Raw genomic sequence first — 205,254 nt, 5'->3', positions numbered from 1 at the left:
CTGGCAGCGCTGCTACGTGCACTTCCTCAGAAACGCGCTCGACTACGTGCCGCGCAAGGTCGACGACGATTGCCTGATGGAGCTCAGATGGTTCTACGACCGGCGCGACCTTGCCGAGGTCAAACGCGACCTGGCGCAGTGGATCGCCAAATGGCAGGCCAAATACCCGAAGCTGGTCAACTGGGTGGAAGATAACATCGAGGAGACGCTGAGCTTCTATCGGCTGCCGCTAGCCCACCACAAGCACATGAAGTCGACGAACATGCTGGAGCGGCTGAACCAGGAGATCAAGCGGCGCACCCTGGTCGTTCGCATCTTCCCCAACCCGCGGAGCTGTCTGCGGCTGGTTCGGGCATTGGCGGTGGAGATCCACGAGAACTGGCTCGAGGCGACCCGCTACCTCAACATGGATCATCTGCGCGAGCACAAGAAGGAGAGCCTGAGGGCCTTGGCCGCCTGAGCACCGTCATGTGTCCGCCGCTCCGCTAAACACGGGGGCTGCGCGGCGGACACGCCGACGTCACCGCAATGCCACGCCATTTTGCAGAACTTGACGCACACAACTCCGAAGTGGCGGAGAGGGAGACCTTCGCTGGCAATAGGATGCTAATGATTTCAATGACTTAGCTGTTTAATAAGAGCTAAAACCAGAGCTAAAACCAGAGCAAGGGTTGGCTCACAACCTCGCGCTTTGCTTGGTGTGACGCCGGTTCCTGTACGTTTGGTGCTAACAGCCGTGTAGTCAACTGTCCCGCAGCGACTTGCCCCGGAATGCCAAGCTCTTGCGCGGTTGGCCGCTTTTTTTGTTCGCTGGTGCCGCAGTTTGGTTAATGGGGGGCTTCGTGGTTTAGATCGATGCCGCCCGTTCCCCCAAAACGGTTGTCTCATGCGGGGGCCGGGTGCGTGCAAGTCTGTAGCAAAATTTCGGAGCAAGCCGGATTTCGCTGAGCCGGCGCCACAAGCGCTCGCGATGGGCGATCAGCACTCATGCGGCTCAGGCAGACATTTCGCCGTCATCCTCATCCTTGTCGGCGTGATCTTTTCTGTTTCCTCACGAAAATGTCGTGGCATAACCAGTGCGGAGAAGCTTCCTCCTAATCGACAGGCGGGGCGGTGCCGAAGCTTCGAATAGGCTCCACCACCCCACCGTCGTCTTCAGACTGTTCCGCCAGAGACTTCGCTGCCACGAGGACATTCATCGGCAACATAGTGCGACGGACTAGCCGGCTAAGATCAAGCGCACCGCCTGTTCGCGTGCTCTGTTTAACTGCCTCACGCATGTAACTCACCACCCAGTCAGGAATGCTGAGAATTGTGTTGGCCTGACTGGCGGCATCGAAATTTCGGGGACGGTGACCTTCCGGGCGTATTGCCCGAAGCTTGCGCAAGCTGCCAGCCTGCGTCGATTCCACTACAAAGCCATCTCTGCGCCACAGTTTCTCGATCGCTTTCAGCCTGCCAATCGATTCGCTTTCCAAATGGAACGTAGTGTGTGGTGTCGGATAGAGGCTCCAACTCGCGGACACGCTGCTGGTCCTTGCAGGCCGCCACAACGTCCATGGCGAATTCCCGTCGAGGCCAAGCGCGACGTCGTCGAGCCTGCTGTCCATCGCTGCGTCAGACGATGCCGTCGCCTCTATGAAAGCTTGGAAACCGACATTGAACAGCGGCAAGTGCCCAGCTAAAGGTTCCCTCGGCCACTCTTTGGAGATCAGTTGCCTCCAAAGGCGCAGAGCAACGACGTCGGGCGCATCCGCACCAAGCAGCTCACCCAAATTTTCGACCACGATCGCGAGACGTTGGAGATCGTTGGGATCCGGTTTGGGATCGCGTCGAAGCTTGCGAATCAAAAAGTGCGCGCCTAGCAAGCCGAACAGTGGGTTTCGATATTTGCCCCAGAGCAAATAGTCGAGAGTTTCAGGGTCAGGTCCAGGGCCGCCGGTCACAAGGTCTGCAATGCCCCGTTCGTAGGCATCAATCAACGCATCGGACGGATCGAAGCCGACCCCAGAAGGCCGCATAGATATAGAAGCGGTCGGAAGCTGGGGGCGACCCTCATAAGTCAGAATAAATACGTGTGTGTCCCACCCTTTCGCGATGGGGATCGGCAGGATTGAAATGTCTCCTTCAGAGCCAAAGTAAAGCAGGTCAGAGGTCCCCGGCTCCACGAGATGCAGTGAGTTTCCCTCGTAGATGGCGATATTCTTGCCTCGGTTGTTTAGCGACAGCGATAGCGATCTTGCCATCGGCGTCGCATCGCCCGGCTGCCGCGAACGCACAGAAACGAAAATAGCCTGGCCGCCCTGCGAAGCATCCCATTTGCTTGCATCGACTACCGGATCGGTCAGCCACTCGTGCTTGTCTATTGTGCTGGATAGCAGAGTCGCAGAAGCGCGTCGGGGAAGGTCGAACTGCTGCTCAACCGGTTGATCGCCCACATCAATGTCGTAAGTGATAGATGCCTCCGCATGATCAATGCGGACCTGATAATGTCCCGGAATAAGCTGCTTGCTGACAGAACCAACGCCGCGAGCGATAAGAAAATCGTCGCGAATTATGCTAATGTCGCCGGGCCGGGGTGTGGGCGCGTCCTGCTCAGTGTTGCTGCCGGTCAGGTTGCTCTTCACCGAGATTGAAACCTGCGTGCCGACTCCTTTCCCGCCGTCAGCATATTTCTCCAGCAGTGGTTTGCGATCTGGAGGACCAAGATAAATCTTTGTGTCTGCGGGGACTGCTCGAACTGTCTGCTCTTTGGGTCTTGCAAGATCCGGGACTATGATCCTCAGTCGGTCGAGGAGGTCGCTAAGTTCGATCGTCCCCTGTTTGAGCACTGTCAGCAGACCGGCGGTAAAGTAACCCCGAATCTCCTCATTGACCTCTCCTTCAAATGTGGGCTCGTACTGATCGCTCCCAAAGAGAATCGCGGAATAGCGGTGTCTTGCGTCCGGGTCCCCGCACTCCAACTCGCTTTGCTGCCCCAGCGGAACCACGGCTCGAACGCGGCAGCAGTCGAGAAAAAAGACGCTTTCTGAAAATTTCAAACAGCCAATCGAGGCCTTTATGTAGCTTTCCAAATGAAGAGCAGCGCCAGCATCGAGTGGTGACCAGTTCGCGAGACAGAGCGACTGTTGCTGCCACGAACCGGCACGGCTATGGCCGTGCCCAGTGAAATAAAAATAAAAGCGCCGCCGCAACTTTCCCTCGGACTGATTACGGATCGCGCGAAAGGCATCGTCGATCATCCATTGCCGCGGGCCTAGTGGCTCAACAGTCGAAACGACGAGCTTTGCATTCTCCGGCGCGAGGCCGCCGCCGTCCTTATGAATTAGCCAATCGCGAAAATCAGTCGCGTCCTTGACCGAACCCTTGAGCGATTTCGCGCCCTTGTTCCACTCCGGATAATCGTTGACGCCAATAACCAAGGCATAGTCGTCCGGTGCGTGGGTCATGGTGTTGCTCCCACTATGAAGCGGAGGCTAGCAAGGGTAGCCGGATCGTCGTCGAAACTGCCGTGGTGAAGGGAATTCGTTTGGAGGCCCTGCGCGGTACGGGCGGGGCTTGGAGAATAAGCAAGCCGGTTACCCTCCTGCAACCAAAGGCGCACATCGTCATAGTCACGTCCGGCTGAGGTCGCCGCGCGTCGAAGGTAACGATCCATGCCGACAATGGCCGCATCGGGGCGATCCTCGAAGCAACCAGAGACCATGTAGAGGAGCGATCGAGGATAGATCGGGCCGGCGATACGATCCTGCTTTTCCGCGGCATCGGTCATCGTGAACATTCGGAAGCGTTTGAAAATCTGCGGCCCGCGAGGAATCCAACGGGCGAAAAGGTCCAGACGGACGGCGGGCGCCAGGAAAAGGATATTGCGCAACCGGATTGTGCGCCGGTCAGCTTCGATCGCTGCCAGCATCTCACAGATAGCGATCGATCCAGCGCTGTGGCCCACGACATCGATGATCATTTCCGGCCGGGCCGCCTGCAGCGCTTCGAGCCGCCGCAGCATATATCCCCCACCGTGGCCGTTCACGCCGGGCGTTGCCCCATCGTCGGTCCACATCCGCTGCGCTTTTGCCTTCATTGCGTCCCAGGCGAACTTTCCAACGTCGCCAAGATAGGCAGCGCGCAGCAACTCCTCCACTGCGGTTGGAAGAACATCATGCGCCGTCTCGCTGCGGTAGCGGCGGATCACGGCAACGACGACCTTACCGATGAACAAAGCAACGCCAGTAATAGTCGCGCCTCTCGCACCGTCCTCGAGGTCCAGTTTGCGGCGAATCGGATCAGACCCAAGCACTGCCAAATCGATCAGATCAGGTAACGAAGGGTCGGCCGCAAAATCATATTCAAGGTCGCTAGCGATCGCCTCCGCGTCGAGGTCATCAAGTCCGCTGCTTTTTGCACTCGCGGCCAATTGGGCGGCATCGGCCTGGGCTGCAAGTGCGCCATCAAGCGCCCTTGCACCCTCCGGTGTCTCAAGCATGGCTTCGATTTCTGCGGCAGCGAGTGGGCCACCACCTATGCCCTTGGCTCCGCCGTCATCGCCGACACCTGCCTTGGCTAGCACCCAAGAAAGCGCCTTCTTGAAGACCTTGGTTTCCGTGATTGACAGAAGGTTATCGCGGAACGTTTCGGCAAGACCCGTCTCCCAAATAATCCCTACCGAGGCTGCCGTCGATCCGTAATTACCCGACATCCGTTCCGCGCTTATGAGCCCGGACGCCTCGTTTACCAGCCCCCCATGAAAGTAGAGTACGAGCTGTGAGGCGTCGCCCAACGCATCGCCTAGCAGGTGATCGACATCGGCGGGCGTGCTCGATAATTTTCCGCTCGCCGCGAACCTGCCATCGGCGCCAAGATTGATCCAACATTGCGATGCCATGACTGCCCTCCCAATCCACGCTGAGGATTTGGCGTAGTTCCGAACCGCGCGGGCTCGATGGTACATTAAGTGACCGTATCGACAAACGCAGTATGAAGTGGACCTTCCATCGCGTCGACGCGGCCAGGCTGGATGCGGCGCCCGTGTTGCTCTCGCGCGGCATTTCACTGAAATCAGTCGCGGCGGAGGTCGGACTCTACTCGCCCAGGCGGCTTCCGAAGCATTCGAACGGCGCTTCGGCATCCGAGACCGCGGCCCGGATTTCGGATGAAGATCACACGCTGCAGCGGATTGCGGCGGAACTGACAGACACCAACAAAATGTCGTTCGTGGCAGAACGGCCAGACGGCTCGATTGCCGGCTACGCGATGGCTAAGATGAATGAAGCCGGCGACGTCATGGTTGACCGGCTCCACATCGATCAAAGCGAGTACGGCACCGGGCTAGCCGCTAATATATTGCACGCTGTCTTTGCCGCCCATTCCGGCATCCCGAGCATCGCACTCGAAGTGCTCGAGGGAAACGACCGGGCAATGGCCTTTTACCGCAAACATGGTTCGAAGTGGTCGATCGCAGGGCCGCGTCGCACGGTGCAGAAGGCCATGCATCGTTGATTATGCGCAAACTGCTATCTCGCGCCTAGTCGGAACTCGCGCATCGAACAGTACATCACGTCTTCCGTCCCCAGCGCACCGGCGGCCTCCCCGCTCGCAATCCAAATAGACGTCTTTCAGCTGTTTGATTGGCATGTCAGCGTGAGCGAACGCGAGGTCCTGAGAAGGCTCGATCGCGCGCTCGCGGACCAGCCAAAGGGGATCTCGGCCGAGGCGTAGCCACTGCCGGCGGCCAACCGTCTCGGGATCGAGGCCCAAGCGATCCTGGTGCGCTCGATCGTCGTGCCGGCCGCGCCTGCCTCCGCATGACGGATGGCGCGGCTTCGCAAAGCGCACATGATTTCGTCACGTGAGATGCCGATGTCGCCAAGAACGTCATCGGGTAAACGGCTCAACTGGTCCGTTGCCGACAAGAGAGCTTTTCGCTCGGCGCGGAGGCGTAAACACCTGCGAAATGGACCAATGGCGGCAGCATGAATTATGACCATGATCAGATCGTCCCTTCATTGATCTGAATTGACCGGTACGGAACGGCGCGAATGGCACTCCGGGCGAGAGCGTCAGCCGTCCGCGAGGCAAGTTAGGCGTAGTGGTCGATGGATTGGTTTTGCCGCGGCGTGCCCATACGGCGGGCGGTGGCTGGCCCCGGGCCACGCATGTAATAAAGCTCCGGGCGGTAGCGCGGCGCGACGAATTTGCGAAACCCCGCAGCAAGTTTTGTGACGGGAGCCAAGAATTTCATGACTGTTCCCTTTCCCTTCGCCGGCTTGCACACGAGCCGGCGGGCCTGACGTTGCAACAAGGATATGACAGTCGAACCAGGCTCGGCTGTGGGAATTCCCACACCGGGGAAAACATTGGCGAAATCCGCTCCCAGTTTGCATCCCGGAAAGCGGGGCCTGCGGCCATCAAATTTCCTTGGATAGGGAGTAAGGTGAAGTACACTTGATTGAACAAGAGACCGTTGTGACAGGCTCTCTGGCCTTCATCTCAAGACTTTGCGATGCCGACCTCGCCGCGCTGACCAAACGGTGGCACGAGCGCAGCTATCGACACAACGAGCTAATCATTTCCCACGGCGACACTGGTCGCGATGTCTTCTTCCTGCTGGAAGGACGGGCTCGCGTGACACTGGTTTCAGCGGACGGCAGGGAGATAGCGTATCGCGATGTCGAACCGGGTGACATTTTCGGGGAGCTCGGAGGCATTGACGGGATTGCACGCTCTGCCAGCGTAGTCGCGCTGGAGGCAACCCGCGCTGCACGGCTGTCCGGCACAGCATTCCGGGATATCGTGATGACCCACCCGACTTTTGCCTGGATGCTGCTTGAGCATCTGTCTGCCCAGCTCCGGCGCATGACCGAGCGGGTATTCGAATACAGCACTCTGGTCGTGCGAAAACGGCTGATCGTCGAGCTCCTGCATCGGGCGGAGAAAGCCGCACTCGCGGACGGCGAGGTGTCCATAAGCCCGGCACCGACGCATTCCGAGCTGGCGGCAACGATGAGCACGCACAGGGAAGCGGTCTCGCGCGAAATGAGCGACCTCGCCAAGAGAGGCCTGATCGAAAAGCGCGGCAGCAGGTTATTGCTGCATGACGTCTCGGCACTACGGGCGCTGGTCGACAAGAAGGAATAGCGAAGGCTGTCGCTGCGGCGGGGGGCACCGCACGTTTCATACTCCTCGCCGCAAGTGATTATTCCTTCCGGCAAACCGGGCAACCTAGCGTGCCAGCGCGCGGGTCGGGCTTTGATCGCTTCACCCCTTGCAAGAATCATGACTCGGCTTCTTGATGCGGGCACGGAACGTTATCCCCAGCCTGCTTGCAGACTTACAAGGGCGGATCGAAGGGTGAAGCCGCATGGACGTTAAATACCAAATCTTCGTCAGCTCGACCTATGCCGATTTGGTGGACGAAAGACGGTCGGTCATCGAGGCCGTTCTTAACCCTCGGGCATATTCCTGTGGGGATGGAGGCATTCCAAGCCAGCGACGACACTCAATGGGATTACATTAAGCGGCGCATCGATGACAGCGACTACTACGTACTCATCGTAGCGGAGCGGTACGGCTCAGAGTTGAAGGGTAAGAGCTACACCCAGATGGAGTACGAGTACACCGTCGCCCAAGGCGTGCCTACCGTGGCGTTTTTGCTCGAAGGCGGTGCTCGCAAGACGTGGGCCGCGGAAAAGGTCGAGTTCGAGAAAAAGGCCAAACTCGAGAGATTCCGAAAGCTGTATGAAAAGAAGCTCGTTAAATATTGGCGCAACAAGGACGATTTGGCGGGTAAGGTTGCGATGGCTATTAGACGTTATGACCGTGGTCTGAGCGGCGGCCCGCCCTTCTAGCTTGGCCGACCGATCCACCGCACGATTTCATAGGCAGGCATCGGGCGGCGAAAACCCTTCAGCGTCAGTTCGCCAACAAGAACGGATTCGACCAGCGACTCGACAGCGCCGAGGACCCGTTGGCTAACAAGAATCTGGCGCGATTTGGCCTCCTCGCACAATCGGGCGGCATGGTTCGACACAGTGCCGATGACGGCATAGTCCGAGCGCTGATCAAAACCGATGCGCCCGATGGTTGCGTGGCCCCTGGCAATGCCGATCCCAAAGCCAAGCAAATAGTCGCGCTTGCGCCATCGCTCTGAATGCTCGTCAATCGCGTCGCGCATTGCAGCAGCCATTGAGACAGCTCTCTCGCTGTGGTCGGCGCATGCCAGTGGATCGTTGAAAACCACGACGATACCGTCGCCCACGAACCGCTCGAGAGTCCCCTCGTGGCGGACAATTTGTTCACCAAGACAGGAATGATACTCGGCAAGAACGGTCATGACTTCTTCGGGTTCGGCGGTCTCTGCGAAGGCAGTAAAGCCGCGCAAATCGCAAAAGACAACGGTCACCTCGCGACGGTGGCTCTGCAAGAGCGCATCTCCATTGCCCGCCGCAACGATGAGGTCGGCGACCTGTTCGGGCAGGAACCGCCTAAGCCGCGCCATTCGCTCGAGCTCCGTCACCTGGTCGGCCACGGTTTGCTCGAGCGAGCGGTTCCAGTCGGAAAGTTGCGCGGCTTGGTCCTCAAGGCGTTTGGCTTGGCTCGCGACAGTGTCGTGAAGCGCCTTCTGACGCAGCATCGAGCGCACCCGCGCTAACAGCGCCCTGTGCTCGAAGGGCTTTGTCAGATAGTCGTCGCCACCGGCGTCCAGCCCATCGACCACGTCGCGCGTGTCGGCTTTCGCGGTGACCAGAATAACGGGGATCGACCGCAGCGATTGATCGTGCTTGAGCATGCGTACCACACTGATGCCGTCGAGCTTCGGCATCATGATGTCGAGCAGGATCAGATCCGGCGTGAGTTCGCGGGCTTTCGCAAGCCCCTCTTCCCCATCGGCGGCGGTTGCAACTTCGTAGCCATTCGCCTCGAGGCGCATGCGCAGGATCTCGAGGTTTTCCGGAGTATCGTCGACCGCGAGAATGCGAGGCGGATCGTGCAAAGCGCTGCCTCCCTCAAGAAAGGAACCCGCGAATCTCGGAAAGCAGCTGGCGCGGACTGAAGGGCTTGGCAATGTAACCATCGCACCCAGCAGCAAGGGCTTTCGCCTCGTCGCCCGACAACGCGTAGGAGGTGACGGCGATAATCGGAATGTGCCGGAGCGCCGGGTCGGCCTTGATGCGGCGGGCCGCTTCATACCCGTCGATCACCGGGAGCTGAATGTCCATAAGGATCAGGTCTGGCCTGTGCGCTCCGGCTGCAGCGATGCCGGCGGCGCCGTCCGCCGCCTCGATCAGTTCGTATTCGGTGGTAGCAATGAGATCGCGGATGATCTGGCGGTTGTCCTCGGTGTCTTCCACCATCAGGATTCGTTTGCTCATGCGGCCCTCACGTCCTCATTCACCCGGATTGGTACCTTGAGACGGAATGTCGACCCTGACCCGATCACGGACTCGACGTCTATGGTTCCGCCATGCATTTCGACGATGCGCTTCGAGATCGCCAGGCCAAGACCCGTACCGCCCTTCTGCCTGGTACTGCTGTTGTCGACCTGCTGGAATTCTTCGAAGATGAGAGCCTGGTCCTTGGACGCGATGCCGGGACCGGTGTCTCGGACGGTCATCTCGAAGTGCCCGTCGACCGCATCGGCAAGAATGTCGACCGCACCCGTTTCGGTGAACTTGACGGCGTTGCCTGCAAGATTGAGCAGGACCTGCGTCAAACGGCGTTCGTCCCCGCGGCCGATTGGAAGGTTCTCGGCAACAGTCGTTGAAAGCTCAAGACCCTTCGCTCGTGCCAGCGGCTCTACAGCCGTAACTGTCGATCGAACAATCTGCGCGACGGAGTAGTCCTCGATCGCCAGTGTGAGCTGGCCGGCTTCGATCTTGGAAAGGTCGAGTACGTCGTTGATGAGCCCGAGGAGGTGACGACCGTTTGCCTGCACGCGCGCGACGGTCGTCTTTGCCTTGTCCGGGAGTTCGCCGTAGATGCCGTCGACCAGCAGCTCTGTGAAACCCAAGACCGAATTGAGCGGTGTCCTGAGTTCGTGGCTCATATTCGCGAGGAACTGGGACTTGTGGCGGCTAGCTGCCTCCAGCTCCCGGCTTTTCTCCTCGATCTCACGGAACAGCTTGGCATTCTGGATCGCGAGCACCGATTGGGCTGCGAAGGTCTCCAGCAGGTGGACAACTTGCTCATGGAAGGCACCTGGCTTGTAGCGCCTGACGACCAGTGCACCGACGATCTTGTTGGGCCTCAGCAGCGGAACGATCAGGATACCGCGATATCCGGCTTCGACGATCGTCTTTCTTACAAGGAAGGATGAGGCCTCCTCGCTGAGGTCGGGAAACTGCACCGGCATGCAGCGCTCGGGTGCGTCGCCGATCCCCATGTCGGCCAGCCCGATCGTCTGGTGTGAGACTGCGGCTATAAGCTCATCGCTCATACCGAAGTTTGCGCGCGGACGGAATTGCTGCCGCGTGCTGCTGAACACGTAGATGGTGCCAGCATCCGTCTCCGACAACTGGACCGCTTTGGCGACGATCGTTTTCAGCACCGTGTCGAGATCCAGCGTCGAATTGACCGCCTTGCTCACTTCACCAAGCGCCTCGAGCTCACCAACAGACGCGGCAAGCTCGCGCGTCCGTGACTGCACCGCCTCGAAGAGCCGCGCATTCTCGATGGCGATCACCGCCTGGTCGGCAAATGTCTCGACGAGCGCGATCTCCTTGAGATTGAAAGGTTGCGGCTCAACCCTCGTCATGACGAATACGCCAACGAGATCACCTTCCCGCGACAGCGGGGCAGCGAGGACGGTGCGGAATCCGCCTGCCTCAGCGATCAAGGCAACGCGGTAGTCCGGATCAGCGGTCACGTCTTCGATTTGCACGATCCGCCGTTCTTCGATTACGCGCCCTACGGCGGAGCCTCGGCCTGCGGCGAGCGCGGGAAGTGGATTGGCGTCGACATAAGCACGGAAACTGGGCGGGTAGCCATGCGTCGACACATAGCGGAATATGCCATCCAGCAACTGCACGATACCACCCTTGTCGGCACGGCAGAGCCTGACAGCCGATTCCACCAACGTATCGAGCACGACCTGCAGATCGAAGGTAGAGCGGCTGATGACCTTCAGAACGTCTGCGGTGGCTGTCTGCTGCTGAAGGGCTTCGTCGAGCTGCTGGGTGCGCGTCTCAATCTCCTGATACAGGCGCCCCAGCTGGTCGGAGGTTTGGTTGACGTTAGCGGCGAGCACTCCAAGTTCGTCGCGATTGGCGACGGCAACCTGTTGGGCGAAGTCGCCGGCCGCTATCTGGCTGAGACGCGTCTCGATCTTCTTGACCGGTTCGATCAACGACCAGGAGATGATGTAGCCGAGCCCCAACGCCAGCAGGATACTGCCCACCGCAAACGAGACCACGATCAGTCTGGACGTGCCGTACGCACCCTCGGTCGTTTCGATGGCCACTACCATGTCGGCCTCGGCCATGTTGACCAGCTGGTTTGTCAGCCGCTCGAGGCTATCAGCCGACGGTATGATTTCATCAAGCTGAACCTTGCGCGCCTCCTCAGTGCGGCCGGCGCGGACGAGCTCTGCCACGTGCGTCACCCCGGCCGTCAGCCGTTCGTACTCTTCCCTGACCTGGCCAAGCACTTCCACCTCGGCTTTGGCTACGAACTCCATGCGGTCGAGGTCGTAGCCGAACTGGTTGAGCTGGCGCAGCGCCGCATCCAGCATCCGGTCGTCCTGAAGCAAAAGGGCGGTGGAGATGCCGTAGAGCTGGGTGGTCGTATCGTGCTGGACCTGGCGATAGGCTGCTATCCGGCGCTGCAACTTGATCAGCTCGTTTGTTTGATCATTGACCCCACTCAGCACCTGCAACCCGACGGCCCCGAGGACGATCAGCAGGCCGACAATCGACAGGAACGCGATCAAGAGCTTGGTCTGGACGCGCGCCGGCAGCCGGGCAACCCAGCCAACGAGCCGGTTCGTTATGCTATTTGGATTCGTCCAAGAGGCTGAGAAGGTCATCCCGGAACTCCTCCAGGTCGAACCGGACACCAAGATACTGTACTCGCAAGATGCCACCGGGGTCCACGAGCGACGTCAACAAGGTATGGTCGACATCTCCGTTCGCCGCCTTCTTCGCGATGACCCCGTATTTCCGTCCAACCTCATGGACAATCGCCGGATCACCGGTAAGAAACGACCAGCCCTTCAGATCGGCGCCAAAATTCTGCGCATATTCCTTCAAAACATCGGGCGTGTCGCGCTCCGGGTCGACGGTGATCGAAACGAAGGCGATTTTCGGTCCGAATGCACTACCCAACTTTTCCTGCACGCTGGCCATATGGGCGGTCAGCATGGGGCAGACGTCGGTACAGTACGTATAGATGAATGAAACGGCGACCACCTTGCCGCGAAAGTCGTGCAGCGACACACGCACACCGTCCTGCGATACCAAGGTAAAGTCCGGCGCCTGTCCGATCGTCGGCAGGCGCTCGTCGTGCGGCGCGTCGTGCGCGTGTGCCGGCCCGGCCATCAGCGCCAGCAGCAAGATGCGCGCCGCCCACTCGCTCACGTTTTCATCTCGCGCTTGACCTCGTTGAAAAAGCGCCAATCCGTGCCGTTCGCGATGATCTCGTTTGGGTTCGACTTGACAATCCCGGCTTCATGCAGCCGCAGCGAGAAGAACCTCATCGTGTCCTCGGGATCGAAGTCGCGCCAATCAGAGTATGGGAGCTCGCGGAGCGACTGCACGGCGTAGTCGTATTGTTCGGTGTGTCCGCCATCCACCAGGAGGCGTGCCACCCGTTCCGGTTCGGCCGCGCAGATGTCGGCCGATTTGATGATGGCCCGGATGACGCGCTTGGTGGCAGCTGGATTTTTCTCGGCATACGCAGCGTTGACCGCCAGCATGCAGCAGTAATATTGCGACCACGGCCGGTCCTTGGAACTGTCGAGGATGACGTGGCCGACTTTGCGGGCGCGGAGGTCTTGAGCCTCAGGCGGAAAAGCCAGGAAGGCGTCGACCTTGCCCTCGGCGAAGAGCTCCGCCGGCTTTGCCTCGCCGACGATCCATTCGATGTCGCGTTGCGGATCGAGGCCGACATAGGTCGCCATGGCACTGACGAAGATATGCGGATCCGACGATAGATTGCCGCCGACGCCGACTTTGCGGCCCTTGAGATCCGCGATGCTCTTGATGTCCTCGCGTCCGAACAACTCGTAGCAGCCGACATGCACTCCGGAGATCACCTTGATCGGGGCGCCAGTGTCGACTGGAATGATTAGGGCCGTGGCAAAGTCAATGCCGAAGTCGATGTCGCCGCGCGCCAGCATCTCGGTCTGGGCGATACCAGCTTCGGCGGCCACGAAGCCGAAATCTGAGAACCCCTCTGCGCGGATCAGATCCTCGGCGACGTACTGCGGAGCAATGCAGATACCGGGCGCCGCCGCAAAGCGGGCGATTGTGGTTTCAGGTGCCGCTTCGGCGGCGGCCGCGTTGCGGCCCTTTGCAAGACCCACACCTGCGAGCGCGGACAGGCCTGTGAGGAAACGGCGGCGGTTCTGGATGATCTGCATAAGCCTTTCCTTCCCTGATGGGACACGACGTTCGGCGATTGCCTACGTCTTCAACTCCTGCTTTAGTTGATAGAGAAAGCGCCAATCCGTTCCGGTGGCGATTATCTCTTGCGGGCTCGACTTGATCATGCCCGTTTCGTACATGCGCAGCGCGTAGAAGCGCATCGAGGCTTCGGCATCGAAATCCCGCCATCTGTCGTACCGGAGGTCGCCAAGCGTTTGCAGCGCGAGTTCGTAGCTGGGGACGAAACCTCGATCGACCAGCTGCCCTGCAGTCCATGACGGATCTGAGACACAGAGGTCGGCGCCCTTGAGGATGGACCGCAGGACGCGCTTTGTCGCCGCCGGGTATCTGTCTACATAATCCGCAGTCGCGGAAATCATGCAGCAGAAGTGCTGCGACCACGGCGGGTCGGTGGTCGAGTTGAGGATTGTGTGGCCTACTTTCCTGGAGCGAAGTTCCTGCGTGCGGGGCGGTTGGCCGAGCACTGCATCGTACTTTCCTTCGACGAAGCCTTCCGCAAAATTGTGCTCTTCGATGACCCATTCGATGTCGTTGACGGGATCGAGCCCAACATAGGCGGCCATCAGAGAAACCAACACGTGTTGCGGCGAATCAAGCGTAAAGACCCCAACCCGCTTTCCACGCAGGTCCGAGACGCCTTTGACGCTGTCGTTGGCGATCAGTTCGAGGCACCCGGAGTGCAGTCCGCTTAGTACCCTGATCGGCACTCCTGCATCGATCGACGCCAGATGAATCGGCACATAGTTCACACTGAAATCCGTCTCGCCGTTTGCGATCCACGCGGAATGATCAACCTTCTTGTCACCTTGCACATAGCGGACATCGGTGAATCCCTCGGCGCGCAGCATCTCTCCGGCGAGGTACAGGCCCGCCCAGCAATAGGCGCCGCCGATGTACCGCGGCAGGCGGACCGAGGTGGTCTCCGGCAGCGGCTCAGCCCAGGCTTGCGTAGAGGTGCCGATAAGGCCCGCGGCGCCGGCTGACGCAGCGCCGGCTAGGAAACGGCGGCGGTTCTGGATGATCTGCATAAGCCACTCCTTCCCTCGATAGGGCGCACGGCATGATGGCGATTGCCTACGTCTTCAACTCCTCCTTCAGTTCGCTGAAGAAGCGCCAGTCGGTGCCTTGGGCCAAGAGCTTCTGGGGGGTGCTCTTGAGCATCCCGACCTCGTGGAGGCGCAAGGCGTAGAAGCGCAGGGTGTCCTCAGCGCTATACCCACGCCAACCGTAGGGGAGCCCCTTTATGACCTGGAGGGCATGGTCATAGCGCCTAGTATAGCCCTGCTCCACCAAGTACTGCGCGGACTGCTCCGGCTCGCTGGCGCAGAAATCCGCCGCTTTCAAGATGGCGCGGAGGGCGCGTTTGGTGGCCACCGGATACGTGCGGACGAACTCCCGGTTCCCAGCCAGCATGCAGCAGAAGTATTGCGACCAGGGCCGGTCCACGGTGCTGCTAATCACCACATGGCCGATCTGCCGCTCCCGCATCTCCTGCGGTTCGGGGGGAAAGCCTAGGTAGGCATCGATCTTCCCCTCACTTAGGAGCCGGATGGACTCGGGTCCCGGATGCGTGACGAAGTGTATGTCCTTATGGAGGTCCAGGCCCACATAAGCCGTCATAGCGGCGAGAAAGACGTATCGGCTGGAATCTAGCGCTGGCACGGCCACGGTCTTCCCCTTGAGGTCGCGGATCGACTGGATGCGATCGGTGCCGAACAGCTCAAAGCAGCCGACGTGGAGTCCTGCCAGGATGACGATGGGATCCCCCGCTTCCAGGCTGAGAAGGAGCGGGGCGGCGAAATGCGCACTGAGGTCGGCTTCACCAGAGGCGAGGGCCGGCGCGATGTCTGCGGTCCCCTCTTTTTGGAGGTAGTGCACCTCAGTGAACCCTTCGCTGCGCAGCAGTTCTTCGGCTACATACTGGGGGGCCTGACAGATGCTGGGAATCCGGACGAGCCGGATCCGCGTCGTCTCAGGCGGTGGCTCCGCAGCGGCTCGCCTGCGGACGCTAGTCGTTTCCGGCGGTGGCTCTGAGGGGAGCGATTGCTGGACCCCGACTAGGCTCGCGGCGCCGGCTGCCGAAAGGCCGGCCAGGAAGCGCCGGCGGCTCTGGATGATTTCCATGTCCACGTCTCCCCTTGAGACAAATGGGATCAGGTTTTCAGCTCACGCTTCAACTCGTCGAGGAAGCGCCAGTCCGTTCCGTCGGCGATGATCTGTTGCGGGCTCGATTTGATCATGCCCGTCTCCTGCATGCGGAGTGTGTAGAACCGCAGGGAGTCTTCAGGATCGAATTCCCGCCACCGGTCGTACCGGATATCCTTCAGCGTTTGGAGCGCGTAGTCATACGATGGGACGAAATCGCGATCGACCATCTGCCGAGCCACCCGCTGCGGATTCGACACGCAGAGGTCAGCGGCCTTGAGGATGGATCGCAAGACCCGCTTGGTCGCCACCGGGTACCTATTCACGTAGTCCGACGTCGCGGAGATCATGCAGCAGAAATACTGTGACCATGGGCGGTCGACGGCATTGTTGAGGATGGTGTGGCCGATCTTCTTGGCGCGCAGCTCCTGCGGCTGGGGCGGCGTGCCGAGGAATGCGTCGATCTTCCCTTGGACGAAGAGTTCCGTGGGCTTGACGCCCTCAGTCAAGACCCACTGGATATCGTTGACGGGATCGAGCCCGACATAGCCGGACATGAGGGACAGCCACACGTGTCGCGAGTTGTTGAAACCATCAACGCCCACCCTCTTGCCCCGCAGATCCGTGACGCTGCGGATGCTCTCCTTGGCGATCAGTTCGAGGCATCCCGAGTGCAACCCGGTTAGCACCTTGATCGGCACGCCGGCATCGATCGACGCGATTTGGTTCGGCGGAAAGTTGACCGAGAAATCCGTCTCACCGCGTGCGATCCACTCCGATTGGTCGACGCTTCTGTCGGCTTCTACGTAGCGAACGTCGGTGAAGCCATCTGCGCGCATCAGTTCTCCGGCGATGTACGCGCCGGCCCAGCAGTAGGAACCACCAACCCACCGCGGCAGCCGAACCGTGGTCGTTTCCAGCGGCGGTTCCGCGTGAAGCGACTCCGGAAGACCGACAATACCGGCAGCGCTTACCGCTGCAGCGCCGGCCAGGAATCGGCGGCGGGTTTGCATGATCTGCATCCGAACGCTCCTCTTCCGAATCGCAAATGGCAATTCTGGCCGGAACCGAGCAAAAGAGGTTCCGGCAGTGACAGACAGTCTTGTGAGCGCGCCGAACACAGCGAATTACGAGCGCGCCCAGAGTCTTGATGCGGGAGTCTTGCGCTCTCAGTCGCCGGCCCAGTATTAGCAACCGACGATATGCCACGGTACGCCCAATTTGCGTTGGTTGCGAGCGCAAAACTTACTCCGCCAAACGTCCCGCCAGCACCTCGCTGTCAGGGAGACTGTTTGCGCGGTTCAGAATGGCCACTTCGAGTTTACTGCGGCCGGGCCGAGTCATCGACGCAAAGGTCTGCACAGGGTCATCAGTACTGGTTGCGCTTAACGTCTGGTTCCGGGAAGGAAAATCGGCCTCGGAAGGTCCCGAAAGGGTCAGGAATGCTGGTCGCGGTGAATGTCAGCTATCGGGCAGCGAAATGGGCTCATGAAGGGCGGCTTTGGGTCAGGTCACGACGATGCCCACACCAACCTGAATGTCCGCTGTTGAATATCGCGGCGAAGCTGCCGGTCTGCTCTCGGCCCATTTCGACCAGAACGCGACCTTAGAGTATCTGCTCGGCAATGACCGCTCCTGGCGGATTTTGTTGAAAAAGTCTGGTGCTCCGGAGGGCATACCTCTGAAGTAGAAAGGCATTTCTCGCTGGGCGTACTGCTGGAATCAAGATTCACAGGCAATTCATTTGCGGAACGAAATTCTATCCGCGCAGCCCTACGGCCTCGGTGGCGGACTTTTCAACACTATCGGCGCAATTGAGCCGTCCGCCAACAAAGTCTGTGTAGGGGTGAAATCTTCGAGGCCTGAGCTAACCGCTAAACCTGCCTTTGCGTCGAGAACAGGACGCTTGACTGAAGGGAAAAGCCGCTGGCCGGCAAAGCTGATTGTTAAGTCCCGCACGGTAGAAGAGTCGCCGTGAGACAGTCAGTTGAAACATTTCGAACGTCTAACGGGCTTTCGCCGAAGGGTTGCACATCATAGTGTGCGCGAATGAACGAGGGGGCATTTCATCCGGAAGACAGGGCGCGATCCCAGATTGATCGGCGCCTGTTGCTGTGCGGATGGGTGGTGCAGACTCGCGACGAGATGAACCTGGGAGCGGGCGTTGGCGTCGCTGTCCGGGAATTCCAGACCGCTACCGGTCCCGTCGACTATGCCCTGTTTGTCGGACGAATCCTGTGCGGCGTCGTGGAAGCCAAGCCGGAAGGATCGACGCTTTCAGGTTTCGCCGAGCAGGCGGCACGGTACATGGCGGGCGCGCCAAGCCATCTGGTGCGGTCGGATGGACAGGTACGTTTCGAGTATGTTGCCTCCTCCTCGGAAACGCTTTTCCGGGACCACGCCGATCCGGATTCCACATCACGTATCGTCTTTTCGTTTCACCGTCCGGAGACCCTTGACCGCTGGATCAAGGTTTCCGCGACGCTTCGTGCCCGGCTGCAGTCAATGCCACCGGTCGATCCAACTGGCTTGCGCACCTGTCAAGTAGACGCCGTAACTGCACTTGAGCAGTCGCTGGCGGCGAACAAACGGCGAGCGCTCGTTCAGATGGCGACGGGGGCCGGGAAGACATTCACTGCCTGCACGCTGAGCTATCGGCTGCTGGCGCGTGCCGGCTTCCGGCGCATCCTATTCCTGGCGGACCGCGCGAACCTGGTCCGCCAGACCCGGGACGAGTTTCTCGCTTACCGCCCGCCGGGAACAGGCAGATCATTCTCGGAGATCTACAACGTCCAGAAGCTCGGCGCGGCGGGGCTGGACAAGGATTCACAGGTAGTGGTCGCGACTATTCAGCGCATCTACTCAGTGCTGACCGGCAAGGAGCTTGCGGAAGAGGCCGAAGAGATTTCGTCCTTCGAGCAGTCTGGCCCGGCGACCGAGCGCCTGATCAGCTACAATCCCTTGATACCGATCGAGAGCTTCGATCTGGTCATCACCGACGAATGCCACCGGTCAATCTATGGCACGTGGCGGCAAGTGCTCGAATACTTCGATGCCTTCACGGTCGGTCTCACCGCCACTCCCTCGCTTCATACGCTCGGCTTCTTCAACAAGAACCTCGTGGCTCAGTATCCCTATGAGCGGTCGGTGGTCGACGGCGTCAATGTCGGCTTCGAAATCTTCCGCATCCGGACGGAAATCGGTGAACGCGGGTCGACCGTGAAGGCAGGCTACGCGATAAGCGAACGCGAGCCGAACGCTACGAGACCCTGTCGGAAGATTTCGCATACACGCCGGACCAGATCGACCGGACTGTCCTGGTCCCGAACCAGATCCGCACGGTTCTCGAATCCTTTCGTGACACACTCTTCACCGAACTATTCCCCGGCCGTCACGAGGTTCCGAAAACTCTGATATTTGCCAAGGACGACCACCACGCCGAGGAGATTGTTGGGCTGGTCCGGGAGGTGTTCGGCAAGGGAAACGACTTCGCGAGGAAGATCACCTACAAGACTGACGGCGCCGATCCCGAACAGCTGATCCGCGCCTTCCGCAACGACTACAACCCGCGCATCGCCGTCACCGTCGACATGATCGCGACAGGAACGGACGTCAAGCCGATCGAGGCGCTGATCTTCCTTCGAGTTGTCCGTTCGGAGCTTTATTTCGAGCAGATGAAAGGACGTGGCGCCCGCACGATATCGCCGGAGAAACTGCGCGAGGTCACTCCGGACGCCGAAGCAAAGACGCGTTTCGTACTGGTCGACGCGGTTGGCGTTTCCGAAAGCCTCAAGACGGTATCGCAACCTCTCGATCGTGACCGGGTCATAGGATTCGATCGGCTGATCGACGAGATCGCCGCCGGACGGCGGGACGATGACGCCTTCGCAACCCTTGCGGCCCGTCTGGCCGCTCTTGACCAAAGGATCGGCGACAAGGATCGCGCGGCAATCACAAAAGTGACGGGCGGCGTCGATCTCGCGGGTTTGGCAGGGCGCCTACTCGATGCCGTCGACCCGGATGCGCTTGCAGCCCGCGTGGGCCAGGACGCGCCGGAGCTGGAGCAGCGCAAGGCGCGAGAGGCGGCCAAGGATAAGGCAGTGGAAATCTTTGACGACCCGGCTCTGCGCAAGCTGCTGAAGGACGTGAAGGCGGCAGCAGATAACATCGCCTACGACAACGGAGCCCTCCAGTATGGATGTCTCAAGATCGATGACGTGTTCGGAGACGTGAGACGAGAGGGCCGTTGCTCGCTACATTGGCAATTCTCGACACCTACACCCTCACGAAATCGGGAACGGATGAAACGATTTGGGTCGAACTTGTGAAGGGTAAACGGCAGAAGGACGGTGCCCGGTGGTGCTTCTACGAGGTGCCCATCGAGGCTGGTGAGTGAGGTCGGTGAGGTCTGCTTCTGTCGGGCATAGTCACCCAAAAAAATCATCATGTGTTGGGTAGCTGGTTCTCACCGTCTCTCCGGACAACGAGTTTTTTTCGCGTCACTTGCGTAAGGGAACCAGACCTCACCGACCTCACCTTCGGGCTGAGAAATTGTCCCGAAATCTGCACTTAACCTTGAAACGCTGCTGGCTGGAGCCTCCGGCGTCCGCGAATGCCTATCGCCCCGGTAATCGACCGCGCCCGCTACCGCCCGCCCTTCAATGGCGCATGCGGCGAACAATCGTTACGACCACAACTGCAAAAATCAGAGCCAGCACAAACCACGGTGCAATATCGAATAAAATTCGAAGGCCACCCCACATCTGTGCTCGATCCTTTGGTTATGCCGGAAGCTAGTGAATTGGTCGTCAACTTTCCACCTCAGCAGGCATCAACTCAACCTGATATCGACCGACCACAAGGGCATGCCGTCTGCCTCACGCCAGCACATGAAGCCGGTGGCTTTGCACCCAACCTGCGCGCCGTGACATCGCGGACGACATAGAGCGTGCCGCCCCTACCGCGCCGCCTGAGTTTGATTTGTTTGCCCATACTCCTACAAGAGCCACCGGCGGACCTTTCTCCGCCAGAAACCAGAGCAGATTCTAGAGCTAAAACCAGAGCTAAAAGTGCAAATAGTCGCCCGGTGGCGCAAACCAAAACGGCGAATTAGCGAGTAAATTCAATCAGTTAGGTGAAGATTTGAGAGGTGAAATGTGGCGGAGAGGGAGGGATTCGAACCCCCGATGGGCTTGCACCCATGCCGCATTTCGAGTGCGGTGCATTCGACCACTCTGCCACCTCTCCGCGGTCATGGTCCGCCGTTGCCGGCGCGGCGCACTAGATAACGGCTGGACAGGCAGGTTACAAGGGCCAATCTGCCCAGGCGCCGCAGCTTCTGTCCGTGCTTCCTTCGAGGCTCCGGTAGCCGCTGCTCGATATTTGCAAGGTCTGGGCTCAACCCATTCGCAGCTTGCCCGCGGCGCTTGCCTTGACTCAAGCCGAACCTTCGGTTAGGGACAGCGCGCAATCGGCGTGGAGGGATCTTCCGCGCCGCTTGTTTTTTGAACCCGCAGACTGACAAAAAGACGGCCGAACCGCCTGAGGCGGTTCATCAAGGCCGACCGAACAGCGAAAGGCAAAAAATGTTCGCAGTCATCAAAACGGGCGGCAAGCAGTATCGCGTTGCCGCCAACGATCTCCTGAAGATCGAAAAACTCGAAGCCAATGTCGGCGACATCGTCGAGATCGGCAACGTGCTCGCGCATGGCGAAGGCGAAAACGTCACATTCGGCGCGCCGTTCGTGGATGGTGCGATGGTCACCGCCGAAGTCGTCGAGCAGGGCAAGAACCGTACCGTCATCGCCTTCAAGAAGCGCCGCCGGCAGAATTCGCGCCGCAAGATCGGCCATCGCCAGCTTTTGACCACCGTCAGGATCGCCGAGATCCTGCTGGGTGGCGCCAAGCCGGCGAAGAAGGCCGCCGCCAAGACCGAAGCGAAGGCCGAGGCCGCCGCCAAGACCGAGGCGAAGGCTGAAGCCGCGCCGAAGGCAGCAGCGAAGGCAGAGGCTGCGCCGAAGAAGGAAGCCAAAGCCGAGACGACCGAGGACAAGGCTGCCGAAGCCGCCGCGCCGTTGTTCAAGGCGCCGAAAGGCGAGCCGGACGACCTGACCGTGATCAAGGGCATCGGCCCGGTCGCCGCCGGCCAGCTCAACGAACAGGGCATCGCCACCTTCGCCCAGATCGCCAAGCTGTCCGACAAGGATGTCGCCAAGATCGACGAGCACATGCCGTTCAGCGCCGACCAGATCAAGGACTGGCGCGAGCAGGCCAAGGAATTGGCGAAGAAGTAGAACGAACCGGCGCAATCGTCGCCGGATCGGACTTGAAACGGAACGCGAACGCGTTCATAAGATCGTTTAGGCGCCTCGCGGCGCATCGGAGTAGTTAGATGGCACACAAGAAAGCTGGCGGATCGTCGCGCAATGGTCGCGACTCCCATTCCAAGCGGCTCGGCGTGAAGAAGTTCGGCGGCGAAGCCGTGATTCCGGGCAACATCATCATTCGTCAGCGTGGCACGACGTGGCATCCCGGCACCAATGTCGGCATTGGCACGGACCACACGCTGTTTGCGCTCGAAGCTGGCGCAGTCACCTTCAACAAAAAAGCCAATGGCCGAACCTACGTATCGGTGAACCCGATGACGAAGGCAGCGGAGTAGCCGGTTCCGCACGAGAACACCGGCACCCATCTCGGGAACCGGTGTCTGGCCAAGCCAGGAAATGGATCAGGGGAGATGGGTTTCCATCTCCCCTTTTTCTTGTGCCTGGAGGACTTTGATATGGTTGCCGAAGCGGAAGCGACAGACGACGAAAGTTACACGATAGATTGCCCGGTCCTGGTCACCGAGCGGCTGGTTATGCGTGCCCCGCGTGAGAGCGACATCGAGCAATTGGTGGCGCTCGCCGACAACCGCCATGTCGCGGAAATGCTGGCCCGCATGCCGCATCCCTATGGCGAGGCGGAGGCACGCGCTTTCCTGGCCATGACGGCATCGCGCCGGGCCGGAATCGCCTATGCGCTGACGCTGGCCGGCACCGAGACCTTCGTCGGCTGTGCCGGGCTCAACACCACGGATCGTGGGCTGGAGCTCGGCTACTGGATCGGCGAGCCGTACTGGAAACGCGGCTACGCGACAGAGGCAGCACACGCACTGGTCGACCTTGCCTTCCAGAGAACCACGATCCAGGTGCTGCACGCCTCGACGCGGGTTATCAATCCGGCCTCGCGCCGGGTCATCCACAAATGCGGCTTCCAGTATGCCGGCCAGGGCATGCTGAACTCGATCGTTGCCGGCCAGGTGCCGGTCGAACGCTACCGCCTCGATCGCAAGACCTGGACCAGCCTGCGGAACTGGGTGCATTTTTGATGGATGCGGCTCACGTCATCTCGAGCCAGACCGGCAAGTGATCCGAACCGGCCGCTTGCCGGTCGACCCACAGGCGCCTCAGCGATTTGGCAAGCGAGGCGCTGGTGAAGATGTAGTCGATGCGCTTGTAGCGGCTGGTATCGCCCGGCCGCTTGGGGTCGACCCAGGTGACGAGATCGGCGCCGGCAGCGCCGAGGCGTGTGGCAGCATCGACGGCGAGGTCGGCGGTCACCGGCATGCCGAATTCATGGTCAGGCTGGCCGGCGAGTTCGACATGTTCCGGCGATCCGGCCAGCATGTTGAAGTCGCCCATGACGACGAAGGCTTCGGGACAAGGCAGCTCCGGCAAGCCGATCTCGGCGACGCCGGAGAGCCCGCCGCCCTCGAGCGGGTATTTCAACAGACGCTGGCGCAGAAAGCGGATCTGGCTCAGCCGTTCAACCGGGCTGCGGTGGTCGAGATGGGTGGAATAGAAGCGGATCGGACCAAGCGGCGTTTCGATCAGCGCTTCCAGCGCGCCGCGCTGGAAGTTCATCGCCTCGACACTGCGGCTGCGCGGCAAAAGGAGATTGCGCGACAGATGGATCGGCGTCCTCGACAGCACCATGTTGCCGAGCTGGAAGGTGGTCGTGATGGCGCGGCCGTTCTCCAGGCGCGAGCCGGCGTCGGCTTCGAAATTGCTGCCGTAGACGGCAAAATAGTCGGGCAGAGCCTCGCCGAGCTCGGCCACCATGTCGCGGCCGCCATTCTTCGGGTTAGCACGGGTGACCTCCTGCAGCGCGATCACGTCGGCGCCGCGCACGGCATCGGCGATACGGCCGACATCATAGCGGGCGTCGAGGCCGACGCCGTAGTGGATATTGTAAGTTACCAGCTTCATTCCGACATCTCGCGCTTGGAAAGCCGAGGATCGATTTTTCGGCAAGGGTCAACCAAATGGTACGCGTCCAGAGCTACGCGCGACGTTACAGTAGCAAAAACGGCCCTCGCCCTTCGACCCGCCTTGGTTTAGAGCAATCCCGCAAAGCCAATAGCAGAAACCATACAATCCGATGAAATTTCTCGATCAAGCCAAGGTCTACATCCGCTCCGGCGACGGCGGCGCCGGTTCGGTGTCGTTCCGGCGCGAAAAGTTCATCGAATTCGGCGGCCCGGACGGCGGCGACGGCGGTCGCGGCGGCGATGTCTGGGTCGAGGCGGTCGATGGGCTGAACACGCTGATCGACTATCGCTACCAGCAGCATTTCAAGGCCAAGACCGGGACGCACGGCATGGGCCGCAACATGACCGGTGCCAAGGGTGCCGACGTAACGCTGAAAGTGCCGGCCGGAACACAGGTCTTTGCCGAGGACAATGAGACGCTGATCTGCGATCTGACGGTCGTCGGCCAGCGCTTTCTGTTGGCTAAGGGCGGCAATGGCGGTTTCGGCAACCAGCACTTCAAGACCTCGACCAACCAGGCGCCGCGCCGCGCCAATCCCGGACTGCCGGGCGAAGAGCTCAACATCTGGCTCAGGCTGAAGCTGATCGCCGATGCCGGCCTTGTCGGGCTGCCCAACGCCGGCAAGTCGACCTTCCTGGCGGCGGTCACCGCGGCCAAGCCGAAGATCGCCGACTATCCCTTCACCACGCTGCATCCGGGCCTTGGCGTGGCCCGCATCGACGGTCGCGAATTCGTCATTGCCGATATTCCGGGCCTGATCGAAGGCGCGCATGAAGGTGTCGGCATCGGCGACCGCTTCCTTGGCCATGTCGAGCGCACGCGTGTCCTTCTGCATCTTGTCTCGGCGCAGGAAGAAAATCCGGCCAATGCCTACAAGACCGTGCGTGCCGAGCTCGAAGCCTACGGCAATGGGCTGACCGACAAGGTCGAAATCGTCGCGCTTTCCCAGGTCGACATACTCGATGCCGACGCACGCAAGGAAAAGGCCGCCTCGCTGAAACGTGCCGCCGGCCGCGCGCCGATGCTGCTTTCGGCGGTCACCGGCGAAGGCGTCGAGGCGGTGTTGCGCGCGCTGATCGCTGTGGTGGCCGATGCACGCGAGGCTGTCGCTGCGCCGGTCGAGACGCGCTGGAACACATAGCCATGGCCGCGCAATCGCTGAAAAATTATCGGCGCATTGCCGTCAAGATCGGCTCGGCGCTGCTTGTCGACCGCACGACGGGCCTGAAGCGCGACTGGCTGGCCTCGCTTGCCGACGACATCGCCGTGCTGGCCAATGGCGGCGCCGAAATTCTCGTCGTGTCTTCGGGTGCGATTGCACTCGGCCGCACCATCCTCGGCCTCGGCAAGCGCCCGCTGAAGCTCGAGGAGAGCCAGGCGGCGGCTGCCGTCGGGCAAATCGCGCTGGCTGGCGCCTGGTCGGATGCGCTCGGCAAGAATGGCTTGAAATCGGGCCAGATCCTGCTGACGCTCGGCGACACCGAAGAGCGCCGCCGCTATCTCAACGCGCGGGCGACGATCACGACGCTGCTCAAGATGAAGGCGGTGCCGGTCATCAACGAGAACGATACGGTGGCCACCTCCGAAATCCGCTATGGCGATAACGACCGGCTGGCGGCGCGCGTCGCCACCATGATGGGCGCCGACCTTTTGGTGCTGCTCTCCGACGTTGACGGGCTCTACACGGCACCGCCGGCGCGCGACCCGCAAGCCCGGTTCATTTCGGTCGTCGACCGCATCACCCCTGACATCGAAGCGATGGCGGGTGCCGCTGCTTCGGAATTGTCGCGCGGCGGCATGCGCACCAAGCTCGACGCCGGCAAGATCGCGACCGCCGCCGGCACTGCCATGATCATCACATCAGGCACGCGGCTGTCGCCGTTGCTGGCAATCGAGCGCGGCGAGCGCGCCACCTTCTTCCGGCCGAGCGCCAATCCGGTCAAGGGCTACAAGACCTGGATCGCCGGGCAGCTCGAACCGGCCGGACGGCTGACCGTCGATGCCGGCGCCATCGGCGCGCTGCTCTCCGGCAAGTCGCTGCTGCCGGCCGGCGTCAAACTGGTCAGCGGCAATTTTGCGCGTGGCGACACGGTGGCGATCCTGTCGCCCGAGGGCCGCGAGATAGCGCGCGGGCTGGTTGCCTATGATGCCGCCGATGCCGTAAGGATCGCTGGCCTGAAGACGACAGAGATCGAAACGGTGCTCGGCTACGAGGCGCGTTCGGCGATGATCCACCGCGACGATTTGGTGGTGAGCCATGCCGGTGGTGAGCAAGTAGTCGGTGACCAGGTTACATAGCGGAGGATGAGCCATGCTGACGCTGCATGAAAAATCCCGGGATGATACCGTGGCGCTGATGGCCGATATCGGCCGCCGCGCGCGTGCCGCGGCCCGCCCGCTGGCCATAGCTGCGGCCGAGCGCAAGCACGCGGCGCTGTTCGGCATGGCTCAGGCGATCCTTCGGCATGAGCAGGACATCCTCGACGCCAATGCCATCGACATCAGAAATGGCAGGGAGGCTGGCCTATCGGCAGCGTCGATGGATCGGCTGAAGCTCGATCCCGCCCGCATCCGCGCCATGGCAGACGGTATCAGCGAGATCGCCGGGTTACGCGATCCGGTCGGCGATGTCATTGCCGCATGGGACCGGCCGAACGGGTTGCATATCGAACGGGTGCGCACGCCGCTCGGCGTCGTCGGCGTCATCTATGAGAGCCGGCCTAACGTGACCGCCGATGCCGGCGCGCTCTGCCTCAAGGCGGGCAATCCGGTGATCCTGCGCGGCGGCTCGGATTCGGCGAATTCTTCCGCCGCTATCCATGCCTGCCTGGTCGAGGGGCTGAAGGCAGCCGGGCTGCCGGAGGATGCCATACAATTGGTGCCGACCACCGATCGCGCCGCCGTCGGCGAAATGCTGAAAGGACTTTCCGGCAATCTCGAGGTCATCATTCCGCGCGGCGGCCGCAGCCTGGTCGAGCGTGTGCAGAACGAGGCACGGGTGCCGGTCTTCGCGCATCTCGAGGGCATCTGCCATCTCTATATCGACCGATCGGCCGATCTCGACATGGCGGTCAAGATCGCGGTCAATGCCAAGATGCGGCGCACCGGGGTGTGCGGTGCTGCCGAGACGCTGCTGGTCGACCGTGCCGCCGCCGGCACGCACCTGGTGCCGATCCTCGAGGCCCTGCGGGCGGCGGGCTGCGAGATCCATGCCGATGCCGAGGCGCTGAGGCTTTATGCCGATGCCCAGCCCGCGACCGATGCAGACTGGGTGACCGAGTATCTCGATGCCATCATTGCGGTGAAGCTGGTCGACGGCATTGGCGGCGCCATCGAGCATATCGAGACGTTTTCCTCGCATCACACCGAGGCGATCATCGCCGAGGACGCCTCAGCGGTTGACCGGTTCTTCAACGAGGTCGATTCGGCGATTCTTCTGCACAACGCCTCGACCCAGTTTGCCGATGGCGGCGAGTTCGGCATGGGCGCCGAGATCGGCATCGCCACCGGCAAGATGCATGCACGCGGGCCGGTCGGCGTCGAGCAACTGACCTCGTTCAAATATCGCGTGCGCGGGTCGGGACAGGTGAGGCCTTGAATCCGTCCACAGTCCGAGCCTGAGAGGCGTGCGCCCAGCCACCCCCCTCTGTCCTGCCGGACATCTCCCCCTCAAGGGGGGAGATCGGATGTCGCATAGACTTTCGCCAATCTTCGATGTCGCACTAAGGGCGCCAGGGATGAAGCTGACAATCTCCCCCCTTGAGGGGGAGATGCCCGGCGCGGCAGAGGGGGGTGCCTGACGCATGCTTGCCTTGTCCGAACATGCCATATCCTCCCGCTATCTCAAGATGCCGCATGCCGGGAAAGGCGTGGCGGTCGGGCTGTTCGGCGGTTCGTTCAACCCGCCGCATGCCGGCCATGCGCTGGTCGCCGAGATCGCACTCAGACGCCTTGCGCTCGATCAGCTGTGGTGGATGGTGACGCCCGGCAATCCGCTCAAGAATGCCGGAGACCTGGCGCCGCTGGCCGAGCGGCTGCAGCTATCCGAAAAGATCGCGAAGAATCCGAAGATCAAGGTCACCGCATTCGAGGCGGCCCACCGCGTCCGCTTCACCGCCGACACGCTGGCGCTGGTCAAGGCGCGTAACCCGGGCGTCGATTTTGTCTGGATCATGGGCGCCGACTCGCTTCGCGACTTCCACCGCTGGCAGCGCTGGCGCCGCATCGTGATGACGTTTCCGATCGCGGTGGTCGACCGGCCGGGTGCGACGCTGTCGTTCCTGTCGTCGGTGGTCGCCAAGACCTTCGACTATGCCCGCGTCGACGAGGGCGATGCGCCGCGGCTCGCCCGCATGGACGCGCCGGCCTGGACTTTCATCCACGGCCCGCGTTCGTCGCTGTCGTCGAGCGCGATCCGCAAGGTGGCAAAGGGATAGGAGTCTCCTTCTCCCCTTGTGGGAGAAGGTGGCCGAGCGAAGCTCGGTCGGATGAGGGGTGCTGGAATGATCGCTATCTTGAAGAACTAAGCACTTAAAATCCCTCGGTCTTTTTACGCTGCATTTCTTCCAGCACCCCTCATCCGTCTCGGCGCTGCGCGCCGATCCACCTTCTCCCACAAGGGGAGAAGGCAAGTCCGGTGATGTCGCTTTTGCCGCTGCCTTGATCTGCTTGATGGGCGATCCTCGGTCATGACGATTCTCGAGCGCGACCAGGACAAGAACGGTCTAGGGCAGCCGGCGCCGTCGATCGCCATTGCCAGCATCCTTTTGTCGATGGCGCTGATCGCCGTCGGCAATGGGCTGATGTTCGCCTATATTCCAGTCCGGCTCGGCGCCGAGGGCTTCGATCCGACATGGGCGGGGCTGATCGTCACCGGCCTTTCGGCTGGCGGCCTCGCCGGCTGCATCCTGACCGGGCCGCTGGTGCGGCGTGTCGGCCATGCCCGCGTGTTCATGGTGCTGTCGGCGCTGATCGTGCTGTCCAACGCCGCGGTCGGCGCCGGGCCGCACCCATTGCCATGGATCGCTGCACGGGCGCTCTACGGCTTTGCCATATGCGGCCTGTTCATTGTCGCGCAGAGCTGGCTGAACGATGTCGTCGCCAACGCCATCCGCGGCCGGGTCATGGCTATCTTCTACGTTGCCTATGTCGCCGGACTCGGCGTCGGCTACTCGACGCTGGCGTTGATCGATATCCGCGCGGCCGACGCGCCGCTGATCGGCATTGCCTTCACCGCGCTGTCGATCCTTCCCGTCGGGCTGACGCGGCTCGCGCAGCCACCGGCGCCGCAAGCGGCGTCCGTGGCGCTTGGCCGCGCCTGGCGGATCTCCCCGGTCGGAGTTGCCGGCATGCTTGCCGTCGGCGGCCTGTCGATGACGATCTCGGGTTTTGCGCCGATCCATGCCACGGCCAAGGGCTACAGCCAGGCCGACGTCGCCTTGCTGCTTTCGGCAATGCCGGTCGGCACGCTGATCCTGCAGATTCCGCTCGGCTGGATTTCCGACCGCACCGACCGGCGCTTTGTGCTGATCGCTGCGTCGGCGCTTGCCGCCGCGGCGGGCCTGTTTGCCCTCGGTTTCGACGGCGGCGCGCTGGCGGCGCTGCTTGTCATCTATGTGGTCTGGGACGGCGCCTCGGAATCGATCTACTCGCTGGCCAGCGCCCATGCCGGCGACCGCGCCGGCAAGGACGACATGGTGGCGCTGTCGAGCTCGCTTTTGTTTGCCTGGTCGCTGTCCGGCTTCGTCGTACCCGGCATTGTGACCGGACTTTCCGCCGTCTACGGCACGCAGGCCTTCATCTATGTGGCAATCGTCATTGCCACCGCCTACTGCCTGTTCGTTCTCTGGCGCGTCGTCATGGTGCGGCCGGTGCCCGCCACCGAGACCGGCAGTTTCGCGCTGATGACGGCGCAGGCGCCGTTGCCTGTCGATCTCGCCTTCGCGCCCGAAGATCAGCGCGGGCGCGGAGAGCTTTGAGGGCCATCTGCCGGCCGGCTTAAGATGCTCTATTGCCGCGTGGCAGAGGCATCCGGCTGCGGCGCTTTCGGTGCCGGCGCCGGGACCGAAAGGCCCTCGGCATCGAACGCCTGCTTGACACTCTTGGTGAGGTCGATCTGGGTGGCGAAGAAATCGGCAGCCGCCGTCCAGTAGCGCAAGGTGATGGCGACGGTGCTGTCGCCGACAGTCGCGACAAAGGCGATCGGCGCCGGCTGCCGCCTGACGCGCCGGTCGGCGGCGGCGACACCGAGCATGGTCTTCTGCGCAAAATCGATGTCGTTCCAGGAGCCGATGCTGAGCGTGATGTCGCCGCGGCGCACACCATTGCGGGTGAAATTGCGGACCGGCTGGTTCCACAGGGTCGAGTTGGGTGCAAGCACGTAGACGCCTTCGACCGTCCTCAGCGTTGTGGCAAACAGCCCGATCTCCTCGACGGTGCCGGATATCGCGCCGACTTCGACATATTCGCCGATGCGGAACGGCCGCAGCGCCAGGAGCATGATGCCGGCGGCAATGTTCTGCAGCGTGCCTTGCAGCGCCAGGCCGATGGCCAGGCCGGCGGCACCGATAGCGGCAATGATCGAAGCCGTCTGCACGCCGAACTGGCCGAGAACCATGATCACGACCAGTCCCAGGATGGCGTAGCGGACGACCTGCGAGAAGAAATGGCGGAGCGTTTCGTCGAAGCCGCTGATATGGCCGAGACCGGCATAGATCGAACGCTCGGCGAGGCCGGCGACGATGTAGCCGATGACCAGCAGGATGACGGCGCCGATCGCCGAAAGCGAGTAGGAGACGATCAGCGTGCTGAGTTGCGCAAGGCCGGATTGCACGGTGAGGAGAGCGTTCTGGGGATCGATCGGCATGTCGGGATTCCGGTTCGTGGATGAGCCGATAACCGCTGCGGTGCGAGGCGGTTCCGATTTTCTGGCCCGAAAAGCCGGATATTCGGCCGCTGCCGGGTGCCTGCTTGCGAGCGGTGTCTTGAAACTGCAACCTAACTCTGCCTATCTAAGCAGTGTCACCTGATTTCAGAGGTGATTTGGTTGTTCTTGCTGCGAAAGGAAATACACTGAGAACAGCACTGCGGAAGAAGGCCGACATCGTGCCTTCGCCGGCCGGGATCAGCGTAAACGACGCCGTGTCCCGCGCCATCAAGACAGTCCTTGCCAGTCTGGAAGACTCCAAGGCCGAAAACATCGTCTCAATCGACATTCAGGGGAAATCGAGCCTCGGCGACTACATGGTCGTCGCGTCGGGCCGATCGCACCGTCATGTCTCGGCTGTTGCCGATCATCTCCTCAAGGCGCTGAAGGATGCCGGGCTCGGCACGGCACGCGTCGAGGGGCTGGCTGGCGCCGACTGGGTCCTGATCGATTCGGGCGACATCATCGTCCATGTCTTCCGTCCCGAGGTCCGCGACTTCTACAATCTCGAAAAGATGTGGCAGGCGCCCGATCTCGAGGAGGAGACCCTCCACTGAGCCGTATTCGTCTTGATGTATGTCGTCGTTCGACATGCATCAGCGGCTCTTCGAGGCAGGGATGAAGATTACGGTTCATGCCGTGGGCCGAATGAAAGCCGGCCCCGAGAAGCAGTTGGCCGACCGCTATTTCGAGCGTTTTGCAAGGAGCGGTCCTGCCGTAGGCCTCGAATTCGCCGGGATCGTCGAGATTGCCGAAGGTCGCGCGCAGACGGCCAATGAGCGCCGGCGCGAGGAAGGCCAGAAGCTGCAGACGCACTTGCAACCGGGCACGGCGCTGATGCTGCTGGATGAGCGCGGCAAGAACCTTTCCTCCGAGGATTTCGCCGGCCGCATAGGTTCGCTGCGCGATGGCGGGCGCAAGGCGCTGGTGATCGCCATTGGCGGCGCCGACGGCCATGACCAGTCACTGCGCGACCTGGCTGATCTGACGGTGTCGCTCGGCGCGCTGACCTGGCCGCATCAGTTGGTCCGCGTGATGCTGGGCGAGCAGCTTTACCGGGCGGCCACGATCCTTTCCGGTCACCCCTACCATCGTTCATGAAGTCGGCTCCGTCGGCGAATTGATGCCAGCCGCCCGGATTTTTGCCCCAATGCTCATCGACAGTTTGGGCTCATGGGTTTGCGGATGGCGGCCGGGGCTCGAACATGGTTGATGGTTCGTTAACGAAGCCGCGCATAGAGTTAGGCTTCAATGTCTGAAGACTGGAAATCACGAACGGGCTCCTGGCGCGTGCGCTACGGCATCGCCGTGGCGGCGATCGCCCTTTCACTCGGCGTCGCGCGGGCCGAGAACACGCTCGACCTGGCGCCCGACCCGGACCAGAGCCGCGCCGAATACGAAAAAGTATCGAAAGAGATCACGCTGTCGTCCGAGCGGCTGGCCAAGCTCGCCGCCGACATAGCGGCTGTCAAGAAGGACCACGCCTCGATCACCGCGGCGCTGATCCAGTCGGCGATGACCGAGCAGAAGCTCGGCCAGGACATCGAGGACATTGGCGGCAAGCTGGAAGGGCTGAAGGCGCAGGGGCAGAAGATCCGCGCCTCACTGGCCGCCAGACGCGACGTTCTGGCCGAAGTGCTCGGCGCGCTGCAGCGCATGGGGCTCAATCCGCCGCCGGCGATCCTGGTCAAGCCGGAGGACGCATTGTCGTCGGTGCGCAGCGCCATCCTGCTCGGTGCCGTGGTGCCGGAACTGCGCCAGCAGACCGACATGTTGCTGGCCGACCTCAAGGAGCAGTCGCGGGTGACGGCCTCGATCGAGGCCGAGCGGGCGCGGCTGACGGCAGCTGTCGGCGAGCAGGCGGCGGAAAAAAAGCGGCTCGGCATGCTGCTCGAAGCCAAGCAGAAGCTCGCCGCCGATACGCAAACCGCGCTGGCCGCCGAAAAGCAGCGCTCCGCGACACTGGCGGCCAAGGCCGGCAGCCTGAAAGAGCTGATCACATCGCTCGAGGCCGACAGGGCCCGCAAGGCGGCGGATGCGGCCAAGGCAGCCGAGCAAAAGACGGCCGACGCCGACAGGGGCCCGGCATCGGCTGCGGCGCCGACGGAATTGGCCTCGCTGCCGGTGCCGGAGAGCAACAGGCTCACCGCGGCCGCGCCGTTTTCCGCGCTTCAAGGGCAGATCGCGCTGCCGGTCACCGGCAGGATCAAGCGGCGCTTCGGGGCCAACGACGGTAACGGCGCGGTGATGCTCGGTGACATGGTTGCGACACAATCGGGAGCCATCGTCACAGCGCCGGCGGATGGAAATGTGCTTTATGCGGGGCCTTTCCGCTCTTACGGTCAACTCTTGATCCTGAATGCGGGTGACGGCTATCATGTCGTCCTGGCGGGGATGAGCAGAATCAGCGTCGCGTCTGGCCAGTCGGTGCTCGCAGGTGAGCCGGTCGGCGCGATGGGAGAGGCCCGGGTGGCGAGCACCTCGGCATCGAAGAATGGAAATGCCACGCCGGAGCTCTATGTCGAGTTCCGCAAGGATGGAAAACCCGTCGATCCGGCCCCATGGTGGGCGGACCGTTTTTCTGGAAGGACGTGAATGATGCGGAAACTGTCGCTTCTGTTTGCCGGTGCGCTGATGGGTGCATCGGCGATGAGCCTGGTCTATGGCGCGCCCGGCTCGACAGCGAAAGCTGCGGGCTCCGAGACCTATAAGCAACTGGCGATCTTTGGCGATATCTTCGAACGGGTACGGGCGAATTATGTGACGCCGCCCGACGACAAGTCGCTGGTCGAAAATGCCATCAACGGCATGCTGTCGTCGCTCGACCCACACTCCTCCTACATGAATGCCGAAGAAGCGCAGGACATGCGCGTGCAGACCAAGGGCGAATTCGGCGGCCTCGGCATCGAGGTCACCATGGAGAACGACCTGGTCAAGGTGATCACGCCGATCGACGATACGCCGGCCGCCAAGGCAGGCGTGCTCGCCGGCGACTATATCGCCAAGATCGACGGCGAGGAGGTCCGCGGCCTGACGCTCAACGACGCCGTCGAGAAGATGCGCGGGCTGGTCAATACGCCGATCAAGCTCACCATCCTGCGCCAGGGCGCCGACAAGCCGATCGAACTGACCGTCGTGCGCGACATCATCAAGGTCAAGGCGGTCAAGTTCCGGGTCGAGAACGACATCGGCTACATGAAGATCACCTCCTTTACCGAAAAAACCTATGACGACCTCGAGAATGCCATCGACACCATCAAGAAGCAGGTGCCGAACGACAAGCTCAAGGGCTACGTGCTCGACCTGCGCCTCAATCCGGGCGGTTTGCTCGACCAGGCGGTGAGCGTGTCGGATGCCTTCCTCGACCGTGGCGAGATCGTCTCGACGCGCGGCCGCGACCCGAAGGACGTCACCCGCTTCGACGCGCGGGCCGGCGACGACATCGGCGGCAAGCCGCTGATCGTGCTCGTCAATGGCGGCTCGGCCAGTGCCTCGGAAATCGTCGCCGGCGCGCTGCAGGATCTGCGCCGCGCCACGGTGGTCGGCACGCAATCCTTCGGCAAGGGTTCGGTGCAGACCATCATCCCGCTTGGCGAGAACGGGGCGCTGCGGCTGACGACGGCGCTCTATTACACGCCGTCCGGCAAGTCGATCCAGGGCAAGGGCATCACGCCCGACATCAAGGTCGACCAGCCGCTGCCGGCGGAACTGCAGGGCAGGGACCTGACGCGCGGCGAATCGGACCTCAAGGGCCATATCAAGGGCGCCGACGAAAGCACGACCGGTTCGGGTTCGGCAGCCTATGTGCCGCCGGAACCCAAGGACGATTTGCAGCTCATCTATGCCGAGCAGCTGCTGCGCGGCCAGAAGACGGATCCGGCGTTCCCGCCGAATCCGCAAAAGGCCGTGTTGAACCAGTAAGGGCAGGCAAGCCGGGCCAAACAGGTCTGGCTGCCTGAGCGAAGCGATGCGATGCTGCCGGGGCCGCGAGGCTCCGGCAGTTTGATTCGGGGGCCGCGGCCGGCATGCTGCGCGTCCAGTGAAGCAAGGGGACGCGCCGACATTTTGGATTTTGCGCCTCCGGAGAAGGTTTCACTTCGGGGATGCGCGCCGGGGGTGCGGGCTTGGCTGATATCGGCAAGGACATAGAACGACCTCTCGGACAGGCGATCCGGCTGCCGCGCTCAGGCAGCGGGATCAGCGCCGGTGCGGTCGCGGCCGCGCTTGTCGTGCTGTCCGTGGTCGGCGTCTCCAGCGCCATCGCCTTGCGAGACAAGCCGTTCCGGAAGCTGCAAGAAGTAGCCGTTTCGACGCCGACGACGCCGGCGGCGGATACCGCCGCCGCGCCCGCCAAGGCGACGCCCGAAATGGCTGCGCCAAGCAACGCAAGCGGGACCAACATAAGCGGCCCGAAGACGGACGGTCCGCAGATCATCCATGTCCAGACCGAGGGGGGCGACGCTCCACCCGAGGCGGCCATAGTCATTCGCGACCCTTCGACGATCGGCCAGAACCTCAGGATCGCGCATATTCCCGACAAGGCGCTGGTCGAGGCCAGCGAAACCGGTCCGTTGCCGATCCGCGCCGCCGACGGCAGGCGCCCGTTCGATGTCTATGCGCGGCCGTGGTCCGGGGCTCGCGGTGCACGCGTCGCGCTCGTCATCGGCGGGCTTGCCGTGTCGCAGACCGGCACGCAGGCAGCCATCGCCAAGCTGCCGGCGGAAGTGACGCTGGCCTTCGCGCCGCAAGGCAACAGCATCGGCCGCTGGATGCAGGTGGCGCGGCAGAGCGGCCATGAGGTCATCATGCAGGTACCGCTTGAGCCGTTCGACTATCCGAACGTCAATCCCGGCCGTAACACGCTGACCGTGGCTGCAACGCCGGACGAGAATTTGAAGAATTTACGCTGGGCGCTGTCGCGAACGACCAACTACACCGGCGTCATGAACTATATGGGCGCCCGCTTTTCGGCCGACGCGACGGCGATGGGGCCGTTGATGGCCGAGCTTGGCAAGCGTGGTCTGGCCTATGTCGACGACGGTTCGTCGGCGCGCAGCCTGGCACCCGAACTGGCGCTGAAGGACGGCGTGCCGTTCGTCGGCGGCGATACGGCGATCGATGCGGTGCAGGACCGCGGCGCCATATTGAAGAAACTGGATGGGCTGGAAGCGACGGCACGGGCGAAAGGGTTTGCCGTCGGCATCGGCTCGGCTTTCGACCTGACGGTGGATACCGTGTCTTCCTGGGTGACCGAGGCCAAGAAGCGTGGCATCGAGATCGTGCCGGTTTCGGCGGTGGCCATAGATCCGGAAAAAGGCTGAGATGACAATGAACAAGCTCGTTGAGCCCGAGACGCTGCCCTACCGGCCCTGCGTAGGGGTGATGGTCCTCAATGAGGCCGGCCTGGTCTGGGTCGGCCGTCGCATTGCCGAGCCGGACAGCGAATTCGCTGGAACGACGCAGCTCTGGCAGATGCCGCAGGGCGGCATCGATGATGGCGAGGAGCCGCTGCCCGCGGCGGCGCGTGAACTTTACGAAGAGACCGGCATGCGCTCGGTGTCGCTGCTGGCCGAGGCGCCGCACTGGATCAAATACGACCTGCCGGCGCATCTGGTCGGCGTCGCCTTCAAGGGACGATATCGGGGCCAGACGCAGAAATGGTTTGCCTTCCGTTTCCACGGCGACGAAAGCGAGATCGCGATCAATCCGCCGCCGGGTGGCCACAAGGCCGAGTTCGACCGGTGGGCGTGGCGGCCGATGCTGGAATTGCCGGGCCTGATCGTGCCGTTCAAGCGCAAGGTCTACGAAGACGTGGTGGCGGCGTTCCGGCACCTGGTGGCGTAGCCGCCGGCCTTCCGTTAAAACAGGTCGGCATGAACGACATCTCAAGCAAATCTCTTCCGCCGACCGTCACCCTGGGCGAACCGATCAGCGAAGCCGCGGCAGGGGCGATCCTGACCATCGATCTCGGCGCCGTCCGTGAGAACTACCGGCGGCTGAAGGCGCGGCTGGGCGGCGTCGGCTGTGCTGGAGTGGTCAAGGCCGACGGCTATGGGATTGGCGCGGCGCCGGTGGCGGCGGCGCTGATGGGTGAGGGCTGTAATACTTTCTTTGTTGCGCATTTGGCCGGCGGCATCTTGCTGCGCAAGGCGCTCGGCTCAGACCCGGCCATTTATGTGCTGAACGGCATTCCGCCGGGTGCGGAAACGGAAGCGGTTGCGGCAGGGCTTTGCCCAGTACTCAACAGCGCCAGCCAACTCGCGGCATGGCGCGAGATGGCCGGGCGGGTGGGCCGTAAGTTGCCGGCCGCCCTCCAGGTCGACAGCGGCATGTCGCGGCTCGGCATGATGCCATCCGAGGTGAAGGCAGTCGCGCAGGATCCGCAGGCTTTCGACGGTGTCGAACTGACGTTCGTGATGAGCCATCTCGCCTGCGCCGATGAACCCGAGCAGCCGGCCAACGAGCGGCAGCGGCTGGAATTCGAACGGCTGCGCCGGATGCTGCCGGAAGCGCCGGTTTCCCTTGCCAATTCATCAGGCATTTTTCTCGGGCAGCGCTATCACTACGACCTCGTTCGTCCGGGTGCCGCTCTCTATGGCGTCAATCCGACGCCGGCGAAGGACAATCCGATGCTGCCGGTGGTGCGATTGCAAGCCAAGGTCATCCAGACGCGGATATTGGAGGCCGGCGCCGGTGTCGGCTACGGTCACACTTTCCACGCCAAGGCTCCGCTTGCCGCGGCGACGATTTCGCTCGGCTATGGCGATGGCTGGCATCGACGCGCCGCTTCCTCCGCCTGGCTCGAAAATGTGCGGCTGCCCTTCGTCGGCCGGGTTTCGATGGATTCGATCATCCTCGACATTTCCGCATTGCCGCCCGGCAGGCTGAAGGCCGGCGACCTCGTCGAACTCATCGGACCGTCGTCGCAGACGGTGGACCAGGTAGCCGGCCAAGCCGGCACCATCGGCTATGAGGTCTTGACCAGTCTCGGCCACCGTTTCCACCGGCGCTATGTGAATGGCTAGGACGCAAGGTTGTTGTCCTCACGCATGTCTTTTCCCTAAGCATCGGCACTTGGCTGAGGCCACAGAATCCGGCAGACATGAGGCGGCGATGATCCCGGTCTCGAATCCCGACGAGATGCCGCCGCGGAGAACCAAACGATGAAGATCTTCGTGCTGGGCGGCGGCGTGATCGGGGTCACAACCGCCTATTTTCTTGCCGAGGCCGGTCATCAGGTGACGGTGATCGATCGCCAGAAAGGCCCGGCGCTGGAAACCAGCTTTGCCAATGCCGGCGAGATCTCGCCCGGCTATGCCTCGCCCTGGGCCGGGCCCGGCGTTCCGCTGAAGGCCATCAAATGGCTTTTGATGAAGCACGGTCCACTGGTGGTGCGACCGGCCCTCGATCCGCATATGTGGATATGGCTGGTCAAGATGCTGCGCAATTGCACGGCTGAACGCTACGCGCTGAACAAGGCGCGCATGGTGCCGCTGGCCGAGTACAGCCGCGACACGCTGAAGGCGCTGCGCGAGGCGACCGGCATCGCCTATGACGAGCGCGCCAAGGGCACGCTGCAGCTCTTCCGAACGCAAAAGCAGCTCGACGGCGTCGGCGGCGATGTCGAGGTGCTGAAGGCCTATGGCGTCCCCTACGAGGTCCTCGACCCCGACGGCTGCATTGCGGCCGAGCCTGGGCTGGCCGGCGTGCGCGAAAAATTCGTCGGTGGCCTGCGGTTGCCCGGCGACGAAACCGGCGACTGCAAGATGTTCACCGACAGGCTTGCCGAGCTTTGCGCGGCACGCGGCGTCACCTTCGAATACGACACGGAGATACGGCGCGTCGTCAAGAAGCGCGATCGCATCACCAACGTCAGCACCAGCAAGGGCTGGATGGTCGCTGATGCCTATGTGATGGCGATGGGCAGCTATTCGGCACGGTTCATGCGCATGCTGAAGCGGCCCATCCCGGTCTACCCGGTCAAGGGCTATTCGATCACCCTGCCGATCAAGGACGCCGCCGCCGCACCGGTCTCGACCGTGATGGACGAGAGCTACAAAGTAGCGATCACCCGGCTCGGCGACCGTATCCGGGTCGGCGGCACGGCGGAGATTTCCGGCTTCGACCTGCGGCTGCACGAATCGCGGCGGCGCACGCTCGAACATTCGGTCGGCGACCTGTTTCCGGGCAGCGGCGACATGCGATCGGCGACCTTCTGGTGCGGGCTGCGGCCGATGACACCCGACGGGCCGCCGCTGATCGGCCGCACCGATTTCTCCAATCTCTATCTCAACACCGGCCATGGCACACTCGGCTGGACCATGGCCTGCGGCTCGGCCAAAGTTCTGGCCGACATCATCTCCAGCCGGGTGCCGGACATCGACGTCGGCGATCTCGGGCCCGGACGATACGCCAAGTAAGACGCCCACCAGCTAAGACAGCCAGCGGCCGGCAGGCTCACGCAAACAAACCCCTGTCCCGTTCGACGGCCTTGGTAATGAAGCTCGCGACGACCTGGACGCGGCGCAGCGGCCTGACCGATTCATGATAGACCAGCCAGTAGGCGCGGCGTATGGGTGCGACGATATCGAGAGGCACCAGCTCCGGCATCGAGCGGGCAACGAAGGTGTGCAGGATGCCGATGCCGGCGCCGGAACGCACTGCTTCGGCCTGGCCGAGCGCGGAGGAAATAGCGAAGCTGGTGCGCCAGTCGGGGCTGAATTCGGCCGCGTAGTCGAGCGAGCGACTGACGATCAGGTCCGGCACGTAGCCGATCAGCGTATGCTGGCCTAGCTCGGCGGCGGTTCCGGGCAGGCCATGGGTGTCGGCGTAGGCCCGCGACGCGAACAGGCCGAGCGTGTAGTCGACCAGCTTTCCCGCCACCAGGCGGCCTTCCGTCGGCCGTTCGACGGTGATGGCAATGTCGGCCTCGCGCCGGGACAAAGAGAAGGAGCGTGGCACCGGCACCAGCTGGATGGTGAGCTCACGGTGCAGAGCGGTCAGCGCGCCGAGGCGCCTGGCCAGGAAGGCGACGCCAAAGCCGTCCGGCGCGCCGATGCGCACGGTGCCCGAGACGTCGTCGCCTTCGCCTGAAACGGTCGAGCGCGCGGCGATCATGTCGCCCTCCATGCGTTCGGCAATCTCGAGGAAACGCCCGCCCGCCGGCGTCAGCTCGCTGCCGGTGGTAAGCCGGCGAAACAGTTTTGTCCTGAGCGCATCCTCGAGGGCGGCAATGCGGCGCGAGACGGTCGCGTGATTAAGCTCCAGCCGCCTGGCGGCGCCGAGGATCTGGCCGGCCCGCGCTACGGCAAGGAAGATACGGGCATCATCCCAGTTCATGAGGGTGGTCTTGGCGATAACGATCAAAACCGCGTTCCTTCGCGCCCCCCTCTGTCCTGCCGGACATCTCCCCCTCAAGGGGGGAGATTGGCAGTTCCGCCGCAGGCGTCTTTCTTGCCGCAGTGAAGATTTCCGAAGGCGGGCGTGACAGCCAATCTCCCTCCTTGAGGGGGAGATGTCCGGCAGGACAGAGGGGGGCGGTGAAGGAACTCAATCTCAATCCTTGCTGCTGGGGACCTGCATTCTTCCTATTTGCGAGAATTGATGCTCTGCCGTCAATCGCTATCTATTCTCCGCACAACGGTTGCGTTTTCGCTCGCGTTGCCATCGCTCCCGCAAAGGCGGACAATGCCTCATCACGAACCAGGGAGAGAGACCATGATCGAATACGGTCATTTCATCGGCGGCAAGCGCGTCGCCGGAACCAGCGGCCGCAAGCAGGACGTCATGCAGCCGATGGACGGCACGGTGCGCGGCACGGTGGCGCTGGCTTCGCAGGCGGAATTGCGCGCGGCGGTCGAAAACGCCAAGGCCGCACAGCCCGGCTGGGCGGCGACCAATCCGCAGCGACGCGTACGCGTCCTGATGCGGTTCCTCGAGCTGGTCGCCAAGGAGTATGACGCGCTGGCCGAGATATTGGCGCGCGAACACGGCAAGACCATCGCCGACGCCAAGGGCGACATCCAGCGCGGCCTCGAAGTGGTCGAGGTCTGCATCGGTGCGCCGCATATGATGAAGGGCGAGTTCACCGATGGCGCCGGCCCCGGCATCGACGTCTATTCGATGCGCCAGCCGCTCGGCGTCGTCGCCGGCATCACGCCGTTCAATTTTCCGGCGATGATCCCGTTGTGGAAGATCGCGCCGGCCATCGCCTGCGGCAATGCCTTCATTCTCAAGCCGTCCGAACGCGACCCGGGCGTGCCGATGCGCATTGCCGAACTGTTCATCGAGGCCGGTCTGCCGGCGGGCATCCTCAATGTCGTCAACGGCGACAAGGAAGTGGTCGACGCCATCCTCGACGATCCCGACATCAAGGCCATCGGTTTCGTAGGCTCGACACCGATCGCCCAGTACATCTATTCGCGCGGCTGCGCGGCCGGCAAGCGCGTGCAGTGCTTCGGCGGCGCCAAGAATCACATGATCATCATGCCGGATGCCGACATGGACCAGACCGTCGACGCGCTGATCGGCGCCGGCTACGGCTCGGCCGGCGAGCGCTGCATGGCGATCTCGGTGGCCGTCCCGGTCGGCAACGACACCGCCAACCGGCTGATGGAAAGACTGGTGCCGCGCGTCGAGAGCCTGAAGGTCGGTCCGTCGACGGATTCTTCCGCCGATTTCGGCCCGCTGGTCACGGCGCAGGCGCTGGAGCGGGTCAAGTCCTATGTCGACACCGGCGTCAAGGAAGGCGCCAAGCTGGTCGTCGACGGCCGCGGCTTTTCCATGCAGGGCTACGAGAACGGCTACTATATGGGCGGCTGCCTGTTCGACAATGTGACCGCCGACATGCGCATCTACAAGGAAGAGATCTTCGGGCCGGTGCTCTCGGTCGTTCGCGCACCGACCTACGAGAACGCCATCAAGCTCGCCAACGAGCACGAGATGGGCAATGGCGTCGCCATCTTCACCCGCGACGGCGACGCGGCGCGCGACTTCGCCTCGCGGGTTCAGGTCGGCATGGTCGGCATCAACGTGCCGATCCCGGTGCCGATCGCCTACTACACCTTCGGCGGCTGGAAGGCGTCCTCCTTCGGCGACCTCAACCAGCACGGGCCGGACGCGTTCCGCTTCTACACCAAGACCAAGACGGTGACGTCGCGCTGGCCGTCCGGTGTGAAGGACGGTGCCGAGTTCGTCATCCCGACGATGAACTGATCCAGATCGCAAACACTGAACGAGGCCTGGGCTCGGACCCGGGCCTTTTCGTTTGAACGTTAATGTGATGGAACCAAGAAGGCAGCAATCTTCTTAGGTTGCAGTCCTGCCGCGAAGGAGACGCTGGCAGATCAACCAACGGCGCTGGTGACGGCTCCGGGGGAAATGTCCGGCGCAAAGGAGGTGTCAGATGACACGTCTCATGGCGACTATAGCTTGCGCTGCGATGGCCCTTTCCGCCGTCCCGGCAATGGCTGCCGAGCAATGCGCGGCTCGCGCCGATATGGTCAAGGCGCTCGGCGAGAAGTTTCATGAAAACCCGAGCGCGGTCGGCGTCGTCAATCCGAATGTGGTGCTTGAAGTCTTCGTTTCCGACAAGGGCACCTGGACCATCCTCGCCAGCGACACAAAAGGTCAAAGCTGCGTGATTTCAGTCGGCGAAGGCTGGGAAAGCGCGATGACGACAGCGGCGCTGCCAGGCATCTGAACGATTTATCACGGGTCTGCGCGCCTCGGCATGGCCGCGCGGCCTGTGGCCCATTCTTTCGGCGACAACCGTAAAACGGATCTGCAGGCGCCCGCTTGGGCGCCTGCTTGCGCTTTTCCATTGCCGATACCATATATCGAGAACATAATGGGAACATCTGGAATCGTTCCCACCAATGGCAGACCGGAACACAGAAAGGAACGACGCGATGATGATGACGTCGGAACCGGCCTGGATCGCTCCGGCAAAATGAGGCAATCAAACCCCTCCTTTGCCGGAACGTGATGGCAAAGGAGGTGCCCTATGGCACGCAAATCGCTGTTGAGATGGGTGAAAACCCTGGTTTTTGCTGGCGCATTGGCGGTGGGTACGAACACCGCAGGCGCGCAATATCAATACTGCGTTGAACATGGCGAGATCGTCGCCCATTTGAGCGAGAAGTTCCAGGAAAGGCAGTTTGCTTTGGGGCTGATCGGTCATGAGGCGGTCATGGAAGTCTTTGTCGCCGAGACCGGAACCTGGACCATCGTCGTCACCGATATCGCTGGCAGAAGCTGCATCGTCGCGGCCGGCGACAATTGGGAAAACGTGATGGCCCTGCCCGGCCAGGGCGCATGACGAAATGGCAGGCTCAGCGCGTAGCAGCCGCCTCGGCATGGCCGCGCAAAAGCGCCATCAGCCGCTTGGCGTCCTTGGCCGCGGCCTCTTCGTCGCCGGCGAGGATCGAACGGATCAGCGCGACATGATGCTCGGCCGATTCGGCCAATCCGGTATCGGCCTTGTAGCGGAACCAGAAGCGACGGCTGTGGGTTTGCAAGGGTGCCGCCAGGCGCGCGGCGAACGGGTTGTCGGCAGCCAGCGCCAGCGCCTCGTCGAGCGCCTTGTCGGCCTGGATGAAGTAGAACACATTTTCCGAAATCACTGCCTTTTGCATGGCAAGGGCAGCGTCATGGAACAGGTCGGCGGCCTCGCGGGTAACGAAGCGGGCGGCCGAGCGGGCAAGCACCACCTCGACGCCACGGCGGGCGTCGAGGACACGCAGCCAGTCGCCGGGGTGGAGCGGCGCGATGGCGATGCCGGCGCGCGGCCGGACCTCGAGCAGCCCCTCCCAGGCCAGCCGCTGGATTGCTTCGCGAACCGGGGTGCGGCCGAGGCCGAGCCTGTCGATCAGCGCCCCCTCGGTGATGAAGCTCGCCGGCGCCAGTTCGAGAGTTACGATCATGTGCTCGAGCCTGCGGTAGGCCTTCGCGGTCGCCGGCTCGGAGCCCGGTCTGTCATATACCAATGCGGCTTCTCCTGATATATTGTTGATATATCATATCAGATTCAATGTTGACAGCCGGCTTCTTAAGAAATATACGACTGATATATCAGATGGAGCGATCGACATGTGGGCCGGAGTCTTCCCCGCCGTTACGACCAAATTCACCGAGGAGGACGGCCTCGACCATGCCGAGATGGAGCGCTGCTTTGCGCTGCAGATGGAGGCCGGCTGTGACGGCATCATCGTCTGCGGGTCGCTCGGCGAAGGCCCGATGCTGTCGCACGACGAGAAGATCGCGGTGCTGAAGAACGCGCAGAAGATCGCCGGCAAGAAACCGGTGCTGTTGACGGTCAACGAGGCCGGTACACGCGAGGCGGCGGCGATCGCGCGCCGCGCCGCCAAGGCGGGCGCCAACGGTTTGATGGTGGTGCCGAGTCCGATCTACCATACCAATGCCGAAGAGACGGTCGCGGCACTCAGCGCCGTCGCCGCGGCCGGCGACCTGCCGGTGATGATCTACTCCAACCGGCTTGCCTACCGCGTCGACGTCACCGTCGACCAGATGGAGGAGTTGGCGAAGGACCAACGCTTCGTCGCCATAAAAGAGTCCTCCGACGACATCCGCCGCTCGACCGAGATCATCAACCGCCTCGGCGACCGCTACGACCTGTTCACCGGCGTAGACAATCTCGCCTTCGAGGCGCTGTCGGTCGGCGCCATCGGCTGGGTGGCGGGCCTGGTCACCGCGTTCCCGCGCGAGACGGTCGCCATCTACCAGCTGATGAGACAGGGCCGTCGCGAGGAGGCGCTGAAGATCTACCGCTGGTTCCGGCCGCTGCTCGACCTCGACGTCTCGACCTATCTGGTGCAGAACATCAAGCTCGCCGAAGTGTTGGCGATCAACACCAACGACCGCGTGCGCATGCCGCGCCAGCCATTGTCGGGCGAGCGGCGCAAGGCAGTCGAAAAGATCGTCAGGGATGCGCTGGCGGTGCGGCCAGAGCTGCCGACATTCTGATCCAGTCGCTTTGAAGGCATTTGCAGATGTGCAGCGCGGCGCATGGCAATGAATGATAATGCTACGCTCGATGTCGCCATCATTGGTGGCGGCATCATCGGCATCTGCGCCGCCGCCTTTCTGGCAGAGGCGGGCCAAAATGTCACGATCTTCGATCGGACGGGGATCTGTGAGGAAACCAGCTCCGGCAATGCCGCTGCCTTTGCCTTCTCCGATGTGCTGCCACTCGCCCACAAGGGCATGATCAAGCAGTTGCCGAAATGGCTCGCCGACCCGCTCGGCCCGCTCAGCATCCCACCCGCGTATCTGCCGAAGCTGCTGCCCTGGCTGGTCCGCTTCTGGCGCGCCGGCCGAAGCGACCGCTATGAAGCCGGCCTTGCCGCGCAGGCCGGGATGATGAAGCTCGCCGAGGCGGAATGGATGGGCTTGCTCGACCGTTCCGGCACACGGCCGATGCTGCATGAGGACGGCTCGCTCGAACTCTACGACAGCGAGGCCGAGTTCAAGGCCTCGCTGACCGGCTGGGCGGCAAGGCAGCGCTTCGGCATCGGCTTCAGCCATGTCGAGGGGAGCGCTCTCACAGCCCTGCAGCCCGGTCTGTCGCCGCGCTTCGTCAAGGGAACGTTCGTGCCGGGGTGGAAAACCGTTGCCGATCCCAAGCTGCTTGGAAAGGCCTTGTGGGCCTATGCCGAGAGGTTGGGCGCCGGGTTCGAAAGGGCCCGGATCGAGCGTGTCAAGGCGGGACAGGACGGCGCGATCTTGACCACGGCCGACGGCACGCGGCGACGGGCGAAGCACGTCGTCATCGCTGCCGGGGCCTGGTCGCATCTGCTGGCGAGACATCTCGGCGACGGAATCCCGCTGGAGACCGAGCGTGGCTACAACACGACGTTGCCGAAGACTGCCTTCGATGTAAGGCGGCAATTGATCTTCTCCGGGCATGGCTTCGTCATCACGCCGCTCGAGACGGGCCTGCGCGTCGGCGGCGCGGTCGAACTCGGCGGCCTTGAGCGGCCGCCCAATTATGCGCGCTCGAAAGCGCTGCTCGAAAAGGCGCAGAAATTCCTGCCGGGACTGGATCCGGCCAATGGACGCGAATGGATGGGGTTCCGGCCGTCGCTGCCGGATTCGCTGCCGGTGATCGGGCGGTCGCAACAAACGCCGTCGGTGGTGTATGGTTTCGGCCACGGTCACCTCGGCCTGACCCAGGCTGCGGCGACCGGGCGCTTGATCCGCGAGCTCGTTCTCGGGCAGAATCCATCGCTCGATCTCGGCCCGTTCAGCCCGCAACGGTTTTGAGTTCGAAGACATTCAGTTGGGAGCCGGCATGGCCAAGAATTCCTTCTTCTGCATAGACGGCCACACCTGCGGCAATCCGGTGCGGCTGGTCGCCGGCGGTGGGCCTTTGCTCAAGGGCTCAACGATGATGGAGCGGCGAGCGCATTTCCTGGCCGAATATGACTGGATCCGCACCGGGCTGATGTTCGAGCCGCGCGGCCATGACGTGATGTCCGGCTCGATCCTCTATCCGCCGACGCGTGAAGATTGCGACATCGCCATCCTGTTCATCGAAACCTCGGGCTGCTTGCCGATGTGCGGCCACGGCACCATCGGCACGGTAACTTTTGCCGTCGAGCATGGGCTGATCAAGCCGAAGACACCGGGCGTGCTCAGGCTGGATACGCCGGCGGGCGTGGTCGTAGCGGAGTACAGCCAAGTCGGCGACTATGTCGAGGAGGTGCGCATCACCAATGTGCCTTCCTTCCTCTATGCCGAGGCACTGACGGTCGAATGCCCCGGGCTCGGCGAGATCAGCGTCGATGTCGCCTATGGCGGCAATTTCTACGCCATCGTCGAACCGCAAAAGACCTATCGCGACATGGCCGACCATTCGGCCGGCGAACTGATCGCCTGGAGCCCGGTGGTGCGGCAGCGGCTCAACGAAAAATATACCTTCGTGCATCCGGAGAATCCCGGCATCAATACGCTGTCGCACATATTGTGGACCGGCGCGCCGACCAACCCGCAAGCCGATGCCCGCAACGCCGTCTTCTACGGCGACAAGGCAATCGACCGGTCGCCCTGCGGCACCGGCACCTCGGCGCGTATGGCGCAGCTTCACGCCAAGGGCAAGCTTGGGGTCGGCGACGACTTCGTCCACGAATCGATCATTGGTTCGCTGTTCAAGGGCAGGGTCGAGGAAGAGGTCACCGTCGCCGGCAAGCCGGCAATCATTCCGTCGATCGGCGGCTGGGCACGAATGACCGGATTGAACACGATCTTCATCTACGACCGCGACCCGTTCGCGCACGGCTTCGTCGTCAAATAGAAAAAACACTGACGCAAGGGAAAGAGAGAGCGCAAGCGGATTGACGTCAACGGCGCAACGATCCCGCTCATCAACTTATTTTGACGGCGATTTCTTCGAAATGGAGCGCATGCTGCGATTGAATCGTCAAAGACATTGCGTTAGGCCAATGGTAGGGTCCGCGATGGTCCAGGGGGCGGACGGGAACAAAACGGGCAATCGAACGGCGTGCGGCGAAAACACGCATAATGATCGAAAAATCACGTTGCAATCCGGGCTCGAAACTTTACGACTAGGGGAAATACGAAAAGGAATGCGTCTGCATGGGCGACATTCCAGGGGAGCCACGACAGCATGCAGTATTTTGTCCAGCAGCTTATCAATGGGCTGACGCTGGGATCGATCTATGGGCTGATCGCGATCGGCTATACGATGGTCTACGGCATCATCGGCATGATCAATTTCGCCCATGGCGACATTTTCATGATCGGCGCTTTCACCGCGCTCATCGTTTTCCTTATCCTCGGTGCGTTGTTCTATTCGCTGCCGATCGTCGTTGCGCTGCTGATCATGATGATCGTCGCAATGCTGCTGACCAGCCTGTATAATTGGACGATCGAGAAGGTGGCCTACCGGCCTTTGCGCGGTTCATTCCGGCTGGCGCCGCTGATCACCGCGATTGGCATGTCGATTGCGCTGTCCAATTTCGTCCAGGTGACCCAAGGGCCGCGCAACAAGCCGGTCCCGCCAATGGTGTCCAAGGTCTACAACATCGAAGGCATCAGCGTCTCGCTGAAGCAGATCATCATCGTCCTGGTCACCATAGTCCTGCTGGCGCTGTTCTGGTACCTGGTCAACAAGACCTCGCTCGGCCGGGCGCAGCGCGCCTGCGAGCAGGACCGCAAGATGGCCGCACTGCTTGGCATCGACGTCGACCGCACCATCTCGATCACCTTCATCATGGGCGCCGCCCTTGCCGCCGTCGCCGGCACGTTGTTCCTGATGTACTACGGTGTGGTGGTGTTTTCCGACGGCTTTACGCCCGGTGTGAAGGCATTTACTGCCGCGGTGCTCGGCGGCATCGGCTCACTGCCCGGCGCCGTGCTCGGCGGGCTGATGATCGGCTTCATCGAGAGCATGTGGTCGGCTTATTTCTCGATCGACTACAAGGATGTCGCGGCGTTCTCGATCCTGGCGATCGTACTGATCTTCCTCCCTTCCGGCATTCTCGGCCGGCCAGAAGTCGAAAAGGTCTGAGATCATGGCGGTTACCGTGTCTCCGGAAAGCACCGTCGTCGCCACCCCGGTCCAGCGCGCCTTTCGCGAAGCGCTCTATGCCGGCGCCATTTCGCTTGGCCTGTTCGTGCTGTTCATCGGCCTGAAGACCGACCAGAACATCTCCAACGAACTGATCCTGGTGCAGCGCTGGGGCTTGCTCGCCGGCGTCGTGATCGCCACCATGGCCGGACGCTTCCTTTACGTCGCCTATGGCCAACCCTTCCTGGCGAACCAGAAGATCGTCGACGTCGCCACCGGCCTGCTGCCGGTCAGCCTGGCTTCGCGATTCTTCCGCTTTCCCGCGTTCATCGTGGCGCTCGCCGTCGCCGTTATTCTGCTCGCACTCAGCGGCTTTCTGACCGAGGCCTTAGGGCCGGAACTTTCCGATTTCGTGCGGTTCGTGCGGGCGCTTGCAATCATCTATGCGCTGGCCTGGCTGATTTATCATTTCCGGGCCTTCATTCATGCTCATTTCTCGGCATTGGGCATAACTGCACTGGCGCTCTACCCGATCGTGGTGGTGTTGGTGCTAGCGCTATATGCCGGGTCGATGGCCGCCGGTTTCCAGGGCTCGCTGAAATATGTCGACAATTACGGCATCCAGATCCTGATCTACGTGATGCTGGCCTGGGGGCTGAATATCGTTATCGGCTTGGCCGGCCTGCTCGATCTCGGCTATGTCGCCTTCTACGCCGTCGGTGCCTACGCCTATGCGCTGCTCGGCACGCATTTTGGCCTCTCCTTCTGGATCCTGCTGCCCGCCGCCGGCCTAATGGCTGCGTTTTGGGGGGTGATGCTAGGCTTCCCGGTGCTGCGCTTGCGCGGTGACTATCTGGCGATCGTGACGCTCGCCTTCGGCGAAATCATAAGGCTGGTGATCATCAACTGGCGCGAGGTGACCAACGGCTCGGCCGGGATTTCCGGCATCCCGAAGGTCTCTTTCTTCGGCCTGATGTCGTTCAACGTCTCCGATCCGAACTACATCTCGAAGGTGCTCGGCATCGCCCAATCGGGTGCCTACTACAAGATATTCCTCTACTATTTGATCCTCGGGCTCTGCCTGCTGACGGCCTTCGTCACCGTGAGGCTCAGGCGGATGCCGGTCGGCCGTGCCTGGGAAGCGCTGCGCGAGGACGAGATCGCCTGCCGTTCGCTCGGCATCAACACCACCACCACCAAGCTCACCGCCTTTGCCACGGGCGCGATGTTCGGCGGCTTCGCCGGCTCGTTCTTTGCCGCGCGGCAAGGCTTCGTCAGCCCGGAATCCTTCGTCTTCCTGGAATCGGCGATCATCCTCGCCATCGTCGTGCTTGGCGGCATGGGCTCGCTGGTCGGCATTGCCGTCGCCGCCATGGTGATGATCGGCGGCACCGAAGTCCTGCGCGAACTGGATTTCCTCAAGACCGGCCTCAGGTGGGGCAACACTACGGTCATACCCGGTTTCGGGTCCGGCTTCACGCCGGAACTGTATCGCATGCTGCTGTTCGGCATGGCGATGGTCATCGTCATGCTGTGGAAGCCGCGCGGCTTCGTCGGCAGCCGCGAGCCGACAGCTTTCCTCAAGGTGCGCAGGGCGGTGTCCGGGTCCTTCACCAAGGAGGGACACGGCTGATGAACGCGAGCCCCTCCATGAACAATGCCATCCTGCAGGTCGAGCATCTGTCGATGAAGTTCGGCGGTCTCGTCGCCATCGGCGACCTTTCCTTCCAGGCCAAGCGCGGCGAGATCACCGCGCTGATCGGTCCCAACGGCGCCGGCAAGACCACCGTGTTCAATTGCATCACCGGTTTCTACAAACCGTCGGAAGGCATGATCACGCTCAACCGGCGCGACGGCTCGACGTTCCTGCTCGAACGCTTGCCCAACCATGAGATCCCGGCGCGCGCCAAGGTGGCGCGCACCTTTCAGAACATCCGCCTGTTCTCGGGCATGACGCTGCTGGAGAACCTTCTCGTCGCCCAGCACAACAAGCTGATGAAGGCCTCCGGTTACACCATTCTCGGCCTGTTCGGCTTTAGCGGCTACAGACAGGCCTCGGCGGAATCGGTTGAACTGGCCGAGCACTGGCTGGAGAAGGCCGATCTTGTCGACCGCGCCGACGATCCGGCCGGCGATCTGCCCTATGGCGCGCAGCGGCGGCTCGAAATCGCTCGCGCCATGTGCACCGGGCCTGAGCTTCTGTGCCTCGACGAGCCGGCCGCTGGTCTCAATCCGAAAGAATCGGCGGGGCTCAATGCGCTGCTGATGGACATCAAGGACAACACCGGCACGTCGATCCTTTTGATCGAGCACGACATGGCGGTGGTGATGCAGATTTCCGATCACGTCGTGGTGCTCGAATACGGGCGCAAAATCTCGGACGGCAACCCGCAATCGGTGCGAACCGACCCGCGCGTCATCGCCGCCTATCTTGGCGTCGACGACGAGGAGGTCGAGACGGTGCTCACCGAAGTCGGCGACGAAGATGTCATCGAGCAATTGGATACGGGCCCGGATGCCGCCCACGGCCCAGGCACATCGTCTTCCTATCTCGCCGGACCGGTTGCCGACACGGTCGGCCACAGCGAGGGCGAGCGCGTCACCGTGTCGAAAGGTGCCTCGAAAGCCGGGCAGTTCGATGCGAGGTCGAGTGCCGCAGCAAGCAAGGCGGCAGCGCAGGCCAAAGCCAAACCGACGGCGAAATCTTCTGCCGCGAAATCCTCTGCAGCAAAGCCGGCCACCAAGGCTCCGGTGAAGCCGAAGACGCCGCGCGTCTCCAATCGGCGCGGAGGGCGCAAGTGATGGCCGGCACAACGCTGCTCGATATCAAGGGCGTTCAGACCTACTACGGCAACATCAGGGCGCTGAACGGTGTCGACGTCACCGTCAGGCAAGGTGAGATCGTAGCGCTGATCGGTGCCAACGGCGCCGGCAAGTCGACGCTGATGATGACCATCTTCGGTGCTCCCCGCGCCCGCGCGGGTACCATCACATTCGCCGGTACCGACATCACCCAACTGCCGACCCACGAGATCGCGCGCATGCGCATCGCCCAGTCGCCGGAAGGGCGCCGCATTTTCCCGCGCATGACGGTGATGGAAAACCTGCAAATGGGCGCCAGCCTCGACAACCTTGAGCATTATGACGAGGACGTCGAGAAGGTGTTCACGCTGTTTCCACGCCTGAAGGAACGCATTGCCCAGCGTGGCGGCACGCTGTCCGGCGGCGAGCAGCAGATGCTGTCGATCGGGCGCGCGCTGATGGCACGGCCGAAGCTGCTTTTGCTCGACGAGCCGTCGCTCGGCCTGGCGCCGCTGATCGTCAAGCAGATATTCGACGCAATCCGCGAGCTGAACCGGACTCAAGGCCTGACCGTGTTCCTGGTCGAGCAGAACGCCTTCGGCGCGCTGAAACTCGCCACGCGCGGCTATGTCATGGTCAACGGCAATGTGACGATGAGCGGCACCGGCAAGGAGTTGCTCGCCAATCCGGAAGTGCGCGCCGCCTATCTCGAAGGCGGCCATCACTGAGTTTCAGGAGGCATCAATCATGCAGGGCATTCTCTATGAGGAACCCTCGATCTGGCAGTTCTTCTTCGTCACCTGCCTGCTCGGCGGCTGGGCGGCGTGGATGACGGGCAAGGCGTGTGCGCAGACGTGGCGCAGCTTCGCCCAGTTGTTCGCCTTCATGCTGGGGCTCGGCATCGGCATAAGGTTCATTCATCACGCGCTGTTCGGCGGAACGATGTTCTCGCTGCATTACTACATCGTCGATACCATTGTGCTGATGATCTTGGGCTTCATCGGCTACCAATACACGCGCACCAACCAGATGGTAACGCAGTATAATTGGCTTTACGAAAGAGCCTCTCTTTTGAGCTGGAAACCAAAAGGTTGACATTTATCATTAACGGCGTTTCAGGGATGAATCGGCGTGACAAGTGCCTGAAAATCGGCAAAGTACTCTTTCTGCGAGCAAGAGTGGGCATCGCATGAAAGCAACATCCACGCCCACTCGGTAAATGGGAGCGTTTCAATGAAAAAGTCACTTTTGTCCGCCGTCGCCCTGACCGCGCTTGTCGCGTTCAGCGGCAACGCGTGGGCTGACATCCTGATCGGCGTTGCCGGTCCGATCACCGGTCCGAACGCAGCGTTCGGCGCCCAGCTTCAGAAGGGTGCCGAACAGGCAGTCGCCGATATCAATGCGGCCGGCGGCGTTCTTGGCCAGCAGCTCAAGCTTGAAGTCGGCGACGACGTCTCCGATCCCAAGCAAGGCATCTCGGTCGCCAACAAGTTCGTCGCCGACGGCGTCAAGTATGTCGATGGCCACTTCAACTCCGGCGTCTCGATCCCGGCGTCGGAAGTCTACGCCGAGAACGGCATCCTTGAGATCACGCCGGCCGCGACCAATCCGAAGTTGACGGAACGTGGCATGTGGAACACCTTCCGCACCTGCGGACGCGACGATCAGCAGGGCAAGGTCGCTGGCGACTATCTCGCCGCGAACTTCAAGGATGCCAAGATCGCTGTCATCCATGACAAGACGCCTTATGGCCAGGGCCTCGCCGACGAAACCAAGAAGGCGCTCGCAGCCAACGGCGTGACTGAGGCCATGTATGAAGGCATCAATGTCGGCGACAAGGATTTCTCGGCCCTCATCGCCAAGATGAAGGACGCGGGCGTCTCGGTCGTATACTATGGCGGCCTGCACACCGAAGCCGGCCTGATCATTCGCCAGCTCGCTGACCAGGGCCTCAAGGCAACCTTCATGTCCGGCGACGGCATCGTGTCGAACGAATTGGCCTCCATCGCCGGCGACGCCGTCGAGGGCACGCTGATGACGTTCGCTCCGGATCCGCGCAAGAATCCGAACGCCAAGGAACTCGTCGAGAAGTTCCGTGCGGCCGGCTTCGAGCCCGAGGCCTATACCCTCTACTCCTACGCGGCGATGGAAATCATCGCGGCGGCCATCACCAAGACCGGTTCAGCCGATGACGCTCAGAAGGTAGCCGAAACCATCAAGTCGGCCGGCCCCTGGAAGACCGCGATCGGCGAGATCGGCTATGATGCGAAAGGCGACATCACCCGTCCGGATTACGTGATGTACACCTGGAAGAAGGGTGACGACGGCAAGTACACCTATGTCGAGAACGCACCCGGCAAATAACCGGACGTTGCTACATGAGAATGCCCGGCGCCTCGCGCCGGGCATTTTTCATGAGAGTTCCTGAAAGCCTGGATCGGAACTGCCCAGGCGTTCTTCGGATCGACACGCAATGTGTCAGCGCGATAGATCAAATTAAATCGGTTTAATCCTCTTTTCGATTTTGTTTGCACTGCAGCATTTTCGCGCTAATCATGTCCGGCAGTTCCCTTCCCCGCGTCCGGAGCCCTGTCCTTGGCAATCTCGAAGATCCTTGTCGCCAACCGCTCCGAAATAGCCATCCGCGTCTTCCGCGCGGCAAACGAGCTCGGCCTCAAAACCGTGGCGATCTGGGCAGAGGAGGACAAATACTCCCTGCATCGCTTTAAGGCCGACGAAAGCTACCAGGTCGGGCGCGGGCCGCATTTGGCCAGGGATATGGGGCCGATCGAAAGCTATCTGTCGATCGAGGAGGTTATCCGCGTCGCCAGGCTGTCGGGCGCCGATGCCATACATCCAGGGTACGGCCTGCTGTCGGAAAGCCCGGAATTCGCCGAAGCCTGCGCCAAGGCCGGCATCATCTTCATCGGGCCAAAGCCGGATACGATGCGCAGGCTGGGCAACAAGGTCGCCGCCCGCAATCTCGCAATCGAAGTCGGTGTGCCGGTAATTCCCGCTACCGATCCCTTGCCGGACGACATGGCGGCGGTAAAGGAACTCGCCAAGACGATCGGCTACCCGGTGATGCTCAAGGCGTCCTGGGGCGGCGGCGGCCGCGGCATGCGCGCCATCCGCTCCGAGGCCGATCTCGCGCGCGAGGTGATGGAAGGCAAGCGTGAGGCGAAGGCGGCTTTCGGCAAGGACGAGGTCTATCTCGAAAAGCTGATCGAGCGTGCGCGCCATGTCGAGGTGCAGGTGCTGGGCGACACACATGGCAACGCCGTGCACCTGTTCGAGCGCGATTGTTCGATCCAGCGCCGCAACCAGAAAGTGGTCGAGCGGGCGCCGGCGCCCTACCTCGAAATGTCACAGCGCGAGGAGCTTTGCGGCTACGCGCTGAGGATCGCGCGCGAGACCAGCTATATCGGCGCCGGCACAGTCGAGTTCCTGCAGGATGCCGATACCGAAAAATTCTATTTCATCGAGGTCAATCCGCGCATTCAGGTCGAGCACACCGTCACCGAACAGGTGACCGGCATCGACATCGTCAAGGCGCAGATCCACATCCTCGACGGCTTTGCCATCGGCACGGCGGATTCGGGCGTGCCGGCGCAGAAGGACATCAGGCTCAACGGCCATGCATTGCAGTGCCGCATCACCACGGAAGATCCCGAGCACAATTTCATCCCCGACTATGGCCGCATCACCGCCTATCGCGGTGCCACCGGCTTCGGTATCCGCCTTGATGGCGGCACCGCCTATTCGGGCGCGGTCATCACCCGTTTCTACGATCCGCTGCTGGAAAAGGTAACGGCTTGGGCGCCGACGCCGGCCGAGACCATCGCCCGCATGAACCGGGCGCTGCGGGAATTCCGCATCCGCGGCGTGGCGACCAACCTCACGTTCCTCGAGGCGATCATCAATCACTCGAGCTTCGCCGACAATTCCTACACCACCAAGTTCATCGACACGACGCCGGAACTGTTCGCCAGTGTGAAGCGGCAGGACCGCGCGACCAAGCTGCTCAACTACCTTGCCGACGTTTCGGTCAATGGTCATCCCGAGACGCGCGGCCGGCCGCAGCCAAAGGCCGATGCGGCGCCACCGGTGGTGCCATATCTCAACGGCAATGTGCCTCAAGGCAGCAAGCAGAAGCTCGACGTGCTCGGGCCGGAGAAATTCGCCGCGTGGATGCGCGAGCAAAGAGAGGTGCTGGTCACCGACACGACAATGCGCGACGGGCATCAGTCGCTGCTCGCCACAAGGGTACGCACCTATGACATCGCCGGCATTGCCGGCACTTATGCGCGCGCGCTGCCACAGCTTTTGTCGCTCGAATGCTGGGGCGGCGCCACATTCGACGTCGCCATGCGCTTTCTCACCGAAGACCCATGGGAGCGGCTGTCGCTGGTGCGCGAGGCAGCACCCAACCTTGTGCTGCAGATGCTCCTGCGCGGTGCCAACGGCGTTGGCTATACCAACTATCCCGACAATGTCGTCCAGCATTTCGTCCGCCAGGCCGCTGCCGGCGGCATCGACCTGTTCCGGGTCTTCGACTGCCTGAACTGGGTCGAGAACATGCGCGTGGCCATGGATGCGGTCGGCGCCGAGGGCAGACTGATCGAAGCGGCGATCTGTTATACCGGCGACATACTCGATCCGGCGCGGGCCAAATACGATCTGAAATACTATGTCGGCCTGGCCAGGGAATTGCAGGCGGCAGGCGCCCATATCATCGCTGTCAAGGACATGGCTGGGCTTCTAAAGCCGAGCGCTGCCCGCGTGCTGTTCAAGGCACTGCGCGAGGCGACGGACCTGCCGATCCACTTCCACACCCACGACACATCCGGCCTGTCGGCGGCAACCGTGCTGGCGGCGGTGGAGAGCGGCGTCGACGCCATCGACGCGGCGATGGATTCGCTGTCCGGCAACACCTCGCAGCCGTGCCTCGGTTCGATCGTGGAGGCGCTGAAGGGCACCGAGCGCGATCCAGGCCTCGACCCGCAGTGGATCAGGAACATCTCGTTCTACTGGGAGGCGGTGCGCAACCAGTATTCAGCCTTCGAAAGCGACCTGAAGGGGCCGGCATCGGAGGTCTATTTGCACGAAATGCCGGGCGGTCAGTTCACCAACCTCAAGGAACAGGCGCGCTCGCTCGGGCTGGAGACACGCTGGCACGAAGTGGCGCAGACCTATCACGACGTCAATCTGATGTTCGGCGACATCGTCAAGGTGACGCCGTCGTCCAAGGTCGTCGGCGACATGGCGCTGATGATGGTGAGCCAGGACCTGACCGTCGCCGACGTCGAGAATCCGGCGAGGGACATCGCCTTCCCGGATTCGGTGGTGTCGATGTTGCGCGGCGATCTCGGCCAGTCGCCGGGCGGCTGGCCAAAGCCATTGCAGAAGAAGGTGCTGAAGGGCGAAAAGCCGATCACGGTGCGGCCGGGTTCGCTGCTCAAACCGGCGGACCTCAAGGCCAGTCGCACGGAGGTCGAGGAAAAGCTCGAGCGCAAGCTCAGTGAGTTCGAGTTCGCGTCGTGGCTGATGTATCCGAAGGTGTTTTCCGATTTTGCCGCCGCGCAGGAGACCTACGGGCCGGTCAGCGTGCTGCCGACGCCGACCTATTTCTACGGCATGAAGCCGGAAGACGAGATTTTCGTCGACATCGAAAAAGGCAAGACGCTGGTGGTGCGCTGCCTTGCCATGGGCGATGTCGACGAAAAGGGCATGGTCACCGTGTTCTTCGAGCTCAACGGGCAGCCGCGCCGGGTGAAGGTGCCGGACCGGGCGCATGGCGCCTCCGCCGCCAAGGCACGGCGCAAGGCGGAGCCGGGCAATGAGGCGCATGTCGGCGCGCCGATGCCTGGCGTCGTCTCGGCGCTTTCGGTGGCTGCCGGCCAGCCGGTGAAGGCGGGTGACGTGCTGCTGTCGATCGAAGCGATGAAGATGGAAACGGCGCTGCATGCCGAACGCGACGGCACCATAGCCGAGGTGCTGGTCAAGGCCGGCGACCAGATCGATGCCAAGGATCTGCTGATCGCGTTCGGGTGAAATAGGCCGGCATCAGACAGCCTTGTCGGCGCCTGGCAGCAACCCTTCATGCCGCATCGATAGCACCTTGACCCGCCGCGCCCGGTCGGGCATCGAACCGCTGCAATTCGCCGCTCGGGTCACCCCGAGTCGCGGTGAGAAAACGACGCGGAGAGAAGACTATGGCCGACGACATCATCGAGACCAGCCAGACTGTTGCCGCCGGCCAGCTGCGCGCCTTCATCGAACGCATCGAGCGGCTCGAGGAAGAGAAAAAGACGATTGCCGACGACATCAAGGAAGTGTTCGCAGAGGCCAAGGGCACCGGCTTCGACACCAAGGCGATGCGGTCGATTATCCGGCTGCGCAAGAAGGACCAGGCCGAGCGGCAGGAAGAGGAATCCATCCTCGATCTGTACAAGGCTGCGCTCGGCATGGTGTAAAGGCCGGCCTCGGCGCCGGAGACGATCGCGGGAGAAGCGGTTCTGACCATGGATTCCAGCCATGAGCGAATTCGATTTTGGCGCCCGCCGCGCCTCTGAATTCCGCCAACGCAGCTTCTGGACGCTGTTCGCGGAACGGCATCCGGATGAAAGGGCTCTGCTGGCGAGGCGCGGACCGTGGTTCTGGCAGCGTGGGCTGCCCGATTTCGCATTGGTCCTTTCCATGTACGTCGCGCCTGCGCAGAATCATGTCGGCGTCTTCTTCGGCCGCAACGAGAAGTTCGGTGCCACGCAAGCCTGGTCGCCGTTGAAGCCGTTCCAGCCGGCCATCGAAGACAGGCTGAAGCTCAGGCCAGAACAAAGTTGCGACGGCCTCGGCATCAATTCGATGTGGCGGGTGAATTGTCTTGCCGAAGACAATTGGCCGGCGATGACCGACTGGCTGGTGACGGAAGCCTCGCGTTTCGAGCGCGCGATTGCCGAAGTTCTGGGTCGGGAATAAAGCAGGGTTTCCAGACGCAATCCTTAGAATCGCTCTGGTGAGCAGAGCGAGGGAGCCGGTCGATCGATGACGATCATGTCGCGCGTTGCCGCCTTCTTCCGCTCACGCTGGTTCGGCGGCGTGCCGCTCGATCGGCTGTTCTGGCGCGACCTGGTCGTTGTCGGCACAGCGATCAACGTCGCGTCGTCGGTGGCGGCACTCATTCTGCTCGGGCTGAAGCTGCCGCTTGCGCTAGTCCTGGCGGTGCATTTCGCGCCGGTGCCCTACAATATCTTCCTGACCTTTGCCGTTTGGCGAACTGCCGGAAAATCGAGTGGCGTCATGGCCTCGCTGATGACGCTTGGCGCCACGTTGTGGCTGATCCTGGTGGTTGTGGCCTGACGATCAGGCGGCCGGATCGAATTTGAGCGCCACGCCGTTGATGCAATAGCGCAGACCGGTCGGCGGCGGGCCGTCGTCGAAGACATGGCCGAGATGGCTGCCGCAGCGGGCGCAATGGCACTCGGTGCGGACCATGCCATAGCTGCGGTCGACGGTGGTCTCGAGCGAACCCGGCACTGGGTCGTTGAAGCTCGGCCAACCGGTGCCGCTCTCGAATTTCAGCTTGGATTCAAACAAGGGCTGGTCGCAGCCGACGCAGGAGAAGGTGCCGGCGCGCTTCTCGTGCAGCAGGGCGCAGCTTCCCGGCCGCTCGGTGCCGTGGTTGCGCATCACCGCATATTGCTCGGGCGTCAGCCGGGCGCGCCATTCGGCATCGGTGCGGGTAACGGGGTAGGTGTGGCTGTCCATTTTTTCCTCTTAGCTTATCTCGCTATTTGGGTTGCCTTCCCAACTTCGCCTGAAATAGGCATTTGTTACGGCGTTTGCCCGTATTTCCTATCCCGTTGCAAAGAATTCCTCAGGCGATGGCCGCGAGATAGCGCGCAACCGATGCTGAAAATGCCGCCTTTGCATCTCCGATGACGTTCTGGTTCCACCATGCGCCGTAGATATGGTCGAACGCGAAAGGCTCCAGCGCGGCCTTGATGCCGTGCACCTTCGTCGCGTTGAGCGGGATATAGTTCGGATAGCTGTACATGAAGCTGACATGACGGCGGGTCGGCGTCACCTGCAGGATGTCGCCGGCCAGGATGGCATTGCCGGCATCGCGCTTCCAGTGCAGCACCTGGCCACCGGCAAAGTGGCCGCCGCAGCGGATGAGCGTCAGCGACGGGTTTATGGCGCGCATCTCGCCCTCCCAACTGATGATTGCCGGATGCGGCCGCATGATCCACTGACGATCATCGGCGTGCAGATAAATCGGCACGCCGCCAAACGCCGCGCTCCATTCGACCATTGCCGAATAATAATGGCAGTGCGAAATGGCGATGGCGGCCAGGCCGCCCCGGCGGTTGATCTCCGCCACCGCCTCGTCGCTGACCATCGAGATGCAGTCCCACAACACATTGCCGTGCGGCGTTTGCGCCAGCAATGCGCGCTGGCCGATAGCGAAGCGCGGCTCGATGCCGAAGGCGAGCACGCCGGCATCATCCTTGATCACGAGCCGATGGCCGGCGGCGAGCTCTTCCGGCGTGGTCCAGGCCTGGCCCTCCCAGCGCACATATTGCCGCTCGTCCTCGCAGATCGGGCAATGTCGCGGCGGCGTCGCTGTCGCCGCGAACTGGACACCGCATTGCAGGCAAAGGAAACAGGTCGACCGTCCTGTTTTGCGTGGATCCATTCAGTGCTTCCTTGAAAGTTGCTTCGTCGCGGCTTCGAGGCCGGCGAGCGTCAGCGGAAACATGCGGCCGCCAAAGATATCGCGGATCATGGCAATCGAATGGGTATAGCCCCAGTTCTTCGCGTCTTCCGGATTGAGCCAAATGGCGTTCGGCCATTGCTGCAGCAGCCTGCCGAGCCAGACGGCACCGGCCTCCTTGTTCCAATGCTCGACCGAGCCGCCGGGTTGGGCGATCTCATAGGGGCTCATCGAGGCGTCGCCGACGACGATCACCTTGTAGTCGGGGCCATATTTATGGAGGAGATCGAAGGTCGGAATCACCTCGGCATGGCGGCGGCGATTGTCCTTCCACACGCCTTCGTAGAGGCAGTTGTGGAAATAGAAATATTCGAGCTGGCGGAACTCGGCGCGGGCGGCCGAAAACAGCTCCTCGACGCTCCTGACATGGTCGTCCATCGAGCCGCCGACATCGAAGAACATCAGCAGCTTCACGGCATTGCGACGTTCGGGTTGTGTCTTAACGTCAAGATAACCGTGCTCGGCGGTGGCGTGGATGGTGCCGGGCAGGTCGAACTCCTCTTCGGCGCCTTCGCGCATCCAGCGGCGCAAGCGCTTCAGCGCGACCTTGATGTTGCGGGTGCCGAGTTCGACGGCATCGTCGAAATTCCTGAACTCGCGCCTGTCCCAGATTTTTACCGCGCGGCGGTTGCGGCTCTCGTGCTGGCCGATGCGCACGCCTTCGGGATTGTAGCCATAGGCGCCGAAGGGCGAGGTGCCGCCGGTGCCGATCCATTTCGAACCACCCTGATGTCGGCCCTTCTGCTCCTCCAGCCGCTTCTTCAGCGTCTCCATCAGCTTTTCGAAGCCGCCCAGCGCCTCGATCAGCTTCTTCTCCTCATCGGTCAGGTGCTTTTCGGCGAGCCTCCGCAGCCATTCCTCCGGGATGTTTGCGACATCGACCGGGTTTTTGCCAGCCTGCGCCTCGACACCTTTGAAGATGTGCGAAAAGACCTGGTCGAAGCGGTCGATGTGGCGCTCGTCCTTCACCAGAGCGGCGCGGGCGAGATAGTAAAAGCCCTCGACATCATAGTCGACCAGCCCGGCTTCCAGCCCCTCCAGCAGCGACAGATATTCGCGGAGCGAGACCGGAACCCGCGCTGCCTTCAGTTCGAGGAAGAAGGGGATGAACATCTCACCGTCTACAGCAGATCGTACTCGATGAAGCCGGTCCTGCGCGCCACGTGGTCGTAGAGCTTGCGTGCGGTGGTGTTGGTCTCGTGGGTCATCCAGTAGACGTTCTTGACACCGATCTTGCCGGCTTCCTGTTTGACCGCTTCGATCAGGGCGGCGCCGACGCCCTTGCCGCGCACATCGGGGTCGGCGAACAGGTCCTGCAGATAACAGTTGTTTATCTGCGACCAGCAGGAGCGGTGGTAGAGATAGTGCGTCAGGCCGACGGCCTTGCCGTCGAGGGTGGCGATGAAACCCTTTGGCTCGAACTCGCCCGCCGTGAACAGCCGCTTCCAGGTGACGGCATAAACCGCTTCCGGCAGCTTGGTTTCGTAAAAGGTGAGATAGGCGGTCCACAGACGCCGCCAATTGGTATGGTCAGATTGCGCCAATGGGCGGACGGTGATCTCGGTCATTTCGTTTCCCTCTGAAGTCGGCAACCTGAAGCTGCCTCCGTGCCCGGCTAGAGGCAACGGTCCAGCACCGGGAAAGCGCTGTCCGGTGACTTCGTGGGCTTCCGGCCGACCGGCCCCTCACCCCTGCGTCTCGCCATGAAGGCCAGGCGCTCGAACAGATGCACGTCCTGTTCGTTCTTCAGCAAGGCGCCGTGCAGTTTCGGCAGCGCGTTCTTCGGGTCGGCGCGCAGGTCCTCGGGCGCGATGTCGTCGGCGACCAGCAGGCGGATCCAGTCGAGTGCCTCGGAGGTCGACGGCTTCTTCTTGAGGCCCGGCACGTCACGGATTTCATAGAATTGCGTGAGTGCGGCGCGCACCAGGTTCTTCTTGATGCCGGGATAGTGCACGTCGACGATTTTGTGCAGCGTCTCGACGTCGGGAAAGCGGATGTAGTGGAAGAAGCAGCGGCGCAGGAAGGCGTCCGGCAGCTCTTTTTCGTTGTTGGAGGTGATGATGACGATCGGCCGGACGGTGGCGCGAATGGTCTCGCCGGTCTCGTAGACGAAGAACTCCATCCGATCCAGTTCCTGCAACAGATCGTTGGGGAACTCGATATCGGCCTTGTCGATCTCGTCGATCAGAAGCACGACTTTCTTGCCGGCAGCAAAGGCGTCCCACAGCTTGCCGCGCTTGATGTAATTGCGGATGTCGTTGAAGCGCTCGTCGCCGAGCTGGCTGTCGCGCAGCCGCGAGACGGCATCATATTCATAGAGGCCCTGCTGCGCCCGCGTGGTCGACTTGACGTGCCATTCGATCAGATCCAGGCCGAGCGCCGCCGCCATCTGGCGGGCAAGTTCGGTCTTGCCGGTACCGGGCTCGCCCTTGACCAGCAACGGCCGCTCCAGCGCGATCGCCGCGTTGACCGCCACCATCAGATCCTTGTCGGCAACATAGGCTGCCGTGCCTTCGAAACGCATTTTTGCTCCCGGGTTCATCGCGCGACCCTAAGGACGCGGCCTTCGCTGTGCAAGGCGCTGCTGGCAAAGCGGGGATCTTGCCGGCGCGACCCTCGTCGAGCGGTTCTGCGTCGATTTAAGACTCGAAACATGCCGTCTCTCTGGCGCTTGGTCTGCCGTCTGCCTATATTGGCGGAGACGGTCTGCGCTTCCCGGCAGGAGAACATTTTCCCCGGGGCCTTAATGATCCCTAGGGAGCTGTCCCTGGGAAGACCCGTGGGTTTTCTCATACGGCGCCCACCTACTTTGTAGGTTCCCGGGATCGCTCTCTCCACCGGTTGTGTGGATCGTCACCTGTCGAAAAGGCCATGTCTGGCGGATCTTGTCGTCGCGCCGCTTTGTGCGGTGCTCTCACGAACGAAAAAGTTCGCCCCGCTCCTCCAAAACGTCGCTCGTAAAACTCCATCCAAATCTGACCTTTTCTAACGTCGGCGCATGACATCCCCAAAAGACCTGAAAAAAAATCTCCGCAACCAAGCCCTCGGGCGCCGCGACGCGCTCGATCCTTTCTGGCGGGTGGAGGCAGCACTCGAAATGGCCGAGACGGCGCGCGACCGGATCACCGTCGCGCCGGGCCAGATCGTCTCAGGCTTCTGGCCGATGCGCTCGGAAGTCGACATCCGGCCGCTGATGTTTGCCTTGCGCGAAAAGGGGGCAAGGCTCTGCCTGCCGGCCATTCTCGACAAAACCATCATCGTCTTTCGCGAACTGGTGCGCGGCGCGCCGATGGTCGACATGGGCTTCGGCACCGTCGGGCCACACGAGGAAGCCGAGGTGCTCGATCCCCAGCTGATGCTGGTGCCGCTTGCCGCCTTCGATGCGCGCGGCCACCGCATCGGCTACGGCGCCGGCTATTACGACCGGGCGATCGCGCGGCTGGCCGACAAGGGGCAGCAGCCGCGGCTGATCGGCATTGCCTTCGACTGCCAGGAGGTGGCCGTGGTGCCTGACGAGCCGCATGACGTGATCATTCCGGAAATACTCACCGAGAGCGGGTTGCGTCGCTTCGCGCCGAAATTGTAGATAAGTTCCTGGACGCATGGTCTTTTCCGAAAGTCATGCAGCTTTTTGCTTCGCTGACCTTCGGTTCGGGATCACGCTTATATGAGACTTCTCTTCCTCGGCGACATGGTCGGCAAGACAGGACGTACGGCGGTGTGGGAACAACTGCCTGGCCTGATCTCGGATTTCAAGCTCGACTTCGTCATCGTCAATGGCGAGAACGCCGCCGGCGGCTTCGGCATCACCGAGGAGATTTTTCGCGAGACGATCTCGGCCGGCGCCGATGTCGTCACCACCGGCAACCATGTCTGGGACCAGCGCGATGCGCTGATTTTCGCGCCGCGCGAGGAGCGCTTCCTGCGTCCGTCCAACTTCCCGAAAGGCACGCCGGGGCGCGGGTCCGGCGTCTACATCGCCAGGAACGGCGCGCGCGTGCTGGTCGCCAACATCATGGGCCGGGTGTTCATGCATCCCGAGCTCGACGATCCGTTCCAGGCCGGCGAGCGCGAACTTGCCGCTTGTCCGCTTGGCGAGCAGGCCGATGCGATCGTCATCGATTTCCATGCCGAGGCGACCTCGGAAAAAATGTGTTTCGCCCACTTCGTCGACGGCCGTGCCAGCCTTGTTGTCGGCACCCACACGCATCAGCCGACCGGCGATCACCAGATCCTCAATGGCGGCACCGGTTATATTTCCGATGCCGGCATGTGCGGCGATTACGATTCCTCGCTCGGCATGGACAAGGAGGAGCCGCTCAACCGGTTCTTGTCCAAGGTGCCGAAAGGCCGCTTCGAGGCGTCGACCGGACCGGCGACATTGTGCGGCGTCGGCGTCGACATTTCCGACCGTAGCGGCCTGACCGAACGGATCGCGCCGTTTCGCCGCGGCCCGCGGCTGGAGGAAACGGCTCCATCCTTCTGGTCGTGACATTGATATGGACGCTTGCAATACCCAATTGCCGGCGAAACTGCTCTAGATCGTAGAGGGGACGACCTCCATGCAGCTAGTCGAATTCCTGGCGCCGCAATTCGCCTTTGTCTCCGACCCGACGGCATGGGTCGCGCTGCTGACGCTGATCGTGCTGGAGGTCGTGCTCGGCATCGACAATCTGATCTTCATCTCGATCCTGACCAACAAATTGCCGGTAGCGCAGCGGCGCCGCGCCCGGCGGCTCGGCATATCCGCCGCGCTGGTGATGCGGCTGATCCTGCTGGCCACCATCTCGATCATCGTCCAACTGACGACGCCGATATTCACCGCCTTCGGCCACGGCTTTTCATGGCGCGACCTGATCCTGATCGCCGGCGGCCTGTTTCTCGTCTGGAAGGCGACCAAGGAAATCCACCACACGGTCGATCTCGATGATCACCAGGACACCATGATGGGCGAGACGCTGCAGCTTTCGCTGGCCGGCGCGATTTTCCAGATATTGCTGCTCGACCTCGTCTTCTCGATCGACTCGATCATCACCGCCGTCGGCATGACCGACGAAATCGCGATCATGTACATCGCGGTGATCGTGGCGGTGAGCGTGATGATGCTGGCGGCCGGGCCGCTGTCCGACTTTATCGCCAGGAACCCCAGCATCGTCATGCTGGCCCTCGGCTTCCTGCTGATGATCGGCATGACGCTGATCGCCGACGGCATGGGTTACCACGTGCCGAAAGGCTACATCTACGCCGCCATGGGCTTTTCGGCACTGGTCGAAGGGCTCAACATGCTGGCGCGGCGGCGGAAGAAGGCAAAAGGCGGCGGGCACTGAGGATGGCCCACCGCGGCTGACCTAATTCCCCGGCACACCCTTCGGATGGCGGTCGCCGATCAGGCCGAGCATCACGCCTTGCTCCAGCCACGCCTTGGCGCCGGCGAGCACCAGCGCAAAACCGCCGGTCGAGCCGATCGCCTGCTTGACCTGCTCATCGGGGCTGCCGACAAAGCCGAAATTGCGGACCTCGACAAAGGTCGTGCCGCCCGGCATCTCGGCGAAAGTCCACACTACGGTGGTCGGCGGATCGCTCCATTGCATGACGATCTTCTTGTTATCGACGATCTCACTGACATTGACCGTCGTCGAGACGCCATACATGCGCCATTCCCAACTGATTTCCTTGCCGCTGTCCAACCTGTCGCTGCCATGGGTGAACCAGAACTTCGTCGTGATCGCCGGATCGACGAAGGCTTCGAATACGTCGGCGACCGGCCTCCTTATCAGCATGCCGGCTTCGGCGGTCGGTGTTTCGCGGATTTCCATTTCGTCCTCCTTTCCACGGCGTCGCCTGTTCACCAGGCATCGGGTTCGCGCACCAGGTGAATGATGTCGGCCGGGTTGGTGATCCAGCCGCCGCGAAAGCCTTCACCCAGTGCCTCGATGGCGTCGCAGCGCACGACACCGGCCTTGGCGAGATGCTCCGCAGCGGCCGGAAAATCATCGGTGAACAGTTCCAGCCAGATCTCGGCCTGGCTCATCATCGGCGCCTCGTCGATCCACAGCCGATTGGGACCGAGTTCGAAGCCGGCGGCCGGCGGCTTGGCCGTGAATGGCTTCAGGCCGATGACGTCGCGATAGAAGGCGATCGTCGCCTGGTATTGATGCGGCGGGACCTTCATCGCGATGTTGATGCCGCCGGTGATCTTCGCGGTCATTCTTACTCCATTTGCTCTCAGATGTTGTTCTCGTTAGCCGGCTCGCCCTTCATCTCGCTGCGGTAATAGCCGTCGCGCAGATTGATGCCGTATTCGACATAGGCCTTCATGCAGGCCAGCATCTGCGACCAGCCCTCGCAATTGAGGTAGGACTTCTTCAGGCCGACCGCGTCCTCGTGCCAGCCGGTTTCGGCGATGGTGACAAAGGTGCCGCCATCGTCGAGCGGTTCGAAATTCATTTCGATGCGGGTCTTGTAGGTCGGCTTGCCGTCGGCGTCGGTGGCATCCCAGCGCAGCACGATGCGGCTGTCTTTCTTCACCTCGTCGACCTCGACCGGAACCTTGCCCCACCAGATGACGGTGGCGCCCGCCTCCAGCAGTGCGCTGGCGCCGCCGATCGTGGTGAAGTAGCCGCTGAGTTTCTTCGGATTGACGACCGCATCGAAGACTTCGGCGACGGGTTTGCCGATGCGGCCAGAAACCCTGAATCCAAGAGACATATCCACAGCTCCTTCCTTGAATGGCTCAAGGATATGTTATAGAAATATAACATGTCAAGCCAATCGCGAGACGACAATGTTTTCAAGGCGCTGGCGCATCCGCGCCGGCGCGCGTTGCTGGACCGGCTGAAGGATGCGCCGCAGACCACCGGCATGTTGTGCGATGCCTTCCCCGACATGGACCGCTGCACGGTCATGCTGCACCTGAAGGTGCTGGAGGAGGCCGACCTGGTCGTGGCGCGGCGCGAGGGGCGCGAACGCTGGAACCATCTCAACGCGCTGCCGATCAAGCACATCCACGACCGCTGGATCAGTCAATATGCCACGCACGCGATCAGCATCCTCGACCGGCTGAAATCCGATCTTGAGGGATGAAAGGTTTGCCGAAGCCTGCCGATTTTCGGATCTTGAAACCCTTGCGTACCGGCAGCAATGGCGCGGCTGGACGAATTGAGCCGATTTATCTATAAGCCGGCCATTCCGACAGCGAGCGCCGTCCGTCCGTCAGGGACGCAGCAGGACGTTCTGAAATTTTGAATTCGAGCATTTTGCAAGATGCCGGGTGGTTCACCAGGCGGCAGATGCTCTAGCCGAGAAGATGATAGGGGTGCCATGGCTGGCCATTCACAGTTCAAGAACATCATGCACCGCAAGGGCCGCCAGGATGCGGTGCGGTCGAAGATGTTTTCCAAGCTGGCGCGCGAAATCACCGTCGCCGCCAAGAGCGGCACGCCCGATCCATCGATGAACCCGCGCCTGCGCCTTGCGGTGCAGAACGCCAAGGCGGTGTCGATGCCGAAGGACAATATCCAGCGCGCCATCAACAAGGCGTCGATGGGCGATGCCGAGACCTACGAAGCCGTGCGCTACGAGGGTTACGGGCCAGGCGGCGTCGCGCTGATCGTCGAGGCGCTGACCGACAACCGCAACCGCTCGGCGTCGAATGTGCGCGCTGCCTTCACCAAGGCGGGCGGGGCGATGGGCGAGACCGGCTCGGTATCGTTCATGTGGGACCGCGTCGGCGAGATCTACTATCCGGCATCGGCCGGCAGCGCCGAGAAGGTGATGGACGCGGCGATCGAAGCCGGTGCCGACGACGTCCAGTCGGACGAGGAAGGCCACACGATCTACTGCGCTTTCGAGAATCTTGGCGAAGTGTCGAAGGCGCTGGAAGGCGCGCTCGGCGAGGCTGAATCGGTGAAGCCGATCTGGAAGCCGCAGACCAATATCGCGGTCGACGAGGAGCGGGCACAATCGCTGATGAAGCTGGTTGCGACGCTCGAGGACGACGACGACGTGCAAAGCGTCTACGCCAATTTCGAGGTCGACGAGGAGACCTTGGCAAAGCTCAGCGCGGCGTAAGTTCAGAACGCCGCGCACCGATCACGTATCTTTCTTCTAGAGCTGTCAGTTACTGATGGGGGACGGATGACTGACACTGACGAGGCTCGTTTTGCTGACGCGATGTCCTGGCCTCGCCGGGGTGACATATGGCGCCGGCTGTTCGCTTCGATCATCGACTATCTTATCGTCCTGATACCTCTTTACGCACTGGTAGCGGGTTTGTTTCTGCTGACTGACGGCGGAGTCAAAGGCAGCTTTTGGTTGAACTGGAGAATATGTCAGGCGGCTTCGTTAAACGGAGCAAGTGATCCATCACTTGCCCGTTACGATTGGCAGGTATGCAGAACGTCGCTGTTCGGTTTGACGGTCGCCGAATGGGCCCTGGGAACGGCTTCGGGCTCACAGTCTGAAGGAAATCCCTCCGTCTCATTTGATTTGGATTCGCAGGGCAATTTCCGACCGGCAGCATTGGATTTGGGTTTCCTCGAACTGGTCGTTCTCGCGTCTTATCTCCTTGTCATGGAGTTGACCTCTGGCCAGCCAATCGGCAAGCGGTTCGCGGCGCTCATAGTGCATGACCAGGATGACAAAAATAGAATCGGACTACCCGTACGAAAGGCTGTTCGGCGGCAGGGAATGAAATTTCTCGGCGCTTTGCCTATAATGGCCACAGGAGGGTGGTACGCTTTTCAGGCTTGGGGCAGCGCTCCTGGGGTCGCGCAGGACTTCTCCCAGCTGGAGATTGTCGGTGCATACGCTGCGTTGGTCTTAGTTATGGTCTGGCCGATCTGGATCGCAATATCCATAGCTCTTGGCAACGACCCGATACACGATCGATTTGCCGTAACCACAGTCCGCGCAGATGAGACCGAGACATGAGCGAACAGGCGCCCACCGTCCGCATCACCTATTGCACCCAGTGCCAGTGGCTGCTCCGGGCCGGCTGGATGGCGCAGGAACTGCTGTCCACCTTCGGCACCGATCTCGGCGAGGTGACGCTGGTGCCCGGCACCGGCGGCATCTTCACCATTTCCTGCAATGACACGCTGGTCTGGGACCGCAAGCGTGATGGCGGTTTTCCCGACGCCGCAAAGCTCAAGCAACTGGTTCGCGATGTCATCGATCCGGATCGCGATCTCGGCCATGCCGACCGCAAGGGCGATAAGTCAAAAGATCCTGCCTGAAGGCCTTTTACGCTTCCGTCCTGCATTCACCGCCACGCGAAGATGAAGCAGCCCAGCGCCACGATGGCGGTGATGGTGCGGACATGGTTCCACATCACCCAGTCCCTGAGATAGGTGGCCCACACGGCGGCGCCGTTGGCGCTTGCCGGATCGACCGCAGCCAGGGCGTTGTTGAGCGGCACGTTGAACACCATCGTCACGATCGGAGTGCCGACGACATAGATCAGGGCGCCGGCGAGAAGCCAGAACGAACCCGGTTGGCTCCAGCCGATAAGAGCGCCGGCGGCGAGGACAAGACAGACCAGCCCGGTGCCGAAAAGTGCGGTCATGAATGCCGGCGTAATCACGGTGATGTTGATCGAATTCATGGCGGCGATGCCGCCTCCGGCAGGCAAGCGGGCGAGCGCCGGCATGATAAAGTTGGAGAAGGCGAAGAAAACGCCGCCGACAACGCCTGAGCCAATGGCAGCGACGAAGGTGAGGGTGGGAAGCAGTTTCATGATCATGTCAGTTGCTCCAGATGCCGGTTGAGGCGGTTTCGGTTGCGTAGGCGGAAAAGTCCTTTGGGGCGCGGCCGAGCACGCGCTCGACGCCGTCGGTCAGCGACTCGTTGCGGCCGTCGAGGACTTCGGTGAACAGCTCGTTGAGCAGCCACGCGAACTCGGCCGGCAACTCATGCTCGGCGATGGCGGCGGTGAACTCGGCGTTTGAAATCCGCTTGAAACGAATGTCGCGGCCGGCGGCCCTGCCGATCTCGGCGACCGCGTCGGCGAAGCTCAGCAGCCGCGGCCCGGCCAACTCGTAGAGCTGGCCGATATGGCCCTGCCGGGTTAGTACGGCAAAGGCGGCCTCCGCGATATCGTCGGCATCGACGAATGGCTCACCGACATTGCCGACCGGCAACGCCACCTCGCCCTCCACCAAAGATTCGACGAGGAAGCCTTCACTGAAGTTCTGGGAAAACCAGGCGCAGCGCAGGATCGTCCAATCGGCGCATGTGGCTTTCAGCATCTCTTCGGCACGTTGCGCTTCCGTTTCGCCGCGCCCCGACAGCAGCACCAGCCGGCGCACACCACACTCCACAGCAAGACGAGAGAAGGCGCCGACCGCGTCGGCCGCGCCGGGCACCGCAAGATCAGGATAGTAGCTGATGTAGACGGCGCCGACACCATCAAGCGCGGGTTCCCAAGTGGCTTTGTTTTCCCAGTCGAAGGGTGGCGTGCCCGAGCGCGAGCCTATCCGTACCGGCAGGCCCCGCGCCGTCAGCCGCTCGGCGAGGCGACGGCCGGTCTTGCCGGTGCCGCCGAGGATCAAAGTTGGTTTCGTTATAGTAGGGTTCATGTCGATTTTCCTCAGTTTGAAAATGTGAGTAATCCTCACATTTGCAAAACGTGATAAACCCTCGTATTTTGCGAGTCAAGCCAATTTGTTGATTGTTCGTCTGGAGACAGTGATGGAAGGCTCTGCCGTATCGGATTCACAGGACGGCCAGATCGCATCGCCGCGCCGGGCGCCGAGCCAGCAGCGCAGCCGTGAGCGGGTCGAGCGCATGCTGGCTGCCGCCTCGGTGCTGATCGCCGAACAAGGCAGCGACGCCATGCGCATGGGCGAGGTGGCCGAGAGGGCCGGCGTGTCGATCGGCTCGCTCTACCAGTTCTTCCCCGACAAGAGGGCGATCATCTGGGCGCTGGCCGAACGCTACACCGCCGAAAGCCAGGCCTGCATTGCGGCAGCGCTAGCCGAGGTCAATGACGCCGAAGGCCTGCGCCGGGCATTTTCGGAACTGGTGGATATCTACTACGGAATGTTCCTGGCTGAGCCGGTGATGCGCGACATCTGGTCGGGCACGCAGGCCGACAAGGCGTTGCGCGAACTTGAGCTCGCCGACAGCCGGGCCAAGGCCGAATTCCTCACTGCGGTGCTGAAGCGGCTGCGGCCATCCGCCGATCCAGAAGCGCTCGAAACGACGGCGTTTCTCATCTGGCAGATGGGCGAGGCCACAATGCGGCTGGCGATCTCGGTCGGGCGGAAAGAGGGCGACAGGCTGGTTGCAGCCTACAAGCGGATGGCCCTGCGCGAGTTGCTCGGCGAGTAGGGCCGTATTTTCGCAACAAAAAACCCGCCACGAAGGCGGGTTTCTCGATCTGCGAAACGCCAATGCGGCTTAGAGGCCGAAGCCTTCGAAACGCTTCTTGAACTTCGACAGGCGGCCACCGCGGTCGAGCAGGGTCTGCTGGCCGCCAGTCCAGGCCGGATGAGTGGTCGGGTCGATGTCGAGGTTCATCGTATCGCCTTCCTTGCCCCAGGTCGAACGAGTCATGTATTCGGTGCCGTCGGTCATGACGACCTTGATGGTGTGGTAGTCGGGATGAATATCGGTCTTCATGGGTCTGTTCCTGGCTTGCCGGGTGCTGCCGACGGGCTAAAGCCTGCGTCGATGCGCCCCTTTTTAAAACTCGAAGCCGCAGCTATTGAGGAGCCACGGCTTCTAAAACGGTCGGCGAGCCTATACATCAGCCGGAATTGAATCACAAGGCCGCGGCAAGCGCATATTGATGGCGCAAGCCTCAAAGGGCCAAAGGAAACGGTCATGGCGAACATCAGCGGCGATGCAGACGAGCGCAGGCGCTCGCTGAAGCCGCTGCAGCGCCTGTTTCCCTACATCACCCATTACCGCAAAATGGTCATCGGCGCGATCGTCTCACTGGCCGTCGCGGCGGCGACGACGCTGGCGCTGCCGCTGGCCGTGCGGCGGATGATCGACCACGGTTTTTCCGCTTCCGATTCCAGCTTCATTGCCGAATATTTCGCCATGCTGGTGGTGATGGCCGCCGTTCTGGCGGCGGCATCGGCCAGCCGCTACTATTTCGTCATCACGCTCGGCGAGCGCGTCGTTGCCGATATCCGCCGCGATGTCTTTGCCCACGTCACAACACTGTCGCCATCCTTTTTCGACACGGCCCAGTCGGGCGAGATCGTCTCGCGGCTCGCCGCCGACACGACACAGGTCAAATCGGCCGTCGGTGCCACCGCCTCGGTGGCTTTGCGCAACGTCATCCTCGGCCTGGGCGCCGTGGCGATGATGGTCTTCACCAGCCCAAAACTGTCCGGCCTGGTCATCGCGGCCATTCCGCTAATCGTGCTGCCGCTGGTCGCCTTCGGCCGCTCGGTGCGGCGCAAGTCACGGCTGGCGCAGGATACTCTGGCCAATGCCACCGCCTACGCCAGCGAGCAGATCGGCGCGGTGCGCACCCTGCAGGCCTTCACCAACGAGAAGCTTGTAACCGGGTATTTTTCATCCGCAGTGGAAGCAGCGTTCGAAGCGGCGCGGGCCTCGATCTTTGCCCGCTCCTTTCTCACCTTCTTCGCCATCTTCATGATCTTTTCCTCGGTCGTGGCGGTGCTGTGGTTCGGTTCGCGCGACGTGCTCGACGGCACGCTGTCGCCGGGCACGCTCGGTCAATTCCTGCTCTATTCGGTGTTCGCCGCCGGCGCGCTCGGCGCCCTGTCGGAGGTCTGGGGCGAACTGTCCCAGGCAGCGGGCGCTGCCGAACGGCTGACCGAGATCTTGGCCGAGAAACCGGCGATCCAGGCGCCCGCCGATCCGAAGCCGCTGCCGGCAAAGGCGAGAGGCGCGATCAGCTTCGACGATGTCTCCTTCTCCTATCCGGCCCGGCCCGACCGCGCCGCCGTCCATGGCCTGAGCTTTCAGGTCAAACCCGGCGAGACGGTGGCGATCGTCGGGCCCTCGGGCGCCGGCAAGAGCACGGTGTTTTCGCTGCTTCTGCGCTTCTACGATCCGGAGGCCGGCAGGATCATCATCGACGGGGTCGATCTGCGCGAGGCCGATCCGGCGGCGATCCGCGCGCGCATCGCCATCGTGCCGCAGGACGTGACCATCTTTGCCGCAAGCGCGCGCGACAATATCGGCTTTGGCCGGCCTGGCGCCAGCCAGGCCGAGATCGAGGCGGCGGCGAAGGACGCGCTTGCCGACGAGTTCATCCTGAAACTCGAAAAGGGCTATGACAGCCAGGTCGGCGAGCGCGGCGTGACGCTGTCGGGCGGCCAGCGCCAGCGCGTGGCGATCGCCCGCGCCATTTTGCGCGATGCGCCCATCCTGCTGCTCGACGAGGCGACCTCGGCGCTAGATGCCGAAAGCGAGACGCTGGTGCAGACGGCGCTGGACCGGCTGATGAAGGGCCGCACCACGATCGTCATCGCCCATCGGCTGGCAACCGTGCTGAAGGCCGATCGCATCCTGGTCATGGATGGCGGCCGCATCGTCGAGGAAGGCACGCATCAGAGCCTGGTCGCCAAGGGCGGCATCTATGCGCGGCTGGCCAAGCTGCAGTTCGATACCGGGGCGAATGCTTTCAGGGGCGCGGCCGAGTAGCATCGCTCCATCCCGATGAAATCGGGATGAGGCTCCATCTTCTTGTTTGACCATGATCTTTTCCGAAAACCGGCGTCCACTTTTCGGGATCATGGTGCCCAGCGGCGGCCGAGATTCTTCAGCTACCGAAAGCTCGGCGTTTGCCGCGTCGATAGGCGATGAACAGGGGAACACCGACAAGCAACGACAACAAAAGCATGCTGGCGACGGTCTGTCGCTGCTCCTTTGCCGGATCGCTGAGCTGCACATCGGCAGGCGGCTCTTCATAGGTAAAATCGTACTGCCAGCGAACCTGGTCTGCGAGGTCATCGACGGTTTTCAGATAATCGGCAATCGCCTTGGCCGGTACTTCAGTCGCCAGCGTCTGAAAGTTCCATTCAACTTGCAATTCGGTGGGCGTGTTGGACCAGGATGCCTTGAGAGACAGATAGGGCGTCACGACGTTTTTCATCGACTCGCCGGAAAACCTCGCCTTGAGGTTGCGCACGGTCACCTTGTGGCGGCGGTAGAACTGGGGACCGAGGGAGACGGGCCCGGTTCGGTCGACGATTGTCGGGGTTGGAAGAGAGTTGTTGCCGAGATCGGCCGCGCGGATCGGGAAATTCTTTGCCAGATCGTTGGCCGCCAGCGCCTCCGCCGGCAAGCGATAACTTTCCTTCACGCTCACTATGTTGCCGTCGCGGCGATCCACGATTTCCGGCTTGGCGATGGTTTGGATGCCCGGATATTGCTTGTTGTAGTATTTCAGGTAGGCGTCCGACACCTCGCTCAGCGACCTGCTGGCGAAATTGCCGCGCATCCAATCGGCATCGGCGTCCTCATATGTCGAGAAGACCGTCAGCACGAGGGGATCGCCCGGTTTCCGCGGAAAGTCGAATTCCTCGGCGATCTGGATCGATGGGCTGGTAAGCACAGGGCTCGGCATCTTCTCCAACCCGCCGGTGCTGGAAAGCGGCAGCGCGAAGCCGTAGTCGGGCTGTGCGAGATTGTGCGCCCTGCCGCCCTGAAGATAGTTCGTGGCGTCCAGCCAATATGTCTTTGCTCCGATCCTTGCCTTGACGATGGCATGGTCGAAATCGCGGAGCGCCGGCAGATGCTGGTCCAGGGCCCGTCCCTCGTCGAGATCGGCCAAGGCGACCTCGGCAGCAATGCCAAGCCGCACAAGCGACGAAACCAGCAGCAGGGCCTTGTCCTTGCAGTCACCAAACCCGCTCAGGATGACTGTCGCGGGATCACGCGGAACGTAGGAACCGGCACCCATCGACAGGCTTACATAGCGGATCTGGTCCTGCACCAACCGCATTGCCTCGACCATCCGGTCTTCGGGCACCGGATGCCGCAGAGCGATGTCGTCGAGCTTTGCGGCAAAAGCCGAGGGAAAAACGGTCGCTGGCTTGTAATAGGGCGCAACGGCATCGACCACACTTTGCCAATTCGCGGCAGACGCGACATCGATGGAGCCCCAGCCTGGATAGGTCACGGGCAGGTTGTCCTCGACATTGACCGGTTTCGGGTTTGAGATTTCCCACAGATAGGTGATGTCCGGCCCAGTCGGGGAGATTGAGGGCTTAAGTCGGGTTCCCCTTGTCTTGATCTGGAGCGGCTGGCCCGAGGGCCAAATAATGCTTGTGCGGATAAGCGCTACCGGCTCTTCCCATTCGGTGGAGAAATTCTTGAAGAAAAGGTCCTTGCCGATCAGCGGTGTTATCTCGTAGGTCGACCCGTAGTCGACGATGTCGCCGGTGCGCACATCATCGATGTTGACATGTGCTGTCAGCCAGCCGTCGAAGACACCCTTCTCGGCGTCTCTTTCCCTGCGGAAGATGTCGAATCCGACGCCTTCCAGCCGGTCCAGAACGGCACCATCGCGGATGATGTGAAGATGGTTGAGCGTGACCTTGTGCCGGGACGGATCGAACTGCAGATCGATACTCGCGCCACGATCCAGGCCGGGACGGTCGACGATCTTATAGACGGTGCGCGAGTACTCGACATAGCCGCCGGCGCGATGCTTGATCTGGTCGTCCGAGAGCAGCCATGAAACGCCATTCTTGATTTGATCCGATCGGGTGGGATCGGCAACCGGAATATCAAGCTGCTTTACCCAGCTTTCTGCCGGACCCTTGAGAACCATGTCGTCGGACATGGCCGGAGAACTCAGGCCGATCAATAAGATCAAAAATACCAAGCGGGGCCAGAAAGACTTCATCCTATGAAAACTGTAACAGACAGACATCTACGCTCGCCCAACTTGGAAGAACTCCTTTTTCAGAGGCTTTCCCACCAAAGTAAAGGCCAGTTTCGCGGATTTCTGCAGTCACCGCGGCAAGAACCTGGAATAGACGAAGCGGCTCAGTTCCCGTACCGCTTCTTCAGGTGATCGGTGAAATGCACGGAATCGAGCTTTTCGCCGGTAGCGCGTTCGAGCAGTTCCGGTGTCGACCAGCGCGAGCCTTGCGACCAGATCCTTTTGCGGCGCCAGTCGTTGATCGCGGCGAAATCTCCCTTGGCGAGGTCTTCGTCGGCTGAAGGATGATCCCTGGTCAGCGCCGCCCATTGCTGCGCCGCCATCATGGCGCCCAGCGTGTAGGAGGGGAAATAGCCGAAGGCGGCACCCGGCCAGTGGACGTCCTGCATCGGACCGTCAGCCGGATTGTCTGATGTCGACAGGCCGAGATAATCGCGCATCTTGGCATCCCAGGCTTCGGGCAGGTCGGCTGCTTCCAGCCGTCCCGAGACAAGCTCCTGCTCCAGCTCGTAGCGCAGGATGACGTGCAGCGGATAGGTGACCTCGTCGGCATCGACGCGGATCAGGCCGCGCTCGACCCGGTGTACATGCGGCAGGATGTCGTCGATCGTCCAGCTCTCGCCGAGGTGTCTTTCGACCACCGGCAGCGCCCAGCGCCAGAATTCTGGATTGCGGCCGATCTGCTTTTCGACGAACAGGCTCTGGCTTTCATGCACCGCCATGCCGCGCGCTCTGCCGAGCGGCCAGTGCGCCCACGCCTTCGGCAGGTTCTGCTCGTACAGCGCATGGCCGGTCTCGTGCAGCACGCCCATCAGCGCCGACAGGAAATCCGAGGTCTTGTAGCGGGTGGTGATGCGCACGTCGCTCGGCACGCCGCCGCAGAAGGGATGGTGCGAAACCGACAGCGAGCCGTGGGTGAGGTCGAAGCCGACTGCCGCCATCATGGCGAGGCCGAGCTCGCGCTGCTTGTCCAAGGAGTAGCTGCCGGAAAGCGGCTTCAGCGGATGTTTCGCCAGCCGCTCTTCCTGCACGGCCAGTGCCTCCGGCACGAAGCCTTTCAGGAAGGTCTTCAACTCGGCAAACACAGGCGTGATGTCGGCGGCGCGATTGCCCGGGTCATATTGCTCCATCAGCGCGTCGTAAGGCTCGAGCCCGAGCACCTCGGCGCGAAGGGCCGCCTCCTCGCGGACCAGCGCCACGACGCCTTCGAGCGCCGGTAGGAAACCCGCCCAGTCGTTCTTGGCGCGCAGGTCGCGCCAGAGCTGCTCGGAGCGCATGCGCGCGGTCGTCTGGCGCTCGACGAACTCGACCGGCAGGCAGGTCAGGTTGGTGTATTGCCGGCGGAATTCCCTGACCGCGGCCTGCTGCTCTTCGTTCAGCGCCTCCTGCTCGGCCGCCGCGATCCAGTCGGCAATCTCCGGCGCAGTCGCCCGGGCATGGTGCATGCCGGCAAGCGCCGACATTGCCTCTGCGCGCTTCTCGCCGCCGCCGACCGCCATATGGGTCGCCTCGTCGGCGCCGAGGATGGCGAGGGCGTGTTCCAGCGCTTCGAGCTTGTGGCCGAGGTCGTCGAGTTTTTGAAAGGACATTGTGGGTTCCGCTGATTTGACGGCGGGAAAAGATACCAATGCAAAACTGTTGGCAACCCCGAAGCCGTCCGCGATCGACGCATCGACTGCCAGCTGCAACGGCCGAAAAGCATCTTGTGGAAGCGGCGGCGTGCGTGATCAATGTCGTCTGGCGGCGGCAGACCGCGATGCGGAGACGAAACATGATCGCCAATGTGCTGGTCGGGCTGGTGGCCGTGATCCACCTCTGCATCGTCTATCTGGAGATGGTGCTGTGGGACACGCCGCGCGGCCAAATGGTATTCAGGCTGACGCCGGAATTCGCCAGTGCCTCGAAAGTACTTGCTGCCAATCAGGGGCTTTACAACGGCTTTCTCGCAGCCGGGCTGATCTGGGGGCTTTACTTCGGCGAAGCCGGTTTCCAGTTCAAAGTCTTCTTCCTGCTCTGCGTCGCCATCGCCGGCCTTTACGGCGCAGCGACGGCGGGCCGTAAAATCCTGTTCATCCAGACAGTGCCGGCAGTGCTGGCGCTGATTGCGCTGGCGTTGGGCTAGCGCATGATCCCTTAACCGAAAGCTGGAAAAGGATCATGCGCAAAATCAATTGCCACAGCGCCGGGCGCTGCGGCCGATTTCAGCCGCCTGGATAAGTTGGGCCATAGCCGTTGGGATAGTATCCGCCATCGGCGCCGTTGCCGATGAGGAAGGCACTGCCGGTGTCAGCGCGCAGCTTTTGGCTGACATCGTCGAGCTGCGCCAACAACTGCTGATATTGCGTGCTCGGCATCGTTCCATCGCGTGCGGCCCTCTGGGCGGCCCGATCGAGTTGAGCGACCTGCGTGCGCAAGTCACGTGCCTCGCCCGGCTCGAGCTTGTTCGCCCGGATGGCGCCCTGGATACCCGTCTCCACACTCTGGATCTGATTGATCAAGGCCGTCGCACGCGGGCCGGCGTGAGCGCCAGCAAACGGAACGGCGAGGAGAAGTGTGGCGAGCGTAGCAGTCCTGAGATTCGTGGGAGCGAAGAAGCGCATGGTTGCGTCTCCTTTACTGGGGAAGGCGGTGGTTGGGAGGGTCTTGCCTTCCGGCCGCGGGCCGTCAGGTTCCGTTGCGTCGCGATGAGCGGTTCCACCGCCGGCGGTTCTCGGCCCATGACCAAGGCTAAAAGGCCACGGCGGCAAAGTGTAATTAAAAAAAGGTAATTTTTTCAGCTCTTGCCGCTGCCGCACCAGTGCCCTAAATGCCGCCGACTTGAGCCGGCTCGACCTGGAGCCGGCTCGACCTGGCGCATGATACAAGCCAAAGGCTTGCAGATCACCGCTCGGTCAGCTTCAACTCGATGCGGCGGTTCTTGTTGCGCGCCTCTTCGGTATCGGCGGGGTCAAGCGGCTGGAATTCGCCGAAGCCGGCCGCGACCAGCCGGTTGGCCGGCACACCGTTCTCGATCAGGAACTTGACCACCGATGTCGAGCGCGCCGTCGACAATTCCCAATTGTCGCGGTAGCGGCCGGTACCGGAGAGCGGCTTGTTGTCGGTGTGGCCGTCGACGCGCAGCACCCAGTTGATCTCCGGCGGGATTTCCTTTTGCAATTCGATGATGGCATCGGCGAGCTTCTTCATCTCGACCTTGCCGGCATCGTTGATCACCTCGGAGCCGGTCGGGAAAAGCACTTCCGACTGGAAGACGAAGCGGTCGCCGACGATACGGATGTTCTCGCGGTCGGCGAGAATTTCACGCAAGCGGCCGAAGAAATCGGAGCGGTAGCGGTTTAGCTCCTGCACGCGTTGCGCCAGTGCGACGTTGAGGCGGCGGCCGAGATCGGCGATCTTGGTGTTGGATTCGCGGTCGCGCGTTTCGGACACGTCGAGCGCTTGTTCGAGCGCTGCGATCTGCCTGCGCAGCGCCGAAATCTGCTGGTTGAGGATCTCGACCTGGCTCAGCGCCTGCTGGCTGATCTGGCGCTGGCTGTCGAGCTCGCCGGAAAGTGCCGTCGCGCGCTGGTTGGCGGCATCGCCGGCACCGGCGCCTTGCGCCAGCAATTGCTCGAGCCGGCTCTTTTCCGCCTCCGACGCGGACAGCGACGCCTGCAAATTGGCAAGGGTGTCCTCCTTGTCCTGCGTCGTCGAGCGCTCCAGCGCCAGAAGCTGGGTCAACTCGTTGATCTGCGAGTTGAGGCGGTTGAGCACCGTGTCCTTGCCGGAGATCTCGCGGCCGAGCAGGAACTGCGCCAGCACGAAAACCGTGAGCAGGAACATGATCGCCAACAGCAGCGTCGACAGCGCATCGACGAAGCCCGGCCAGTAATCGATGCGGCGGTCGGAGCGCCGGCCTCGTGCCAACGCCACGTCAATGCACTCCAGGCTTCTTCAAGGCGTCGGCGATCTTCTCCAGGGTGTTGCGCATCGCCTTCTGCTCGTCGGACTGGGCCTCGACCCAGTCGCGCATGATCTGCTGCTCCGAGCGCATGTTCTTGACCAGGCCGGAAATGCCGTCGGCGAGATTGGCCATGGCGGTGGCGACGCGCGGATTGGAGCCGCCGCCATTCTCCTGCAGAGTGCGCAGCTTTTCCGACAACAGCCGGATTTCCTCGGAGGGTTCGGTCTTGGCCGCGTCGGCAACGACGATGTCGGAGGACAGGTCGGTGACCGAGGACAGCCAGTTTTCGAGTTCGGTATAGAAGCGCGTCTGGGCGCGGCCGGCCTGCAGGTCGAGGAAGCCGAGCACCAGCGAGCCGGAGAGGCCGAACAGCGAGGACGAGAAGGCGGTGCCCATGCCGGCCAACGGAGCGGAAAGCCCCTGCTTCAGGGATTCGAGCACGGCCGCGGCATCGCCGGTGCCGGGATCGAGCGACTCGATGGTTTCGCGGATCGAGCCGATCGTGTTGAGCAGGCCCCAGAAGGTGCCGAGCAGGCCGAGGAACACCAGCAGTCCGACAAGGTAGCGCGACGTGTCGCGGCTTTCGTCGAGCCGGGTGGCGATCGAATCCAGCATGGTGCGCATCGAACTGGTCGAGAAAGCAATCGTCGAGGAGCGGCCGATCATCGCCTTCATCGGCGCCAGCAACACCGGTTCGGTGGTTTCGGAACCGGCGCGGAACGAGTTGACCCAGCGCACCTCGCGGAACAGCCGGCCGACCTGGACGAAGGCCAGCAGGATGCCGACCGCCAGCACGCCGATGATCAGGCCGTTGAGGCCGGGATTGGTGACGAAGGCGGTCGAGATCTGGCGGGTCAGGATGGCGGCGATGAAGGCCACGATGAACAGAAAGATCACCATGGTCAGCAGAAACACCTGCGGGCTCGACAATTTGTGCGGGTCGTAGATCAGAACGTCGGAGCGCCTGCCCATGCCGAAGGATCTGAGAAGAGTCATCCGTGCCCCGTTTCCGATGCCGTCGCCGCCGATCAATTTGTGTTTGCGACTCTAAACGGAATTGTGACGAAATTGAATGGCGCTTGGCAATATTGCCACTGTCCGCGACCGGAGGTCAAAGCCGGTTGATGACCAGGCAGTCGACCATGGCGGCCAGATGCAGGCCGGCGCCGGTGACGACAAAGCCATGCCACAGCGCATTGTGGAAGCGCAGGCCCTTCCAGGCGAAGAAGATCACGCCACAGGAGTAAACGATGCCGCCGGCAACGATGAGCGCGATCGATGTCGCCGGCAGCGTCCGCACGAGCGGCTCCACCAGAACGATACCGCTCCAGCCGATGGCTAGGTAGAAGACGATCGCCAGCCGGTCGAAACGGCCGGGAAGAAAGACCTTGATGGCGATGCCGACCGCCGCGGCGGTCCAGACCAGGACGATCATGGAAACGGCGAGCGGCGAGCCGCCGAGCTGGGCCAGGAAAGGCGTGTAGGTGGCAGCGATCAGCAGATAGATCGCGGCATGGTCGAAGCGCCGCAATATCCATTTTGCCGGCGACGACACCGGCCAGACATTGTAGGCCAGCGAAACCGACAGCACGGTGAGCAGCGAGACTACATAGAAGGCGGCGGCGACGTATTCGCCGGGGCCGGTTCGATAGGCGGCCAGTGCCAGCAGCGTCGAGCCGGCAGCGATCGCCAGCACGATGCCCACGGCGTGGACAATGCCGTCGGCGATGATCTCGGCGCGCGAGTAATGCCAGCGCCCCATAAAGGGAATGTCGAGCTGGGAGAGTTCGCTCTGGGGTTGGGGCCGGCTGTTCGTCATCGATGATCCTGCGCCACCTTATCTGGGCGGCCGCGGGACAGTATTTCAAGCTTTGGTTGCGGTTTTGCGACTGCGGCGGTTCAGCGCGGCGTGCCTCTATCAGCCGGCTGAGAGTGGCCTTTTGACAGTCTTCAACAGCGCGCGCTGGATGAGTTCGTTGCCGGCGACCAGTGAACCGGCGTTCAGCACATCCTGTCCCCCGGCGAAATCGGAGACGAAACCGCCCGCCTCGCGGATCAGCAAAATGCCGGCGGCGACATCCCAGGCCGACAGGCCGGTTTCCCAGAACCCGTCCATGCGGCCGGCGGCGACGTAGGCGAGATCGAGCGAGGCGGAGCCGAGACGGCGGACGCCAGAGACCTCGGCCATGACATTGCGCAACTCGATGAGGAAATTGCCGTGCTGGCCACGCCCGAGATGCGGCATGCCGCAGCCGATCACCGCATCGACCAGCTTGGTGCGGCCGGCGACGCGCAGCCGGCGGTCGTTCATGAAAGCGCCGCCGCCGCGCTCGGCGGTATAGAGCTCATCCATCGCCGGATTGTAGACGACGCCGGCGACGATCTGGCCCTGGCGCTCCAGCGCGATCGAAACGGCAAAGAGCGGAATGCCGTGCAGGAAATTGGTGGTGCCGTCGAGCGGGTCGACGATCCAGCGGTGCTGGCCGTCGTCGCCCTCGATCACGCCGCGTTCCTCCATCAGGAAGGCGTAGCCGGGCCGCGCCTTGGAGAGTTCGGCAAAGACGATGTCTTCGGCCTTGCGGTCGGCCTGGCTGACATAGTCGCCCGGCCCCTTCATCGAGACCTGCAGGTTCTGCACTTCGCCGAAGTCACGCGACAGCGAGCGGCCGGCCTTCATTGCGGCCTGGACCATGACATTGAGGATCGCGGAACGCGCCATTGCTGTTCTTCCTGTCGCTGCGCCTATTTGCCTTGACGCATGATCTTATCCAAAAAGTCTGCAACTCTTTGGGATCACGCCTTAGTCGGCGCGGCGCACGTAAGTGATTTCGTTGGTATCGACGATGATGCGCTCGCCCGAGCCGATGAACGGCGGCACCAGCACGCGGATGCCGTTTTCGAGTATCGCCGGCTTGTAGGACGAGGCTGCCGTCTGGCCCCTCACCACCGGGTCGGCCTCGGTGATGGTCAGCGTCACCTGGTCGGGCAGCGAAATGCCGATCGGCCTTTCGTCATAGAGCTGGACCGTCACCATCATGCCGTCCTGCAGGAAGGCGGCGCGATCGCCGACGAACTCCTTTTGCAATTCGAGCTGCTCGTAGCTTTCGGTGTCCATGAACACCAGCGCGTCGCCCTGCTCGTAGAGGAAGGAAAAATCCTTCAGATCGAGCCGGATCTGCTCGACCGTCTCGGCCGAACGGAAGCGCTCGTTGAGCTTGGTGCCGTTGATCAGGTTCTTGAGTTCGACCTGGTTGTAGGCGCCGCCCTTGCCGGGTTTGACGGTGTTGGTCCTGACCGCCACCCAAAGGCCGCCATCGTGCTCGATGACGTTGCCGGGACGGATTTCGTTGCCATTGATCTTGGCCATGGTGAGGTGATCCGGAAATGAGATGATCGCCGCAAAGGGCAATTTGGCGCCTCCAAGACCACAAATCGCCAGCAGAGGCAAGGAGCGCCTTCCGATGAAGCGGGAACGAAGCTGGCCCGGCAGCGCGGCGTGGCGGCCTCAGTCCGCCCTGACAGTCGCGGTGACGGCCTCGGTCACTGCGTCGGCGACCTCTGTCAAAAGATGCAGGTGCGGCGAACGCAGGACGACAATTCGCAGCGACAGCTCGAGGCCGGGAGCGTCGACCAGGGCAATGCCCTCCGGCAGCTTTTCCCGCAGCAGCCGCGTGGGTAGCAGACCAAGGCCTTGGCCTCGACGAACCCAGTCGATCTGCAGCGCGCTGTCCTGAATCTCGGCGCCGACAGTCAATCTGTTCCCGCCCTCGGCAAGGGCAGCCGCCAGCCGCCGGCGCGCGTCGCAGGGTTCAGGGCTGAGGACCCAGGGCATGGTCTTGACGTCGGCTTGCCGGCTGGTGTTTTCGGCAGCGATGATGTCGAGGGGCTCGGTTCCGACAACGCCGTCTCCAGTTTTGGAATTGCTGCCGTCCAGGATGAAGGCGAGGTCGAGCTGTCCGCGCTTGTGCTGGTCGGCCAGCTCAAGACTCCAGCCGCTCTTCAGACGCAGCGAAACCTTCGGAAACCGCGCCACGGCATCAGCAATGGCGGCGGCCACGGCTTTGTCGCAAAGTCCATGCGCGAGGCCGAGCCGCAGCAGGCCCTCCGGCTCGTTGCCCTTGGCGAATGATCTCAGCGCGTCGACGGCGGCGAGAATTTCCTTGCCGCGTGCCAGCACCTCTACGCCGGCCGGGGTCAGTCGCGACGGCTTTAGCCGGCGGTCGAGCAATTCCGTGCCGAGCATCTCCTCCAGCCGCTGGATCTGGCGGGTGACGGCCGGCTGCGTCAATGGCAGGCGTTGCGCCACCTTCTGAATCGAACCCTCCTCGGCAAAGAGGGCCAGTGTTTTCAGTTCTTCAAGCACGACACACCCGAACATGTCAGAGAAGCATAATTATCATGAACATTATGAATTTGAAATCCGATGGATGGCAAGCGATTTTCTTCCGGCAGGACCCAGCTGGAAAGGAACGACGATGAAGGCGATCGAATTACAAAGCCCGGGCGGCCTCGAGAGCCTCAGAATGGTCGAGCGGCCGATGCCTGAGCCAGGGCGCCAGGAGATGATTGTGAAGGTCAAGGCGACGGCGCTGAACTACCGCGATGCCGAGATCGTTCGCGGCAGCTATCACACGAAGTTTGCATTGCCGCTGGTGCCGCTGTCGGACGGCGTCGGCGAAGTCGTTGCCATCGGCGCCGAGGTCAGCCGGTTCAAGATCGGCGACCGGGTCTGCGGCACGTTCTGGCAACGCTGGGTCGGCGGCAGTTTCGCCATGGCCGAGCCCTCCTATCAACGCGGCGGCCGAATCGACGGGCTGCTCAGCGAATTTGCCCGACTCGACGAACAGGCGGCGGTGCTGGCGCCGGCCAATCTGAGCGACCTCGAGGCGGCGACGCTGCCATGCGCCGGCGTGACGGCATGGCATGCGCTGTTTACGGAGGGCAGCGTCAAACCCGGCGACACCGTGCTTTGCCTCGGCACCGGCGGCGTTTCGCTGTTTGCGGTGCAGTTCGCCGCCGCTGCCGGGGCGCGCGTCATCGTGACGTCGAGCAGCGACGAGAAGCTTGCGCGGGCAAAGCAACTTGGCGCGCAGGATGGCGTGAACTATCGCAGCGTCCCCGATTGGGCATCGGCCGTGCTGGGATTGACGGATGGCCGCGGCGCCGACCATATCATCGAGGTTGGCGGACCGCAGAGTTTTGCACAATCGCTGAGGGCAGCGGCGCGCGGCGCCCAGATCAACGTCATCGGCTATCTCGGCGGCAGTGACGGCGCCATCAACCCGCTCGACATCTTCCGCCGGCAGGTCAGGGCGCGAGGCATACCGGTGGGCTCACGCGAATCCTTTGAAGAGATGAACCGAGCTATCGCCGTCAACCGGTTGAGGCCGGTGATCGACCGGGTCGTGCCATGGAGCCGGGCCGCCGAAGCCTTTCGGTACCTTGAACACGGCTCGCCTTTCGGCAAGGTCGTGCTCGATCATACACAATGAGCCCGCCTGACGAGCCCGGTGCGATGAGTCGCGAGACCGCGGTCAGGGCAGGCGGTTGGCCCGTTGCAGCGCCTGCTGCGTCTGCTCGTCGGTCAGGCCCTGCAGGAAATCGTCCATCTCTTGGTCGATGAGCCCGGCGCGGCGGGCGACAACATACCAGGCGCCGGCTAGGATCAGATCCGGATCGGTGCCGATGCCGTTCATGTAGAGCTTGGCGAGACGGTTCTGGGCGGCGACATTGCCGCCTTCTGCGGCCTGCTTCATCCAGTTGAAGCCGGATTTCAGGTCGCGGGCGCCGCCGCGCCCCTCGATCATCCAGGTGGCGAGATCGATCTGTGCGGTGTCGTAGTTCTGCCGCGCGGCCTGTGCCAGCAGGCCGCGGGCGCGGACGTCGTCGCGCGGCTTGCCGCCGGCGCCATTGGCGTAGACCTGTGCCATCGCATATTGTGCGTCGGCAAGCCCGGTCGCGGCAGCGCGCTCGTAATAGGATACGGCTTTGGCAATACCGGCATCGCCGGGCTCCTGTTCGACCATCAGCTGCGCAAAATTGAACTGCGCCAGGCGGTTGCCGGCCTCGGCTGCGGCCTGCATCAGCGCATAGGCCTCCTTCTCGTCCTTTTTGACGTAGCGGCCGTCGAGCAGCATCAGCGCATACTGGAATTGCGATTCCGGGACGCCCTGCTCGGCGGCAAGCGCATACCACTTCGCCGCCCCTGCCGCGTCGACCGGCACGCCGAGGCCGCGCGACAATATCTCGGCCACCAGCGTCTGTGCCGCCGGATCGCCGTTTTGAGCACGGGAGAGCGCAAGGTTGTAGGCCGTCTTGTAGAGTCCGCGCTGAAAGGCGCCGTAGGCAGCGTCGGACGGCTTTGCGCCGAAGCGGTCGGGGTTGATGGTATCGGCCGACGGCAACGGGGCGGTGGTGGCGGGCTGCGGCAATTGTGCGGCGATGGGCTTGTCGGCAGGTTCGCTGGAATCCGGCCTGGGCTGCGGCAGAGGAACGGGTTCCGCCGCAATCGCCTGCGTCACGGCCGTTGCAAGAAAGGCGCTGAAAAGGATTTTCCGCGAGAGCACGTCAGTCCTCGAAGCGCGGCGCGGTTTCGTCGAGCAGCGCGTTGGCGGCGGCGACCGCCATCTTCGGATCGACGCCGTCGGCGAAAACGGCGCTGGACAGCGCCACGAATTCAGCGCCGGTGGCGGCGACCGCTTCCACCGAGGCAAGATCCGATCCGGCCATGACGATGCAGGGGATATGGATGACGTCCGCCCACCATTGCCCGAGCGACAGGTTGCGGGGGTGCGGCTCAGGCTTGTTGTCGTAACCGAAACGGCCGAAGAAAATGTAATCAGGCCTGACCTCGCCGAGTTCCAGCGCATCGTCGCGGGTCTTGGCGCCGCCGGTGCCGACCATCATCCTGGCCTGGAAGTGTTCGATCGTTTCGGCGAGCTCGTCCTTGCCGACCTCGACATGGATGCCGTCGGCCTGGACACGGCCGGCGATGCGGGTGTCGCCGGCAATGATGGCGGCAATGCCGGCCGCTTGCGCCACCGGCACGATCTGTTCGGCAAAGGCCTGGAAAGAGGCCTCGTCCATACCGTTTTCCGGCAGAATGAGCGAGGCGACGTCACCGCCGTCGAAGGCCGCGGCGATGCGCTCGGCCGACACGTTCGGCGGCGCGATCAGCACGATGCGGCAGCGGTTGGGCGGCGTTGCGTCATTCATTGGTGTTCGATCCCGGTTATCGCCTATGCCGGGCGAAGATGGTTGCATTGCGGCATAGAGCAAAGTGCGGGGATTGAACAGGCGGCAGGGGGATCACGATTGCCGTCAATGATTCAATAGGGCTCGGCGCATGACTGCCGTTGGCCGAAATTCTCCTCGCCTGGTCGCTTGCGGCCCTACGCAGGCACCTTCGATTTCCACAGCGACCAGCCGAGATTCATGCCGGCGGCGGCGACCAGGATGGCGGCGGCGCCGGCGATCTGCGCCGGATGCAGCCGGTGGCCGAAGGCGACGACGTCGACGAGGATGGCGACGACTGGGTAGATGAAGGACAGCGATCCCTGCAGATGCGTCGGCAGCTTCTGGATGGCACCGTACATGAGGATGTACATCAGGCCGGTATGGACGATGCCGAGTGTCGCCAGCATGACCCAGCTCCGCGCATCGACGGGAAGGTGGGTGAGATTGGCGAAGGGTGCCAGCATGAGAACGCCGACGCAGACCTGGATCAGGGCGATCAGGTGCGGCGGCGTGCCTTTGAGCTTCTTGGTGACGATAGCCGCAACGGCCCAGAAGAAAGCCGCGGCCAGCGCCATCGCAATGCCGGCAAAGTAATCCGTACCATGATCGCCTGCATCGGGCGCGGCCTGCACGATCAGCAGCATGCCGGCGAAGGCGATGCCGAGCCAGGTCAGCTTGGTCACCGTCAGCCGTTCGGAGAAGAAGAGCGCGCCAAAACCCACCAGCATGAAGGGCTGCGTATTGTAGACAGCAGTGGCGATCGAGATCGACGCGCGAGAAAACGCGCTGAACAGCAACAGCCAGTTGATAACGATGGCAGCACCGCCGAGCGCCGCGATCGCGACAATGCGAAGCGACAGCCTGCCGCGCAGCAGCCCAAGCGCCGCGCAGATGATCAGCAGCGTTACCGCACCGAAAGCACAGCGCCAGAACACCACGTCCATGATGGGCTGGCCGGAAAGGACGACGAACCAGCCGATCGTGCCGAGGATCGCCATCGCCGCCGTCATTTCGATCGTGCCGCGTACCGTGTTGTCCATGGATGCTCCTGAAACCCGTTGAGATTTTATAATCCCACAGCGGATCGGGTCTTTCCATGACTTCTAGCTGGTGATATGCATGAAATACCTAATTAAATTAGGTAAGGATCGGCTTTTGCTTGGAATTGTAAAATGCTGGACGAGCTCGATAGAAAGCTCCTCGATATCCTGGTCAAGGATTCACGGACCTCGCTGAAGGAACTGGCGCTGCAGGTCGGGCTGTCGTCGCCAAGCGTTTCGGAGCGGCTTCGGCGGCTTGAGGATCGCGGCGTCATCCGCGCGTTCACTATCGACATCGATCCGCAGGCGCTCGGCTACGCCTTGCAGGCGATCGTTCGCATCCGGCCATTGCCGGGCAAGCTGCACATCGTCCAGAAGCTGATCGAGGAAATCCCGGAATTCGGCGAATGCGACAAGGTGACGGGCGATGACTGCTTCGTTGCCCGGCTGTTCGTCCGCTCGATCGGCGAGCTCGACGGGATTCTCGACCGCATCGCCGACAAGGCCGAAACCAGCACCGCCATCATCAAGGCGCAGCCGATCCGGAGACGCCCGCCGCCGCTCGACATGCCAAACATGTGACGGGTTTCGGTGGCGTGGCCCACATATTTGCGGTCGCGGTCTGGCCATTTCTGGTCTATTCCAGAGTTCAACTTTCCCTCCAGCGTCCTTTCCCATGACAGGCCTGCTCGTCGATCCCTGGTTCTATGCCGCGGCCATTCCGGCCGTCATCCTCGTCGGCCTGTCGAAAGGCGGCTTCGGCGGCGCCGTCGGCTTTGTCGGCGTGCCATTGATGGCGCTGACCATGCCGCCGGTTCAGGCTGCCGCAATTCTTCTGCCAATTCTGTGCCTGATGGACATTGTCTCGGTGTGGACGTGGTGGGGTATCTTCGACCGCAAGATGCTGGCCGACATGATGCCGGGTGCCGTGATCGGCATTGCCCTTGGCTGGCTGACGGCGGCACTTGTAACCGAAGAGATGGTGCGGCTGATCGTCGGCGCGGTTGCGTTGATCTTCGTGCTGCGCTGGCTCTATTTGCAACTTCGCCACGGTGCCGGCCACGCGGCGGAGCCCAACCGCGTCGCCGCCGGCTTCTGGGGTACTGTTGCCGGGTTCACCAGCTTCGTCGCCCATGTCGGCGGCCCGCCTTTTCAGGTCTATGCGCTGCCGATCAGGCTCGATCCGAAGGTGCTGTCGGGCACCGCGGCGATCTTCTTCGCCGTCACCAACGCGCTGAAGCTCATCCCTTATTTCGCGCTCGGCCAGTTCGACACCACCAATTTGACCGCGTCGGCGGTGCTGATGCCACTGGCGCCGCTGTCGACAATCGCCGGCGCCTGGCTGGTGCGGCGGATGCGGCCGGAGCTGTTCTATCCCTTCACCTATGCGACCGTGGCAGTCGTCGCGGTCAAGCTTCTGTGGGACGGCATCGCCGGCCTCCTGTAAGACGGCGGCCCCATTCGGCCGCCGCCGGATTCCTTACACCTCAGGCGGCACTCGGCAGCAGCTGCCGCGTCCTGCCAAGCGCCAGGGCAATGCCGGTTGCCAGTACGAGCGCCATGCAGCCCAGAATGGTGATGTCGTGCAGCGTCGGCTTCAGCACCATGTCCGCGATGATCACCAGCATCACCGAATAGTCGAAGCGCGCGGCGCTGAGGACGCGCTGGCCCTGGGCAAGCACTGCCGGCGTCACGCCCTCCTTGGCGATCATGCCTGCCATGCGGTCGGCAGTCGGCTTGAAGATGAACATGCCGATGCAGAAGGTCGTCGCATAACCGGCAAGGCCGATCAGCACCCACAGATCGGAAAAGCCGATCCAGAAGCCGCACATGATGAGCCCGAAGAGCAATGTCAGCATCGACATCGGCGCGAAGAACCGGTTGCCGAGCTCGCCGGTAGCGCGCATCGCCTGCAGCATGCCTTCGACGTTTCCAGCGCGGTCGGCGCGTACCGCGAGCAGCATCAGCGTGAAGCCGCCGCCGACCCAGAGGATCGCCGAGACGATGTGCAGAAATTTAACGGCCGAGTACCAGTCCATTATTCGCTCCTTGAGAGATTTGATGATTTGCCGGAGCGCAAGGTTTGCTCCGCCTCGTTGCGAGGAGCGGGCGTTTACCGCGGCGCCTGTTTCGGAACGATGTCGCGCGGCGAGCGGATCTGTTTCGGTATGTCGGTCACGACCTGGAGGAAACATGGCGCAAGCGCGTCGCCCCGACTTTCCAGCCGGTGGTGAGAACGGCAGCTTAGCCAGTCAGCTGTGCTGTTACGGCACAGATGCTGGGCGCTTGATCAAAAAATATGCCCCGCGTTAAGGGTTCGTTAAGCTTTACAGGCGTTTACTATGTCCATCCAGTGATCTGGATTCTTACCGAGTGGTTGGAGCCACTTTGTTTGACGCCTCCCTGTTAAACTCCTGAGAGCCGCCTTATCCGCGGCTCTTTTTTTGTCCGCCGGCATGGGCGTCCTCCGGCTAAATGCGGCCGTTAACCGTTTGTTAAACATGTGCTTGCCTTCGCTGGCAGCGAAGCGCATTTTCAAGCTTCAGTCGTTTAGGCTGCCGGATATGGCAGCCAAGAGCCGAATCGGCCGGCTGTCAGGCAAGTGCAGGGGCGTAGCGATGAACGAGCCTTCGAAGGCGAGCGCGAAAACCATCAAGCTGGCGGAGCGCCGGGTTTTCTCCCAATCCTTCAAGCCGCTCTATCAGGAAGGCATGGGCCTGGTCGAGCAGGCGGCCGAATATCTCGACGGCAAGGGCCGCGCCGAGGCCAAGAAGCTGTCGAGGCTGGCGGCGACGCTTTATGCGGCCGAATCGATGCGGCTGACCACCAGGCTGATGCAGGTCGCCTCGTGGCTGCTTTTGCAGCGGGCGGCGAATTCCGGCGAGATGACCCGCGATCAGGTGGCCTCAGAAAAATCCAAGGTGCGTCTCGACACCGCCTCCGCGCATGAGGAGGCGCCCGGCTGGGCCGAGCTGCCGAAGGATTTCATCGACCTCGTCAACCGTTCGCTGCGGCTGCAGGCGTTGGTGCGCCGGATGGACGAGGAGATCTATGGCGGCCTCGCCGAGGTGCCGCCGTCGAGCCGTCGCGTCAATCCGGTCTCAGACCAGATCACGCTGCTAAACACGGCTTTCGCCCGCGGCTGAGAGAACGTTTCATAATTCTACTCCGGCGACCATCTAGACTAACCGCGAAGGGATGGGCTCGCGATCATCAGGCGAGGAGAATCACGCAGCAGCAGGCGCGATCCGACCTCCACGATAGACCTGATCGCTGGGAGCAGCTCCTGCCCCAATGACGTCAGCTCATACTCCACGGTCGGCGGCGATGTCGGCATCACGTGGCGTGCGAGGACGCCGCGCTCCTCGAGATCGCGCAACCTGCCGGTCAGCACCTTCGCCGAAATGGCTGGGATATCGCGGCGCAATTCGGAGAACCGGCGCGGGCCGTCGCTCAAGGACCAGAGCACCTCGGGTGTCCAGCACCCGCCAAGCAGCGCCATGCACCTCGACATTGGGCAGCCGGGAAGCGCCTTCACCTTCGTTCGCATCCTGAGGACCATCGCGCATCTTCCATGGGAGTTTCCAGTTGGTTACCGGAAAATGATGGTAACTACAAGATACGTGGTTTCCGATGGTAACGAGAGCCGCTATCTGAGGCTCTCAATCCATCCAACCACGAAATGGACAGAACGATGTACGCAATAACTGGAGCAACAGGACAGCTTGGCCGTCTCGTGATCGACGCACTGCTGAAGACAGTTCCGGCCAGCCGGATCGTTGCGGCGGTTCGTGATCCGGCAAAGGCCAGCGATCTTGTCCAACGCGGCGTAGTCGTGCGGGAGGCGGACTATAATCGTCCCGACACGCTCCCGATGGCGCTGGCCGGCGTCGATAGACTGCTGCTGATTTCCTCGACCGAAGTCAGCGGCCGCTTGCCGCAGCATCGGTCAGTGATCAAGGCCGCCCAACGGGTGGGGGTTTCGCTGATCGCTTACACAAGCATGCTGCATGCGGACACGTCTCCCGCGAGGCTCGCGGTCGAACATCGGCAGACGGAGGAGGTCATCGCGGCCTCCGGCCTACCCGCCGTCATCCTGCGCAACGGCTGGTACACCGAGAACCATCTGATGGCACTCCCGGCGGCTCTGGAGCACGGCGCCTTCATCGGCGCAGCAAATGAGGGGCGCTTCTCGTCCGCGGCGCGGCAGGATTATGCCGAGGCCGCGGCCGTGGTGCTGACGAGCGAGGATCAAGCAGGGAGGACTTACGAGCTCGCCGCGGACCAAGCCTTCACGCTCGCCGAGCTTGCGGCGAAGGTCTCGCGGCAATCGGGCAAGGCGATCGCCTACAACGATCTTGCCGGGGCGGCCTATGAGGGTGTGTTGACAGGCGCCGGGCTGCCCGCCGATCTCGCCGCTATCCTGGCCGATGCCGACATTGCAGCCTCACGCGGAGCGTTGTTCGATGACGGCGGCGCCATGAGCCGGCTGATCGGTCGACCGACAACGCCACTGGAGAGCGTCGTTGCGGCAGCATTGCGCGGCTGAAACCGAGATGGCTGTCACATCCGCCAAAGGATCAGAGGACCGTCTGTCGCTCGCGCCAACAGTTATTCAAACGACTAGACCAGCGCAGCCTTCTGCGCTTCCGGTGCTCGCGTACTTATGTACGCTCCGCTCCGGTTCTCGAAAACCACGCTATCTGTCTCGCCAGAGCGAATTCTCAAACATTCTCTAAACCAGACTCGGCTTGCTGTTTCTGGTTTGTTCACATTTCGCTGGCATCGCTGCTCGCCGGGGTTAAAGTTGACGGATGGGGGAAGCGATTCGCATCATCGGCATCGATCCAGGGCTGAGGCGCACCGGCTGGGGCATAGTCGAAAGCCTCGGCAATTCGCTGCGCTTCGTCGCTTCCGGCACGGTGCGGTCCGACGACAAGGCCGCCCTGGCGCTGCGTCTTTGCCAATTGCATGACGGGCTCGCCGAGATCCTGCATGCCGCGATGCCGCACGAGGCGGCGGTCGAGCAAACTTTCGTCAACAAGGACGCCGCAGCGACGCTCAAACTCGGCCAGGCACGCGGCATCGCCATGCTGGTGCCGGCGCGTGCCGGCCTTGTCGTTGCCGAATATGCGCCAAACGCTGTCAAGAAGGCGGTGATCGGCGTCGGCCATGGCGACAAGAAACAGATCCACATGATGGTCAAGGTGCTGATGCCGAAGGCGACTTTCGACACCGACGACGCCGCCGATGCGCTGGCCATCGCCATCTGTCACGCGCATCACCGGCAGAGCATCGCCTACAGGATGGCGGCGCTGGCCGGATAAGTATGTTCTTGACTTGTTCTCCAGTGGGCAATAAGTAATACCAACGAGGTATTACCATGCGCGTTACCACCAAGGGCCAAGTGACCATCCCGAAGGAAATACGGGATCATCTGGGTATCGGCCCGGGCTCGGAGGTGGAGTTCGTCCCCACCGAGGACGGGGCTCGTGTCATAGCCGTCGACGAAAACATGTCGGAGGAGGAAGCCTCGCGCAGATTCAGCCAGATGCTCGATGGTATGGCCGGTACGCTGGATCTGGGAGGCTTGACGGCGGATGAATATGTGGAATGGCTGAGGGGCCCACGTGAAGATCTCGACATTGATTGACACAAATGTCTTGATCGACGTTTGGGGTCCTGCCGGACGGGAGACGAAATGGTCGGCATCCGCGATTACCGCATGCCGGCGCGACGGCGCACTCGTAATCAATGCAATCGTCTGGTCCGAGCTCGCGCCGTTGATTGCGACCGAACAGGCTCTTCGTCAAGCAGCCGACATGCTCAAGATGGATCGCGAATTTCTGCCGTGGGAAGCAGCCTTCCTCGCTGGTGTCACGCACTCGCGCTATCGCCGCGCCGGCGGCATTCGCGAACGAACCTTGCCGGATTTTTTTATTGGAGCCCATGCGGTTGTCGCTGGGCATCGCCTGCTGACGCGCAATGCTGCGCGCTATCGCGGCTATTTCCCGGACCTCGATATCATCTCTCCGGAAACCCACCCGGCATGATCGGCACGCTCAAATGATCGGCAAGCTAAAAGGCACGCTGGATGAGATCGACGAGGATTTCTGCATCGTCGACGTGCATGGCGTCGGCTATGTCGCCTACTGCTCGGCGCGCACGCTGGCGGCATTGCCGCGGCCGGGCGAGGCGGTCGTGCTGTTCATCGAGACCTATGTGCGCGAGGACATGCTGCGGCTCTATGGGTTCCAGTCGGTGCTGGAGCGCGAATGGTTCCGGCTGTTGATGAACAATGTGCAAGGCGTCGGCGCCAAGGTGGCGCTGGCCATCCTGTCGACGCTGGCGCCGGCCGATCTCGCCAATGCGATTGCGTTGCGCGATATCGCCATGGTCAGCCGTGCGCCGGGCGTCGGCAAGAAGGTGGCGGAGCGCATCGTCACCGAATTGAAGAACAAGGCGCCGGCCTATGCGGGCACTGCCTCGGGCACCATCAGCCTGAAGCAGGAGCTCGGCGAGGGCGTCGCCTCGGCGCCGATCACCGACGCCGTCTCGGCGCTGGTCAATCTCGGCTATTCGCGCGACACCGCCGCCAATGCGGTGGCGGCGGCGCTGAGGACGGCAGGCGAAGAGGCGGACGCGTCGAAGCTGATCCGCTTCGGGCTGAAGGAGCTGGCACGCTGAGACGTTGCTGGAAAGTGAAATTCCAACTACTATCTGATCGGTAAGAATTTTTTGCAGGAGTAAGAATATGGGCGCATATGCCAGTCTGACCTCCAAGGGACAGCTCACGATTCCAAAGGACGTCCGCGACGCCTTGTCGCTCAAGACGGGCGACACGATCGCCTGGACGGTGATGGATGGCTATTTGGTCGGGACGCCGCGCAATCTCGACTTCGCCGACCTAGCCGGATTTCTCGGCGATCCACCCGGCGGTCCCGCTTCCCTGGAAGAGATCGATGCGGCTGTGAGGGAGGCCGTAGGCCAGCACGTTGTTGGTGACAAGCCACAGGGCGGAAAAGAGGGCGACGCGTGACGTCGATAGGTATCGATACTAACGTTCTGCTTCGAATGGTGCTGAACGATGATGCCGAGCAACAGGCCAAGGCTCTCGCCTTCGGTAAGAGCCTCAGCGGCGACAAGCTCGGCTTTGTGAGTTTGATTGTGCTGGTGGAATTCAGTTGGTCACTGCTTTCGCGTTACCGGCAGCCAAAGGAGCAGATACTGGCCGCGATCCAGAGATTGCTCAAGATCAAGACGCTGGTGTTTGAGGATTTCGATGCCATCGTGATCGCGCTCGAACGATCGAATTCGAGCCAGGTCGACTTTGCTAATGCGCTGATAGCCGAGCACAATCGAAATTTCGGTTGCTCGCATACGGTCACGTTCGACCAGCGGACTGCAAGGTCCATTACCGGTATGGAACTGCTCGCATGAGCCTTTCGCCACGCCTCATTGCTCCCGACAGACGCGGCGAGGACGCCGAGCAGACCTTGCGGCCGCAGACGCTTGGCGACTTTGTCGGCCAGGCGGCGGTGCGGGCCAATCTCAAAGTCTTCATCGAAGCCGCTAAGGGGCGCAGCGAAGCGCTCGACCATGTGCTGTTCGTTGGCCCGCCTGGCCTCGGCAAAACGACGCTGGCGCAGATCATGGCGCGCGAGCTTGGCGTCAATTTCCGCTCGACCTCGGGTCCGGTCATCGCCAAGGCCGGTGATCTCGCGGCGCTGCTCACCAACCTCGAAGACCGCGACGTGCTGTTCATCGACGAGATCCACCGGCTCAACCCGGCGGTCGAGGAAATCCTCTATCCGGCGATGGAGGATTTCCAGCTCGACCTGATCATCGGCGAGGGGCCGGCGGCGCGCTCGGTCAAGATCGACCTTGCCCGCTTCACGCTTGTCGCCGCCACCACCCGGCTCGGCCTGTTGACCAACCCGCTGCGCGACCGGTTCGGCATTCCGGTGCGGCTCAATTTCTACTCGGTCGAGGAACTCGAGCAGATCGTGCGGCGCGGCGCCCGCATCCTTGCCATGCCGCTCGGCGACGACGGTGCTTTGGAGATCGCCCGGCGGGCGCGCGGCACGCCGCGCATCGCCGGCCGACTGTTGCGCCGGGTGCGCGACTTCGCCAGCGTAGCCGGCGACGGCCATGTCGACCGCAAGATCGCCGATGAGGCGCTGACGCGGCTGGAGGTCGACGGGCTCGGCCTCGACGCGCTCGACCGCCGTTATCTGTCGATGATCGCCCGGAATTTCGGCGGCGGGCCGGTCGGCATCGAGACCATCGCGGCCGGGCTTTCCGAGCCACGCGATGCCATCGAGGACATCATCGAGCCCTTTCTGATCCAGCAAGGCTTCATCATGCGCACCCCGCGCGGCCGCGTGCTGGCGGCCAATGCCTGGCGGCATCTCGGCCTCGACGCGCCGAAGGACCTGGCGCAGCAGCAGATCAGCCTGTTCCAGGAAGAGCCGTAAGTTCCGCTGCTTATGGCTTCGGTGCTGGCAGTTCCCCGGCCCAGCCCTCCAGGTCTTGATCATCGCCGGTCTATGCGCAAAACAGGTGTTGCTTGAAACAGGGCCTGTCGGGCCAAAAGGACAGCGCAATGGACGATCACGGTGAATCGGCATTGTCCGCCGGACTTTCCGGCGCGCTGACGGAATTCGGCCATCGACTGATGGCGCGGGTCTATTATGCAGACACCGATTTTTCCGGCGTCGTCTACCACGCGCGCTATCTCGAATTCTTCGAGCGCGGCCGTTCCGACTATCTGCGGCTGGCCGGCGTCCACCACACCGAGCTTGCCGACGGCAAGCATGGCGAGAAAATAGTCTGGGTGGTGCGGCGCATGGAGATCGACTTCCGCGGTTCGGCCCGCATGGACGACATCCTGACCATCGATACGCGCACCGACGAGATTTCCGGCGCCCGCATCGTCATGGCGCAACAGTTGAAGCGCGGCAGCGAAGTGCTGGTCGAGGCGCGTGTCGAAGCGGCGATCGTCGGCGAGAACGGGCGGCCGCGGCGCTTTCCCAAGGACTGGATCGCAGCCTTCATGCCCAGAACGCGCAAATAAAGGTTCAGAGGCGGACGATCCCGGAGCTCCCGGTCCAGGCCAGAATCGCGAGGCGGCCTATCAGGGCGCGGCAATGCGCCGCGCTGTACGTCCTAACCCATCCTTAACCATAACGGTCCATGAAGGGATTGGTTAAGATTGGGAGAATCCAAGCGCCTTCCTTTCACCAATATTTGCCCCGAAAAGGCCGCCAACGGTGCATTTGGGGTTATTCCGCAAGCCTAACGCGAACGGACCACAAGGGATGCCCATGGGCCAGCCGCCAGCCACGCCCGGAAAATCTTTAAGGACGTAACATGGAAAACATCGCTCTCGCCGAACCGGGCGCGCATTTATCGATTTGGGCCTTGTTCATGCAGGCCGGTTGGGTGGTCAAGCTGGTCATGATCGGGCTGCTTGGTGCCTCGATCTGGACCTGGGCGATCATCGTCGACAAGCTCGTCGCCTATGCCCGCATGCGGCTGGCGCTCAACCGCTTCGAACAGGTGTTCTGGTCGGGACAGTCGCTGGAAGAACTTTACCGCACGCTCGCCGACCGCAAGACGACCGGCATGAGCGCGATCTTCGTCGCCGCCATGCGCGAATGGAAGAAAAGCTTCGAGAAGGGCGCGAAATCGCCGCTCGGCCTGCAGACCCGCATCGACAAGGCGATGGATCTGGCGCTGACCCGTGAAATGGAAAAGCTTGAAGGGCGGCTCGGCTTTCTCGCCACCACCGGCTCGGCGGCGCCCTTCATCGGCCTGTTCGGCACGGTTATCGGCATCATGACCTCGTTCCAGGCGATCGCCGCCTCGAAGAACACCAGCCTCTCGGTGGTCGCGCCCGGCATCGCCGAGGCGCTGCTGGCGACGGCCATCGGCCTGCTCGCCGCCATCCCAGCCGTCATCGCCTACAACAAGCTGTCGTCCGACGCGAGCAAGATCGCGGTGCGCATGGAAGGGTTCGCGGATGAGTTCTCCGCCATACTCTCGCGCCAAATCGATGAAAAAGTCGCGCAGAAGGCCTGAGGAACGATCATGGGAATGTCCGTAAGCGCAGGTGGCGGAGGACGCGGCGGGCGCGGCCACAGGCGGCGCGGCCGCCATCACGCCTTGATATCGGAGATCAACGTCACGCCGATGGTCGACGTGATGCTGGTGCTGCTGATCATCTTCATGGTCGCGGCGCCGTTGCTGACGGTCGGCGTGCCGATCGACCTGCCGGATACCCAGGCCAAAGCGATGAACGCCGATACGCAGCCTATAACCGTGTCCATCAACTCGGCCGGTCAGATCTACCTCCAGGAAACCGAGATCCCGATCGAGGAGCTGGTGGCAAAGCTGCAGGCGATCTCGAAGACCGGCTATGAAGAGCGCATTTTCATCAGGGGTGACAAGTCCACCGACTATGGCACTGCCATGAAGGTGATGGCCCGCATCTCGGCTGCTGGCTACAAGAATATCGGCCTGGTTTCACTGCAGGAACAGGATCAGTAGACGCAAGATGAGGACCGGCCTCACCACATCGGTGATCTTGCATACGGTGGCGATCGCCTTCGGGCTGTTCACGTTGTCCTCGCCGCCCGCGATGCCTGCGTCCGATGCGGAATCGGTGTCGGTCGAGATCGTGCCGATGGAAGCGACGGCACAGGTCCTGCAAGGCGACAAGAAGGCTGTAATGCACGACAAGCCGGCGCCGGTACCGACGCAGCGTCCCGACATCGTTCCCGATGCCCAGAAAGTCGGCGATAACAGCGTCGACACCGACAAGCCGCCGACACCTGAGCCCAAGCCCCAGCCAGTCGACATGACGGCGGCTCCGCCACCCGCGCCGACGCCGGTCGAAAAGCCCAAGCCCGAGGACGTGCCGAAGCCGAAGGAAGAGCCGAAGCCTATTCCCGCTACGGAGGTGGCGCCGGTGCCGCAGCCGAAGGAAGAGGTCAAGCCCGAACCTGTCAAGCAGACCGAGCCCAAGCCGACGCCGGCCAAGGAGCCGACGCCCACGCCGCCGCAGGACAAGACTGCCGCGATCGATCCGCAGCCCGAGGTCAAGCCGGATGCCGTCGCCGAGGCGATTGCCAAGCAACCGCCAACCGAGGAGGCGCAGCTTCCGGACTCGGCGCCAGCACCCGAGGCTCGGCCAAAGCCGCAGCCGGCCCAGGCCGAGAGCGCCAAGGCACCGGAGCGCAAGGACGCCGACAAGCCGGTCAAGGAAGCCTCATCCAAGCCGAAATCGGACGACAAGCAATTCAACGCCGACGAGATTTCGGCTTTGCTCGACAAGCGCAAGCCGTCGGGCGGCGGCGCCAAGCGCTCGACCCAGCAGGCATCGCTCGGCGGCGAGAAGGATCAGGGCCAGAAGCTTTCGAAATCGGAGCAAGGGGCATTGGAGGCCCAGCTTGGTGGTTGCTGGACGCTTCCGGCAGGGCTCGAGGGTTCGGAGAATTTCGTCGTCGTGGTCCGGTTTAATCTGGACGCCTCCGGCAAGCTGGATGGCCGGCCGAGCGTTGAAAAGTCGAGCGGAAACCGCCCGTTTGACGAAAGCGCAGTGCGCGCGGTTCAGAAATGCGATGTGGCCGGCCTGCAGGTTCCAGCGGGCAAGCAAGACATCTGGTCCGACGTTCGGGTCACTTTTGACCCCAGGGAGATGCTCGGTCTTTAGGCCCGGCTCCCACAGAATCAGCGAAGAGAAGCGAGAAGACATGAAATCCATCCTCAAGCCGCTCCTGACGATCGCAGCGATGGCGCTGGGTATGACCGTTGCTGTCACCCTGCCGGCGCGGGCGCTCGTTGAGCTCAACGTCAATAAGGGCAATGTCGAGCCGTTGCCGATCGCCATCACGGACTTCCAGGGCGGCGATGCCCTCGGCGCCGAGATTTCCGGCATCGTCAGTGCCGACCTGAAACGCTCCGGCCTGTTCGCGCCGATCGACAAAAGCGCTTTCATTGAAAAGATCTCGAATCCGGATGCCACGCCGCGCTTCGAAGACTGGAAGGTGATCAATGCGCAGGCGCTGGTCACCGGCAGTGTCGGCAAGGAGGCTGACGGCCGCATTCGCGCCCAGTACCGGTTGTGGGACACGTTTGCCGGCCAGCAGATGTCGGGCGAGCAGTTCTTCGCCAACGACGCCAATACCAGGCGCGTCGCCCATATCATCGCCGATGCGATCTACGAGCGGCTGACCGGCGAGAAGGGCTATTTCGACACGCGCGTCGTCTTCATCGATGAGTCCGGTGCCAAGAATGCGCGCAAGAAGCGGCTTGCCATCATGGACCAGGACGGCGCCAACGTCCGCTATCTCTCGAACGGCAAATCGATCGTGCTGACGCCGCGCTTCTCGCCGAACCGGCAGGAAATCACCTACATGTCCTATGAAAGCGGTCAGCCGCGGGTGTACCTGCTGCAGATCGAGACGGGGCAGCGCGAGCTGGTCGGCAATTTCCCCGGCATGACGTTTGCGCCGCGCTTTTCGCCCGACGGCCAGAAGGTGATCATGAGCCTGCTGCGCGATGACGGCAATTCCAACATCTTCGCCATGGATCTGAGAAGCCGCTCGACGACCAGGCTCACCAACTCGACCGCCATCGATACCTCACCGTCCTACTCGCCTGACGGCAGCAAGGTGGTGTTCACCTCGGATCGCGGCGGCCGCGCGCAGATCTATGTGATGGGCGCCGACGGCTCGGGCCAGACCCGCATCTCGTTCGGCGACGGCGTCTATTCGACGCCGGTGTGGTCGCCGCGCGGCGATCTCATCGCCTTCACCAAGCAGACCGGCGGCGAATTCCAGATCGGCGTCATGCGCACCGACGGTTCGGGTGAGCGCATCCTGTCCACCGGCTTTCAGCAGGAAGGGCCGACCTGGGCGCCCAACGGCCGGGTGCTAATGTTCTTCCGCGATTCCAATGGCGGACCAAAACTTGTTTCGGTCGATCTCACCGGCCGCAACGAACAGTCGATCCCGACGGCGAACTTCGCCTCGGATCCGGCCTGGTCGCCGCTGCTGGAGTGATGGAAGAAGAACTGAGGAATTGAAGAACTGACGAACTGACGAGTTGAAGAACTGAAGAGTTGAAGAACTGAAGAATGGAGAAGGCAGGGGTCTACATCGAGCACGCGAGGGATTTAGAAGTCTATAAGCGTGCCTATGCGGTTTCCCTTGGGGTACACAGAGCCACGCTTGCTTTTCCGAAAATGGAGCAATACGCGCTCGCCGATCAACTACGTCGTTCCAGCAAGGCGATCTGCGCCAATTTGGCCGAAGGCTTTGCCAAACAGACTCACTCCAAGCCCGAATTCGCACGCTTCATTTCGATGGCCATAGGATCATGCAGTGAGGTGGAGACCTGGATTTCGTATGCGTTCGACCTCGAGTACATCACACAGGCGCAACGCGACGATTGGTTGCAATCCTATGCCCGCATCTACGGAATGCTGGTCAATCTCAGAGAGAAGCTGAGGTGATCTCTTTCCTCAATTCCTCAGTTCTTCAGTTCCTCAATTCCCTCTTTTTCATGTTTTGGCCGCATTTCCGCCTACGGTCCGCGCTCATTGTCGCCCCTCGGCAGAACGGTTGCGGACGGCAGCCGAAACCAAATTTTAACCGTGTTTCTTGAGCGCCGGTTAACCCAAACGTGGTTACTGGACGATCAATGAAATCACTCGAATTGCGAAGGAGAGGCGGCATGGGCCGTATCGCAGCACTTACCACAAACCCGGTCATGATCGCGCTGGTCGCTATGCTCGCGATCACCGGTTGCGCCTCGAAGAAGACGCCGAACAGCGCCGCCGATCTCGGCCTCAACGGCGCCGGCGCGGCAACGCCCGGGTCGGCCCAGGACTTTACCGTCAACATCGGCGACCGCATCTTCTTCGATACCGATTCGTCCTCGATCCGCGCCGATGCGCAGACGACGCTGTCGCGCCAGGCGCAGTGGCTGAACCAGTACAAGCAGTATGCCATCGTCATCGAAGGCCATGCCGACGAGCGCGGCACGCGCGAATACAATCTGGCGCTCGGCGCCCGCCGTGCTGCCGCCACACGCGACTTCCTGGTCGCCAAGGGTGTTTCGGCGCAGCGCCTGAAGACCATTTCCTACGGCAAGGAGCGTCCGGTCGCGGTTTGCGACGACATCTCCTGCTGGTCGCAGAACCGCCGCGCCGTAACCACACTGGGCGGCGCCGGTTCTTGATCGACATAAATGCAACACTTGGTGCGAAAGGCGGCCAAAAGGCCGCCTTTTTCATATCTGCTCGCTCCAAACAAAATTTGGCCGAAGTCTCACGTCCTGTTAAGAGCCGAGAGCGTCTGGCTAGTCCCCGGTTGACTGGTCTACTTCGAATGAGAGGCGCGCAACAATGGTTTCACGGCGAGAGGCACATGCATTTCAGATCGGTCTTGAGCGGCACGCTTGCGCTGCTGCTCGTATCAAGTATCGCGGCACTTGCTGACGGGGCAAACGGCACCGGGCAGTCATCGGAAAGCGGTTTTTCCTTCCACCTGCCGACGATCAAACTGCCCGGCATTTTCGGCGAAAAGAAAAAGCCGGATCAGGTTCAATTCGCGCAACAGGATGGCACCGGCACTCCGGCGCTGGAGGAACAGCTCCGGCAGATGAATGGCAAGATCGAGGAACTCAATTTCCAGGTCCTGCAGATGCAGGAGCAGATCCGCAAGCAGCAGGAAGACAACGAATTCCGCTTCCAGCAGTTGGAAGGCGGTCCGCAAGGCGCGCAGCAGCCGGCCGAGCAGAAGAAGTCCGAGGCGGCGCCTAGCAGCGACAGCCCCAGCGGCGACAGTAACGTGGCGGAGGCGCCGGGGACGCCGGCTCCGGCCGATGCGGGCAAGGCGGCAGACGGCGACAAGAGCGTCGAGGACGTCATCGTCGAATCGCCCAGCGGCGATCCCGGCAAGCTGATCCCCGGCGCGCCGCCCAAGACGTTCGGCACCATCACCGTCGACAAAAACGGCAATGTCGTCGAAGCCGACGGCAATGCGCAGGCGAATGCGCCGGAGCAGAATACGGCCCCAGCCAACGGCGCCAGCGCAGCCGGCAACAAGGCCGGTAAATCCGACGATACGGTGGTCGCGGCACTCCCGTCGACCAACGATCCGGAGGAGCTTTACCGCAACTCTTACCAGTTCATCCTGTCGGGCGACTACAGCACCGCCGAACAGGGTTTCCGCGACCATATCGCCCGTTTTCCCAGAGACGCCAAGGCGGCGGACGCGCATTACTGGCTCGGTGAATCGCTGCTCGGCCAGCAGAAATACCGCGATGCGGCCGAGACTTTCCTCGCTGCCAGCAAGGACTATCCCAAGGCCAAGAAAGCGCCGGACATGCTGCTGAAGCTCGGCGTTTCACTGGTCGGGCTGAAGCAGCGCGACGTGGCCTGTGCCACCTTCAGCGAGATCGGCAAGCGCTACCCCGATATTTCCGGCGCGCTCAAGGAGCGAGTCAAGCAGGAAAGGGCGCTCGCGGCGTGCTAGTATTTCTGTTGCATGTCGTTGCCCCAAAACCGGGTCCACTTTTGGACGACATGCATGACGCTCGACACCGAGCCTGACCTTTCGGATTTTTCGCAGATCGACTTTTCCAACGGCGCTGTTGCAGCCGTGTCCGGCGGCAGCGACTCGACCGCCCTCCTCCTCCTCCTCAAAGCCCATCTCGACCGTAACGCCACGGCAACGAAATTGCTGGCGGTGACGATCGATCACCAATTGCGGCCGCAAGCGGCAGCGGAAGCGCAAGCCGTGGCCAGGCTGTGCGCGGCGCGCGGCATTGCCCATCGCATCCTCGCCTGGTCGGGGCACAAACCATCGACCGGCCTGCCCGCCGCCGCGCGCGAGGCGCGCTACCGGCTGCTCGCCGAGGCCGCCGAAGCGGCAGGCATCGGCCTGATCCTGACCGGGCACACCGCCGACGACCAGGCCGAGACCGTGCTGATGCGGCAAGCGCGCGACGAGTGGGCGCGTGACGAGTGGGCACGTGACGAGCAGGCAAGTGATGGAGGGGCAAGTGATGAAGGGCAAAGCGACGACGGGCCGCGCGACGAAGGGCGGGGCCTTGCCGGCATGGCGCCGGCAACCCTCTACGAGTGGCGGCACTGGATCGTGCGGCCGCTGCTCGGCATAAGGCGTGCTGAGCTGCGCGAATTCCTGCGGCGTGAACAGGTTGCCTGGATCGAAGATCCGACCAATGCCGACACCGCTTTCGAGCGGCCGCGCGTCCGCGCAGCACTTGCCGAAGGCGATGGTACGCCTCGCGTGGCTGAAGCGATAGCGCTGGCCAGAAAGGCGGCGGCCGAGCGTGAGCAGTTAGGACATCGCGCGGCCATGCTGATCCGCAGCTTGGCCTCCAGGCCGGCCGCCGGCCTCGTCCGCCTCGATCGGGATTTTGCGACAGCCGCCGACAGCCGGGCGGCCATTTATGCGCTGCGCATCCTGCTGGCGGCGACCGGCGGCACCGCCTTCCTTCCCGACCAGGCCCGCAGCGAAGCCCTTTTCGGCCGGTTCCGCACTGGGCCGCTTTGTGCCACATTGTCGCGGACCGTGATCGATGCCCGGCGTACCGGCATCTTTCTGCACCGCGAATTGCGGGATCTGCCGCCCGCTGTTGCGCTTTCCGGCAATGCGCTTTGGGACTGCCGCAGACGGATCACATTGGGCGACAGTTCAGGTGCATTGTTGATCGCGCCGCTGTTGGTAGCACCGCTCGGGGCGGCTCTTGCCGCAAAGCGGGCAATTGAAGGGCATGGCACGCCGGCAAGCCTTGTACGTGCCGCCTTGGCCGCCGAGCCGGCGCTATGGCAGGATGGCGAATGCCTTGGTTTGCTCGGGGAAGGCCCGGGTTTGCCCGGGGAAGGCCCGATGCCGGCGGCTGTCGCCGCATATCCGGCAGTCGCGCCCTTCGCCCGTTTCCTGCCGTCCTTCGATCTGGCGCCGGCCGATGCCGTCGCCGCCTTGCTTGGCGCGGCGCCGGTTCCAGCCTCGCCATTCGGTGGCCACAGTGCCGGCCTACCACGGGCGAATGCTTAACCGAGACCTGCTGTTATGCTTGGCAAGGGGGAACGCTCTCCCTATGTTAGGGCCAAGTTTCCTCTCACGACGCGTGTCCGCCCAGCGGCGCCAACGGGACAATTGATGAATCCGAATTATCGCAACCTCGCGCTCTGGGCGATCATAGCGGTCCTGCTCATCGCTCTCTTCAATCTTTTCCAGACGCCGCAGACGCGTGGAGCCTCGAGCGATGTTCCCTATTCGCAGTTCCTGCAGGAAGTCGCGGCGGGACGGATCAAGTCGGTGACCATTGCCGGCGCCCGTATCTCCGGCAATTATACGGACAGTTCCAACGGCTTCCAGACCTATTCGCCTGGGGACCCGTCGCTGGTTTCGCGGCTGCAGGACAAGAACGTCACCATCAATGCGCGTCCTGAGTCCGACGGCTCCAATTCGCTGTTCGGCACCCTGATCTCCTGGCTGCCGATGATCCTCATCCTCGGCGTCTGGATATTCTTCATGCGCCAGATGCAGTCCGGGTCCGGCCGCGCCATGGGCTTCGGCAAGTCGAAGGCCAAGCTTTTGACCGAAGCACATGGCCGCGTCACCTTCCAGGATGTCGCCGGCGTCGACGAAGCCAAGGAAGATCTGGAAGAGATCGTCGAGTTCCTTCGCGACCCGCAGAAATTCCAGCGGCTCGGCGGCAAGATCCCGCGCGGCGTGCTGCTCGTCGGTCCTCCCGGAACCGGCAAGACGCTGCTCGCCCGCTCGGTCGCGGGTGAAGCCAACGTGCCGTTCTTCACCATTTCGGGCTCGGACTTCGTCGAGATGTTCGTCGGCGTCGGCGCAAGCCGCGTCCGCGACATGTTCGACCAGGCCAAGAAGAACGCGCCTTGCATCATCTTCATCGACGAAATCGACGCGGTCGGCCGCCATCGCGGCGCCGGCCTCGGCGGCGGCAATGATGAACGCGAGCAGACGCTGAACCAGCTGCTGGTCGAGATGGATGGCTTCGAATCCAACGAAAGCATCATCCTGATCGCCGCCACCAATCGGCCAGACGTGCTCGATCCGGCGCTGCTGAGGCCGGGCCGCTTCGACCGCCAGGTGGTGGTGCCGAACCCCGACATCGTCGGCCGCGAGAAGATCCTGAAAGTGCATGTGCGCAACGTGCCGCTGGCGCCCAATGTCGACCTCAAGGTGATCGCGCGCGGCACGCCGGGCTTTTCCGGCGCCGATCTGATGAACCTGGTCAACGAATCCGCCCTGATGGCGGCGCGGCGCAACAAGCGCCTCGTCACCATGGCCGAATTCGAGGACGCCAAGGACAAGATCATGATGGGCGCCGAGCGCCGCTCGTCGGCGATGACGCAGGCGGAGAAGGAGCTGACCGCCTATCACGAGGCCGGCCATGCCATCCTGGCGCTCAACGTGCCGTCGGCCGATCCGCTGCACAAGGCGACCATCATCCCGCGCGGCCGGGCACTCGGCATGGTCATGCAGCTGCCGGAAGGCGACCGCTATTCGATGAGCTACAAATACATGATCTCGCGCCTCGCCATCATGATGGGCGGCCGTGTCGCCGAGGAGTTCAAGTTCGGCAAGGAGAACATCACCTCCGGCGCCTCCTCCGATATCGAGCAGGCGACCAAGCTGGCGCGTGCCATGGTGACGCGCTGGGGCTTCTCCGACAAGCTCGGCCATGTCGCCTATGGCGACAACCAGGAGGAGGTGTTCCTCGGCCATTCGGTGGCGCGCACGCAGAACATCTCGGAAGAGACGGCGCAGATCATCGACGCCGAAGTGCGCCGGCTGATCGACGAGGCCTATTCGACGGCAAGGTCCATCCTGACCAAGAAAAAGAAGGAATGGATCGCGCTGGCGCAGGGCCTGCTCGAATACGAGACGCTGTCCGGCGAGGAGATCAAGCAGCTGATCGCCGGCAATAAGCCCGCGCGCGACCTTGGCGACGACACGCCGCCGAGCCGCGGCTCGGCCGTGCCGAAGTCCGGCCGCCGCAAGAAGGGCCCCGAGCCCGAAGGCGGCATGGAACCCCAGCCATCAAGCTAGGCTCCGGCCCAGGAGAGATCGACTTCGAAACGCCGCGGCTCTAACGCGGCGTTTTCTCTTGGGGAATGCGACCCTTCCTGCATCGCTGGAAATTGGCGAAAGTGACGATGACGGCCAATCTCCCCCACGAGGGGCAGATTGGCAGCGGCGCCGCTTGCGCGCGGATGGCGCTCCTCGCACGTGTTCGGCAGCAAAAAAAGCCCGCGAACCTTGCGGCTCGCGGGCTCATGTCGTCGGATGGTGGCGCCGGTCAGCTCTTCAGCTTGGCGTTGCAGAGGCTGTAGAAGCCGCCGCCTTTCTGGATCCACCTGAGGCCGCCCAGCGTGTTGGCGTCCTTGTTGGCGTAGTAGAGGTCGAGGCAGGTGTGCATGCGGCCCTTGGCCGGGGTCTCGGTTGCATACTTCTTGGAGATCGCCGTCGGGAATTTCACGCCCTGGGGGGCGGTGATGGTCGGCGGTTGCGGATCGCCGGTGTACTTGGCATCGGGAGCCGGCAGGGTGTCGTCGTCGGCTGCGCCGGCGCCGCATTGGCTCTTGCGGAAGTCGTTCCACTTCATGCCATTCAGCGTGTTGCCGGCCTTGGCAGCCTGATATTTGGCGCTGCAATCCGCCATGCTGAGGCCTTTGCCGGTATCGGTCGCGGCGGCTGTCGTCGCCTTGGCAGGTGCCGCGGCAGGCTGTGCGGCTGCAGTTGCGCCGGCGGCGCATTCACTCTTGCGGAAGTCGTTCCATTTCATGCCGTTGAGCGTGCCGGCAGCCTTGGCGGCCTGGTATTTGGTGCTGCATTCCTTGGCCGTCAGCCCAGGCGCCGCGTCATCGCTGCTGGCCGCCGGTGCTTTGGTCGTGGCGGCGGGTTGTGCGGCTGCCGTCGCGCCGGCGGCGCACTGGGTCTTGCGGAAGTCGTTCCACTTCATGCCGTTGAGCGTGCCGGCAGCCTTGGCGGCCTGGTATTTGGTGCTGCACTCCTTCGCCGTCAGGCCCGGCGCCGCATCGTCGGCGGCGGCTGCCTTGGTCGTGTCGGCGGCCTTGGCAGTGGCTTTGGCTGGCGCGGGTTCGGTTGTAGCGGCGGTGGCATCGGTGCCGCATTGGGCCTTGCGGAACTGGTTCCAGTTCTGCCCGCCAAGCGTTCCCGCATCCTTGGCCGCGTTATACTTGGTGCTGCACTCGGCCATGGTCAGCGCATTGGCAGGCGCCGCCAGGAATAAGGTCGCGACGGCAAGACCCGTCAAAGTGGCAAGTCGGTGGATGAGCATGCTTGTTCTCCCTACGGCGGTTCATGATATGTCCCAGTGCAGCAATAGCGCTCAACGGCTGGTTGCGCCAGATGCTAAGTAGCGTAGAGACAAATTTAGAAGTGCATTCTTTTCTTTAAGGTGATGAATTCGTTGCCGGGACTGTCTCCCGGCCAAGTTCGTCCGGGTGCATTGCACGGAGAGCGCGCATATGGCTGGTTCCCAGCGAGGACACTGCGTCGCATGACAGCCAGTCAAATCGGCGCGTGCGGCGGACCTGAGCCTACCGCTGTCTGGAGCAGCACGATGCGGATTCGGGTTCAAGGCCACACTGCCACAGACCAAAGGATACAGATGAGGTTTGAGTTGACGTTTCTGATGCTGCTGCCGCAACAAGGGCTCGGAACTTGAAAATCAACACACTAGCGTGACGCAAAACACACAAAACAATAATTTTCTAAGGATTGGTCGTCCATAATCATACAATGTGATGACGGGGCTTGGGCCATTTTATGGCATGAGATGCTCGGAAAGAACCATCGGGAAGCTGGCGAACATGGCAGGACATTATTTCGGTACGGACGGCATTCGTGGGCGCGCCAACAAGTTTCCAATGACGGCGGAGGTCGCCATGCGGGTCGGCATGGCCGCCGGCCTCTCCTTCCAGCGCGGCAGCCACCGCCACCGCGTCGTGCTCGGCAAGGATACCAGGCTTTCCGGCTACATGATCGAGAACGCGATGGTATCCGGCCTGTGCGCCGCCGGCATGGATGTCTTCCTGCTCGGCCCGATTCCGACGCCGGCTGTTGCCATGCTGGTGCGCTCGCTGCGCGCCGATATCGGCGTGATGATCTCTGCCTCGCACAACCCCTATTACGACAACGGCATCAAGCTGTTCGGCCCCGATGGCTATAAGCTGTCCGATGAGATCGAGGAGCGTATCGAGGGGATGCTCGACAAGGATATCGAACTGGCGCTCGCCGATTCCGATGGGCTCGGCCGCGCCAAACGCGTCGACGGCGTGCATGACCGCTATATCGAATTCGCCAAGCGCACGCTGCCGCGCTCGATGTCGCTGTCGGGCCTGCGCATCGTCGTCGATTGCGCCAATGGCGCCGCCTACAAGGTGGCGCCCGACGCGCTGTGGGAACTCGGCGCCGAGGTCGTTGCCATCAATGTCGAGCCCAACGGCTTCAACATCAACAAGGAATGCGGCTCGACTCATCCGGCCGGCCTGCAAAAGAAGGTGCACGAGGTGCGCGCCGATATCGGCATTGCGCTCGACGGCGATGCCGACCGCGTCGTCATCGTCGATGAAAACGGCGCGATCGTCGATGGCGACCAGATCATGGCACTGATCGCCGAGTCCTGGCACCAGAGCGGACGGCTGGCCGGCGGCGGCGTCGTCTCGACGGTGATGTCCAATCTCGGCCTCGAACGCTTCCTCGGCGACATGAACCTGCAGTTGCATCGCACCAAGGTCGGTGACCGCTATGTCGTCGAGCACATGCGTGCCCATGGGCTCAATGTCGGCGGCGAACAGTCGGGCCACATCGTGCTGTCCGATTTCTCGACTACCGGCGACGGGCTCGTCTCGGCGCTCCAGGTGCTCGCCTGCATCAAGCGGCATAACCGGCCGGTCAGCGAACTGTCGAAGAAATTCGAGCCGGTGCCGCAGCTTTTGAAGAATGTGCATATTTCCGGCGGCAAGCCGCTGGAGGAGGCGCCGGTCAAGGCGGCGATCGAAGATGCGCGCAATCGCCTCGGCAAGGCCGGGCGCCTGGTCATCCGGCCATCCGGCACGGAGCCGCTCATCCGCGTCATGGCGGAGGGCGACGACCCGCAGCTTGTCGAGTCCGTGGTCAACGACATCGTCGAGGTCATTTCGGAAACGCGCAGCGCCGCCTGATCTCCCTCCAACATGGGTCAAAAGCCCGCCTTGCCGGCGGGCTTTTTATTGGGTCGCGGCCAGCTCCGCCTGCAGCAACGGCCGCCAGATTGCTCGACTTTTAGAGATTCGTGGTTAATCAATACGGTTAAACGCCTTTTAACCTTTCCGATTCATTATCCACAACTGAGGTCAATCACATTTCGGGCGCGTTCGCCGTTCGAGGGTTTCTCAGGGGTGATAAGCATGTTCAACACAGCAAGAATGGCTCTCCTGGCCGCGGTGTTTGCCGGCGCCGGGCCGGCATTCGCCGCCGATTTCGTCGAGCCGCCCGTCGTCGAGGAGGCGCCGCCACCGATCGCCTACGAGCAGCCGGCCGACTTTGGCGGCTGGTATATCCGTGGCGACATCGACTATCACTGGTCGAAGTTTCGCGGCGCCGACTATATCACCTACGGACCGCCTCCCGGAACCGGCACTTTTGACAGCGGCAAGCTGAAGAGTGCTTTCTCGGCCGGTGCCGGCGTTGGCTATCAAATCGACCGGCACTTCCGCACCGACTTGACCGCGGACTGGATGAGCAAATCCACCTTCCGCGGCTCGACCAGCGGCATCTGCCTTGATGGAGATCCTTGTACTTCGGTCGACACCTCGTCCTATACCGCGCTGCTGCTGCTCGCCAACGCCTATGTCGATATCGGCACATGGCACGGTATCACGCCCTATGTCGGCGCCGGCATCGGCGGCGCCTGGGTTAAGTGGGATACACTCCACAACAGCGATGAAGACGGTGAATTCTTCCACCGCGGCGGCAAGGGCTGGCGTTTTGCCTATGCTGCCATGGTTGGCGCATCCTACTGTTTGACCGATCGCGTCAAACTCGACGTCGGCTACCGCTACAGCCATATAAACGGTGGGAAGATGTTCGACTTCGGCAGCGGCGTCGGCCCCGGCTATGACAATGGCATCAATGTTCATGAGGTGCGCGGCGGCCTGCGCTACCAGTTCGGCAGATCGGACTGCGTTGAACCGGAACCTTATGTTCCGGAACCCGAGCCCGTCTACACCAAGTAGTCGCTTCGAAATCGAGGAATTCGTTGACCGCCCGGCTGATGCCGGGCGGTTTCGTTTGGCTGCCTAAACATGCTGCGGCGCTCTGTAACACCGTCCGGCTCGAGGAGCGAAGGCGGATCAAATCAATTGCTAACGCCTTGTTATCCTTAACCCGCACTTAACCACTATGGTTAACAATGCTGTCTGAAACGGCGCGCGATCGCGAATGCGCCAAGTTCGGGAGCCGAGGACCATGACATTCAAATCGCCTGTAGCACTGGCGCTTGCAGCAGTCGTCCTGGTGCCGCTGACGCCGGCGCTTGGCGCCGATTACGAACCGCCGGTCTATGTCGACCAGGCGCCCGACTATGTACCGGTCGAGGTTGGCTCGGGATGGTATCTGCGTGGCGATGTCTCCTATCTGGTGCAGAAGAGCTTCAAGGATGAGCATTTCGCCTTTACACCCGCGAGCTTCGACGAAAAGGAAGATCCCATCTTCGCCAGCATCGGCTTCGGCTACCATTTCAACGACTATCTGCGCGCCGATCTCAATGTGGGCTATCTTCCCGGCAACAAGATCGACGTCGGCTATAACGACGGAACGACCGTGGCATCGGCGACCCTGAAGAACTATGCCTTCTCAGGCATACTCAATGGCTATGTCGATCTTGGGACCTATGTCGGAATCACACCTTATCTCGGCGCTGGTGTCGGTATCCTGCAGAGCAAGCGTCGCCTGTCGGCGAGCTACTTCACCGACAACGCCGACCCCACCGACGATTTCGTCCTGCGTGACGACAAGACCCAATACTCCTTCGCCTACACGCTGAATGCCGGCCTTGCCTACCAAGTGTCCAAGAACGTCTCAGTCGATCTGGGCTATCAGTATTTTTCCGCGCCAGACGCCGAATATGTGACTGCCGAGAGCCTGACTTCCTTTCCGATCCGCAAAGGAATCAACAATCATCAAGTCAAAGTCGGACTACGCTACGATCTCTGGTAGGCTCGATCGAAGCCGAGGCGTTGACAATGGCGGGTCGTAGGCCCGCCGTTTACGTTTCGTCGCCGGCAATATCCCGGCAGCGACAAAAACTTTCCCCTTGACGCCGAAAGCCTGAACGCATATCGCCGTCCGTGGGCCACCCCTCCCCAACGAGGGGCCACTATCTGGAAGGATAGACCACGATGACGACGCATACGAAGCCCGGATTCCTTCCGGCAAATCCCAATTTTTCCTCAGGTCCCTGTGCAAAACGCCCCGGCTGGTCGGTCGAGGCGCTCAAAAATGCCGCGCTCGGGCGCTCGCACCGTGCCAAGATCGGCAAGACCAAGCTCGAACAAGCGATCGAGCTGACGCGGGAAATCCTCCAGGTTCCGGCGGATTACCGCATCGGCATCGTGCCGGCCTCGGATACCGGCGCGGTCGAAATGGCGCTGTGGTCGCTGCTCGGCGAACGCGGCGTCGACATGGTCGCTTGGGAGAGCTTCGGCTCCGGCTGGGTCACCGATGTGGTCAAGCAGCTGAGGCTCGCCGATGTTCGCAGGTTAGAGGCGGACTACGGCGCACTGCCGGACCTGACCAAAATCGACTTCGACCGCGACGTGGTCTTCACCTGGAATGGCACGACGTCGGGTGTGCGCGTGCCGAACGGCGATTTCATCCCGGCCACCCGCAAGGGCCTGACCATCTGCGACGCTACTTCGGCGGCCTTTGCGCAACAGCTCGATTTCAGGAAACTCGACGTTGTCACCTTCTCCTGGCAGAAGGTGCTGGGCGGTGAGGGCGCGCACGGAATGCTGATCCTCAGCCCGCGCGCCGTGGAACGCCTGGAAAGCTACAAGCCGGCCTGGCCACTGCCGAAGATCTTCCGTCTCACCTCGGGCGGCAAGCTGATCGAAGGCATCTTCAAGGGCGAGACGATCAACACGCCGTCGATGCTGTGCGTCGAGGACTATCTCGACGCGCTGCGCTGGGCGAAGTCGATCGGCGGCCTCGACGCGCTGGTCACCAGAGCGGATGCCAATGCCGCTGTTCTCGATCGCTTTGTCGGAAAATCTTCCTGGCTCGGCCATCTTGCCATAGACCCGGCGACGCGTTCGAACACGTCGGTCTGCCTTTCCTTCACCGATCCGGATGTCGCTGCACTCGACGCCGACGGACAGGCTGCATTCGCCAAGGCAATTGTCTCGGCGCTCGACAAGGAAGGCGTCGCCTACGACATCGGTGCCTACCGCGATGCACCGCCCGGCCTGCGCATCTGGTGCGGGGCGACAGTCGAGACCTCCGATGTCGAAGCGCTGCTGCCCTGGCTCGACTGGGCCTTTGCCGCGCAAAAGGCGTCGCTGAAGGCAGCCGCCTGACTCCCTCCCCCTCGAGGGGAGGGTGGCCCGAAGGGCCGCCTCCACCCGCTCAACGATCCGCCATCCAGAAAGAAAAAGATTTGGCCGCATCCGGCCGCAACGACCCCACCCCGGCGCTTCGCGCCGACCCTCCCCTCAAGGGGGAGGGACGCCAATCGCAAAGGACCAAGCCAATGCCCCGCGTTCTCGTCTCAGACAAACTTTCCACCACCGCCGTGCAGATATTCAGGGATCGCGGCATCGAGGTCGACTATTTGCCGGATCTCGGCAAGGACAAGGAAAAACTGCTCGAAGTGATCGGCCAGTATGATGGGCTGGCCATCCGCTCGGCGACAAAGGTCACGGAGAAGCTGATCAACGCCGCGACCAGGCTGAAGGTCGTGGGCCGCGCCGGCATCGGCGTCGACAATGTCGACATCCCGGCGGCGAGCCGCAAGGGCATCATCGTGATGAACACGCCCTTCGGCAATTCGATCACCACCGCCGAGCATGCCGTCGCCATGATCTTCGCGCTGGCCCGCCAGATACCGGAGGCCAACGCCTCGACCCACGCCGGCAAATGGGAAAAGAACCGCTTCATGGGTGTCGAGATCACCGGCAAGACGCTGGGCATCATCGGCTGCGGCAATATCGGTTCGATCGTCGCTACGCGCGGCGTCGGCCTGAAGATGCATGTCATCGCCTTCGATCCATTCCTGTCGGACAGCCGCGCCGAGGAGCTCGGCGTCGAAAAGGTCGAGCTCGACGAGCTGTTCGCCCGCGCCGACTTCATCACGCTGCACACGCCGCTTACCGACAAGACGCGCAACATCATCGACGCCGCGGCGATCGCCAAGATGAAGAACGGCGTGCGTATCATCAACTGCGCCCGTGGCGGGCTGATCGTCGAGGCCGACCTGATCGCGGCGCTGAAGAGCGGCAAGGTGGCCGGCGCCGGCATCGACGTGTTCGAGGTCGAACCGGCGGACAACAACGCACTGTTCGGCATGGAGAATGTCGTGGCGACGCCGCATCTCGGCGCGTCGACCACCGAAGCGCAGGAGAATGTCGCCCTGCATGTCGCCGAGCAGATGTCCGACTATTTGATCAAGGGCGCCGTTTCCAACGCCATCAACATGCCGTCGATCACCGCCGAAGAGGCGCCGCGGCTGAAACCTTTCGTCAAGCTTGCCGAAGTGCTCGGCGCCTTTGTCGGACAGGTCACCGAGGATCCGATCAAGGAGGTCGAGATACTGTTCGACGGCTCGACCGCGACGATGAACACGCGCGCGCTGATCAGTGCCACCCTTGCCGGGCTGATCCGGCCGCAGGTCTCCGACGTCAACATGGTGTCGGCGCCGATCATGGTGAAGGAGCGCGGCATCATCGTCGCCGAGGTCAAGCGTGACAAGTCGGGCGTGTTCGACGGCTATATCAAGCTGACGGTTAAGACCGAGCACAGGACGCGCTCGATCGCCGGCACCTGTTTCTCGGACGGCAAGCCGCGCTTCATCCAGATCAAGGGCATCAATCTCGACGCAGAGGTCGGCCAGCACATGCTCTACACGACCAATGCCGACGCGCCCGGCATCATCGGTCTGCTCGGCACGGTGTGCGGCGAGAACGGCGTCAACATCGCCAACTTCCAGCTCGGCCGCAACCGGCCGGGCGGCGATGCCATCGCATTGCTCTATCTCGATGCGCCGTTCCCGGAAAACGTGTTGGCGCAGGTGCGCTCGCACAAGTCGATCGACTCCGCCAAGCGGCTGCATTTCGATGTGGGGATAGCCTGAAATTCGATCGCCCCGTGTGCAGCAGCACGCGGGGCGGTGGAACGTCGCGGCAAGCGACTTCATTCAGCAGCGGATGCCGCCATCTTCCGTCCGCTGTATTCGGCGAGGCTGATGCCACCGAGCACCAGCGCGAGAGCCAGCGCCTGATAGAGCTGGAATGTCTCACCGACAATCAGCACCGATAGCAGCGTACCGAAGATCGGCACCAGATTGATGAACAGGCCGGCCCGGTTGGCGCCGATCAGCTCGTTGCCCCTGATATAGAAGATCTGCGAGATGACCGAAGCACCGATGGCGGTATAGAACGCGACCGCCCAGCCGCGGGCATCGGGGACGATGACCTTGCCGGCGGCAATCTCCCACAGGAAGAAAGGCAGCGATGTGACGAGTGCGGCAACCGACAGCGCCAGCATCAGGCTCTGCCAGCGGATGACCGGCTTCAGCCGCAACCCCACCGAATAGAAGGAGTAGCAAAGCACGGCGACCAGCATGATCGCGTCGCCGAAGTTGAGATCCAGCTTGAGAAGCTGGCGCAGGTCGCCATGGCTCGCCGTCACCGCGACGCCAATGATGGTCAGCACGACGCCAGCTATCTGCACCCGGTTCACCCGCAGGCGAAACAGCACGAAATTGGCGATGATGATCACGATCGGTATCGCCGCCTGCTCGATCGAGACGTTGATCGCCGTCGTGTAGTTGAGCGCCGTGTAGAAGATCGCATTGAAAAAGGCGAAGCCGCAACCGCCGAGCCCGCCAAGCAGCAACCAGTGCCTGCGCACCACCGGCCAGTCTTGGCGTAGCGTTCCCCAGCCGATCGGCAGCAGGATCAGAACCGCCAGCAGCCAACGCAGGAAGACCAGCGTCATCGGCGAGATATGACCGACCGCCAGCTTTCCCGCCACGGAGTTGCCGCCCCACAGCAAGGTGGTGAACAGCAGGAACAGATAGGCGGCTCGATGCATCGTGAACTCCCGGCCAGGCAGAGGGAATTTGACGGTCGGTGTGGGCCTATTGCGACCGCCAGCCCAAGTAAATGATGTCAAAGGCGAAAATTGTTGTGCCTCGGAGCGTTTTGGGCGGCAAAGAGTGGTCGCGCTCGCCGGGTCTTGACGCTATAGAGCGACGTGCGTGCAATTGGACGCTACAAAGTACGCGTCGGAAGGCTTTAATCTCGCGTCGTGCTTTTCCGAAAATCGATTCCGATTTTGGGGGCCGATGCGATAGAGGCCTATCGTTTCGAATTGTTTCAAGCTGCTCGTGCGGCGTCTTAAGGGAAAAGAAATATGGCCAATGTGGTGGTCGTCGGCTCGCAATGGGGCGATGAGGGCAAAGGCAAGATCGTAGACTGGCTGTCGGAGCGCGCCGATGTTGTCGTGCGCTTCCAGGGCGGCCACAATGCCGGCCACACGCTGGTCGTCGACGGCAAGGTCTACAAGCTGTCGCTGCTGCCGTCCGGCGTGGTGCGGCAAGGCAAGCTTTCCATCATCGGCAATGGCGTCGTCTTCGATCCGCACGCTTTCGTTGCGGAGGTTGCGAAATTGAAGGCGCAGGGCGTCGAGGTGACGCCAGACCGCCTGAAAATAGCCGAAAACACCGCGCTTATCCTGTCCTTGCACCGGGAGCTGGACGGATTTCGCGAGGACGCCGCTTCCAATTCCGGAACGAAGATCGGCACGACCCGTCGCGGCATCGGTCCCGCCTATGAAGACAAGGTGGGCCGGCGCGCGGTCAGGGTGATGGATTTGGCGGATTTGGAAACGCTGCCCTTGAAGGTCGACAGGCTGCTGACGCACCACAATGCGCTGCGGCGCGGGCTCGGCCATGCCGAGGTCACGCATGAGGCGATCATGAGCGAGCTGATCTCGGTGGCCGACGAGATCCTGCCCTATATGGACCGCGTCTGGAAAATCCTCGACGACAAGCGCCGCGCCGGCGAGCGCATCCTGTTCGAGGGCGCGCAAGGCACGTTGCTCGACATCGACCACGGCACCTATCCGTTCGTCACCTCGTCCAATACGGTTGCCGGTCAGGCCGCCGCCGGGTCGGGTGTCGGGCCGGGCGCCATCGGCTATGTGCTCGGCATCACCAAGGCCTATACGACGCGCGTCGGCGAAGGCCCGTTTCCAACCGAACAGAAGAACGAGATCGGCGAGTTCCTGGGCACGCGCGGCCATGAATTCGGCGTCGTCACCGGCCGCAAGCGGCGCTGCGGCTGGTTCGATGCCGTGCTGGTCCGCCAGGCCGTCGCCGTCAACGGCATCAAGGGCATTGCGCTGACCAAGCTCGATGTGCTCGATGGGCTGGACGAGATCAAGGTCTGTACCGGCTACCGACTCGACGGCGAGGCGATCGATTACCTGCCGGCCAGCCAGGGTGCGCAGGCCCGCGTCGAACCGGTCTACGAGACGCTGGAGGGGTGGAAAGGCACCACTGCCGGCGCGCGCAGCTGGAACGACCTGCCGGCCCAGGCGGTGAAGTACGTCCGCTACATCGAAGAGCTGATCGGCGCGCCGGTCGCACTCCTTTCCACCAGCCCTGAACGGGACGACACGATACTTGTGACCGATCCGTTTCAAGACTAGTTTCTCAGCCTTCCGGGCATTGCGGCTGATTTGCGGGGGCCGGCCCAGAAACAAATGCAGGTCGACTGACGTATGGTAGATTTTGTTCCTATTCTGAAAAAGGCGCTCGATAAACTCGGTGAGCCGTCGGCGGAAGTGCGCGCCAGGGTCTATGACAGGGCCCGTTCGTCAATCGCGAAACAACTCGCAGAGAAGGCCACGATGACGCCTTCCGATGTCGACCGGCAGATGCGTGCACTGGAAGACGCCATCGCCAAAGTCGAGCGGGACTATGCCAAGCCTGCGCCGCCTCCCGACCCGCTGGCGGAACTGGAGGACATCTTCTCCTCCATCGACCGCAACAAGAACCAGTCCAGCCATATCCGACAGCCAGCAAAGACGGAGCCGGCATGGCAGCCGGCCAAGACCGAGCCGGCAAAGACCGGGCCGGCCTGGCAGCCCACGCCCGCCAAGGCGGCGCCGAACTGGCAAAAGCCGCAGCCCGTCGCTCTTTCTCAGGAGCGCGCTGGTCCGCCGCCGTCCGATATGGATCTTCCGACGGCTGACGGCCAAGACGGCGTTTTTCGGGGCGACGACTTTTCCAACGACGGCGGGCCCGCGGAGGACAGGTTCCAGCGGCTCCATCCTGCCGAGCGCAGGCGTAGCTATGGCGGTGTGATCGCCGCCGCCATTGCCTTGCTCGTCATTGCCGGTGGTGGCTATGGCATCTGGCTGAACAAGGATGCGTTCGGCAGCATGCTCGGCCTCGACTCGACCAAAGCCGTCGCCACCGAACCGCTGGTAAAACCAGCCCCGCCCAAGCCTGAGGCCGATGCGGCCGTACCGGCCGCCGCGCCTCCGACGGAGGCCGGCGAGGGCGCGAAGTTCACGCAGCGCCTGACGCCCGAGGGCCACGAAGTCGATCCCGGCCCCGCGGCCGGGCAGGCGGGCATCGGCGAAGGCGAATCCGTCGCCGCACTGACCACGCCGCCATCGGCCGCACAAGCGCCGACCACCCCGGCACCCGCCGCGCCGGCACCGGCCGCACCCGCCGACACGCAAGCCACGGCCAATGCTCCAGCAGTCGATGGGTCCGCTGCACCAACTCCCGCAACGCCGCCCGCCAACGGGGCAGCAGCGCCTGCAGCGGCCGCCCCGCCGCCCGCACCGGCAGCGGCACCAACGGCAGTTCCGCCGCAAGCCACGTTGGCCGTCGGCCAGAAGGCGATCTTCTACGAGGAGCGCACCAGCACCGCTCAAGGCTCGGCCGAGCCCGGCAACATCGTCTGGTCGCTGGTGCAGGAATCGCCCGGCGGCGACCTGCCGCCCGAGCCGGCGATCCGCGCCGAGGCGACCATTCCAGGCAAGGATATCCAGTTGCGCATGACGATCCGTCGCAACACCGACCAGACGCTGCCGGCCAGCCATATTATCGAGATGATCTTCCTGACGCCTGACGGCTTCGAGGGCGGCGGCGTCGACAACATCCTGCGTGTCGCCATGAAGGGCTCCGAGCAGGATGCCGGAAGCCCGCTGATCGGCATCCCGGCCAAGATCGCCGACGGTTTCTTCCTGGTTGCGCTCAACGATACCAAGGCGGATGAAGACGCCAATCTGACCTTGCTCAGAGGTCAGGACTGGATCGATGTGCCGGTCGTCTACAAGACCGGGCGGCGGGCGCTGCTCACCATGGAAAAGGGCATTCCAGGCGAGAAGGTGTTCGACGAGGCGCTAAAGGCCTGGCAGACAAAGACGGCGGGGTGAGGCCGGCTCACCAGCCCAACGCCTCTCTGGCTCAGAAGCCTTGGAACAGCATGTCGAGCGCGCTCACGATGTCGTCGTGATGGCGAGAAAGATTTCCTTCGGCAACGGGCAATTCAGAGGTCATCAAGGCTGACATGAATTGAGTGACCATGACATGGTCCTTACCGTTGATGGTGAAGATAGGGTTTAGCCGGCGGCCCGGCACTGGGGCCTTGTTGGCTGGCATCAGCGGGACGACGACCTTCGTGTCGAGCCGTCCCAGAAGGTCGGATTGGACATCGAGAAGGTAACCGTCGCCTTCGGCACTCTGGTAGAAATCATAACGTGCCATCAAAACAGCCGGTGCTTGGCCAGAGGCAAGCCGTTGCGCCTGACATAGTCATTCGAACTGTCGATCGCTTCCTTGTTTTCCTCCTGCCACCGGCGGTTTTTTTCGGCCGAAATCGCCTTGGCGATGCCCTCTTCCGCAGCGCGGGATATATTGATGCCCAACGCCTTGGCATCCTCGATCAATCGGGAGTCGATCGATGTATTAACCGACTTTCTTTGGGTTTTTGGCTTCGATTGAAGCATACAGCCGCTCCCATTTATGCGCATAATGTAGGCGCATATGAGCGTGCACGCAACCTCTCATCCCTCCATCTCTTCCCTTAGCATCTCGAGTTCCAGCCATTCCTCCTCGAGCGCTGCCAGTGTGACGCGCTCCTTGTCGAGCGCGGCAATCGTCTTCTGGAACGAGGCCGGGTCGCGCTCGTAATAGGCCGGATCGGCGATGTTGTTCTCCAGCCGCGAGATCGAGGCCGACACCGCCTCGATCTTCTTGGGTAAGGTTTCCAGCGCGAATTTCTGCTTGAACGACAGTTTCTTGGCCGGGCCCTTCGGTGCGGCCGCTTCGTTCCTGCTTGCCGCCGTCGCTTCACCGGCTTCTGCTTTTGGCCGCGCCCTGCGGTCGTCCAGCCTGGTGCCGCCGCGCTGCCCAAGCATGTCGGAATAGCCGCCGGCATATTCGATCCAGCGGCCGTCACCATCCGGCGCGATGATGCTGGTCACGGTGCGGTCGAGGAAATCGCGATCGTGGCTGACCAGGATCACCGTGCCGGCAAAACCGGCGACCAGTTCCTGCAGCAGCTCCAGCGTCTCCATGTCGAGATCGTTGGTCGGCTCGTCGAGCACAAGCAGGTTTGCCGGCCGCGCCAAAACGCGTGCGAGAATCAGCCGTGCCCGCTCGCCGCCCGAAAGCTCGCGCACCGGCGTGCGCGCCTGTTCCGGCTTGAACAGGAAGTCTTTCATGTAAGAGACGACGTGGCGCTGCTCGCCATTGATGACGAGGTTCTCGCCGCGCCCGTCGGTCAGATACTGCGCCAGTGTCTCCTGCGGGTCGACGGCTTCGCGCTTCTGGTCGAGCGTGGCGATCTCCAGATTGGTGCCGAGCCGCACCGTGCCTGCGTCCGGCTTCAATTCGCCGGTCAGCATCTTCAACAGCGTCGTCTTGCCGGCGCCGTTCGGCCCGACCAGGCCGACGCGATCGCCGCGCTGGATGCGGGTCGAGAATCCCTTGACCACGGTCAGATCGCCAAAGCTCTTCTCGATGTTCTTGGCTTCGATCACCAGTTTGCCGGATTCGGCGGCGTCGCTGGCTGTCATCGTCGCCGCACCCTCGGCGCCGCGATGACCACGAAAGCGCTGGCGCATGGTCTGCAATTCACCGAGCCGGCGCATGTTGCGCTTGCGCCTTGCCGTCACGCCATAGCGCAGCCAGTGCTCCTCGCGCACGATCTGGCGACCGAGCTTGTGCTGCTCGCGCTCTTCCTCCTCCAGCACCGTGTCGCGCCATTCCTCGAAATAGCCAAAGCCCTTGTCGAGACGGCGGGTCTGGCCGCGGTCGAGCCAGATTGTGGCGCGTGACACGCGCTCGAGAAAACGGCGGTCATGCGAGATGACGACCAGTGCCGAGGAGGTGCGGGCAAGCTCCTCCTCCAGCCATTCGATGACCGAAAGGTCAAGATGATTGGTCGGCTCATCGAGGAGGAGAATGTCGGGCTCCGGCGCCATGACGCGGGCGAGGGCGGCGCGCCGCGCCTCGCCGCCGGAGAGGTCGTTCGGCCGTTCCTCGCCGGTCAGGCCGAGATGCTCCATCAGATAGGTGGCGCGGTAGGGATCGTCGGCCGGCCCGAGCCCCGCCTCGACATAGGCGCGGACAGTCGCAAAGCCGTCCATGTCGGGCATTTGCGGCAAGTAGCGCACGGTCGCCGAAGGCTGGCGGAAGACTTCGCCGTCCTGCGGTTCGATCAGCCCGGCGGCTATCTTGAGGAGCGTCGACTTGCCAGAGCCGTTGCGGCCGACCAGGGCGATCTTGTCGCCAACTGAGGCCGTCAGGGCGGCACCGTCGAGCAGCGGCGTGCCGCCAAAGGTCAGCTTTATCCCGTCGAGATTGAGAAGCGGCGGCGCCATGTCAGCTTTCTGGGCTCAGCTTTCCGGAAAAGGGTAGGGATGCGCGAGCAGCAGCGCGCGGCCGCTGGCCAGCGCGATTTCCAGCCGGCCCCTGACCTCGTTGGAAATGGTCAGCGACGAGCCGAACGCAACCTCGACATGGTCGAGCGGCCATTTGGCGCCGGTGACTGTCAGGCCGGCGAGATCCGAAAAGCCGAGCACCGAAAACAGCGTGCCGTCGACATAGTCGAAGCCAGTCTTTCCAGGCAGCAAAGGAATGCCTTCCTGTGCGCCGCTGGTCAAAAGCACTTCCGTTCCGCCTTCCGCCAGCCGGACGCTTAGCGCCAGATGCAGGAAGATGTGGTCGGTGCGTTTGCCGCCGAAGGCGCCTGCGAGCACAAGGCTGGTCGCACCGCGTTCGAGCGCGGCGGCGATAGCGAGTTCACCGTCGGTCTTGTCCTTTTCAGCGGGAAATACCTGCCGTGGCACGGCGGCCAGATCCTCCGGCAAATCGGCAGGCACCGAATCGAAATCGCCGACCCAGAGTTCCGGCCTCAGGCCCAGCATGCGGGCATGACCGATGCCGGCATCGGCGGCGATGACGCGCGAGCCTTCGACCTGGCGGTCGAGCAGCGGCGTGCGGATGAGATCGCCGCCAAGCAGGATGGTGAATGTGCTCATATCTCGTGGCCCTTACCAGCCCTGCCCCGGAAACGGAAGATGAAACGGCAGACGAAACGGAAGGCTGGGCTTTGGATGCCCGGCAAACTTCCGCTTGCGCAGCACTTCGGCCGGGCCTATGTGTCGCAACGCTCTAACGGGGTGCCGGACGCGATTTTCGCGGACCGGCTGAGAGGCAAGACTGCCAACCCGCTGAACCTGATCCGGTTTGTACCGGCGGAGGGATTAGACGTTTCGGACAGCCCGACGCCTCAATTCCTTTCAACGCGAACGAAGGAGGCGCCGATGCGCAGTTTTTTCCACTCTCTTGTCTCAATTGTCCTGCTTGCGGCATCCGCGCTCGCCCTGCCAGGGCAGGCATCGGCACAGGATAGACTGACGGTCTATACCTATGAAAGCTTCACCGCCGATTGGGGTCCGGGACCGGCGGTGAAGAAGGCCTTCGAGGCCGAATGCAGTTGCGTCGTCGAATTCGTCTCGGTCGCCGACGGCGTGGCGCTGCTCAACCGTGTGAAGCTGGAAGGCGCCGCGACCAAGGCCGACATCGTACTTGGCCTCGATACCAACTTAACCGCCGACGCCAAGGCAACCGGCCTGTTTTCGCTGCACGGCACCGTGTCGGGCGTCAGTGTGCCGGGCGGCTGGAGCGACGATATTTTCGTGCCGTTCGACTATGGCTATTTCGCCGTCGTCTACGATACCGAAAAACTGAAGAGCCCGCCGAAGAGCCTCAGGGAATTGGTCGAGGGCGATGCCGGAGAGAAGATCGTCATCCAGGATCCGCGCACCTCGACGCCGGGCCTTGGCCTGCTGCTGTGGGTCAAGTCGGTCTATGGCGACAAGGCGCCGGAAGCCTGGGCCAAACTCAAGGCGAAGGTGCTGACGGTAACGCCGGGCTGGAGCGAGGCCTACGGCCTGTTCACCAAGGGCGAGGCGCCGATGGTGCTGTCCTACACCACCTCGCCGGCCTACCACATGGTCGCCGAAAACACCGAGCGCTACCAGGCGGCGTCCTTCGAGGAGGGCGAATATCTGCAGATCGAGGTTGCGGGGATCACCACCAAGGGTGCGAAGAACCCGCTGGCAGAAAAGTTCATTGCCTTCATGACCGGACCGAAATTTCAGGATGTCATTCCCGAAACCAACTGGATGTTCCCGGCCGGCAAAACCGACAAGCCGCTCAACCCGGCGTTCGACAAGCTGGTCAAGCCGACCAAGACCTTGCTGTTCAGCCCGGAAGACGTCGCGGCCAACCGCAAGGCCTGGGTCGATGAGTGGCTTGCGGCGATGAGCAAGTAGGGCTCAAGCCTCGTCGGATGTTTGCGCCAAGCCACCCCCCTCTGGCCTGCCGGCCATCTCCCCCTCAAGGGGGGAGATCGGCAGCTTTGTCGCCTCTCCTCGTCCTGCCACTTGTGAGATTGGCGAAGGCGGCTGAGTGCGCAATCTCCCCCCTTGAGGGGGAGATGGCCGGCAGGCCAGAGAGGGGTGGGCTCGGCCATTGCCAGGTATTTCCTTCGATCAACACCTGTCGTAGTGTCGGGTAGCGCGACATGCATACGCGTCATCCGGCCGATCCCCGCGTCACTGCCGGCATCGTCGCGCTCGCCGCCATCGCGCTGCTGATCGGCGGTGCATTCGCCGGGCTCGTCGTCGAAGCCACACGCGACCTGTCCGGCGCCGCCTCCGCTTTCGATTCCTATCTCTTGCGCGTCGTCCGTTTCACGCTCTGGCAGGCTCTGCTGTCGACCCTGCTCTCCGTCGCACCGGCGCTGTTCGTCGCGCGTGCCCTGTCGCGGCATCCGCGTTTTTTCGGGCGAGGCTTCATCCTCCAGCTTTTCGCCGTGCCGCTGGCGCTGCCGGCCATTGTTGCCGCACTCGGTGTCTTGGCACTCTATGGCCGCGCCGGGTATTTCGCCGGCACGCTCGGCGCGATTGGCGGCCAGAGCTGGCCCGGCATCTATGGCCTGTCGGGCATACTCGTCGCCCATGTCTTCTTCAACCTGCCGCTGGCGACGCGGCTGTTCCTGGAGGCGTTGCAGACCGTGCCGGCCGACCAATGGCGGCTGGCGAGCCAGCTTGGCATGGGCGCTGCGCCGGCCTTCCGGCTGATCGAATGGCCGCCGCTGCGTGCGGCCTTGCCCGGCGTTGCAGGGCTCGTTTTCATGCTGTGCATCACCTCCTTCACCATCGTGCTTACGCTCGGCGGCGGACCCAGCGCGACGACGCTCGAGGTTGCCATCTACCAGGCGCTGCGTTTCGACTTCGACCCGGCGCGGGCTGTGACGCTGACCCTGCTGCAGATTGCCCTGACCTTCGTCGTCGTGCTGGCCTTGACGCGGCTCGGCGCCAATATGGTAGGGGATGCCAATCTGCCGGTGGCGCCGCGCCGGTATTTTTCAGCCGGTGCGGCCGAGACCGTGCTGAACGCATTGGCGATCGGGCTGGCACTGCTGTTTGTCGCCGGGCCGATGGCGGCCACGTTGGCAGCCGGGCTTGGCGCCGATCTCGGCCGCCTGGCCGGCGAGAGCGCGGTGCGGCAAGCGACGGCGACCAGTGCCGTGCTCTCCCTCCTATCGGCGCTGCTCTCTGTGGCGTTGTCGCTGTCGCTGGTCATGGCGCGCCGGGCGCTGGCGCTCACCCGGCGGACAGGCCGGCGGACACTGCTCGAACATCTGGCCGACACCGGTGCGGGGTTCGTCCTGGTGGTGCCGCCCATCGTCATCGGCGCCGGCTGGTTCCTGCTCTTGCGCACCGTCAGCGATGTCTTTGCGATCGCCCCTGTCATGGTCGTTGCGGTCAATGCGGTGATGGCGATGCCGTTCGCCATCCGCGCCATCCGCCCTGCCTATGACGCGTCGAGCGAACGCCACGAACGGCTCTGCGCACAGCTTGGTATCTCGGGCTGGAACCGGTTGCGGCTGGTCGACTGGCCGTCGCTGCGGCGGCCGCTCGCCACCGGCTTCGCTTTCGCCATGGCGCTGTCGCTCGGCGATCTCGGCGTCATTGCGCTGTTCGGCAGCGATTCCGTGCAGACCTTGCCCTATCTGCTGCTGGCGCGCATGGGCAGTTACCGCACTGAGGATGCCGCCGGCCTGGCGCTGCTGCTCGGCCTTGTCTGCCTGGCGCTGGTGTTGGCCGCGGACTGGCTGGGAAGGGGCGAGAAATCATGATGCCGACCAGCCCGGAACGGTCCATTTCGGTGGAAAAAGGCGCGGCCGTACGACTCGATAATGTCTCGTTCAGCTATGGTGAAACGCCGCTTATATTCGATGTCGATTTCCCGGCGTCGGAAATCACCGCCATTATGGGGCCGAGCGGTTCGGGAAAGTCGACGCTGCTCAATCTGGTGGCCGGCTTCGAGACGCCGCGGTCGGGCCGCGTGCTGATCGGCGGCGCCGACGTCAGCACTGCGCCGCCATCAGCGCGGCCGGTATCGATGGTGTTCCAGGAAAACAACCTGTTTGCCCATCTTTCCCTCGAGCAGAATGTCGGGCTCGGCCGCTCGCCTTCGCTCAGGCTGAGCGAGGCTGACCGCGCCGCAATCGCCGCAGCGCTGAAGCGCGTCGGCCTTGCCGGCAAGGAAAGCCGGCTGCCGCGCGAACTCTCGGGCGGCGAGCGGCAGCGCGTCGCGCTCGCCCGCGTCCTGGTGCGCGACCGGCCGGTGCTGTTGCTCGACGAGCCGTTCGCTTCGCTCGGACCGGCACTGCGCGACGACATGCTCGACCTGGTGGCCGACGTCCATTCGGAGCAGCGCATGACGGTGCTATTCGTCACGCACCAGCCGGACGATGCGCGCCGTATCGGCCAAAACATGGTTTTCCTGGATGGTGGCACGGTTGCCGCGACGGGCACCGCGGCCGATTTTTTCGTCGGGGCTGGACCGGAGGCATTCCGACGCTATATCGGCTCGGGTCCCTTTGCGGCTGGATCACGAGATGTTGCCCGGAAGCGGACATAATTTATGGTCAAACCGGCGGAAGGCGAAGCGGCGCTTGCTTGCCATGGTCGAGGTAGTGTGGCTAGGTCCGCCAGGAGCTGGTCCGGCCTAGACCGTGATTTGCCCTTGCTGCCTCGTATCTGTCGGACGCACGAAGGACGCCGTAGCACTTGATTTTGCGCGTGATGCTTTCCGGAAATCGCGCCCGATTTTCGCGGTCACGTGCCAGGACTTGAAAGGACGCCGATCTGCCGACCGGCATCGACAATCGGAGGGTGAAACCGCTGGCGCGCTTTCTGGCGCTGGCCGGTCTTGCCGTGGCGCTGGCAAGCTGCCAGATGTTCACGCCTCCCGACGTGCAGGAATCGGGCTTCCAGCCCTCCGACAAGCCGATCACGGTCGACAATGTCGCCGCCAACGGCAAGCTCGCTCAACTGGCGAAGGCGCAGCACCCGCGCATCCTCGCCACCTATGGCGGCGAGTATTCCGACCCCAAGCTCGAGCGCATGGTGGCCAAGATCGTCGGCAGACTGACCGTGGTGTCGGCCAACCCAACCCAGACCTACCGCATCACCATCCTCAACTCGCCCAACGTCAATGCCTTCGCGCTGCCGGGCGGCTATCTCTACATCACCCGCGGGCTGCTGGCGCTGGCCAACGATTCCGCCGAGCTTGCCGCCGTCATCGCGCATGAGATGGGCCACGTTACGGCCAACCACGGCCTGCAGCGCCAGCAGCTGGAAGCCGAGGAGGGGTTGGCGACCAAGGTCGTTTCGGATGTGCTCGGCGACAACCCGACGGCCAAGGCGGCGCTGATCCGCGGCAAGCTGAGGCTGGCCCAGTTCTCGCGCAATCAGGAGCTGGAGGCCGACGCCATCGGCATCAAGTCGATCGGCGAAGCCGGTTTCGATCCCTACGCCGCCGGCCGCTTCCTGCAGTCGATGTCGGCCTATACCGATTTCCGCTCGATCAGCGGCGCCACCGACGCCAGCCTCGACTTCCTGGCGACGCACCCCAACACGCCGCAGCGTATCGACCTCGCGCAGCGCCACGCCCGCCAGTTCGGCGCGCCCGGTGTCGGGTCGCGCGACCGCGATTCATTTCTTGCCGGCGTAGACGGGCTACTTTACGGCGACACGCCGGAGGAAGGCTATGTGCGCGGCGAAACCTTCCTGCACCCTGGCCTCGGCGTGTCGTTCTCGGTGCCCAACGGCTTCGTCATCGACAATTCGGCGGCGGCGGTGACGGCGACCGGCCCGGGCGACATGGCGATCCGCTTCGACGGCGTTTCGATCGACAAGAACCGCTCGCTGACCGACTACATCCGCAGCGGCTGGGTTGCCGGCCTCGACGACAGCAGCGTGCGCCAGGAGACGATCAACGGCAACGAAGCGGCAACCGCGCATGCCGGCGCCGACGGCTGGCAATTCGACATTGCGGTGATCCGCGCCGGCGGCCAGGTCTACCGCTTGCTGACCGCGGCACCGTCGGCCAGCACCTCGCTGAGCACGGTGGCGCGCTCGGTCAGCGGCTCGTTCCGCATCCTGAGTGCTGCCGAGAAGGCGGCGTTGAAGCCACTGCGTATCCGCATCGTCACGGTGCAGCCCGGCCAGACAATGGGCTCCCTGGCCGCACAGATGGTCGGCGTCGACCGCAAGCTGGATTTGTTCAGGGTGCTCAACGCGCTGTCGCCGGGTGCCGCGGTTTCGGCCGGCGACAAGGTCAAGATCGTCACCGACAAATAGCAGCCGACGCAATTCAGGCTGCGAGAAATTCCGGGTTCTGCTTTACCAGCGCCGCCTTGAGCTTTTCCATGGCGCGCGCCTCGATCTGGCGGACACGTTCCTTGGAGATGCCGAGCGTCTCGCCGAGCGCTTCGAGCGTCGCGCCCTCGTCGCTCAGCCGGCGCTCCTCGATAATCCTGAGCTCGCGCGCATTGAGAGCGCCGAGTGCCGTCTTCAGCCACACCGAGCGGCGTTCGACGTCGATCGTATCGCCGACGACCTCATCGGGCAGCGGGTCATCCGAAACCAGGAACTCCATCCGCTCGGTTGCGCCCGCATCGTCGGCTAGCGGCGTGTTGAGCGAGCTGTCCGGCGCCGAAAGGCGGGAATCCATCATCGCCACATCGGCCTCCGATACCCCGAGAGCCGCCGACACTTCGCGGTAGAGCGTGGCATTCGACATCTGCTCGGCGCCGTTTGCCAGGCGGGCGCGCAGACGCCGCAGGTTGAAGAACAGCGCCTTTTGCGCCGAGCTCGTGCCGCCGCGCACGATCGACCAGTTGCGCAGGATATAGTCCTGCATCGAGGCGCGAATCCACCAAGTCGCGTAGGTCGAGAACCGCACCTCGCGCTCGGGCTCGAAACGGGCCGCTGCCTCCAGCAGCCCGACATGGCCTTCCTGGATCAGGTCGCCCAGCGGAAGGCCGTAGTGGCGAAACCGCGACGCCATGGAAATGACCAACCGCATATGCGCGACGGTGATGCGGTGCAGCGCGTGCTGGTCATTGTTTTCCTTCCAGCGCAGCGCCAGGAGATGCTCTTCGTCACGTTCCAGATAAGGGGCTTTCATCGCCGCGCGAACCATGGTCCGTCCTGCACTGTCTTCCATCATGCCGCGCTCCTGCTCCAGGCGTTGCGGTGCGATCGAATCGTGAGTTGGCGCCGATGGTTGAAATGGCGGCGCCGCGCCCTACAACAGCGAAGAACGTGCCATGCGGGGGAATGTTCCCCCGGACTGTCATGTCGATTGCGCTGTTCCAGGCGATTCGCCACCGGCCTTGGCTCAGCCGGATGGCGCCCGGAGATGCTGGTTGAGAATTGGATTTCAAGGGCGCGAGATTTTTGAAATTTAGTTTCTTATTCTGGCATCGCGCATCTGTCATTTTCCGGCACTCGCAATGACGCCGGACGTCGGCCAAGGACGGGATCACAGAAAAATGAAATGGCTCAAATCGCTCATCATCGCCGGAACGCTGCAGGTTCTGGCCATCGCCGCCGGTCACGCCGGCGCCAATCTCGACCAGATCAAGCAGTCCGGCGTCTTCAAGGTCGGCACGGAAGGAACCTATGCGCCCTTCACCTATCATGATGCTTCCGGCGCGCTGGTCGGCTTCGACGTCGAGATCGCGCGGGCTATCGCCGAGCGCCTCGGCGTCAAAGCCCAGTTCCTCGAAGGCAAATGGGACGGGCTGATCGCCGGTCTCGATGCCAACCGCTACGATGCCGTCATCAACGAGGTCGGCATCACCGAGGCGCGCAAGGCCAAATATGATTTCTCCGATCCTTACATCGCCTCCAAGGCGGTGCTGATCGTGCGCGGCGACAACACCGACATCAAGGGTTTCGCCGATCTCAAGGGCAAGAAGGCGGCGCAGTCGTTGACCTCGAATTTCGGCAAGCTGGCTGAAACCAACGGCGCCGAGCTCGTCGGCACCGACGGCTTCGACCAGTCGATCCAGCTGCTTCTCACCGGCCGCGCCGACGCCACCATCAACGACAGCCTGTCCTTCCTCGACTTCAAGAAGCACAAGCCCGACGCCAATGTGAAGATTGCCGCGCAGGAAGAAAACGCCGACTATTCCGGCGTCATCGTACGCAAGGGCGATCCGGAACTGGTGGCCGCCATCAATAAGGCGCTGGCCGACATCAAGGCCGACGGCACCTACCAGAAAATCGCCGACACCTATTTCGGCCAGGACGTTTCAAAGTAACCGGCTTTTCTCGTGTGGGCCGAATGCCGGCCCGCGTCGTTCATATCGCGGCGAGCTGTCTTTGACGGCCCGCCGCTTTCGCGTGATATGAGCGACGGCAATCTGGCAAGGAGGAGCCTTCGTGCCGCACTGGCTGCAATTGATGCTGGAATCCCTGCCTACGCTGCTGTGGGCTGCACTGATCTTCACCGTGCCGTTGACGCTGCTGTCGTTTGCATTCGGTCTTGTCCTAGGCCTGGTCGTGGCGCTTGTCCGGCTGTTCGGTCCCAAACCGCTGGTCGCCGTGGTCCGCTTCTACGTCTGGATCTTCCGCGGCACGCCGCTTCTCGTGCAACTGTTCCTTATCTTCTACGGCCTGCCATCGGTCGGCATCCTGCTCGACGCCTTTCCGGCAGCACTGATCGGCTTCACCTTGAACATCGGCGCCTATTCGTCGGAAATCATCCGCGCCGTCATCGGTTCGGTACCGAAGGGCCAGTGGGAAGCGGCCTATTCGATCGGCATGACCTGGGCCCAGGCAATGCGGCGCACCATTCTTCCACAGGCGGGGCGCGTCGCGGTGCCGCCGCTGTCCAACACCTTCATCTCGCTGGTCAAGGACACTTCGCTCGCCGCCGCCATCACCGTGCCGGAGATGTTCCAGGCAGCGCAGCGCATCGTCGCCACCACCTATGAGCCGCTGATCCTCTATGTCGAGGCAGCGGCCCTCTATCTGGTCATGAGCTCCGTGCTGTCGGCCTTGCAGGCGCGGCTGGAAACGCGGCTCAACCGTTATGGCGGCTTCCTGGAGGCGCGCGCATGATCGGCCTCACCAACATCGAAAAGCGTTTCGGCGACAATTTGGTGCTGAAGGGCGTCACCGTCACCATCGAGGAAGGCAGCGTTACGGCGCTTGTCGGGCCGTCGGGCGGAGGGAAGAGCACGCTTTTGCGCTGCATCAACCTGCTCGAGCTGCCGACTTCAGGCACGGTACGGATCGGCGACGATGCACTCGAATTCCACCCCGGCGGCAGGGTCTCGACCAGGGATATCCAGCGGCTGCGGCTGCAGACCGGCATGGTGTTCCAGAATTTCCAGTTGTTTCCGCATCGCACTGCGATCGAGAACATCATGGAGGGGCTGGTGACGGTGCTGAAATGGCCCAAGGAGAGGGCGCGCGAACGGGCGCTGGCCCTGCTCGAAAAAGTCGGCATGGCGCACAAGGCCGATGCCTGGCCGGCGACCCTGTCAGGTGGCCAGCAGCAGCGCGTGGCGATTGCCCGGGCGCTGGCGCCTTCGCCGAAGGTCCTGCTCTGCGACGAGCCGACCTCGGCACTCGATCCGGAACTGGCGCAGGAGGTGGTCGACGTGCTCGGCAAGCTCGCCAGCGAGGGCACGACCATGGTGATGGCGACGCATGACCTGCGGCTCGCCTCCAAGATCGCGCGGGAAGTGGTGTTCCTCGATGCCGGCAACATCGTCGAACAAGGCCCGGCCGCGGTGCTGTTCAGCAACCCGGAACGCCAGCGGACCAAGCGGTTCATTGCCACGCTGAAGCACGAGGCGGAAAGGGAGGGCGGCGAAGGTTAGATATGCCCGTCGCCGGTCAGCTAAGACAAAAAAACCCGGCGCGAGGCCGGGTTTTTCTGAATTCGAAGACGAGAAAAGCTCAAGCAGCTTCTTCCTGCTCGGCTTCCTCGTTGTCGGCCTTAGCGCCGCGCTTCGGGCCCTTGTTGAGGTTCACCTCGATGAGGCGCACCGCTTCGGTCTCCGACATGCGGTTGACGGCCGCGATCTCGCGGGCCATGCGGTCAAGCGCCGCCTCGTAGAGCTGGCGCTCGGAATAGGACTGCTCCGGCTGGTTATCGGCGCGGTAAAGGTCGCGCACCACTTCCGAGATCGAGATCAGATCGCCGGAGTTGATCTTGGCATCATATTCCTGGGCGCGGCGTGACCACATGGTGCGCTTGACGCGGGCGCGGCCCTGCACGACCTTCAGCGCGCGCTCGACATAATCCTCTTCCGACAGCTTGCGCATGCCGATCGAGGTCGCCTTGGCGACCGGCACCTTGAGGCGCATCTTGTCCTTCTGGAAGTCGATGACGAACAACTCCAGCTTGTGGCCCGCGACTTCCTGCTCATCGATCGAGACGATCTGGCCGACACCATGCGCCGGATAGACGATGTACTCGCCGGTCTTGAAACCGTGGCGCGCTGCGGTGGACTTCTTCTGCGGGGTGATCGTTGCCATTACGCCCTGAACTCCTTGTTGTGGTACCGGCATCGTGCCGGCCCGAACTCGTGCGACCGGGGTGACCGGTCCTTAGCCACACAACGATGAACTCACCGGAAAGGCCAGGACCGGCAAATCGCAACATTGCGACCGCCTGCCCCAGATCGCTCTGGTCCGGATTGAGAAATTCACCTTTCAGTGATTTGGGGCGTTTGCGCCATAAATCGACGTTGTGTCACCGGCATGTTTGGTTGATATAACACAAAAAGTCGGAAGAATCAAGGTTTTGCTGCACGCGCGAAGGCCACGCGCCGTCGCCGCCTGTCAAGGCAGTTAATGTATCACGTCTGTTACGCGGCGTCAGGCCGCCGCAGCCGGCAGGCTCGTCAGTCGCCTTCGCCGGGCTCGGCGGAGAAATATTTCTCGAACTTGCCAGTTTCGCCATCGAAATTTTTAGCGTCGGCCGGCGGCTCCTTCTTGGCGGTGATGTTGGGCCATTTCTCGGCATATTCGGTGTTGATCTGCAGCCATTTGTCGAGACCCGACTCGGTGTCGGGCTTGATCGCGTCGGCCGGGCATTCCGGTTCGCAGACACCGCAATCGATGCACTCGTCCGGGTGGATGACGAGCATGTTCTCACCTTCGTAGAAGCAGTCGACCGGACAGACCTCGATGCAGTCCATGTATTTGCATTTTATGCAATTGTCGGTCACGACATAGGTCATTGGTCGGCTCCGGGACGTCCCATTTTATTGGGCTTTTTTGGTGAGGTAACGCCTTTGTCCGCTGGTGGCAAGGGCGGCCCCTGCCAGCGGTGCCGCGGTTTCCGGAATGGAATTCCGGAAGGCCGGCAAAGCGGGCGTTCGACCTTGCTCAATCGTCGCCGAGCAGGTGGTCGGTCTGGCGGCGTTCCTTCTTCGTCGGGCGACCGCTGCCGGCCTCGCGCAACGGCGGCACCGCATCCGGAAGCGCCTCGTCCTTGGGCGCGGGGGGCGGCGACATGTCCTCGTAGAGCAGGCGGGCCTCTTCGGCCGGGCCACGCCGTACGCCGGTGCCAAGGACTTTCCAGACGGAGATCCGCCGCTCCAGCGTGATGGTCAAAACGTCGCCCGGCCGGACCGTATCGGAGGCCTGCGCTGCTTTGTCGCGATTGATGCGGACGCGTCCGGCGACGACCAGCTTGGCTGCCAGCGTGCGCGATTTTACCGCGCGCGAGAAGAACAGCCACTTGTCGATGCGCTGGCGGGCATCAGTGACCATTGGACGAGCAGCCTACTTCTTCAGCTGGTCGCGCAACGCGGCGAGCTTGGCGAAGGGCGAGTCCGGATCGAAGCGGACCGGGCGTTCCTCACGCGGCTTTGGCTGGAAGGCGGGCTTTGCGCCTTGGGCGCCGCCTTTGCCGTCCTGTCGGCCAGCCTTCCAGTCGGGCCGGTTTTCGCGCCGGTCCGGGCGTTCACCTTGCGGCTTGCCGGCGCGCTGTTCTGCCGCCTCGCCTTGCGGCCTGGGCTTGAACTTGCTGCGATCGAAGCGCGGCTTGCCGGCGCCGTCGCGCTGGTCGTGGCGCCCCTGACGGGCGGGCCGGTCGCCCGGCGTCGGTTGCCCGCCGGCATCTGCCGGCGCATCGCTGCGGCTGTCCGGCGCAGCTTGACCATTGCGCGCGCGATTGTCCCGATGATTGTCCCGGGGGCGGTTGTCATGCTGGCGATGACGCGGGCGCTGGTCGAAACGACCCTGCCGCCATAACAGGACAGGTTTTGGCTCCTCCGCTTCTGGAGCAGCTTCGCCGGAGACGGCTTCCGCCGTCGCTGCAGGTTCGGCCGGCGATGCTTCCGTAGTGTCGGAAACCGGCGGTTCTGCCGATGCCGCAGCCTCAGTTTCCGCCCCAAGTTCCGCCGTTGGCTCGGCCGCTGGTTCCGCAGGCGCTTCAGCAGTCGCCTCCGCGGCGGGCCGGGTCTCTTGCGTGACTTCTGCCGCAGCTTCAGGGGCTGGAGCTTCCGCGACAGGCTCTGCCGTCGCTTCGGTCACAGCTTCGGCCGCCGCCTCCGCAACAGGAGCCGCATCCGACACAGGTTCCGAAGCCTCCGCCGGCGGCTCTGGCGCGGCAGATGCTTCCGCCATCCTCGCCTGCTCGACTCGCGCAGCCTCTTCCGCCGCCTGCTTTGCAGCGGCAGCTTCACGCGCGGCATTGTCCTGTGCTTCGAGCCGCGCCTTGACCTCGGCCGCCGGTTTGGCATCGGCGCGATAGCCGAGTCCCTTCAGGATTTCTTCCATGTCGTCGGCGGTGGCGCCGAGAATCGACATCATCGGCGGCGTCACCATGAAGGACTGGCCGTCATAGGCGCCGTCGGGGCGAGGGCCGAGGCCCGGCTTCCAGTTGGTCGCCGGCCGGATCAGGTCGGCCAGCCGTTCGAGAATATCGACGCGTACAGCACGCCGGCCAAGATTGCGGTAGCCGGCAAGCTTGTAGAAGGTCTTGTCGAAGGTCGGATCGATGACCACCGAGGTGCGGCCGGAGGCCAGTGCGTGAACGACATCGCCGAAGCCGGGCTTGTCCTTGCCGTCGTTCCTCAGCGCCCACAGCAGCGTTATCAGCCCGGCCGGCGCCGGCTTGATCAGCGCCGGGACGAAGACATGGTAGGCGCCGAAGCGCACGCCGAGACGGCGAAGCGCCGCGCGGCCTTCCTGGTCGAGGGATTTCATCTCGTCGGCGATGTCGCGACGGTTGATGAGGCCGAAATGCTCGACGAGCTGGAAAGCAATGCCGCGGCCGATACCGGTGATCTGCTCCGCATTCTTGAGATCGACCAGCGGCTTCAGCAGGGATTCGATCTGGAAATTGACGAAGCGCTCGGCGCGCGCCGCAACCTTGTCGCGTGCCGGGCCGGTGAGTTGCTCGTCGGCGAGCAGAACGAGACGCGGCTTCAAAGCGTCTTCGCCGGCAACCAACGTGCCGATCGGGGCGCCGATCCAGCGCAGCGTGCCATCCGAACCCAGCGCAATGTCGCCATTGGCAGAGGCGCCGAAACGCTCGGCCCGCGCTTCGAACTCGGCGGCAAGCGCCTTCTGCGCCGCCGCCCGCACCGCCTTGGCATCCTCGCCGCCGGCGCTCTGGTCGGCGGTGAAGCGGAAACCCTGCAACTCGCCGACGTGATGGCCTTCGACGAGGACGGTTCCGGTTGGGCTGATTTCGGCTTCAGGCATCGTGTTTTCTCTAAGGCGCCGCATGAGGACGGAAGTCCTGCGGTCTACAAAACGTTTCGTCAACCGCTCATGCAGCGCATCCGACAATCTGTCTTCGATTTCGCGCGTCTTTTCCTGCCAGTGTGCCCGATCGGCCAGCCAGCCGGGCCGGTTGGAGACGAAGGTCCATGTGCGGATCTGGGCAATCCTGTGCGACAGCGTGTCGATGTCGCCTTCAGTGGTGTCGGCACGGCGCACCTGCTCGGCCATGTAGTTCTCGTCGACATGGCCGTGCCTGGCAAGGTCCATGTAGATGGAGGCGATCAAGTCGGCGTGCTGGGCCGGCGCGATCTTCCTGTAGTCGGGCAGCGCGCAGGCTTCCCACAGCAGCGCCACGCGTCTGGCATCGGTGGTGAGTGCCCGGACGTCCTCGTCGCGCGACAGATGCTCGAGCGCCTGCGCGTCTACTGCCGGCAGCGCGCGCGTCAGGCCTTCGACCGGGGCGTTGGTCTCAATCGAGCGCTTCAGCGCATCGAGGCTGGCGAAATCGAAATGCGCGGTACGCCACTGCAGCACTTTCACCGGATCGAAATCATGCGCCTCGATCTTGTTGACCAGTTCATCATCCAGCGGATCGACCTGGCCGGTGACGCCGAAGGTGCCGTCGCGCAGATGCCGGCCGGCGCGGCCGGCAATCTGGCCGAGCTCGGCCGCCGTCAGGTTGCGGTACTGGTAACCGTCGAATTTGCGATTCTGGGCGAAGGCAACGTGGTCGAGGTCGAGGTTGAGGCCCATGCCGATGGCGTCGGTGGCGACGAGGTAGTCGACGTCGCCCGACTGGAACAGCGCCACCTGGGCGTTGCGGGTGCGCGGGCTGAGTGCGCCGAGCACGACGGCGGCACCGCCCTGCTGGCGGCGGATCAGCTCGGCGATGGCATAGACCTCGTCGGCCGAGAAGGCGACGATCGCGGTGCGCCGCGGCAGGCGGGTCAGCTTCTTCGAGCCGACATAGGCAAGATGCGACAGGCGTGGTCGCGTCACTACCGACACGCCCCGCAGCAGGCGCTGCAGAATGCCGTGCATGGTGGCGGCGCCGAGCAGCAGCGTCTCCTGGCGGCCGCGCAGATGCAGGATGCGATCGGTGAAGATGTGTCCGCGTTCGAGATCGCCGGCGAGCTGGACCTCGTCGATGGCAACGAAGGCGGCGTCGGTCTCGCGCGGCATCGCTTCCACGGTGCAGACCGAGTATTTCGCGCCCGCCGGCTGGATCTTTTCCTCGCCGGTGATGAGCGCCACCTTATGGGCGCCGACCTTCTCGCAGACGCGCGTATAGACCTCGCGGGCAAGCAGCCTGAGCGGCAGGCCGATGACGCCGCTTTCGTGCGCCACCATGCGCTCGATCGCGAGATGGGTCTTGCCGGTATTGGTCGGGCCGAGCACGGCCGTCACGTCTCGACCCGACAGGATCAGCGGTTCAGTGTGTTTCGGATAGATGTTCATCGGCCTGGAAATAAGGCTCTCTGCCTCGCATTGTCGGGAGCGCGCCCATATTGGCCGCGTATGACAGGCGACACATAGGGATTTCGGGCGCGAAGCGAAAGCGGAATATGCCGAGGGCAGGCCGATTGGTTGGTTCGAAGCCAGAAAATCTGTTCCCGATTAACAGTTGGAACGAGTCTGGAACGAATCAGCGACGAATCACTGACTCGCGCTGATTCAGGGTTTGTTCACGGCTACATCTGGGTTTTCTGTCGGCGTACCTCACCACATGCTGAATCACGGAAACTGGCCCGATTTATGCAAGTGGCATCCAAGCGAGCACTGCGGTTAACCTTTGCCGGTGAATGGTCGTGGCTGGCCAATCTGCTTCGCACAACATTATGAAATTATTGATGTTTCCTAACGCGCTTCAATCATTTCGAGGGTGTTTTCAGCTCTCGCCGTTAACGTTCCGCTCAAAGCCGGAACGAATCGGCGACGAATCAGAGATAGCCGAAGTTTCTTGGTTTGTTCACCGCTGCATGTTGTGTTGTGAACAGCTTTTCCACCGAGAATCCACAGGCTGCCGGGCGGTTTTTGCATAGGCTGCGCAGCGGCCGTTAACCTTTGCGTGCCGGATTGGGGCAGCGTGCCGCATCGAGATCTTGCAACGGGAAGACCGCTATAGAAACGAGCCGTTTTGCAGGCCCGTTCGTCCAAGCGCGTATCTGTCTCAACGTAAAGATAAACGATCAGGCGATGTACTGGCCGCCATTGGCTGATATGGTCGAGCCGGTGATGAAACCGGCATCGTCGGAAGCGAGGAAGACGACGCAGCGCGCGATCTCCTCCGGCTCGCCGAGACGGCCGACCGGGATGTGCGGGATGACGCGCTCGTTGAGGACCTTCTCGTCCATTGCCTTGACCATCTCGGTGGCGATGTAGCCGGGGCAAATGACGTTGACGGTGATGCCGGCGCGCGCGCCTTCCTGGGCCAGTGCCTTGGTGAAGCCGATATCGCCGGCCTTCGAGGCCGAATAATTGACCTGGCCGACCTGGCCTTTCTGGCCGTTGATCGAGGAGATGGTGATGATGCGACCGAACTTGCGGTCGCGCATGCCGCCCCACAATGGATGCGTCATGTTGAAGACGCCGGAAAGGTTGGTGTCGAGTACCTCTTTCCATTGCTCGCGCGTCATCTTGTGGAACATCGCGTCGCGAGTGATGCCGGCATTGTTGACCAGCACCGAGACGGGACCGAGATCGGCTTCGATCTGTTTGATGCCGGCGGCGCAGGCCTCGTAGTCGGCGACGGACCATTTATAGACCGGGATGCCGGTCGCGGCCTTGAACTTTGCCGCTGCTTCTTCATTGCCGGCGTAGTTTGCGGCGACCGAATAGCCGGCGCTTTTCAAGGCGACCGATATCGCCGCGCCGATGCCGCGCGACCCGCCTGTGACGATTGCAACCTTTGTCATGCGTTTCCCTCCCAGAGTGAATGGTGAATGGGGAATGGGGAATGGTTATTGCGTAAGCCCTCCGATCTTCCATTCACCATTCACCATTCACCATTCACAATTTGCCATTCATCCCATTGCTTCCACGCACATGGCAACACCCATGCCGCCGCCGATGCACAGCGTGGCAAGGCCTTTCTTGGCACTTCTGCGGCGCATCTCGTAGGCCAGCGTGTTGAAGATGCGGGCGCCCGAGGCGCCGACCGGATGGCCGATGGCGATGGCGCCGCCATTGACGTTGACGATGGCCGGATCCCAGCCCATGTCCTTGTTGACGGCGCAGGCCTGCGCGGCAAAGGCCTCGTTGGCTTCGACCAGATCGAGGTCGCCGACCGACCAGCCGGCCTTGGCCAGCGCCTTGCGCGAGGAGGGGATCGGTCCCGTCCCCATGATCTGCGGGTCGACACCGGCGGTCGCCCAGGAAACGATACGCACCAGCGGTGTGATGCCGCGCCTTGCGGCTTCCGCTTCGGTCATCAGCACCACGGCGGCGGCACCGTCGTTGATGCCGGAAGCATTGGCAGCAGTCACCGTGCCTTCCTTGTCGAAGGCGGGCTTGAGCTTGGTCATGGCATCGATTGTCGCGCCGTGGCGGATGTATTCATCCTGGTCGACTACGGTGTCGCCCTTCCTGCCCTTGACTGTAAAGGCAACGATCTCGTCCTTGAATTTCCCGGCTTTCTGCGCGGCCTCGGCCTTGTTCTGGGAAGCCAGTGCGAACTGGTCCTGGTCGTCGCGGGTGATCTGGAACTGGCGGGCGACGTTCTCAGCGGTGTTGCCCATATGATAGCCATAGAAGGCATCGGTCAGGCCGTCCTTGATCATGGTGTCGATCAGCTTGAAATCGCCCATCTTGACGCCACCGCGCAGATGTTGCGCATGCGGAGCCATTGACATCGATTCCTGGCCGCCGGCAACGATGATTTTTGCATCGCCCTGGGCGATCTGCTGCATGCCGAGCGCGATGGCGCGCAAGCCGGAGCCGCAGAGCTGGTTCAGGCCCCAGGAGGTCGCCTCCTGCGGCACGCCGGCGGCCATAGCCGCCTGCCGCGCCGGGTTCTGTCCTTGAGCCGCGGTCAGGATCTGGCCGAGGATGACCTCGTCCACCTCCTTGCCGTCGACGCCGGCACGGACCAGCGCTTCCCTGACGGCGACGGCACCCAATTCATGGGCTGGGGTGTTGGCGAAAGCGCCGTTGAAGGAGCCGACGGGCGTGCGTGCTGCACTGGCGACAACGATGGCGTTGGAAGCGGACATGTTCTTCTCCAGGCTTTCGGGGAACGATTTCGGGTGCCGTCGGGGACTTTTCTTGCCCTTTCCACAACCCGAGTCAAACCCGAAATGGGCATGGCGTCCCACTGCCGCAAGCATGCCGCCCGTCGCTGCAACGGCGGCCCATCCGTGCTGCGCAGCATAAAATGTTCCCGCACTGCACAAACTGCTTGGATTCATGACGCTTTTGCGCATATCCTTTAAAAAGGCGCAATCGTTACCGGCGGCTTACTTAAGCTGCCCGGTGTCCGGGGAGGATGCAGATGGCCGCAAAAGACGAACCTATTGTTATCAAGAAATATGCCAATCGCCGTCTCTACAATACGGGCACCAGCACCTATGTGACGCTCGAGGATCTCGCTGAAATGGTCAAAAGAGGCGAGGACTTTACTGTCCAGGACGCCAAGACCGGTGACGACATCACGCATCCGGTACTGACCCAGATCATCTTCGAGCTGGAGAACAAGGACGGGCAGAACATGCTGCCGATCCCGTTCCTGCGTCAGCTCATCGCCTATTATGGCGACCAGATGCAGATGATCGTGCCGAGCTTTCTCGAGCAGTCGATGCTGGCCTTCTCGAAGGAGCAGGAGCGCTTTCGCGAGCAGATGAAAGATGCCCTCGGCAAGTCGCCGATGGACATGATGAAGATCGCTACGCCGATCAAGGTGCTGGAGGAGCAGACGCGGCGCAACATGGAAATGTTCCAGAACGCCATGCGGCTGTTCACGCCGTTCCCGTCCGCGGGCTCGGCGCCGGCAGCAGCGCCGGCCGAACCGGCCAGGAAGGAAACGCCGGAAAAACCCGACGACCTTCAGGAGCTGAAGGAGCAGATCGCCGCGATGCAGCGCAAGCTCGACACCATGTCGTGATTGCCGGGGCGAGGCGCCGCGTCGAACCTTCGCTCAGGCGCCGCTGAGACTTCGCAAACAGCGCGGCTAGAGCTGCTCCGGCAGCGGCCCCTGGTAGCGGGCGCGTGGCCGGATCAGGCCGTTGCTTGTCACCTGCTCCACGGCATGCGCGGCCCAGCCGACGCTGCGGCCGAGCGCGAACAGGCGGAACGGCGCATCGGACGGCAAACGGAGACCGCGCGTCAGCGCGGCCAAAGCGAAATCGACGTTCGGGCGCATGCCCGTTGCCGCAAAGGCCGCATCGCAAAGCCGTAACAGCCCATCATCGACATCTATCGCGGCCAGCAACGGTTCCGCACGCGGATCGCCGTCGGGATAAAGCGGATGGCCAAATCCGGGCAGCGGCCTGTCGTGACCGAGCCAGCGTCCGACAGCCGCATCCGGCCCCAATCTCTGCGCATCTTCCGCCAGCATCATGACCGCCTCCGCGGCGCCGCCATGACGCGGACCGGAGAGCGTGGCGAGGCCGGCAAGCAGGCAGGCCGAAACAGGTGCACCGGTGGACGCGGCGACCCGCGCGGCGAAGGTCGATGCGTTCAATTCGTGATCGGCCAACAGTACCAGTGAGCGACGGATCAAGTCTGCGCCGGCCGCATCGAGCGACCATCCCCGCGCCAGCCTTTCGTGCACGGCACCAGTTCCGGGATTCGCGCCGAGCGCCTGGGCCAAAGCGGCGATGGCGCCGGCCGCATCGTGGTTGAGCGAAGCCGATCTTCGGCCGAGCGAAGGCCGGCCGTTGGCCGCCAACGCGGCCAATTCCGCGAAGGCAGCCGGCCGGCCAGTTGCGCCGTTGTCATGGCGGCTCGCCGAGACGAACGACACTGGTGCGCCAGATGCCCAAAGCAGGTTTGCCGTCTGCTCCAGCGTGGCAGCCTCGCAGAGAGCAACCGCATCCTGGCCGCGATAGACAAGGCGGCCATGCAAAACGGTCGAGATCGTGGTGGCGATCGCCGGCTCACCCCAGGCAATTGCACTTTCGGCGATTGCCTGGGGATTTCGGCCACGAGCCCGGCGGCTCGCCAGCGCCGCGATATCGTCGGCGCGATACTGGCTGCGGCGTGGATCCGCCCGGTCCGGCCGCACGCCGATGCGTCCGCGGCTGACATAGGCATAGAGGGTCTGGGCTCGCACCTTGAGACGCTCCAGGGCTTCGTCCCGCGTCAGCCACTCCGTCATGTCAGCCTTGTCATGTTGATTCCGTTGATCAAGATTGATGGTCGAGTCACCAACCCTTATCTTCCACCCGGAAAGGGTCAAGGAGAAAACCAATGGCGAATGGGCTCGATGATGTGGTGGCGGCGGAAACGGTGCTCTCCGATGTTGACGGTCTTGGTGGCCGCCTGACCATCCGGGGCCATTCGTTGCCCGAACTGGCAGGCCGCTGGAAATACGCCGAGGTGGTTCATCTGCTGTTCGACGGCTTTTTCGACGATCTTCCCGACGGCAGCGAGCTGGCGAACGCGATCGGTCGGGCGCGCAGCGAAGTGTTCGAGCAGATCAAACCCTTGCTGCCGTTTCTCGCATCCGTCGATATCTACAGCGCGATGCGCGCCGGTATTGCCCTGCTGCCGGATGGCGGCAAATTGTCGGACGCGCTGCGGCTGGTTGCGGCACCTGCCGTGCTGACGCCGGCCTTGCTGCGCTTGCAGCGCGGCGAAAGCCCGATTGCGCCCGATAGCAAGGCCGATCATGCAGCCGACATGCTGCGGATGCTGACCGGCATTGTGGCCTCGCCTAAATTGGCGAAGGCGCTCGATGCCTATCTCGTGACGGTTTGCGACCACGGCCTCAACGCATCGACCTTCGCCGCGCGCGTGGTCGCTTCGACGCAGGCCGGGCTTACTTCGGCGGTGCTGGCCGGGCTCGGAGCGCTCAAGGGGCCGCTGCATGGCGGCGCGCCAGGTCCGGTGATCGAGATGCTGGATGCGATCGAGGCGCATGGCGACGCCGCCGGCTGGCTGCGTGGCGAGATCGCGCGTGGCCGCCGCATCATGGGCTTCGGGCATCGCATCTACCGTGTGCGCGATCCGCGTGCCGACGTGCTGAAAGCGGTGGTGCGGCAGCTCGGCGCCAAGGGCGAAGCCGGCCACCGGCTGGCGTTTGCCGAAAGCGTGGAGCAAGCGGCGCTCGAAGTGCTTCTCATCGCCAAGCCGTCGCGCTCGCTCCAGACCAATGTCGAGTTCTTCACAGCGCTCCTGCTGGAAGCGGCGGGCTTTCCGAAAGAGGCGTTCACCAATGTCTTTGCTGCCGGGCGCGTCGCCGGCTGGATTGCCCATGCGCGCGAGCAGCAAACGAGCGGACGGCTGATCCGGCCGCAGTCGCGCTATATCGGGACGGTGCCGGACCTCGTCGCCTGACGAGCTTTCAGCGCATGCTTTGCGAAACGAGGCGACGACCTCTCTTAGGGGACGAGAGAGGTCTACATGACAAAAATTTCATGTCATTGCTCCACACATCCGCTGTTCTTGGGTGACAGAGAGCCTATATGCTGCAGTGCAGCATGGTTCCACGGGAGCCCGCCTCGAAAGGAATAAAGCCGCCTTGACCGCCAGAAAAACCGCCATCGTCACCGGTTCCACCTCGGGCATCGGCCTGGCCATTGCCCACGCGCTCGCGGCCGAAGGCTGCAACGTCGTCGTCAATTCCTTTTCCGACACCGCCGACGACCGCGCCATCGCAGACGCGATCGCGAAGCACCACAAGGTGAAGACCGCCTATGTCAAAGCCGACATGTCGAAGCCGGCCGAGTGCCGGGCTTTGGTGGCGAAGGCAGCCGAGGCATTCGGCTCGGTCGACATCCTGATCAACAATGCCGGCATCCAGCATGTCGCGCCGGTGGAAAGCTTCCCGATCGAGAAGTGGGATGCGATCATCGCCATTAACCTGTCATCGGCCTTCCACACCATCGCAGCCGCCATCCCGTTGATGAAACAGGCCGGTGGCGGCCGGATCGTCAACGTCGCCTCGGCCCACGGCCTTGTCGCCTCGCCGTTCAAGTCGGCCTATGTCTCGGCCAAGCATGGCATTATGGGCTTGACCAAGACTGTCGCCCTGGAACTGGCGCGCGACAAGATCACCTGCAATGCCATTTGTCCGGGCTATGTGTTGACGCCGCTGGTCGAGGCGCAGATCCCCGACCAGATGAAGGCCAACAAGATGGACCGCGAGACGGTGGTCCGTGAGGTAATGCTCGAAAAGCAACCGACCAAGGAGTTCGTCACCGTCGAGCAGGTTGCGGCGGCCGCGGTGTTCCTATGCTCGGATGCGGCGGCGCAGATCAACGGCGCGCACATCTCTGTCGATGGCGGCTGGACCGCTCAGTGAGGCTTCCAGCGGTCAAGGGCCACGCCATGCCGAAAAATGGCAAGGCGGAAGAGCCAAAGAAGATCAATGTCGCGCTGCAAGGCGGCGGTTCGCACGGGGCGTTTTCCTGGGGCGTGCTCGATCGGCTGCTCGAGGACGGGCGCCTCGACATAACGGCGGTTTCGGGCACCAGCGCCGGCGCCATGAATGCCGTGGCGCTGGCCGACGGCTTTGTCCGCGGCGGTGTCGAGGGCGCGCGGCGGAAGCTCGACGATTTCTGGCGTGCGGTGGCGGCAAAGGGCCGCTTCAGCCCGGTACAGCGCATGCCTTGGGACGTCGCCTGGGGCAATTGGTCGATCGAGAACACGCCCGGCTATTTCCTGTTCGATACGATGTCTCGGGTATTTTCGCCCTATGTCGCCAATCCGCTCGCCATCAATCCGCTGCGCGACGTGGTCGAACGTGAAATCGATTTCGACAATGTGCGCGCCTGCAAGTCGATGGAACTGTTCATTTCCGCTACCAATGTCGAGACCGGCCAGTTGCGGGTCTTCTCGGACGGCGAGATCGACCTCGACACGGTGATGGCGTCGGCCTGCTTGCCGCAATTGTTCCGTGCCGTCGAGATCAAGGGCGTGCCCTATTGGGATGGCGGTTATGGCGGCAACCCGGCACTGTTCCCGTTCTTCAAGACGGCGGCCACCGAGGACGTGCTTTTGGTGCAGATCAATCCGGTGGTCCGCGAGGGAACGCCGAAGAGCGCCAATGAGATCCAGAACCGCATCGACGAGATCACCTTCAATGCCGGGCTGTTGCGCGAATTCCGCTCGATCGCCTTCGTCAAGGAACTGATCGCCGCCGGCCGATTGCCGCACGGCGAATATCGCGACATCCGCATGCACCGCATCGATGCCGACGAAGCGTTCAAGGATCTGTCGGCATCGTCCAAGGTCAATGCCGAATGGGCGTTCCTTGCCTATCTGCGCGACCTCGGCCGCACCGCAGCCAGTGATTGGCTGGAAGAAAATTATGACGCCGTCGGCAAGCGGCCGACGATCGATCTGTCCGGCGAACTCGACGACGGCTTGAAGCCGGTGACCGGGCCGGCGCCGGGCCGGCGGGTCAAGGAATTTCTTGCGGCGCGCAAGCAGCCCGAGGCCGCCCGCCGTCCGGCCTAGCTGCTTCGCAAGCAGATGGCATTCGCAATCCGTCAATCATCCTGACACTTGCTGCCATACCGCTGTTTTGGCGATCAACAGCCGATGCTGCAGCCGCATCTTTGCGGACAAAGCAACAACCCATCAACTTTTCTGACTATATTGCGCTGCAACTTTGAGGTAGAAGCGCGCTTCGCCGATCACGGCAATTTGAATACGGCCTCGCGCGCACCCATATCGGCGACGCGCCCCAAGTAGAAGATGCGGCCTGGCCGAACCCCGCGCACTGGAAAAATGACGATGCCGAAATTCAGGTTTCACAAGCTTGCAGCCATTGTTGTGCTCATCGGGTTCGCCGGCTGGATGGCGACAGGCGAGTTCTCGTCCGTCGGCAGCGCGTCCGCCGACAACAAGCCCAAGGCAGGAGAGGTCGAGCAGCCCAAGGCAGCCGACGCAGGCAAGCCCCAAGCTGGCGAACAGGGGGCTGCCAAACCGGGGACTGCCGAGGCGGAACAGCCCAAGGCGCCGTTGCGCACGGTCGCGGTCATAACCCCGCCGCGGCGCACCTATGCACGCGCTATCCGCATTTCCGGACTGACCGAAGCCGACAAGCGCGCCGTCCTGGCGACACGCGTCGCCGGCGTCATCGACAAGCTGCCGGTCAAGCAGGGCCAGCACGTCAAGACCGGCGACCTGATCCTGATGCTTGCCGCCGAGGAAAAAATCTCGGCGGTCGACAATGCCAAGCAGCTTGTCGTGCAACGTGAGGCAGAGCTGGCAGCTGCCCTGCGGCTGATGAAAACCGGCAATCTGCCCAAGTTGCAGCTCGATACAACCCGCTCCAACCTGACGCTGGCCAAGTCGCAACTGGACGCAGCGCAAGCCGAGCTCGACCGCAACGAGGTGAAGGCGCCCTTCGACGGCGTCATCGACCGGGTGCCGGTGGAGCTTGGCAGTTCCGTGATGCAGGGCGGCGAGGTGGCGACCATTCTCAAGCTCGATCCGGTGATCGCACGCGGCGAAGTCAGCGAACGCGATCTCGGCTATCTGAAGATCGGTGACGAAGCCAATGTGCGCCTGGTCAGTGGCCAGACCGTCAAGGGTACGGTGCGCTACATCAGCCGGGATGCATCTTCGGCAACCCGTACCTTTCGGGTTGAAGTCGCTATCCCCAATGCCGATGGGTCCGTACCGGCCGGCATGACGGCAGAAATCGCGCTCAGCGCCCAGCCGACCGACGCCGTGATGCTGCCGCGCTCGGTGGTGACGCTCGGCGACAAGGGCGACCTCGGCATCCGCGCCGTCGACAAGGATGACAAGGTCGTGTTCTTCCCGATCGATCTGGTCGACGACACGCCAACCGGCCTGGTGCTCGGCGGCATTGCGGCCGACGCCCGCATCATCGTCGCCGGCCAGGAGCTGGTGAAGGAAGGCGAGGTGGTCAAGCCGGTCGCAGCCGACCAGGCGACCATCCAAAAGCTGTTGGGCGAAGCGACGGCCGGGACGCAGTAATCATGGACATCGTCAAACTTGCTATCAGCAATGCCCGGCTGACCATTGCGGTCCTGGTCTTTCTCATCCTTGCCGGTGCGGTCGCCTACCAGTCGACGCCGAAGGAAGCGGAACCGGACGTTCCGATTCCGATGATGTATGTCAGCCTGATCTACCAGGGCATCTCGCCGGAAGACTCCGAGCGCCTCCTGCTGCGGCCGATGGAAGCCAAGCTGAAGAGCCTGAAAGGCCTCAAGGAGATGCGCTCGGCCGCCTTCCAGGGCGGCGGTTATGTGCTGGTCGAATTCCAGCCACAGACGGATCTCGCCACCGCGCTGCAGGACACACGCAGCAAGGTGCAGGACGGCAAGGCCGACCTGCCGCAAGCGGCTGAGGAGCCCGTGGTCTCCGAGGTCAATATCTCCGAGTTCCCCGTCCTGGTCGTGACGCTGTCGGGCGAGGTGCCCGAGCGCGTGCTGACGGCGGCGGCGCGCGAGCTGCGCGACCGCATCGAGGAAGTGCCTGGCGTGCTCGAGGGCTCGCTGCAGGGTGCGCGCGACGACCTCGTCGAAGTGGTCATCGATCCGATGAAGCTGTCTTCCTACGGGCTGCAGCTCGACCAGTTGATCGGTGCGGTCGGCGCTTCCAACAGTCTTGTCGCCGCCGGCAACATCGAAGGATCCGAGGGCAAATACGCGGTCAAGGTGCCCTCGCTTATCGAGACACCGGAGGATGTGGCGGCGCTTCCGGTCGTCGCCGGCCCCAATGCGGTGGTGCAGGCCAAGGACATTGCCACCATCCGCTCCACATTCAAGGACGCCGAGACGGTCACCCGCCTCGACGGCAAGCCGGCGATCGCCATCGAGGTGAAGAAGCGCATCGGCTCCAACCTGATCGATACGATTGGCAAGGTCAGGGAGGTGTCCGACGCCTTCATCAAGACGATGCCGGAGGGCATGCACGTCACCTACACGCAAGACAAGTCCGTCTTCGTGAACCAGTTGCTCGGCGACCTGCAGAACCACGTGATGATCGCCGTCATCCTGGTGTTCATCGTCATTCTCTACGCGCTGTCTGGCCGTGCCTCGCTGCTGATCGGATTGGCCATCCCCTCGTCCTTCCTGATCGGCATCCTGTTGCTGGCAATGATGGGCTACACGATCAACATGATCGTGCTGTTCAGCCTCATCCTGGCGGTCGGCATGCTGGTCGACGACGCCATCATCGTCACCGAATTCGCCGAGCGACGCATGAGCGAGGGCATGCCGAAGGAGCAAGCGTTCGCGCTTGCCGCCAAGCGCATGGCCGGCCCGGTCATCGCGGCGACGATGACGCGCATTGCCGCCTTCTCGCCGCTGTTGTTCTGGCCGGGCATTATCGGCGACTTCATGAAATACATGCCGATCACGCTGATCGTGACGCTCTCGGCCTCGATGCTCTATGCGCTGGTCTTCGCGCCGACGCTGGGCGCGATATTTGCCAAGGCGCCGGCCCATCACCCCGACGACAATCGCGACGGCTGGTACATGGCCGTGGTCAAGCAGGCGGTGCATTATCCCATCACCGTGCTTGTCCTCACTGTGGCGCTGTTGTTCGGCGTCGGCTACGCCTATTCGAAATTCGGCGCCGGCGTCGAATTCTTCCCGAATGTCGAGCCTGACTACGGCCTGCTCTATGTCCACGCCCGCGGCAATCTTTCGCTTGCCGAAATGGACGCGGCCACCAAGACCGCGGAAAATCGGCTGCTCGGTTGGCCGGGCGTGAAGTCTGTCTATACCCGTGTCGGCAAGACGCAGGGCGGCGGCCAGGATGTTCCGGAAGACGTGGTTGGCGTGATCCAGTACGAATTCGTCGACTGGCGCGAGCGTAAATCGGCGAACTCAATCCTGGACGAACTGCGCGGCGTGATGGCTGGCATTCCCGGTGTCGACGTCGAGGTTCGCGTGCCGGAAGCCGGCCCGCCTACAGGCAAGCCGATCCAGATCAGGCTTTCGGCCGTCGATCCGAAGGGCCTTGACGACAAGGCCCGCGCGGTCGCCGCGCGCATTGCCAAGGTGCCCGGCGTCATCGATATTTCCGACGGTCTGGCGCCGCCCGGCGTCGACTGGGCGCTCGAGGTCGATCGCGCCAAGGCGGCGCAGTACGGCATCAGCCCAACCGCGGTCGGGACGGTCGTGCAACTGGTGACCAACGGGCTGAAGCTCAGCGAATACCGGCCCGCCGGCGCCGACGATGCAGTCGACATCAGGCTGCGCCTGCCCGAGGATCGGCGCACGCTGTCAACGCTCGACGAACTGCGGGTGCAGACCGCGCAAGGCTCGGTGCCGATCTCGAACTTCGTCGTGCGCAAGCCGGAGCCGACGGTCGGTATCCTCAACCGCATCGACGGCGCGCGAACTGTGGTCGTCCAGGCCAACGTCGCTGCCGGCGCCCAGGTGGCAGCCGTCCAGCAGGAGGTCACCAAAGCTGTCGCCGACATGAACCTCGGCAGCGGCATTCGCTGGAAGCTTGCCGGCTCGAATGAGGACAGCGCGGAGGCCGGCGCCTTCCTCAGCAAAGCCTTCGGTGCGGCGATCTTCCTGATTTTCATCGTGCTTCTGGCGCAGTTCAACAAGTTCACCAGCGTCTGGCTGGTGCTGTCCTGCGTGGTCATGGCGACGATCGGCGTGTTCCTCGGGCTGCTGCTGACGGGAGAGGCATTCGGCATCGTCATGTCGGGCATCGGTGTCATCGCGCTGGCCGGGGTGGTGGTGAACAACAACATCGTGCTGATCGACACCTATGACCGGTTGCGCGAAGAGGGCTGGGACAAATACGAAGCCGTGCTGCAGACCTGCCGCGAGCGTGCCCGCCCGGTGGTGCTGACGGCGGTATCGGCGATCCTCGGTGTGCTGCCGATCGCCTTCGGCCTCGGCCTCGAAATCTTCCATCACGAGACGACGATCAACGCGCCGTCGACGCAATGGTGGATTTCGCTGTCTTCGGCGATCGTCTTCGGGCTGTCCTTCGCCACCGTGCTGACGCTGGTGGTGACGCCGTCGATGCTGATGGTGTTCACTCGCGCCAAGGTCAAACCCGGTGCGCGTCGTGGCTGGTTCAGTCGCCTGTTGGGGCGTCGAAAGGCCGAAATCCCGTCGAAAGGCCTGGACGCCGATCTGGGCGCCGAACCGGCGATCGCCTTCCCGAAGGCCGCCGAATAGAGTCCGGATCGCCGTCCTGATCAAGCAAAGGCCGCCCGGGAACAATGGGCGGCCTTCTGCATTGTTCCGTCATTGCAACCTCAAAGCGAGGATTTTCTGATGACGATCAGCACCATTCTCATCATTATCCTTATTCTTATTCTGATCGGCGCGGTTCCGGCGTGGCCGCATTCCCGGTCCTGGGGTTACGGACCATCCGGCATCGTCGGCGTCATTCTGATCGTTGTCCTGGTGCTGCTGTTGATGGGCCGGATCTGACCGCAATCATTGGTCGTGACAAGCGGCGGATGACCATCTGGCCATCCGCCTTTTTTTGGTTTGTTGTTAGGCAACTTTTTGCGTCGTCTTGAGCGTGGCGATGCCGATATCCTCGAGCGCTTCCGACACTGCATTTTCCAGCGGCGTGTGCGGGATCGTACCGATAACGCTTTCCAGCCTGCCTGAAACCAGCCGGTGCGGCTCGAAGCGGAGATAGGACATCGAAACGATCTCGCGCCACATCGCCACGAACGGGCCGCCGGCACGCAGCACCCACCACGGCATCGACGTCAGTTTCAGCGTGCGTCCGAGCGCCTTCTCCGCGGCCGCCTTGATGTCCAGATCGGTCACCGCATGGCCAGGAAAGTTCAGCGCCTCGTAGGAGCCGAGCTTGTCGAGATTGTCAGCCAGCCCGACGAAGGCCTTGGCCAGGTCGGGCAGATAGGCCCATTCATGCACGAGATCGACCGGCCCTGGGGCGGTATAGACACCCTTGGTTATCTTGGCGGCAACAACCAGATCGAACCACGATCCGCTGCCGCTGCCGCCGAAGAAATCACCAGCGCGCAGCAGGATCGTGCGCACCCGACCCGCATCGGCCTCGCGGCGAAACAGATCTTCCATGGCGACGCGGATGCGGCCCTTTTCCGTTGTCGGGCGAAACGGCGTGTCTTCGGCGATCACCGCCGGCATCGGCGAGCCGTAATTGTAGACGGTGCCCGGGAAGAGATGCAGCGCGCCGTTCGCCCGGCAGGCAGCCATCACATTCTCGGCCATCGGCAGGCATTTGCTCCAGTCGGTGTAGAGCGGGTTGAGGCCGTTGAAAATGATATCGACGCCTTCGGTCGCGCGGATCAGCGCAGCACGGTCGAGCGCGTCGCCGGCGATCGCCGTAGCGCCTTTGAGCTCGGCCGGCACCTTGCCGCTGCGGGTGACAGCGCGGACATCGTAGCCGGCATCGAGGAAGGCCATGGCGACCGTGCGGCCGAGGCGGCCATTGGCGCCGAGAATTGCGATCGTGGTCATTGTTCGTCTCCGTGTTGCGTTACGACCCCAATATTGTATCTTCGCAAACGAATGAAAATTGACTATGATTGGCGATATGATATTCAATTTTGAATGGATATTGACTGGAACCTGATCAAGAGTTTCGTCACCGTGGCGGAGACCGGCAGCCTGTCGGCCGCCGCGCGAAAACTTGCCGCGAGCCAGCCGACGCTCGGCCGCCACATCACCGAGCTGGAACAGGCGCTCGGTGTCACGCTCTTCCGGCGCGGGCGGCGTGGCTACGCGCTCACGGAAGCGGGCAGCACGCTCTTTGAACGGGGCCGCGCGGTGAGCGAGCAGGCGAGCGCCTTTTCGCTGCTGGCGCTGGGATCGGTCGAGGCGATCGAGGGTACGGTGCGCATTGCCGCCAGCGAAGTGGTGGCGGCCTATGTGCTGCCGGAAATCACAGCGAGGCTTGGGTTCGAGGAGCCGGGCATCGAGGTCGAGATCGTCGCCTCGAACCAGGTCGAGAATCTGCTGCGTCGCGACGCCGATATCGCCATTCGCATGGTCAAGCCGGCGCAGAATGAGCTGGTCGCGCGCAAGGTGACCGACATTCCGCTCCGCGCCTGCGCGGCAAAATCCTATCTGGACCGGCGTGGCCGTCCGCGCGAGGCCCGCGATCTTGCCGGCCATGATCTGGTCGGCTTCGACCGCAGCGATGAGATCATTCGCGGCTTTGCCCAGTTCGGCGTCCCGCTCGCCCGCAATGCCTTCCGCTTCAGGACCGATAATCAGATCGTGCTGTGGGAAGCGGTGCGGGCGGGAAACGGCATCGGCTTTGGCCAGGAGCCGCTCGCCGACCGTGATCCGCTGGTCGAGACAGTGCTGCCGGGTCTCCCGCTGCCGACGCTGCCGGTGTGGCTGGCCATGCACCGCGACGTGCGTACCAGCGTGCGCATCCGCCGCGTCGCGGATTTCCTCTACGAAGAGTTCAAGCGCTATTCAGCCGGTGCAGGCTCGGCAGCGAATTCGGCGCGGTGAGCGAGGCCGGCCATCAACAGCACGACGACCAGCAGCCCGGAGAGTGCGACGAAGATCGGGCCGAAGCTCGAGTGCTCGGCGACGAAGCCGATCGCCGACGGCGCCACCAGAATGCCTGAGTAACCCATTGTTGTGACGACGCTCATGCCTGTGCCGGACGCCATGCCCTCCTGGTTGCCGCCGGCCGAAAAAATGATCGGCACCATGTTGGCAATGCCGAGGCCGCAAAAGGCGAAGGCGGCAATGGCCAGCCAAGGCGAGGGAGCCAGCCCGGCCACCAGCATGCCGGCAGCAGCGGCAAGGGCCGAGGCGCGCAATGTCGTAACGGCACCGAAACGGTTGCGGACGCCATCGCCGAGAAAGCGCATGATGGCCATGACTCCGGAAAAGGCGGCATAGGCCAGGCCTGCGATGGCAAGATCGGCGCCGAGCTCCTGCCTGAGATACAGCGCCGCCCAGTCGAGTACCGCACCTTCGGAGATCATCGTCAGCAGCGCCATCAGCCCAACCAGATAGACCAGCGGGTTTGCTGGCAGCGCGAATTTGTGATGCTCGGCGACTGGGTGCTTGTCCTCGGCGATCAGGTAGCGGATCGCGACGGCGATGACGGCAAAGGCAAGAGCCGTCACCACTGTCGCATGGGCGAGGTGACCGTAGTTCTGGATGGCGAAACCGCCCAAAGCGCCGCCAGCGAAACCGCCAAGACTCCAGAAGCCGTGCGAGGACGACATGATGGCACGGGACAGCCGCCGTTCGACTGCCACTGCGTTGGCATTCATGGCGACGTCCATGCCGCCGATCGAACCGCCGAAGATGAACATGGCGACGGCCGCAAGGGGCACGTTGGGGGCCAGAGCCACAACCAAAAGGCCGAAGCTGCCGGCAAGTCCGAACCAGCGCAGCACCGTGCGCGAGCCATGCTTCGAGATCAGATGGCCGCACCAGGTCATGGCAGTGACGGCGCCGGCACCGAACAACAGAATCAGCAAGCCGAGCGTGAACTTCGAAATGTCGAGTCGCGTCAGGAACACCGGGATCTGCGGCGCCCAACTGCCGGTCAGGAAGCCGTTGGAGAGGAAGATGCCGGCCACTGCCCAGCGTCCACGAATCGCGATCTGCGTGATTTTCTGCGCGTCCATCGGGTAGAATCCGGTCCGGAAATGGCGTTGCGCGGCAAATTAGATCGATTCAATTCACAGTCAAGCGCTCTTCGCCGAAAGTGCTTGGACCAGACGCTACGTCCTCTCGCGTCGGCCAACCACCTCGGCGGTCCACTCCGAAATCCCTACGACTCGGGATAAGGCGCGCCATCTTTGTGCACAAACCGGCCGTCAGCGTTGGTGCTCATCATGTCGATGTCGGAGCAGGTGGCGACGTCGTCGGGCCAGCGCGAACCGACTTCGAGATAGATCGCCATCGCGCCCGATTTATTGATCATGTGATGGCCGTTGCCTGATCCTTTCGGAAAGGCCGCGCAATCACCGGCGCGCAGCACCGTCTCGCCGGCATCTTCGACGAGCGTCAGCTCGCCTTCAAGCACGTAGACGAATTCGTCTTCGTGCGAATGCCAGTGGCGCTGGCTCGACCAGTTGCCCGGCGGCAGGCGCATGAGATTGATGCCGAAGTCGGTGAGCCCGCCTGCGTTGCCTAGCCGCTGCCGCACGCGTTCGGCACAGGGTGCATCGAACGGCGGTGGATAGGATGAGCCCTTGCGTACGGGCACCTCGGCAACGTCGATCTTAGGCACGGCGTCCTCCCCTAGTGATCCCTAGGGCGTCTTGCCTCGAACTCGGCCTTCTTGGCGTCGGAGGCTTCGATCTGGTTCAGTGCCTGCCACTCGGCATAGGGCATGCCGTAGATGATCTCGCGCGACTGTTCCTTGCTGAGTTCGACACCTTCGGCTTGCGCCGCATCGCGGTACCAGTTGGACAGGCAGTTGCGGCAGAAGCCGGCGAGGTTCATCAGGTCGATGTTCTGTACGTCGGAACGCTCGTGCAGATGCGCGACCAGCCGGCGGAAGGCAGCGGCTTCGAAATCGCGCTTTTGTTCTTCGCTGAGTTCGGTCATGTCATGTTGGCCTCCCTTGGGCCTCATCATACCGGCCCGGTGCGCGAGCCGAATATTTTCACCGCATGTATATCGGCACGTCGATCTATCGCGTCAACGATCGGCGCCAGCCGTTCGGCCCAGGCGAGGGCACCCTTGCGGTCGGCGATCAGGTCCTGGCGGACCTCGAGCAGCGCATGGGCAAAGCCGTTGACGATGGCATGCCTGAACATGGTATCGCCGCGCAGTGCGCCGTCATAGGGTTCGTTGTCGCCGACGATGAGGCTCTTGTCCTCGGCGAGCATGTCGATCAGCGGCCGCGCAACGCGGTCGTCCAGGTCCCACAATATGCCGGCGTGCCACGGCCGCACGAATCCCTGCATGGTCGGTGTGAAGGAATGCACCGAAAAGATGAAGGGTGCCCGCGCGGATGCTCGCGCCACAGAGGCGATCATGGCGCCGACGGCATCATGATAGGGGCGGTAAAAGCGGTCCAGCCGCCTTTCGCGCTCCTCCGGGGCCATGGGATAATTTCCCGGGATGACGGTGCCGTCATAGAGCTGGCGAATCAGCGTTGGATCGTCTTCGCCGCGATTGGGGTCGATCAGCAGTCGCGAAAAATTGGCAAGCACCGCCGGAACGCCGAGCAGACTTGCGAGTTCGCGGGTTACAGTCTCGACGCCGATGTCGTAGGCGATGTGGCGGTCGAACTCCGCCGCCGGCAGGCCGAGACTGCCATACTCCTCCGGCAGGTCGCGGCGGGCGTGATCGGCCAGAAGCACCATGCCGCGCTTGCGATCGCCTTCGACGATATCGAAAGGCGCGAAAACTGTGGATCGGGTCATTGGCGGGAAAGGTCTGTTCGCTGGCTTTCGGGGAGGTGGTATCGTCATTCCACGAAGAGAACGCTTGCGCAATGCCGTTGTTTGGCCACGGTTTCTGCCAAAAAACTGAGCAGGGGCGACCGCAAGCGCGCCAGAGCCTTCTAAATCGATTGGAATTGGACAGATCGGCGCGTTGACATGCGTACGGACTTTTCCGAAAAGGGGCGTTGAGAGATGCAAATGTGGTTCTTGAGGGGTTTCAGGATGGGTTTCGCCGGCAGGCTGCGTGTGCGCCACGCCTTGGCCATGCCGCTCCTGGTACCGGCCATGGGTCTTTTCGCGGTGATTTCGGCCTCGCCGGCACGGGCCGATTTCCGGGTCTGCAACGCCACGCAGAACCTGGTCGGTGTCGGCATCGGCTATCGCGCCAAAGCCGGCTGGATCACCGAAGGCTGGTGGCACATCGAAGGATCGAGCTGCAAGACGCTGATCGAGGGACCGTTGTCATCAAGGTTTTACTATCTTTATGCAGAAGACGCCGAGCGCGGCGGACGCTGGGATGGTCCGATCAACATGTGCGTGGCCGAAAAAGAGTTCAAGATCGCCGGCGTTACCGATTGCGTCGCCCGGGGCTTTCAGCGCGCCGGATTCCAGGAATATGACACGGGCGAGCAGGCAAGCTGGATGGTCCAGCTGACTGACGAGCCCGCAACGGATGGCGCTCCAGCCGCCCCGGGAACAAACAGTCAATGAGACGCAGCCGCAAGGTCAAGATCCTCGCCACCATCGGTCCGGCCTCCTCGTCCGAGGAGATGCTGAAGAAGCTGTTCGAAGCCGGCGCCGACGTGTTCCGCATCAATATGAGCCACACCGACCATGAATTGATGCGTACGCTTGTCGGCCGCATTCGTGCCGTCGAGGAGGCGGTCGGCCGGCCGATCGGCGTTCTCGCCGACCTGCAAGGGCCAAAGCTGCGCGTCGGCAAGTTCGCCAACGGCAAAGAGGTGCTGACCGTCGGTCAGACCTTCACGCTTGACGACAATCCCGAGCCCGGCAATTCGACGAGGGTCTACCTGCCGCATCCCGAAATCCTGCGTTCGGTCGAGGCTGGTCATCGCCTGCTGATCGACGACGGCAAGCTCGAGCTCAAGGCGGTCAGCAGCAACGGCAAGGCGATCGTCTGCACCGTCGTCGCCGGCACCACCATTTCCGACAAGAAGGGCGTCAGCCTGCCCGACACCGACCTGCCGGTCGGCGCGCTGACGGAAAAGGACCGCCGGGATCTCGACGCGGTTCTGGCGACCGGCGTCGACTGGGTGGCGCTGTCCTTCGTGCAGCGGCCCGAGGACCTGGCCGAAGCGCGCAAGATCGCACGCGGCCGGGCGCTGATCATGGCCAAGATCGAAAAGCCGCAGGCCGTCGCCCGGCTGGCCGAGATCATCGAGCTTTCGGATGCGCTGATGGTCGCCCGCGGCGATCTCGGCGTCGAGATGCCTCTCGAAGCCGTGCCTGGCATTCAGAAGCAGATCACCCGCGCCGCGCGCCGTGCCGGCAAGCCGGTGGTGGTCGCCACGCAGATGCTGGAATCGATGATCACCGCGCCGGTGCCGACGCGGGCCGAGGTGTCGGACGTGTCGATCGCCGTGTTTGAAGGCGCCGACGCGATCATGCTTTCGGCGGAGTCCGCCGCCGGCGCCTATCCGGTCGAGGCGGTGGCGATGATGAACCGGATCGCCACCAAGGTCGAAACCGACCCGACCTATGCCGGAATTATCAACGCGCAGCGCTCGGAACCGGAAGCCACCGGAGCCGACGCGATCTCGCTCGCCGCCCGCGAAATAGCCGAGACGCTGAAGCTGTCGGCGATCATCACCTATACCGCGTCCGGCACGACCGGCTTGCGCGCCGCGCGCGAGCGGCCGCAAGTGCCGATCGTGGCGCTGTCGCCGATCCTCAACACGGCGCGGCGGCTGTCGCTGTTGTGGGGCACGCATTGCGTCGTTTCCCCCGACGCCAGCGACCTCGACGACATGGTCGACCGCGCCTGCCGCATCGCCTTCGATGAAGGTTTCGGCAAGCCGGGCGACCGCGTCATCATCACGGCCGGCGTGCCGCTGAGGACGCCGGGCTCGACCAACATGTTGCGCATCGCCTATGTCGGATCGGAAGTCGGCCGCTAATGTCGGCCGCGGCTGCCGGATAGGCCGGCTGCATGGCGCGTCGTAAACGCGGCGCCAGCCGGGCGCATCGACGGCAGTCGGGTTAGGATAGACGCCGAACTCCGCCAGCTTGCATCAGCCTGTGACCGGTTCAGGAGTAGGGGAGTAGGGCGCATGTGTGCCACAGTGCAATCTGCACCTCTCACATACTACCTTACTCCCCTATTCCCCTATTCCCCTACTCCCTTACTGGTCTCAAATGCCTTCGCCGGCAAGCTCCTCGGAAAGTGCGGCGACCTGGTCCTGGGCGCTGCGCATCATTGGGTAGATGCCGAGCACGCGCTGCCAGGCCTCAAGTGCCGACTGCTTGTGGCCGGTTTCGGCCATGATCTGAGCCAGGCCCGAAAGCGCGCCGAAATGGCGTGGTTCGAGCTGCAGGGTGCGGTCGATGTCCGCCATCGACTTCCCGTAGTTCTTCATCATGAAATGAACAGTGGCGCGCCGGTTCCAGCCTTCCGCATAGGTCGGCTGCAAAGTCACCACCTGATCGAGGAAATCGAGTGCAACATCGAATTTCTGGTTTTCGATCGCCTTCTGCGACCATTGCATCATCAGGTCGATAGAGGCGCTGCCCGACTGGGACCACTCGCTGCCGATGCGTCCGGCGATGCGCTCGGCCGCCTTTTCATTGCGTTCGCGCTTGAGATCGGCAAACAGCTGATCGAGCCGCGCCTGTTTCGTCTTGACGACCGGAGGTGCTGTCGGCGGAGTTGTGGTCGGATCTTCAGCCCACGCCGGCAGCGAGACAGCGCCGGAAACAAGGAAAGCCGTGAAAAATGCAAAAAGAATCCGCATCGCGGGAATCTAGCCCCCGACGCCGGATCGTCAAACTGAATTTAGCGTGAGAGGCGTATCATGCGAACGGAGGCGCGCAGCCTCCGTCGAAAACTCAACCTTGGCGCGCTTTGTAGCGCGGCGCGGTCTTGTTGATGATGTAGATGCGGCCCTTGCGACGAACCAGCTGGTTGTCGCGGTGACGCGCCTTCAACGCCTTGAGCGAATTCTTGATTTTCATGGTCTTGCCCGTCGGTCTGGGCCCGGTCACGGGCCGAATTATTAAGGCGCGCCCACAGACGCGCCTTTGAACTGTGCGTGGCTCATAGACGAGGAGCGTTGCCCGTGTCAAGCGCGTTGCCTAAACGATACGGACCGTTTCGTATCATCAAATATCCGCCACTGGCGTCTTGCGGCGTTGCGCAGGCTTGAGACGGCTGGAATGATGCGGTTGCGAATTGGAGATCGTCATGCGCCGAATTCTTGTGTCCGCCTGTCTTGTCGTCCTCGCGGCAGGTTCTGTTGCCTATGCGCAGGAATGCGACCGCAACGACGACAGCCAGCAGATGATGAACATCTGCGCCGACGCGGACTACAAATCCGCCGACGCCAAGCTCAACAAGGCCTACCAGGATCTCATCGGCGAAAGTGACGCAAAAGCCAGGAAGCTGTTGCAGACGGCGCAGCGCGCCTGGATCGCTTTTCGCGACGCGGAATGCAGCTATTCCGCCGCGGACAGCGAAGGCGGCTCGATCTATCCGATGCTGATATCGGAATGCCTGACGCGGCTGACCGACGATCGCACCAAGCAGCTCACCGCCGATTCGACCTGCGCGGAAGGCGATGTGAGCTGCGCCAGCCCCGACGAGGACGAGAGCGGCGAAATCCAGTAAGCGTAGGTTCTAACTTTGTGTTTGAGCATGATCTTTTCCGAAATCCGGATTCCACTTTTCGCTAGCGCGGACCTTCGGTTCGGGATCATGCTCTAGCTGCGGCGGCTCACGCGCGTAAAATGGCCCATCTTGCGGCCGGGCCGCGCCTCGGCCTTGCCATAGAGGTGCAGCATCAGATCGGGCTCGGCGAGCAGATCAGGAACGCGCCTGACATCGTCGCCGATCAGGTTTTCCATGACGCAGTCGAACTGCCGGGCGGGATTTCCCAGCGGCAGGCCGGCGACGGCGCGGATGTGCTGCTCGAATTGCGAGATGGTGCAGGCGGCCTCCGTCCAGTGGCCGGAATTGTGGACGCGCGGCGCTATCTCGTTGGCCAACAGCGAACCGTCGGCAAGGACAAAGAATTCGACGCCGATGACGCCGACATAGTCGAGCGCTGCAAGGATCTCTGCCGCCGCCGTTTGAGCCGCAGCCGCCGTCTCGGATTTTACTCCGGCCGGCAGCGTCGAGCTGTGAAGAATACCGTTGCGATGGACATTCCACGCTGGATCGTAGGCGGCGAGCGAGCCGTCGCTGCCGCGCGCGGCGATCACCGAAATCTCGCGCTCGAAGGTGACGAAGGATTCCAGGATCAACGGCACGTTGCCCATCGCCTCGCAAGTGCCGGCAAAGCCGCCTGTTTCCATGTTGCGGAAGACACGCTGGCCCTTGCCGTCATAGCCCATGCGGCGCGTCTTCAATATGCCGCTGCCGTTGAACTGTTTCAGCGCAGCCGTCAGTTCCTCGTCATTGTCGACGGGGCTGAAATCCGCGGTCGGTATGCCGATGCCGTTGAGGAATTTCTTTTCCGCCAGCCGGTCCTGCGCCACTTCCAGTGCGCGTGCCGGCGGATAGACCGGCACCGTAGAGGCAAGTGCCGCGGCGGCCGCGACCGGTACGTTCTCGAATTCATAAGTAACGACGGCACTGGCCGCAGCCAGCTCGCTAAGCGCGGCCGCGTCGTCATAGGCGGCGACGATCTGCCGGTTGGCGACCTGTGCCGCCGGGCAATCCGGCTGCGGCTCCAGCACGACGATGCGGTAGCCGAGGCGGGCCGCGGCCATCGCCAGCATGCGGCCAAGCTGGCCGCCGCCGATGATGCCGATGCTCGATCCCGCCGGCAGGCTCACGGCGCGTCCGTGGGCTCGGCGGCCACCTTGGCGGTCTGCGCGGCGCGCCAGCTATCCAGCCGGGCGGCGAGCTTTTCGTCGCTCAGCGCCAGCACCGCGGCGGCCAGAAGTGCAGCGTTGGCAGCGCCGGCCTTGCCGATGGCCAAAGTGCCGACCGGAATGCCGGCCGGCATCTGCACGATTGATAGCAGCGAGTCCTGGCCCGACAGCGTCTTTGATTCCACCGGCACGCCGAACACCGGCAGCGGCGTCATCGCCGCCGTCATGCCGGGCAGATGCGCCGCACCGCCGGCACCGGCGATGATCACCTTGTAGCCGGCCGCCTTGGCGCCCTTGGCGAAGTCATAGAGCCGGTCGGGCGTGCGGTGGGCCGAGACGATCAGGCGCTTGTGCGGAATTCCAAGCGCCTCAAGCGTTTCGGCGGCGTGGCGCATCGTCGCCCAATCGGACTGGCTGCCCATGATGATGGCGACGTCGGCGCGGTGATCGTCCAAGCTTCTGCTCTCCGGCGGCAAAAGCGCGCATTAGCTGAAATCGAGGGGAGCCGCAAGGATGGCCGGAAACGGCAAAGCCGCTTGTGCCGTCTCCGTGGCTACGCACATGGACAGGGGCGGTCTGTCATCGGGCGGCCGCTGCTCGGAAGCGGTTGACGAAGTCGTCAAGTTCAGGCCGTTCGGTATCGGAAATCGCCCAATAGGAAAAGGCGCTGTCGCTCCAGTGGACCAGCGAGAAGCCACCAGCAGAAAGATCGACCGGTCCGGCTGTCGAGCCGGTTTCCTCGGGCGCGGCGACGAGAGTGATCAGGTGCTCGCGGTGCCTGTAGACCAGTGCCGGCACTGGCTGGTCGGCGATCACCTCGACCCGGCCGCCGAGCAACGCGAAGCCGTCACTGGCAAGGTCAGGTGCCGGCGGCGACAGGCCGACCCTGCCATCCAGCCAAGGTTTGACCGTGTGCCGGTCCGACGAGACGACGTCCACGGGGCTGGCTGCCAGCAGGCTGCGGCGATGGCCGCTGGCGACCGCGGCGGCAAAGCTGTCGGGCGCCCTGCTCAGCATCATCCATTGCGTCGCGCCGCTGGCCAGCACGGCGGTAACGATGATCGACGCCGCCAGCGCGCGCCAGTCGAACGCGCCAAATCGGTGCACCGCTCTGTGTGCCGGCGGCACTCGAGCGGCGGGCGCCGGCGCCGGCAGCACTTTCTCCGTACCGGCTGTCCCGATTGCAGCGATGCGAGCCTTGAAATCCTCACGGACATCGAGCCTCGGCAGCCCGCTGACGACCGTCTGCAGCGCAACGATGCGGGCATGCTCGGCGGCGAGCGCCGGATCGGCCGCGATGCGTCGCTCGACAGCCAATGCTGCTGCTGCGTCGAGCTCGCCATCGACCAAGGCATGGATCATCAGCTCCACGCCCGCCGGGTCATCGGGCAGTCCATCGTTGTGCGCGCTCATGGCGCCCTCCCAAGTTGGGATATCAGCAGACCGCGCGCCCTCGCCAGCCGCGACATCACCGTTCCTAGCGGCACGCCAAGCAGCGTCGCGATCTCGCGATAGCTGAGGCCGTTGATGTCGCGCAGCACCACAGTCTCGCGAAATTGGTGCGGCAGCGCGGCGATCGCCGCCTCGAGTGCGGCCGTGTCGGCCTTGGCGATCAGGCTTGCCTCAGGACTATCCGTATCCGGCAGCCCGGCGCCATATGCAGCCGTCATGTCATCGAGGTCGCTCAGGTCGCCGACGGCGACGATACTGCGCGGCCGGTTGCGCGCCAGCCAGGAGTAAGAGGCGTTGCGCACGATCGCCAGCAGCCAGGCGCGCGCATTGCCGCCGGCATAGCCGGCGATGCCCGCATGCGCCTTCAAACAGGCCTCCTGCACCACATCCTCCGCGTCGGCGGCGTTGCCGGTCAGCCAGCGGGCAAGCGCAAGCGCATCCGCGAGATGGGGCAGAACCACCTCGCGAAAGCGCTCGGTCGCGGCCTCTTGGTTCAACACCGTCGCATCGCCCGGCATCCCGGGCAGAACCTTCCGAAAATCCTCACGGAGCGACGGTGATCCTGCCCTGCATGTGCGGGTGAAGCCCGCAGAAATAGGCATAGTCGCCCACTTTGGTGAAGGTGAAGGCATATGTGTCACCGGTGTCAAGCGCCTTGGAGCGAAACGAGGCATCGTTGGCGACCACCAGATGCGGGATGTCGTCGTCATTCTCGAAGGTCACGGTAGTGCCCTGCTTTACCGTCAGCACCGCCGGTGTGAAGGCAAAGTTCTCGATCTTGACCATTGGCTGGTCTGCTGCGTTCAGTGGCATGGCAACCATTATCAGGATCGCCGCCAAACCGAACGTGACAGGGGATACGACCAAGACGCGGGATGGGAAGCGGATCATCGCATTTCCCCTCAGGCCAGCGTGCTGTCGATGATGGCGAGGTCCTGCCCGCCTTGCTTGACTGTCACGCTGCTTGTGCCGAGCAGGCTGCGCAACTGGCCGGCAGGTACCGTCATCGGCCCGGGTGAGGCTGCGGTGCCCGGCGCCGGTTGCGGGAAAGCGGTCGAGCGCGCGGTATGAAAGGTAACGTTGCCTTCGACCTTCTGCATGATCTGGTGGATATGGCCGTTGAGTACGGTGACAGAGCCGAAGCGCTTGAGCAGGGCCAAGGCCTGCGCCGCGTCGTCGGTGCCCCAGCCCCATTCGGGATAAACAGCCCATAGCGGGATGTGGGCAAAGACGACGATTGGCGTCGAGGCGGTGACCGCCTTCAGATCATCGGCCAACCATGCCAACTGGTCGGCGCCGAGATTGCCCAGCCCGCCAGCCTTCAGGTTGACGACGTTGACCAGGCCGATGAAATGGACGCCGTTCTGGTCGAACGAATACCAGCCAGCGCCCTTGGTGCCCTTGCCGTAGCGGTCGAGATAGGCCTGGCCATTGCCGTCATCGATCAGGTCGTGCTCACCGGGCACATAATGCACGTCGAAGCCTGCGCCGCCGATGATCTGGGCAGCGTTGTCGAACTGCGCGGCTTTCGACAAATGGGTGATGTCGCCGGTGTGGATCATGAAGGCGGGCTTTTGCGGCAACGCCTGGATCTTGCCGATGGCCTCCTTCAGCGTGTCGATGGCGTGCGGGTTGGCAGCCTTGTCGAAGCCGATGTGGCTGTCGGAGATCTGGAGGAAAGTGAAGCCGGTGGCCAAGGCCTCGGCGGCTTGCGACGCACCGAGCAGGCTGAGCGAAACCGGCACGCCGGCCGAAATTGTCCACAGCACTCCCGTGCCGGCCCAGATCATGCATTCCAGTGCATGACGGCGGCTGATGCCGTCAGCTTCATTGTCGTGGTGGTGGGTCATACCGGTCTCCTGCACGCCGGAAATGGCGTCTGTTTGGGAGACCAATGGGCGGGGTGGTTTATTCCGCCCGAAGACTAAAAGTTCATTCACACTGCCGTGATGGCGCACTGGCCCGATGCGAAGCCGGCGCTGGAAGGCACTGGCTCGACCACGCTCTGGCGATGTCTAGTCCGGCCAGCGCAGCGCTCCGGCGGACTGCTTGCGAGCGGGTTTCATCGCATCCGCGGGCCGATCGGCAGCACTCAACACCGCTCGCAGGCGTTCGGCAACGATCTCCGCCTCGCCGGGATGGAGATTGCACGGATCAAGGAAGAAGTGACCGCGCTCGACCTCGTGGTTGCGCACGATCACGGGCGGCGAACCCGCCGCAAGCGCCGAGGCGAGGCCGGCGGCGGTGAAGCGGCTTTCCGGCGCAACAAACACCTGCAGGCGGTCGAGAGGATTTCCGGTCGGATCTGGAATGATACGTGCCTCGATGCCAGGCAGGCCCTGCAATGCGGTTTGCCACAGATGCAGTGCGGCGTCTTCCCGCTGGCGAATGCCGGCATGGTCGCGCCGCTCCCAGGCTTCCAGGGCCGCCATAGTGCCGGCAATGCTCTCCTTGCCGACCTTCATGGCGCGCGCAACGCCCCGGTTCTGAAGATAGGCGGCCCGTACCAGATCCTTGCGGCCGGCAACGATGCCGCTTGTCGGCCCTGAGAGAAATTTGTGCCCGCTGTAGACAACAATGTCGGCGCCGCGCGCCAGAAAGCCACGCAAATCGTATTCCGAGGCGGCGTCGACGATCACCGGCACGCCCTTGGCGTGGCAAATCTCGCAGAACTCCTCAAGCGAGAGCATGCCGTATTGCACGGTGTGGTGCGCAACGACGTAGAGGGCTGCCGCCGTCCGGTCCCGGATCGCCTCGGCAACATGATAATCCTGGGTGACGCTGACCGTGCCGGCAGGCACTGCCTTGGCTCCGGCAAGCCGGATCGACTGGTCGATCGGCGCGCCATAATTGACGATGTGACCAAGCTGAACGATGACCTCCGATTTGAGGCCCTCGGTGTCGTCCGGCAGCCGCTCGATCGCAAGAAGGCTGGTCCCGGTCATCGCGCCGGCAATCGCCATTGTTATGCCGCTGGCGCAGCATGCGGTGATGAAGCCGGCCTCGCCGCCGGTAAGGCGTGCAATCACCCTACTTGCGGCGCGCTGCAGATCGTCCATCTCGACCCATTGCGAGGCCATTTCCGACATTGCGGCAATCGCTTCTGGCACGATGATCGAAGCACCGAGTGCCGTCATCGTGCCGGAGACATTGATGATTGGGCGAAGGCCAAGCCGTTCGCGGATTGTCGTGTTGGAACGGTCAGCGGCATAGGTCGTCATCTCTGTAGATCCTGTTTAAGATTTCAGGCGGCGATCTCGACGACCGCCTCGATTTCAACTGTGATGTTGCCCGGCAGCGAGCCGACACCGATCGCGGAACGGGCATGTCCGCCAAGCGTATCAAAGACGGCCGCGAAAAGATCGGAACAGCCGTTCACCACCTTGGGGTGCTCGCTGAATGTCGGCGTCGCATTGACAAAGCCAAGCAGCTTGACGACGCGCACGATGCGGCCGAGGTCGCCGGCCGCGGCATGCATGACGGCGAGCAGGTTCAGGCCGGTCAGACGCGCATGCCCGTAGGCCTCTTCAACGCTGACATCCTCTCCGACCTTGCCGGTGCAGAGCGCGCCATCGGCGCGCAACGGCCCCTGGCCGGAGAGGAAGATCAGCCGTCCGCTCTCGGCATAGGTGACGAAGTTGGCGATGGGCTTCGGCGGCTCGGGCAGTGTCAGGCCCAATTCCGCGAGCCGGATGTAAGGCGTCATAAAAGCTCCTTGCGACAGCTTTCGCCGTCCGATGTCAAAAATGCGAGGCGCGAAACCGCGCCAGGAAACTGCGAAGGCGTTCATTGTCGAACCCCGCCGCCAGAATCTCGGCGGGTGGTCCGACGGCACTGACGCCGCCATCCGCCATGAAAACGATGCGGCTCGATGCGTCGCGCGCAAAAGCCATTTCATGCGTGACCATCAGCATCGTCATGCCGTCTTCGGCGAGGCTGCGCACGACCTCGAGCACCTCGCCAACCAGTTCGGGGTCGAGCGCCGAGGTTATCTCGTCGAGAAGCAATATCTTCGGCTCCATCGCCACGGCGCGGGCGATGCCGACGCGCTGCTGCTGGCCGCCGGAAAGCTCGGCCGGCAGACTGTCGGCTTTGTGGGCGAGGCCTACGCGGCCGAGCCAGTGCTCGGCAATGGTGCGGGCCTCGGCATTGCTCTTGCCGCGCACCTTGCGCAGGCCAAGCATGATGTTGCCGGCCGCAGTCAAATGCGGAAACAGATTGAAGCTCTGGAACACCATTCCGGTCTCGGCTCGCATCGCCGCCAGGTCGCGCTCGCTGCGTCGCTGGCGTGTTCCCGTCTCGCGATAGCCGACTTCTTTGCCGTCGATACGGATCGAGCCGCTGTCGTAGCTCTCCAGGAAGTTGACGCAGCGCAGTAGCGTGGTCTTGCCGCTGCCGGAGGGGCCGATGATAGTCACGACCTCGCCGCGTGTTACTTGCAGGCTGACGGAGCGCAGGACCTCGACGGATGCAAAGGCTTTGGAAACCTCGGTGACATCGAGAAGTGCCGGATTCTGGTGCGAGGCGTTGAACATCGTGCTATTCCCGGATGAAGGAGAAACGCCGCTCCAGGCGCCGGCTGGCCAAGGAGAGGGCGTAGTTGACGGCGAAGTAGACGAGCGCACCGAGAATGTAGAGTGGCATCGCCTCATAGGTGCGGCCGATGACCTGGTTGATTGCCTGCATGAGGTCGGTGATGCCGAGCAGCGAGACCAGCGCGCTGCCCTTCACCGCGTCGGTGACGCCATTGATCCAAGGTGGCAGGAAGCGCCTGAACGCCTGCGGAAAAATGACGTAGACCAGCCGCTGGCGAAAGGTCAGTCCGATCGCCATCGCCGCCTCGGACTGACCCTTGGGAATCGAGCCGACGGCGCCCCTGAGATACTCGACGACTTGTGCGGTCTTGAAGAGGGTGAGGGCGAACACGGCCGCCCAAAAGGATTCCAGATGCAGCCCCACCGCGGGCAGGCCGTAATAGACGAAGAAGATTAGCACCAGGATCGGAATGCCGCGTATGGTGTCGCTGAAGATGCGCACTGCCCAGCGCAGCGGAAAAGGACCATAGACAAGGCCGACGCCCATCAGCACGCCGGCGATGAGCGATAACACCACGACCAGCAGCGACACCCACAAGGTTACGGCAAAGCCTTCGGCGAGGAACGGCAAGGCGTAGATGATCTGGCTCAGCATGTCAGCGCGCCGCCTTGAACCGGCGCTCGACGAGCCGCAGCGCGAAAAGCAGCGTGTAGCCGGTCAACAGGTACATTGCCGTCACCACCAGATAGACTTCGACAATGCGGAACGTGTTGAAGTTGATCCACTGGGCGCCATAGGTGAGTTCGGGTACCGAGATGACCGACGCCACGGACGTATCCTTGAAGAGCGATATGAATGTGTTGGAAAGCGCCGGCAGGGTTATGCGCAGCATCGTCGGCAGGCGCACATCGAGCAGCCTTTGCCATGGCGTCAGGCCGATTGCCTTGCCGGCGTCGAGCTGACCGCGCGGCACCGCCTCGAGCCCCGAGCGAAACACCTCGACCAGGTAGGCGCCGCTGTAGAGCGACAGCGTGGCAATGAATGAGGTTTGCGCGCTGTAGGCAATGTCGACCACCGTCGGCAAGCCGTAGAAGACCAGATAGACGAGCAGGATCAGCGGCACGTTGCGGATGAACTCGACATACCCCGCGATGATGGTCCGCACCGCACGTCCGGCCGACACGTACCAGACCGCCAGAACGAGCCCGATGACGATGCCGATCGCGATCGAGATGACGGCAAGTTCGAGGCTTAGCAGCAGTCCGCCCCAGAGCTTGTCGAAATGCCGCCAGATAAGGTTGAAGTTGAGAGTATAACCCATGCGTCCTCGTCATGGAGGGCTGTGATGAGAGAAGGCGGAAGGACGTTGTCCTTCCGCCTGCTTGCATCAAATGACCGGGAAACCGGGATGGCGCGCCGGCGGCTCCTGTCCGAAATAATCCTTGAACGCAGCGTCGTAGAGTGCCGTTTCATGGCCGAACATGGCGATGGTGAAGGTCTGGTTGACGAAGGTCAGCCAGTCGAGGTCGCCCTGCCGCAGCGCGGCACCATAAAGCATCGAGAACCAGCTCTTGCCGGCATCGAAGTACTTATCCGGATTGCGCGAGGCGAGCCAGCGCACCGTTGACAGATCGACCGCGGCGGCGTCGACGCGCTTCGATTCCAAGGCCTGCAGCACGTTGGCCTGCGTGTCTATCTGCATCACCTGCGACTCCGGCAGGACGATATGCACGTTAGCCTCGGCATCGACATTTTGCAGGATGGAAATCCGCGTCGCCGAACCGCCGGCAAGCAGCTTGTCGAAGGTCTTGTTTTCGGCGTTCGGAAGGGTCAGCAAGGCGATGCCTTCGACGTAGTAGGGTCGGGAGAAGTGGATCAGCTGCGAGCGCTGGGCGGTCATGGTCATGAACTGGATGGTGATGTCGACCTTGTTGGTGGTCACGTTTGGAATGCGCTGAGCCGGATCCTGCATGACGAATTCCACTTTGGTCGGATCGTCGAAAAGCCCCTTGGCGAGAATGCGACCCATGGTGATGTCCATGCCCACCAGTTCGCCGGCGTCGTTCTCGAAATGCCAGGGCGCATTGGTACTGCCGGTGCCGACGATTACCTTGCCGCGCTCGAGGACGGTGCGCAGCAGGCTGTCCGGCGCTGCCTGGGCCGCCGCTTTCTGAACGTCGACCGCGGTAGCGGCGCTCATCACTCCGGCCGTTGCAAGCCCGGCCATTCCCAGTTTCAGAAATTCACGCCTTTTGGATGTGTCGTTCACGGCGACCTCCTTTCGTGTTGTGTTCCCCTTTGGATCAGCAGTACAGGCATCGGTTGCAACTGACGTCATTGTCCCTTACAAGAGACGCCTGTACTCTGTACAAGACAGATTAACATCAGGAATCGATAATGCAAGATGGCAATGCCTTGGCCGCTCGACCGGACGCCGGTCTGGACGAAGACAAGAACTCGGGTTCTCGGGAGAAGGGCCTCAACCGGGTCCTCCAGATTCTGGAGTTTCTCCACACGACCCAGCGTGCGATCGGCATTGGCGACCTTGCCAGAGGGGTGAATGCACCGCGATCGACGACCTATACGCTGGTGCGCTCGCTGGTCGACGCAGGCCTGCTGGAAATGGCCGGGGACGGCAATCGGGTCTATTTCGGAAAGAAGCTCTACCTCTACGGAATGGACTATGTGCGGGGCAACGACCTGCTCAGGCGAGGGCGCCAGGAAGTCGACCATCTGTCACGCGAGACCGGCGAGACCTCGGAGTTGTGCATGCTGCAAAGCGGCCGCTACACCATCGTCCATTCAAGCCCGGGAACGAGGCCATTCCGGATCAGCTCGGCGACCGGTCTGCAAATACCGCTCCCCTGGACAGCTTCCGGGCGACTGCTGCTCGCCGGCTTCGACAGGGCAGCGATTGAGGATATGGTCTCCGAGGACGATCTCGTGCTGCCGGACGGCCGCAGATTGCAGCTCGACGATTTCATAGACGACATCGCCGTCGCCAAGTCGGCCGGCTACTGCGTCACCTCCGGCCTTGTCGATGCCTACACGAAATGTCTGGCCGCGCCGGTCTTTTCAGCGCCGGGCAGGGTCGAGGCGACGATGTGCCTGGTGGTTCCCATCGATACCTCGACCGAAAAGACCGATGACCTGATAGAGCTGTTGCTCGAGCGCGCCGCGCGGCTTTCGATCGCGGCATAGGCCGCCTTTCCAGCAGGCCAGCGCCGGCGTCCGTTCAAGCGATAATGTCTGGAATGATCTTGTCTTCCAGCGCCATCAGCCTGTCCTTCAGGAAGAGCTTCTTTTTCTTCATGCGCTGGATCTGCAGCGGGTCGCAATTCATGGCAATCATCGCATTGATTGCCGCGTCGAAATCGGCGTGTTCCTGCTTCAGCCGGGAATATTCGAGGCGGATATCTGCCTGTTCCTGATCGGACATTTTTACCGTCTGCACGTCTGCGGCGCCCAAACTATGGGCCTGATTGGGCGGGACCGGGTCTTCTTGCACCGGCGCGCAGCCCATATCACATTTCATATTGGCGTGGAATGCTACCACGCAGCATTCGACATCGGTGCGCGATGGTGGCACACTGTCATTATGCCGTCACAGAAGCGAGCCTGCGGTGGACGTGCCATGACGGCTGCAATCCGAGGAAATCATGAAAGGGAGAACCAATCATGTCTCTTGCATCCCATCTTGATGAGCTGCAGCGGAAACACGGCGACATCGAACGGGAAATCGACGATGCGATGACCCATCCGTCGGTAGACGACCTCGAAATCGTGAATCTCAAGCGGCGCAAGCTGGCGCTCAAGGACGAGATTGAAAAACTGAAGGCGAAACCGACGACCCACTGAAGCCCTTCCAGGACTAGAAGCGCCGCCCGGCGCGCGATCTTTCCGGTGGCATCGCTATGCTGCCGGAAACGCTCGCGGATTTGCGGCAAGCTGCCGTCTTGTTATTTCCGATTTGCTGGGCCTGCGCGCCAGTCGCCATTGACAAGCCATCTTTGCTCCTCCACCTCATGCCCGGACCTTCAAGATTAAAGGCAGCCGGCATGACCGGATATTTTTCCTCACCCTTCCCGCGCCGCAGGTCGGTCGGTGTCGACGTCGGCGGCGTGATGGTCGGCGGCGGCGCCCCAGTCGTCGTCCAGTCGATGACCAACACCGACACGGCCGATGTCGACCAGACGGTCGCGCAAGTGGCGGCGCTGCATCGCGCCGGCTCCGAGATCGTGCGCATAACGGTCGATCGCGACGAAAGCGCTGCCGCCGTACCGGCCATCCGCGAGCGACTGGAGCGGCTCGGCATCGACGTGCCGCTGGTCGGCGATTTCCATTATATCGGCCACAAGCTCCTGGCCGATCATCCGGCCTGCGCCGCGGCCTTGGCCAAGTACCGCATCAACCCCGGCAATGTCGGTTTCAAGGACAAGAAGGACCGGCAGTTCGCGGCAATCGTCGAGATGGCGATCCGATACGACAAGCCGGTGCGCATCGGCGTCAACTGGGGTTCGCTCGACCAGGAGCTGCTGACCCGGCTGATGGATGACAACCAGGCCCAAGGCTTTCCGCTGACCGCGCAGGAAGTGACGCGCGAGGCAATCGTGCAATCGGCGATCCTGTCGGCCGAAATGGCCGAAGAGATCGGCCTTGCGCGCGAGAAAATCATCCTGTCGGCCAAGGTCAGCGGCGTGCAGGATCTGATCGCCGTCTACACCGAGCTTGCCACCCGATCCGACCATGCGCTGCACCTCGGCCTGACGGAGGCCGGCATGGGCTCGAAAGGCATCGTCGCCTCGTCCGCTGCCATGGGCATCCTGCTCCAGCAAGGCATCGGCGACACCATCCGCATCTCGCTGACGCCGGAGCCGAACGGCGACCGCACACGCGAAGTGCAGGTGTCGCAAGAACTGCTGCAAACCATGGGCTTCCGGCAGTTCGTGCCGATCGTCGCCGCCTGCCCGGGCTGCGGCCGCACGACCTCGACCGTGTTCCAGGAGCTTGCCCAGAATATCCAGGCCGACCTGCGCAAGAACATGCCGGTGTGGCGTGAACAATATCCCGGCGTCGAGAACCTCAAAGTCGCGGTGATGGGTTGCATCGTCAACGGTCCGGGCGAATCCAAACATGCCGATATCGGCATTTCGCTGCCCGGCACCGGCGAGATGCCGACCGCCCCGGTGTTCGTCGACGGCAAGAAGGCGGCGACCCTGCGCGGCCCATCGATTGCCGCGGATTTCGAGAAGATGGTCGCCGACTATATCGAACGGCGGTTCGGGCAACACGGCAAAGCCGCGGCGGAGTAGTTCGATGCGGCGTTTGCTCGGCGCGGCGCTGGTTGTCATTTGCGGGCTGATCTGGGCGACAGCCGTTCAGGCCGATCCACCACGGCCCGCCAAAAAGAAGCTGATCGACCAGGTTTGCAACCTGATCGAGACGCATGCCGACCAGAACGGCCTGCCCCGGGATTTCTTTGCCCGGCTGATCTGGAAGGAAAGCCGTTTCGATCCCAATGCGGTCAGCCCCGTCGGCGCTGAGGGCATTGCCCAGTTCATGCCGGGCACCGCCAGGATGCGCGGGCTCGCCAATTCCTTCGACATCGAACAGGCGATCCCGGCCTCGGCAAAATACCTCGCCGAAATGAAATCCGGTTTCGGCAATCTCGGCCTCGCCGCCGCAGCCTACAATGCCGGCGAGAGCCGGGTGACGCGCTGGCTGAATTCCGGCGGCTTCTTGCCGATGGAGACCGAAAGCTACGTTCTGGACGTCATGGGCGAGCCGGCCGACAACTTCACCAATACCGCCTACGCCGGCGTCATCCGGCCGCTCGACAAGAAGGCGAGTTTCGCTGCCGCTTGCCGCGAGCTGCCGGTGATCATGTCCAGAACCGTGCCGATGTCGTCGATCAACATCAAGCCGTGGGGGGTGCAGGTGGCCGGGAATTTCCGTCGCGCCGCGGCGCTCAACCAGTGGAGCAACGTGAAGCGCCGGTTTCCAGCCTTGCTCAGCGGTCGCGATCCGGTGGTCAGCCGGGTGCGCACACCGATCGGCAGGCGCGGCATCTATGCGGTGCGGATCGGCGCCGACACCAAAGCCAAGGCCGACGATATTTGCCAGAAACTGCACAGCGTGGGCGGCGCATGCATCGTGGTGCGCAATCGGTAAGCCATATGTCGGTGCGTTTCGCGCCATTGCTGCCATCTTGCTCCCCGTGGGCACTTCGTCCTCGACACGTGAATCATATTTTCGGCGAACCGTTAGCCAGGTCTTGCATCGTCGTCGATGCGGGGTAAGGTCCCCGCGATTTTTCGCGAAAGGGATCAGCATGGCCGGCTTCAAGACACTGGACGACATCGGCAATATCAGCGGCAAGCGTGTGCTGGTCCGTGTCGACCTCAACGTTCCCGTCACCGAGGGCAAGGTCACCGACGCCACCCGCATCGAGCGCATTGCGCCGACCATCGCCGAGCTCTCCGGCAAGGGCGCCAAGGTCATCCTGCTTGCCCATTTCGGCCGCCCCAAGGATGGACCGGCGGCGGAATTCTCGCTCGAGCCGATCGCCAAGGCGACGGCGGACGTGCTCGGCCGTCCGGTTGGCTTTGCCTCCGACTGCATCGGTGACAAGGCGGCAAATGCCGTTGCTGCCATGAATAACGGCGACGTGCTGCTGCTCGAGAACACCCGCTTCTACAAAGCTGAGGAGAAGAACGACCCGACCTTCACCGAAAAGCTCGCCGCCAACGGCGACATTTTCGTCAACGACGCCTTCTCCGCTGCGCACCGCGCCCATTCGTCCACGGAAGGCCTGGCGAATGTGCTGCCGGCGTTCGCCGGGCGCACCATGCAGGCCGAGCTCGATGCGCTGGAAAAGGGTCTCGGCAATCCTGTCCGTCCGGTTGTCGCCATCGTCGGCGGGGCCAAGGTCTCGACCAAGATCGACCTGTTGATGAACCTGGTGAAGAAGGTCGACGCGCTGGTCATCGGCGGCGGCATGGCCAATACGTTTCTAGCGGCGCGCGGCACCGACGTCGGGAAATCCTTGTGCGAGCATGATCTCGCGACCACCGCCAAGCAGATCATGATCGAGGCAGCCGAGGCCGGCTGCGCCATCATCCTGCCCGCCGACGGCGTTGTCGCCAGGGAGTTCAGGGCCGGCGCCGCCAACGAGACCGTCGCCATAGCAGACGTGCCGGCCGACGGCATGATCCTCGATGTCGGCGCGAAAACCGTGAAAACCATTGCCGAATGGATCGACCGCGCCGCGACGTTGGTCTGGAACGGGCCGCTCGGCGCCTTCGAGATCGAGCCGTTCGACCATGCAACGGTGGCGACGGCCAGGCACGCGGCAGCGCGCACCAGGGCCGGCAGACTGGTCTCGGTCGCCGGCGGCGGCGATACGGTGGCGGCGCTCAATCATGCCGGCGTCAGCGATGATTTCACCTATGTCTCGACGGCCGGCGGCGCTTTCCTCGAATGGATGGAAGGCAAGCCGTTGCCCGGCGTCGACGTCTTGAAGCGCTGAGATCGGCCGCAAGAGCAGCGCGAAGGAGTGCGCCCGCGACTTTCAATCGATTCGCGCTTACCCGGCGAAATGGTTCGACTTGAACCTGCGTTGCTCTGGTGGTCTGCTGGGCGCGGATCAATTCTTTCAGGAGAAGCACGATGAGCGAACGTCTCGAGGACATTGCCGCCGCGATGGTGGCCAATGGCAAGGGCCTGCTGGCTGCCGACGAGAGCTCCGGCACCATCAAGAAGCGCTTCGACGTCATCGGCGTCGAGTCGACCGCCGACAGCCGCCGCGACTATCGCGAGATGATGTTCCGCGCCAGCGATGCAATGACCAAGTACATTTCCGGCGTCATCCTCTACGACGAGACCATTCACCAGAAGGCCGCCGACGGCACACGGCTGGTCGACATCATCAAGGCATCAGGCGCTATCCCCGGTATCAAGGTCGATGCCGGCGCCAAGCCGCTGGCCGGCTTTCCCGGCGACACCATCACCGAAGGCCTGGACGGCCTGCGCGAACGCCTTGCCGACTATTACAAGCTCGGCGCCCGCTTCGCCAAATGGCGCGCGGTGATCGACATCGATGTTGCCAAGGGCGTGCCTTCCGCCACGTCGATCGGCTCGAATGCCCATGCGCTCGCCCGTTACGCCGCGCTTTGCCAGGAGGCCGGCATCGTGCCGATCGTCGAGCCGGAGGTGCTGATGGACGGCGCCCACGACATCGACACCTGCTACGAGATCAGCAAGGCGACGCTGACAAAGTTGTACACCGAGCTCTATGCGGCTCGCGTCGTCCTCGAAGGCACCATCCTGAAGCCGAACATGGTGCTGGCCGGCAAGAAATCAGGCAAGGTCAGCAGCCCCGACGAAGTTGCCGAAAAGACGATAAAACTGTTCCGCGAGACGGTGCCGGCCGCTATTGGAGGCATTGCCTTCCTGTCGGGCGGACAATCTGACGAGGAGGCGACCGCCAACCTCAATGCCATCAACGCCATCGGGCCGCATCCGTGGAAGCTGACCTTCTCCTACGGCCGCGCCTTGCAGGCCGCTCCGCAGAAGGCCTGGGGCGGCAAGGCGGCGAACGTCGCCGCCGCGCAGGCCGCCTTCGCCCATCGCGCCCACATGAACCATCTGGCAGCGCTTGGACAATGGCAGCCGACGCTTGAGCAAGCCGCCTGACGGAATTCAGGTTGCGTTCCCTCCGACCCGGGCCATGTGCCCGGGTTTGTTTGAAAGCAGCAAGGTCTGCAATTTCCTGCTACTGAAAATGCAGCTCTGTGTCGGCATTCCTCGCTGCCGATCGTCCTCCGTGAAAAGAGGAGCAGACCTATGCCAAACAACAAGACCGTGTCGCAGGAAGACTGGTTTCAGGCGCACAAGGCGCATCTGGCGCGCGAAAAGGAATTGACGCGTTTTCGCGACCGCATCGCTGCCGAACGCCGCGAATTGCCGTGGCTGAAGATCCGCAAGGACTATGTCTTCGAGACCGAGCAAGGGCCAAAGAAACTGCCCGACCTGTTCGGCGGCAACAGCCAGCTGATCGTCTACCATTTCATGTTCGGGCCGGGCGCCGATTATCGTTGCGAGGGCTGCTCGTTCCTTGCCGACCACATCGACGGTGCCAACCAGCATCTCAGGCACCACGACGTCTCGCTCGTGGTGGTGGCGCGGGCGCCGCTGGCCGAGCTTCTGCCCTACAAGCAGCGCATGGGCTGGAAATTCGACTGGGTGTCGTCGTACGCTTCGGACTTCAACTTCGACATGCAGGTGTCATTCACCGACAAGCAGATCGCGGCCGGCGACACGACCTACAATTTCGAGCGGCGCGCGCGGCAATCGAAGGATCTTCCCGGCACCAGCGTGTTCTATCGCGACGAGAAAGGCGACATCTTCCTGACCTTCGTCTCGCGCTCCCGAGGCGGCGATCCGCTGATCGGCGCCTATCACTATCTCGACCTGACGCCGAAGGGTCGCAACGAAACCGGTCCCCACCATAGCCTGGTGGACTGGGTGCGGCTGCACGACGAATATGCGGATACGCCCGAGATGCAGGACAGCTGCTGCCATTGACGACGGGCGGTCACCCAAGGTCTTTCGCCTTCGGCCCGACATGCGCTAAGTGCTGTTCGCTTTGCCCTAAAAGGGACTTGTCATGCGGCGCTTTCCGACCCTTCTCACCTGGCTCGCCTTTCCGGTCTATGTCTGGCAAGGACTTGGCGTGCGTCGCCGCACCGCCCGCATGCTGCCGGCACAAGGTCCGGTCATGCACGAGATATCTGGCCTGGCGCCAGCAATCTCGGTTCTGGTGCTTGGCGATTCCTCCGCCGCCTCGGTAGGGATCGGCAATTCCGAAAACGGATTGGCCGCGCAACTGGCAGTTCTGATTGCGCAACGCACCGGCCGCACCGTGCGCTGGCGGGCGGCCGGCTTCAACTCGGCAACCTCTGGCCAGATCCGCGATCATGTGCTGCCCAATCTATCGGCCGATCCGTGGACGCATATCGTGCTGGCCATCGGTACCAACGACACCAAGAATTTTCATTCGGTACCGCGCTTCAAGCGCGAGTTTGGCGGCCTGCTCTACGCGCTGCGCGCCAAATGGCCTGAGGCTCGCGTGGTGTGGTCGCCGGTGCTGGAGTTCACCCGGGCTCCGGCAATGCCGCCGTTGCTCGGCAAGATCCTCGAAATCCGCGCCGTCGAGGTGAACCGGATGGGCGAGCGCCTTTGCCTCGAACGCGGCGCCATACCGGCGCCCCGGCTGCCGATCACGGATGCCGATGCCGGCTTCGCATCGGATGGATTTCACGCTTCGGAAGCCGGCTACCGAGCCTGGGCGGAACATCTGGTCAGCCTGGTGCTCGCCAACGAACCGGGCGTCGCGTAGCGGGCCGCCCGCACTAAAGCGCGTCGCGTTCGATTGGCCTCATCCGACGCGCTTCAGGTTCTTGTTTTTATGCATGTCGTTGTCGCAAAACCGCTGCACATTTTTGCGCGACATGCATTACGTCCAGTGCCCGAGCACCGCCGTAATCGAAATCGCCGCCATCGCCAGCAGCGCCAGCTTCCAGAAATCGCTGCGCCGCTTCAGCCCGGGCCAGCCGAGCGGCTTGATGAGCTGGATGACCATCATGAGGATGATGACGAGCGCGAGAAGTTTCGACATGCAGCCTTTGATCAGCATCGCGGCTGGCTGTCAAAGCGGCTCCGGGATCGCCGGCTTCCACTGCGGCAGGCCTCTTTTCAGCACTGCCTTGTCACTTCGATGGATAAATCGGAACGCCGGTCATGAGAGCCGCACCCTCCTGACAGACTGCTGTCAGCAGGGGTGTGCGATAGTGCCTGCATCGAAAGAGAGGAGACCAGCCATGAACGGTATTACCATTCTGCGTAGCGTGCAGCACTATGTCGGCAAGATCCGGACGATCCGCAATGAGATCCGCACCCAGCGATTCATGAACACCCTGCCGGCGGACATCCGCAAGGATATTGGTTGGCCGGACATGTATGGCGACCGCCGCAATGGCGGCAATTGAGGCAAGCTTTCTGCGTGGCGTTTGGATGCGACCTGGCGACGAGCTGAAATGGGCATGCTGAAGCCTCCTGACAGTATGGTGTCAGGAGGCTCGTGCCATAGTGCGATGGCCGCCGGAGCCGGATGGCCGAGAGGACGATCGATGAAAAGCTGGAACGACAGGCTGAGCACGCCTGGCATCAACGGCATAAGACCGTCGCCACGCACCATCGGCGACGTCGTCGAAGGCCAGCCGATGCTGGTTCCTACAGCTCGCCAGGTTCATGCATTCATCCGCTCCATCCCCGAAGGCATGGACATGAATATCCGCGCTTTGCGCACCGCTCTCGCCATCGAGCACGGTGCCGAGATGACATGTCCGGTCACAATCGGCTATCATCTGCGCACCGTCGCCGAGGCCGCCAACGAGGATCTTGAGCGTGGTATGGCGCTGGGCGACGTTGCGCCGTTCTGGCGGGTGGTCGACGCAAGCACGCCGACAACGAGGAAACTGTCCTTCGGCGCGGCCTTCGTCGCCGCGCAGCGCAAGCGCGAAGGGCTGGAACGATAGACGCCGAGGGACCATACGATGCGCCGCGCCGACAGGCTCTTCCAGATCGTGCAGCATCTGCGTGGTGGTCGTCTGGTCACCGCCCAGAAGCTGGGCACGTGGCTCGAGGTTTCCGAGCGGACGATCTATCGCGACATCGCAGACCTGCAGTCGACCGGCGTGCCGATCGACGGCGAGGCCGGTGTCGGCTACATGATGAGGGAGGGTTTCGACCTTCCGCCGCTGATGTTCACGCGTGACGAGATCGTCGCGCTGGTCGCCGGCGCCCGCATGGTGCGCGCCTTTGGTGGCGCGGCCATGGCGCGAGCCGCCGACGAGGCGCTGGTCAAGATAGGCGCCGTGTTGCCCGACGCCGAAAAGGACCGCATCGCCCGTACCGAGATCCACACGCCGATGTGGGTGGTAAGCGATGCCGCCCGCGAAGCCATCGACCTGATCGAGCGGTCCATCGAGAAACGTCAGGTGCTGACCATCGACTATTCGGATGAGGCCGGCCGCAGCACCGCGCGCGACATCCGCCCGCTCGGCCTGTGGTTCTGGGGCAAGGTGTGGACCTTGGTCGCCTGGTGTGAGATGCGCGGCGATTTCCGCGCCTTCCGCATCGACCGCATCGCCTCGGTGGTCATCGCCGGCCGCACCTTCAAGCCGGAGCGCGGCAAGCAGCTCGCCGATTTCTATCGCGCGGTGGAGCGCAGCGAGGATTACGGCATGGCGCCGGACCGGGCAGCGCGAAGCTGACACGGAAGATCACAAAAAAAAGCCCGCTTGTAAGCGGGCTTTTTGTTTTGGATGCCAGACCTATTCCTCTTCGTCGGCGTCCTTGTCCTTCGACTTCAGCGCCGAAAGCTTGGCGAAGACGGCGTTGGCGTCAAGTTCGCGGTCCTCGTCCTTCGGCTTTTCGGGCGCCGGCACCAGCCGTTCGGTCAAGGCGGCCGGCAGCAGCGTATCGCCGACCGGCTGCGCCTGCTCGCGGCCGCGCGAGGCGCGGTTGATTTCCATATCGAGGTCGATCTGCGACGTCAGGCCGAGCGTCACCGGATCCATCGGCTGGAGATTCGCGGAGTTCCAGTGCTTTCTGTCGCGGATCTGGTCGATCGTCGACTTCGTTGTGCCGACAAGGCGGGCAATCTGCGCATCCTTGAGCTCGGGATGGTTGCGCACCAGCCAGAGGATGGCGTTGGGCCGGTCCTGGCGCTTCGACAGCGGCGTGTAGCGCGGACCCTTGCGTTTGGATTCCGGCACCCGCACCTTGGGATCGGAGAGCTTCAGCCGGTGGTTCGGGTCCTTCTCTGCGCGCGCGATCTCGTCGCGAGTGAGCTGGCCGGTCATGATCGGGTCCATGCCCTTGATACCTTGCGCCGACTCGCCGTCGGCGATCGCCTTGACCTCAAGCGGATGCAGTCCGCAGAACTGCGCGATCTGCTCGAAGGAAAGCGCTGTGTTGTCAACCAGCCAGACGGCGGTCGCCTTTGGCATCAGCAGCGTATTGGCCATTACAAAAATCCTTCTCGTTCGCCCGCGTTCCCGCGCGGGCGGTGGTTTAGAGCCACCAAAATGGGAAAATCGCGGTCTATATAACCGCTCGCTCGCCGTTTCGCAATGTTTTTGGCAGGCGCGCGTCAAGGACGGCACGGCAGCGCGACCAGCAGACCGCGAAGGGTCGGCAGATGACGCCATGCAGTCGAAAGCTTCAAAAAGACAAAGCCCGCCAGACCAAGGTCGGGCGGGCTCGGAACCGGCGACGGAAATCCGTCTGCTGCGGCTCTGGCTTCTAAAGCTTGATCCCGAACCGCGGCTCGGCGTTGCCGAAAAGCAGCGCCCGGTCTTCGAGCGGGATCGTGCTCGAGATCAAAGCCCTTTGCGGGCGACTCTCTCGATGTCGCCGCGGTTGATGCCGAGGTCGTTGAGCTGACGAGCATTCAGCCGGTTCAGTTCGCGCACGGTTTCGTTGTACATGCGCCAGTTACGGAAAGCGCGGATCGGGTTCATGATAGTCCTCCATCGTTTTGATGCCGCGTAAATAGGCATCGGCGATGAAAAATTGAACAGACGCTTTTGCATGGCCGCAATGCGTTTGTTGCATTGCACCATTAAGCTTTCGTTCAGCCTGTTTGCGGGCCGTCAGGCGACATCGAGCACAATCTTGCCGATGTGCTCACCCTCCTCCATCCGCTCATGCGCCCGCCACGCTTCCTTGAGCGGGAAGATCGTATCCATCACCGGCGCAACCTTGCGCGTGCCGAGCAGCGGCCAAACCTGCGCCTCCAGCGCAGCCGCAACTGCCGCCTTGAACTCCACGGTGCGTGGCCTGAGCAGCGATCCTGTGTGCACGAGCCGCTTGGCCATGATCTTGAAGAAATCGGCGCTCGCCACCGTCCCGCCCTGCGTCGCGATCTGGACGATGCGGCCTTCCATGGCTGCAGCCTCATAGTTTCGCGCCACATAGTCGCCGCCGACCATGTCGAGGATGACATTGGCACCCTTGCCGCCGGTTGCCTCCTTGACTGCGGCGACGAAGTCCTCCTCGCGGTAGTTGATCGCCCGGTCGGCGCCGAGCTTGAGGCAGGCGTCGCATTTCTCCTTGTTGCCGGCGGTGGTGACGACATAGGCGCCGAAAGCGGCAGCAAGCTGGATCGCGGTGGTGCCGATACCCGACGAGCCGCCATGCACGAGCAGGGTCTCGCCGCTCTTCAGGCCGCCGCGCTCGAAGACATTGTGCCAAACAGTGAAGTAGTTTTCCGGCAGCGCCGCCGCTTCGGTGTAGGTAAAGCCGGCGGGCAGCGGTAGCACGCTGCCGGCGTGCACTCTGACATATTCGGCATAGCCGCCGCCCGCCGTCAGCGCACAGACCCGGTCGCCGACGCGCCAGCGCGATATCTCGTCACCAAGGGCAGCGACTTCGCCTGCTGCTTCCAGGCCCGGCAGATCCGACGCTCCCGGCGGTGGCGGATAGGCGCCCTTGCGCTGTTGCACGTCCGGCCGGTTGACGCCGGCGGCCCGCACCCGGATCAGGATCTCGCCGGGACCGGGAACCGGTACGTCGCGGGTTTCCGGTTTCAGCACCCGCGGCCCGCCCGGTTCCGATATGGCGATCGCCATCATCTTCGCCGGAATTTTCTGTGCGTTCGCCATGAATTTTCCCGTCGTGCTCCGCCGGTTTCTCGTGCCAGCTCTTGCCCGCCATTTGCATCCATACCCTTGCCCTATGTATGCTCATTGGCAAATCAGGCAAATGGGCAATCACGGAGGAGCGACGATGGCGATCTTCGACGACGAACCCAAGAAGAAAGCGCGCCCGCACGAGATCGGGCAGGATCTGTCGCTGCTTTCCGTCGATGAATTGTCCGAACGGATCGGCATCCTGCGCGACGAGATCGCCCGGCTGGAAGCCGAGCTCAAGACCAAGGGCTCGACCAAGTCGGCGGCAGAGGCGCTGTTTCGCCGCGGGTAGTTACTGCGGGTAATTCCAAAAGCTCGGGCACGCCGCCGAAAAGCCCGAATGCCGCTGTCTCCAGACTTGTGCCCTAAACCCCAGCCGGATTGAAAAATGTTCGCAAGCTACAGACCGATCCTCTCGCTGCTGCGCGGCACCGCGTTCCTGTTGGCGGCATCCGGACTGCACGGTCTGCTGTTGCCGCTGCGCGGCCAGGTGGAGGGCTTCTCGACGGCATCGCTCGGCCTGATGGGCACGGCTTGGGCCGGCGGCTTCGTCACCGGCTGCTTCTTTGCGCCACGCATCGTGCGCCGCGCCGGTCATGTCAGGGCTTTCGGCGCCTTTGCCGCATCGGGAGCGATCGTCGCACTGCTCACCGGCCTGATCATCGACGAATATACCTGGATCCTGCTGCGCGCCTTCACCGGCTTCACCATGGCCGGCGCCTTCATGGTCATCGAAAGCTGGCTCAACGAGAAGGCCACCAACGAAAACCGCGGCACCGTCTTCGGCCTCTACATGATGGTCACCTATGCCTCGATCATGGGCGGTCAGATGATCGTTGCCGGCGGCGATGTGAGATCGGCGTCGCTGTTCATGATCACCGGCATTCTGTTCTGCCTGTCGCTGATCCCGACGGCGGTCTCGACGGCGTCTCACCCCAAGCCGCTGCAGGACGTGTCGCTTGACGTCAAGGGGCTCTACGTCAATTCGCCGGTGTCGGCGATCGCTTGCGTGCTGATCGGCATCGCCAACGGCGCCTGGGGTACACTTGGTGCCGTCTATGGAGCGCGCATCGGCATCTCGACAGCCGAGATCGCGCTGATGATGAGCCTCGTGGTCATCGCTGGTGCCGCCATGCAGCTTCCGGCCGGGCGGCTCTCCGACACGACGGACCGTCGTTTCGTGCTGGCGGGCGCGGCCTTCGGTGCTGCGCTGTTTGCCATCGCCATCTTCCTGTTCGAACCGCGCTCCGGCGTCTTCGTCATCGTCTGCACCGCCGCCTACGGCGCCTTCGCCTACACGCTCTATTCGATCGCGGTGGCGCATGCCAATGACCATGCGCGATCGGAGGACTTCGTCAAAGTGTCGGGCGGCCTGCTGCTGCTTTATGGCTTCGGCACGATGATCGGTCCGCTGGTGGCCGCCGGCCTGATGGGCTGGATGCGCCCTGAGGGGCTGTTCCTGGCCACTGCGCTCGCGCATCTCAGCCTGGCTGGCTATACGCTGCTGCGCATCAGCCGTCGCGCGCCGGTGCCGATCGAAGGCCGCGATGCCTTCAAGACCCAGCCCGCCGATCGCTCGGTGACGCCGGAAGCGTTGCGGCTCGACCCGCGCAGAAAAGCTGAAGCCGACAGTTGAGATTCGAGGCGCTTTGCCCCACAAATAAGGCATGATGCTTTCCGACGCCTTCATGGCGATTGCCGATCCCAACCGGCGCCATCTCTTGGAAGAGCTCCGGCGCGGACCGAAGACCGTCAACGAATTGGCATCCGGCTTGCCGGTGTCCCGCCCGGCCGTTTCGCAGCACCTGAAGGTGCTGCTTGATGCGGGGTTGGTCAACGCCAAGCCGGAAGGCACCAGGCGCGTCTATACGGTCAGCAATGCCGGCTTCCTGAAGCTCAACATCTGGCTTGACCAGTTCTGGGATGCGGAGCAGCTCGGTTCACCCGGAAGCTGAGGGGCATCGTCAGCGCGTCGAGCAACTATGCAGCATCGGGCCTAGAGCAATTCCAGGAAAAGTGTGAAACGGTTTTCCGTACGGAATTGCGCAAAAACAAAGAGATAGAGCGGTTCGGCGTTTCCGTGAAACGATGAACCACTCTAGCCATTGTTGTAGGGGAAGAGCTTGAAATACGGCTGCGCTTCCTCGATCACACGGGCAACCGAGGGGCGTTGCAGCAACCGGTCGTGATAGCGCCTGACCGCAGGATATTCGTCTCCGAACGGCTCGACCTTGTTGGCGTAGAACAGCGCGGGGGCGGCAGCGCAGTCGGCCATGGTGAAGCTCGCACCCACCGCCCATGTCCTCGACTGCATGTCCTGTTCAAAGATGGCGTAGGAGCTGCGCAGCTGGGCGCGGGCCTGCTCGACGCCGAACGGATCGGTCTTGCCCTCCGGCCGCAGCCGGTCGCCAACGATCTTCTGCATCGGTTCCTGGACGTAGAAGTCATAGAAGCGGTCGGCAAGCCGGGTCTGACGGGCGAGATCGAGATCGCCGGGGATCAGCTCGACCGGTCCGGGATAATACGCGTTGAGATATTCGATGACGATCGTCGATTCCGGCACGGTCCGGTCCAGCGCCTCATCGCGCAGCACCGGCATCTTGCCGGCCGGCCACAATTTCAGGAACGCCGCGCGCGACTGTTCGTTGCCGAGATCGACGACGACCGATGTGAATGGCGTGCCGTTCTCATAGAGCGCGATCAGCGGTTTCCAGCAGAAGGAGGCCAGCGGATGAAGATGCATCGTCAGGGACATTTTTGCTCCTATCTTTGGTGCTTCGTCTCGCGGGCATCCGGTGTCAAGGTTCGGCCCGCTGCTACGTGGCCCGGCTGTGGGCGACGATCGCATCGATGATCGCGGCCCAATCGTCGGGATGCAGCTCGTGGCCGCCGCCCTCGATCCGGACCAGTCTTGCACCGGCGACCGCGTCGGCAAGAGCGGCGCCATGCTCGGCTGGAAAGATCGGATCGTCGGTGCCGTGGATAACGAGGAGCGGAATCTTCATCTCGTGCAGCCGCCCCGTCCAGTCCTCGCCGCTCCGATCTTCGCCGCCCTTGAGCATGAAGTGATTGGTCGCGCTGAGAAAGCCGCCGGACCGGTCGTAGTCCTGTTCCACGAACGCTCTCGTCCGCGCCTCATCGAACGGATGCGCGGTGCCGGCGAGCGCACGCGCGTTTTTGACCATGAAATCGACCGCTTGGCCACGGTCAGACCAGTCGACCTTGGCGCCTTCGGCCGAATGTTTCCTATAGGCCTCGGTGGTTCCGGGCAAATGCGACGTATCGATGCCCAGGGGCGAGCTGCTGATCACCGTCAGCGAATTGACACGCGGCGGGTATTTCAACGCAACGAGCTGCGCAATCATACCGCCCATCGACATGCCGACCACGTGCGCCTTTCGGATTCCCTGGTCGTCAAGGACGCGGACGGCATCGTCCACCATGTCGTCGAATGTATAAGGCGGCTCGCCCGGCGCGTATTTGGTCGAACGGCCGGTATCGCGATTGTCATAGCGGATCACGAAGCGACCCTCGCCGGCCAGCTTCCGGCAAAACGCTTCGGGCCACCAAAGCATGGAAGCCATCGCGCCCATGATCAACAACACCGCCGGATGGGCCGGATCGCCGAACGTCTGGGATACGATTTCGGGGTGTTCGGCGTTTCTCATGACTTTCCTCCTTGGGCTGCAAATCCGATTGCAAGTTGCAATCAGTTGCACGATATTAAAACCGATACGATAGTGCAACCGGTTTTTGGAGATTCGCATGAACATCGATCGTCGGTCCGGATGCCCCATCAACCTGTCGCTCGAAGTGTTCGGTGACCGGTGGAGCCTGATCATCCTTCGCGACATCATCTTCGGCGGCAGACGCCACTTTCGCGAACTGCTCAACGGCTCGATGGAGGGCATCGCCTCCAACATCCTCGCCGACCGGCTGAAGCGGCTGATGGAGCTCGGCATGCTGACCAAGGCGGACGATCCCTCCCACAAGCAAAAGGCGATCTACAGCCTGACCGAAATGGCGATTACGCTGGTGCCGATCCTGGCGCATCTCGGCGCCTGGGGCCGCGTCTGGCTGCCGGTCAGCGAAGAGCTCTCTATCCGTGCCGAGCTTCTGGAAAAAGGCGGCCCGCCGATGTGGGATAAGTTCATGAACGAGTTGCGCCACGAGCATCTGGGTGCGTCTCCCGCCCCATCTGGACCCACCGTCCGCGCGACTTTGCAGGCCGGATACGATGCGGTAGTCGCCCGCAAGGCGGAGCGAGTCGGCTGCGATCCGGCGCCATGACCAACTTATTTTCCCAATTGCGGGCTGGCTCTGCTATCAAGGGACTGAAGATAATTTACGGATTGGATAACGCTCTTGGTCGAGAACTCTAAGGACACTGCCCGTGCGCGGGCCGATTTGCGTTTCAAGAAACAGGAAGAGGCAGCCACGGTTCGCCAGAAGGCGATGGCGGAATATGTCGCCGAGAGCGACGCTCGCCAAGCCAAGACCAACAAGCTGCGGGCGCTGCGCCTCGCCAAGGAAGCGGAAGACCTGGCCAATGCGCCTCCGGCCCCGGTGAAGAAGCCTCGCGCCAAGAAGAAATAGGCCGGCGCTCCCAGAATGCATGCTTCCTTTCGCACGCGAAACAGTTCACTCGGAGTCTGTTCTGCCGGTTGATAACTGGCGCGTTTAGGAGACGGCCATGACCGCACTGACGCTCGACAAAGCCCTTGAAATCATCGCCGCCGCCTTTGCCAAGGGTGCCGAGCTCAAGCTCAGGCCGCTTGGCGTCTCGGTGCTCGACGCCGGCGCCCATCTGGTCGCGTTCCAGCGTCAGGACGGCGCCTCTTTCCTGCGTCCGCAAATGTCGGCCGGCAAGGCCTATGGCGCGCTCGCTATCGGCATGGGCTCGCGCCGGGTGGAAGCTTTCGCCAAGGAGCGCCCGCATCTGATCGCCGGCGTCTCCGACGTGTCGGGCGGGCGCGTCCTGCCGGTCGTCGGCGGCGTGCTGATCCGCGACAACGCCGGCACGATCATCGGCGCCATCGGTATTTCCGGCGACACGTCCGACAATGATGAAACGGCAGCCATCGCCGGCGTCGAGGCGGCTGGCTTCACCGCTGACCCGGGCTGAGTCGGGATCCTTAACTCATATTGATGTCGCGGGTGGCCGACCGCATCGACACCGAAAAGCCGGCCAGCACGTCGATCAGCGCTATGACCATCAGTGTGAAGAAAACGGAATGGGCGGCGCCCTTCACCAGCAGGAACTCGACCAGATAGGCCACAAAGACGAAGGTCGACAAAAGATGGTCCATGATCGAGGCATTTGTCGTGCGCGTCGACTTCACCACTTCGACGAACAAGAAGATCAGTGCGATCAGCACGATGAGGTCGCCGAGGGTCATCGAGAACACGCCACCCGACATCATCCGGACCGAAAACATTTCGGTGGCCCACGGATCGTCGCCGCTGCCGAATATTCCCAGAAGCCCGAGATTGTAGAGGATGAAAGGCACGATCAGCAGCGGGATGGCACCGAACATGTGGCGGCTCCGGTTGGACTGATCTTTGTAGAGTGCGCCCGGCGTTCGCCGTCAAGAATTTTCGTGCGGCCGATAAACACGGACAAAGACGGCGTGAAACAACAATGTCAGGCCCGGCTGATATGATCAGTTGTCGCAAACGCAAAAAGACCGGCCAATGGCCGGTCGTTTCGCAACCCATAAACCGTCGAAAGCTCTCTCAGCTTTCCTTCGGCTCCAGAACCTGGCGACCGCGATACATGCCGGTCTTCAGGTCGATATGGTGCGGACGGCGCATCTCGCCGGAGTTCTTGTCCTCGACATAGGTCGGGGCCTTCAGTGCGTCGGCAGAACGGCGCATGCCGCGCTTCGACGGAGAGGTTTTTCGTTTCGGAACGGCCATGGATATGCTCCACTACATGGTCAAAACGCCCCGGCGGCCCTCGTGAAAGGGCCACATCAGGGGCCGGAATCTGAGAAAGTCGGGTGCCTATACACGCCCGACGGCGTTTTGGCCAGCGTCGCCGTGTTTTTTTTTGACACTATCGCAGGCAACCGACATAGGCGCCGGCGCGGCCGGCGCGCCGTTCGATCAACGCGGCAAGCCGCCTCAGTCCCGGCCCGGGCTTCGCCGGATTGCGCACGATCGGATTCGGCAAGGTGACGGCAAGCAGCGCTGCCTGCCGGCGCGACAGCTGTTTTGCCGAGACGCCGAAATGATGCTGGGCGGCGGCCTCGATGCCGTAGATGCCCGGTCCCCATTCGGCGATGTTGAGGTAGATCTCCATGATCCGCCGTTTCGACAGCACCGCATCGAAATAGACGGCCAGCGGCAGTTCCACGACCTTACGGACCGAGCCCAACGGCCGCGACCATAGATAAAGATTCTTTACCGTCTGCATGGTGATGGTCGAGGCGCCACGTGTCATCTCGCCGGCGAGCGCATCGTCGACGACGCCGCGCAACTCGCCCAGATCGACGCCGCGATGGAAACAGAACTGCCCGTCCTCCGACATGATGACCGAATATGCCAGCACCGGCGCGACATCGTCGATGGAAACCCAGCGCCGATCGTAGCCAGAAAACGTCGCCAGGTCCTTCAGCATCAATGTCGACACCGGATGCACGAATGTCGGCAGGTACAGGAAGGTCAGCACCACCGGCACCAGCGCCAGCACGACCGCGACGGCGATGCCGCGCCGGACCCAGCGTTGAAGACCGATGCGGCTGCCGCGTCTCGGTCTCGCCATGTCCAACCCTTCGGTTTCGTGATCGACGATCGGTTCCGCCAAGCCACCCAGTCCGCGCTACTCCCTGCCCCCGGCATAATGGCGCTTGGCTTCTTGCGCAACGTCTGAGTGTCGGCTACCGCTCCCGACCATGACGAAAGACGACCAAATGGCGTTCGAAGCTGCACTTATTGCCCGGGCAGTTCCGCTCGAGGCGCTGCTGAGGCGGTTGCTCGACGGACGGACGCTTTCGGGCGAGGTCGCGCGGCCCGAACGCCTGATGGCGGCAATGCGACATGGCGTGCTGAACGGCGGCAAACGACTGCGTCCCTTCCTGGTCATGGAAAGTGCTGCACTGTTTTCAGCCGACGGCGAGGCGGCGCTGCGCGTCGCGGCGGCGCTCGAATGCGTGCACTGCTATTCGCTCATCCATGACGATCTGCCGGCCATGGACGACGACGATTTGCGCCGCGGCCAGCCGACCGTGCACAGGGCTTTCGATGAGGCGACCGCCATTCTTGCGGGCGACGCCTTGCTGACACTTGCCTTCGACATCCTTGCCGACGAGGCGACACTGCTGCCGGCCGAGCGCAGGGCAACGCTGGTGCTGGCACTGGCCCGCGCCGCCGGGGCGGGAAGCATGGTCGGCGGCCAGATGCTCGATCTCGAAGCCGAACAAAGCCGGCCGGACGAGGCCGGTATCATCCGGCTTCAGGCGATGAAAACCGGTGCGCTGATCCGCTTTGCCTGCGAAGCGGGCGCTATCCTTGCCGGCGCGCCGTCGGGCGACCGCGAAAGGCTGGCCGAGTTCGGCTCGGCGATCGGGCTTGCCTTTCAGCTTGCCGACGATCTGCTCGACCTGACCGCCGACGCGCATCAGATGGGCAAGGCAACCGGCAAGGATGCCGCGGCCGGCAAGGCGACGCTGGTCGCGCTGCACGGACCGGACTGGGCGCGGGGCCAGCTCCATGGCCTCGTTGACCAGGCTCATGCGTTGCTCGAACCTTTTGGCGAGCAAGCTGCGCTTCTGAAACAAGCGGCGCAGTTCGTAGCGGCCCGCAACAATTAAGCGCGCCCCTATGGCGCGCCGGAGAATTGGCGACTGATCGGCCGGACGCCCTCGCAACCGGCCGATCGGGATCATTTCCGGCGATGTCGGACCACATGGACCCGCCACACCAGTTGCCGAGCCATTCTTCAGCCTCGCGGCAGGGTTCCGCGGCTCGGGTGGACAGCGGTCAGCCTTCGCCAGTCGTCTTTTCCACCACGGGCTGCGGAACCGGTTCCATCTCGGCCGCCTCGACCGCCTGCGCCTCGGCCGGCTTGCGCCGGTTGCGGATGAAGGCGGCGATGCGGTCGCGGATTTCGCCGGCGCTGAGGAACACCGGAACGCGCGCCACCGGCGCGGTCGGCTCAAAGGACAGGCCAAGGCCGGTGATCCTGCCCTTGTCGTCGACGTCGCGGACGATCAGCTCGATCGGACCGAGCAGCACGCGGTCGGCGTATTCGGCGTGGCCGCCGAGCCGGGTAGTGACCAGGTCGCCAATGCTGAGCTTGCGTTCCGCTTCGGTCAGGCCCGGCGCGTAGGCGGTCTCCAGTTCCTCGGCGGGGCGTGACGGATCGACGGCGAAGGCCCCGAAGAAATCCGCGTCCTCGGGATCGACCACGGCACGGCTGGCGAACAGCTTGTCGAGCAGGCGCGGATAGCGGTCCGGCACGAAGATGTAGACATGGTCGCCGGCCGCGAGCCGACCCATATCCTGGAAGCGCATCGAGCGTCCGTCGCGCAGCACCAGCGACGGCCGCGCCCAGCGCGGAATGCGTTCGCCGCGCGCCACCGGGCTGCCAGGTGCCACGCGGTAGGCGAGAAGCTCATGATGGGCGGAGCCCGGCAGTTCCAATTCGACCTTGTCGAGCGGTCCCAGGCGGGCCGGCACGATAAGGCCGAGACGGCGCGCCAGCGGCCCGACGGTCCATCCCTGGATGATCAGCGAGACCAGCACGATGATGAAGGCAGTGTTGAAGATGAGGCGGCCGTTCTCAAGACCGCCGAGCAGCGGCGTGATGGCAAGCAGGATCGACACGGCACCACGCAGGCCAACCCACGAGACGAAGGCGACTTCCGGGCGTGGCAGACGGAACGGCACCAGGCAGAGCCAGACGGCGATTGGCCGTGCCACAAATACCAGGAACAGGCCGAGCAGCACTGCCGGCACCAGGATCGCCGGAAATTGCGAAGGCGTCGCGAACAGGCCGAGGATCAGGAACATGATGATCTGCGCCAGCCACGACATGCCGTCCTGGAAGCGCTTGAGGATGGTGACGGCCCGGATATCGGAATTGCCGGCAATCAGGCCTGCGAGATAGACCGCCAGGAAGCCGGAGCCGCCGACGGCACCGGCGGCAGCGAACACCATAAGCGATAGCGTCAGCACGAAGATCGGCAGTAGGCCGTGATCGAGATTGAGGCGATCGACAAGGCGCACGATGGCCATGCCGCCGAGAATGCCGATGACCGCGCCGAGCCCCATGTTGACGAGGAAGCCGACGGCAAGATCGGTGACCAGCACCTTGGCCTCGGGGTGGGTATTGGCGGCGATGACCTCGACCAGCGTGATGGTCAGGAAGATGGCGATCGGGTCATTTGTGCCGGATTCCACCTCGAGCGTGGACCGCACGCGCTCGCGCAAATTGATCTCGCCGGCGCGCAGCAGGAAGAACACCGCCGCGGCGTCGGTCGAGGCGACGGCGGCACCGAGCAGGAAGGATTCCAGCCAGGTCAGGTCTAGCAGATAATAGGCGGCGGCGCCGAAGAGCCCGGTGGTCAAAAGGACGCCGAATGTGGCCAGCGACAGCGCCGGCCCGGCGGCCTGCCGCAAGGCGTTGAGCGGCGTGCCGAAGCCGGAATCGAAAAGGATGACCGCCAGCGCCAATGAGCCGGCAAAATAAGCAACTCGGGCATTGTCGAAATGGATGCCGAGACCGTCGGTTCCGGTGGCGAGGCCGATGCAGAGAAACAGCAGCAGGAGAGGGGCGCCGAAACGGAAGGCGATCAGGCTTGAAAACGCGGCGGCAACGACAAGTGCTGCGCCAACGAGCGTCACAAGATAGATACCATGCTCCATTCGTTGGTCGCCCCTAGTCGATATGCTCCGGCATCACGGGAGAGTGGGGCGAAGACATGGCCGCTGCAAGGCAGCAGCGTGGCTTTTTGCCCCACGCTGCCGATCGTCGAAAGTTTTGGCACCCCCGAGCAGCGGAGCGTGCCTCGGCGGTTCGTGCTGCAATGAAAAACGCCCGGACTGAGCCGGGCGTCTCCAGGTCGAGAAGCTGGCTCTCCGATCAGGCGATGGTCTTGCCGAAGGCGACGGCGGTATCGCCCATGCGGTTGGAAAAGCCCCACTCATTGTCGTACCACGACAGCACCGAAACGAAGTTGCCGTCCATGACCTTGGTCTGGTCGAGCGCCACGATCGAGGAATGCGGATCATGGTTGAAGTCGATCGAAACATTGGGGTGACGGGTAACGGCGAGGATGCCCTTCAGCTTGCCGTTCGAGGCGGCGATCACCGCGTCATTGATCTCCTGGACGGTGGTCGGCCGCTTGGCGATGAACTTGAAATCGACGAGCGAGACGTTCGGGGTCGGCACGCGGATGGATATGCCGTCGAGCTTGCCCTTGAGCTCGGGCAGTACCAGGCCGATGGCCTTGGCAGCACCGGTCGAGGTCGGAATCTGCGACAGCGCGGCGGCGCGGGCGCGGTAGAGGTCCTTGTGCATGGTGTCCAGCGTCGGCTGGTCGCCGGTGTAGGAATGGATCGTCGTCATCATGCCCTTTTCGATGCCGACCGCCTCATTCAGCACGGCCGCCAGCGGCGCCAGGCAGTTGGTGGTGCAGGAGGCGTTCGAGATGACGATGTGGTCCTTGGTCAGCTTGTCGTGATTGATGCCATAGACGACGGTGAGATCGGCGCCCTCTGCCGGAGCGGAGACGAGAACGCGCTTGGCACCGGCGGTCAGATGGGCGACGGCCTTGTCGCGGGCGGTGAAGATGCCGGTGCATTCGAGCGCGATGTCGATGCCAAGCTCCTTCCAGGGCAGTTGCGTCGGATCCTTGATCGCGGTGACCTTGAATTTTTCCTTGCCGACGATGATCTGGTCACCGTCAACCGTCACCTCGTGCGGAAAGCGGCCATGCACGCTGTCGAAGCGCAGCAGATGCGCGTTGGTCTCGACCGGGCCGAGATCGTTGACCGCGACGACGTCGATATCCTTGCGGCCGGATTCATGGATGGCGCGCAGGATGTTGCGGCCGATGCGGCCGAATCCGTTGATGGCAACTCTGACGGTCATTGTTCTCTCCCTGGGAGTTGGAGGCCGAAGATCAAGTCCGCAGCTTCATAACGGCGGACGGGCAAAGAATCCAGCCGCCGAGGCGTGGATTTAAATCGATTAGTGCTCCACCGCCCGGCAAAACCGCTATGCCAGCCTTTGCCGGGCGGGGCTCACTTTCATTTGCCATGCAGACGGGCTTCCGCCGCCTTCACCGTTGCCTCGGCTGTGATGCCGAAATGCGGGTAGAGCTGTTCGATGGTGCCGGAGGCGCCGAAGCCGGTCATGCCGACAAAGATGCCGTCGGTGCCGATGAAGTGATCCCAGCCCTGACGGATGCCGGCTTCGATGGCAATCTTGAGCGGCGCATTGCCGATCGTCCTGCTGCGATAGTCGGCGCTCTGCTTGTCGAACAATTCGAAGCACGGCACCGAGACGACGCGGGTCGCGTGGCCGTGCTTTTCCAAGGCCTCGCGGGCGGCCAGCGCGATCTCGACCTCGGAGCCCGAAGCGAAGATCGTCACCGCCGCCTCGCCACTGGCGGCGGCAAGTTCATAGGCGCCGCGGCTGGAGAGGTTTTCCGCAACGAAGTCGTTGCGTACCGTCGGCAGGTTCTGCCGGGTCAGCGCCAATGTCGAAGGCGTCTTTTCCGACTCAATGGCCAACTGCCAGCATTCCGCGGTTTCCACCGCGTCGGCCGGGCGGAAGACATTGTGGTTCGGAATGGCGCGAAGTGCTGCCAGATGCTCGACCGGCTGATGGGTCGGGCCGTCTTCGCCAAGGCCGATGGAATCATGGGTCATGACGAAGATCGAGCGGATGCCCATCAGCGAAGCAAGCCGCATCGCCGGACGGGCATAATCGGAAAAGCACATGAAAGTGCCGCCATAGGCGATAATGCCGCCATGCAATGTCAGCCCGTTGAGCGCGGCCGCCATGCCGTGCTCGCGAACGCCGTAATGAACGTAGCGCTGGCCGTAATCGTCGGCGGTGATGTTCTTGGTCTGGCTGGTCTTGGTGTTGTTGGAGCCGGTCAAATCGGCCGAGCCGCCGATGGTTTCGGGCACGGCGCCGTTGATGACCTCCAGCGCCATTTCCGATGACTTACGGGTGGCGACCTTCGGCTTGTCGGCGGCGAGCTTCTTCTTGTAATCGCCAATGACGGCGTCGAAGCTGGCCGGCAGCGTGCCACTGATGCGGCGTTCGAACTCTGCGCGCAATTTGGCATCAGCCTTGGCAAGGCGGCTTTCCCAGTCGGTGCACGCCTTGACGCCGCTCCGCCCGGCGGTACGCCATGCGTCGAGAATATCGGCCGGAACCTCGAAGGGCGGCGAATCCCAGCCGAAGAATTTTCTGGCACCGGCGATTTCCTCGGCACCGAGCGGCGAGCCATGCGCCTTGTTGGTGCCGGCCTTGGTCGGCGCGCCGAAACCGATCGTCGTCTTGCAGGCAATCATCGTCGGCTTGTCGGAGTGGCGGGCCGCTTCGATGGCATAGGCGATCGCTTCCGGGTCCTGGCCGTCGATATGGCTAGCATTCCAGCCGGACGCCTGGAAGCGGGCGACCTGGTCGGTGTTGTCGGCCAGCGACACCGGGCCATCGATCGAGATGTTGTTGTTGTCCCAGAAGACGATCAGCTTGTTCAGCTTCAGATGTCCGGCAAGCGCGATGGCTTCCTGGGATACGCCTTCCATCAGGCAGCCGTCGCCGGCCAGCACATAGGTGTAGTGGTCGACGAGATCGTTGCCGAAAGCGGCATTCATGATGCGCTCGCCGAGTGCGAAGCCGACCGAATTGGCAAGGCCCTGGCCGAGTGGGCCTGTCGTCGTCTCGATGCCGGCGGCATGGCCGTATTCCGGGTGGCCCGCGGTCCTCGACCCCAATTGGCGGAACTGCTTGATCTGGTCGATAGTGATGTCTTCGTAGCCGGTCAGATAGAGCAGCGAGTAAAGCAGCATCGAGCCGTGGCCGGCCGACAGGATAAAGCGATCGCGGTCCGGCCAATGCGGGTTCTTCGGATCGTATTTGAGAAAGCGGGTGAACAGCACCGTGGCGATGTCGGCGCAGCCCATGGGCAATCCGGGATGGCCGGAGTTTGCCTTCTCCACAGCGTCCATGGCGAGAAAACGGATCGCGTTGGCCATCCGGTCATGTTGTTCGCGCGAAGTCATGCTTCCTCCAAAATGGGGGTTTGGGCCTTGGGAAAGCCGTTGAAAAGGTGCGCGACACATAGCAGGCGCGGCCTTTTAGTCAACAAATCGGTGTGCTTTTGCCGGTCTTGTGATGGCCATGCGCGACTTACATTAGCGTTAGCAGGGGACAGTCGCGACAGCTTTATTGACGTGCGGTTCACACGACGCGTAATGTTTCAGGGATAACGCGTTCTGAACGTGGATGATTCGGTGATGGGCAGGGCGCAGGACGAAAGCCATGACCGGGGAAACGACCCTCAAAGAAGTCATTGCCAGGCTGGGTAAGGCCATCGAAGGGCTGGAAAACGCCGTCGCGGCCAAGCTCGAGCACGAGCGGGACTATTCGGAAGCCGAGGCCGAAGTGCAGCGGATGAACGCCGACCGCTCGCGGCTGGCGCAGGAACTCGACAATTCCGAGGCCCGCGCCGAACGGCTGGAAGATGCCAACAAGGAAGTGTCGCGAAGGCTGGTGACAGCCATGGAAACCATCCGCGCGGTACTGGACAGGTAGGCTAATGGCACAAGTCACGGTTTCCATCGACGGCAAGCAGTATCGGATGGCCTGCGACGAGGGCCAGGAAGAGCATCTGATCGATCTTGCCGAGCGCTTCGACCGCTATGTTTCGCATCTGAAGGATTCTTTTGGCGAGATTGGCGACCAGCGGCTGACCGTGATGGCCGGCATCATGGTCATGGACGAGCTTTCGGAACTGCAAAAGCGGGTCAAGGGCATGGAAAGCGAAGTGCTGACGCTGCGCAAGACGCGCGACGACGCACTGACCAAGGCCGACAAGAACGATTCCGCGCTGACCGGGGCGCTCGGCGCGCTGGCCCAGCGCATGGAAGACCTGGCGACGACGCTGGCAGTGAACAAGGCCTGAGCCAGCGCAGCGAAAATTCCTGCGGCATTTGCCGAGAAGCAATGAAAATATTTCGCCGCCGGCCTTGATGCCGGCGCAACAGGCATTTGAAGGATGACGCCGGAGTGATAGAAAGGCAAAAGCAGCGCCGGTCAACGCCGGCTGCGATCTGCACTCACAGGGTAGGGACACGCCATGAGCCTTCGTATCAACGATATCGCACCGGACTTCACCGCTGAGACCACGCAAGGACCGATCAGCTTCCATGAATGGATCGGCGACGGCTGGGCAGTATTGTTCAGCCATCCGAAGAACTTTACGCCGGTTTGCACGACCGAACTCGGCACGATGGCCGGGCTCGAAGGCGAGTTCAGGAAGCGCAACGTCAAGATCATCGGCATCTCGGTCGATCCCGTCCAAAGCCATGAAAAGTGGCAGAACGACATCAAGACCGCGACCGGCCATTCGGTGAACTACCCGCTGATCGGCGACAAGGATCTCAAGGTCGCCAAGCTTTACGAGATGCTGCCGGCGGGTGCCGGCGAGAGCTCGGAAGGCCGCACGCCGGCGGACAATGCCACGGTGCGCTCGGTCTACGTCATCGGGCCCGACAAGAAGATCAAGCTGGTTCTCACCTACCCGATGACGACCGGCCGCAACTTCGACGAAATCCTGCGCGCGATCGATTCCATGCAGCTGACCGCCAAGCACCAGGTGGCGACGCCGGCGAACTGGAAGCAGGGCGAGGACGTCATCATCACCGCTGCCGTCTCCAATGAGGATGCCATCAAGCGTTTCGGCGCCTATGAGACGATCCTGCCATATCTCAGGAAAACCAAGCAGCCTTCCGCCTGAGCAGGCAGAGGCGGCACGGAGAATTTTCGGTTTTCTTGGCCGTATGAGCATGGGGTGCTTGACGGCGCCTGGTTGACGGACAACCATGCCTTTCATTTGCCGTGGCAGAGAAAGTCATTCCTGCCACGGTGAGGATCAAGGGGGCTGGGATTGGACGCATTATCGGCCAGGTCGCAGGTCACCGGCTTCTATGACAAGCCGAGCGGGTCCGTCCAGTATGTGGTCGCCGACATGGCGACCCGCAAATGCGCCATCATCGATCCGGTGCTCGACTTCGACGAAAGGTCCGGTACAACGGCAACGAAAAACGCCGACGCCCTGCTCGACTTCGTCAGGGAAAGCGGGCTGGAGGTCGAGTGGATCCTCGACACGCATCCGCATGCCGATCATTTCTCCGCCGCCCATTATCTGAGGGGGAGAACCGGAGCGCCGACGGCAATCGGCGAAAAGGTCATCGACGTCCAGAAATTGTGGAAGGTGATCTACAACTGGCCGGAATTCCCCGCCGACGGTTCGCAATGGGACAGGCTGTTCGCCGACGGCGCAACTTTTTCGGTCGGCCGCCTTCCGGCAAGAGTGCTGTTCTCGCCGGGCCACACACTGGCCTCGATCACTTACGTCATCGGCGACGCCGCCTTCATCCACGACACGCTGTTCATACCGGACAGCGGGACCGCCAGGACAGACTTTCCCGGCGGCAGTGCCGAGCGGCTCTGGCACTCGATCGAGGACATCCTGGCGCTGCCGGACGAGACACGTCTGTTCGTCGGTCACGACTACCAGCCGGGCGGTCGCGAAGCGCGCTGGGAAAGCACGGTCGCGGAGCAGAAAGCCGGCAACATCCATGTTGCCGGCTGCAAGGCGGAAGCCGACTTCGTCGCGCTCCGCCAGGCCCGCGACAGGACCTTGCCGATGCCGCGGCTGATCCTGCACGCGCTGCAGGTGAACATGAATGGCGGACGCCTGCCGGAACCGGAATCCAACGGGCGGCGCTATCTGAAATTTCCGCTCGATTGCCTGTGAGGAGATGGGTCGCTGGCACTACAATGCCATTCAGACTCGGCGCCGCCCTCATCGTTCTGCGAGGGTCATCCAAGCTATTGATCCTGATTCGATTTTTGCGATGTTTGAATCCGAGAGGTCCATGCGGGAAGACGGTGGCGGCAGCCCGATGAGGAGCAGCGCAGACGCCAGCCAGTCCAGCGTCAGGGTTTTGTTCGGCGGGCTAAATGTTCATACGTGATTTGCCAAGGATCGCTCTCGGAAGATCTTTCCTCGCCGATCCAATGGAAGCTGTTGGCAGTGATCTCGGTGAAACGCCACCGAGTTTGCAGACCGCGCGAGTCATTGCCGAGCTGGACAATGTCCTCACCCTCGGCCCGCCCGATCTGGCGCGAGTGATCCCGGTTGAGCGGGTCGTTCCATATGATATGCCAGCCATCGATCCCAGGGTCGAAGATGCGCAAGGTTGTGCCATACATCGCGGACGGAGCAGGGCGCTTGGGCCTGATCCAAACGTCCTGAATCGCGCGGCCTTCGAGCACCCAGCCAAAATGGCATTCGCCATCCCATTTCTGGATTGTGCCGTCGTCGAGGTAGTGGACCGAGTCCATTTCCCAGCTTCCAATTAGCCATCCATACAGGGCCATGTCTTTCGCTCGATCGGCTGGCGGACCGTCGGATCCGAGAGCGGCCAGAAACGGAGAAATCGTCATCGTCACACTGCCTTTCGTTTTCAATAGACGAGCTCAACTGCCCGGCGCAGCCCCGGCGGCTCGTTGTCGCGCCGCCTGCCGCGAGCGCCGGGTTGTGGAATGCCGCGGTCGGCGCCGCAACATTGCCGCCACAGCTTGCAGTCTTGCGGTTTTCAGGGCTTGGGGAAAATTGCGGTAATGCCGCTATCGATGCGATCGTCTGGAGACGCCATGGCAAGGCTACTGAGCAGTTATGGCGGCGGATCGGACATCCGCGAAGGCGCCGCGGAACCGGCAACCCGCTAATGCATGTCGCGCAAAAGTGTGCAGCGGTTTTGCGATAACGACATGCATAAAAACAAGAATCTAAAGCGCGTCGCACAAGGCCGGCCGAACGCGACGCGCTTTAGAAAAAACGGCGGCGCCAGTTACCTGACGCCGCCGTTATTTGTTTCTACCGGAAGGTCTTACGCCGCCGGCTGCGCCTCGATGGTGCGCAGCGCCTGCGTCTGGCGCTTGGCCGCGGCCTTGACCGCGTCCTGCACCTTCTCGAAGGCGCGCACCTCGATCTGGCGCACGCGCTCGCGGCTGATATCGAACTCGGCCGACAGCTCTTCAAGCGTCAACGGCTCATCGGCGAGGCGGCGCGCCTCGAAGATGCGGCGTTCGCGGTCGTTGAGCACGGCAAGAGCGCCCGACAGCATGCCGCGCCGGTTTTCCAGCTCGTCCTGCTCGATCAGCATCTCTTCCTGGCTTTCGTGGTCGTCGACCAGCCAGTCCTGCCATTCGCCGGACTCGCCTTCACTGGCCCGGATGGGCGCATTGAGCGAGGCGTCGCCCGACAGACGGCGGTTCATCGACACGACTTCCGCTTCCGAGACGTTCAGCCGGGTGGCAATCTCGGTGATCTGGTCGGGCTTCAAATCGCCTTCGTCGAGCGCCTGGATCTTGCCCTTCACCTTGCGCAGGTTGAAGAACAGGCGCTTCTGGTTGGCGGTGGTGCCCATCTTGACCAGGCTCCACGAGCGCAGGATGTATTCCTGGATAGAGGCCTTGATCCACCACATCGCATAGGTGGCGAGACGGAAACCGCGCTCCGGTTCGAATTTCTTGACGGCCTGCATCAGGCCGACATTGCCTTCCGAGATCACCTCACCGATCGGCAGGCCATAGCCGCGATAGCCCATGGCGATCTTGGCGACGAGCCGAAGGTGGCTGGTGACGAGCTTGTGCGCAGCCGTGGTGTCCTCATGCTCGGCATAGCGCTTGGCGAGCATGTACTCTTCCTGCGGCTGAAGCATCGGAAAGCGGCGGATTTCTTCCAGGTAGCGGCTGAGACCGCCTTCGCCGGAAACGATACTGGGTAATGACTGGGCCATGATAGCGCCCCCTCTCTATTGGAGTGATGCCCCCGAAACGCGGCGGGCATGTGGCGCGAATGCCAAAGGCACATTCGCGCCAACCGACATATATAGGAACAAAACCAGAAAGACAGGCATTTGTTCAACACGAAACAGTGTGTCACGTTGAAGTGAACAGCGCCGGTCAGGTTTTCAGGTGGTTGGTTCAGAGCTTGCGGAAGCCGTCGACGAGTTCCTCCATGTCCCACGGTATCGGTGCTTCGAACCTCATCGTTAGATGGGTATCCGGATGCCGAAATGCAAGGAGGCGGGCGTGCAAAGCTTGTCGCGGAAACGCTTTTACCTTGCTTCTTAGCGGCTCGGGCAACCGATTGGCCTTGGTGCGGAAAGCCTGGCCGTATTCGGGGTCGCCAATCACCGGATGGCCGATATGGGCCATGTGGACGCGTATCTGGTGAGTGCGACCGGTTTCCAGCCGGCATTCGACCAGGCTCGCCGTGGCGAATTCCTGCTGCTGCTCGCCAAAGCGCTCGACAACGGTGAAATGCGTGACGGCGTGGCGGGCATCGTCGCGGCCTTGCGGCACCACGGCGCGGCGTACCCGGTCGGCGGCGCGGCCGAGCGGCGCGTCGACCGTCCCGGTCGGCCTTGCCGGTATGCCCCAGACCAACGCCAGATACGCGCGCTCGAGATCGCCGGTCAGGCCGTGGTCGGCAAAGGCCTCCGACAACGCCTTGTGGGCGCGATCGGTCTTGGCGACGACCATGACGCCACTGGTCTCCTTGTCGAGGCGGTGGACGATGCCCGGCCGTCTCACCCCGCCGATGCCCGACAGGCTATCACCGCAATGATGGATCAGCGCGTTGACCAGCGTGCCGGTCCAGTTGCCGGCGCCGGGATGCACGACCAGCCCGGCCGGCTTGTTGATGACGATCAGCTCGCTGTCCTCGTAGAGGACGTCCAGCGCAATATCTTCGCCTTGCGGCTCCGCCGGTTCCGGCTCCGGCATGTCGACCGACACGCTGTCACCTTGTGCCATCTTGCGCTTCGTTTCGTCGACCTGCCTGCCGCCGATCCTGACGGCGCCCTGCTTTATCAGCATCTGTACCCGGCTGCGCGACATGTCGGGGCCGAGCCTGGCCGCCAGCCATTGGTCGAGCCGCTGGCCGGCCGCATCAGCGCCCGCCTCCAGGACGATCGGTCCGGCCCCTATTAATTGTCTGACCTCTTCGTTATGAGCGCTCATCGAAAACAGTTCCGGAATCTGCTGCCATGGCCCGGCCGCTTGCCGACGAAGACGAGGAAAAGCCGCTCGACCCCGAGGTCGAAAAGGTGCGGAGGAAGCTCGTCCGCTTCGTCGCCATCAATCTCGGCCTGCTGTTCCTCGCCCTTATGGTGGTGATCGCAGCACTTGTCTACAAAGCGCGCAACGCGCCGCCTACCGCCCCTCCGCTAAGCAGCGACATCCAGGTGCCGATCGGCGAAACGGTCAACGGCGACATCGTGCTGCCGGTCGGCGCCAGGGTGATCAGCCAATCGCTCTCCGGCAATCACCTGTCGATCGACGCCGAGCTGCCCGACGGCAGCCGCGCCATCTTCGTTTATGACATCACCGAGCGCCGCATCGTCGGGCGTTTTTCGATCAGGAACAAATGACCGGTTTTGCCGAACACCGCAGCATTGCCACGGTCGCGCTTGTCGTCGCAAATTATGACGAGGCGATCTCGTGGTATGTCGACCAACTGGGTTTTGTCCTCACCGAAGATGTCGATCTCGGCGGCGGCAAACGCTGGGTCACGATCACGCCGCGCAAAGGGCAGGGCGCGCGGCTGCTTCTCGCCGAAGCATCCGGCGATGCGCAAAGGCACGCCGTCGGCAACCAGACCGGCGGGCGGGTCTTTTTGTTCCTCGAAACCGACGATTTTGCCCGCGACCATGCGCTGATGCTCGAAAAAGGCGTCGAGTTCCGCGAAGCTCCACGCCACGAGGCTTATGGCACGGTCGCGGTTTTCGCCGACCTTTATGGAAATCTCTGGGACCTGATCGAGCAAAAACGCTAGGCTTGTAGCGGATATTTCGTCTGTGCGAGCAGTGGCCTTGAGCCTAGTTGCTTTTTCCCAGCCGTCAGCCTATATCGCCGGTTCTTGAACGCGCCCATCGTCTAGCGGTCAGGACACCGCCCTCTCACGGCGGGAACAGGGGTTCGATTCCCCTTGGGCGTACCAAGTCTCTCCAAACTCTCGGCAAACCATCAATCCGATCCATCGCCTTGGGTCGCGGCGGGTTTGGCTCATTGCCGCTTCCGGCGCAGCGGAGCCGATTGCATTAGCATTGCATCGTGGGTCTTGAGGCACAGCGTTAGCGGCGCGCAGAACGTCGCGCTGAGTCGATGCCACGCGGGGAGGAGCCAGATACAGAAACTACAATCGCAAGGCGTCCATCACGCTGGTCGGCACTGCCTGGAGCCGACCTGAGCTACAGCTGCCGGCGGCGGATCGTTTTGGCGAGCTCGGCGAAGGCGCCTCTCCCTCGAAGGGTGGATGCCGGGAAGGCCCTTAGCACCCGCCAGCGAAGCTGCGCGCGACGCGCATGGCTGGGCTCTAAACGCGCCATACTCCAGTTGCAGTATCGTAGCTTCTTTGCCGTTCGAATTTCTCTCAGTCATGGCTTCGCACGATACCAAGATATGCTGCGAACGACACATCCACGGCGGGCTCAACCATTCGATCTATTCCGGCAAGCCGAAAAGTGTTTGCGCGCCTGCTATTCCTCCGAGCGGATGACTGCCCATGGCGATCATCCGCTCGGTAGTTTCTGCCTCGAACACTGTCGACGCGAGCACCGTCCGTCCCAACGGCTTGCACTGCCCTTCGATGCGGCTGACAAGATTTACAGCCTTGCCGATCGCGGTGAAGTCCAACCTGCCGGCAGTGCCGATATTCCCCCAGAGTATCTCGCCGACATGCAGGCCAATGCCATATCCGAGCTCAGGGCCGCCATTGCGGCGCCGAGTTTGGTTGAGATGATCTATCCCGGCGCGCGTGGCCTTCACGGCGCGTACCGCAGCGTCACATGCGGCATTTGCATCGCGCTCGCCAATCGGGAAAATCGCGAGGACGCCATCACCTATAAACTTGAGAACCTCACCACCAAATGCGTGCACCGCGCCGGCGACGCAATCGAACCAGGCATCAAGTACCAATACGATCTCGTCTGCATCATGAACCTCGGATAGATCGGTGAAACCTCGAAGGTCCGCGCACAGAAGCGCAGCCCGTATCGTCTCTCCCTTTACTCGACGAGAATGACCGTTGAGCACATGTGCTGCACTGCGCTTTCCCAAATATGCTTCGAGCAATGCGCGTTTCGCGGACCGTTCTGCGAGTGCGGTCATCGGAGCCGCAGCAAACCGGGAGATTTGCCGCAGCAGCTCTGACTGCGCCTCATCCGGAGTATGATCGAACGCCCACACCAAGGTCGGTGCGACACCGCCCGCTCGCTCGTCGAACACGATCGCCCGCGTCGTGCCAAGCCACTCCCGCAGCACGAGCCGGGGATCGGCATTCTGGCGGTCGGCGCCTATCCCCAAACCCTCGACCACTTCACCCCCAGGCGCTCGCCAGAGCCAGATACGGCGTGAAATGATTGGGTCGGGAGCATCCTGCGCCAGCGCGCCGGCGATGATCGGCAAGCCGTCTTCCATCAAATGCGTTGAGAGCTGCAATAGAAGTCGCCCACCGTCGCCAATATGCGCGGCGTCGTCCAGAAGGAATGAAAGCGACTTTGCGAGAAGCATCGGTAGAAGGTCACTCGGCACCGGCTTATGCTTACGCCTCGAACATCTTCTTGCAACTCCCCACATTCGCTTCAATCATGCACGGTATTCGATGCGGATGTGACCTGGAGTGAGCGATGGCGGAATCGGTTTACACAGAGATTGAGGTCGCCGCGCCACAAGCGACCGTGTTCGCGCTTTTGACGGATCCGGACCAGATCGTGCGATGGATCGGGACCGAAGCGAATTTGGATGCAACGCCGGGCGGTCTGTTCCTCGTCAATGTCGGTGGTCGCTATATGGCGCGCGGTGAGTTCACCGAGGTGATCCCGGTCCACCGTCTTGCCTACAGTTTTGGCTGGGAAGACAACGAGACCGTGCCGCCCGGCTCCAGTCATGTCGAGATCGACCTGATCGCGAGGGATGCGGGGACACTGATCCGCTTCACGCACAGCGGACTGCCGAACGCAAAGGAGCGTGACAGCCACCGAAGGGGATGGGAGCACTACCTCTCAAGGCTGAAGATCACTGCCGATGGGGGACATGTCGATCCCGACGTGCCGATGAAGAATATGTGATTTTCATCTAAGGGCCGCGGATGCCCGTAATCCGAACCAGGCGCGGCATGCGTCAGCGAGGCCCCTTTGACCTGCCGTCGCCAGACCGGCCGCTCGGGAAACCCAGCGGCCTGCGGGCCGCCGCACCATTACAGCTGCCGGCGACGGATCGTTTCAGCGAGCTCGGCGAAGGCGTCCGCGATCCCGGTGCCGCTATTGGCGCCTGCGTGGAGTTCTTGAAACTCAGCGCTTCTGGCGCAACGCCTCGGATTGAATTAGCATCCGTTCATCAAAGCTCCGGCCGCACTCCTGCAGGATGCGGAATGCGGAGCGCAGGCGAGCGAGGCCGGGCGCGGTCACATGCCGGGCGCCGATCCAAGCGCGAATGGGCATCCGAACTTCCGTTCGGCGGCAAGACGGCGTGGCCGGGAGGAGTCAGATGCAAAAACTACAATCGCAAGGCGTCCATCACATCACGCTGGTCGGCGCCGGGCGTCAGACCTCGATCGATTTTTGGGAGGGCGTGCTTGGCATGCCTTTCATCTTCGAGCAGCCCAACCTCGACAAGCCAAGCGAAAGCCATCTCTATTTCGATCCGGGCGACGGCCGGCTGATCACCGTCTTCACCGACGAAAGCCGCACGCCGGTCAAGCGGCGCACGCCGACCGACACGGGCTGCGTCCATCATATCGCTTTCGCGGTGTCGCGCGTCACCTTTCTGCAGGCGGTTGCCCGGCTCGACGAGCGCGCCATCAAGCACAGCGGCGTCAAGGATCGCGGCTTCATGGACTCGATCTATTTCGAGGATCCGCTCGGCCTGCTGATCGAACTCGCCTCCTACCGTTTCGAACCGCCGGCGGGCTTCACCCATGCCGACGTGCTGATGCAGGCGCACAAGATCCGCGTCGCGCGCGGCGACTACAACATCGCCGAAGTGCACCTTGCCGATGCGATCCAAGCGCTTGTCGAGCGCTCGCGCACGACCTTGTCGGAGGATCGCGCACCGAAAAATCCATACTGACGACACGCCAAACAAAGGGAGGACATAATGGCAAAGACAGCAACGAAGAGTGCGAAAAAGCCCGCCGCCAAGGCAGCCAAACCAGGAGCCAAGCCGGCGGCCAAAGCCGCCGCCAAGTCAGCGGCGAAAGTGGCAAGGCCGGCGACGAAGGTCTCCGGCAGAAAGCCCGCGAAGGCCAAGGCGAAGCCTGCGAAAAAGCCGGCGCTCACGCTCAGCATGCTGAAGCCCAGCGTCAACAATATGAGCGTTCGGGTGTTTGCACGCGCCGCCGGGCTCGATCATTCCGAAACCGACGTTTGGGGCCTCACGCGCTCGCCCGAATATATGGCGCGAAACCCGGCCCATCTTACGCCGATGATCGAGGACAAGGGCCTGCCGAGAGGTGTCTTGTGGGAAAGCTGCGCCATCATGCAGTACCTCGCCA

Annotated in this window: 213 protein-coding genes, 2 tRNA genes, 1 other RNA gene, 2 pseudogenes and 1 riboswitch (1 of these 219 cut by a window edge); of the genes and pseudogenes, 127 read left to right on the top strand and 91 right to left on the bottom strand. The window is 62.7% G+C overall.

Annotated elements, in window-relative coordinates; all coding sequences use genetic code 11:
- On the top strand, window positions 1-460 hold a 460-nt coding region (locus tag NKJ28_RS04930), incomplete at its 5' end, for a transposase (protein WP_352634298.1).
- A gap of 634 nt (window positions 461-1,094) precedes the next feature.
- On the opposite strand, the gene NKJ28_RS04925 is transcribed toward NKJ28_RS04930, so the two are convergent.
- The gene (locus NKJ28_RS04925; RefSeq protein ID WP_352596240.1) at window positions 1,095-3,449 is read right to left on the bottom strand and encodes a caspase family protein; all 2,355 of its coding nucleotides are present in this window, start codon (window positions 3,447-3,449) and stop codon (window positions 1,095-1,097) included.
- A complete protein-coding gene (locus tag NKJ28_RS04920) occupies window positions 3,446-4,882 on the bottom strand; it encodes a hypothetical protein (RefSeq protein ID WP_352634296.1) in 1,437 nt (478 codons plus the stop codon). The genes NKJ28_RS04925 and NKJ28_RS04920 overlap by 4 nt, the downstream gene beginning before the upstream one ends.
- 92 nt (window positions 4,883-4,974) lie before the next feature.
- Between NKJ28_RS04920 and NKJ28_RS04915 the strand changes: the two genes are divergently transcribed.
- The gene (locus NKJ28_RS04915) at window positions 4,975-5,496 is read left to right on the top strand and encodes a GNAT family N-acetyltransferase (RefSeq protein WP_352634294.1); all 522 of its coding nucleotides are present in this window, start codon (window positions 4,975-4,977) and stop codon (window positions 5,494-5,496) included.
- A gap of 580 nt (window positions 5,497-6,076) precedes the next feature.
- Here NKJ28_RS04915 and NKJ28_RS04910 read toward each other — a convergent pair.
- Window positions 6,077-6,238 carry a hypothetical protein gene (locus tag NKJ28_RS04910; protein ID WP_167522729.1) on the bottom strand — a complete coding sequence of 54 codons (162 nt, stop codon included), beginning with the start codon at window positions 6,236-6,238 and terminating at the stop codon, window positions 6,077-6,079.
- 224 nt (window positions 6,239-6,462) lie between these two features.
- Here NKJ28_RS04910 and NKJ28_RS04905 point away from each other — a divergent pair, with 224 nt between their 5' ends.
- The 3 genes from NKJ28_RS04905 (at window position 6,463) to NKJ28_RS04895 (ending at window position 7,844) form a co-directional block, all read left to right on the top strand.
- A complete protein-coding gene (locus NKJ28_RS04905; RefSeq protein ID WP_352634292.1) occupies window positions 6,463-7,134 on the top strand; it encodes a Crp/Fnr family transcriptional regulator in 672 nt (223 codons plus the stop codon).
- A 223-nt stretch (window positions 7,135-7,357) separates the two neighbouring features.
- A complete protein-coding gene (locus NKJ28_RS04900) occupies window positions 7,358-7,513 on the top strand; it encodes a DUF4062 domain-containing protein (RefSeq protein WP_352634290.1) in 156 nt (51 codons plus the stop codon).
- Window positions 7,461-7,844, top strand: a complete 384-nt coding sequence (locus tag NKJ28_RS04895; RefSeq protein ID WP_502902158.1) for a DUF4062 domain-containing protein — start codon at window positions 7,461-7,463, stop codon at window positions 7,842-7,844. The genes NKJ28_RS04900 and NKJ28_RS04895 overlap by 53 nt, the downstream gene beginning before the upstream one ends.
- Here the strand turns inward: NKJ28_RS04895 and NKJ28_RS04890 are convergent.
- From NKJ28_RS04890 to NKJ28_RS04855, 8 genes are all read right to left on the bottom strand, one after another.
- Window positions 7,841-8,989 carry a response regulator gene (locus tag NKJ28_RS04890; protein WP_352634335.1) on the bottom strand — a complete coding sequence of 383 codons (1,149 nt, stop codon included), beginning with the start codon at window positions 8,987-8,989 and terminating at the stop codon, window positions 7,841-7,843. The genes NKJ28_RS04895 and NKJ28_RS04890 overlap by 4 nt on opposite strands.
- 13 nt (window positions 8,990-9,002) lie before the next feature.
- The gene (locus NKJ28_RS04885) at window positions 9,003-9,350 is read right to left on the bottom strand and encodes a response regulator (RefSeq protein WP_246501742.1); all 348 of its coding nucleotides are present in this window, start codon (window positions 9,348-9,350) and stop codon (window positions 9,003-9,005) included.
- 14 nt (window positions 9,351-9,364) lie between these two features.
- Window positions 9,365-11,923 carry a GAF domain-containing protein gene (locus NKJ28_RS04880; RefSeq protein WP_352595946.1) on the bottom strand — a complete coding sequence of 853 codons (2,559 nt, stop codon included), beginning with the start codon at window positions 11,921-11,923 and terminating at the stop codon, window positions 9,365-9,367.
- A gap of 61 nt (window positions 11,924-11,984) precedes the next feature.
- On the bottom strand, window positions 11,985-12,569 hold the full coding sequence (locus NKJ28_RS04875; protein WP_352595949.1) for an SCO family protein: 585 nt from the start codon (window positions 12,567-12,569) through the stop codon (window positions 11,985-11,987).
- Window positions 12,566-13,573 (bottom strand): ABC transporter substrate-binding protein, encoded by a 1,008-nt coding sequence (locus NKJ28_RS04870; RefSeq protein ID WP_352595952.1) that lies wholly within the window; start codon window positions 13,571-13,573, stop codon window positions 12,566-12,568. Before NKJ28_RS04870 ends, NKJ28_RS04875 begins: the two co-directional genes overlap by 4 nt.
- A 42-nt stretch (window positions 13,574-13,615) precedes the next feature.
- Complete coding sequence (locus NKJ28_RS04865; RefSeq protein ID WP_352595954.1) at window positions 13,616-14,626, bottom strand: ABC transporter substrate-binding protein; 1,011 nt, start codon at window positions 14,624-14,626, stop codon at window positions 13,616-13,618.
- A gap of 46 nt (window positions 14,627-14,672) precedes the next feature.
- Window positions 14,673-15,722, bottom strand: coding sequence for an ABC transporter substrate-binding protein (locus tag NKJ28_RS04860; protein WP_352595957.1), 1,050 nt, complete (start codon window positions 15,720-15,722; stop codon window positions 14,673-14,675).
- A gap of 29 nt (window positions 15,723-15,751) precedes the next feature.
- Entirely contained in the window at window positions 15,752-16,765 is a 1,014-nt protein-coding gene (locus NKJ28_RS04855) for an ABC transporter substrate-binding protein (protein ID WP_352595960.1), read from the bottom strand.
- Window positions 16,766-17,280: 515 nt separating this feature from the next.
- Between NKJ28_RS04855 and NKJ28_RS04850 the strand changes: the two genes are divergently transcribed.
- The 4 genes from NKJ28_RS04850 to NKJ28_RS04835 all read left to right on the top strand — a co-directional run bounded on the left by NKJ28_RS04850 (window position 17,281) and on the right by NKJ28_RS04835 (window position 20,688).
- Entirely contained in the window at window positions 17,281-17,433 is a 153-nt protein-coding gene (locus NKJ28_RS04850; RefSeq protein WP_352590059.1) for a hypothetical protein, read from the top strand.
- 359 nt (window positions 17,434-17,792) lie between these two features.
- Complete coding sequence (locus NKJ28_RS04845) at window positions 17,793-19,157, top strand: DEAD/DEAH box helicase family protein (RefSeq protein ID WP_352634286.1); 1,365 nt, start codon at window positions 17,793-17,795, stop codon at window positions 19,155-19,157.
- Window positions 19,046-20,071 (top strand): helicase-related protein, encoded by a 1,026-nt coding sequence (locus NKJ28_RS04840; protein WP_352634333.1) that lies wholly within the window; start codon window positions 19,046-19,048, stop codon window positions 20,069-20,071. The genes NKJ28_RS04845 and NKJ28_RS04840 overlap by 112 nt, the downstream gene beginning before the upstream one ends.
- Before the next feature lie 284 nt (window positions 20,072-20,355).
- Window positions 20,356-20,688, top strand: a complete 333-nt coding sequence (locus NKJ28_RS04835) for a hypothetical protein (protein ID WP_352634284.1) — start codon at window positions 20,356-20,358, stop codon at window positions 20,686-20,688.
- 212 nt (window positions 20,689-20,900) lie between these two features.
- On the opposite strand, the gene NKJ28_RS04830 is transcribed toward NKJ28_RS04835, so the two are convergent.
- Window positions 20,901-20,990 (bottom strand) — tRNA-Ser (locus NKJ28_RS04830).
- 338 nt (window positions 20,991-21,328) lie between these two features.
- Here NKJ28_RS04830 and NKJ28_RS04825 point away from each other — a divergent pair.
- The 3 genes from NKJ28_RS04825 to NKJ28_RS04815 all read left to right on the top strand — a co-directional run bounded on the left by NKJ28_RS04825 (window position 21,329) and on the right by NKJ28_RS04815 (window position 23,112).
- On the top strand, window positions 21,329-22,036 hold the full coding sequence (locus tag NKJ28_RS04825; RefSeq protein ID WP_352634282.1) for a 50S ribosomal protein L21: 708 nt from the start codon (window positions 21,329-21,331) through the stop codon (window positions 22,034-22,036).
- Between the two features lie 98 nt (window positions 22,037-22,134).
- Window positions 22,135-22,404 carry a 50S ribosomal protein L27 gene (gene rpmA, locus NKJ28_RS04820; RefSeq protein ID WP_023678077.1) on the top strand — a complete coding sequence of 90 codons (270 nt, stop codon included), beginning with the start codon at window positions 22,135-22,137 and terminating at the stop codon, window positions 22,402-22,404.
- A gap of 120 nt (window positions 22,405-22,524) precedes the next feature.
- The gene (locus NKJ28_RS04815; protein WP_023678076.1) at window positions 22,525-23,112 is read left to right on the top strand and encodes a GNAT family N-acetyltransferase; all 588 of its coding nucleotides are present in this window, start codon (window positions 22,525-22,527) and stop codon (window positions 23,110-23,112) included.
- Window positions 23,113-23,122: 10 nt separating this feature from the next.
- On the opposite strand, the gene NKJ28_RS04810 is transcribed toward NKJ28_RS04815, so the two are convergent.
- A complete protein-coding gene (locus tag NKJ28_RS04810; RefSeq protein ID WP_352634280.1) occupies window positions 23,123-23,992 on the bottom strand; it encodes an endonuclease/exonuclease/phosphatase family protein in 870 nt (289 codons plus the stop codon).
- A gap of 172 nt (window positions 23,993-24,164) precedes the next feature.
- On the opposite strand from NKJ28_RS04810, the gene obgE reads away from it, so the two are divergent.
- The 5 genes from obgE to NKJ28_RS04785 all read left to right on the top strand — a co-directional run bounded on the left by obgE (window position 24,165) and on the right by NKJ28_RS04785 (window position 30,033).
- A complete protein-coding gene (obgE, locus tag NKJ28_RS04805; RefSeq protein WP_352634278.1) occupies window positions 24,165-25,196 on the top strand; it encodes a GTPase ObgE in 1,032 nt (343 codons plus the stop codon).
- A 2-nt stretch (window positions 25,197-25,198) separates the two neighbouring features.
- On the top strand, window positions 25,199-26,353 hold the full coding sequence (gene proB / locus NKJ28_RS04800; protein ID WP_352634276.1) for a glutamate 5-kinase: 1,155 nt from the start codon (window positions 25,199-25,201) through the stop codon (window positions 26,351-26,353).
- 13 nt (window positions 26,354-26,366) lie between these two features.
- The gene (locus NKJ28_RS04795) at window positions 26,367-27,653 is read left to right on the top strand and encodes a glutamate-5-semialdehyde dehydrogenase (protein ID WP_352634273.1); all 1,287 of its coding nucleotides are present in this window, start codon (window positions 26,367-26,369) and stop codon (window positions 27,651-27,653) included.
- A 250-nt stretch (window positions 27,654-27,903) separates the two neighbouring features.
- A complete protein-coding gene (locus NKJ28_RS04790) occupies window positions 27,904-28,491 on the top strand; it encodes a nicotinate-nucleotide adenylyltransferase (RefSeq protein ID WP_292664887.1) in 588 nt (195 codons plus the stop codon).
- A gap of 252 nt (window positions 28,492-28,743) precedes the next feature.
- A complete protein-coding gene (locus NKJ28_RS04785; protein ID WP_352634271.1) occupies window positions 28,744-30,033 on the top strand; it encodes an MFS transporter in 1,290 nt (429 codons plus the stop codon).
- 29 nt (window positions 30,034-30,062) lie between these two features.
- Here NKJ28_RS04785 and NKJ28_RS04780 read toward each other — a convergent pair whose 3' ends face one another.
- Window positions 30,063-30,920, bottom strand: coding sequence for a mechanosensitive ion channel family protein (locus NKJ28_RS04780; protein WP_352634269.1), 858 nt, complete (start codon window positions 30,918-30,920; stop codon window positions 30,063-30,065).
- 239 nt (window positions 30,921-31,159) lie between these two features.
- Here NKJ28_RS04780 and rsfS point away from each other — a divergent pair, with 239 nt between their 5' ends.
- The 8 genes from rsfS to NKJ28_RS04740 all read left to right on the top strand — a co-directional run bounded on the left by rsfS (window position 31,160) and on the right by NKJ28_RS04740 (window position 39,400).
- Window positions 31,160-31,537, top strand: coding sequence for a ribosome silencing factor (gene rsfS / locus NKJ28_RS04775; protein ID WP_023678068.1), 378 nt, complete (start codon window positions 31,160-31,162; stop codon window positions 31,535-31,537).
- Window positions 31,538-31,598: 61 nt separating this feature from the next.
- On the top strand, window positions 31,599-32,081 hold the full coding sequence (gene rlmH / locus NKJ28_RS04770; RefSeq protein ID WP_023678067.1) for a 23S rRNA (pseudouridine(1915)-N(3))-methyltransferase RlmH: 483 nt from the start codon (window positions 31,599-31,601) through the stop codon (window positions 32,079-32,081).
- A 150-nt stretch (window positions 32,082-32,231) separates the two neighbouring features.
- Window positions 32,232-33,575, top strand: coding sequence for a murein hydrolase activator EnvC family protein (locus tag NKJ28_RS04765; RefSeq protein ID WP_352634267.1), 1,344 nt, complete (start codon window positions 32,232-32,234; stop codon window positions 33,573-33,575).
- The gene (locus NKJ28_RS04760; RefSeq protein ID WP_023678065.1) at window positions 33,576-34,901 is read left to right on the top strand and encodes a S41 family peptidase; all 1,326 of its coding nucleotides are present in this window, start codon (window positions 33,576-33,578) and stop codon (window positions 34,899-34,901) included.
- A gap of 203 nt (window positions 34,902-35,104) precedes the next feature.
- Window positions 35,105-36,301 (top strand): divergent polysaccharide deacetylase family protein, encoded by a 1,197-nt coding sequence (locus NKJ28_RS04755; protein WP_352634265.1) that lies wholly within the window; start codon window positions 35,105-35,107, stop codon window positions 36,299-36,301.
- Between the two features lie 7 nt (window positions 36,302-36,308).
- Entirely contained in the window at window positions 36,309-36,824 is a 516-nt protein-coding gene (locus tag NKJ28_RS04750) for an RNA pyrophosphohydrolase (protein ID WP_502898221.1), read from the top strand.
- A 29-nt stretch (window positions 36,825-36,853) separates the two neighbouring features.
- Window positions 36,854-38,005 carry an alanine racemase gene (gene alr, locus NKJ28_RS04745; protein WP_352454935.1) on the top strand — a complete coding sequence of 384 codons (1,152 nt, stop codon included), beginning with the start codon at window positions 36,854-36,856 and terminating at the stop codon, window positions 38,003-38,005.
- 138 nt (window positions 38,006-38,143) lie between these two features.
- Window positions 38,144-39,400, top strand: a complete 1,257-nt coding sequence (locus tag NKJ28_RS04740; protein WP_023678061.1) for a D-amino acid dehydrogenase — start codon at window positions 38,144-38,146, stop codon at window positions 39,398-39,400.
- A gap of 37 nt (window positions 39,401-39,437) precedes the next feature.
- Here NKJ28_RS04740 and NKJ28_RS04735 read toward each other — a convergent pair whose 3' ends face one another.
- Window positions 39,438-40,319, bottom strand: coding sequence for a LysR family transcriptional regulator (locus NKJ28_RS04735; protein WP_352634331.1), 882 nt, complete (start codon window positions 40,317-40,319; stop codon window positions 39,438-39,440).
- A 378-nt stretch (window positions 40,320-40,697) separates the two neighbouring features.
- On the opposite strand from NKJ28_RS04735, the gene NKJ28_RS04730 reads away from it, so the two are divergent.
- The 3 genes from NKJ28_RS04730 to NKJ28_RS04720 all read left to right on the top strand — a co-directional run bounded on the left by NKJ28_RS04730 (window position 40,698) and on the right by NKJ28_RS04720 (window position 43,299).
- Window positions 40,698-42,194 (top strand): CoA-acylating methylmalonate-semialdehyde dehydrogenase, encoded by a 1,497-nt coding sequence (locus tag NKJ28_RS04730; protein WP_352471248.1) that lies wholly within the window; start codon window positions 40,698-40,700, stop codon window positions 42,192-42,194.
- A gap of 190 nt (window positions 42,195-42,384) precedes the next feature.
- Window positions 42,385-42,681, top strand: a complete 297-nt coding sequence (locus tag NKJ28_RS04725) for a hypothetical protein (RefSeq protein WP_023678058.1) — start codon at window positions 42,385-42,387, stop codon at window positions 42,679-42,681.
- Between the two features lie 303 nt (window positions 42,682-42,984).
- Window positions 42,985-43,299 carry a hypothetical protein gene (locus NKJ28_RS04720; RefSeq protein WP_352569558.1) on the top strand — a complete coding sequence of 105 codons (315 nt, stop codon included), beginning with the start codon at window positions 42,985-42,987 and terminating at the stop codon, window positions 43,297-43,299.
- Window positions 43,300-43,312: 13 nt separating this feature from the next.
- Here NKJ28_RS04720 and NKJ28_RS04715 read toward each other — a convergent pair whose 3' ends face one another.
- Window positions 43,313-43,903, bottom strand: coding sequence for a GntR family transcriptional regulator (locus tag NKJ28_RS04715; RefSeq protein WP_502895519.1), 591 nt, complete (start codon window positions 43,901-43,903; stop codon window positions 43,313-43,315).
- A gap of 166 nt (window positions 43,904-44,069) precedes the next feature.
- Between NKJ28_RS04715 and NKJ28_RS04710 the strand changes: the two genes are divergently transcribed.
- The 13 genes and pseudogenes from NKJ28_RS04710 (at window position 44,070) to NKJ28_RS04650 (ending at window position 58,689) form a co-directional block, all read left to right on the top strand.
- Entirely contained in the window at window positions 44,070-44,963 is an 894-nt protein-coding gene (locus NKJ28_RS04710) for a dihydrodipicolinate synthase family protein (RefSeq protein WP_352634260.1), read from the top strand.
- A gap of 48 nt (window positions 44,964-45,011) precedes the next feature.
- Window positions 45,012-46,262: an NAD(P)/FAD-dependent oxidoreductase gene (locus tag NKJ28_RS04705; protein ID WP_352569560.1), complete on the top strand. Its 1,251-nt coding sequence runs from the start codon at window positions 45,012-45,014 to the stop codon at window positions 46,260-46,262.
- A gap of 28 nt (window positions 46,263-46,290) precedes the next feature.
- Window positions 46,291-47,292 carry a 4-hydroxyproline epimerase gene (locus tag NKJ28_RS04700; RefSeq protein ID WP_352634258.1) on the top strand — a complete coding sequence of 334 codons (1,002 nt, stop codon included), beginning with the start codon at window positions 46,291-46,293 and terminating at the stop codon, window positions 47,290-47,292.
- A gap of 333 nt (window positions 47,293-47,625) precedes the next feature.
- Window positions 47,626-48,528: a branched-chain amino acid ABC transporter permease gene (locus tag NKJ28_RS04695; RefSeq protein ID WP_023678052.1), complete on the top strand. Its 903-nt coding sequence runs from the start codon at window positions 47,626-47,628 to the stop codon at window positions 48,526-48,528.
- Between the two features lie 4 nt (window positions 48,529-48,532).
- Window positions 48,533-50,161, top strand: a complete 1,629-nt coding sequence (livM, locus tag NKJ28_RS04690; protein WP_352574662.1) for a high-affinity branched-chain amino acid ABC transporter permease LivM — start codon at window positions 48,533-48,535, stop codon at window positions 50,159-50,161.
- Window positions 50,161-51,321, top strand: a pseudogene (locus tag NKJ28_RS04685) (ABC transporter ATP-binding protein); the annotation flags it as partial. The gene livM and the pseudogene NKJ28_RS04685, both read left to right, overlap by 1 nt.
- An 8-nt stretch (window positions 51,322-51,329) precedes the next feature.
- A complete protein-coding gene (locus tag NKJ28_RS04680; protein ID WP_352455032.1) occupies window positions 51,330-52,058 on the top strand; it encodes an ABC transporter ATP-binding protein in 729 nt (242 codons plus the stop codon).
- Between the two features lie 19 nt (window positions 52,059-52,077).
- The gene (locus tag NKJ28_RS04675) at window positions 52,078-52,425 is read left to right on the top strand and encodes a DUF6867 family protein (protein ID WP_023678048.1); all 348 of its coding nucleotides are present in this window, start codon (window positions 52,078-52,080) and stop codon (window positions 52,423-52,425) included.
- 138 nt (window positions 52,426-52,563) lie between these two features.
- On the top strand, window positions 52,564-53,694 hold the full coding sequence (locus NKJ28_RS04670; protein ID WP_023678047.1) for a branched-chain amino acid ABC transporter substrate-binding protein: 1,131 nt from the start codon (window positions 52,564-52,566) through the stop codon (window positions 53,692-53,694).
- A 231-nt stretch (window positions 53,695-53,925) separates the two neighbouring features.
- On the top strand, window positions 53,926-57,384 hold the full coding sequence (pyc, locus tag NKJ28_RS04665; RefSeq protein ID WP_352634255.1) for a pyruvate carboxylase: 3,459 nt from the start codon (window positions 53,926-53,928) through the stop codon (window positions 57,382-57,384).
- A 161-nt stretch (window positions 57,385-57,545) separates the two neighbouring features.
- Entirely contained in the window at window positions 57,546-57,806 is a 261-nt protein-coding gene (locus NKJ28_RS04660; protein ID WP_023678045.1) for a DUF2312 domain-containing protein, read from the top strand.
- 61 nt (window positions 57,807-57,867) lie between these two features.
- Entirely contained in the window at window positions 57,868-58,308 is a 441-nt protein-coding gene (locus NKJ28_RS04655; protein WP_352634253.1) for a hypothetical protein, read from the top strand.
- 66 nt (window positions 58,309-58,374) lie between these two features.
- Window positions 58,375-58,689, top strand: coding sequence for a hypothetical protein (locus NKJ28_RS04650; protein ID WP_023678043.1), 315 nt, complete (start codon window positions 58,375-58,377; stop codon window positions 58,687-58,689).
- Between the two features lie 3 nt (window positions 58,690-58,692).
- Here the strand turns inward: NKJ28_RS04650 and msrB are convergent, their stop codons facing one another.
- The 5 genes and pseudogenes from msrB to NKJ28_RS04625 all read right to left on the bottom strand — a co-directional run.
- A complete protein-coding gene (gene msrB / locus NKJ28_RS04645; RefSeq protein ID WP_352569565.1) occupies window positions 58,693-59,097 on the bottom strand; it encodes a peptide-methionine (R)-S-oxide reductase MsrB in 405 nt (134 codons plus the stop codon).
- 109 nt (window positions 59,098-59,206) lie between these two features.
- Window positions 59,207-60,028, bottom strand: a complete 822-nt coding sequence (locus NKJ28_RS04640; protein WP_352590027.1) for an MBL fold metallo-hydrolase — start codon at window positions 60,026-60,028, stop codon at window positions 59,207-59,209.
- Window positions 60,029-61,219 carry a vWA domain-containing protein gene (locus NKJ28_RS04635; protein WP_352634250.1) on the bottom strand — a complete coding sequence of 397 codons (1,191 nt, stop codon included), beginning with the start codon at window positions 61,217-61,219 and terminating at the stop codon, window positions 60,029-60,031. It lies immediately after the preceding gene.
- A gap of 8 nt (window positions 61,220-61,227) precedes the next feature.
- Complete coding sequence (locus NKJ28_RS04630; RefSeq protein WP_352634248.1) at window positions 61,228-61,674, bottom strand: GNAT family N-acetyltransferase; 447 nt, start codon at window positions 61,672-61,674, stop codon at window positions 61,228-61,230.
- A gap of 122 nt (window positions 61,675-61,796) precedes the next feature.
- Window positions 61,797-62,630: pseudogene (locus NKJ28_RS04625) on the bottom strand (AAA family ATPase); the annotation flags it as partial.
- Window positions 62,631-62,806: 176 nt separating this feature from the next.
- Between NKJ28_RS04625 and ssrS the strand changes: the two are divergent.
- The 4 genes from ssrS to NKJ28_RS04605 all read left to right on the top strand — a co-directional run bounded on the left by ssrS (window position 62,807) and on the right by NKJ28_RS04605 (window position 65,433).
- Window positions 62,807-62,962: non-coding RNA, 6S RNA (gene ssrS / locus NKJ28_RS04620), on the top strand.
- 142 nt (window positions 62,963-63,104) lie between these two features.
- A complete protein-coding gene (locus tag NKJ28_RS04615) occupies window positions 63,105-63,692 on the top strand; it encodes a 5-formyltetrahydrofolate cyclo-ligase (RefSeq protein ID WP_352634246.1) in 588 nt (195 codons plus the stop codon).
- Window positions 63,693-63,773: 81 nt separating this feature from the next.
- Window positions 63,774-64,598 carry a TIGR00282 family metallophosphoesterase gene (locus NKJ28_RS04610; protein ID WP_023678036.1) on the top strand — a complete coding sequence of 275 codons (825 nt, stop codon included), beginning with the start codon at window positions 63,774-63,776 and terminating at the stop codon, window positions 64,596-64,598.
- A 70-nt stretch (window positions 64,599-64,668) separates the two neighbouring features.
- Window positions 64,669-65,433: a TerC family protein gene (locus tag NKJ28_RS04605; RefSeq protein ID WP_352634244.1), complete on the top strand. Its 765-nt coding sequence runs from the start codon at window positions 64,669-64,671 to the stop codon at window positions 65,431-65,433.
- Between the two features lie 21 nt (window positions 65,434-65,454).
- On the opposite strand, the gene NKJ28_RS04600 is transcribed toward NKJ28_RS04605, so the two are convergent.
- The 3 genes from NKJ28_RS04600 to NKJ28_RS04590 are packed head-to-tail and all read right to left on the bottom strand — an operon-like array spanning window position 65,455 to window position 66,814.
- Entirely contained in the window at window positions 65,455-65,922 is a 468-nt protein-coding gene (locus tag NKJ28_RS04600; RefSeq protein ID WP_352618014.1) for an SRPBCC family protein, read from the bottom strand.
- A gap of 29 nt (window positions 65,923-65,951) precedes the next feature.
- The gene (locus tag NKJ28_RS04595; protein WP_352634242.1) at window positions 65,952-66,314 is read right to left on the bottom strand and encodes a VOC family protein; all 363 of its coding nucleotides are present in this window, start codon (window positions 66,312-66,314) and stop codon (window positions 65,952-65,954) included.
- A gap of 17 nt (window positions 66,315-66,331) precedes the next feature.
- Window positions 66,332-66,814, bottom strand: coding sequence for an SRPBCC domain-containing protein (locus NKJ28_RS04590; protein ID WP_352450849.1), 483 nt, complete (start codon window positions 66,812-66,814; stop codon window positions 66,332-66,334).
- Between the two features lie 51 nt (window positions 66,815-66,865).
- On the opposite strand from NKJ28_RS04590, the gene NKJ28_RS04585 reads away from it, so the two are divergent.
- The 4 genes from NKJ28_RS04585 to NKJ28_RS04570 all read left to right on the top strand — a co-directional run bounded on the left by NKJ28_RS04585 (window position 66,866) and on the right by NKJ28_RS04570 (window position 69,342).
- Entirely contained in the window at window positions 66,866-67,189 is a 324-nt protein-coding gene (locus NKJ28_RS04585; protein WP_023678030.1) for an ArsR/SmtB family transcription factor, read from the top strand.
- A gap of 237 nt (window positions 67,190-67,426) precedes the next feature.
- Complete coding sequence (locus tag NKJ28_RS04580; RefSeq protein WP_023678028.1) at window positions 67,427-68,176, top strand: YebC/PmpR family DNA-binding transcriptional regulator; 750 nt, start codon at window positions 67,427-67,429, stop codon at window positions 68,174-68,176.
- Between the two features lie 66 nt (window positions 68,177-68,242).
- The gene (locus tag NKJ28_RS04575; protein ID WP_352574686.1) at window positions 68,243-69,037 is read left to right on the top strand and encodes an RDD family protein; all 795 of its coding nucleotides are present in this window, start codon (window positions 68,243-68,245) and stop codon (window positions 69,035-69,037) included.
- On the top strand, window positions 69,034-69,342 hold the full coding sequence (locus tag NKJ28_RS04570; protein ID WP_352574687.1) for an Rdx family protein: 309 nt from the start codon (window positions 69,034-69,036) through the stop codon (window positions 69,340-69,342). Before NKJ28_RS04575 ends, NKJ28_RS04570 begins: the two co-directional genes overlap by 4 nt.
- Window positions 69,343-69,368: 26 nt before the next feature.
- Here the strand turns inward: NKJ28_RS04570 and NKJ28_RS04565 are convergent, their stop codons facing one another.
- Both NKJ28_RS04565 and NKJ28_RS04560 read right to left on the bottom strand, forming a co-directional pair.
- A complete protein-coding gene (locus NKJ28_RS04565; protein ID WP_352634239.1) occupies window positions 69,369-69,848 on the bottom strand; it encodes an anthrone oxygenase family protein in 480 nt (159 codons plus the stop codon).
- A 1-nt stretch (window position 69,849) separates the two neighbouring features.
- Complete coding sequence (locus NKJ28_RS04560; protein ID WP_352634237.1) at window positions 69,850-70,683, bottom strand: Rossmann-fold NAD(P)-binding domain-containing protein; 834 nt, start codon at window positions 70,681-70,683, stop codon at window positions 69,850-69,852.
- Between the two features lie 112 nt (window positions 70,684-70,795).
- Here NKJ28_RS04560 and NKJ28_RS04555 point away from each other — a divergent pair, with 112 nt between their 5' ends.
- Window positions 70,796-71,437, top strand: a complete 642-nt coding sequence (locus NKJ28_RS04555; protein ID WP_352634235.1) for a TetR family transcriptional regulator — start codon at window positions 70,796-70,798, stop codon at window positions 71,435-71,437.
- 69 nt (window positions 71,438-71,506) lie between these two features.
- Here NKJ28_RS04555 and rpmE read toward each other — a convergent pair whose 3' ends face one another.
- On the bottom strand, window positions 71,507-71,728 hold the full coding sequence (gene rpmE / locus NKJ28_RS04550; RefSeq protein WP_006327661.1) for a 50S ribosomal protein L31: 222 nt from the start codon (window positions 71,726-71,728) through the stop codon (window positions 71,507-71,509).
- A gap of 204 nt (window positions 71,729-71,932) precedes the next feature.
- Between rpmE and NKJ28_RS04545 the strand changes: the two genes are divergently transcribed.
- Window positions 71,933-73,735: an ABC transporter transmembrane domain-containing protein gene (locus tag NKJ28_RS04545; protein WP_352634233.1), complete on the top strand. Its 1,803-nt coding sequence runs from the start codon at window positions 71,933-71,935 to the stop codon at window positions 73,733-73,735.
- A 118-nt stretch (window positions 73,736-73,853) separates the two neighbouring features.
- On the opposite strand, the gene NKJ28_RS04540 is transcribed toward NKJ28_RS04545, so the two are convergent.
- Complete coding sequence (locus tag NKJ28_RS04540; RefSeq protein ID WP_352634231.1) at window positions 73,854-75,881, bottom strand: DUF3857 domain-containing protein; 2,028 nt, start codon at window positions 75,879-75,881, stop codon at window positions 73,854-73,856.
- Between the two features lie 206 nt (window positions 75,882-76,087).
- The gene (locus tag NKJ28_RS04535; protein WP_352634229.1) at window positions 76,088-77,572 is read right to left on the bottom strand and encodes a carboxypeptidase M32; all 1,485 of its coding nucleotides are present in this window, start codon (window positions 77,570-77,572) and stop codon (window positions 76,088-76,090) included.
- A 182-nt stretch (window positions 77,573-77,754) separates the two neighbouring features.
- Here NKJ28_RS04535 and NKJ28_RS04530 point away from each other — a divergent pair, with 182 nt between their 5' ends.
- Window positions 77,755-78,105, top strand: a complete 351-nt coding sequence (locus NKJ28_RS04530) for a DUF1304 domain-containing protein (RefSeq protein ID WP_352634227.1) — start codon at window positions 77,755-77,757, stop codon at window positions 78,103-78,105.
- A 79-nt stretch (window positions 78,106-78,184) separates the two neighbouring features.
- Here the strand turns inward: NKJ28_RS04530 and NKJ28_RS04525 are convergent, their stop codons facing one another.
- The 7 genes from NKJ28_RS04525 to NKJ28_RS04495 form a co-directional block, all read right to left on the bottom strand.
- Window positions 78,185-78,583: a hypothetical protein gene (locus NKJ28_RS04525; protein WP_352634225.1), complete on the bottom strand. Its 399-nt coding sequence runs from the start codon at window positions 78,581-78,583 to the stop codon at window positions 78,185-78,187.
- Window positions 78,584-78,863: 280 nt separating this feature from the next.
- Window positions 78,864-79,895, bottom strand: a complete 1,032-nt coding sequence (locus NKJ28_RS04520) for a peptidoglycan -binding protein (protein WP_023678020.1) — start codon at window positions 79,893-79,895, stop codon at window positions 78,864-78,866.
- Window position 79,896: 1 nt separating this feature from the next.
- A complete protein-coding gene (locus tag NKJ28_RS04515) occupies window positions 79,897-80,922 on the bottom strand; it encodes a MotA/TolQ/ExbB proton channel family protein (RefSeq protein WP_023678019.1) in 1,026 nt (341 codons plus the stop codon).
- Window positions 80,923-81,037: 115 nt separating this feature from the next.
- Window positions 81,038-81,745, bottom strand: coding sequence for a PAQR family membrane homeostasis protein TrhA (trhA, locus tag NKJ28_RS04510; protein WP_023678018.1), 708 nt, complete (start codon window positions 81,743-81,745; stop codon window positions 81,038-81,040).
- Window positions 81,746-81,844: 99 nt separating this feature from the next.
- A complete protein-coding gene (locus NKJ28_RS04505) occupies window positions 81,845-82,645 on the bottom strand; it encodes an inositol monophosphatase family protein (RefSeq protein ID WP_352634223.1) in 801 nt (266 codons plus the stop codon).
- 81 nt (window positions 82,646-82,726) lie between these two features.
- Complete coding sequence (efp, locus tag NKJ28_RS04500; protein ID WP_023678016.1) at window positions 82,727-83,293, bottom strand: elongation factor P; 567 nt, start codon at window positions 83,291-83,293, stop codon at window positions 82,727-82,729.
- Window positions 83,294-83,431: 138 nt separating this feature from the next.
- Window positions 83,432-84,289, bottom strand: a complete 858-nt coding sequence (locus tag NKJ28_RS04495) for a LysR family transcriptional regulator (RefSeq protein WP_352634221.1) — start codon at window positions 84,287-84,289, stop codon at window positions 83,432-83,434.
- A gap of 112 nt (window positions 84,290-84,401) precedes the next feature.
- Between NKJ28_RS04495 and NKJ28_RS04490 the strand changes: the two genes are divergently transcribed.
- On the top strand, window positions 84,402-85,418 hold the full coding sequence (locus NKJ28_RS04490) for a zinc-dependent alcohol dehydrogenase family protein (RefSeq protein WP_352634219.1): 1,017 nt from the start codon (window positions 84,402-84,404) through the stop codon (window positions 85,416-85,418).
- Window positions 85,419-85,460: 42 nt separating this feature from the next.
- Here the strand turns inward: NKJ28_RS04490 and NKJ28_RS04485 are convergent, their stop codons facing one another.
- The 3 genes from NKJ28_RS04485 to NKJ28_RS04475 all read right to left on the bottom strand — a co-directional run bounded on the left by NKJ28_RS04485 (window position 85,461) and on the right by NKJ28_RS04475 (window position 88,202).
- Entirely contained in the window at window positions 85,461-86,492 is a 1,032-nt protein-coding gene (locus tag NKJ28_RS04485) for a tetratricopeptide repeat protein (RefSeq protein ID WP_023678013.1), read from the bottom strand.
- Between the two features lies 1 nt (window position 86,493).
- Window positions 86,494-87,141, bottom strand: coding sequence for a thiamine phosphate synthase (locus NKJ28_RS04480; protein WP_352634217.1), 648 nt, complete (start codon window positions 87,139-87,141; stop codon window positions 86,494-86,496).
- A gap of 176 nt (window positions 87,142-87,317) precedes the next feature.
- A complete protein-coding gene (locus NKJ28_RS04475; protein ID WP_352634215.1) occupies window positions 87,318-88,202 on the bottom strand; it encodes a DMT family transporter in 885 nt (294 codons plus the stop codon).
- Between the two features lie 132 nt (window positions 88,203-88,334).
- On the opposite strand from NKJ28_RS04475, the gene NKJ28_RS04470 reads away from it, so the two are divergent.
- Both NKJ28_RS04470 and NKJ28_RS04465 read left to right on the top strand, forming a co-directional pair.
- Window positions 88,335-88,784, top strand: coding sequence for an Lrp/AsnC family transcriptional regulator (locus NKJ28_RS04470; protein WP_023678010.1), 450 nt, complete (start codon window positions 88,335-88,337; stop codon window positions 88,782-88,784).
- 94 nt (window positions 88,785-88,878) lie between these two features.
- Entirely contained in the window at window positions 88,879-89,649 is a 771-nt protein-coding gene (locus NKJ28_RS04465; RefSeq protein WP_352634213.1) for a sulfite exporter TauE/SafE family protein, read from the top strand.
- 40 nt (window positions 89,650-89,689) lie between these two features.
- On the opposite strand, the gene NKJ28_RS04460 is transcribed toward NKJ28_RS04465, so the two are convergent.
- Window positions 89,690-90,241, bottom strand: coding sequence for a DUF2269 family protein (locus NKJ28_RS04460; protein WP_352569591.1), 552 nt, complete (start codon window positions 90,239-90,241; stop codon window positions 89,690-89,692).
- 579 nt (window positions 90,242-90,820) lie between these two features.
- Here NKJ28_RS04460 and rcdA point away from each other — a divergent pair.
- Window positions 90,821-91,348 (top strand): protease adaptor protein RcdA, encoded by a 528-nt coding sequence (rcdA, locus tag NKJ28_RS04455; protein ID WP_352569592.1) that lies wholly within the window; start codon window positions 90,821-90,823, stop codon window positions 91,346-91,348.
- Between the two features lie 38 nt (window positions 91,349-91,386).
- On the opposite strand, the gene NKJ28_RS04450 is transcribed toward rcdA, so the two are convergent.
- Window positions 91,387-91,704 carry a winged helix-turn-helix transcriptional regulator gene (locus tag NKJ28_RS04450; protein ID WP_245274745.1) on the bottom strand — a complete coding sequence of 106 codons (318 nt, stop codon included), beginning with the start codon at window positions 91,702-91,704 and terminating at the stop codon, window positions 91,387-91,389.
- 192 nt (window positions 91,705-91,896) lie between these two features.
- Here NKJ28_RS04450 and NKJ28_RS04445 point away from each other — a divergent pair, with 192 nt between their 5' ends.
- The 18 genes from NKJ28_RS04445 (at window position 91,897) to ftsH (ending at window position 107,326) form a co-directional block, all read left to right on the top strand.
- A complete protein-coding gene (locus tag NKJ28_RS04445) occupies window positions 91,897-92,751 on the top strand; it encodes an SDR family oxidoreductase (RefSeq protein WP_023678005.1) in 855 nt (284 codons plus the stop codon).
- A 265-nt stretch (window positions 92,752-93,016) separates the two neighbouring features.
- Window positions 93,017-93,529, top strand: coding sequence for a crossover junction endodeoxyribonuclease RuvC (gene ruvC, locus NKJ28_RS04440; protein ID WP_352634210.1), 513 nt, complete (start codon window positions 93,017-93,019; stop codon window positions 93,527-93,529).
- A 56-nt stretch (window positions 93,530-93,585) separates the two neighbouring features.
- A complete protein-coding gene (locus NKJ28_RS04435; protein WP_352634208.1) occupies window positions 93,586-93,855 on the top strand; it encodes an AbrB/MazE/SpoVT family DNA-binding domain-containing protein in 270 nt (89 codons plus the stop codon).
- A complete protein-coding gene (locus NKJ28_RS04430; RefSeq protein WP_023678002.1) occupies window positions 93,833-94,255 on the top strand; it encodes a type II toxin-antitoxin system VapC family toxin in 423 nt (140 codons plus the stop codon). The genes NKJ28_RS04435 and NKJ28_RS04430 overlap by 23 nt, the downstream gene beginning before the upstream one ends.
- Window positions 94,256-94,268: 13 nt before the next feature.
- On the top strand, window positions 94,269-94,889 hold the full coding sequence (gene ruvA / locus NKJ28_RS04425) for a Holliday junction branch migration protein RuvA (protein WP_352634206.1): 621 nt from the start codon (window positions 94,269-94,271) through the stop codon (window positions 94,887-94,889).
- A 67-nt stretch (window positions 94,890-94,956) separates the two neighbouring features.
- Complete coding sequence (locus NKJ28_RS04420; protein WP_352569593.1) at window positions 94,957-95,241, top strand: AbrB/MazE/SpoVT family DNA-binding domain-containing protein; 285 nt, start codon at window positions 94,957-94,959, stop codon at window positions 95,239-95,241.
- The gene (locus NKJ28_RS04415; RefSeq protein WP_352634204.1) at window positions 95,238-95,642 is read left to right on the top strand and encodes a type II toxin-antitoxin system VapC family toxin; all 405 of its coding nucleotides are present in this window, start codon (window positions 95,238-95,240) and stop codon (window positions 95,640-95,642) included. Before NKJ28_RS04420 ends, NKJ28_RS04415 begins: the two co-directional genes overlap by 4 nt.
- Entirely contained in the window at window positions 95,639-96,679 is a 1,041-nt protein-coding gene (gene ruvB / locus NKJ28_RS04410; protein ID WP_352454896.1) for a Holliday junction branch migration DNA helicase RuvB, read from the top strand. The genes NKJ28_RS04415 and ruvB overlap by 4 nt, the downstream gene beginning before the upstream one ends.
- Before the next feature lie 128 nt (window positions 96,680-96,807).
- Window positions 96,808-97,278 carry a tol-pal system-associated acyl-CoA thioesterase gene (gene ybgC, locus NKJ28_RS04405; protein ID WP_023677998.1) on the top strand — a complete coding sequence of 157 codons (471 nt, stop codon included), beginning with the start codon at window positions 96,808-96,810 and terminating at the stop codon, window positions 97,276-97,278.
- 296 nt (window positions 97,279-97,574) lie between these two features.
- Window positions 97,575-98,285, top strand: a complete 711-nt coding sequence (gene tolQ, locus NKJ28_RS04400) for a protein TolQ (protein ID WP_023677997.1) — start codon at window positions 97,575-97,577, stop codon at window positions 98,283-98,285.
- Window positions 98,286-98,294: 9 nt separating this feature from the next.
- Window positions 98,295-98,753 carry a protein TolR gene (tolR, locus tag NKJ28_RS04395; RefSeq protein ID WP_352569595.1) on the top strand — a complete coding sequence of 153 codons (459 nt, stop codon included), beginning with the start codon at window positions 98,295-98,297 and terminating at the stop codon, window positions 98,751-98,753.
- A gap of 7 nt (window positions 98,754-98,760) precedes the next feature.
- Window positions 98,761-99,918: a cell envelope integrity protein TolA gene (gene tolA / locus NKJ28_RS04390; protein ID WP_352569596.1), complete on the top strand. Its 1,158-nt coding sequence runs from the start codon at window positions 98,761-98,763 to the stop codon at window positions 99,916-99,918.
- 79 nt (window positions 99,919-99,997) lie between these two features.
- Entirely contained in the window at window positions 99,998-101,269 is a 1,272-nt protein-coding gene (gene tolB, locus NKJ28_RS04385; protein WP_245274748.1) for a Tol-Pal system beta propeller repeat protein TolB, read from the top strand.
- A 74-nt stretch (window positions 101,270-101,343) separates the two neighbouring features.
- Entirely contained in the window at window positions 101,344-101,721 is a 378-nt protein-coding gene (locus NKJ28_RS04380) for a four helix bundle protein (RefSeq protein WP_023677993.1), read from the top strand.
- A gap of 221 nt (window positions 101,722-101,942) precedes the next feature.
- Window positions 101,943-102,449: a peptidoglycan-associated lipoprotein Pal gene (gene pal / locus NKJ28_RS04375; RefSeq protein ID WP_023677992.1), complete on the top strand. Its 507-nt coding sequence runs from the start codon at window positions 101,943-101,945 to the stop codon at window positions 102,447-102,449.
- 188 nt (window positions 102,450-102,637) lie between these two features.
- On the top strand, window positions 102,638-103,747 hold the full coding sequence (gene ybgF / locus NKJ28_RS04370; RefSeq protein ID WP_352634201.1) for a tol-pal system protein YbgF: 1,110 nt from the start codon (window positions 102,638-102,640) through the stop codon (window positions 103,745-103,747).
- 54 nt (window positions 103,748-103,801) lie between these two features.
- Entirely contained in the window at window positions 103,802-105,295 is a 1,494-nt protein-coding gene (tilS, locus tag NKJ28_RS04365) for a tRNA lysidine(34) synthetase TilS (RefSeq protein WP_352634199.1), read from the top strand.
- A 105-nt stretch (window positions 105,296-105,400) separates the two neighbouring features.
- Window positions 105,401-107,326, top strand: coding sequence for an ATP-dependent zinc metalloprotease FtsH (gene ftsH, locus NKJ28_RS04360; protein ID WP_023677989.1), 1,926 nt, complete (start codon window positions 105,401-105,403; stop codon window positions 107,324-107,326).
- Window positions 107,327-107,576: 250 nt separating this feature from the next.
- On the opposite strand, the gene NKJ28_RS04355 is transcribed toward ftsH, so the two are convergent.
- The gene (locus tag NKJ28_RS04355) at window positions 107,577-108,239 is read right to left on the bottom strand and encodes a hypothetical protein (RefSeq protein ID WP_502894515.1); all 663 of its coding nucleotides are present in this window, start codon (window positions 108,237-108,239) and stop codon (window positions 107,577-107,579) included.
- A gap of 874 nt (window positions 108,240-109,113) precedes the next feature.
- On the opposite strand from NKJ28_RS04355, the gene glmM reads away from it, so the two are divergent.
- From glmM to serA, 5 genes are all read left to right on the top strand, one after another.
- Window positions 109,114-110,466 (top strand): phosphoglucosamine mutase, encoded by a 1,353-nt coding sequence (gene glmM / locus NKJ28_RS04350; RefSeq protein ID WP_031213285.1) that lies wholly within the window; start codon window positions 109,114-109,116, stop codon window positions 110,464-110,466.
- Between the two features lie 225 nt (window positions 110,467-110,691).
- The gene (locus NKJ28_RS04345; protein ID WP_352589941.1) at window positions 110,692-111,519 is read left to right on the top strand and encodes an outer membrane protein; all 828 of its coding nucleotides are present in this window, start codon (window positions 110,692-110,694) and stop codon (window positions 111,517-111,519) included.
- Between the two features lie 232 nt (window positions 111,520-111,751).
- Entirely contained in the window at window positions 111,752-112,501 is a 750-nt protein-coding gene (locus NKJ28_RS04340) for an outer membrane protein (RefSeq protein WP_352634197.1), read from the top strand.
- 182 nt (window positions 112,502-112,683) lie between these two features.
- On the top strand, window positions 112,684-113,859 hold the full coding sequence (locus NKJ28_RS04335) for a phosphoserine transaminase (protein ID WP_352634195.1): 1,176 nt from the start codon (window positions 112,684-112,686) through the stop codon (window positions 113,857-113,859).
- A 173-nt stretch (window positions 113,860-114,032) separates the two neighbouring features.
- Entirely contained in the window at window positions 114,033-115,631 is a 1,599-nt protein-coding gene (serA, locus tag NKJ28_RS04330) for a phosphoglycerate dehydrogenase (RefSeq protein ID WP_023680656.1), read from the top strand.
- A gap of 59 nt (window positions 115,632-115,690) precedes the next feature.
- Here serA and NKJ28_RS04325 read toward each other — a convergent pair whose 3' ends face one another.
- Entirely contained in the window at window positions 115,691-116,593 is a 903-nt protein-coding gene (locus NKJ28_RS04325) for a DMT family transporter (protein WP_352589932.1), read from the bottom strand.
- Window positions 116,594-116,914: 321 nt separating this feature from the next.
- Here NKJ28_RS04325 and NKJ28_RS04320 point away from each other — a divergent pair, with 321 nt between their 5' ends.
- A complete protein-coding gene (locus NKJ28_RS04320) occupies window positions 116,915-118,213 on the top strand; it encodes an adenylosuccinate synthase (RefSeq protein WP_023680654.1) in 1,299 nt (432 codons plus the stop codon).
- Window positions 118,214-118,285: 72 nt separating this feature from the next.
- Entirely contained in the window at window positions 118,286-119,956 is a 1,671-nt protein-coding gene (locus tag NKJ28_RS04315; protein WP_352569604.1) for a hypothetical protein, read from the top strand.
- 31 nt (window positions 119,957-119,987) lie between these two features.
- Here NKJ28_RS04315 and NKJ28_RS04310 read toward each other — a convergent pair whose 3' ends face one another.
- From NKJ28_RS04310 to NKJ28_RS04295, 4 genes are all read right to left on the bottom strand, one after another.
- Window positions 119,988-120,287 carry a CcdB family protein gene (locus NKJ28_RS04310; protein ID WP_352569605.1) on the bottom strand — a complete coding sequence of 100 codons (300 nt, stop codon included), beginning with the start codon at window positions 120,285-120,287 and terminating at the stop codon, window positions 119,988-119,990.
- Window positions 120,287-120,448 carry a type II toxin-antitoxin system CcdA family antitoxin gene (locus tag NKJ28_RS04305; RefSeq protein ID WP_502894507.1) on the bottom strand — a complete coding sequence of 54 codons (162 nt, stop codon included), beginning with the start codon at window positions 120,446-120,448 and terminating at the stop codon, window positions 120,287-120,289. The genes NKJ28_RS04310 and NKJ28_RS04305 overlap by 1 nt, the downstream gene beginning before the upstream one ends.
- 138 nt (window positions 120,449-120,586) lie before the next feature.
- Window positions 120,587-122,407, bottom strand: coding sequence for an ABC-F family ATP-binding cassette domain-containing protein (locus NKJ28_RS04300; protein ID WP_352569607.1), 1,821 nt, complete (start codon window positions 122,405-122,407; stop codon window positions 120,587-120,589).
- A gap of 15 nt (window positions 122,408-122,422) precedes the next feature.
- A complete protein-coding gene (locus NKJ28_RS04295; RefSeq protein ID WP_352634191.1) occupies window positions 122,423-123,067 on the bottom strand; it encodes a thiamine diphosphokinase in 645 nt (214 codons plus the stop codon).
- Window positions 123,068-123,194: 127 nt separating this feature from the next.
- Window positions 123,195-123,309, top strand: a riboswitch (TPP riboswitch).
- A gap of 43 nt (window positions 123,310-123,352) precedes the next feature.
- Between NKJ28_RS04295 and thiB the strand changes: the two genes are divergently transcribed.
- The 4 genes from thiB to NKJ28_RS04275 all read left to right on the top strand — a co-directional run bounded on the left by thiB (window position 123,353) and on the right by NKJ28_RS04275 (window position 128,749).
- On the top strand, window positions 123,353-124,366 hold the full coding sequence (gene thiB, locus NKJ28_RS04290) for a thiamine ABC transporter substrate binding subunit (RefSeq protein WP_352454878.1): 1,014 nt from the start codon (window positions 123,353-123,355) through the stop codon (window positions 124,364-124,366).
- A 251-nt stretch (window positions 124,367-124,617) separates the two neighbouring features.
- Window positions 124,618-126,237 (top strand): thiamine/thiamine pyrophosphate ABC transporter permease, encoded by a 1,620-nt coding sequence (thiP, locus tag NKJ28_RS04285; RefSeq protein ID WP_352634189.1) that lies wholly within the window; start codon window positions 124,618-124,620, stop codon window positions 126,235-126,237.
- Entirely contained in the window at window positions 126,234-127,025 is a 792-nt protein-coding gene (gene thiQ / locus NKJ28_RS04280; protein ID WP_352569612.1) for a thiamine ABC transporter ATP-binding protein, read from the top strand. The genes thiP and thiQ overlap by 4 nt, the downstream gene beginning before the upstream one ends.
- A gap of 254 nt (window positions 127,026-127,279) precedes the next feature.
- Window positions 127,280-128,749 carry a M48 family metalloprotease gene (locus NKJ28_RS04275; RefSeq protein ID WP_023680559.1) on the top strand — a complete coding sequence of 490 codons (1,470 nt, stop codon included), beginning with the start codon at window positions 127,280-127,282 and terminating at the stop codon, window positions 128,747-128,749.
- Between the two features lie 13 nt (window positions 128,750-128,762).
- Here the strand turns inward: NKJ28_RS04275 and NKJ28_RS04270 are convergent, their stop codons facing one another.
- Window positions 128,763-129,620 (bottom strand): RNA polymerase factor sigma-32, encoded by an 858-nt coding sequence (locus tag NKJ28_RS04270; RefSeq protein WP_023680558.1) that lies wholly within the window; start codon window positions 129,618-129,620, stop codon window positions 128,763-128,765.
- Between the two features lie 325 nt (window positions 129,621-129,945).
- Between NKJ28_RS04270 and NKJ28_RS04265 the strand changes: the two genes are divergently transcribed.
- From NKJ28_RS04265 to NKJ28_RS04255, 3 genes are all read left to right on the top strand, one after another.
- On the top strand, window positions 129,946-130,719 hold the full coding sequence (locus tag NKJ28_RS04265; RefSeq protein ID WP_023721021.1) for an amino acid ABC transporter substrate-binding protein: 774 nt from the start codon (window positions 129,946-129,948) through the stop codon (window positions 130,717-130,719).
- A gap of 121 nt (window positions 130,720-130,840) precedes the next feature.
- Window positions 130,841-131,521 (top strand): ABC transporter permease subunit, encoded by a 681-nt coding sequence (locus NKJ28_RS04260; RefSeq protein WP_023721020.1) that lies wholly within the window; start codon window positions 130,841-130,843, stop codon window positions 131,519-131,521.
- Window positions 131,518-132,288: an amino acid ABC transporter ATP-binding protein gene (locus NKJ28_RS04255; protein ID WP_352452513.1), complete on the top strand. Its 771-nt coding sequence runs from the start codon at window positions 131,518-131,520 to the stop codon at window positions 132,286-132,288. Before NKJ28_RS04260 ends, NKJ28_RS04255 begins: the two co-directional genes overlap by 4 nt.
- Before the next feature lie 79 nt (window positions 132,289-132,367).
- On the opposite strand, the gene NKJ28_RS04250 is transcribed toward NKJ28_RS04255, so the two are convergent.
- From NKJ28_RS04250 to NKJ28_RS04225, 6 genes are all read right to left on the bottom strand, one after another.
- Complete coding sequence (locus tag NKJ28_RS04250; protein ID WP_006327799.1) at window positions 132,368-132,949, bottom strand: CarD family transcriptional regulator; 582 nt, start codon at window positions 132,947-132,949, stop codon at window positions 132,368-132,370.
- 368 nt (window positions 132,950-133,317) lie between these two features.
- Window positions 133,318-133,656, bottom strand: a complete 339-nt coding sequence (gene fdxA, locus NKJ28_RS04245; RefSeq protein WP_352619743.1) for a ferredoxin FdxA — start codon at window positions 133,654-133,656, stop codon at window positions 133,318-133,320.
- Between the two features lie 148 nt (window positions 133,657-133,804).
- Window positions 133,805-134,191, bottom strand: coding sequence for an RNA-binding S4 domain-containing protein (locus tag NKJ28_RS04240; protein ID WP_352634187.1), 387 nt, complete (start codon window positions 134,189-134,191; stop codon window positions 133,805-133,807).
- A 12-nt stretch (window positions 134,192-134,203) separates the two neighbouring features.
- Window positions 134,204-137,611 carry a helicase-related protein gene (locus NKJ28_RS04235; RefSeq protein ID WP_352634185.1) on the bottom strand — a complete coding sequence of 1,136 codons (3,408 nt, stop codon included), beginning with the start codon at window positions 137,609-137,611 and terminating at the stop codon, window positions 134,204-134,206.
- A gap of 731 nt (window positions 137,612-138,342) precedes the next feature.
- Complete coding sequence (gene phbB / locus NKJ28_RS04230; RefSeq protein WP_023678447.1) at window positions 138,343-139,068, bottom strand: acetoacetyl-CoA reductase; 726 nt, start codon at window positions 139,066-139,068, stop codon at window positions 138,343-138,345.
- Window positions 139,069-139,176: 108 nt separating this feature from the next.
- Window positions 139,177-140,364, bottom strand: coding sequence for an acetyl-CoA C-acetyltransferase (locus tag NKJ28_RS04225; protein ID WP_352634181.1), 1,188 nt, complete (start codon window positions 140,362-140,364; stop codon window positions 139,177-139,179).
- Window positions 140,365-140,642: 278 nt separating this feature from the next.
- On the opposite strand from NKJ28_RS04225, the gene phaR reads away from it, so the two are divergent.
- Window positions 140,643-141,251 (top strand): polyhydroxyalkanoate synthesis repressor PhaR, encoded by a 609-nt coding sequence (gene phaR / locus NKJ28_RS04220; RefSeq protein WP_352454871.1) that lies wholly within the window; start codon window positions 140,643-140,645, stop codon window positions 141,249-141,251.
- 66 nt (window positions 141,252-141,317) lie between these two features.
- Here phaR and NKJ28_RS04215 read toward each other — a convergent pair whose 3' ends face one another.
- Window positions 141,318-142,466 (bottom strand): citrate/2-methylcitrate synthase, encoded by a 1,149-nt coding sequence (locus NKJ28_RS04215; protein WP_352634179.1) that lies wholly within the window; start codon window positions 142,464-142,466, stop codon window positions 141,318-141,320.
- A 92-nt stretch (window positions 142,467-142,558) separates the two neighbouring features.
- Here NKJ28_RS04215 and NKJ28_RS04210 point away from each other — a divergent pair, with 92 nt between their 5' ends.
- The 6 genes from NKJ28_RS04210 to NKJ28_RS04185 all read left to right on the top strand — a co-directional run bounded on the left by NKJ28_RS04210 (window position 142,559) and on the right by NKJ28_RS04185 (window position 150,699).
- The gene (locus tag NKJ28_RS04210) at window positions 142,559-143,647 is read left to right on the top strand and encodes a citrate synthase/methylcitrate synthase (RefSeq protein WP_352634177.1); all 1,089 of its coding nucleotides are present in this window, start codon (window positions 142,559-142,561) and stop codon (window positions 143,645-143,647) included.
- 184 nt (window positions 143,648-143,831) lie between these two features.
- Window positions 143,832-144,614 (top strand): 3-hydroxybutyrate dehydrogenase, encoded by a 783-nt coding sequence (locus NKJ28_RS04205; protein ID WP_023678452.1) that lies wholly within the window; start codon window positions 143,832-143,834, stop codon window positions 144,612-144,614.
- A 26-nt stretch (window positions 144,615-144,640) separates the two neighbouring features.
- Window positions 144,641-145,771 (top strand): patatin-like phospholipase family protein, encoded by a 1,131-nt coding sequence (locus tag NKJ28_RS04200; RefSeq protein WP_023678453.1) that lies wholly within the window; start codon window positions 144,641-144,643, stop codon window positions 145,769-145,771.
- A gap of 279 nt (window positions 145,772-146,050) precedes the next feature.
- Window positions 146,051-147,262, top strand: a complete 1,212-nt coding sequence (locus NKJ28_RS04195) for an efflux RND transporter periplasmic adaptor subunit (protein WP_023678454.1) — start codon at window positions 146,051-146,053, stop codon at window positions 147,260-147,262.
- A 2-nt stretch (window positions 147,263-147,264) separates the two neighbouring features.
- Entirely contained in the window at window positions 147,265-150,441 is a 3,177-nt protein-coding gene (locus NKJ28_RS04190; RefSeq protein WP_023678455.1) for an efflux RND transporter permease subunit, read from the top strand.
- A gap of 99 nt (window positions 150,442-150,540) precedes the next feature.
- Window positions 150,541-150,699, top strand: a complete 159-nt coding sequence (locus NKJ28_RS04185; protein ID WP_023678456.1) for a DUF3309 family protein — start codon at window positions 150,541-150,543, stop codon at window positions 150,697-150,699.
- A 66-nt stretch (window positions 150,700-150,765) separates the two neighbouring features.
- Here NKJ28_RS04185 and NKJ28_RS04180 read toward each other — a convergent pair whose 3' ends face one another.
- Window positions 150,766-151,725: an NAD-dependent epimerase/dehydratase family protein gene (locus NKJ28_RS04180; protein WP_352634174.1), complete on the bottom strand. Its 960-nt coding sequence runs from the start codon at window positions 151,723-151,725 to the stop codon at window positions 150,766-150,768.
- Between the two features lie 93 nt (window positions 151,726-151,818).
- Here NKJ28_RS04180 and NKJ28_RS04175 point away from each other — a divergent pair, with 93 nt between their 5' ends.
- Window positions 151,819-152,730, top strand: coding sequence for a LysR family transcriptional regulator (locus tag NKJ28_RS04175; protein ID WP_352572004.1), 912 nt, complete (start codon window positions 151,819-151,821; stop codon window positions 152,728-152,730).
- Here the strand turns inward: NKJ28_RS04175 and NKJ28_RS04170 are convergent.
- The 4 genes from NKJ28_RS04170 to NKJ28_RS04155 all read right to left on the bottom strand — a co-directional run bounded on the left by NKJ28_RS04170 (window position 152,688) and on the right by NKJ28_RS04155 (window position 155,621).
- Window positions 152,688-153,869, bottom strand: coding sequence for an MFS transporter (locus NKJ28_RS04170; RefSeq protein ID WP_352572003.1), 1,182 nt, complete (start codon window positions 153,867-153,869; stop codon window positions 152,688-152,690). The genes NKJ28_RS04175 and NKJ28_RS04170 overlap by 43 nt on opposite strands.
- 146 nt (window positions 153,870-154,015) lie before the next feature.
- The gene (locus tag NKJ28_RS04165) at window positions 154,016-154,477 is read right to left on the bottom strand and encodes a cupin domain-containing protein (protein ID WP_352572002.1); all 462 of its coding nucleotides are present in this window, start codon (window positions 154,475-154,477) and stop codon (window positions 154,016-154,018) included.
- Window positions 154,478-154,488: 11 nt separating this feature from the next.
- Window positions 154,489-154,797, bottom strand: coding sequence for a DUF1244 domain-containing protein (locus NKJ28_RS04160; RefSeq protein WP_352572001.1), 309 nt, complete (start codon window positions 154,795-154,797; stop codon window positions 154,489-154,491).
- A 26-nt stretch (window positions 154,798-154,823) separates the two neighbouring features.
- A complete protein-coding gene (locus NKJ28_RS04155; protein WP_352572000.1) occupies window positions 154,824-155,621 on the bottom strand; it encodes an N-formylglutamate amidohydrolase in 798 nt (265 codons plus the stop codon).
- Window positions 155,622-155,906: 285 nt separating this feature from the next.
- Between NKJ28_RS04155 and NKJ28_RS04150 the strand changes: the two genes are divergently transcribed.
- Window positions 155,907-156,353, top strand: a complete 447-nt coding sequence (locus NKJ28_RS04150) for a DUF1036 domain-containing protein (RefSeq protein WP_502894514.1) — start codon at window positions 155,907-155,909, stop codon at window positions 156,351-156,353.
- On the top strand, window positions 156,350-157,780 hold the full coding sequence (pyk, locus tag NKJ28_RS04145; RefSeq protein ID WP_352454861.1) for a pyruvate kinase: 1,431 nt from the start codon (window positions 156,350-156,352) through the stop codon (window positions 157,778-157,780). Before NKJ28_RS04150 ends, pyk begins: the two co-directional genes overlap by 4 nt.
- Before the next feature lie 234 nt (window positions 157,781-158,014).
- Here pyk and NKJ28_RS04140 read toward each other — a convergent pair whose 3' ends face one another.
- Window positions 158,015-158,614, bottom strand: a complete 600-nt coding sequence (locus tag NKJ28_RS04140; RefSeq protein ID WP_352454860.1) for a tetratricopeptide repeat protein — start codon at window positions 158,612-158,614, stop codon at window positions 158,015-158,017.
- Window positions 158,615-158,708: 94 nt separating this feature from the next.
- Window positions 158,709-158,834 carry a type B 50S ribosomal protein L36 gene (gene ykgO, locus NKJ28_RS04135; RefSeq protein WP_006203764.1) on the bottom strand — a complete coding sequence of 42 codons (126 nt, stop codon included), beginning with the start codon at window positions 158,832-158,834 and terminating at the stop codon, window positions 158,709-158,711.
- Between the two features lie 229 nt (window positions 158,835-159,063).
- Here ykgO and NKJ28_RS04130 point away from each other — a divergent pair, with 229 nt between their 5' ends.
- A complete protein-coding gene (locus tag NKJ28_RS04130; protein WP_352634170.1) occupies window positions 159,064-159,486 on the top strand; it encodes a lysozyme inhibitor LprI family protein in 423 nt (140 codons plus the stop codon).
- A gap of 92 nt (window positions 159,487-159,578) precedes the next feature.
- On the opposite strand, the gene NKJ28_RS04125 is transcribed toward NKJ28_RS04130, so the two are convergent.
- The 12 genes from NKJ28_RS04125 to NKJ28_RS04070 form a co-directional block, all read right to left on the bottom strand.
- Window positions 159,579-160,655 (bottom strand): 5-(carboxyamino)imidazole ribonucleotide synthase, encoded by a 1,077-nt coding sequence (locus tag NKJ28_RS04125; RefSeq protein ID WP_352634168.1) that lies wholly within the window; start codon window positions 160,653-160,655, stop codon window positions 159,579-159,581.
- Window positions 160,652-161,149 (bottom strand): 5-(carboxyamino)imidazole ribonucleotide mutase, encoded by a 498-nt coding sequence (gene purE / locus NKJ28_RS04120; protein WP_023678468.1) that lies wholly within the window; start codon window positions 161,147-161,149, stop codon window positions 160,652-160,654. The genes NKJ28_RS04125 and purE overlap by 4 nt, the downstream gene beginning before the upstream one ends.
- A 124-nt stretch (window positions 161,150-161,273) precedes the next feature.
- The gene (locus NKJ28_RS04115; RefSeq protein WP_352589876.1) at window positions 161,274-162,107 is read right to left on the bottom strand and encodes an anti-sigma factor family protein; all 834 of its coding nucleotides are present in this window, start codon (window positions 162,105-162,107) and stop codon (window positions 161,274-161,276) included.
- Window positions 162,104-162,664: a sigma-70 family RNA polymerase sigma factor gene (locus tag NKJ28_RS04110; protein WP_352817726.1), complete on the bottom strand. Its 561-nt coding sequence runs from the start codon at window positions 162,662-162,664 to the stop codon at window positions 162,104-162,106. Before NKJ28_RS04110 ends, NKJ28_RS04115 begins: the two co-directional genes overlap by 4 nt.
- A gap of 25 nt (window positions 162,665-162,689) precedes the next feature.
- A complete protein-coding gene (locus NKJ28_RS04105; protein WP_023678471.1) occupies window positions 162,690-163,037 on the bottom strand; it encodes a cupredoxin domain-containing protein in 348 nt (115 codons plus the stop codon).
- 11 nt (window positions 163,038-163,048) lie between these two features.
- Window positions 163,049-163,996 (bottom strand): metallophosphoesterase family protein, encoded by a 948-nt coding sequence (locus tag NKJ28_RS04100; RefSeq protein WP_023678472.1) that lies wholly within the window; start codon window positions 163,994-163,996, stop codon window positions 163,049-163,051.
- Window positions 163,997-164,161: 165 nt separating this feature from the next.
- Complete coding sequence (locus NKJ28_RS04095; RefSeq protein WP_031212142.1) at window positions 164,162-165,367, bottom strand: aminotransferase class V-fold PLP-dependent enzyme; 1,206 nt, start codon at window positions 165,365-165,367, stop codon at window positions 164,162-164,164.
- Between the two features lie 23 nt (window positions 165,368-165,390).
- On the bottom strand, window positions 165,391-165,852 hold the full coding sequence (locus NKJ28_RS04090) for a RidA family protein (RefSeq protein ID WP_023678474.1): 462 nt from the start codon (window positions 165,850-165,852) through the stop codon (window positions 165,391-165,393).
- 34 nt (window positions 165,853-165,886) lie between these two features.
- Window positions 165,887-166,681, bottom strand: a complete 795-nt coding sequence (locus tag NKJ28_RS04085) for an amino acid ABC transporter ATP-binding protein (RefSeq protein ID WP_352634165.1) — start codon at window positions 166,679-166,681, stop codon at window positions 165,887-165,889.
- A 4-nt stretch (window positions 166,682-166,685) separates the two neighbouring features.
- Window positions 166,686-167,336 (bottom strand): amino acid ABC transporter permease, encoded by a 651-nt coding sequence (locus NKJ28_RS04080; RefSeq protein ID WP_023678476.1) that lies wholly within the window; start codon window positions 167,334-167,336, stop codon window positions 166,686-166,688.
- 1 nt (window position 167,337) lies between these two features.
- Entirely contained in the window at window positions 167,338-168,003 is a 666-nt protein-coding gene (locus NKJ28_RS04075) for an amino acid ABC transporter permease (RefSeq protein WP_023678477.1), read from the bottom strand.
- A 66-nt stretch (window positions 168,004-168,069) separates the two neighbouring features.
- Window positions 168,070-168,951: a transporter substrate-binding protein gene (locus NKJ28_RS04070; protein WP_031212143.1), complete on the bottom strand. Its 882-nt coding sequence runs from the start codon at window positions 168,949-168,951 to the stop codon at window positions 168,070-168,072.
- Window positions 168,952-169,079: 128 nt separating this feature from the next.
- On the opposite strand from NKJ28_RS04070, the gene NKJ28_RS04065 reads away from it, so the two are divergent.
- Window positions 169,080-169,883: an IclR family transcriptional regulator gene (locus NKJ28_RS04065; protein WP_352589863.1), complete on the top strand. Its 804-nt coding sequence runs from the start codon at window positions 169,080-169,082 to the stop codon at window positions 169,881-169,883.
- Window positions 169,884-169,917: 34 nt separating this feature from the next.
- On the opposite strand, the gene NKJ28_RS04060 is transcribed toward NKJ28_RS04065, so the two are convergent.
- Entirely contained in the window at window positions 169,918-170,121 is a 204-nt protein-coding gene (locus tag NKJ28_RS04060; protein ID WP_023678480.1) for a YdcH family protein, read from the bottom strand.
- Between the two features lie 239 nt (window positions 170,122-170,360).
- Between NKJ28_RS04060 and NKJ28_RS04055 the strand changes: the two genes are divergently transcribed.
- From NKJ28_RS04055 to NKJ28_RS04025, 7 genes are all read left to right on the top strand, one after another.
- Window positions 170,361-170,540, top strand: a complete 180-nt coding sequence (locus NKJ28_RS04055) for a YdcH family protein (protein ID WP_023678481.1) — start codon at window positions 170,361-170,363, stop codon at window positions 170,538-170,540.
- Window positions 170,541-170,740: 200 nt separating this feature from the next.
- Window positions 170,741-171,994, top strand: a complete 1,254-nt coding sequence (ispG, locus tag NKJ28_RS04050) for a flavodoxin-dependent (E)-4-hydroxy-3-methylbut-2-enyl-diphosphate synthase (RefSeq protein ID WP_352634163.1) — start codon at window positions 170,741-170,743, stop codon at window positions 171,992-171,994.
- Between the two features lie 4 nt (window positions 171,995-171,998).
- The gene (locus NKJ28_RS04045) at window positions 171,999-172,853 is read left to right on the top strand and encodes a lytic transglycosylase domain-containing protein (protein WP_352634161.1); all 855 of its coding nucleotides are present in this window, start codon (window positions 171,999-172,001) and stop codon (window positions 172,851-172,853) included.
- A 160-nt stretch (window positions 172,854-173,013) separates the two neighbouring features.
- On the top strand, window positions 173,014-174,210 hold the full coding sequence (locus NKJ28_RS04040) for a phosphoglycerate kinase (RefSeq protein ID WP_352634159.1): 1,197 nt from the start codon (window positions 173,014-173,016) through the stop codon (window positions 174,208-174,210).
- 140 nt (window positions 174,211-174,350) lie between these two features.
- Window positions 174,351-175,376 (top strand): class I fructose-bisphosphate aldolase, encoded by a 1,026-nt coding sequence (locus NKJ28_RS04035; RefSeq protein WP_352634157.1) that lies wholly within the window; start codon window positions 174,351-174,353, stop codon window positions 175,374-175,376.
- A gap of 150 nt (window positions 175,377-175,526) precedes the next feature.
- Window positions 175,527-176,267, top strand: a complete 741-nt coding sequence (locus NKJ28_RS04030; RefSeq protein WP_352634155.1) for a DUF899 domain-containing protein — start codon at window positions 175,527-175,529, stop codon at window positions 176,265-176,267.
- An 82-nt stretch (window positions 176,268-176,349) separates the two neighbouring features.
- A complete protein-coding gene (locus NKJ28_RS04025; protein WP_352634153.1) occupies window positions 176,350-177,081 on the top strand; it encodes an SGNH/GDSL hydrolase family protein in 732 nt (243 codons plus the stop codon).
- 117 nt (window positions 177,082-177,198) lie between these two features.
- On the opposite strand, the gene NKJ28_RS04020 is transcribed toward NKJ28_RS04025, so the two are convergent.
- Window positions 177,199-177,360 (bottom strand): hypothetical protein, encoded by a 162-nt coding sequence (locus NKJ28_RS04020; protein ID WP_352454847.1) that lies wholly within the window; start codon window positions 177,358-177,360, stop codon window positions 177,199-177,201.
- 202 nt (window positions 177,361-177,562) lie between these two features.
- Between NKJ28_RS04020 and NKJ28_RS04015 the strand changes: the two genes are divergently transcribed.
- The 3 genes from NKJ28_RS04015 to NKJ28_RS04005 all read left to right on the top strand — a co-directional run bounded on the left by NKJ28_RS04015 (window position 177,563) and on the right by NKJ28_RS04005 (window position 179,017).
- Window positions 177,563-177,730, top strand: coding sequence for a hypothetical protein (locus tag NKJ28_RS04015; protein WP_023678489.1), 168 nt, complete (start codon window positions 177,563-177,565; stop codon window positions 177,728-177,730).
- A 141-nt stretch (window positions 177,731-177,871) separates the two neighbouring features.
- Window positions 177,872-178,279 (top strand): hypothetical protein, encoded by a 408-nt coding sequence (locus tag NKJ28_RS04010; protein WP_352574803.1) that lies wholly within the window; start codon window positions 177,872-177,874, stop codon window positions 178,277-178,279.
- 18 nt (window positions 178,280-178,297) lie between these two features.
- Window positions 178,298-179,017, top strand: coding sequence for a helix-turn-helix transcriptional regulator (locus NKJ28_RS04005; RefSeq protein ID WP_023678491.1), 720 nt, complete (start codon window positions 178,298-178,300; stop codon window positions 179,015-179,017).
- 60 nt (window positions 179,018-179,077) lie between these two features.
- On the opposite strand, the gene NKJ28_RS04000 is transcribed toward NKJ28_RS04005, so the two are convergent.
- From NKJ28_RS04000 to NKJ28_RS03990, 3 genes are all read right to left on the bottom strand, one after another.
- Window positions 179,078-179,773, bottom strand: a complete 696-nt coding sequence (locus NKJ28_RS04000) for a DUF1013 domain-containing protein (protein WP_292655650.1) — start codon at window positions 179,771-179,773, stop codon at window positions 179,078-179,080.
- A gap of 354 nt (window positions 179,774-180,127) precedes the next feature.
- Window positions 180,128-180,268 carry a DUF1127 domain-containing protein gene (locus NKJ28_RS03995; RefSeq protein WP_352621537.1) on the bottom strand — a complete coding sequence of 47 codons (141 nt, stop codon included), beginning with the start codon at window positions 180,266-180,268 and terminating at the stop codon, window positions 180,128-180,130.
- A 132-nt stretch (window positions 180,269-180,400) separates the two neighbouring features.
- On the bottom strand, window positions 180,401-181,411 hold the full coding sequence (locus tag NKJ28_RS03990) for an NAD(P)H-quinone oxidoreductase (protein ID WP_036238914.1): 1,011 nt from the start codon (window positions 181,409-181,411) through the stop codon (window positions 180,401-180,403).
- Between the two features lie 124 nt (window positions 181,412-181,535).
- Between NKJ28_RS03990 and NKJ28_RS03985 the strand changes: the two genes are divergently transcribed.
- The 3 genes from NKJ28_RS03985 to NKJ28_RS03975 all read left to right on the top strand — a co-directional run bounded on the left by NKJ28_RS03985 (window position 181,536) and on the right by NKJ28_RS03975 (window position 183,393).
- Complete coding sequence (locus NKJ28_RS03985; protein WP_023678495.1) at window positions 181,536-181,730, top strand: DUF1192 domain-containing protein; 195 nt, start codon at window positions 181,536-181,538, stop codon at window positions 181,728-181,730.
- 96 nt (window positions 181,731-181,826) lie between these two features.
- Window positions 181,827-183,074: an MFS transporter gene (locus NKJ28_RS03980; protein ID WP_023678496.1), complete on the top strand. Its 1,248-nt coding sequence runs from the start codon at window positions 181,827-181,829 to the stop codon at window positions 183,072-183,074.
- Window positions 183,075-183,105: 31 nt separating this feature from the next.
- The gene (locus NKJ28_RS03975) at window positions 183,106-183,393 is read left to right on the top strand and encodes an ArsR/SmtB family transcription factor (RefSeq protein WP_023678497.1); all 288 of its coding nucleotides are present in this window, start codon (window positions 183,106-183,108) and stop codon (window positions 183,391-183,393) included.
- A gap of 143 nt (window positions 183,394-183,536) precedes the next feature.
- On the opposite strand, the gene NKJ28_RS03970 is transcribed toward NKJ28_RS03975, so the two are convergent.
- Both NKJ28_RS03970 and NKJ28_RS03965 read right to left on the bottom strand, forming a co-directional pair.
- Window positions 183,537-184,193, bottom strand: a complete 657-nt coding sequence (locus NKJ28_RS03970) for a glutathione S-transferase family protein (RefSeq protein WP_352634149.1) — start codon at window positions 184,191-184,193, stop codon at window positions 183,537-183,539.
- Window positions 184,194-184,254: 61 nt separating this feature from the next.
- Window positions 184,255-185,106, bottom strand: coding sequence for an alpha/beta fold hydrolase (locus NKJ28_RS03965; RefSeq protein ID WP_352571983.1), 852 nt, complete (start codon window positions 185,104-185,106; stop codon window positions 184,255-184,257).
- Window positions 185,107-185,203: 97 nt separating this feature from the next.
- Between NKJ28_RS03965 and NKJ28_RS03960 the strand changes: the two genes are divergently transcribed.
- From NKJ28_RS03960 to NKJ28_RS03950, 3 genes are all read left to right on the top strand, one after another.
- A complete protein-coding gene (locus tag NKJ28_RS03960; protein WP_352451127.1) occupies window positions 185,204-185,728 on the top strand; it encodes a winged helix-turn-helix transcriptional regulator in 525 nt (174 codons plus the stop codon).
- 75 nt (window positions 185,729-185,803) lie between these two features.
- Window positions 185,804-186,034, top strand: a complete 231-nt coding sequence (locus NKJ28_RS03955; protein ID WP_023678501.1) for a hypothetical protein — start codon at window positions 185,804-185,806, stop codon at window positions 186,032-186,034.
- A 97-nt stretch (window positions 186,035-186,131) separates the two neighbouring features.
- Window positions 186,132-186,563, top strand: a complete 432-nt coding sequence (locus NKJ28_RS03950; RefSeq protein WP_023678502.1) for a GlcG/HbpS family heme-binding protein — start codon at window positions 186,132-186,134, stop codon at window positions 186,561-186,563.
- Window positions 186,564-186,573: 10 nt separating this feature from the next.
- On the opposite strand, the gene NKJ28_RS03945 is transcribed toward NKJ28_RS03950, so the two are convergent.
- From NKJ28_RS03945 to NKJ28_RS03935, 3 genes are all read right to left on the bottom strand, one after another.
- The gene (locus NKJ28_RS03945; protein ID WP_023678503.1) at window positions 186,574-186,975 is read right to left on the bottom strand and encodes a hypothetical protein; all 402 of its coding nucleotides are present in this window, start codon (window positions 186,973-186,975) and stop codon (window positions 186,574-186,576) included.
- A 199-nt stretch (window positions 186,976-187,174) separates the two neighbouring features.
- Window positions 187,175-187,357, bottom strand: a complete 183-nt coding sequence (rpmF, locus tag NKJ28_RS03940; protein WP_006203806.1) for a 50S ribosomal protein L32 — start codon at window positions 187,355-187,357, stop codon at window positions 187,175-187,177.
- 139 nt (window positions 187,358-187,496) lie between these two features.
- Complete coding sequence (locus NKJ28_RS03935) at window positions 187,497-188,255, bottom strand: biosynthetic peptidoglycan transglycosylase (RefSeq protein ID WP_031212144.1); 759 nt, start codon at window positions 188,253-188,255, stop codon at window positions 187,497-187,499.
- Between the two features lie 79 nt (window positions 188,256-188,334).
- Between NKJ28_RS03935 and NKJ28_RS03930 the strand changes: the two genes are divergently transcribed.
- The gene (locus NKJ28_RS03930; protein ID WP_023678505.1) at window positions 188,335-189,252 is read left to right on the top strand and encodes a polyprenyl synthetase family protein; all 918 of its coding nucleotides are present in this window, start codon (window positions 188,335-188,337) and stop codon (window positions 189,250-189,252) included.
- A 169-nt stretch (window positions 189,253-189,421) separates the two neighbouring features.
- Here the strand turns inward: NKJ28_RS03930 and NKJ28_RS03925 are convergent, their stop codons facing one another.
- From NKJ28_RS03925 to tkt, 3 genes are all read right to left on the bottom strand, one after another.
- Window positions 189,422-191,308, bottom strand: a complete 1,887-nt coding sequence (locus NKJ28_RS03925; RefSeq protein ID WP_023678506.1) for a potassium/proton antiporter — start codon at window positions 191,306-191,308, stop codon at window positions 189,422-189,424.
- Window positions 191,309-191,525: 217 nt separating this feature from the next.
- A complete protein-coding gene (gene gap, locus NKJ28_RS03920) occupies window positions 191,526-192,536 on the bottom strand; it encodes a type I glyceraldehyde-3-phosphate dehydrogenase (protein WP_023678507.1) in 1,011 nt (336 codons plus the stop codon).
- Between the two features lie 158 nt (window positions 192,537-192,694).
- Window positions 192,695-194,686: a transketolase gene (gene tkt / locus NKJ28_RS03915; RefSeq protein WP_352457950.1), complete on the bottom strand. Its 1,992-nt coding sequence runs from the start codon at window positions 194,684-194,686 to the stop codon at window positions 192,695-192,697.
- Window positions 194,687-194,945: 259 nt separating this feature from the next.
- Here tkt and NKJ28_RS03910 point away from each other — a divergent pair, with 259 nt between their 5' ends.
- The 4 genes from NKJ28_RS03910 to NKJ28_RS03895 all read left to right on the top strand — a co-directional run bounded on the left by NKJ28_RS03910 (window position 194,946) and on the right by NKJ28_RS03895 (window position 197,445).
- Window positions 194,946-195,218: a DUF4164 domain-containing protein gene (locus NKJ28_RS03910; protein ID WP_006200774.1), complete on the top strand. Its 273-nt coding sequence runs from the start codon at window positions 194,946-194,948 to the stop codon at window positions 195,216-195,218.
- Between the two features lie 4 nt (window positions 195,219-195,222).
- Window positions 195,223-195,588: a cell division protein ZapA gene (locus NKJ28_RS03905; RefSeq protein WP_023678510.1), complete on the top strand. Its 366-nt coding sequence runs from the start codon at window positions 195,223-195,225 to the stop codon at window positions 195,586-195,588.
- 174 nt (window positions 195,589-195,762) lie between these two features.
- Window positions 195,763-196,422, top strand: a complete 660-nt coding sequence (locus tag NKJ28_RS03900; RefSeq protein ID WP_023678511.1) for a peroxiredoxin — start codon at window positions 195,763-195,765, stop codon at window positions 196,420-196,422.
- 150 nt (window positions 196,423-196,572) lie between these two features.
- Complete coding sequence (locus tag NKJ28_RS03895; RefSeq protein WP_352634145.1) at window positions 196,573-197,445, top strand: MBL fold metallo-hydrolase; 873 nt, start codon at window positions 196,573-196,575, stop codon at window positions 197,443-197,445.
- Between the two features lie 182 nt (window positions 197,446-197,627).
- Here NKJ28_RS03895 and NKJ28_RS03890 read toward each other — a convergent pair whose 3' ends face one another.
- The 3 genes from NKJ28_RS03890 to NKJ28_RS03880 form a co-directional block, all read right to left on the bottom strand.
- Window positions 197,628-198,137 carry a hypothetical protein gene (locus tag NKJ28_RS03890; RefSeq protein ID WP_352634143.1) on the bottom strand — a complete coding sequence of 170 codons (510 nt, stop codon included), beginning with the start codon at window positions 198,135-198,137 and terminating at the stop codon, window positions 197,628-197,630.
- 446 nt (window positions 198,138-198,583) lie between these two features.
- A complete protein-coding gene (gene rpoH, locus NKJ28_RS03885; protein ID WP_023678514.1) occupies window positions 198,584-199,495 on the bottom strand; it encodes an RNA polymerase sigma factor RpoH in 912 nt (303 codons plus the stop codon).
- 187 nt (window positions 199,496-199,682) lie between these two features.
- The gene (locus NKJ28_RS03880; protein WP_352634141.1) at window positions 199,683-200,723 is read right to left on the bottom strand and encodes an RluA family pseudouridine synthase; all 1,041 of its coding nucleotides are present in this window, start codon (window positions 200,721-200,723) and stop codon (window positions 199,683-199,685) included.
- 26 nt (window positions 200,724-200,749) lie between these two features.
- On the opposite strand from NKJ28_RS03880, the gene NKJ28_RS03875 reads away from it, so the two are divergent.
- The 3 genes from NKJ28_RS03875 (at window position 200,750) to NKJ28_RS03865 (ending at window position 201,702) form a co-directional block, all read left to right on the top strand.
- The gene (locus NKJ28_RS03875) at window positions 200,750-201,133 is read left to right on the top strand and encodes a fimbrial protein (RefSeq protein WP_352634139.1); all 384 of its coding nucleotides are present in this window, start codon (window positions 200,750-200,752) and stop codon (window positions 201,131-201,133) included.
- The gene (locus tag NKJ28_RS03870) at window positions 201,130-201,537 is read left to right on the top strand and encodes a VOC family protein (protein ID WP_352634137.1); all 408 of its coding nucleotides are present in this window, start codon (window positions 201,130-201,132) and stop codon (window positions 201,535-201,537) included. The genes NKJ28_RS03875 and NKJ28_RS03870 overlap by 4 nt, the downstream gene beginning before the upstream one ends.
- Before the next feature lie 90 nt (window positions 201,538-201,627).
- A tRNA-Glu gene (locus tag NKJ28_RS03865) sits at window positions 201,628-201,702 on the top strand.
- 503 nt (window positions 201,703-202,205) lie between these two features.
- Here the strand turns inward: NKJ28_RS03865 and NKJ28_RS03860 are convergent.
- Entirely contained in the window at window positions 202,206-203,273 is a 1,068-nt protein-coding gene (locus NKJ28_RS03860; RefSeq protein WP_352634135.1) for an adenylate/guanylate cyclase domain-containing protein, read from the bottom strand.
- Between the two features lie 116 nt (window positions 203,274-203,389).
- Between NKJ28_RS03860 and NKJ28_RS03855 the strand changes: the two genes are divergently transcribed.
- The 3 genes from NKJ28_RS03855 to NKJ28_RS03845 all read left to right on the top strand — a co-directional run.
- A complete protein-coding gene (locus NKJ28_RS03855) occupies window positions 203,390-203,830 on the top strand; it encodes an SRPBCC family protein (protein ID WP_352574819.1) in 441 nt (146 codons plus the stop codon).
- Between the two features lie 418 nt (window positions 203,831-204,248).
- Window positions 204,249-204,830 carry a VOC family protein gene (locus NKJ28_RS03850; RefSeq protein WP_352634133.1) on the top strand — a complete coding sequence of 194 codons (582 nt, stop codon included), beginning with the start codon at window positions 204,249-204,251 and terminating at the stop codon, window positions 204,828-204,830.
- 27 nt (window positions 204,831-204,857) lie between these two features.
- On the top strand, window positions 204,858-205,254 hold the 5' portion of the coding sequence (locus tag NKJ28_RS03845) for a glutathione S-transferase family protein (protein WP_352574823.1). It continues 467 nt past the right edge of the window; the window shows 397 of its 864 coding nt (coding positions 1-397); the start codon lies at window positions 204,858-204,860; the stop codon falls past the right edge of the window.

The sequence above is a fragment of the Mesorhizobium sp. M0145 genome (genome assembly GCF_040322355.1).
GTDB lineage: Bacteria > Pseudomonadota > Alphaproteobacteria > Rhizobiales > Rhizobiaceae > Mesorhizobium.
Note: the sequence above shows the minus strand (reverse complement) of the source record. Positions and strands in the feature narration are given on the sequence as shown.

Coding starts and splice junctions, on each gene's coding strand:
- NKJ28_RS04925 (WP_352596240.1), bottom strand. CDS start 3,449: ATGACCCACGCACCGGACGACTATGCCTTGGTTATTGGCGTCAACGAT.
- NKJ28_RS04920 (WP_352634296.1), bottom strand. CDS start 4,882: ATGGCATCGCAATGTTGGATCAATCTTGGCGCCGATGGCAGGTTCGCG.
- NKJ28_RS04915 (WP_352634294.1), top strand. CDS start 4,975: ATGAAGTGGACCTTCCATCGCGTCGACGCGGCCAGGCTGGATGCGGCG.
- NKJ28_RS04910 (WP_167522729.1), bottom strand. CDS start 6,238: ATGAAATTCTTGGCTCCCGTCACAAAACTTGCTGCGGGGTTTCGCAAA.
- NKJ28_RS04900 (WP_352634290.1), top strand. CDS start 7,358: ATGGACGTTAAATACCAAATCTTCGTCAGCTCGACCTATGCCGATTTG.
- NKJ28_RS04885 (WP_246501742.1), bottom strand. CDS start 9,350: ATGGTGGAAGACACCGAGGACAACCGCCAGATCATCCGCGATCTCATT.
- NKJ28_RS04870 (WP_352595952.1), bottom strand. CDS start 13,573: ATGCAGATCATCCAGAACCGCCGCCGTTTCCTCACAGGCCTGTCCGCG.
- NKJ28_RS04865 (WP_352595954.1), bottom strand. CDS start 14,626: ATGCAGATCATCCAGAACCGCCGCCGTTTCCTAGCCGGCGCTGCGTCA.
- NKJ28_RS04860 (WP_352595957.1), bottom strand. CDS start 15,722: ATGGAAATCATCCAGAGCCGCCGGCGCTTCCTGGCCGGCCTTTCGGCA.
- NKJ28_RS04855 (WP_352595960.1), bottom strand. CDS start 16,765: ATGCAGATCATGCAAACCCGCCGCCGATTCCTGGCCGGCGCTGCAGCG.
- NKJ28_RS04850 (WP_352590059.1), top strand. CDS start 17,281: ATGTCCGCTGTTGAATATCGCGGCGAAGCTGCCGGTCTGCTCTCGGCC.
- NKJ28_RS04845 (WP_352634286.1), top strand. CDS start 17,793: ATGAACGAGGGGGCATTTCATCCGGAAGACAGGGCGCGATCCCAGATT.
- NKJ28_RS04835 (WP_352634284.1), top strand. CDS start 20,356: ATGCCTATCGCCCCGGTAATCGACCGCGCCCGCTACCGCCCGCCCTTC.
- NKJ28_RS04825 (WP_352634282.1), top strand. CDS start 21,329: ATGTTCGCAGTCATCAAAACGGGCGGCAAGCAGTATCGCGTTGCCGCC.
- rpmA (WP_023678077.1), top strand. CDS start 22,135: ATGGCACACAAGAAAGCTGGCGGATCGTCGCGCAATGGTCGCGACTCC.
- NKJ28_RS04815 (WP_023678076.1), top strand. CDS start 22,525: ATGGTTGCCGAAGCGGAAGCGACAGACGACGAAAGTTACACGATAGAT.
- NKJ28_RS04810 (WP_352634280.1), bottom strand. CDS start 23,992: ATGAAGCTGGTAACTTACAATATCCACTACGGCGTCGGCCTCGACGCC.
- obgE (WP_352634278.1), top strand. CDS start 24,165: ATGAAATTTCTCGATCAAGCCAAGGTCTACATCCGCTCCGGCGACGGC.
- proB (WP_352634276.1), top strand. CDS start 25,199: ATGGCCGCGCAATCGCTGAAAAATTATCGGCGCATTGCCGTCAAGATC.
- NKJ28_RS04795 (WP_352634273.1), top strand. CDS start 26,367: ATGCTGACGCTGCATGAAAAATCCCGGGATGATACCGTGGCGCTGATG.
- NKJ28_RS04790 (WP_292664887.1), top strand. CDS start 27,904: ATGCCGCATGCCGGGAAAGGCGTGGCGGTCGGGCTGTTCGGCGGTTCG.
- NKJ28_RS04785 (WP_352634271.1), top strand. CDS start 28,744: ATGACGATTCTCGAGCGCGACCAGGACAAGAACGGTCTAGGGCAGCCG.
- NKJ28_RS04780 (WP_352634269.1), bottom strand. CDS start 30,920: ATGCCGATCGATCCCCAGAACGCTCTCCTCACCGTGCAATCCGGCCTT.
- rlmH (WP_023678067.1), top strand. CDS start 31,599: ATGAAGATTACGGTTCATGCCGTGGGCCGAATGAAAGCCGGCCCCGAG.
- NKJ28_RS04765 (WP_352634267.1), top strand. CDS start 32,232: ATGTCTGAAGACTGGAAATCACGAACGGGCTCCTGGCGCGTGCGCTAC.
- NKJ28_RS04760 (WP_023678065.1), top strand. CDS start 33,576: ATGATGCGGAAACTGTCGCTTCTGTTTGCCGGTGCGCTGATGGGTGCA.
- NKJ28_RS04750 (WP_502898221.1), top strand. CDS start 36,309: ATGAACAAGCTCGTTGAGCCCGAGACGCTGCCCTACCGGCCCTGCGTA.
- alr (WP_352454935.1), top strand. CDS start 36,854: ATGAACGACATCTCAAGCAAATCTCTTCCGCCGACCGTCACCCTGGGC.
- NKJ28_RS04740 (WP_023678061.1), top strand. CDS start 38,144: ATGAAGATCTTCGTGCTGGGCGGCGGCGTGATCGGGGTCACAACCGCC.
- NKJ28_RS04735 (WP_352634331.1), bottom strand. CDS start 40,319: ATGAACTGGGATGATGCCCGTATCTTCCTTGCCGTAGCGCGGGCCGGC.
- NKJ28_RS04730 (WP_352471248.1), top strand. CDS start 40,698: ATGATCGAATACGGTCATTTCATCGGCGGCAAGCGCGTCGCCGGAACC.
- NKJ28_RS04725 (WP_023678058.1), top strand. CDS start 42,385: ATGACACGTCTCATGGCGACTATAGCTTGCGCTGCGATGGCCCTTTCC.
- NKJ28_RS04720 (WP_352569558.1), top strand. CDS start 42,985: ATGGCACGCAAATCGCTGTTGAGATGGGTGAAAACCCTGGTTTTTGCT.
- NKJ28_RS04715 (WP_502895519.1), bottom strand. CDS start 43,903: ATGATCGTAACTCTCGAACTGGCGCCGGCGAGCTTCATCACCGAGGGG.
- NKJ28_RS04710 (WP_352634260.1), top strand. CDS start 44,070: ATGTGGGCCGGAGTCTTCCCCGCCGTTACGACCAAATTCACCGAGGAG.
- NKJ28_RS04705 (WP_352569560.1), top strand. CDS start 45,012: ATGAATGATAATGCTACGCTCGATGTCGCCATCATTGGTGGCGGCATC.
- NKJ28_RS04700 (WP_352634258.1), top strand. CDS start 46,291: ATGGCCAAGAATTCCTTCTTCTGCATAGACGGCCACACCTGCGGCAAT.
- NKJ28_RS04695 (WP_023678052.1), top strand. CDS start 47,626: ATGCAGTATTTTGTCCAGCAGCTTATCAATGGGCTGACGCTGGGATCG.
- livM (WP_352574662.1), top strand. CDS start 48,533: ATGGCGGTTACCGTGTCTCCGGAAAGCACCGTCGTCGCCACCCCGGTC.
- NKJ28_RS04680 (WP_352455032.1), top strand. CDS start 51,330: ATGGCCGGCACAACGCTGCTCGATATCAAGGGCGTTCAGACCTACTAC.
- NKJ28_RS04675 (WP_023678048.1), top strand. CDS start 52,078: ATGCAGGGCATTCTCTATGAGGAACCCTCGATCTGGCAGTTCTTCTTC.
- NKJ28_RS04670 (WP_023678047.1), top strand. CDS start 52,564: ATGAAAAAGTCACTTTTGTCCGCCGTCGCCCTGACCGCGCTTGTCGCG.
- NKJ28_RS04660 (WP_023678045.1), top strand. CDS start 57,546: ATGGCCGACGACATCATCGAGACCAGCCAGACTGTTGCCGCCGGCCAG.
- NKJ28_RS04655 (WP_352634253.1), top strand. CDS start 57,868: ATGAGCGAATTCGATTTTGGCGCCCGCCGCGCCTCTGAATTCCGCCAA.
- NKJ28_RS04650 (WP_023678043.1), top strand. CDS start 58,375: ATGACGATCATGTCGCGCGTTGCCGCCTTCTTCCGCTCACGCTGGTTC.
- msrB (WP_352569565.1), bottom strand. CDS start 59,097: ATGGACAGCCACACCTACCCCGTTACCCGCACCGATGCCGAATGGCGC.
- NKJ28_RS04640 (WP_352590027.1), bottom strand. CDS start 60,028: ATGGATCCACGCAAAACAGGACGGTCGACCTGTTTCCTTTGCCTGCAA.
- NKJ28_RS04635 (WP_352634250.1), bottom strand. CDS start 61,219: ATGTTCATCCCCTTCTTCCTCGAACTGAAGGCAGCGCGGGTTCCGGTC.
- NKJ28_RS04630 (WP_352634248.1), bottom strand. CDS start 61,674: ATGACCGAGATCACCGTCCGCCCATTGGCGCAATCTGACCATACCAAT.
- NKJ28_RS04615 (WP_352634246.1), top strand. CDS start 63,105: ATGACATCCCCAAAAGACCTGAAAAAAAATCTCCGCAACCAAGCCCTC.
- NKJ28_RS04610 (WP_023678036.1), top strand. CDS start 63,774: ATGAGACTTCTCTTCCTCGGCGACATGGTCGGCAAGACAGGACGTACG.
- NKJ28_RS04605 (WP_352634244.1), top strand. CDS start 64,669: ATGCAGCTAGTCGAATTCCTGGCGCCGCAATTCGCCTTTGTCTCCGAC.
- NKJ28_RS04600 (WP_352618014.1), bottom strand. CDS start 65,922: ATGGAAATCCGCGAAACACCGACCGCCGAAGCCGGCATGCTGATAAGG.
- NKJ28_RS04595 (WP_352634242.1), bottom strand. CDS start 66,314: ATGACCGCGAAGATCACCGGCGGCATCAACATCGCGATGAAGGTCCCG.
- NKJ28_RS04590 (WP_352450849.1), bottom strand. CDS start 66,814: ATGTCTCTTGGATTCAGGGTTTCTGGCCGCATCGGCAAACCCGTCGCC.
- NKJ28_RS04585 (WP_023678030.1), top strand. CDS start 66,866: ATGTCAAGCCAATCGCGAGACGACAATGTTTTCAAGGCGCTGGCGCAT.
- NKJ28_RS04580 (WP_023678028.1), top strand. CDS start 67,427: ATGGCTGGCCATTCACAGTTCAAGAACATCATGCACCGCAAGGGCCGC.
- NKJ28_RS04575 (WP_352574686.1), top strand. CDS start 68,243: ATGACTGACACTGACGAGGCTCGTTTTGCTGACGCGATGTCCTGGCCT.
- NKJ28_RS04570 (WP_352574687.1), top strand. CDS start 69,034: ATGAGCGAACAGGCGCCCACCGTCCGCATCACCTATTGCACCCAGTGC.
- NKJ28_RS04565 (WP_352634239.1), bottom strand. CDS start 69,848: ATGATCATGAAACTGCTTCCCACCCTCACCTTCGTCGCTGCCATTGGC.
- NKJ28_RS04560 (WP_352634237.1), bottom strand. CDS start 70,683: ATGAACCCTACTATAACGAAACCAACTTTGATCCTCGGCGGCACCGGC.
- NKJ28_RS04555 (WP_352634235.1), top strand. CDS start 70,796: ATGGAAGGCTCTGCCGTATCGGATTCACAGGACGGCCAGATCGCATCG.
- rpmE (WP_006327661.1), bottom strand. CDS start 71,728: ATGAAGACCGATATTCATCCCGACTACCACACCATCAAGGTCGTCATG.
- NKJ28_RS04545 (WP_352634233.1), top strand. CDS start 71,933: ATGGCGAACATCAGCGGCGATGCAGACGAGCGCAGGCGCTCGCTGAAG.
- NKJ28_RS04540 (WP_352634231.1), bottom strand. CDS start 75,881: ATGTCCGACGACATGGTTCTCAAGGGTCCGGCAGAAAGCTGGGTAAAG.
- NKJ28_RS04535 (WP_352634229.1), bottom strand. CDS start 77,572: ATGTCCTTTCAAAAACTCGACGACCTCGGCCACAAGCTCGAAGCGCTG.
- NKJ28_RS04530 (WP_352634227.1), top strand. CDS start 77,755: ATGATCGCCAATGTGCTGGTCGGGCTGGTGGCCGTGATCCACCTCTGC.
- NKJ28_RS04525 (WP_352634225.1), bottom strand. CDS start 78,583: ATGCGCTTCTTCGCTCCCACGAATCTCAGGACTGCTACGCTCGCCACA.
- NKJ28_RS04515 (WP_023678019.1), bottom strand. CDS start 80,922: ATGACTCTTCTCAGATCCTTCGGCATGGGCAGGCGCTCCGACGTTCTG.
- trhA (WP_023678018.1), bottom strand. CDS start 81,745: ATGACGAACAGCCGGCCCCAACCCCAGAGCGAACTCTCCCAGCTCGAC.
- NKJ28_RS04505 (WP_352634223.1), bottom strand. CDS start 82,645: ATGGCGCGTTCCGCGATCCTCAATGTCATGGTCCAGGCCGCAATGAAG.
- efp (WP_023678016.1), bottom strand. CDS start 83,293: ATGGCCAAGATCAATGGCAACGAAATCCGTCCCGGCAACGTCATCGAG.
- NKJ28_RS04490 (WP_352634219.1), top strand. CDS start 84,402: ATGAAGGCGATCGAATTACAAAGCCCGGGCGGCCTCGAGAGCCTCAGA.
- NKJ28_RS04480 (WP_352634217.1), bottom strand. CDS start 87,141: ATGAATGACGCAACGCCGCCCAACCGCTGCCGCATCGTGCTGATCGCG.
- NKJ28_RS04475 (WP_352634215.1), bottom strand. CDS start 88,202: ATGGACAACACGGTACGCGGCACGATCGAAATGACGGCGGCGATGGCG.
- NKJ28_RS04470 (WP_023678010.1), top strand. CDS start 88,335: ATGCTGGACGAGCTCGATAGAAAGCTCCTCGATATCCTGGTCAAGGAT.
- NKJ28_RS04465 (WP_352634213.1), top strand. CDS start 88,879: ATGACAGGCCTGCTCGTCGATCCCTGGTTCTATGCCGCGGCCATTCCG.
- NKJ28_RS04460 (WP_352569591.1), bottom strand. CDS start 90,241: ATGGACTGGTACTCGGCCGTTAAATTTCTGCACATCGTCTCGGCGATC.
- rcdA (WP_352569592.1), top strand. CDS start 90,821: ATGAACGAGCCTTCGAAGGCGAGCGCGAAAACCATCAAGCTGGCGGAG.
- NKJ28_RS04450 (WP_245274745.1), bottom strand. CDS start 91,704: ATGGCGCTGCTTGGCGGGTGCTGGACACCCGAGGTGCTCTGGTCCTTG.
- NKJ28_RS04445 (WP_023678005.1), top strand. CDS start 91,897: ATGTACGCAATAACTGGAGCAACAGGACAGCTTGGCCGTCTCGTGATC.
- ruvC (WP_352634210.1), top strand. CDS start 93,017: ATGGGGGAAGCGATTCGCATCATCGGCATCGATCCAGGGCTGAGGCGC.
- NKJ28_RS04435 (WP_352634208.1), top strand. CDS start 93,586: ATGCGCGTTACCACCAAGGGCCAAGTGACCATCCCGAAGGAAATACGG.
- ruvA (WP_352634206.1), top strand. CDS start 94,269: ATGATCGGCAAGCTAAAAGGCACGCTGGATGAGATCGACGAGGATTTC.
- NKJ28_RS04420 (WP_352569593.1), top strand. CDS start 94,957: ATGGGCGCATATGCCAGTCTGACCTCCAAGGGACAGCTCACGATTCCA.
- ruvB (WP_352454896.1), top strand. CDS start 95,639: ATGAGCCTTTCGCCACGCCTCATTGCTCCCGACAGACGCGGCGAGGAC.
- ybgC (WP_023677998.1), top strand. CDS start 96,808: ATGGACGATCACGGTGAATCGGCATTGTCCGCCGGACTTTCCGGCGCG.
- tolQ (WP_023677997.1), top strand. CDS start 97,575: ATGGAAAACATCGCTCTCGCCGAACCGGGCGCGCATTTATCGATTTGG.
- tolR (WP_352569595.1), top strand. CDS start 98,295: ATGGGAATGTCCGTAAGCGCAGGTGGCGGAGGACGCGGCGGGCGCGGC.
- tolA (WP_352569596.1), top strand. CDS start 98,761: ATGAGGACCGGCCTCACCACATCGGTGATCTTGCATACGGTGGCGATC.
- tolB (WP_245274748.1), top strand. CDS start 99,998: ATGGCGCTGGGTATGACCGTTGCTGTCACCCTGCCGGCGCGGGCGCTC.
- NKJ28_RS04380 (WP_023677993.1), top strand. CDS start 101,344: ATGGAGAAGGCAGGGGTCTACATCGAGCACGCGAGGGATTTAGAAGTC.
- pal (WP_023677992.1), top strand. CDS start 101,943: ATGGGCCGTATCGCAGCACTTACCACAAACCCGGTCATGATCGCGCTG.
- ybgF (WP_352634201.1), top strand. CDS start 102,638: ATGCATTTCAGATCGGTCTTGAGCGGCACGCTTGCGCTGCTGCTCGTA.
- tilS (WP_352634199.1), top strand. CDS start 103,802: ATGACGCTCGACACCGAGCCTGACCTTTCGGATTTTTCGCAGATCGAC.
- ftsH (WP_023677989.1), top strand. CDS start 105,401: ATGAATCCGAATTATCGCAACCTCGCGCTCTGGGCGATCATAGCGGTC.
- NKJ28_RS04355 (WP_502894515.1), bottom strand. CDS start 108,239: ATGAAGTGGAACGACTTCCGCAAGACCCAGTGCGCCGCCGGCGCGACG.
- glmM (WP_031213285.1), top strand. CDS start 109,114: ATGGCAGGACATTATTTCGGTACGGACGGCATTCGTGGGCGCGCCAAC.
- NKJ28_RS04345 (WP_352589941.1), top strand. CDS start 110,692: ATGTTCAACACAGCAAGAATGGCTCTCCTGGCCGCGGTGTTTGCCGGC.
- NKJ28_RS04340 (WP_352634197.1), top strand. CDS start 111,752: ATGACATTCAAATCGCCTGTAGCACTGGCGCTTGCAGCAGTCGTCCTG.
- NKJ28_RS04335 (WP_352634195.1), top strand. CDS start 112,684: ATGACGACGCATACGAAGCCCGGATTCCTTCCGGCAAATCCCAATTTT.
- serA (WP_023680656.1), top strand. CDS start 114,033: ATGCCCCGCGTTCTCGTCTCAGACAAACTTTCCACCACCGCCGTGCAG.
- NKJ28_RS04325 (WP_352589932.1), bottom strand. CDS start 116,593: ATGCATCGAGCCGCCTATCTGTTCCTGCTGTTCACCACCTTGCTGTGG.
- NKJ28_RS04320 (WP_023680654.1), top strand. CDS start 116,915: ATGGCCAATGTGGTGGTCGTCGGCTCGCAATGGGGCGATGAGGGCAAA.
- NKJ28_RS04315 (WP_352569604.1), top strand. CDS start 118,286: ATGGTAGATTTTGTTCCTATTCTGAAAAAGGCGCTCGATAAACTCGGT.
- NKJ28_RS04310 (WP_352569605.1), bottom strand. CDS start 120,287: ATGGCACGTTATGATTTCTACCAGAGTGCCGAAGGCGACGGTTACCTT.
- NKJ28_RS04300 (WP_352569607.1), bottom strand. CDS start 122,407: ATGGCGCCGCCGCTTCTCAATCTCGACGGGATAAAGCTGACCTTTGGC.
- NKJ28_RS04295 (WP_352634191.1), bottom strand. CDS start 123,067: ATGAGCACATTCACCATCCTGCTTGGCGGCGATCTCATCCGCACGCCG.
- thiB (WP_352454878.1), top strand. CDS start 123,353: ATGCGCAGTTTTTTCCACTCTCTTGTCTCAATTGTCCTGCTTGCGGCA.
- thiP (WP_352634189.1), top strand. CDS start 124,618: ATGCATACGCGTCATCCGGCCGATCCCCGCGTCACTGCCGGCATCGTC.
- thiQ (WP_352569612.1), top strand. CDS start 126,234: ATGATGCCGACCAGCCCGGAACGGTCCATTTCGGTGGAAAAAGGCGCG.
- NKJ28_RS04270 (WP_023680558.1), bottom strand. CDS start 129,620: ATGATGGAAGACAGTGCAGGACGGACCATGGTTCGCGCGGCGATGAAA.
- NKJ28_RS04265 (WP_023721021.1), top strand. CDS start 129,946: ATGAAATGGCTCAAATCGCTCATCATCGCCGGAACGCTGCAGGTTCTG.
- NKJ28_RS04255 (WP_352452513.1), top strand. CDS start 131,518: ATGATCGGCCTCACCAACATCGAAAAGCGTTTCGGCGACAATTTGGTG.
- NKJ28_RS04250 (WP_006327799.1), bottom strand. CDS start 132,949: ATGGCAACGATCACCCCGCAGAAGAAGTCCACCGCAGCGCGCCACGGT.
- fdxA (WP_352619743.1), bottom strand. CDS start 133,656: ATGACCTATGTCGTGACCGACAATTGCATAAAATGCAAATACATGGAC.
- NKJ28_RS04240 (WP_352634187.1), bottom strand. CDS start 134,191: ATGGTCACTGATGCCCGCCAGCGCATCGACAAGTGGCTGTTCTTCTCG.
- NKJ28_RS04235 (WP_352634185.1), bottom strand. CDS start 137,611: ATGAACATCTATCCGAAACACACTGAACCGCTGATCCTGTCGGGTCGA.
- phbB (WP_023678447.1), bottom strand. CDS start 139,068: ATGACAAAGGTTGCAATCGTCACAGGCGGGTCGCGCGGCATCGGCGCG.
- NKJ28_RS04225 (WP_352634181.1), bottom strand. CDS start 140,364: ATGTCCGCTTCCAACGCCATCGTTGTCGCCAGTGCAGCACGCACGCCC.
- phaR (WP_352454871.1), top strand. CDS start 140,643: ATGGCCGCAAAAGACGAACCTATTGTTATCAAGAAATATGCCAATCGC.
- NKJ28_RS04215 (WP_352634179.1), bottom strand. CDS start 142,466: ATGACGGAGTGGCTGACGCGGGACGAAGCCCTGGAGCGTCTCAAGGTG.
- NKJ28_RS04210 (WP_352634177.1), top strand. CDS start 142,559: ATGGCGAATGGGCTCGATGATGTGGTGGCGGCGGAAACGGTGCTCTCC.
- NKJ28_RS04200 (WP_023678453.1), top strand. CDS start 144,641: ATGCCGAAAAATGGCAAGGCGGAAGAGCCAAAGAAGATCAATGTCGCG.
- NKJ28_RS04195 (WP_023678454.1), top strand. CDS start 146,051: ATGCCGAAATTCAGGTTTCACAAGCTTGCAGCCATTGTTGTGCTCATC.
- NKJ28_RS04190 (WP_023678455.1), top strand. CDS start 147,265: ATGGACATCGTCAAACTTGCTATCAGCAATGCCCGGCTGACCATTGCG.
- NKJ28_RS04185 (WP_023678456.1), top strand. CDS start 150,541: ATGACGATCAGCACCATTCTCATCATTATCCTTATTCTTATTCTGATC.
- NKJ28_RS04180 (WP_352634174.1), bottom strand. CDS start 151,725: ATGACCACGATCGCAATTCTCGGCGCCAATGGCCGCCTCGGCCGCACG.
- NKJ28_RS04175 (WP_352572004.1), top strand. CDS start 151,819: ATGGATATTGACTGGAACCTGATCAAGAGTTTCGTCACCGTGGCGGAG.
- NKJ28_RS04170 (WP_352572003.1), bottom strand. CDS start 153,869: ATGGACGCGCAGAAAATCACGCAGATCGCGATTCGTGGACGCTGGGCA.
- NKJ28_RS04160 (WP_352572001.1), bottom strand. CDS start 154,797: ATGACCGAACTCAGCGAAGAACAAAAGCGCGATTTCGAAGCCGCTGCC.
- NKJ28_RS04155 (WP_352572000.1), bottom strand. CDS start 155,621: ATGACCCGATCCACAGTTTTCGCGCCTTTCGATATCGTCGAAGGCGAT.
- NKJ28_RS04150 (WP_502894514.1), top strand. CDS start 155,907: ATGCCGCTCCTGGTACCGGCCATGGGTCTTTTCGCGGTGATTTCGGCC.
- pyk (WP_352454861.1), top strand. CDS start 156,350: ATGAGACGCAGCCGCAAGGTCAAGATCCTCGCCACCATCGGTCCGGCC.
- NKJ28_RS04140 (WP_352454860.1), bottom strand. CDS start 158,614: ATGCGGATTCTTTTTGCATTTTTCACGGCTTTCCTTGTTTCCGGCGCT.
- ykgO (WP_006203764.1), bottom strand. CDS start 158,834: ATGAAAATCAAGAATTCGCTCAAGGCGTTGAAGGCGCGTCACCGCGAC.
- NKJ28_RS04130 (WP_352634170.1), top strand. CDS start 159,064: ATGCGCCGAATTCTTGTGTCCGCCTGTCTTGTCGTCCTCGCGGCAGGT.
- NKJ28_RS04115 (WP_352589876.1), bottom strand. CDS start 162,107: ATGAGCGCGCACAACGATGGACTGCCCGATGACCCGGCGGGCGTGGAG.
- NKJ28_RS04110 (WP_352817726.1), bottom strand. CDS start 162,664: ATGCCGGGCGATGCGACGGTGTTGAACCAAGAGGCCGCGACCGAGCGC.
- NKJ28_RS04105 (WP_023678471.1), bottom strand. CDS start 163,037: ATGATCCGCTTCCCATCCCGCGTCTTGGTCGTATCCCCTGTCACGTTC.
- NKJ28_RS04100 (WP_023678472.1), bottom strand. CDS start 163,996: ATGACCCACCACCACGACAATGAAGCTGACGGCATCAGCCGCCGTCAT.
- NKJ28_RS04095 (WP_031212142.1), bottom strand. CDS start 165,367: ATGACGACCTATGCCGCTGACCGTTCCAACACGACAATCCGCGAACGG.
- NKJ28_RS04090 (WP_023678474.1), bottom strand. CDS start 165,852: ATGACGCCTTACATCCGGCTCGCGGAATTGGGCCTGACACTGCCCGAG.
- NKJ28_RS04085 (WP_352634165.1), bottom strand. CDS start 166,681: ATGTTCAACGCCTCGCACCAGAATCCGGCACTTCTCGATGTCACCGAG.
- NKJ28_RS04080 (WP_023678476.1), bottom strand. CDS start 167,336: ATGCTGAGCCAGATCATCTACGCCTTGCCGTTCCTCGCCGAAGGCTTT.
- NKJ28_RS04075 (WP_023678477.1), bottom strand. CDS start 168,003: ATGGGTTATACTCTCAACTTCAACCTTATCTGGCGGCATTTCGACAAG.
- NKJ28_RS04065 (WP_352589863.1), top strand. CDS start 169,080: ATGCAAGATGGCAATGCCTTGGCCGCTCGACCGGACGCCGGTCTGGAC.
- NKJ28_RS04060 (WP_023678480.1), bottom strand. CDS start 170,121: ATGTCCGATCAGGAACAGGCAGATATCCGCCTCGAATATTCCCGGCTG.
- NKJ28_RS04055 (WP_023678481.1), top strand. CDS start 170,361: ATGTCTCTTGCATCCCATCTTGATGAGCTGCAGCGGAAACACGGCGAC.
- ispG (WP_352634163.1), top strand. CDS start 170,741: ATGACCGGATATTTTTCCTCACCCTTCCCGCGCCGCAGGTCGGTCGGT.
- NKJ28_RS04045 (WP_352634161.1), top strand. CDS start 171,999: ATGCGGCGTTTGCTCGGCGCGGCGCTGGTTGTCATTTGCGGGCTGATC.
- NKJ28_RS04040 (WP_352634159.1), top strand. CDS start 173,014: ATGGCCGGCTTCAAGACACTGGACGACATCGGCAATATCAGCGGCAAG.
- NKJ28_RS04035 (WP_352634157.1), top strand. CDS start 174,351: ATGAGCGAACGTCTCGAGGACATTGCCGCCGCGATGGTGGCCAATGGC.
- NKJ28_RS04030 (WP_352634155.1), top strand. CDS start 175,527: ATGCCAAACAACAAGACCGTGTCGCAGGAAGACTGGTTTCAGGCGCAC.
- NKJ28_RS04025 (WP_352634153.1), top strand. CDS start 176,350: ATGCGGCGCTTTCCGACCCTTCTCACCTGGCTCGCCTTTCCGGTCTAT.
- NKJ28_RS04020 (WP_352454847.1), bottom strand. CDS start 177,360: ATGTCGAAACTTCTCGCGCTCGTCATCATCCTCATGATGGTCATCCAG.
- NKJ28_RS04015 (WP_023678489.1), top strand. CDS start 177,563: ATGAACGGTATTACCATTCTGCGTAGCGTGCAGCACTATGTCGGCAAG.
- NKJ28_RS04010 (WP_352574803.1), top strand. CDS start 177,872: ATGAAAAGCTGGAACGACAGGCTGAGCACGCCTGGCATCAACGGCATA.
- NKJ28_RS04005 (WP_023678491.1), top strand. CDS start 178,298: ATGCGCCGCGCCGACAGGCTCTTCCAGATCGTGCAGCATCTGCGTGGT.
- NKJ28_RS04000 (WP_292655650.1), bottom strand. CDS start 179,773: ATGGCCAATACGCTGCTGATGCCAAAGGCGACCGCCGTCTGGCTGGTT.
- NKJ28_RS03995 (WP_352621537.1), bottom strand. CDS start 180,268: ATGAACCCGATCCGCGCTTTCCGTAACTGGCGCATGTACAACGAAACC.
- NKJ28_RS03990 (WP_036238914.1), bottom strand. CDS start 181,411: ATGGCGAACGCACAGAAAATTCCGGCGAAGATGATGGCGATCGCCATA.
- NKJ28_RS03985 (WP_023678495.1), top strand. CDS start 181,536: ATGGCGATCTTCGACGACGAACCCAAGAAGAAAGCGCGCCCGCACGAG.
- NKJ28_RS03980 (WP_023678496.1), top strand. CDS start 181,827: ATGTTCGCAAGCTACAGACCGATCCTCTCGCTGCTGCGCGGCACCGCG.
- NKJ28_RS03975 (WP_023678497.1), top strand. CDS start 183,106: ATGATGCTTTCCGACGCCTTCATGGCGATTGCCGATCCCAACCGGCGC.
- NKJ28_RS03970 (WP_352634149.1), bottom strand. CDS start 184,193: ATGTCCCTGACGATGCATCTTCATCCGCTGGCCTCCTTCTGCTGGAAA.
- NKJ28_RS03965 (WP_352571983.1), bottom strand. CDS start 185,106: ATGAGAAACGCCGAACACCCCGAAATCGTATCCCAGACGTTCGGCGAT.
- NKJ28_RS03960 (WP_352451127.1), top strand. CDS start 185,204: ATGAACATCGATCGTCGGTCCGGATGCCCCATCAACCTGTCGCTCGAA.
- NKJ28_RS03950 (WP_023678502.1), top strand. CDS start 186,132: ATGACCGCACTGACGCTCGACAAAGCCCTTGAAATCATCGCCGCCGCC.
- NKJ28_RS03945 (WP_023678503.1), bottom strand. CDS start 186,975: ATGTTCGGTGCCATCCCGCTGCTGATCGTGCCTTTCATCCTCTACAAT.
- rpmF (WP_006203806.1), bottom strand. CDS start 187,357: ATGGCCGTTCCGAAACGAAAAACCTCTCCGTCGAAGCGCGGCATGCGC.
- NKJ28_RS03930 (WP_023678505.1), top strand. CDS start 188,335: ATGACGAAAGACGACCAAATGGCGTTCGAAGCTGCACTTATTGCCCGG.
- NKJ28_RS03925 (WP_023678506.1), bottom strand. CDS start 191,308: ATGGAGCATGGTATCTATCTTGTGACGCTCGTTGGCGCAGCACTTGTC.
- gap (WP_023678507.1), bottom strand. CDS start 192,536: ATGACCGTCAGAGTTGCCATCAACGGATTCGGCCGCATCGGCCGCAAC.
- tkt (WP_352457950.1), bottom strand. CDS start 194,686: ATGACTTCGCGCGAACAACATGACCGGATGGCCAACGCGATCCGTTTT.
- NKJ28_RS03910 (WP_006200774.1), top strand. CDS start 194,946: ATGACCGGGGAAACGACCCTCAAAGAAGTCATTGCCAGGCTGGGTAAG.
- NKJ28_RS03905 (WP_023678510.1), top strand. CDS start 195,223: ATGGCACAAGTCACGGTTTCCATCGACGGCAAGCAGTATCGGATGGCC.
- NKJ28_RS03900 (WP_023678511.1), top strand. CDS start 195,763: ATGAGCCTTCGTATCAACGATATCGCACCGGACTTCACCGCTGAGACC.
- NKJ28_RS03890 (WP_352634143.1), bottom strand. CDS start 198,137: ATGACGATTTCTCCGTTTCTGGCCGCTCTCGGATCCGACGGTCCGCCA.
- rpoH (WP_023678514.1), bottom strand. CDS start 199,495: ATGGCCCAGTCATTACCCAGTATCGTTTCCGGCGAAGGCGGTCTCAGC.
- NKJ28_RS03880 (WP_352634141.1), bottom strand. CDS start 200,723: ATGAGCGCTCATAACGAAGAGGTCAGACAATTAATAGGGGCCGGACCG.
- NKJ28_RS03875 (WP_352634139.1), top strand. CDS start 200,750: ATGGCCCGGCCGCTTGCCGACGAAGACGAGGAAAAGCCGCTCGACCCC.
- NKJ28_RS03870 (WP_352634137.1), top strand. CDS start 201,130: ATGACCGGTTTTGCCGAACACCGCAGCATTGCCACGGTCGCGCTTGTC.
- NKJ28_RS03860 (WP_352634135.1), bottom strand. CDS start 203,273: ATGCTTCTCGCAAAGTCGCTTTCATTCCTTCTGGACGACGCCGCGCAT.
- NKJ28_RS03855 (WP_352574819.1), top strand. CDS start 203,390: ATGGCGGAATCGGTTTACACAGAGATTGAGGTCGCCGCGCCACAAGCG.
- NKJ28_RS03850 (WP_352634133.1), top strand. CDS start 204,249: ATGCAAAAACTACAATCGCAAGGCGTCCATCACATCACGCTGGTCGGC.